This is a genomic window from Spirosoma arboris, from assembly GCF_009754945.1.
GTDB lineage: Bacteria > Bacteroidota > Bacteroidia > Cytophagales > Spirosomataceae > Spirosoma > Spirosoma arboris.
In genome coordinates, this window is the sequence record NZ_WPIN01000002.1 from 461,372 (window position 1) to 692,057 (window position 230,686).

The window sequence follows — 230,686 nt, forward strand, 5'->3', positions numbered from 1 at the left end:
CAATAGGCGTAAAAACTGGGATTGAAATCTGAATTTTGGGAATTGGCATTGCATTTCCCGACCAGGCATATGAACCTGTTGACAATGTAGAATCAGCCAGCCCAAACTTTTCTCTTTTTCGTCCTATATATACTTCAAAAATACCCCGACGAACTTTTATAAAGGCTTCTGGCAGCAACACATTTCTTTCGTAGGATAACAGGTTCTGGCTTGTATTAACAACAACATTCAAACCATATCCAAAGTCGTATTTAGAGTTACGCCAACGCCCAGTACTATGCCGACTGGTGTCATAGTCACTATATAAACCAGCCCGAAATGTAGATAAGGGTCCACGATTAGGAACAATCCCATATTGATTGGCCCTTAACCAAAATGGAGTTTCTGTCGAAGAAGTAAGGTAAGTGCCTATCTCGGCTGAGTATTGAGTGGGCTTACGGATAGGTTGAGCCGATAAATAAAGAGAGGTACTTATAAAAAAAAATAATACGACTAATAAACCAGACTTTGAGCAAGTATGCATTGAGTGTCGGGGAAGCGTGAATAACGGAGGCACAATATTAATGCCACAAGATTATCTTTTATTACATATTCCTTTACTTTCTGAGATTATGACAAACTCTGTCAAGCAAATAAATAAAAAAAGAGGCCAGCTAAATAAGCTAGACCTCTTTTTTACACATTGTTAAAAAAATAGTTACTTTTTTATAAGGCGACTAACTGCTTTCTGATTATTCGATTCAACAATTGGAATATACACTCCAGCATTTAAGCTCCTAGGTGCCCATTCTATTTTATGAGGGCCTGCCGACTGGTTTTCATTGTTTACTAGTTCCCCTACGATTTTCCCCTGTGCGTCGGTTACCCATAAATTTACTTTACCACCAGTGGGTAAGTAGTAGTCAATTATGGTCGATTGTTCAAAAGGATTAGGATATGCTTTCAATTGTAATGAAACTTCATTGCCAATGCTTACCGGCTTAATATCTGCAGTAAATGTACTTCCTGCCTTGGCTTCAAAACCGGGAGATAAAACCACAGAACGTCCTGCTTTATATTCGACAGTAGTTGATCTACCTACAGTATTTATTGCCTCTATCGTTTCAACAGCTTGTTCAAGATACTGCCCAGCCTTTTCGTAGCTTATCAGGATACGAAGGTGTTGTTGAGGAGTTTGCGCCCAACTGGTTAATGCTAAACAGCAACCCATAAATAGTAGTAAAAGTCGCATATTATTTACGGGTTTTAGGTTGAAGTCTATTAACTCGTTTCTCCAGTTGAACACTTTTCTGCTTTAGCGCTTCGTTTTGCTTCTTTAATTCAATTACATAAAGTGTCAGTTCTTCTACTTTCTCGAGTAATTTCGCCTGCATTTTTCCGACGTCTACTCCTTCCTTAACTACCTCTTCGGCCGAAGGTACACCTGGTAGATGCTTTTCTTGGTTAATATACGTTTCAACTTCTTGTAAATTACGCAACCGGTAACCCTTATCAAATACTCGGTCCGACCAATCGTTGGTGCTTTTTACTGCTACTTTCACTTTTTCCGTCAGTACACCGTCTGCCACATACAAGCGATAACCAATTGGTGTTTTATCTACACCTGGACCAATAATTACGCCACCGGTGTTTGTGTTTTGAAGATTATCTCCACTAACTTGCCAAAGAACGTCTGACTCATTTGCGGCAGTTCTCAAGTTAGGTGATCCAGATTGTGCCAAAACAACATCACCTGATGAATTAACCGTTAAAAATTTATTGGTCGTATAAGTTGTACTAACTGCACTTGTTAGATTAGTAAAACGTAGGCCAGAGTTACCAGTAGTTCCCTGGGTGATTTCGAGCTTGTTTTTGGGATTAGTATTGCCAATACCAATACTTACTGAATTAACACCTGTCCCCCCTAGCACAATAGAATTACTTTGAGTAACTATGGCATTAGCTCCGATAGCGGCTGCATTGTTAACTACAGTCGCAGCGGCATTAACTCCTGCTCCATATCCAATGAAAACATTGTTAGTACCCGAAGTATTACCGGTATAGCCTGCATTCTGACCCAAATAAGTATTTTGGCCACCGCTAATATTACTATAGCCTGCGCCACCGCCTAAAAATGTATTGCTATTACCTGTAGTAGTATTTTGGCCGGCTCGAACTCCAACAAAGGCATTAGCAGCACCTGTAGTAGTATAGTAACCTGCAAAGGCGCCAATAAATGCATTACCCGTGCCTGAGGTATTATATGTACCTGCAGCATGGCCAATGAAAGCATTATCTGAACCAGTAGTGTTAGTATAACCCGAATAGGTGCCAATAAAAGCATTATCCGAACCAGTAGTATTTGCTATACCCGCGTTACTACCGATAAAGGAATTATTAGCTCCTGTAGTATTAGCTTGGCCCGCAGCATAACCGATGAAGGCATTGGCATAGCCTGTAGTATTAGTTTGGCCTGCAGCATAACCAATGAAGGCATTAGCATAACCTACAGTGTTGGCCGATCCTGTTTGGTACCCAATAAAGGCGTTATAATTGCCTGTTGTATTATTCTGCCCTGTCTTTAAACCAATAAATATATTCCCATTACCACTACTATTATTAGCTCCCGCCAAGGATCCTATAAACACATTTTCCTTCCCTGATGTATTAGAAGAGCCAGCATCAGACCCGATGAATGTATTATCATTTCCAGTAGTATTATTATATCCAGCACCTGTACCCAAAAACGCGTTATTAGCACCCGTATTATTAAAATAGCCCGCTTTACTGCCAAAAAATGCATTATTGTAGCCACTACTATTAGTATAACCAGCTGTCAAGCCCGAGAATGTATTGTTATTTCCAATGGTATTGCTAAATCCCGAACTAAATCCCATAAATGTGTTACCTTGACCAGAGGTATTCTGATTACCTGACGAAGCTCCCAAAAATGAGTTCTGAGTACCAGCCATATTTTGAATACCAGAACCCCGGCCAATGAATAGATTACTCGCTCCACTCATACTCAAATTACCAGCACCCACTCCTACTAATGTATTATCTGAACCAGGCGTAGCTGAAGATGGGGTGGTAGCTACATAGTTAGTTTGGGAATATCCTTTTATCACCATCAGGGACAATGATAGAATAAGCCATAGTAGTTGTTTTTTCATTGTTTTTGCAAAAGTTAGTAATTCAGAAAAGTTTTTAAAATAAAGCAATAATTATACCATTCTCAGAAGAGAAATTCTCGCCCTAAACCAATATATATACTTAATATATATCTATTTAGCCAATGGAGCACACGAATACTCTGATATAATTACAATTTTACCACTACATAATACCAAAAGCAACAAATAAAATTTAATTCTACTAAATTAGACTTTTTGTGCTGATTATAAATTAGCTGTTAACTGAAGATTGGCTTTAAATAGGAAAAATTGATGACCCAATAATACCAAATTTATCTATTTATTGAACTTACTGAGCATCTGCCGGCAAGAATCATAGACCAGCCTCCTCCCTCAATGAGTAACCATTGAATGCTGGAATCGAACTCCTGATTGATAAACACTATCGAGACACCGGAGCGTTTATAGCGCAACCTACACTCACCCAAAGCCCTCTAAACTTGTTGAATAGTATCAAATACCTGCAAGTTCAAACATTCCATTTAGATGATACCGTTTAGTCGTTCTACCAACCTATTTTGCATGGGTTGGTAGAACGAGTGTACCGAATTTCGATGCCATGTTTGAAACCAAATTTGGTCATAGCAACGCTGATCATTTCCAGTCCATTATCCAATGACCAGCCTTGATTGACATGACTGGCAGCCAATGTGTTAGAATTGTATCGCTTGATGACTTTCGTTTGATCACTGTGCGCCGATTTAAGCCTAGTTCTTTGTAGATTCAGTACACCCATTTGTGATTCCAAGGATGGTTGACCAGACGTAAATGGCCAAACAATAGGTAAAATCTACAACTTAACTTCCTCATTTACAATATTTTAAATCACTCTATATTTGTTTTGTTCTCATCCGCCCACTTTAGCTTGGCATAAACTGTCGCTCGTCGTTGCCTACCACAAACAGCCTCGCCGGAACGAGGCTTATAATTATGTTGAGACAGCAGGCACCAACTCAATAGCTTGTCAAGCTTTAGGAACTTACAGGCTTCATGAAGAAGATTGCAGTCCAAGATTTTGTCAGTCAATATTTTTTTTGAGTCGCCTGTTCTCTGCTTCCAGTTCCTTCGTTCGCTTTAGCTCTTTGGTATTCATACTACCATGCTTATTGAGTCAAAAGGTAGCTGAATACATGTTATGCTGTCGACAAACATTCTCTAAAGACTGTCCTTAGCTAAGTAAGGGCTAATATCTCAACAATTTTGATTTTGCCAAACTAGCTTTATTTTGATAGCACATTGATTCGGCGAAAAATACATATTTTCTAATCACTAATGAGTACACTGTTGGGTAGGAGGGTAATTTTAGAAAAAAAAGTCAATTCCAAAATGAACGATGCATACTCAAAAACTTATTGATCCAATTGGGGAAATAAGTATATAGCCATCCAGCCCTATAACCCATATATTTCGCTATTGTTCGTATATATTGCATAGGTATTTGCCCTCCTGCGCCCATATTAATTAAATACTTACTTTCTTCTAGAACATAACGCAAACCTTCTGTTTCTGCTTTTTTAAAAGGCTGTAAGATTAACTGCTGTTGTCGATGAAAAACGCCAATATCAAAATAACGACGAAACTCTTCGCTAAGCGAATAATTATGAGAATGGAGTACCTGTGCTTCTGCGGAATAAGCCAGCGTATATCCTTGCAAAATAAACTGAGCGGCTACAGATACATCTTCACCTAAAATCGTATTGCTTGGAAATCCTCCAATTTCTTTTAACAATGACTTCCGATAAACTGAAAATGAGTTAGAGCATGAGCAGGTTTTAATACCTAGTTGTTCTATCATCGCTTTATTTTTAAGTAAACTTTGCGATGGGTAATTAGCATATCTCGCAAATCGTCCAAATATATCTGTATCAGGATAAGGCAATTGTCTTCCATATGCCATAGCCACATTATCATTTTGATAAAGGCTATCAATCAAGTTTTCTAAAGTATTATCAGATGTAGGTAGTGCATCTTGGGTCAAAAAAACTATTGTTTCATACTTTGATAATTCAATCCCTATATTGCGTGTTGCACCATGATTGAAGCTAGTTTTAGAGATTGAAACAAATGGTATATCCACCAGAGAAAGAACTAGTCTGGTATTATCTGTTGATTCAGAATCAAGAATAATCAATTCATGTTCGACAGTTTGCCTACGTAATGCCAAAATTAATTCTGGCAAATAAAGAGCGGCATTATATGTTGGAATAACAACTGATATCATTGGTAAATTAATTGGCAATGTAAAATTAACAAAGCCATCTCTTAAATATATACCACAGTAGAATTAAACGAGTTTGTATACGTTCAATAGAACTGTAATCAGAAGCCTCGCCTGTAGGCGACGCGTTTTTACCATGTCTGACATATTTCATTAATGGCTTATGTACAAAACCAACACATCCGTTCAATTCAACCAGTAAGCCAATCCACCAATCATGCATATGCACAGAAGTAGGGAATGGTAATGCATAGGTTAATACTTCACGTCTAAAGGCCATACAACAGCCTATGTATGAGTTTTTATATAAATTCCGTAAAAGACCTGGTTTACTACTTCGGTAATCGAAAAAAGAGGGTATTAAAGTATTTAACGCTTCATCTACCACTTCACAGTCGCTCAATACTAAATCATACTTTTGAAGATATTCGGTCATTAATAATATTTTATCAGGAGCCCAAATATCATCTTGATCAGACAAAAAAACATAATGACCATTAGCATTTTTTAAGGCATTTTCAAAATTTGCTAAAGGACCAATTGTTTTTTTATTTCTTATAATCTTTATGCGTTTATCATTAAATTCATCTAATAATTCGCAAGTATTATCACTAGAATTATCATCTGAAACAATAATTTCATCATTATTTTTCAGCTGTGACAATATTGAGTTTATCTGCCTAGTAATATACTTACTACCATTATAAGAAGCGATACAAACACTAACCATGTCGTTAAATAATCAAAGTCAATCAAATAGATTCTCAGCAATAAATTTCAATGTTTATAATGTATAAAATATTTCAATTTTACAATTTTCGATAATATTTTCCTCAAAAAAGGGCTATAATGTTTTGTATGTATTAATTGTAATTCTTCAAGAGATCGGCCTATTTCTGAGCTAACTCCATTAGCATCACATTCGGCAATATCAATATTAATTTTTTTACTCTGTTTACGAGACAAATAAATTAAAAGATTAAGTTCATAATCAGCCATTGTTTTAATAGTTGTATCATATCTAAAATTATCAAATAATTTTTTATTATAGAATGCTCCTTGGTGATGAACAGTATTATTTAGTATAGTTTTTAAATTTAATATCGACTTGTATCTTCTTCCAGTATTAAAAACAATATTACCATATATTAAATCTTTTGAGTCATCTAAATGCTTGTATACTTTCTTAAGCACATCAATATTCAGGCGATCATTTCCTCCCAAAAAAAGTACCCATTTTCCTTGAGATTTGTCCAAGGCCTTATTCATAGCATCATATATGCCATCGTCTTTCTCACTAATCCAATATTTGAGATTTTCTTGATATTTTTTTATACAATTTATAGTATCATCTGTACTTCCTCCATCGATGATAATATATTCAAGAAGGCTATTCTCTTGCGCTAAAACACTCTGAATAGTCTTTTCTAATGTCAGGCCAGCATTATAGGTAACGGTAATGATTGAAAAAACAGGAGAAATCATTCCTTATCCACTTTGATTATGTCAAAGGTACTGTATAAAGGAGGATCAGCCAAACTAAACTGCCCGCCTTGACCTGTACCAGCATGCGGGATAACGAAATTGTTAGTTAACAGATTGTTTTAGTTGATTCTTGATGGATTTAGTAGCTATAAAGACCTGCTCTGGCCTGCGATAGGTAAGGCTTGATTATGCCGACGTTGGTTGTAAAACATAAAGAAATCATTCAATCTCCTTTCCAGCTACTAGCCATACACATGAACATGCAGATAAAGACCAAGGCCTCCCGTGTGCCTCATGCTTGACTGCTTACCTAAGAAGTTCCACGAATATGTTATCTAAAGCACGGCCTTTATCGTCCATTGAGATGCGTATACTGCCCCCTTTCAGTACCGATGTGAACATTCCGGAGGCAAACTGACTAAATTAAAGGTGGTACGCGCAGGATAGTTCGTCAGAATCTTCTTCAATAGCTGAGTATCCTAATCGGCACCCATCATGTTGGAAATAGATCAAGCCAATGCATATTTACTGAACAAATATCAGATACTCCTGTCCATTAGGCATGGACACATAGATGATATCAGTGGCCTACACCTGGTGTACAAACGTAATATCTAGGTGGTGTAAAAGGCGAGGATAAAGGCATGGCCTACAGTGTGATGTGATATATTAGGAGCAAAACAAGCCCGATAATAATAGGAAGACCGGTGTAAATTCAGCTACTGGCATTGTTTGATCGCATCACTCATATCGATTAAGGCTTGGCGTTATTGTATACTCATGGCGTCGCCTTTTTTTAAGAAACCTAAGTTCCATTTGGAGTCGCCTAATCTACTTGTAAAGCGGGGCAGTTTCTGGCTCTTGGTTAGCCATGAGTGGTTTTCTATTCGTCTCAAAAGCGGATTCAACAACAAAAATTGTTTCTTCTAATCACTAATCTGATTAGGATTCAGTTCGTGACGTTTGCTGATAATGGCCAGCTTGTTCTTCTCTTTGAGAACTTCCAAGTCTACTTTGAGCTTGGGGGTAAATTACGTTTACTCTTGCTTTTCGTACAGAACTAAAATTAGCCGTTAGCCAATTTAGCAAGTGGCACTATAAACAGCTTCAATAATAAAAATAAGTCTCGTATTAAAACATTATTATTGAGAATTAGATTTGCAGGTAAGTCATAAACTTAATGAATATTTTTTTTGTCAGGTATTTGCATTATAGGCGAAGCCATATTTATTTGTTTCAATAAATTAAATATTATTTCCGTTCGCTTCTGGGAACCAATTTGGTCTAAATGATAAACAGTGTCAAAAAAATACTTATCTTGCATAACAGAAGATGTCATACTACCAAGTATAGGGCATTTTAAGCCAGCTTTATATTGCAACTCTAAAGCTTTAAGTGTGTGTAAATTATTTTTATACGCAGATTCTTGGAAAGCTGGAAAAACAAAATATACTTTTGCACTTTTAGCATAGGCAAGCTCAATAAAATTGTTTATAACATTTATCCATTTAGAATAATCCGTATTAGAAAATAGAATATTACCGCTAACTGCTGTTGGTTTTGGTTGACCATAATGAGTCGTTAAATCTCCATAACTATTAAATGCTTCTCGATTATAAATAGGATCTTTGTCTCTATTTATAAGTTTATAAAAAGTGCCGCTAATACACAATTGTAGCTGAGCTATTAGTAATCTAATTCTATCCAAATAACTGAGATTCATCAGAGATTTAGTACTAGGATTAATATCCACGAGTTGAGCCATTAGTTTTTTATTACCATCGCCTAAAAAATGCTCTATAGATAAAATAATAATATCACCAGGCTTTATGCTTTTTTGTGTCTCGTTTAAAATAAAATTTAGTCCTAATCCAGCATGGAGACCCATATTAATCACAGAGTAACCAGTTTCTTTACTCAATTGTTGGCTATTAAGGCCAAGTGCTAAATTTGATCCACCAACAAAAACAATACGTGGAGTTGTAACATGTTCTAGACGATATTCTTTGTCTAATGAAGCTGCAACATAAATTGTGTTGTTGCGAGCGTATGAAGATAATAAATAAAAAGTAAAATATAATATTATACCACATAAAGCTGATATAATAGATATTGGGCGCAGTAATGTTAGTGTTTGGTTCATTAGAATTGAAAATAGATAAATTGCTCCTGAACATCAAACATGCCAAACAATAAAATGAATATTATTAATGAAGAATAAAGTAACATTCGAACTAAATAAGGCTGTTGAAATAACCACCTATCACATAAATGTTCATTCTGAATTCTTTCCACAGATAATAATATTATTATAGACATCATACTAACAATATAGTCATATTGAGTTGAACCTAACGCACCGGGCTTTAATTGTTTAATACTTGCACTAAAATTTGAGAATAAATGCGAAACAATATATAAAGCATCTTGAACTGTTTTAGCGCGAAAGAAAATCCACGCAAAACATGTTAAAAAAAAGGTACTCAATAACCCTAATATTGAAGATAATTTAGATTTAGTTGAAAAATTGATGAGTCCATAAAATCTATTTCGTAATGGTTTAGTTATATTTTCTAATATCAAATAAAATCCATTTAAACTTCCCCAAATAACATAAGTCCAATTAGCACCATGCCAAAGGCCACTTACAAGAAAAGTAATAAATAGATTAAAATACCATCGCGATTGAGTTACTCGATTTCCACCAAGAGGAATATATAAATAATCGCGGAACCATGTAGATAATGATATATGCCATCTTTTCCAAAATTCAGAAATCGATCTAGAAAAATATGGCGAGTCAAAATTTTTCATCAAACGAAAACCCATTACGCGAGCAGTCCCTAAAGCTATATCTGAGTAACCAGAAAAGTCGCAATAAATCTGAAAAGCAAATAAAATAGTGGCAAAAATTAGTGGTAACCCTTCAAATTGAGATGGGTCATTATAAACATTATTAACAATAATAGCTAGTCTATCTGCAATAACTACTTTTTTGAATAAACCCCAAGTAATCAACTTTAATCCTTCAGACAAATTTTTAGCTTTAAACTCATGCTTTTCATAAAATTGAGATAATATATTCTGAGGACGTTCAATAGGACCAGCCACTAACTGTGGATAGAACATCACATAAAGCGCATATATTCCAAAATGCTTTTCTGCCTGCTGGTTACCTCTATAAACTTCAATTGTATAGCTCATAGCTTGAAATGTATGAAAAGACAATCCAATGGGAAGTAGTATTGTAAGAGGGGGTAATGGTGTAGTATAATTTATATGCTTTAAAATTTCATTAAAACTATCATTAAAAAAATTATAATATTTAAAGACTGCTAATATACTTATATTGGCAAGCAAACTACTAATTAAAAATATTTTCCTAGTAGAGCCTTTCGTTTTTTCTATATATATTCCTGATATATAATCAACTATAATTGTAAAACCCAATATAAATATATATATTGGAACAAAGGCCATATAAAAATAGCAGCTTCCTATTAATAGTAATAACCACCTATAACGATGTGGCAAGAAGTAGTACGCAGTCGTAATACAAATAAAAAAAATTGCGAAATGTAGTGAATTAAAAAGCATTATTCATTAATAATTTGCTTTATATAGTATAAAAAGCTATAGTCAGGGCAAATATAATAAAATTCATTTTACTTCTCTAATAGGTCAATACTCGCAAGGTCAAGAAAAACCGATCTCTAAGTTTACTTAATAAAAGGAAAGCATTAACTATAATGTGTTAAAGAAGCGATACAGCTTCAATATTATTTTACTAAATTAGTCAAATGGAGTTTTAAAATCTTTTTAGTCTATTAAGACGTTATACATAAATTTCCAGTTACTCAACATTCTAACCAGATGAGAATCATATTCTTTCTATCGATTTTATTCATTCCTTGTGTTGCTCAAGCACAGAAATCGCCAGTTCGCTCACCTATAGAATTAGGACAATCTAGTGATGTCAATTTGATTACTAAACCGGACGGGTTTTGGTATACAAAAACAAGGGCGGGTAAAGAAATACCCCTTAAAGTCAATCCTAAAACTAATAATCTGACTATATACCAAAGCGTATTTGCTCTTAGAAATTCTGTTCTAACGAATAATGTTGCTCCTTCTATAATTAATATAACCGATGAAGGCAAACAAGGAGTTTTCGTTTTAGATTCTAGTGATAATACTACTCCTGACAATATGGGTACAGTATTAGTTACTCGATCTGGGCTACGTTATAAGCGTACGATAAATGAGGCTATTTCTGTCCGTTGGTTTGGTGCAAAAGGAGACGGGTCTAATACTGATGATTCACCAGCAATACAAGCCGCTATAAACTTCGCAACTGAGTTACAAGATCCAGCCAAAGACGGCATATTCAGTTCAAAATGGAAAGGTAGGGATTTAATTATATACTTGCCTCTCGGTATTTACAAAGTAAATAAAACTATTCATATATCTGGCACGGTAAAACTACAAGGTAATTCCGGAGGAGCTTACGCAGGCACACAATTAATCCAAGGAACACCTGGCATTTCGATGATTAGCTTAGATGCTGGCACGGATGGTATATCTAATGCAACAGTTATCGAAAATATCATTTTTAAATCAGGCTCTCCCAAGCAAAATCCAGGAGTCGCACAAATTATCATTGGAACTAGCAATGGTAATTCTAATTACATTCGAAATTGCTGGTTTCAAACACCAGAAAATTTAGCCATATGGATAACAAAGGGCGGGGATATACAGATTTCAGGGTGTACATTTGATATACTCCCTTTTCAGGCCATAGCAATTGGAAAAATAGGAATGCCATCAGTCGTAGATGTGAGCATCACTAATAATACATTTTTCGAGGTAGCTCTTGATATTATTCGTATTTATTCTGCCAAAGGTGTAACTATTTCAGGCAATAGAATTTCCAATAGTATTGGCGCAAGGCATGCTACAACATTCGTAAATGGCTATGGAGCTGATATTATTACCTCACTTACTATTACAGGAAATGAATATACAAATGTCCGAAATTTTCTACATTTACCTATAAATTTATTTGGATGCGCAATAAACGGAAATACAGGATATAATACTGATGGTTTTTTTGTAAAAATTAATCAGAATGGAATAGTTTATGGAGTATCTATTACAGGAAATAGTATTTATTCTAATGCTGAAACCAAAATTAATAGGCTAATTGATATAAGTGATCATTCGGCGCTACAAGGTTCTACTATTGTTGGGAATTCATTCTATAGTATGATAGTACCTCAAACAAATGCTATATCAATGCCAAATGCAAACAACATAAATAACGAAATAGGGCTTAATTCTTTTACAAGTTTTACTACTCCCTATGCTGTATATTCTCCCGCACAAAATGGCATTTTTAATTTTAAATCATATATTTCTATCGATGGAAAAACACCATCGATAGGTAATATTTTATATTATGATGGCAAGAAATGGACTCAGCTACAGAGGGGTAATGAAGGGCAAATTCTTAAAATAATATCTGGCGTTCCTACTTGGTCGAATCCATAAGTAAGTGTTAAAGCCATATTTATTTGTCGCAATTAGAATTTTAAGAGGATCAATGGAATGCATTATTTTTGCTTTTGTCTTTAATTAAGAGTTTTTGCCAAAAAAATGGAAAGACAGTAACCCAATCAAATACAATAGTAATTTTTCTAACTGGAAAAATAAAAATAAAATAAACAAATAAACATGCACATAATTGTAACACGAAAAATTCTGCATCAACCACTAATTGAAATGTTAAAAGTCCAAGAACAAAAGATAATGGTTGGCTTGATATGTATTTTTTTGAAAATTTATTTCCTCTAAAGAAAGCTGTTAGAAAACTTACAAGCAATGTGTAAGGTAAAAGGAAAATTTTTCCCAAAACAATTACCTGAAGCGGTAAGATGAAATTAGGCCCGACTGATATGGGAGATAAATAGCCATTGTTTAATTCATAAAGTTTCCAGCCAATAGATTGTGTTTCTACAGGTAGTATCTGCTTAAGAAATATGCCAAATGTGGCTTTAATATATTCAATAACACCTGATTCAATGTATATCGACGCATTATTAACAAGATACATTTCTAGACCATCGCCAGCGCTTAATACTCGATTTGCCATATGCAAAGCCCCATCTCCAATTGTTCGGTCGTCATTATAAAAAGATGTGACTACTATACTATTTAAAAGCGAAATTATAAGAAAGCCAATCCCATACCAATTGAGTTTTTTAATAGTTTTTCCGGCGAATAGAGGGTAGAAATAAAAAATAAAATATCCATAAGCTTCTAGTAAACCTAATAATGACGATCGGCCGCCAGCTATTATATCCAAAACACTATTTGAAATTAATATTACTACAAGTACAAAGCGCCCTTGTTTTCTAGTTTTTAATAATATAAAGATATAATAAGTGAAAAATGGTCTAGCCCCTATTTGTAATATATATTGCCAAAAACTACGTCCATGCCATTGGGTAAACTTATATAAAAACCAGCTTGCAATTGAGGGATGCGATATAGCATATGTTATAAAATCGTAACGACTAGCTATATTAAGTATAAGGCATATCGTAAAAATGGTAACATTTTTTTTATCATTCAATCCTTTCTGAAGAATTTCTATACTTCGTGGTGATTTATCTAAATAAAGGTATAACCCAATTATATAAATTATATAAACTAAGATAAAACTAAGTGAGTCTAAATTTATCGATTTTGCCGAAATATATCCCATTAAAAGAGACAATCCACTTGAACACCAAATTATGTTAGATACTAAGGGGTCAATAATTGATGATAATTTACTTTTTAATAGAAATAAGAATAAAAAAGTAAATAATCCAAATGATAATATCATTTGGATTACATTGTATTTTTCATAATAATACATATTTTTTATTAGTTAGAAAAATTCAACTTATTGTTCTTTTTTAAAGATTTGTTATATTCTAACTTGTTAAATACTCACAAAAAACTTACTTAAAAGAATAGATTAATTTTTATTAGCTTTTTTTTAAGTTGTAGAACTTGACTGATTTTATTCCATCAGAGTTAAATGAAACTTAAAATTTTCATGTTAGCTTACTATATAAGGCAATAGTTTCTTGGACGGTATTTGCCCATGAGAAATTAGATAATTGTCGTCGCCCTCGCTTTATGAGGGTGTTCCGTAAATTATTATCTAATATAATATTTTCAATAGCATTTGCCATAGATTCCGGTTCGCTCGGATCAATGTACAAAGCTGCTTCACCAGCTACTTCAGGAAGTGAGCTAGTATTACTTACAACACAAGGGCAATCACAGGAAAATGCTTCAAGTACAGGAATTCCAAATCCTTCATATAAAGAAGGGAAAATAAAGGCGGTTGCTTCTCTATACAAATTCTGTAAAATAGCATCATTAATTGGTTGGTATTCTATAAAATTGTCTATTAATAGGCTTCGAATTATATTTTTTTCACCAACTGTAAAGTTACCTCCTCCTGCACAAATTAATTTTATCTGATGACGAATAATTAGGTGAGCTATGGATTGTAAGAATGGGATAAAGTTTTTATACCCACTACGATTGCCTACATATAATAAATAGGGTTGTTTAGTGGAGGGTAAAAGATTAATTGGGTTGGTAGTATTTATAGAAAATGAGCTTCCTAAATGAATAACCGTAATTTTCTCCGGTGCAATATCCATTAGTTCAATCATATCCTGCTTTGTACTTTCCGATATGGCAATTAGATGTGAAGCTTTTTGGGCAATCTTTTTTTTTTGCGAAATAATTAACTTATCATTTGATAATTCTGTAAATTTATGAGATAAACGCTCATAAATCATATCATAAAAAGTCGTAATAAAAGGGTTAGAGCCAATTCTAGAGCTTAAAAAATCATCAAAATACGTAGTATGATAAATATCATATGGGCTTATTTTATAATCTATATAATTATAAAGTTGATTTGATTTATGAAGTAGTCTACTATATTTACTCTTAAACGGGTATGATAGAGCTTTAAGATTATACTCTTCTAAATGCGTATTATTTGACCAAAATAATGAAAGATGAGCATTGTGCTCACTTGTTTTATTTATTCCTGTTATTAGCTCACAGAAGTATCTAGATATTCCACCATAGTTTTGAAGGGAAAAAGTCTGGTGGTCAAAAAAAATTCTCATATGCTACTGGTCAATTAGGAAAACATAAAATATTTAAATTCCATGCCTTTAGAATATTAAATATTATTATAAAAAGATTTTGTTTTGATCTACAATTAGTTTGTAGGTGGCAAAAAGCTTGCTTGTAGGCGCTTTTGAACTAATAAAAAATCTTTTCGTAATAATGATGGTCGTTCTCCTACGATTTTGTTATACCAACCTCCCCAGCGAGGGTGAGTTATAATTTTAAACAAACTATTATTTATTTTTTGTCGACTAAATAAATGAATATCTTGATTATTCCAGTTGTAGTTCAAACCAAAGCGATCAGCTAAAGCTTGTAATGAAGCTCTGCTATATAATGCAATATGTTGACCTGTTTCAGGTGTAAAATACCACCACGATTTAGGGCTTACATCAGGTGATGGTTGTATCATAGTAGAAAATAAGATTGTGTCACTTAGCTCGAGCATATTTTCTAGTTCTGCAACAGGATTAATTAAATGTTCAAATACTTCGAAAGCGGTTAATAATTCTGCTTTAAAAGGAGGAATATCTGTAATATCAAACAATTCAGCATAGAGGTTATCACAATAAATATCCTGTCGATAAAAATCGAAACCTCTATCACGCATCATACGAACCAACATACCATAACCTCCACCGTAATCTATAAATTTACCATTTGTATCAAACCATCGATTAATAATAGACCGAACAATAGGAACCATGTATTCATTCCGCATCACCAAGCCAATATCTAATTTCGTAATAGCCGAATTGTAGGCTTCATCTAACCAATAAGGAGTTTCGGTAAAGATGTACTGACATTGTCCACACCGGAAGTACTGTACAACATACTTACCGAGCATTTCGGCTGAACAGTATGGCAAAGCTGTAGATTCACAAATTGAACACTTCATTAAAATCACTTATTTATAAATCCTTATCTTTTGAATAAACATATTCCGTTCTTAGCGAGCCATAATTTATCAAAAAATACTCACATTTAAGTTGCCTGAATAGAAGAGTTTATCATAGAATGATATGCAATAACTATACAAAAGTATCACTAGGGTCATTTTATTATGAGCCGTCTTCAATAAAATTGCAGCGAATATAAATAGTCATTTCAATACACTTAAATGACTTTAAACAATTTTGGGGTTTATACTGGGTAATGGAAGAACCAAATTCTTTTAGGCGTCATTCTGTTTTATAAGAAAACTTTATCCGCTAAGAATATATTGGATGCCCTAATCCGAATTGAAATCAAGGTAATTAAAATACCTCTATCTGTTTAGTTATTACATTAAAAACCGGTAGGCCGCTAATTAATTTACGTTGTTCATCCAAGTCTGCAAATGATAACGTCCCATCTGAGTGCCTACTTTCTCTAAAATGTGATTGAACAAATCCCTCTAAGGGAGTTAGTGTACCTAGCGGACCTAACTTTGTCGTTTTGATAAAATAAGCATTGTTACCAGCGCTGTTACAGCCAACAAATGAGTATCCTTTTTCTATAGCAAGGTTGTATAAAGCTGCTAGAGAAGCCCCTCTATACAAATTGCTGTAATGTGCATTAGTTCGAACAAAACCAGCTTCATAGGGTATTGTAATTGGTCGGTCTGGGCCAAATATAGCATTATATTCTACAATAACTATATCAGGGGTTACTGCCGTAATAGCCTTCCAAACCCAATAATCGTTACCGTCAATATCAATACTAAGCAAGCCCGCACTATTTGCGTAGCCATTTTCTTTTATTAAATCATTAATATTTTCTGCAGTAATAAAAGAATTAACAGCTGTCAAATTATGGCGCCAATAGATCGGATCCTTTTTGATATAGTCAATATTAGTATCTGAACCATCAATAACTAGTCCTTGCCAATAATTATTTATCAGCAGAAATCGAGTATTAGATTCCTCGTAATTTTCTACGCCGAATTCAATAAATTTGTTAACAGTTGGATTAACATTTTTGATTAAATATTGTATAATACCATCATCGCCAAATTGAGAGAAAACTTTAAACTCCGCATCTTGAAAGGTGGTCGCGGAACTAGTTTGTTTCACCAACATTGTACCTATCTGCAGTCGTAAGTCGTGGTTCTGTGCTTTAATACGTTGAATATCAGCGGAAAGGGCCCTAAACTTTTCAAGAAGCTTCATTATTTAACCTAGTTAATACGTTTTGTTAGAGCAAATAAAGATGCGATAATCCACATCTTTAAAAATTATTCATTCCAGATTCCATCTGCCGTTCCATGTAATAGCTTATAGACTTGCCAACTACCAAGTATTGTACCGCCTATGAGAGAAGCAATCGTCGCCAAAATTACACCTGTAATACCTAGGTCAAGCGATTTTCCAAAGAATATAGCTAAAGGCACATTAATTATTGCTGCTACAATGGAAAAGTATAGTTGTAGTTTTATTTTACCTAAGCCATTTGTGATAGCAGCTGTTATTACATTCCATCCAATTACAATAGCAGATAAACCCATACCTATACTAAGCTTTAAAGGTATAAATACCCGATCCCCCACCCAAAGAGAATAAACTATGTTGGAAGCGAGAATCATTAAAATAACTATACTAACTAACACCACCCATAATTTTTGAAGATATGAATATGTTTTCTTCATCCAAAGCGTATCTTTTTTAACAGACGCTTCTGTAAAAGCTGTCCAATAAGGAGTTATAGCGATAGCGAATATAGTGCTAATCGCGTTGAAATAACGAAAAGCTATATTATACGTAGTCACTTCAGCAGGGCCAAACAGCTGAGTAATGATTAAGTTATCAGTATAAAAAAGGGTTACAAAAGCGATCTGAATAAAGAAAAATTTATAGCCTAGCGATAGTAAGCTTCTGGCATATGCAAGGTCAGCTAGTCGAAATGAGGGCCGGTAAATCTTTAACTGATTCTGATAAAGAGCAATCCCACTTATCAATAAAACAATCACAGGGCTACAGGCTGTAATAATTGCTAAATAAAATAGATTTCCATTAGTAAATCGTGTTAGCGTATATGTGCCAATAAGTATTAATACATTAGATAATAAGTTTATTAATCCTACTTGACCAGATTCTTGAAGAGCCAATAAAACATAAGAAAGAATATCAAGAACTAGCTTAATGGCCATCGCGATGACAGTAATTAATACAACTTCTTGAAGTTGTTCTATTTCAATAGTTGTATTAAAAACTCTTTGCCAGGGAATGTAGCGAAACAGAAGTAGAAAAAGTATGGCAAAAGCTAACTGAAGCACTCCAAAAATTAAGTAGGCTGTACTAACATAAGCCCTAGCTAATGTGGTGTTATGCGTTGTTATAGCTTCCGAAAATTTATTACGCAGACCATTGCCTATACCAATATCTAGAAACGTTAACATGGTCACAATTGAGCTAATAGTTAACCAAGTGCCATACGTGTCTTTAGACAAATAATCAATCGTTAACGGTACCAGTAAAAGTGAGATTAGAATTCCCCCCCCTTTAACAGCTAATCCTAAAATAGTATTAAAGTGTGCTTTTCGCGTACGTGGATGGACATTTTGTATCCGTGCTTTCAGGAACTCAAATGATCTAATTTTCATCATATTTTCCTCTCCCTCTGTAGCCAAGCCTGCACCATCATGCGTGCAACACCCTCCATTTTATAATGAGCGGACCAACATAATTGCTCAAATGCTTTAGCTGGGTTAGCATGACCTTCGGCAATATCGGTTGGTCGGAAAAAGGACGAATCAATTTGAATATGATTCTCCCAGTCAAGTCCAACCGTTTCAAATACAACCCGTATAAAATCGCTCAATTTTTGCGTTTGACCTGTTGCAATAACGTAATCATCAGCTTGCTCTTGCTGCAACATAATCCACATAGCCTCAACATAATCAGGTGCCCACCCCCAATCACGTGCAATGTCAATATTACCCAGCTTTAATACCATAGGCTCACCATTTGCAATTCGACAGGCAGCTGCTACGATTTTTTGTGTAACAAAACGTTCCGGTCGTAAGGGTGATTCATGGTTGAACAAAATTCCAGTACTAGCGTGTAGTTGATAAGCTTCACGATAATTAGCTACCTGCCAGAAAGCTGCTGCTTTTGCAACCCCGTAAGGGCTACGTGGTCTAAAAGGTGTACTTTCATCGGCGGCTAAGCTCCCAGTGTCGCCAAAGCATTCACTCGAACCAGCATTGTAAAATTTTATTGGCTGATTAGTAAATCGAATAGCTTCAAGAAGGTTAAGCGTACCAACACTAATACTTTCAAGTGTTTCTACAGGCTGCTCAAAAGATAAACCTACTGAGCTTTGACCAGCTAAATTATAAACTTCATCAGGTTTTGTGCGCTGTAAGGTTTGTAGTACAGAGCGAAAATCGTTTATACTAATTGAAACAGTTTCTATATCCTGCCGGATATCTAACTGTCTTAAGCTGCTAAATGAAGACATTTGAGCATCACGAGACCCACCAAATACTTTATATCCCTTCTCTAATAATAATTTAGCCAGATACGCGCCATCCTGACCTGATACGCCACATATTAGTGCTCTTCTCACAAGGTTAATGGCTTGAGTTAAAAATAAACTGGCGAATTCCGTAAATACAAATACCTATAATTAACCCGACAATAGTGAATTCTACTATTATAAGGCTTCGCTTAGGAGCGCTTTTTTTTAAGGGAATACGAGCTGGCTCCAGAATTTTAAAGACTGGTGCTTCCTCAGATACTTTAATCTTAGCCTGCTCAAGCTGTTTCGAGAGGTCGTTAAATACAGTTTGCGTAAGTAGAAAGTCACCTTGAAGTCGCTGCTCTTCGATTTTTGCCGTATTTAAATAAACACTGCGATTCTGATCTCTATAATTAGATATTGTATATTCAGCCTTCTGGTAACGGATTTTCGCTTCTTCTACTTGACGAGTTAAAAACCGGACTTGATTTCTAGCTTTTTCTGTCCGATAGCTCGTCATATAATTTGTTAAATATTCCAGCGACAAACGAGCTACTGTAGCCGCTACAACTGGGTCAGACAATACAGCCGTAACTGTAATTATACCTGTTTTTTTGTCAAATGAAGCCGATACGGATTGATGAACAAGATTAATGAGAATCTCTTGCTCTTTTGTAATTTTTAGTGCTTTACTATTATTTTTCGGATCAAGTATTTGAGCATCTTTATCATTCTCCTTGTCATTCGACCCAATCAGCTTTCCTAACCAGGATTGCTGATTTTGTTCTTCAAAAAAAGTTTGTAGTGTCGTTTCTTTTCCAGAAAGTTGCGAATAGACAGGCTGTTGCAAAATATGTAGTGCAAATGGAACATTTTGTAGCACGTCTGGATACATATCCGGACGGATAGCATCCACACTACTACCACCTACACCACCAATGTCAATTCCGGCTAAACCAGCAAGTGAACTCAATCCGCCAAATCCTCCATCTCTCGATTGAAATTCAGGCAGCACTGTCACCTGTGCACTATATTGATTAGGCTTTGATACAGCATATATTATACCGATAATTAGCAAAATAAAAGCCCATAAAAAGGAACTCCTTCGGCTATCTTTCAAAAACTGCACAATATCGCTTAGGCGAATTTCTATTTCATCACTCTCATTATCTTTCTTCTTTATAATTTCTGTACCCGACATAATAAAATTAGAAAGTAGTTCTTAACGAAGAAGAATATTAACGAGTGCAATCGACACAGTAGTCAATAGAGATAGAATACCGATTCGTTCAGCCGCACTTAACTTATTATTATCTAATGGTTTAAAGGGAACAATTACAGTTGAGCCTGGATAAACTTTAGGGCGAGACGAGAAAAATAAAAATTGGTGCGTTCGGTCTTTACGCCCATTTGGATATACCACATACGCCTTGCTTTTTCGCGCATTATCGGTAAACCCTCCTGCTTCACTAATGTAGTCATCAAATTTATAGTCTACTTTATAGCTAACAGATGATGGATTTAGTACTCCCCCCTGTACACTAACAATCTCTGACCGTTGGGGAATATACAAAGTATCCTGGTCACGAAGTAATAAGTTCTCTTCAGAGCCGGAATTCGTAAGAACTTCACTTAAGTCATTAGCAATAATCTCGCCTTTTCGTTTAAACTGGGCACCTAATATATAGGCTTGAGGTTTTAATCCACCAGCCCGCTTTATGACATCACTAATACGCTCTTCCCGACTAAAAATAGAGTAATTGCCAGGCTGCATAACCTCACCGTAGATATAAACCTGCTGCTGAGTTGTATAATTGGGTGATGTACGAACGTACACAATATCGAATGGCTGAAGTCGAAATTCGGCAGAAATACTCGAATCACTTTTCATGGAAGTAATTTGCAGATTTCGATTAATTGCAAAACGATATATTTCCAGTTTGGTAGCCCTCATACCCGATGAATCCTGCCGAATACGTCGGGCCACCTCGATCAAATTTGGCTTAGCTCCTTCCTGAAAGCCACCTGCCTGAGCAATTAGATCTGCTACGCTCATATTCGTAACAAATTCAATTGTGTCAGGATGATTGACCGCACCTTCAATAGTCACATAATATTCCTCACGAAGATCGCGAATTGACAGAACGGTCAAACTATCCTGTCGTATAAGTGGAATATCCGCAATTTCACCACGCATCAGTTTACCCAAATCAAATGATAGATTTTCTTTATCCATATCAGGGCGCTCTCGAATAATAGATGCCCGATTAGTAAATGCATCTTTGCGCAATCCATCAGCTCGGTTGATGAGTTGGCGAACGGTTTCTAAACCCGGCTCAAGCGAATAATCACCTGGACGCATGACTGCCCCTGCTACCTGAATACGGTTTTCATAGCGTTCTAGTATTTTTCCAATTTCATATTTATCTCCCCCTTGAGGAACAAAAGTCCCTAGTTGTTCTTCAGTAATGGTCAGGATACGCCGTTCGCGACTGGTATTCCGTCGAAGGGTTATTGCAGCTCGATAGGCATCATCGGCAAAGCCACCAGCAAAACCGAGTACAGTCTTTAGCGTTTCACCCGGCAAAACCTCAAAAATAGCTGGACGACGAATCTGACCAGTTAATTCGACATGGGCCTCATAATCAGCAACTCGGATAACATCTTGGTCGCGAAGCTGAATGTTATCTCGTTGGTCAGCACGGAGAATATAATCGTAAAGGTCAATAGTACGAACAACACGGTTACCACGAATTACATTGATTTTACGAAATGATCCTGTTTCTGGGTTAGGACCACCGGCTAGATAGAGCGCATTAAACGCCGACCCAAGGGAAGAGATCGTGTATGTCCCTGGGCGAACTACTTCACCTACCAGTGTCACCCGAATACTACGGATATTAGTTAATGTGATATTGGCAGTTGTGCCACTTCCCGCTGTGCCTAGGCCTTGATAGCCACCTTTTCGTAAACGGTCTATAATGCGTTGTTCTGCCTGCTCAAATGTCAGTCCACTTACAAAAATTGGGGCCAGATCAGGAATTTTCACTGTTCCATCTGGGCTTACCTTCAATTCAAAACCTCCAGTTGAGGCTCCCGAGATATCAATTTTAATTTCATCATCCGGACCAACTACATAGTTACGAGGGGTCGCGATCCGTAAATTAGGTTCAAATGACAGATTGGCATTCTCAAATAAGGATGCTCCAAACACCCGAAGTTTTTTACTTGTATCCCTACGCATCGTTGTCGAATCTGTCCGACGAGAAAGGTCATAAGGCAATGTTCGACCCGTTTGTTTGTCAGTAGAAGTTTGGCTCGATGGGCGAGTGATCTGCGATCGAATAGTAGCAATTCGCTTCCGCATCTTAGCAATATCGTCGAGTGTATATCCTTGAGACATTGCAGCCTGCTCGATCTGAGCTTCGCTGAGACCACTAGCTTGTGCCCGCTGATAAAAGTTCTGCACTTCTTCATCGCTCAGTTGATCTACCCGAGAGCGGGTTGCTTGAGCAGAAGCCTGATACGATCCTGTCAGTATTATGAGCAGAAAAATAGCTTGATAGGATCGAATACGGTGGATAAAATGTGACAATTTGTCCTTAGTACGCATGAACACTGGCGGTTGGGCCAAAATTTGAACTGCAAAAGTAATAGATTCCTTTCAAAACTCCGTTCCCTTATAGTAAGGCACTGCTGGCGGGCAGGCAATTAGGTTGTAGTCCCGCTGTAATGCACTAAATTTGTAGGAAAACGGTCGGTGGTCAATGGCAATGCCAAGACTCACATTCTATTGACTAACGACTAATGACTAAAAAGAAATGATTAATCTCATAGCTAAATTTTTCGGGACCAAGTCGCAACGGGACATCAAAGAATTGCTCCCTTACGTCGAAAAGGTGAACACCGAATTTGCCCGATTAAAAGACTTGTCTAATGATGAATTACGGCAGGTCTCAGCGTCGCTCAAAGCTCAAATTGCTGATGAGTTAGCTGATATTGACAATCAGCTTGCTGAGTTGAGCGAACAGGCTAGTCATCCTGACGTAGATGTCAACGAGAAAGAACTCCTCTTTAATCAGATCGATAAACTCGAAGCTGACCGTAATACTGAGCTTGAGCGTATTCTTCTCGATATTTTACCCCGTGCTTTCGCCGTTGTGAAAGAAACAGCTCGTCGGTTTACCGAAAATGAGCAATTGACGGTGACTGCTACAGATTCTGATCGCGAAATTGCCTCCCGTAAAAAGCACATTACTATTGATGGCGAGCTAGCCCATTGGGCTAATCACTGGGATGCTGCCGGTACACCCGTAAAATGGGACATGGTTCATTACGATGTCCAGATTATTGGTGGTGTTGTCTTGCACCAGGGAAAAATTGCCGAGATGGCCACTGGTGAAGGGAAAACGCTTGTCGCTACTTTCCCTGCGTTTCTGAATGGCCTCGCTGGCCGAGGAGTACACATTGTAACGGTCAACGATTATCTGGCCAAGCGTGACTCCGAATGGATGGCTCCACTGTTTGAGTTTCATGGTCTTCGTGTCGATTGTATCGACAAGCACCAACCCAATTCAGATCAACGTAAAAACGCCTATCTCGCCGATATTACATACGGAACTAACAACGAATTTGGCTTCGACTATCTACGTGACAACATGGCCCGTGAACCAAGCGAACTGGTTCAACGGAAGCACCATTATGCCATGGTCGATGAGGTCGACTCTGTCTTGATTGATGATGCTCGTACACCATTGATTATCAGCGGCCCAGTACCTCGTGGGGATGAGCAGGATTATATTGAGTTGAAACCCCGTGTATCCCGCGTGGTTGAGGCACAACGTAAGTTAGTATACGACTACCTGAACGATGCCAAAAAGAAGATTGCGGCAGGCGACGAAAAAGAAGGTGGTCTATCACTGTTTCGGGCGCATAGAGGCTTACCTAAACATAAGCCTCTTATCAAATTTCTATCAGAAACGGGAAATAAAGCCCTGCTACAAAAAACAGAGTCAATCTATCTGGCCGAGAACCAGAAGCTGATGCCTGAGGCCGATGCGCCCCTATATTTCACCATCGACGAACGGCACAACAGCATCGATTTAACCGAGAAAGGGATTGACTATATTACCGGTTCGGGCGAAGATCCTAATTTCTTTATTCTCCCCGACTTATCGATTGATCTTAATGGCATCGATAAAGATGGTGAGTTTTCAGAACAGGAGAAGATTCTTCATAAAGAGGCCGTTATCCGCGACTACGCGGTTAAAACTCAACGAATCAATACAGTCAACCAATTACTGAAAGCGTACACGCTGTTCGAGAAAGACACTGAATACGTTATTATGGACGGTAAGGTGAAGATCGTTGATGAGCAAACGGGCCGGATTATGGAAGGCCGTCGTTGGTCGGATGGGTTGCACCAAGCAGTGGAAGCGAAGGAAAATGTGAAGGTTGAAGACGCCACGCAAACCTACGCTACTGTTACGCTTCAGAACTACTTCCGGATGTATCACAAGCGAGCTGGTATGACCGGTACAGCCGAAACGGAAGCCTCTGAATTCTGGCAGATCTACAAAATGGACGTTGTCGTTATTCCAACGAATCGCGCCATTAGCCGGGCTGACGAAGAAGACAAAGTCTATCGCTCAGTACGCGAAAAATATAACGCCGTGGTGGACGAAATCGCCAGTCTGGTTGAGAAAGGCCGTCCCGTACTGGTTGGTACAACGTCGGTTGAAAACTCCGAATTACTGAGTCGGTTCCTGACCATGCGTAAAATACAGCACCAGGTTCTGAATGCTAAATATCACCAGCGCGAAGCCGAAATTGTTGCCTCAGCAGGTTTCCCTGGCACTGTTACGATTGCCACCAACATGGCTGGTCGTGGTACAGATATTAAACTAACGCCAGAATCGCGGGCGGCTGGTGGCTTGGCTATTATTGGTACAGAGCGTCACGAATCGCGCCGGGTCGACCGGCAGTTACGCGGTCGGGCAGGGCGTCAGGGTGATCCGGGTACGTCGCAGTTTTTCGTTTCGCTAGAGGATAGCTTAATGCGCTTGTTCGGTTCGGAACGGATTGCTAAAGTGATGGACCGAATGGGACTGGAAGAGGGTGAGGTTATCCAGCACTCCATGATCACGAAATCGATCGAACGGGCTCAGAAGAAAGTCGAAGAAAACAACTTCGGGATTCGGAAGCGGCTGCTCGAATACGACGATGTTATGAACTATCAGCGTGAGGCCATCTATAAACGCCGTCGGAATGCCTTGTTCGGTGATCGTTTGCCTCTGGATATTGCCAACACGATGTATGATGTAGTAGAGGAGACTGTCAATAATTCTGAGGGCAATTACGAAGAAGTAAAACTCCAGCTATTAACTACACTAGGCCTCTCACCAGAATTGACTGCTGAAACGTTTGGCCGGATGAAAAAACCGGATCAAATCCGGCATTTATATAACGAAGCAGAGGCTAATTACCAGGCCAAAAATCAGGCGATTGCCGAGAAAGCCTTACCCATTCTAACGCAGGTCCTGAATGAGCAAGGTCATCAAATTAAAAATATTGTCGTTCCATTCTCGGATGGTATGCATGAATTAACGGTTGTCTCGGATCTGCAAAAAGCCGTTGAAAGTGGTGGTCGTGAAATCGTGACAGAAATGGAAAAAGCTGTCACCTTGTCTGTTATTGACCAGGAGTGGAAAGAACACCTTCGCGAAATGGACGATCTGAAGCAATCGGTACAAAACGCCGTTTTTGAACAGAAAGACCCCTTGCTGGTGTATAAATTCGAGTCGGTGGAATTATTTAAGCGATTCCTCAACAAAGTAAATTTCGACACCATCAATTTCCTGACTAAGGCTGACATTCCGGCACAGGAAGCTCAGGAAATACAACAGGAAATTAGGCAGGCTCCGGCTCAACGTCGTCCTCAACCACAACCGAAGCTTCATACGAATATTGAAGATTTCGACGATGATCATTTGGCTACTGGCCCCGAAGAATACGCCCGTCGTATGGCCGAAAATGACGCCATGGGTGCTGGTGCTCCACCAATGCCCGCTCAGCGGCAAGCTCCGGTACGTGTAGCGAAACTTGACCGTAATGCTCGTGTTAACGTGCAATACCCCGATGGTTCTGTGAAACGGGATGTTAAGTACAAAACGGTAGAAAACGATGTGGTCAGCGGCAAAGCTATGCTGATTGACTAATGGCTTATCAATGCTTGCTAGAAAGCCCTCTGGATGGTATATTCGGAGGGCTTTTCTATGTAGCTATTCCTGTACTATTCATCACGATAAGCCGTTATCAAGGCAGAATGTGCCAAGTCTTTTTCACTCTATTTTTATTCGGGCTTTCCTATCTTTCGCCCTCGACCGACCCAATTCGGCTTCGCTCTGAATCGCTGCCTTTTACGCCAAAAGAATTTTATATCGCTACAGTCACGGATCAACGTACTGAACAGGGCCCTATTGCCCGGCTAGCTCTGACTCCAAATCAACCTACACAACCCGTTGATCTGGATAGAGGAGTGGTTGCCAGTTTTCAGCAGTTTATTAATCAGGGGTTAAAACAAAATAAGAAATTACGCCCAATTGCTATGCGTATTCGCCAGTGTCGGGTAAACGAAACGGCAAAAGGGAATCGTGTTACTGGTCAATTTACCTATGCAGTCTCATTTGAGTTATTAGGCAAGGATGATGCTGGAACTGAAACCAGTATTCACCTGACCGATTATCGTGGCAGTGCGAACTATACCCGGCCAATTGACCAGCCATCAGTCATTGAGCAAACCATCCGTCAGGCGCTGACTGCTTCGTTACGAAATCTGAACGACTATATGAATCGGGAAAGTAGTCGAAATGAGAAGCTGGCGAAAAGCCTTACAATCAATTTTATTGATGATACCCGAATCACTGATGATGATACCGTACATTATAATCCTGCTCGAAAACTAACCTGGGCCGATTTTCAGGCTGCACCACGTAAGGGTAGTCACTATGCCGCGGAGGTCTTTACTAGTTTTTCCTATGAGGGGAAAAGCACAGTTAAAGATGGGATCATTAATCTCAATCTAATGGTGAAAGTGTATATGTTAAAAACTTCATCCTGGGGGCGATCTGACACCCGCACAGCTTATGCATTAAACCACGAACAGCGTCATTTTGACATTACAAAAATTATCGTTGAGCGCTTTAAGCGTAAAATTCACCCAGATAGTTTGACACTAGAAGATTACAATAGCATCGCACAATACCAGTTTATTGAGTCTTTCCGCGAGCTAAACCGTATGCAGACTCAATATGATGATGAAACAAATCATAGTATCAATCAAGCTGCACAAGAACGTTGGAATCAAAAAATTGATGACGAACTACGTTCTTTGGGGATAATAAAATGACCGGAATAGTGTAAAAGCCGTGCCACGGCTCAATAATATTGATGTGGAAACCGTAGTACGGCTTTTTGCAATGCCCTGATGAAAAAAGTTCGCGTTCTACATGTTAGTACTGCTCACCAGCCGCAAGATCCACGGGTAGTATTCAAACAATGTCAGACGCTTACGGAACACTATGAGGTGTTTTGCGCGCTCCCTCATGCAGACCCAACTATAGCGACCTCTATCCACTTTATTCGCCTGCCTTATTTTCGGCGGGTTATCTGGCGCACCCTATTGACTTGTCCATTTATTCTGCTTCGATGTTTGTGGCTACGACCGAAACTCGTGCATGTATACGTACCAGAATTGCTACCATTTGCTTATATATTTTGGCTTTTAGGTGCTCAGGTGATTTATGAGGTTCAGGAAAATCTCTACAAAAAAATGCACCTAAAAACTATAAATAAAGGCTTTTTATTGACAAAAATGTTTAGTTGGTTCGACCAACTCGCCCGACGTCATTTTTATTTAGTTTTTACCGAACATGCTTATTTACACACTTATACGGACTTGGTGAATTCCCATGCGGTGATTTACAACTATCCCCTACTGTCTTTCATAGAGCCGTTCCGTCAACCTTATAGCCCAAATCCTGGACAACCCTCATTTTTCTATATTGGCTGGCTCAGTTTTGAACGAGCATTTGATACACTTGTTGAAGCACTAGCACAGCTTAAGATCATTTACCCAAATTTCAACGTGGATTTGTTTGGCCAATGTACTTTTGTCGAAAGTGATTTAGCTAAGCTTCCCCACTATCGCGATATTCAGACAAATCTTGCCTTTCATGGGTATACTGATCAACGAATCGCTTTCCCTTATGCTGCTGGCGCAACGGCTGGCTTGGCGTTACTCAAGCCTGTAGGCGATTATCCTGATTCCTATACGACCAAGCTATTTGAGTACATGGCACTCGGTTTACCAGTTATTACGTCCAACTTTGCGCTTTATCAGGATATCGTCGAACGACATCAATGTGGGTTCTGTGTGTCGCCTTATGACCCAACTCAGATTGCAGATGCACTTAGTTATCTAGTGGACCATCCAGACGAAGCGCGGCTAATGGGTCAGCGAGGATATCGGGCAGTTGAGCAGTTTTATAATTGGTCCAGTGAGGCCAATAAGCTGCTTAATTTTTATGAACATATACTTTATCGAACCTAACAAAGGGGATTAGTAGGACAAAAACAAGACATATCGAATAGTTTATGGTATTGTTCCAATGTTCAATACTACGTTTTCCCGGAAGGATTTAACTTTAGACATTAATTAAGGGTTCTCTCAATGGTAACCCAATTTATTTGGCCTGATGTACATTCACGCAGTAAGCCATTACCTACCAACACAGGTAGTTGGCAACGAACATTTTACCCAGCTCAATGGTCTTTCCAGCGACTGGATTATCGAACGCACTGGAATTGTGGAGCGCCGAAAAGCTGCTCCCGGTGAGAATACGAATACCATGACCATTGAAGTCGTTAAACGGCTTCAGGAAAAAGCAGATCTATCTACGATTGATTTGATTGTTGGCGGAACGTATACGCCTTACGATACTATCGTTTCTATTGCTCATGAGGCTCAGCATTACCTGGGCATTGCAGATATCCCAACTATTTCGATTTCAACGGCCTGCTCGTCACTGCTTAATGCGATTGAAGTAGTTGAAGGTTACTTTGCATTGAATAAAGCGACTCGTGCTCTAGTCATCGTATCGGAGCATAATACCCTTTATTATAATGAGCAGGATACGATTTCCGGCCACTTATGGGGAGATGGCGCAGCAGCTTTGCTCATCACTAAAGAACGACAGAGTGAGGATGATTTTGCTATTAAAGCCCTCCTGACGGGTGGAGCTGCTCATACTCCGAAAGCGACAACGGGAGTGATGATGAAACCTGCTGATGGGGGTGTTACCATGCCACATGGACGCGACGTTTTTATCAATGCCTGTCAGTACATGCCTAAGGCTAGCCTACAAGTACTTGAACGTTGCGGCCTGACGTTGGCTGATGTGGATTACATTTTGCCCCACCAGGCAAATCTGCGCATTTCACGGAATGTCATGAATACGCTTGGCTTGCCAGAAGAAAAACTGATTTCTAATATTCAGCGCTACGGGAATACAGGCTGTGCAGGCTGCGCTATAGCCCTTTCGGAGCAGTGGAATACGTTTCAAAAAGGACAGCGTATTGTCATCACCGTATTTGGAGGTGGCTATTCGTATGGGGCAATGTTGGTAGAAGTCTAAAAAGTAGTAAGTCTGTAAGTTATAAAGTGGTAAGTGGCTGACGCAGGTATATTTTCTTCGCGTCAGCCACTTACCACTTTATAACTTACAGACTTACTACTTTTACTACTGAGCTTCGGCCCGCCAAACGTTGTTCTTTTCATTGACATCCGGCAGCTTTTCGTCGGGGTCAAGAACAACCGATTTTAGGGGTGAAGTTGAGTTATATTTAAATGTCCAGGAACTACCCCGTTGCCAGACTTCTACGGGCAAATTCACGCGACCTTTCTTACCATTGCTTTCAGTCACTTCAATCGTAACAGGCATGGCCATTTTTTCGAGATTCTCAATCGAGATGAGTGATCCTTTATCGGCTGTGCCATCAACGTATTTCACCTCTTTGACACTCTGGTCTAATTTCCACGTCTCATAGAAGAAACCACGCCAGAACCAGCCTAAATCTTCACCGGCACCATCTTCAATGCTACGGAAAAAGTCATAAGGGGTTGGGTGTTTGAACGCCCAGCGATTTACGTAATTCCGGAACGCAAAGTCGAACCGGTCGGGGCCGAGAATCACGTCACGAAGTAATTTCAGGCCCATACCTGGTTTGTAATAAGCCAGAATGCCTAAGACCCGGGGCTGCTGAACATCTGGGATGGTCATAATAGGCTCGGCAGGATAGAACAATTGGGGTGCCATATCGTGCATGGTGCCACCCACTCTATTATACTCGCCCTTATTGAAATTGGCTGTCGAGAGGGTGTTAATAAAGGTGTTAAAGCCTTCATCCATCCAGGGAAACTTTCGCTCATTGTTTCCCACGATCATTGGGAACCAGTTGTGGCCAAATTCGTGGTCCGTTACGTTCCAGAGGGCATCTTTCTTGTCTTTATGGTCACAGAATATGATTCCGGGGTACTCCATTCCTCCAACAATCCCCGCCACATTCGTCGCCACAGGATAACTGAATTCGTACAGGTATTTTGAATAGAATTCTATCGCGCCCTTCACATATTCAGTCGAACGGTTCCAGGAGTCATTGGTAGCGCTTTCGGCTGGGTAAACCGATTGGGCAAGGGCAGTTTTACCACTTGGCAGGTTCATTTTAGCGGCATCCCATACAAACGCGCGCGAAGAGGCCCAGGCTACGTCACGGGTGTTTAAGCAACGAAATTTCCAGGTCAAGGTGCCCGATTTTTTCGGGCGAGTGTCCGCATTAGTTACTTCATCTTTTCCCCGAATAATCACCGTCTGATCACTTTTTCGAGCTTGATCCAGGCGTTTGATCTGCTCGACAGTTAACACATCGGCCGGATTCAGCAACTCACCTGAACCTACCACAATATGATTCCAGGGAACTGTAACGCTGAATTCATAATCGCCATAGTCGAGGTAGAACTCACCGGCCCCTAAATAGGGTAGCACATTCCAGCCTTCGATGTCGTCGTACACACACATACGCGGATACCACTGGGCAATCTCGTAAATAATGCCATCCTTACGCTGAAGTTGCCCCATACGGTCAGAGCCATATTCGGGAATTTTGAAGCTATAGGCAACTTTGACTTTCACAACATCACCCTTGGGCTTTACAGGTTCGGTCAGACGAACCTGCATACGGGTATCCGAAATCTCATAAGGAGTCGCGGTAAATTTGCCCTTGCCTTGATCGACGGTTACGCTCGATATTATCAATCCACCAGCAAAACCTAAGTTACCAAACCGGCCACCCGCAACAGGAGTCGTTTTAGCCGATCGTGAGGTGTCACTAAACGCATTCTGATCCAATTGAAGCCACAAATAGGCTAAAGATTCAGGCGAATTGTTTTTATATGTAATAGTTACTTCGCCTGTGATAGTATTTTGCTGATCGTCAAGTGCGACGTTGATCTGGTAGTCTGATCGATTCTGCCAGTAATTAGGTCCGGGAGCGCCACTGCCGGTACGGTAATCATTCCCCGGCTGCATATTAAATAAGGGATGAAATAGCGCAAGCGGGTCGTATTTTGAACCTGGCGTAGGCGTTGACGAAGATGATGTTTGGGCGAAGGATGGTAAATTTAGCAACCACAATCCAACCCAGAGAATGATTCTTTTCATGAAGTTCTGGTACGTAACAATTGTATTATTTACTACAAATAACGTGATAAAGCCCTAATATCAGATAGGAGCTATACAGGCAGGTGCCAGTTGATGCCGTGATGAACAAGTAGAAACAAAAACAGGCCAATCCAAAGGATGTCTACAAAGTGCCAATAGAGTGTAATTAGCCTGATTTTAAGCCGATTTGGTGGATTAACGCTGTATACAAACGAGTCGATATAAGGTCGCCGAAGTAGGGCTTCGCCCAACACAATACCCAGAAAAATCAGGCCGACCAGAATGTGTAGCAGATGAATTCCTGATATGATGTAAATAAACCCACCAGCCGGATTTCCCTCCAGGCCAACTCCTTCGAGAACTAATTGCCGCCATCCCCAACCTTGCAACAGCATGAATAGAATGCCTAACCCAAGAGTTGTGGCTAAATTGGTACGGTAACTCCCGAAGCGTTCGTGCCGAAAGGCCAGCATAGCGTTATTGAGCGTAAAGCTGCTCAACATAATGACCACCGTACTGATTAAAAATACAGTTGGCAGTTTTATATTAACCCAACCCGATCCAGTCCGACGAATCACGTATGTTACCAGCAACATCGTAAAAACCGTCACGCTACTGGCGATCCCCAACCAGACCATAAAGCGAAACGGCTCCCGCCGTTTGGTCACGAAGTTACTCATAGAGGACGTTTGTAGTTTGCGGTTCGTAGTTTGGAGTTACCCAACATCAGCCAGTTTTGATCTGGCATAAACGACAAACTGTAAACTTTTTCATAGTTCTCCTTTCCAAACGCGGTAGGCTGAAAATTGGTTTGGGACGACGATAGGGGCATTAAAAATTCCATATACCGTTGAACCCGATCCACTCATACTGGCGTATACAGCCCCAGCGTCGTAAAGTTGTTGCTTAATTTCAGCCAAAACCGGGTATTTAGGAAACAGGCTGTCCTCAAAATCATTGTGTACCCAATCACGCCAGGTACCAATCGGCATTTGTAACTGTTCGATCAAAGGTATTGTAGGCTGATGAGGTTTGACTCCGGCATAAGCTTCGGCGGTGGAGATAGCCAGGTTTGGATAAACAAGCACAAGATGATATCCTTTCAGATCAACTGAAATTTCCGAGAACACATCGCCTTTTTCTACACAATACAATGGACGATTCTGGATGAAGAAAGCGCAATCGCTACCCAGCAAACGAGCGTAATCTTCTAATGTTGAAACGCCGAGAGCCAGGCCAAATTGTTCATTTAGTGATTTCAGAACAAAGGCGGCATCGGCCGATCCTCCGCCCAGCCCAGCCCCAATCGGCACTAGTTTGTGCAGATGCATTTGAACAAATGGAAGGTCAAAATCAGCCTTTAATAAGTTGTAAGCCTTAACACAAAGATTATGTTGGCTATCTCCCGGAATGGCTAATCCACTGCTACCAAATGTGAATTCATCAGCTGGAATTATTTCCACTATATCTCCCCAACTAACGGGATAAAAACACGATTGCAGGTTGTGGAAACCATCAGCCCGCTTTTCAGTGATACGTAAACCAAGATTAATTTTACAGGAGGGAAATGTAAGCATTTGATCAAGTATAGCCGTATTACAAAGGTAATTCTTCCCAATCTAAACTATTCGTGAGGATACAAAAGCGAGGTCCAGCGATCTCAACAAATTGGCTGCTTTTTGGTTAAGCCTATTTGAAAAACTTCATTTCTCACACCTTATTAAATCCGCCCTTGTCGCTTTGTTAACAGGTTTACTAGTGTCAGCTTGCGTGAAAACAGACTCTAAGGTCGTCACGCCAGGTATACCAGAGGACCCTGACTGGATTCGCTTAGAGGCTCCTGCAGGTGGCGAAGCGATGGATGTAGCTGGAAATATAGACAGTGTCTTGTTTGTATCGACAATGTTTAAAATTTACAAGACGACTGATCAGGGCAAAACATGGGATATAATCTGGTCGGGTAACACAGGTCCAAATCCGGTGCTTATTCAAAAGGATACGCTCTGGCATCTGAAAGGTATAGTAACGTCTGTAACCAAAGCAAATTCGATAAAAACGGTACAAACAATTACACCAAAGGAATATAGTCTGGATGCAGGAAAGTCCTGGAATGCCATCAACGGACACGCCGAGTTAGGGAGACAAATTAACCGTATCAAGGCCTCAAACGGCACAATCTATTCTATTAAAGAGAACTCGACGAATAGCACGGTAAATCCATCCGAAATCACAAAACAGACAGCTACTTCATTGATTCCAGTACGTTTTCCATTCAAGCACACAATTAGTTCGTTGCTTCTCGATTCACAAAACAGACTGTATGTGGCTGTTTCTGGCACTTATCTACCAGAAAGCAATGGCATTTACTGTTGCCCGAGAGACCTCCCTTCAGTAGTTTACGTTTCGAAACGGCCGTTGCCTTAGTGAATAGGCCTATTTTATCGCTACTACTTTAAATTCTGTTCGGCGGTTTCGCTGATGCTCGGCTTCAGTACAGATCACGCCATCAGTGCAGTTGTTTACTAACTGCGACTCACCCATACCAAGGGTAGCCATACGTCGGCGATTGATACCTTTCGATACTAAGTAATTAGCCACTGCTTTTGCCCGCTGTAACGAGAGCGCTTTATTATGCTCAGCCTCACCCCGGCTGTCGGTATGCGACCGGATTTCAATAATAAGCGTTGGGTATTTACGCATGGTGGCTACTACCTTATCTAACTCGCGGGAAGCATCAGGGCGAAGGCTAGATTGGTCGAGGTCGTAGTAAATATTGTCGATCGTGACCACATCGCCTACGCTCAGCATCTTTAAATCAGCAGACAATTCTTTTGGTTTCGCCTTTTTAGGTAATTTCTTGATCTTATTGGTATTCGTTCCAAATTCGGGCTTTGAAGCTACTAACGTATAATCACAGCCCTCGTTAATATCAAATGAATACCGGCCATCAGGACCTGTTACGTATTCAAGCTGAGTTCGGTCGCATTCATTTCGAAGCCGAACCGTTACACCTTCAATGGGCTTGTGGTTTCGCTCGCTGAGAACCACCCCACGAACGCGCGATCGGGTTAACGTTGTACTGGGAATCGTACTCTCCGTCGGAATCGTATCCATAACAACCGTCGGTTTAATCAATCCAATTTCCAGCCGACTGGGTTGATCATCCGTTATAGCTCGGTTTGTGAAGCCGACGGTGCTATTAATATAGCCATCGCGACTAGCCTGGAATGTAAAATCATTTGTGCCTTCCAGACAAATTCTGACGAATCCATTCTGGTCGCTGGTTAGGGTTCGGTCCGGCCGCCCTTCCGCTTTGGATTTGATCAGTACACTGACGCTATCCAAAGGCTGATCTGTATTTGTGTCATACATCCGAATAATCAGGTCACGACAGCCGAAGAGTGAGCTTTCCCGAATAAATCGGTAAATATCATCATTTCCACCACGCCGATTACTACTGAAATAGCCGCCACGTCGGTTAGCATCTGTTATCAGGCCAAAATCATCTTGCGGAGAATTAATCGGTGCATCGAGATGCTCAATCGATTGCACTGTAACACCCTGGCTTAACGTAGCAAAAAATATATCTAATCCACCCAAGCCCTTATGACCATCCGTAGCGAAATACAGGTTTCCTGCTTCATCGACAAACGGAAATAATTCATTCCCCTTAGTATTAATCGTGCTTCCTAAGTTAACAGGGCGGCTCCATTTTCCAGCCTGAAAACGGCTAACATAAAGATCAGTACCTCCAAATCCACCCGGCATATCGGACGCAAAATAAAGCAACGCATCATCATGACTCAGCGCAGGATGCCCAACGGAATACTCGTCACTATTGAAAGGCAACTCGACAATATCCGTCCATGCCCCATTTTGTTGAATAGCGGTGTAAAGTTTAAGTTTGTTTACCCCTTCTGTACTCTTATTCGCCCGGCCATTGTTGTAGTTGTTACGGGTAAAAATAATTTGTGAGCCATCCTGCGAGAACGTAGCTGGACCTTCATGGTATTTTGTATTGAGCGTTCTGCTAAAGCGTTTCGACGCATTTTGAGAGTCCGCGTCATAACCTAACCCGCCGGAGATATTGATCCCTTCACCGAAATTTGGCACCGTAGGCGAATCATTCGCCGTTTCACGGCTATAACTATCGTTTCCATTACGCCGTTCGGTTTTAGCACGGTCGTTCACAGGTTTACTGATGCTACCGTCGGCATTAATAATACTCTCTACTTTCAGATTATTCCGATTAGGGATGTATAACAAATCCAGATAGCCTGATCCACCACCACTACCGGTAGTTTCAATGGCAGAGCCCCCTTTCTTTCCAGCTACATAGACAAGGCCATCCTGATAAAACGCTGGACTAAATTCCTCTCCGGAGGAATTAAAGGCCAGGTACTCTAAGCGATATTTTACAGCTTCCTTTCGGCCGCCCGTTGGAGAAGTGGCAGGCGGTGGATTTATGGATGACCGAGCTGGTTGCTTCGCTTTAAGTTGCTCATAGAGTTCATACTGTTTCTGACCCTCCTGATATTTACCATTACCAACCAATGTCTGGGCAAATTGTAGAAGTAGTTGTGGATTCTCGTCGGTGCTATTTGCCAACGCTTCCCGAAAATAACGCTCAGCTTTCTGACCATCACCAACTTGCTTATAGGCAGATGCCAGCCGGCTTTGGACCGTTGCTTTTTGCGTAGGTGTGAGTTGATCGCTCTGCTCGGTTAAAAGTTGCGAGTAAGCTTCTATTGCACGTCCATACGCTTTATAGTTGAGCAAACGGTCTGCCTGTTGCAACAATGAATCCACCTGTGCCCAAGCCATTGTATAGCTTAGCCACAGTAATGCCCCCACAATCCACGTTCTCCAATTCTTACTCATTGGTGTCTTGCTTAGACTCTACAATCAACCGTTCTGCTTCCATTCGCAAACGAATTTGACCTAAAATCATTGCTAAAAAACTTATCGGGCCAGCGTCAGAAATCGAACAAATTCTCGTCCATCACTAAGCCGGATCTGGTAATAATAAGTGCCATCAGGGAGACCTTGTTTCACATCAGCCGCTTTGACACCTTGATTTGCGATACCATTCCAATCATTTGTGTAATTTAAATTTTGGTAAACTAAATTCCCCCAGCGATTATAAATATCCAGTTGAACGGTTACTCCAACAGGCACTCGTTGAATAACAAATCGATCATTAATACCATCACCATTGGGCGAGAAGCCCTCCGGAATAAATACTGTTTCGCTTTCTTCGGGCTGCAGCGAGTGAAGAACAATGCTTGTAGGTTCGTCATTGTCGGTCGGATTTCCATTCTGGTCTGGGTCGACGTCTATGCCGTTGGTCGAACGATCACGGCAAATTCCACTACTGATATTCGTAGCTTGAACAGTAGCGATATTGCTAAATGTCAGCGTATTGGCCAAACTCACATTGAGCCGTACAGTTAGCAATACGCGGGCCTGTCCGCCAATCGGAAGGTTTCCGCCGTTAATTAATGTGGTGTCGATGCCACGTCCTGAATAAGCTGAATTAACGATCAGACCGCTGTCAGCCTGAACCTTTATCGAATGAATTTGCGCTCCCAGGCTTGCAAAAGCGACATCCAGATTATCAGCAATCTGAATATCCTTGAGCGCATGTTTACCCATATTAGCGACTATAAACTGATATGTCAATTCGACTAAGCGCTCTTTTCCATCAGCCACCCAGATCGGTTCGCTCACTTTCTTGCTTAATCCGATTAGCTCTCGGGCAGGGGCTGCTACCGTTTGCTGAACTGATGCTCCAACGCACGGCCCGCTACCGTCGGGGTCGGGAACAGAGAGGGTGAATCGAGTCGCACCACGTTGTCGGTCAGATTCAGACAATAGATAACGAGCGTTTATGCCTGTGCTGGTAAATAGACCTCCACCATCACTTTGCCAATTATGTACGTTTGCCAGGCCACCCAATTGTGCTTTTAACAGAACAATTCCTTTAGTCCAGTCGAGCGAGTCGAGTCGAATAGCAACCGTAGCCGGACTACTTAGGCAAGGTGGAATGGCATTCTGGCAGGGAGTAATGTCTACTGTGATAGCTGTAGGTTCCGTATAACAGCCGTCTGCAGTTCGTCCAAAAATGTAATACGTCCCGGTCAGCACTGCTCCTGACGACTGAACAGTAGATGCTGTAATAGATGGTCCTGTTCGGAATTCATAGCGAAGGCCGGAGCTGTTCCCATCTGTGATTGCTTTCGATAAATCAACCGTTTGAAATGGGCATCTGTTGTAGAGGGTTGTTAATAAATTTAACTTCTGAGCAACTGGCTGTACCACTACTAATACCGGCTGAGAACTGTCGCTACGGCATGAACCAACCTGACATACAGCTCTGTAATTGAGCGTATTAGTAGGGTTTATGTTTCTCACTAATCCTTCAACTCCATCCATCCAGCGAACGACACCTATGCAGCCCGATGCACTAAGCCGAACCGGTTGTCCAATACAAATTTCTTGTTTATCTGCCGAAATAATAGGCGTCTTCGGAGTAGCAATCTGCACCGAGATTGGGATAGATGGATTGCTATTACAGTTGTTCTGCTCGCAGGTAGCCCGGAAGACTGTAGTTTCCTGAAGATTGCCTATCCAGACTGAACCTGTATTTTGTTCGCTTCCATCCTGACTTATCCAGTGAACAGTTCCCGCACAATTAGATGCGGTTAACGTAACGGGCTCATTAGGGCATACAAGTTTCGATGAGGCTATAACCGTCGGCGCGTTAGGTGTGTTGACCGTAATCTTCCAGACTTCGGCAAAGCAACTGATGCATCCTGGTTTGGCGCGACAAATGGCGGTATACTTTGTCGTTTGCTGAGGTTTTACCGTAATCGTATTACCGATATCACCATTTGACCAAATAACGGTGCCGGTACAGCCTGTGGCGATTAATGTAACCAACTCATTACGACAGATAGCCTTGGCCGAACCTGTAATGACAGGCGGGTCGGGATTCTGGCATGTATCGGCTAACGGATAGGTCATGGCAACAACATTTCCAAATGTCATCAACCATATGATCAACCACCCATAATTTCCAGTAAATTTATTTAGTAGTTGTCTCCTCATCAATTCATGCTGCTTACCCGTATATAAGACGAATTTCATGCCAAGCCTGTGGCTAGTACATAATATCTACTAATTGGATGATTTAATGGATTACTACCTTTATTTGGTCAACAAACTATCATTCCATCGTATGACCGCGAAGGGCAAGTCTATGCCTCATAAACCATGCCAACATTTGGCATTTTTCAATGTAGAAACACAGCTAAGTTGACGAGCGCCTAAAGTTGACCTATGAACCTTTAACATATAGAGAATTTTCTACTCAATTAGTTAGGGACTGCGACCTTAATGGTATAAATCTGGTCGATACTTTCGGGAAGCTCGTGTTTATTGTGTGTGACGAAAAGAATGGTTTTGTCAATAAAACTGTCGATCAATTGTCGGGCTAATTGAACATGAAAAGAATCGATTGCCTGAAACGGCTCATCCAGTAACAAGACAGGCGCATTTTTCAGAAAAGCCCGTACCAACAAAATTAATCGCTGCTCCCCCGCAGACAAGGTACCAAATGAGCAGTCGATAAGGTGAGATAGTTTAAAATACGCAAATAAGTTAGTTAAGTCTACTTCCGTTTCAGGTGCCACCCGATTCGGAGGGGTAAGGGTATCTGTCAGGCCCGTCAGCGCAACCTGCCGGGCGGACAAACCCTGCGGAAAATATAAATGCAGTTCAGGAGAAACAAAGCCAATTCGACGTTTTACATCCCAGATACTTTCACCCGACTTGCCACGTCGATGACCAAAGACACTTACATCGTTAGAATACGCCTGTGGATGGTCTCCGTAAAGCAAACTTAGCAATACTGATTTGCCAGCCCCATTCGGCCCAAACAAAGCCCATCGTTCCCCTGCCCGAACAGCCCAGTCAAGGCCATCTAAAATGATTGTATCTCCGTAACGAACAGTTACATTACGTAATCGAAAGGCTTCCTGAAAATCGGTTATTGGCGCAGCTGTATTCAGAACTGGTGGAGTAATTTCAGGCCAACTAGTAGCTTCGGCAGTATAGTTCTCCTTGGGGCCTGCCCACCGGATCTGGCCATTTTCTAAATCAGCTATGTGCGTAATAAACGACGGAATATCATCAGGTTCTGTTACCAGCACAAGTGTCAGGCCGTGTTTTGTAAGATCGCCCAGCCAATTGGTCAGTTCGGCCCGAAAAACGGCATCCAAACCGACAAAAGGATTGTCTAGCAATAGAACCGATGGGTGTCGAAGGAGCGCTTTTCCAATGCGGGCTTTTCGGGTTTGGCCATTTGATAATTTAATAAATGCCCGATCCAGTATTGGAGTAAGCCCTAATCGGTCAACCAGCGCAAGCGATTCCGGCGAGTCAGTCAGCTGTAAAAAACTCCGTAGCGTTGGAATAGAATTATAAGCAGGGTCGCTACCTTCCGAGCTGTCGCTCATAGTAGCCTGATAGCGCTGCTGATAAAAATAGCCACTGTAGGAAAACCGACTGGACTCCTCTTTAAAAGAGACAAATTCTGTTGGTACCCGCCGAGACAAGGTAGCAGTTCCAGCATGAAATTGACCGGCTAGTGCCTGGAGAAACGTGGATTTCCCACTACCAGTTGGACCAATAACAGCCCAACACTCACCCGAATTCAGTTGGAACGTGAGTTCACGTATCCGTGTCCGTCCGCTTCGTTGGACAGTTAATTTATTCAACTCAATCAATGGAATTTGTTCAAACATAAAAACTGTGGCCATACCCTTGCAAAGGTATGGCCACAGGATTATTTTCTAGGCCAGATTTTATGGGTATCTTATTTTCCTGGAGGAATGGTCGTAGCGGGCGTCGTTGTAGCCGGAGTTGTTGTCGACGTTGACGACTTACTTTTCGTACGACGGCTATTATTTCCTGTTGAACCGTTATTCATCCGATCAGTTGTGTTTTGCATATCCGTCGTTGTCGACGTTGTTGTACCATTACTGTTCATGGTTGGCGTTCCCGTGCTGTAGGTCGATCCAACTGGGGGATTTACTCCCGTTTGATTCGTATTGGTATTAACTGCAGGATTCGTACTTATATCAGATGAGGTATTCGTACTGGTTGCAGGTGGTTGAGTCTGAATCGTACTAGGGCTTGTTGGCGTCACTGTTGTGTTTACACCCGTCGGAGAAGTCTGATTCACCCCAGTACTCATATTCGTACTAGTCCGAGGACTAGTTGAGTTTACACCTGTTGTGCCGGTCGAACCTGCATTGGTCGATGTATTCGTTGTTTGTGCGTTTGCACCGAAGGCTATGCCAGCTACCAGCATACAACCTATTATCATTTCCTTTTTCATCGTTGAGTTTTAACTTGTTATTCTATCTTATAACTCTACTAATAAGTGATTGTTTTCCCATAATTATTTTTTAATGAGAAATTTTATGTCTGTTTCCACTTTTAAACAAAAAGAGAAGCCGCAAGCAATGCGTGCTTACGGCTTCCCAAAAAGATATTAGTTTTCTTACAATGTCCCTTTTTTCATTTCCTTCACGGCAAAGTCTGCAGCCCGAGCCGTTAAAGCCATATAGGTAAGTGAAGGGTTTACGCAAGAAGCCGACGTCATACAGGCTCCATCTGTATTAAAGACATTCTTTACCGTATGAATCTGGTTATGAGCGTTCAACACCGACGTTTTTGGATCACGACCCATACGGGCAGTACCCATCTCGTGGATACCAATACCTGGGTGTTTCGACTCGTCGTTATAAGGCGTTACATTCTTCAGTCCAGCCGCTTGAAGCATTTCGGCGGCATCATTCATCATGTCGATCCGCATTTTTCGCTCGTTCTCGCCGTAGGCAGCATCGAATACGATAAGCGGTAGACCCCATTTATCTTTTTGGTCGGGGGAGAGCGTCATACGGTTGTTCGGATCAGGAATCATTTCACCAAAACCACCCAGACTCATTGTCCACTGACCTGGCGTTGTGAGGCTTTCTTTAAATTCAGCCCCGAAGCCTTCCATACCATTGCCACGGCCCCAGCCACCTCGGCCGGCACCACCCTGATAACCGAATCCACGAACATAGTCACGTTTGTCACCTGCCCAGTTCCGGTAACGAGGTACGTAAACCCCATTCGCCCGGCGACCGTAGTAATATTGATCCTCCATGCCGTCAAACGTTCCGGCAGCACCTACAGCAAGGTGGTGATCCATAATGTTCCGACCGAGTTGATCCGAATCATTACCCATACCATTCGGGAAACGGTGCGATTTGGAATTCATCAAAATCGACGTACTGGCAAATGCCGACGCGTTGAGGAAGATAATCCGGGCGTAATACTCACGAACTTCTTTCGTATTCTGGTCAATAACCCGAACGCCTGTAGCTTTCCCTTTTTTCTCGTCGAACAACACTTCCGATACAATCGAATCGGGGCGGAGAGTCAACTTCCCCGTTTTCATGGCAGCCGGTAATGTTGCCGATTGCGTACTGAAATAAGCGCCGTATGGGCAACCACGCATACACTGATTACGGAACTGGCAAGCCGCCCGACCAAGGTCATAGTGTAGTTGTTTAGGCTGGGTCAAGTGAGCAGTACGACCCATGGTAACAGTACGAGCAGGGAACGCCTTCTCGATACGCTTTTTCGCTTCTTTCTCCAGACAGTTCATCTGCATAGGCGGCAGGTAGTTACCGTCTGGCAAAACGTCTAGGCCGTCTTTGCTGCCCGAAATACCAGCGAAGGTTTCTACATACGTGTACCAGTTAGCTAGATCTTCGTAGCGAATTGGCCAGTCCACACCAATCCCTTCCTTGCCATTCGCCATGAAGTCTTCTTTGTTCCAGCGATAGCTTTGCCGACCCCACATCAGCGACCGACCACCTACGTGGTAACCACGAATCCAGTCTACTTTGCGTTTTTCGAGGTATGGGTTTTCTTTATCGTTCTCGAAGAAATGACGCCACTCTTCATTAGCAGTATAGCCAGTGCGCATATTAGCCCAGTATTCCTCGGCTGCCATGGTGGTTATTTTGCCCCGATGCGGAAAATCCCAGGGATTATTCGTTGCTGTCGGATAACCTTCAATGTGCTTCACATCGCGGCCCCGCTCCAGCATCAGTACTTTCAATCCTTTTTGGGTAAGTTCTTTAGCAGCCCAGCCACCCGAAATACCCGACCCAACGACAATAGCGTCGTAGGTCATATCTTTTTTTGCGTCGATATTGAGGTTCATAATTTTTTCAGGAGTGAGGAGTGAGTAGCGAGAAGTGAGAATTCATCCGGCATCAGCCTTTCTCACTTCTCGCTGCTCACTCCTAATACTAAATTAGATTGCCCAGGCCTTCTGACCGGGTTTGAGAGTAATACAACCGTCGTAACGGCCTGGAACAGCCACATATTCAAGAGCTTGGGTTGCACCAATCTCAGACGTAAAATAGCCCGTTAGCGTCAGATCTTTCAGAACAGAGAAGAACGGCGTATAACGCTTTTTGGCGTCCGGCATTTGTAAGTCGGCCTGAGAGTTCTCCACTTTTGTGGCCGCTTTGGCACCAGACATCTGAGCACGTTGCTCTTTATCGTCGGCCTGGAGTTTCTTCACAATTTCAATACGTTGCGTAGGATCGAGCTGCACAAACGCTTTTCCGTAAGCATCCTGGCTTAGTTTATTGGTCAGAGTCAGACCATCCAGGAAGCGTTGCTGATCATCGGGTTTGTAGCAATCTTTCAGCATAATATCAATCACTTCGTTCACCTTGGCAGCCTTAGCACCAGGCGTCTTCGTGGTCGGAATAATTGTATCAGCCAGTTCAGCGACGGTCGCGTCCTGATCGGCCGTAAAGAAAAGCGGCTTGCCTGTCAGGGCGCGTTGGGCGGCCGAGGCTTCGAGTGTATCGGCCAATGCAGGCGATACCACGCCGGACAACGTAATGGTTGCCCCAGCAAACGCAGCCACCCGCATGAGGGCGTCTCTTCTGTTCATAGGTTTAAAGCAAATTAGACTTTCAAATAGAACGATATAAGGAATTACAAATGTATAACAATCGAGGAATGGATTGTCTAATTTGGAGATGCAGTTTTAAATGAACAACTATAAATTAGAACGATCCTAATCAACTAGAACGAGCAAGCGGTTTGAAACCGAACTTACGATTCCAAACCGCCTGTTTATGAATACTATACACTAAGACAAAGGCTTAATAAGTTTTTGCCGATCAAACCATTTTTAGCTCCTGTACTGCCAGCCAGCTCATCAAGCCAGCGCCCGTTTCTAAAGCCGACTCATCAATATCAAACGTTGGCGTATGGACGCCCGAGATAATGCCACGCTCTTCATTGCGGGTGCCAAGTCGGTAAAAACAAGAATCTACTACCTGCGAGTAAAACGCGAAATCTTCGCCAGCCATCCACAAATCAAGATCAACCACGTTTTCGGCACCCATGTACTCGACTGCCTGCGACCGAACGCGTCGGGTTAATTCGGGATGATTTTTCAGGTACGGGTAGCCATGAACAATCGTGAACTCGCACGAACCACCCATAGCTTCAGCAATGCCTTCGGCTAATTTAACCATGCGCTTTTTACCTTCTTCACGCCATTCTTCGTTCATACACCGAAAAGTCCCCTGAATGGTAACTTCGTTTGGAATGACATTAGTAACGCCGTCGGCGATGAACCGGCCAAATGACAGCACCGACGGGCTGGCGGGTGGACGATTACGACTGATAACTTGCTGTAGTGCAACAATAATGTGCGACGCAATCAGGACAGGGTCAATGAGATTGTCGGGCATAGCTGCGTGGCCACCTTTACCTCGAACGGTTAGGTACAACTCATCGGTGCTGGCCATGTACATACCTTCGCGAAATCCAATTTTGCCCACCGGAATATTAGGTGCAACATGTTGCCCAATCATACTGGCAGGAGTTGGATTTTCGAGAACACCTTCCTTAATCATGAGTGAAGCCCCTCCAGGCGCTTTCTCTTCGCCCGGTTGGAATACTAATTTTACCGTTCCATCGAACTGATCGCGTAACACGTGCAGAATTCGGGCAACACCCAATAGGCTGGCCGTATGCACATCGTGTCCACAGGCATGCATGACCCCATCAACGGTCGATTTATACGGAACATCATTAGCTTCGTGAATAGGCAATGCGTCCATGTCAGCCCGCAAAGCCACCACTCGCGAGCCAGCAGAATGGCTGTTTCGCCCTTCAATAATGGCTACTAACCCTGTATCGGCAACACCTTCCTGTGGGGTTATACCAATCGCTTTCAGTTGATCGGCCACGAAGCGAGCAGTATTTCGCTCCTGAAACGAGAGTTCGGGGTGGGCATGCAAATGTCGGCGGGTCTTGATAAGGTCGGCCGCGTATTGATGGGCGAGAGATTTGATTGAGTCGAGCATAAGAGTCTGGGCCAAGCTCTTGCTTAGCCCGTTAAATTTATCACAGGCCAAGCAGGAGCCTGGCCCAGACATTACTGTGCTGTTATAAATTGATAATCATTGATAACGGTAAGCAGAAATTCCCGGTTTCCAATATCGCTACGAATTCCGGTCACTTCCTTTATTTTATTGGCAGTACGCATCAATGCTTGTTCATCACCTATCCGAACCACATTACGTACTACATTAATATCACGATCAGAAAGCAATCGAACATCGGGAAACTGAACAGCATAATTTTCAACCAGAGGGCGCATAATTACCTCATCTAGCGTGACAGCAGGTTTAAGCCGGACAACAGTCGTACCTGCTGCAATATCCCCTAATCGTTGTCCCTTTCCGTTAGCGGCCACTGTGATAATCGGGACAATGCCGCCCAAAAATGCAGCAGACTCTACGATTCGTAACAACCAGCGAATAAGGTAAGCGCCCAGACTGGGCGGTGATCCATCGAGCATAACCACCCGAATTTTCATGGCTATTTTGCCAAGACTTCGCCCATTAAGCAGCCATTCGCTGACCAAATCATAGACAATCACGGGAAAAAAGACCAAAATGGTATAAAAGCTATTGGTACGAAAACCCAGTGAATTTGGTAAAGCAAACGTTAGCAGAATCCAGCCAAAAATGATGACATAATCAATTAAGGCTGCCAGAATTCGTTCGCCAATGCTGGCGGGTTCATATTCCAACAGAACGTTTTGGGAAGTGCGGATTGCAACAGACATACACTAGTTGTCAGTCAAAAAGTAGTGGCCAAAGGCCAAAAGTCGTAAGTTAGCCCATTCAGTCAAAAACTTTTTACGTAAAACATGATTATGGCTTGGTTACACTCCCTAACTTAGCTAACCGACCTCAGCATACTGACGACTTATATGCGTGAAGCTCTTTTCGTTAAACGCAACACCGACAAGTGGCGCGATATAGAACAGAACCCAACAAACGATCCTGATGAACTGACAGATCGATTTGTGGAGCTAACCGACGATTTGTCGTACGCCCGAACGTTCTATCCCGACTCAAAAGTAACGCGTTACCTCAATGGGTTAGCCGGACAAATGCACCGGGGACTGATGCAGAATCGACGGGACGAACGTAGTCGTTTCCTTACTTTCTGGAAATATGAATTGCCGCTTTTGTTTCGGCAATCGCATAAAATGTTGGCGTTGTCGGCGGGTATCTTTTTAGTAGCCTGCATCCTCGGCTGGATATCTGCGGCTCACGACAACACCTTTGTGCGGCTGATTCTGGGCGATCAGTACGTGAACATGACCCTCGAAAATATCAAGAAAGGCGATCCATTGGGTGTTTATGACAGCAGCGACCAGGCCAGTATGTTCGTACAGATTACCCTGAACAACATCTACGTAGCTTTCCGAACGTTTGTATTTGGGCTATTTGCGTCCTTTGGCACCATGGCGATGCTATTCTATAATGGCGTAATGCTGGGCTCTTTCCAGTATTTTTTCTACGAGCGTGGGCTTTTACTCGACTCAGTCCTGAAAATCTGGATTCATGGTACGCTCGAAATTTCGGCCATTGTCATTGCCGGTTGCGCGGGTCTGACAGTAGGTAACAGCTTGCTCTTTCCAGGTACTTACTCCCGATTAGAATCCTTCAAACGAGGCAGTAAACAGGGGCTAAAAATTGCCATTGGTCTGGTACCGATTTTCATTACGGCCGGGTTTCTGGAAAGTTTTATTACGCGAATGACGCTACCACCCGTAGTTAGTGGCAGCATTATTCTGATTTCAGCCACCTTCATTGGCTGGTACTTTATTTTCTACCCAATTCAACTAAACCGTAGACGTCAACCATGATTCAACTCTTTCAACAACGTGACTTTGGCGATAAAATCAACGTTACGTTTCAATACATCACCCAGAATTTTCGCAGCCTAAGCTTAGCCTTAGTTTATATTGTTGGCCCAGTAGCTTTGCTGGCAGGCATTGCAACGGGCGTGTTCCAATCGAACATGCTTAATCTGGGGGAAATGGCAAAAAAAGGCGACATTGATTCAGATAGCCCCTTTGGTGCCGGCTATGCGCTGGCGTTAAGCTTCTTTTCTCCGGCTTTCTGGTTTACCATGATCTTCACACTGCTGGCGATTCTGGTGGTAAGTCTGGTGACCTATGCGCACATGAAAGTGTATGCTCGTAAAACGGGACAGATTGCCCTAAGCCAATCGCAACCCGTTGACATTAGTGTTACGGAAGTTTGGGAAGAAATGCAGCCACTTATTGGCCGGGGTATTATTATCAGTGTGTTGAGTTCGATCATCGCCTTTGTTGCCACGTTGTTTTTTGTCATTCCAGGAGTTTATGTCGGTATTGTATTATCGCTTGGGCTGGTAGTAACTACGTTTGAAGGAACTGATTTTGGTCAAACCTGGAACCGATGCTTCGTGCTTATTCGGGATAAATGGTGGTCAACCTTGGGGATAATCGTCGTCATGGGAATAATCTCAGGGGTTATTGGCTTAATCTTTACGTTACCTGCCGGAATTCTTAGTTTCTTAATTACAGCAAAATTGCTGCCCGACATGGCGGGATTCTGGCTTATTTTAGGCAATGTAGTGGCTACAGTGGGCAGTACACTTTTGCGGACTATAATTTACGTGGCACTTGGTTTTCAATACACAAACTTGATTGAGCGACAGGAAGGCCGGGGCCTACAGTCGGCCATTGACTCAATTGGAACGATTCCAACCCAACCTCGTGCATCGGATGAAGGAACGTTTTGAGTTACGGTTTACGGTTTACGATTTACAAGTCGGTCGGTTGCGTTGTCTGATCTGTTGGTTGTGTCTTTCGCTAGCCACATCACCAGTGGCTTTTTCTCAACCGAAAAAGCCAATTCCTCCAGTTTCCGTCCGCGACGATCGTGCTCCTATGCAGGTACGCTACCCGAAAGCGGATCACCTGCGTGATCTCCAAGCCGATCGCGATTATCAATATGGCCGCGATGTACCGCCACCTGAAAATCCGATAGCTCGCTTTTTTCAATGGCTATTTAGCAAATTCGGAGAGTTTTTGCGTAGTCCTGCGTACCAGAACGTCTGGCAATATGTTATTCTGGCAGCTGTTGCCGGATTGGTAATTTACCTACTCATGAAGGCTGAGGTGATGAAGTTTCTGTTTCCCAAGAGCGCCCAATCGAGCGGCCTTGACTATGAAAACCTGGCTGAAAACATCCACGAAATTGATTTCGATACCGCTGTTGAGGAAGCAGTTACCAGGCGAAATTTCCGGTTAGCCACTCGTCTCCTTTATCTGCAAACTCTCAAACGATTAACCGATGCAGGCCGGATTACGTACAAGCCCGACAAAACGAATCGGCAGTATGTATATGAACTGGCTAATTCGCCTTTACAGGTTGATTTTGAGACGCTCACTCGCCAATTTGAATTTATCTGGTACGGCGATTTTCCGGTAGATGAATCCCGATTCGGGCAGCTTCGTCAACAATTTCGACAGTTTAATCAGCCAGTTACCCATCAGGCATAAACAAAAAAATCACTTTGCCGAAGCCGAATAAATACCTCCTGATCCTGCTAGCAACCGTAACGGCATATGTGCTCTTTGAGTATTACCGCCCGAAGCCGATTGACTGGAAGTCGACGTATCAGAACGACGACAAAATTCCGTTCGGAACGCAGGCTTTGTTCGAGTTACTGCCCGATGCCATGCCGCAGTCGGCCATTAAAACAATTCGCTTACCAATCTATAATTTTCTGGGTGAGACAAAATTGTCTGCGCTCAGTAATTACCTGTTTATCAATGAGGACTTTAAGGCTGATAGTATTGAGCAAAGTCAACTTCTATCGTATGTTAAGCGAGGTAATACGATATTCATTTCTGCCTACAATCTACCCGATTCACTCTGTACTAAACTAGGGTTCAAAGCAGAAGTAAAGCCAAATAATAAAGCCGATACAACCCTGCGTCAGAACTTCGTTAATCCGCAGTTGAGCAAAGCCAAAGGCTATAATTTCTTTCACGATGACGGGCGCAACTACCTGACTATCAAAAAACCTCAGAACATTACCGTACTAGGTCGTAACGCTCGAAAAGAACCTGTTTTCATTCGTGTACAGTATGGGAAAGGTCAGTTTTTTATCCAGAACCTACCGCTGGCCTTTACAAACTACTACGTGCTGGACACCAAAACGTCAGACTATGCCTTTAAAGCGCTTTCTTATTTGCCAGTCCGACCTACGTATTGGGATGAATACCAGAAGCAGGGACGATTTGATGAAGACCAGCAATCTATTTTCCGCTATGTTCGTTCACAACCGGCGCTGAACTGGGCTTATTATCTGATCGTTTTTGGCTTGATTTTCTATACCATCTTTGCCGGGAAGCGTACACAACGGATCATCCCGATTATCGAAGCGCCTAAAAATACATCGCTGGATTTTGTAAAAACCGTTGGGCGAATGTATTTTCAACAGAGTGACCACGATAACCTCGCCCGGAAGAAAATCCAGTACTTTCTGGCCGACCTCCGCGAACGGTATGGGATAAACACAACTGTTTTAGACAAAGAATTTACCGAAATCTTATCCCGAAAAAGTGGCGCATCAATGGATGAAACAGCAGACTTAGTACGGCTTTTACGCGATGCGCAACGCAGTATTTCACTCTCAGAATTTGATTTGCTGACCTTAAATCGGGCAATGGAAAAATTTAAACAAACTATCTGACCGCGCGGGCGGCCCCGCCGGGATTTTTGTGATTTTGCTGACCAACTATGATTTCATCATTAAGCTTTCTTCGAAAGCAAAATGTAATCATTGAAAATCATAGTCGGTCAGCAAAATCACAAAAATCCCGGTTCAGACATCTTTTATGGATTCATTCGAAACTCGTTTAGACCTTACGTCCCTCACCACTGCAGTAGAGGCTATCCGCACTGAAGTTGGCAAAGTCATCATCGGGCAACACCAAACCGTCGATTTACTATTGACGGCCCTACTCGCTGATGGACACGTACTCATTGAAGGTGTACCGGGCGTGGCAAAGACATTGACGGCGAAATTACTGGCGAAAACCATGTCGGTTGGATTTAGCCGGATTCAGTTTACGCCGGATTTAATGCCCTCCGATGTTCTGGGAACGTCAGTTTTCATACCCAAAACGGGCGATTTCTCGTTCCGACAAGGGCCTATCTTCTCTAATCTTGTTTTGATTGATGAGATCAACCGTGCTCCGGCCAAAACACAGGCTGCTCTTTTTGAGGTAATGGAAGAGCGTCAGGTGACGAATGATGGCACAACGTACTCACTTGATGAGCCGTTTATGGTGCTGGCTACCCAAAACCCCATTGAACAGGAAGGTACTTATCGACTACCCGAAGCACAGCTAGACCGCTTTCTGTTCAAAATCGTTGTGGGTTATCCAACCACAATCGAAGAAGTAGATATTCTACGAGGCCATCACCAACGCCGGAACTTGGCCGATGCCCTCGAAGCAGTTAGCGCTGTTCTGACAGCCGATCAGTTGGCGACTTTGCGCAATCAGGTGCATCAGGTGCATGTAGAAGACAAGCTATTCGATTACATCGCTCAGATTGTACAGGCTACTCGCGCAAACAAATCGCTGTATTTGGGTGCATCACCCCGAGCATCGGTAGCCTTGTTAAATAGCGCAAAGGCCTTGGCTACACTTCGAGGCCGTGATTTCATCACGCCCGAAGATGTACAGGAACTGGCGGCTCCCGTATTGCGCCATCGTGTCCTGTTAACGCCTGAGCGCGAGATGGAAGGCGGCACAGCCGATGACGTTGTGGCACAATTGGTGCAAAAAATTGAAGTACCGAGGTAAAGGAAATGGACAATGGATAATGAATACGGCAGGTAGCAAATTCATTAAAAGCTTTTTTGTTAAAAGCTTTCAGTTAGACAGATGTTGGCGTTGTAGCTTTCATTGTGCATTATTTATTCTCCACTATTCACTTCTTTTTGCGCAGACGCCCACTCGGGAGCAATTAGTTGGTACCTGGGTTGGCGTACATACAGAATGGGATCTCGACTTCGCCTGCGCCCTACCTGTTTACATTCAGTTAGATGCGGATAGCACTTATCACCTCGGCATGATTGATGGTTCTGCTACCCGGCAAACATCAACTTGGGCTATTCATGGAGAATCGGTACGTTTAGATACTATTCATTACGCGCCCAAGCTTATTACGTTAAAGAACGATTTGCTGCGAATCGGGACAAACTACCCAATGGTTTTTCACCGATTTAACGATATATCGCTCGATTCGGCAACTGTATATCACCAGTTAAATGGACGCGTCTGGCAATCTGACAGTTTGACCCTTTCGCTCTTCGCCAACGGTCAGGCAAGTTTAGAAAATACGGTAACCAAGCAGCGGACAGCCCATTTCTGGCAACTGACTCTGTTTGGAAAATCTATATTTCTACTTATCCGAGGCAATCAACATAATCGTGGTAGCGGCTACAAGGCACTCTGGCAAATTAGTAACGTATCATCTAAACAGATGCAGGCTATTGGGTGGAATGGCTGCACAGTGGCCGCTGAACCATTTCGATTCGTCAAAAATCTATCGCCAAGCGATTCATGTAGACCCAGTGGTTTTCAGACCTGCGACAACTGTTTCCGACAGATATGGGCTGAATATCCGCTTACTCGTGGGCAGAAACGGTACGATATTGTCCAGTTGTTCGCTAAATATTATCAGTCTGTTAGTCAAACAGGGGAATCGGGCCTGGTTCGAGTTCAGTTTGTAGTAAACTGCGAAGGTGAAACAGGTTTGATTGACATAAACGGCTTCGATGAGGATTATTGTCCAAGGCAATTTAACGCACGAATCACCAGCCAATTATTGACTATTTGTCGTGAACACATCGCCACTGATCAATCGATTCGTCAAGTAGACACAGCTAGTGACCTATTCCGGGATGTTTCCATTTCACTTGCGTTTCGGCTTAAAGATGGACGCATAACGGAGATATTGCCATGAAACGACTTAACCTCATCTGTCTTCTTTTGCCACTATCTGTGTCTGCTCAGGATAGCGAACGCATCTTAAAGCACTGCGCTTCGATGCTGGCTGCGAACAGATCAGCACAATCACGATTCTTTTTTGGTGATAAACAGAGGTTTCGTTCGGATACGCAGTCAGCGAATGCTCAGAACTTTCGCCAGAAAGCGTTTAATTATGTGTGGTCAAAAGAATATGAACAAGCGGCAGTATGGCTGGAGAAAACGACAGCGGTGTCACCAAAAGAACATGGTATAGTTGGCGAATTCTATCTGGCTCAATTTAGGGACTATCCGCGCGCGCTCACTCATTTCAATGCATATGATGCGCTGACGCCTAATTTTGACGATATAGTTGGCTACAATCCGGTAAGTTATATGCGGGGACTCACCTATCGAAGTATGGGCAACTATGAGAAGTCCATTGAGCAGTTCTCAATAGCTATCGACCCACTGGCCGCTAAGCATGGAGACGAATGGGTTAACTACCGGCACTTTGTCAGTCGGGCAGTAAGTTATATTGCGACTCAACAGCCCGAAAAAGCCTTGATAGATCTCGAAAAGGCTGGCAAAAATTTTAAACGGAGCGCTCTTGTACAATACCATCGGGGGCGTGCCCTACTCTTATTAAATCGAACTACCGAAGCCCGAACGGCCTTTCAGGATGCCTCGTTTTTCTTCAAAGCTCTCCGAGCCGAACGTACGGGCGACTATCAGGAAGATGATTTCAATCCCGTCTACGAACTAGAAATTGACGAGACGCTAGCACACTTAAAAACCTTAAATCGTTGATCTCTTTTCGCTCTCTTTTCGTTGCTTCCCGCCTTTGGTTTAGCCTGATCATCCTTGTACTCTTGTTCGTGGCTGCTTATGCTTTTCCACTCCTATTTCCGTTGGTGAAAGTGGTTTTTGCCGTTTTTATGGTACTAATTGGGCTGGATTTCTGGCTGCTATTTTTTTCTAAAAGCCAACCTGCCGGATTAGCTTTCTTCGCCCGTCGTGAGGTGCCCGAACGGTTATCAAATGGCGATGAAAACCCACTCACGATTTATCTGGAAAATCGCTATTCGTTTCGAACCGATGTAGAAGTTGTTGATGAAATTCCGTTTCAGTTTCAACGTCGTGACGTACTATTCCGCGCTCGACTAAACCCACGTGAAACTCAGGCAATCCGCTATGAACTTCGCCCCACGCGCCGGGGAGAATACAACTTTGGAGCCGTAAACGTCTTCGTATTGTCACAGTTGGGTTTATTAAAACGGCGTTATCAGTTTGAACAGGGCAAAATGGTAGCTGTTTACCCCTCGTTTTTACAAATGCGCCAATTCGAGCTTCTGGCAGCAACTAATCGCCTGACCGAAGTGGGTGTAAAGCGAATCCGACGCATTGGCCACAGTATGGAATTTGAGCAGGTTCGCCCCTACTCCACAGGCGACGATGTGCGGACAATTAACTGGAAAGCAACGTCTCGCCGAAGTGATTCGCAGGGAGCTTCTTTGATGATCAATGCTTTTCAGGACGAACGCTCGCAACCCGTCTATTGCCTGATTGATAAGGGCCGCGTAATGCAGTCGCCGTTTGAAGGGTTAACTCTGCTTGATTATGCTATTAACGCCAGTCTGGTATTAAGCAACATAGCCCTAATGAAACAGGATCGTGCAGGCGTGTTGACCTTCTCGGACCACATTGGTCAACTGCTCCCAGCCGTGCGTCGTACAGGGCAAATGCTGAAGATTCTGGAGTTACTCTATCGTCAGAAAACGCGCTTTCTGGAATCAGATTACGAGAGTCTGTATGCCAGTGTACGCGCTCATATCCGTCAACGGAGTTTGTTGCTGCTATTCACGAATTTTGAAACGATGAGTGGCATGCAACGACAGTTGCCCTATCTCCGTCGACTAGCTAAAGACCATCTACTACTGGTAATTTTCTTCGAAAACACCGAACTACGTGCCTTAATCGATCAGCCTGCAACTGACACCGAACACATTTACATGAAAACTATTGGGGAGAAATTCTCCTTCGAGAAAAGGCAGATTGTAAAGGAATTAGGCCAATATGGTATTCAGACAATATTGACGGCTCCGCAAAATCTGACAGCTAACACGGTCAATAAATACCTGGAATTGAAATCCAGAGGCATGATTTAGTTTTTTGTCATGCTGACGGAGGAAGCATCTTAAGATTCTCTTATTCAAACATTAGGATAATATAAGATGCTTCCTTCGTCAGCATGACAAAAAAAATACTAATTATCCCCCAAACCACCCTTCACTGATTCATAATTAGACTTAAGTCGTCCCATTTCCTTGGCCAGAAAGGTTTGCAGTTGACGATTGAACTCTTCCTTTTCATCATCTGGCAATGAAGCATACAACGCTTTCAATTCTTCATTGATAGCTGCTCGTTCGGCATCGTCGGCCGCGTTGATGGAGCGATAATGGTATTTTCGAAAATCGTATTCCATGAATCTGTCTACAAAAAGACTGGACGTTAGTCATCGGATACGTAAATCCAACACCTAACGTCCAGTAGTATTATAACTTATAATTTACGAATTCATCAGTTCGCGTTGCGCTTTTAACCGTGCCTTCTCGATTCGGCCCGATACGATGATACTGACTTCATACAACATTGCCAGTGGTAAGGCAACCAGAACCTGACTATAAATATCTGGCGAAGGTGTAATGATACCGGCAACGACCAGAATAACAATCCAGGCATGTTTGCGATATTCCCGCATAAATTTTGGAGTCAGGACACCTACTTTCGATAACACATAGGCAATCATTGGCATCTGAAAGATCAGCGCACAGCCTAATGAAAGCGTAACCAGAATGCCAATGTAAGACGTTATATCAAACTGATTCTTGATCTCGGGGGTAATTTGGTAGTTCGCTAAGAAGTTGATTGCCAGTGGCGATACAATAAAATAGCCGAAGAACAAGCCGAGTAAAAATAGCAGCGACACAAAGAACACCGCTCCACGAGCAGCCTCTTTTTCGACATTACGCAAACCTGGCTTGATGAACCGCCATAATTCCCAGAACGCATAGGGAAAGGCAAAACAAAGCCCGATAATGGCCGATGAGGTCAATGCCATCGTAAACTGATCGGATACGCCCAGCGCCTGCAACTCGAAATTGAGTTTGGTAACACACAAATCGGTATAGCCAGAAATTTCTGACAGTTTACACATCATGCGATACGTCCAGAAATCAGGGTTTTTGGGGCCCATAATCACGATCCGGAATATATCTTCGATATACACGAATGCAATTAGAGCAAACACAAAAATAGATCCAACGGCGCGGATAATGTGCCAGCGTAGTTCTTCCAGATGATCCAAAAAGGACATTTCTTTGCCTTCTTCGGATTCGATCTCTTCGTCAGTCAGTTGGTCGAGTGGCATTTTTTTAAAGAGTGAAAGAGTAAAAGAGTGAAAGAAGATAAGAAAAGTTAACGCGAGTTTTCAATCGCTCTTTCACTCTTTCGCTTTTTAATAGTTAACTTTTATAGAGCGGAAATGCTTTCATCCACTCATTGATTTCTTCTTTAACGGTCGAGAGCACGCTTTCGTTATCGTGGTTCATCAGTACCTTATCGATATATACGACAATTTGCTCCATATCCGATTCTTTCAGTCCGCGTGTAGTCATAGCTGCCGTTCCAACCCGCATACCCGAAGTCACCATCGGCGATTTATCGTCGAATGGAACCATGTTTTTATTGATCGTAATGTCAGCTTTAATCAGCGTGTTTTCAGCTAATTTACCTGTTAAACCTTTCGAACGCAAGTCGATCAACATCAAGTGGTTATCGGTGCCCCCCGAGATAATCTTGTAACCAAGGTTCACGAATGAATTGGCCATCGCCTGTGCATTGGCTTTCACCTGAACGGCATAATCGTAGAAATCATCACTCAGGGCTTCACCAAAAGCAACCGCTTTAGCCGCAATAATATGCTCAAGCGGTCCACCTTGCGTACCTGGGAACACGCCCGAATCCAGTAATGAAGACATCAAACGAGTTTCACCTTTTGGCGTTTTGATACCATATGGGTTCTCGAAATCATTTCGCATCATGATGATACCACCCCGTGTACCGCGCAGCGTTTTGTGCGTAGTCGTCGTTACAATATGTGCATGAGCAAGTGGGTCATTCAATAAACCTTTGGCAATCAGACCTGCGGGGTGCGATACGTCGGCTAGAAGCAGGGCACCTACTTCATCGGCAATGGCACGAAGCCGGGCGTAATCCCAATCGCGACTATAAGCAGAAGCTCCACAGATAAGCACTTTAGGACGCTCACGTTTGGCTGTTTCTTCAACAACGTCATAATTGATAACGCCCGTTTCCTGCTCAACGCCATAAAACGTCGGACGGAAATATTTACCCGAAATATTTACTGGCGAACCGTGTGTCAGGTGACCACCATGCGAAAGATTAAAGCCAAGAATGGTATCGCCAGGTTGTAGACAGGCCAGGAATACTGCCGTGTTAGCATTGGCACCCGAGTGCGGCTGAACGTTTACCCAAGTTGCCCCAAAGAGTTCTTTAGCCCGATCAATCGCGATTTGCTCAACCTGGTCAACTACTTCACAACCGCCATAATACCGTTTGCCGGGCAGGCCTTCAGCATATTTATTGGTCAGAACGCTTCCAGCGGCTTCCATCACGGCAGGCGACACAAAATTTTCAGAAGCAATCAGTTCGATACCCGACTCCTGCCGGTGTTGTTCTTTAGCAATCAGGTCAAACACCTGCGAATCGCGGGCGGTATTGGTGACGGTCGTCATCAGTATGAACGGTTTATTTGATTGATTGTCTGTTTGGTTAATAAAACCTTAGCCAACAAACGGGCAGAAAACCAAACATCTATTTCATGACAAAGGTACAGTAGAAAAGCGTAGGATAGAATGGCGATTTTCAGGACAATTTCTGCAAAAATCCAGGGACTTCATGGCCTGCAGTAACAGTATTAACTCTCAGTAGTTATTAAACCTTCGTAAGACAGGATAATCTTACAGAAAAGGCACAGATCGCCAGCATGACTAGTTTATGTTGGCGCGCATGCCTGATTTTAATGAACACATAATTAACGGTATGAAAATCATGAAAAGTCAAGCCAAAGCATGGGTACTAGCGGGATTGCTACTACCTGCCTTCATTTTGGGATGTACTGCAACGACTACTGTCCAAGGTCCTCCCCCCACACGTGTTGAAGTAATTCCTGCTGCTCCATCGGCCCGGCATGTCTGGATTCCAGGACATTATATACGTCGGGGACGTAATTATGTATGGGTTAACGGATTTTATAGAGTTGCGCCTGCCCGTTATAACGCCTGGGCACCTGGTCATTGGCAACAAACTCGTCGAGGACAAGTTTGGGTTGACGGCCACTGGCAGTAAGGGTTAACGTAGTGCCGCTGGGGACGGGCGGCACTACGTTAACCCTTACCCTTCGCCACTGCCTGATACTGAAAAGGTGTCATTCCCGTATTAAGCTTGAACTGTCGGTGAAAATGTGAACTGTTATTATAGCCACACTCCAACCCGATTTGCCCAATACTAATATCGACGTTTACTAACAGTTTGCGAGCATGCCCAATTCGCAACTCATTGAGGTATTCGACAAATGTTTTTCGGGTGCGGTTTTTGAAATATCGGCAAAAGGCTGCTGGGGCCATGCCCGCCACAGATGCGATCTGTTCGATCCGAATTTCATCCCGAAAATTGAGTAACATAAACTCCAGTACTCGCTTCATTCGCTCAGTTTCGGCAGCACCGGGTGCTAATTGATAACTGTCGCTGGCTAATAGCTGAGCCTCCTGATCGGCAGCTAGCTGGTTTAAAATCGCCAGCAAACTCAACACTTGCGCCAATCCGGTTTGCTCGGTCAATTGAACCATTGGCAAAGCTACCGACTGACTAATCGCTGAACTGAAACGCAAACCATAACGTGCACGATGAAGCAACTGGCGAACAGCATCTGCTTCGGGTAAAGCCGCCAGCAATCGCTCATCAAAAGAGGCCGGGAACTGCACCACCACAGACTCCGCCCATAAACCCGGCTTGGCCTGATAAAATTCCTCATCATTCCGCCAGAAATGCGGCAAATCCGGCCCGAGCAATACTAAATCACCCGCCTGAAATGGCTCAACATGGTCTCCCACAAAGCGTCGACCGTAGCTATTAGCAATATAAGTTAGCTCGTATTCTGGATGGTAATGCCAGGGCGCATCGAAGTACGGCAACTGAAATCGCCTGATTAGTACCGAACTCTGGTCGCTAATCATTATTTTCTCGAAAAGAGCTTTCACAGGTTGCGCTATTTTAACCCACCTTATTATTATATAGACAATACCGGATCAAAATTAGACACAAATCTGCAAAAACTCTATTCTAAACCTTTAATAATACTACTTAGTTTTGTCTTGTTAGATTATTCCTAAACCTACTCTATCGAACGGGGCAATTGCACAAAGCCGTACTGTCAACTACTATAGTACGGCTTTGTGCGAGAGTCCTTTATTATTCTCCACAACTCATTAACAAATGGAAACTACGATTGATAAAACAACGCTACTCAACGAACTGGACGCTTATTACATAGTTAGCCCAGAAGCAATCGCATTTTACCGTCAGAACGGCTATGTAAAACTCAAGCACGTACTGAGTCCAGAGGTATTAGCTTATTATGGCGATATTCTCACCGATCTGGTTTTCCGACTCAATACGCTCATAAAACCTATGGAGGAGCGTACTACGTATGAGCGGGCGTTTCTGCAAATCATGAATCTCTGGCGGGAAGATGAGCAGGCTAAAGAGTTTGTTTTCTCGAAGCGTCTAGCCAAAATCGCGACTGATCTGATGGGCGTAGAAGGCGTTCGATTGTATCACGATCAGGCATTATACAAAGAGCCATCGGGAGGCATTACACCCTGGCACGCCGATCAGTTTTATTGGCCATTAGCATCACCTAACACCGTTACGGTTTGGACTCCATTGCAGGATACTCCAATGGAGATGGGGCCACTTGCCTTTGCCGAAGGAAGTCAGCATGTTGAAATTGGCCGCGACATTGAAATCAGTGATGATAGTGAAAAAATCCTGTCCGACACTTTGCAAGAACAGAACTTCAATGTTCATGATACGCCATTTGAGCTGGGAGAGGTGAGTTATCACGCAGGCTGGACGTTTCACCGCGCTGGCCCTAATGTGTCGGATCGTCCGCGTAAGGTGATGACCATGATTTACATGGACAAAGATCAGATTGTGATGCAGCCACGCAATGAATATCAGGTTGCCGATCATGCCACCTGGCTTAATAGTGTGCCTATCGGTAGCAAACCACAGAGTGAGTTAAACCCGATATTATTTAGTTATTAGTAATCAGCCAATAGTGGCGCTAGTCGTCAATTGATAGTTCGTTGTAGGTAAGCATTTTGTGTTATGCTGGCTACAACGAACTATCGATTGACGACTATTATTTTTTTATGGAAATATTTTTGCGGTATTTCTGTTGTTCCAACAAACCAACAACTTACCCAAAGCGGGATGAAATCAACTCTTACGCTTGTGGTGTGGCTATTGCTACCCCTTGCTACGTTTGCCCAGATTCTAAAACCTGTCACCTGGAGCTATAAACCAGCTAAATCAACTGCCAAAGTTGGTGAGATTATCGAGCTTCGTTTTACCGCCAATATTCAAACCGGCTACCATATCTATTCGTCAGAAGTTAATCCTAAAATTGACGGCCCTTTACCAACGGTTATCAAGCTCACACCCAATAAAAGCTTCGAGTTGATTGGGAAGGTAAAACCAGAAAGTAAGGTAGAAACCAAATATGAAGAGGTATTTGAGGGTGATACCTACCTGATGCATGGTGCAGCGCAATTCTCCCAACGTATCAAAATCCTCAGCGACAAGCCAGTTCTTGAAGGTAATGTTGATTATCAAGTCTGTACCGATAAAGATGGGCAGTGTATTCCTGGAAATGAAGACTTTACCATTACAGGGTTAACTGTTACTGCTCCAACAACTGCTACAGTCGCATTAGCCTCAACGCCAACGGCTACTTCGGTAGTTACCAAACCAACTTCCGAAACGGCCGTTGCAGCCGCTACCCCAACGCCTGCACTAACAGCCACGGAAACAGCTAAAGCCGAGGAATCCAGTGTCAAAGAGACTGTTAAAATCCAGGACTTGTCATTAGATAAGACAAAAAATGCTTCGGATGATTCGTTGGGAGGTTTTCTACTGGCCGCTTTCCTATCGGGCCTGGTTGCCTTGCTTACACCCTGTGTCTTCCCGATTATCCCAGCAACGGTTAGTTTCTTTACGAATCAGCAGGGCGGTATGTGGAAAGCCTTTTTGTATGGGGCCTTCATCATTGGTATCTACGTACTGATCGGCACGGTCGTATCGCGGTTTAACGGACCGGCTTTCGCCAACTTTGTCAGTACGCACTGGCTGCCAAACCTAATCTTCTTTGCGACTTTCTTCATTTTCGGACTTTCCTTTTTGGGCCTTTTTGAGATTGTACTGCCAAATTCGCTTATTAATAATGCAGATGCCCGCTCAGAAAAAGGTGGAATTGTAGGGATTTTCTTTATGGCCTTCACACTAGTTCTGGTGTCGTTTTCCTGCACCGGGCCAATTGTCGGTAGTTTGCTGGTGGCATCGGCAGGCGGTGAGGTTGTTAAGCCTATTTTAGGAATGGCTGCGTTTTCGTCGGCCTTCGCTGTTCCCTTTACCTTGTTTGCCGCCTTTCCACAATGGATGAAAAGTCTACCTCGCTCAGGTGGCTGGTTAAACTCGGTGAAAGTCGTTCTAGGTTTTATCGAACTGGCTCTCGCGCTCAAATTTCTGAGTATCGCCGATCAGGTTTACCACTGGCATTTACTCGACCGGGAAGTTTTTCTGGCTATCTGGATTGTCATTTTCGCTCTGGTTGGTTTTTACTTTTTAGGCAAACTTCGTCTACCACACGACAGTGAGGTTAAGTTCATTAGCGTTCAGAAACTCCTATTAGCCATTGCGACATTTTCATTTGTCGTTTATATGATTCCCGGTTTGTGGGGTGCTCCACTGAAAGCGTTATCAGGCTATCTCCCTCCCGAAACATCACAGGATTTCAACCTACACGGGCAGATTTCTACGAGTGGCCAGCAGTCAGCAAGCTTAGCCGGAAGCGGCCCAATCAGGCATGCTGATCTATTTCATCTTCCGCACGGTTTGCAGGGATTTTTCGATTACAAACAGGCATTAGCCTATTCGAAAAAAGTAAATAAGCCTGTATTTATTGATTTCACTGGTCACGGTTGTGTGAATTGCCGCGAAATGGAAGCACGAGTGTGGTCAGATCCAGCGGTATTATCTCGACTCCAGAATGATTTTGTGGTACTGGCTCTCTACGTAGACGACAAAACCGACCTCCCCGAATCTGAATGGTATACCTCAACCTACGACCAGAAGGTCAAAAAGAGTATCGGAGCGCAAAACGCCGATCTGCAAATCACCAAATACAACAACAACGCCCAGCCACATTATTGCCTTGTCAATAGCAAGGGAGAATTGCTTGTAGCACCTAAAAACTATGACCGCGATGTAGCCAATTTCGTTGCGTTCCTGGATTCAGGAAAAGCTAAATTCTAAGATAACGCGTACATCTTGTCCGCACTGTTATAGTTAAAAACTAATATTGACTTTGCGGACAAGATGTACGCGTTACACAAAAAATCCCCGCCAGGCTCTGGCGGGGATTTTTTGTTGATAGGTGCTTGAGGCTTCGATTAGGCTGCGGTTTCTGCCGGAACAGCTTGCGATTGCACCAGTTCCATATCTGGTCTCGATTGATCGGAAACCAGGACACGACCACGTTCCTTACGAACAATACGCGAAAAAAGCGATATCTCCTGATCGAACAGGAAGAGGAAAAATAGCTTTACAAACGATGTATGATATTTCAGCGACTCATAATACTCGGGAGCCGATTTCTTAATTTCTGGTAGTTTATTCCAGGGAATAGAAGGAAAATCGTGGTGCTCATTGTGGAACCCAACGTTCAGATTAGGACCATTAAGCGGGCCGTAGTAGCTGTAGGTTTCCTGTTGAGGATCAAGCGTCAGGAAATGCTCCTGAGCCCAGCGCGCACCCAGTGGATGAAGTCCAACCGAAAAGAACAGACACAGCACCATGAAAGCCAATGCTTTCCAGCCAAACAAGGTTACAATTAGCACATCAAATGTAATCTGAACAATAAAATTGGCAATTACCCATTTATCAAAAACGGCTAGCTCTTTCATCCGCAGCGTACGAATACCCTGAAAAATAGGATAGAACAATAACCAGATCGCCTTGCCAATGGCGTAATTTTTGATTAACCGAGCCTCGTACCAGTCCGGCAAATCGGCATCCAGTTCGTGAACCCCCTGAAAAGCATGGTGCTTTATATGGAAATTCTTAAACGTTAATGCCGTTGGGAATACAGTTGGGAGGTTGGCAAAAATAGCTGTCCATATATTCGCAGCGGGTTTGCGGAAAATCAGATTATGAGCCGCTTCGTGAATACAAACGAATAGCGTGTGTGCCGGGAAGGCACCAATAAACCAGGCAGCCGCAACCACAATCCACCACGATTGATCACGAACGAGCCAGGCGATACCCGTCATAAGAACTACACAAAAGGCAGCCACCCAAAACGTAGTTGGGTTCTTCTGACCAATGAGTTTCTTGATTTCGGGGTGAGCCTTCAGGATTTGCCGAGTACGAATTCGGTGTGGTTCGGTGGTAGTAGATCGAACAAAATCAGTTAACACTGCCATAAATAAGGTATTGCCAGTACAAATACAATGAATACGAATAGTAAAATTAACACATTTTCAACTGGTAACGCTATTTTTTCAGCCGAAAATTTCCTGACTTTAGTCATATATTCATCTTTAAACGAGAAAGGCGAAACTGAGTAGCTCCGCCTTTACTGATTCAGGTTGATTCAACAAAAAACATAGTATGGTGGAGTAAGTTAAGTAAGTAGAATAGGGCCGGATAACTTACTGCACCCACTCCACCACTTCACTAATAGCCAATTGGGAACGAATAGCCCAGCGAAACGGCAACCCCTCGATTTCGAACATTGACATTAACAACGGGCACTTGTATCTGCCGTGTGAAGCCCTGCGTATAGCGACCTTCGATAAAGAACTTACCTGCACCAGCATCGAACGCCAGACCCAAACCGCCAACTGCACTAACGTCCCAGCGATTCAACATGCCGCCGTAGTTAACATCGATATCGTAAGGCTGCGTTGTAAACAGACCCGAAGCGCGGGTACGAATGCGGCCATCGAGTGCATAACTCACCGCTGGGCCTGCAATCAGGTAAGGTTGAACCGGACCATCAGACAGATTAAATTTAAACAGCAAGGGCACTTCAAGTTGTTGCGATTGATAAGCAATAGTGGCACCTAGTGGTAAGTTAAATCCGCCAAGCGTAAGGTCGAATCCTTCTTTAATAGCGACTCCTTTCCGTACGTAAGCAATTTCAGGCCGAAACGAGACACGTTCACTCAATGGAATATCTAAGAAAAGGGCCGCTGTTGGGCCAATTGTCGGATGAAAATCAGGCATCATACTACCCAGAAAATCAGGTTTAGAAGCGAATCCAGCATTGGCTCCACCACGGATACCTACCTGAACCTGAGCAAAAGAAAGTTGAGTAATAAACAAGCCAAAAAAGGCAAGAACACCGGCAAGCACAATTCGTTTCATGGTATTGAAGGGAAAATAGACTAGAAAATGAGAACCTGAAATTGATTGTGTAAAGCGTCGGCAATAGGCGAAGAAGTTATTTAGTAGCGATTTCGTTTGTTAGAGGAATCGACCGCCGAAAGGATTAATCAAGCCAAAAAAAATTATGTAAACTTTCCAGAAAAAGTTGATAGCTCAGTAAGTTATTCAATAGTTATCTCTGGCAATCAGTCAGTTGTATTTTTTCTTGAAAACATTGTAGCGGTCTCGTAACTTTACCAACTACCTACGACTCTTAACCTAAAGATGAAATATATTAAGCCAACTAAGTTCAGCTACCTGCCTAAGTTCCTGATGCCGCTAGATGTGCTGGGCCTATTTGAGTGCGATCCGTTTGGTAGCTCGCTTTTAGTCAGGCGAATACTTATCGGTATTGTCGGTTGGTTGACTTATGCCCGCTACACAGTCGTGAACCGTATTCAGATTGAAGGCACTGAAAATCTGGAAAATTTACCCATCAACAACGTTCTGTTTTTATCAAATCACCAAACGTACTTCGCCGATGTCATTGCGTTTTTCCAGATCTTTTGCGCGGTAAAATGGGGCTTTCAGAATACAATTGTACCACCCGTCTACTTATTTGGTCCGCGTGCCCGACAATACTACGTAGCGGCTTCTGAGACGATGAAAAAAGGCTTTGTTCCTCGTGTTCTGTCTGCAGCCGGAGCCTTAACCATCGAACGATCGTGGCGGGCAGAAGGTCGCGAAGTACAACGGGCTGTAGATAATACGGCCAATGATAAAATTGCAAAAGCACTCGCGCACGGTTGGGTTGTCAGTTTTCCACAGGGTACAACTACCCCTTACGCACCTATTCGAAAAGGGACAGGGCATCTTTTAAAAAACAATCAGCCAATTGTTATTCCAGTGGTTATCAATGGATTTCGGCGGGCCTTCGACAAAAAAGGGCTACGATTCAAGAAGCGTAATACGTTACTGACTGTTCAGTTTAAAGCGCCACTTCACTATAGCCCTGACGATACTGTCGAGGACATCGTAGCCAAAGTCCGTCATGCCATTGAGCAAGATGCTCCCGAGTGGGCACAGGAAAAGAGTTAATTAAATCGCGGGGCGCTTCTCCTTATTCTTCATTCTTCCCCACAGCCTATAGTAGGTTACATACAACTCGTCTTTATACTAGACGTCAACAAACTCGCTAAAACTAAAAGGCGAACGACTTGTTCAGTTATCAATTTTGTCGATGCACGTTTGCTAACTGACAAGATTTCCTATTCCTAAAGACGAATTGCTATGAGACTGCATGCCGAATTAAATCCGAGCCTAAAAAGCTATCTATTCCCCGCATGTCTATTGACGCTAAGCTTACTGACCTCCAGTTGTAATCAGTCTTATAAATCCTCTTCGGGCAATGACTTTGCCCGGGTTGTTCAGGATACGAATCCACCAGTAGAGCCTTTATCACCACAGGCTAGTATTGAAAAAATCCAACTTCCGCCGGGCTATCATATTGAGCTGGTAGCCAGCGAACCCATGATTCAGGAACCAGTAGCCTTGGCCTGGGATGGAAATGGCAGACTCTACGTAGCAGAGATGAATACGTACATGACTGATGCCAGTGCTACGGGAGAATACGCACCAACAAGCCGGATCAAGCGTCTGGAAGATACCGATGGTGATGGTAAAATGGATAAGTCGACCATCTTTATTGATAGCCTCGTTCTGCCTCGTACTATTTTGCCCGTAGGCGACCAATTGCTAGTGGGCATTACCAATGTTCAACATATCTGGAGTTATCGGGATACAAACGGCGATGGGAAGGCTGATGAGAAAAAGATAGTCTTCAGAAACGATGCCATCGACTCGCGAAATCTGGAGCATCAGAATGGCGGGATGATCTGGAATCTGGACAACTGGATTTACCCAACCCGCGATAACCTTCGATATAAATACAAAAATGGCAAGCTTCAGGCCGATACGCTTGTCGATAACATGATTGGCCAATGGGGCATGACGACCGATAACTATGGTCGCTTGTTTTATTCAGAAGCCGGTCCTGGCTTACCGGCGGTACAAATTCAGCAAAACCCTGCGTATGGTGCCTTGAACTTTGCCGACCAATATTCAGAAGATTTCACGAAACCCTGGCCAATAATTGGCAATGTCGATGCACAAGGTGGTCGAGAAGCATTACGACCCGAAGACAACACGCTCAATAAATTCACGGCAGGTTGTGGCCAGTCTATTTTCCGGGGAGATCGCTTACCCGTTGATATGCAGGGTGATTATTTTATTCCAGAGCCGGTAGGGCGGATTATTAAACGCGGCAAAGTGAGTAACCGCGACGGGAAAATTTACATTGAAGACGCCTATAAACAGAAAGACTGGCTGGCATCGGCCGATATGAATTTCCGGCCAATCAATACCTATACGGGACCTGATGGTTGTTTTTACATTGTCGATATGTATCATGGCATCATTCAGGAAAGCGAGTGGACAAAGCCGGGCTCCTATTTAGGCGGGATAATTCAGCAAAAAGGATTGTACAAGAACCGGGGAATGGGCCGAATTTACCGCGTAGTGCATGATGATTTCAAGCGCGATACGCAGCGGCCCAATATGCTCAATGAGCCGAGCAGTAAATTGATAAACTATCTCGATCACCCAAATGGTTGGTGGCGCGATAATGCACAACAGTTGCTTATCATTCGGAACGATCAAACTGTTGTGCCAACACTCAAACAAATAGCCATCGGCGAAAAAGCTTCGTTATCAAAACAGCCCAGTCCGTTGGCGCGTACCCATGCTTTGTGGACGCTGGAAGGCTTAGATGCAATTGATAAATCAACGCTCTTTAAGGCATTTACGGATTCTGATGCCCAGGTTCGCAAAACCGCCGTCTGGATCAGCGAATATTATCTAAAGAGAAAAGATCCAGAAGTAATAGCGAAGCTGGCCACATTGAAAGATGACTCGAGTCCTGATGTACGATTTCAATTGGCGTTGTCGCTTCGTAGCTATAAAACGCCCCAGACACAAGCGCTTGTCAAAACGCTGTTGGCTGACAATCCAAAGAATGAGTTAATGCAGTTCTCGTTTACAACCTTTGCTGAGTCGCAGAAAATTCTTCAGGCCGAGCAGGAACGTACCCGCAACCTAAGTCCTGCCGACCGAGCTTTAGTAACCCAGGGTGCTACAATTTTCAAGCAACTATGCGCCACCTGTCACGGCCCCGATGGCAAAGGCATCACGATGGGAGGTAAACAGATGCCTGCACCTCCTCTGGTTGGTTCACCACGTGTGAAAGGTGACAAAACGCTATTAATGCAGTTACTCCTAAATGGCATGAGAGGGCCGGTCGATGGCAAGACTTACCCCGATATGATGCCCTCAATGGCAGCCAATGATGACAAATGGATTGCTTCGGTGCTGAGCTACGTACGAAACAGTAGTGAACTGGGCAATAAATCATCGGTTGTGACACCGGAAGAGGTCGCTTACACACGGGCCAATACACCTGTCATTTCAGCAGGTATGACCCAACAGGAACTGGAGATATTTAAGCTGGGTCGCGCCGAACGTACCAACTGGAGCAAATCAGACGATAAGGATAAGTCCCACAAATAGCCACTAGCCATGAATATAGCCTTTATAAAAAGTCTACTGAGCTGCCTGTTTATACTTTATGTATCTATGGCGTTCGCGCAGGAGCCGACTTATACAAACAGCATAGGTATGGAGTTTGTACACATTCAGCCGGGAAGCATGGTTGTTGGTCGATTTCAGCCACCTTATCCCCACCAACCAGAATCAACGACGGCGTCAAAAAGTAATGATCCGGGGTTGCCCTGGACTCAAAAGGAGTATGAACTGGCAGAGAAATTAGTAAAGCAGGACGCTCGGTCTGGTTTCTCGGTCAAGATCGATCACCCGTATTATATTGGCAAATTTGAGGTAACGCAGGCGCAGTGGAAAAAAGTGATGGGTGAAAATCCATCCGCTTTTCAGGGCAGTAAAGTCAAGGATGAGGCCGATCAACACCCAGTTGAGCAGGTTAGCTGGCAGGATGTTCAGAAGTTTCTGGTAAAGCTAAATGCGATGGATAAAGGCAAACATTACCGATTACCCACCGAATTCGAGTGGGAGTATGCAGCCCGCGCTGGAGCGCAGGACGACATCTCCTGGAAAGCGATTTGGGCCTCGGCTCAAATGGGCTCTAAAACAACCAGTAAGGTTGGCCAGAAAACACCCAATGCCTGGGGGATCTACGACACATTAGGCAACGTTTGGGAATGGGTACAGGATTATTACAACGAGAAAATCTTTGCGGACCCCTCTCCTGCCCGTTCAGGCAACCAGCACGTTCTGAAGGGAGCCTCGTTTATGGGTGATGTAAAAAATGCTACTTATATGACTCACGCGGCTGGGCCAGGCAACGGGTGGGACGTCGGTTTCCGTGTTGTGATGGAATCGAAGTGATTATCCTAAAATGAAATCCTGTCAATCATGTCCCTAAAAAAAATAACCCTCTTCCTGCTACTGTCTCTGATAGTGAACTTTGCCAATGCTCAAATTGGTAAAATTCCGGCCGGATTTACCCCCATTTTTAATGGTAAGGACTTAAAAGGCTGGCATACCAGTAGAACATCACATCAAGGCACAACCGGCAATTTTTACGTAGAAAACGGCGTCGTTACGCTTAAACAATACCCATACGGGCAAGGTGGCATTCTCCTATCCGATAAAAAATACGGCAACTTTGAACTCTATCTGGAAGCCAAAATCGACTCGTTTTGCAACGGTGGAATCTTTATCCGCTCTACCGAAAGTGGAGCTGCCTATCAAATCGAACTAGCAACGCCGGGTGGATTAGGTGACCTCCTGGGCGAACGAATGAACGTGAGTAAAGGAGCTCATGCCGAAACCATTGCTCAAGTCTGGAAACCTGGCGATTGGAACTCATTCCGCATCCGAATGGAAGGAGAAGTTCCTCGCATTAGCTTATGGGTAAACGGCAAGCAAATGTGGGAGGTTACAGAACCCGTCAATGACTTTGTTGCTGGCGAAACAAAAGGCATGATCGGCCTGCAGGCACACTGGTCAGCGGTATATTCGGCGGCCGCGGAATCTTTCAATATGGCCAATTCGTGGAAACCCGGCGCAGCTCACCGATTTCGAAATATTGCGATTAAAGAGCTGTAGCGTGGGCCAGAGGTCCACGCTACTTATACTATAAAATCCAGCGAAAGAAAATATAGAGTGTAAATGAGAGCAGTACAGAAACGGGTAATGTAAGTACCCAGGCGAGTGCAATGTTTCTGACTGTATCGGCCTGTAAATTTTTAATGCCTTTGCTAGCGACCATACTTCCGGCAATACCTGACGACAGTACGTGCGTAGTACTAATTGGCAACTTCAACGCGGTACCAAGACCAATCATAGTAGCTGCAACCAATTCTGCCGACGCTCCCTGAGCATAGGTCAGGTGTTGTTTGCCAATTTTCTCCCCTACAGTCACAACAATCCGACGCCAGCCAATCATGGTACCTAAACCTAACGAAACGGCGATCATTAGGATAACCCAGAAAGGTGCATAATCAGTAAAGCGACGCAAGCCACTCTCTTCGCTGAGACTTTTGCTTAATACAGCCAGTTGGCTCGAACTAAGATTAGCGCCTTCATCAGCCGTAATGTTTTTCATATTGCTGTTAATCAGCAATAAATCTTTCCGTACATCCAGGCGTTTTTCATTCGGAATTTTATTATCAACTAATGGACCGTTTACCAGTTTACTCAATTCCGTCAATTCAGAACGTGTACGAACCAGTCGTTCACGATTGGCAGGTGATAACTGATTTGAATCCAGCGTAGCAATCGTCTGTTCAATTCCGGTAATGTTTGCCTGCATCAGGCGTGGGTCGATGTCTGATTTAACCGCAAAATGATAAGGTACAATCCCGATTAGAATGAGCATAATAAGCCCGACGCCTTTCTGTCCGTCGTTACTTCCGTGAAAGAAACTAACTAAAGAACAGGTGAGAATCAGAATACCACGAATCCAGGTTGGGGGTTCACTGTTTTTCTTAGGCTCTTTAAAAAGCGCCGTCTTTACCTCTTCGGATGATAGTCGACGTAAAACGAACATCAGCACAATTGCTAAACTAAAACCCAGCAATGGCGATAATAACAGCGCTTCACCAGTTTCGATAGCTTTATCCCAGTTTACTGCGGCTCCGGATGTGTTTTCTGGTAGGGTTGAGAAAGCAAGTCCAACGCCTAAGATTGAGCCAATAAGTGTATGTGAGCTTGAGCTGGGAATGCCGAAATACCAGGTTCCCAAATTCCAGATGATGGCGCTAAGCAGCAAGGCCAGTACCATAGCTACGCTATGATATACGTTCTGGTCGACTAGCAATTCAACGGGGAGCAGATTTACAATACCCATCGCAACACCAATACCTCCCAGTAGTACACCGGTGAAATTGCAAATCCCAGACCAGACAACAGCGACGGTTGGCTTTAGCGAATTGGTATAAATAACAGTTGCTACTGCATTGGCGGTATCGTGGAAACCATTAACGAATTCAAAGGCACAGGCAGCAAATAAGCTGATGAAGAGGAGGATAAAAACATCCGTTTCTAATCCAAACATAGGTGGGGTATCTTCTGTATACTGGGCAAACAGTAAGTCTGTAAGCCGATGATTGCCACAAAAGTAAGACAAACTGGGGAGAGCAGTATTACCAAATTGTTAAGGCAGGGAAGATGTAACGCGGCTGGAAAGCCGCGCTCAGTTTAATATCCAATATGTATATGCTTACGTCGAGGGTTTCCACCTGCGTTACTTCTTCCCTGCCAACTGACCACAGGCGGCATCGATGTCTTTTCCCCGACTCCGTCGGACGTTCACCGTTACGCCTTTATTTTCCAGGTATCCGGCGAATTTATCCAGCGTTTGGGGGTCCGTATTTTTGAAGTTAGCCTCCGCGATGGGATTGTATTCAATGATATTAATTTTGGCAGGAACACGCTTTGTGAACTTCCAAAGCTCCTGGGCATCCTGCAACGTATCGTTGAAATTATAGAAGAGAATGTATTCGAACGTAATGCGCGTGCCCGTTTTCTTATAAAAATACCCTAGTGCATCACCCAAAGCTTCGAGCGTATTGCTTTCGTTGATAGGCATAATCTGATCGCGCTTTAGGTCGTTGGCCGCGTGGAGCGATAGCGCAAGATTAAACTTCACGGCATCATCGCCAAGTTGACGAATCATCTTGGCAATCCCCGCCGTTGAAACGGTAATCCGCTTCGGCGACATGCCTAAGCCATCCGCAGACGTAATCCGATCAACGGATTCGAGTACGTTTTTGTAATTCAGCAAGGGTTCTCCCATGCCCATGTACACGATATTCGAGAGCGGCACATCGTAGTTTTCCTTTGCCTGCCGATCAATAGCCACGACCTGATCGTAGATTTCAGCCGCATCCAGATTCCGTTTGCGATCCATGTAGCCTGTAGCGCAAAATTTGCAGGTGAGTGAGCAACCAACCTGACTCGATACGCAAGCCGTCATGCGATCCGTGTCGTCAGAGCGTAAGGCTGGAATTAGAACTCCTTCTACCAGATTGCCATCAAACAGTTTAAACGACGATTTAATTGTGCCATCGCTGCTGCGTTGTTGTTGATCAACAGTCAGTGGGCGAATCTCAAAGTTAGTATTCAGCAACTCCCGAGTCGACAACGATAAATTCGTCATCTGCTCGAACGAAAGTGCCGATTTTTTCCAGAGCCATTCATGCACCTGCTTGGCTCGAAATCCCTGTTCGCCGTTTTTCGAAAACCAGTCTTTTAACTGAACAGCGGTCAGTTTACGGATGTCTTGTTTCATGTCAAAGATTGCAAGAGCGAAAGAATGAAAGCAGTAAAGCCACTCATTCATTCACTCTTTATGTTATCTGCCCGCCATTTTTTCCCAGCTTCCAGACCTTTCGGTACCCAAACAGCGGCTTTATCCATCACTTTTGGAGCAATAGGCCGTATGTAAGGATACAAAAACGCAGTTTCTGTTTGGCGAGGAGGCATTTTTACGCCCATATGGGTTAACAACCAAAGGATAACACTAATTCCAAAGACCCATGTAAAAAGGCCAACAGTAGCACCTGCTACGCTATCGAACGTTCCTAATAGTGAGTATTTTAGCGATCGCCGGATGGCTAATCCCATCTGATTGATCATAAGAACCGTTGGAAAGAAAATCACAGAGAAGCCCAGCCACGGCAGAATTTTCCGGGCAATCTCCCGACTGATGTATGGACTGAGCAAGTCGATCCCAAAGGCCAGAAATTTAAAACCGACAATCATGGCAACCACAAACGCAATGACCGCAACGATCTCCACCAGAAGACCTTTGCGGTATCCGTTAAAAGCTCCCCAGGCAAGGGGAATGAGCATGAGTATGTCGAGCGTGTTCAAAGCGCGAAAGAGTGAATGTGCGAAAGAGCGATTGAATGATTCGCGACTTTTCGCTCTTTCACTCTTTTGCTCTTTCGTTTATGATAATAGTTGTTTTGCCATGGCCGAAATAGCTTTCCCATCGGTTTGGCCAGCTAGTTCTTTGGTGGCCACGCCCATCACTTTGCCTATGTCTGACGGAACTGATGCGCCAATACGGGCCATGATAGCCTGTAGTTTCTCTTTCAATTCGGTTTCTGACAGTTGCTTAGGCAGATATTGCTCAATAACGGCAATTTCGGCTTCTTCCACGGCCAGCAGATCAGCGCGATTTTGTTGACGGTAGATGTCGGCGGAATCTTTCCGCTGCTTCACAGCTTTGGTCAGAATCTTGGTTTCGTCTTCGGGTTTAAGATCACCGGATTGGCCTTCTTTAGTTTCTTCGAGCAGAATCATTGACTTCACCGCCCGTAAGGCGCGAAGTTTGTCCTGATCTTTAGCCAGCATAGCCTGTTTTATATCGGCGTCAATTTGTTGTTTTAAGGCCATCTTTCAATGATGAATTATGAATGATAAATGATGAATATTGGTAAAACGAACCAACTACCATTGAGCAAAGTTAACAAAACCATATACGGTTTATCATTCATCATTTATAATTCATCATTCCTAACCGTGACTAGATTAAGCGTCAATATCAACAAAATTGCCACTATCCGAAATGCGCGGGGTGGCAACAATCCCGATCTCGTAAGAGTCGCCCTTGATTGTGAGCGTTTTGGGGCACAGGGCATCACGGTTCACCCTCGGCCCGATGAACGACACATTCGTTATCAGGATGTTCTGGACCTCCACGAAGTCGTGACGACCGAATTCAATATTGAAGGGAACCCCGACGAGCGGTTTATCGAATTAGTGAAGCGAGTTAAGCCAGCCCAGGTGACACTCGTTCCCGATGCGCCCGACGCTATTACGTCCAATGCGGGTTGGGACACAATTCGTCATGCCGATCACCTCCGATACTTAATCGATACGTTCAAGGCCGATGGTATTCGCGTTTCCATTTTCGTGGATGCGGATGAACGCATGGTAGAAGGTGCCAAAGCCGTTGGTACCGATCGCATAGAATTATATACTGAACCCTATGCGACGCACTACGCTGAAAATCGGGAAGCGGCTGTGGCTCCCTTTGTTATGGCAGCCAAACGGGCCAATGAATTAGGGTTAGGTCTGAATGCTGGTCACGATTTGAGTTTAGAAAATCTTCGTTATTTCGATCAGCAAGTTCCTGATTTAGAAGAAGTTTCCATTGGTCACGCGCTTATTTGTGATGCGCTTTATTTTGGACTGGAGAATACGATTCAAATGTATCTGCGCTGTCTGAACCGCACGGGCGGCCCCGCGGGATTTAACAGATTAAAGGATTAATCTGATTTTGCTTTCCATATAAGCGAATAACAAAATCCTGAAAATCTATAAATCTGATAAATCCCGGTCTATGGTCCACCAGTTGCCCGTTGCCGCTTTTCTAGAAAAAGCACAAAATTTACCCGTCATTGATGTTCGGTCGCCGGGAGAGTATGACCGTGCGCATATTCCCGGCGCAGTGAACATACCCTTGTTCGACAATGACGAGCGGGCACTAGTCGGAACAAAATACAAGCATGCGGGGAAAGATGCGGCTGTTTTACTGGGACTTAGCCTAGTGGGACCTAAACTTGCTGGCTTTGTCAAGCAATCGAAAAAACTTAATCCTGCTAATAAAGAAGTATTGGTGCATTGCTGGCGAGGGGGTATGCGCAGTGGCTCATTTGCCTGGCTATTAGATACCGCTGGTCTAACGGCATCAACACTCGTGGGCGGCTACAAAGCCTATCGCAACGCCGTACTGGCAGCTTTTGCCGAATCCCGAAATCTTATCATTCTGGGGGGTAAAACAGGGAGTGGCAAAACAGATATTCTGAAAGAGTTGGCTCGTCAGGGTGAGCAAATCATTGATCTTGAAGGACTGGTAAACCACAAAGGTTCTTCATATGGTGCCATCGGTCAGCGCTCGCAACCTACTACAGAGCAGTTCGAGAACCTGCTTTTCCAGGCATTGCAACTATTGGATTCTGGTCGTAGAATCTGGCTTGAGGACGAGAATCGTAGTATTGGCTCCTGTTTCGTTCCGATGGCTCTCTGGCAACAGATGCGGGCTGCTCCCATCTTGTTCATTGATTTGCCCAAAGAAAAACGCATCAATCGTCTGGTAGCGGAATATGCTGGTATTGATCACGAATTGCTCGTTGAAGCAACAGAACGAATCCGTAAACGACTCGGCGGGAAAGTGACAAAAGATGCGCTTGAGGCCCTGACGCATCAAGACTATGCAACTGTCGCTGATGTTACGTTAAACTATTACGATAAAGCGTACTTACATGGCCTTTCACAACGTGATACAGCCAGTGTTCATACAATAGTTATTCAGGAGGATAACCCTGCACAGACTGCCCAACGATTAATTGAGTGGGCAGACGAGTCTGGCGCAACTGGCGCTAGCAACCCAATCAAGATTTCTTCTTTTTAACGCTTGAATTCATTCGGCGAACAACTTCCCGTTTTTGAAAGCCTAGATGCCAGACTGCAAAAGGCGTTTCCTGATTGCCAAAGCAAGCTCTGCAAATTGGGCTATTTCCTGGAACAACCGAATTATAAACTAAAAGTGTATCGTTGATCTTCTGAATATTGGAAATGGGCGATTGTTTCTGTTTGACACTGTAGAGGTAAGCATCCAAAATATCTCGTTCTTTAATATTTAAGGTCATATTTTGGATATCAGGTTCACCTAACAAACGAATATCCACATCATACCGCTCCGCAATCGCTTTTGCGCGAGGTAAGTTTTTTAATCGACAAAGTTTAGCTCGTTCGACAGGATTAGTCGTTTTCTGAAGTTGAACGGTGAGTTCTTTCTCCATTACGGTGCTGATCTTACCACCCAGCTCATCTACCGTTTCAATAATATCAGCATTCGTGATTCGCTTGATTTTCGAATCGGCCATCTCTGCCTTTAGTTCATTAGTGTAATGAACCCGCTCTGGGTTACAGGCTATTAGTGAGCTGGTTAGCAGGAAAGACAGAAGCAAAGGGCGTATCATAAATAGGAACTTAATGCGATTACGTTTCGTCATTTATCAGGAAAACCATTCGATCGGCAGCTTGGTTGCAATCAAGGACCACAAAGCAGAATTGCCAGGATGCCGGACCATCGGAGTGCCGAACCACGGGATTTTCGTAATTTTGTATTTCTTAATTGTCACATCCTCTTGTTGTTCCGCTGGAATGACAAATAAAGTTATAACTCATGCTTGACCAGTTAGAAGCCATTCGTGAACGCTTCAACGAAGTAGCTCAACAAATTGTGCAACCCGAAGCCGTTTCTGACCAGAAGCGGTTCATGAAGCTCAGTAAGGAGTACAAAGATTTAGAAAAGATCGTTGTGCAGTATCAGGCTTATACCCAACTGCTCGAAGAGATCGAAAATGCAAAGAAAATCATCGCTACTGAAAAGGACGAAGATTTTCGGGAAATGGCTAAGGGAGAATTAGACGAACTGCTGCCTCGTCGGGACACTTTGGAGGAAACACTCAAAGAGATGTTGATGCCGAAAGATCCGAATGACAGCAAAAACGTCATTCTTGAAATTCGTGGTGGTACCGGCGGTGACGAAGCGGCCATTTTTGCGGGCGATATTTTCCGGATGTATCAACGCTTCTGTGAGAAAATGGGCTGGAAAATGTCGCTGGTGGATTATACCGAAGGAACATCGGGCGGCTATAAAGAAATAATTACCGAGATCGAAGGCGAAGATGTGTACGGAAAACTGAAGTTCGAGTCAGGTGTACACCGCGTACAGCGCGTACCTGCAACTGAAACGCAGGGCCGTATTCACACCTCAGCTGCTAGTGTGGCCGTCCTACCCGAAGCGGAAGAAGTTGACGTGGAGATCAATATGAACGACATCCGTAAAGATACCTTTTGTTCGTCGGGAGCGGGTGGCCAGTCGGTAAACACGACTTACTCAGCGGTACGTTTGACGCACATTCCAACTGGCTTAGTCGTACAATGTCAGGACGAGCGCTCACAGTTGAAGAATTTTGATAAAGCGCTGACTGTATTGCGGTCGCGGCTTTACGAAATCGAATTACAGAAACACAACGATGCCATTGCTTCACAACGCAAAACAATGGTTGGTAGTGGCGACCGATCCGACAAAATCCGGACATATAACTATCCCCAAAGCCGCGTAACTGATCACCGCATTGGCCTGACGGTTTATAACCTCCCCGCCGTAATGGACGGTGGTATCGGTGACTTCATCGAACAATTACGTATTGCAGAAAATGCTGAACGGTTGAAGGAAGGAGCGACTGTATAAGGCAAGGCACTAATGTAAACAGGGTCAGGGCCGAAAATTGGATCAATTTTCGGCCCTGACCCTGTTTACATTAGTCGTTTACTTTCAACAATATGTGTCTAACTAAGACCTCTCCTTCTTTCTTATCCAGGAGTTGCACAATATGATAGCCAAATTCAGTTTTGAAGGGCTTCGAAAATTGTGCTTTAGTAATACCATCGACTGTCTTGCTAAAAACAGGTACGAATTGATCCAGCTTTTGCCAGCCCAGATTTCCGCCACTAGTGTAGGAGCCGTAATCCTGCGAGTACTGTTGAGCTAACTTATCAAATGCATACCCGGCCCGTAACTTTTGATAGAGTAGGTTGATTTCTTTCTTACCCGTTAACTTGTCATAGTGGACTTTATTGTTGGTTTCTGGAAATGGCTGTCCAGAGGAAAATAGGATTGATGGACAAATGACAGACGCAACGACAACCAGTAGAATGAGAGAAAAGGAATAGAGCTTCATACATGTAGCTGTTTTAGACAAAGACTCTCAAAGAACCTACTCCGTTGGAAAAGTAAAATCCTATTCTTATGGTCCAGCGCCATAATTAATTAAACTACAGTATCTTATAAATTCAATAGTCTTTTTAGGCCTTCATAAAAACCTGTATTACGGAATGTAAACGTCTTATGTAACACATAGTTACTCAGAAAGCTGAGCCCCATTCCAGTCGTATGAGCAACAAGTTTATTCAAATTCACTGCTTTCACTGAGAAAGGAATGATAACGGTTATCAACTGAAACTCATTGATCGAATAGTCATAAAGCAACGTAGCGCCATAAACAGTAATCAAACAGGAGATGATCGAAACAAGGGTGAATTTGATAGCTTCACGCTGAGTTTTAGCTGAATTCTTTGCATTGAAGGCAAAGAGTTTTGTTAAAAAGAAGCCCACAACAAAAGCAATAATGTAGCCTGCGAATAATGCCTGTTGGTAGCTTAACTGAAACCAATCCTGAAACAAACTTCCTGCTACAAGCTGTAAAGAAGCACCAATAGCAGCAACGACAAAATAGGCAAGGACATCCCTGCGATTAAAAAGTCCACCTGCCATAATTCACTTAAACATGGGCAAAACTAAATTTCCATTAATTGTAATCGCTAACTCATTCATCAATCAGTGGGTCCTAAATCTACTATAAAATAAATCCGGCCATCACAATAGACGACCGGATTTATACGCACATAATTTTATCTAATTTATCCGTTAACGTTATCCGAGCTAAGTTTCGCACCCAGATACTCGCGGTTCATTCGGGCAATGTGATCGAGTGAGATCGATTTTGGACACTCGACCGAGCACGCACCTGTGAACGAACAGGCGCCGAAACCTTCGGCGTCCATTTGGGCTACCATACGTTCAGCACGCTCCTTGTGTTCAGACTTTCCTTGTGGCAGAATAGCCAACTGAGATACTTTCGCCGATACGAACAGCATAGCCGATGCATTTTTACAAGCTGCCACGCAGGCTCCGCAACCAATACAGGCCGCAGCGTCCATCGCTTCGTCGGCAATGGTGCGAGGAATCAGGATTTCGTTGGCGTCACGAGCTGAACCGGTGTTAACCGATACATAACCGCCCGACTGGATAATCCGATCAAAAGCAGCCCGGTCAACCATCAGGTCTTTGATAACCGGGAACGACCGTGCCCGCCAAGGTTCTACCACAATGGTGTCGCCATCGTTAAACGAGCGCATGTGCAACTGGCAGGTGGTAGCACCCGTTTGTGGTCCATGCGGCCGGCCGTTGATGTACATCGAACACGTACCACAGATACCTTCCCGGCAGTCATGGTCGAAGGTAACAGGGTCTTCGCCTTTCCGGGTCAGCGAGTCATTTAATACGTCAAACATCTCCAAGAACGACATGTCTTCCGACACGTTATCTAGTTTGTATTCGACCAGATTTCCGGCTGTATTGCTATTTTTCTGTCTCCAAACTTTCAGTGTAATCTTCATAATTGTAGTCGTTAGTCGATAGTCATCAGTCGGCAGTCACGAATAACTATCGACTAATGGCTGACGGCTAAATTATTTATAACTCCGCTGTGTCAGTTTCACGTTTTCGAACTCAAGTACTTCTTTGTTGAGTAACTCTGGTTTACCTTCACCCTGATACTCCCAGGCTGCAACGTAGGCATAATGTTCATCATCCCGTAAGGCTTCACCGTCTGGGGTTTGATACTCTTCCCGGAAGTGACCACCACACGATTCATTACGGTTCAAGGCATCATCGACCATCAACTCACCAAGTTCGATAAAGTCAGCTACGCGAGCTGCCTGTTCAAGTGCCTGGTTCATTTCGTCTGCATCACCCAATATTTTCACATTGCTCCAGAACTCTTTTTTCAGTGCCTGAATCTTCTGTTTAGCGATGGCTAGCCCTTCAGCAGTACGTGACATGCCACAGTACTCCCACATGATGTGGCCTAATTCTTTGTGCAGATCATCAACAGGCCGTTCACCTTTAATCGACAACAGTTGGGTAATCTGATCCTGAACTTTCTTCTCAGCTTCCTTGAAGGCAGGGGAATCAACAGGGATTTTATCAGCAGGGCCGATAGTTGCCAGATAATCACCAACCGTGTATGGAATCACGAAATAACCGTCGGCCAGACCTTGCATCAGGGCCGATGCGCCGAGTCGGTTAGCGCCGTGATCAGAGAAGTTCGCTTCGCCGAGTGCATACAAACCAGGAATCGTGGTCATCAGGTTGTAATCAACCCACAAACCACCCATCGTGTAGTGAACCGCCGGGTAGATCATCATTGGCGTTTCGTACGGATTTTCGCCAGTGATTTTTTCGTACATCTCGAAGAGGTTACCATATTTAGCCTCAATCGTTTTCTGACCGTCACGTTTGATCGCATCGGCAAAATCGAGATACACAGCCAGACCGGTTTTACTAACACCCCGACCTTCGTCGCACATATTTTTAGCGTTCCGAGAAGCTACGTCACGAGGCACCAGGTTTCCAAACGATGGATATCGGCGTTCGAGGAAGTAATCGCGTGCCTCGTCGGGCAGATCGGTTGGTTTCAACTGACCTTTCTGTATTTTCTGCGCATCTTCCTTCGATTTCGGCGCCCAAACCCGACCATCGTTCCGCAACGACTCCGACATCAACGTCAGTTTCGATTGATAATGGCCTGATACTGGAATACAGGTTGGGTGAATCTGAGTGAAGCAGGGATTACCAAAAAAAGCCCCTTTTTTGTGTGCTTTCCAGGCTGCCGTTACGTTACAACCCATCGCATTGGTCGAGAGGTAGAATACGTTACCGTAGCCACCTGTGCAAAGCAACACAGCATGTCCGGAATGAGATTCTATTTTACCCGTAATTAGGTTTCGAACAACAATACCCCGCGCTTTGCCGCCCTCTACCACAAGGTCGAGCATTTCGGTGCGTGGGTATAATTTTACTTTCCCGGTAGATACCTGACGACTCAACGCCGAGTAAGCACCTAATAAAAGCTGTTGACCTGTCTGACCACGAGCATAGAACGTACGCGATACCTGCGAGCCGCCAAATGACCGGTTAGCCAGCGTACCACCGTACTCACGGGCAAAAGGAACACCCTGCGCTACGCATTGGTCAATGATATTTACACTAACCTCGGCTAACCGATGAACGTTGCCTTCACGAGCGCGATAGTCACCACCTTTGATAGTATCATAAAACAAACGGAATACACTGTCGCCGTCGTTTTGGTAGTTTTTAGCAGCGTTGATACCACCCTGAGCGGCAATCGAGTGCGCCCGACGCGGACTGTCCTGAAAGCAAAATGCCTTCACGTTATAGCCTAATTCGGCTAAAGACGCAGCCGCCGAAGCACCTGCCAGGCCAGTACCAACTACAATGATTTCGTATTTACGCTTGTTAGCCGGGTTGACCAGTTTCAACGCAAATTTATGCCGTGCCCATTTTTCGGCTAAAGGACCTGCAGGGATTTTAGATTCCAGTTTCATATCTAAAGAACGAAAGAGTGAAAGAATGAAAGAGTGAAAGAGCGAAATCAGGTCGCTGGTACTAAGTGAATTGCGCCTGTTTTTCGCTCTTTCACTCTTTCATTCTTTCACTCTTTAAATAATGTGATGAACCTGTAAATAAACGTAAATCGGCATGGCCGCAAAGGCTACCGGAATAATGATAGCAAAGAAATATTTACCCACAAGCTCAATGGCAGGTGTGTATTTCTTGTGCCGGATACCCAATGTCTGGAAACCGCTCTGGAAACCATGCGCCAGGTGATAACCCAGAACGATCATGCATAGAACGTATAAAGCCGAGTACCATAGTTCGCCAAAAGCTGCGTGTACAACAGTATACAGATCTTTGTATTCTTTACCATCATATTCGGCAACGGGCACTGCACCAAAGTGCATTTCGTACCAGAACGTGCGCATGTGAATAATGATGAACAACAGCAGGATCGTACCCAGAATGCCCATATTGCGAGACGACCAGTCGCTGTTTGCTTCCGGTTTACTATAGGCATACTTAATCGGGCGAGATGCCTGATTGTGACGCGTGAGTATAAAGGCCATCAACGCGTGTACTAGAATGGATGTGTAGAGCAGATACGAAACCGTCTTAATGAGCGGATTATGGGTCATAAAGTACGTATACTCATTGAAGGCTCGCCCGCCATCACCTTTAAATAGTTGGAGATTTCCAACCATGTGTACAATCAGAAAAGAACATAAAAACAGTCCCGTCAGCGACATTATGACCTTGCGGCCGAGGGAGCTGGACAGAGTTTGTGTTACCCAAGCCATACGGTGAACGACACGAAAATTTAGTGTAAACGATTGAAAAAAAGCCGGTTTAAACGGCGCATCAAAGCTAAAGCACAATCGTCATGGAAACAACATTAAGTGGTATTATCCACCGTTTTATAACTTATTTACAGTCGGTATAAATTATATTATTATACTGGCCTGCTGATTTTTAGGGCCAGTATGATTTTTCAAAAAAAACTTTGTCTTGATCCTATAAATACGACTCTAGACAAGCCCTAAATCCTCACGTCCTAGCTAGTCGATGAGACCATAACCGGCCTGACAAATCATAATAATCTGCTGCTTGTTGCGGTTGAACTGGTGTCCAAACAGCATGTAGTAGTCAATTGTTTACTTGTCTATTTTTCTGTAAGACACCCGCTCATGAGCATTTTCAATTTGTCTGTTAACCAACAGGAGATCAATCTAAATAACTGATAACGAAAACCTTAGGGACTAGCTTACGATTTCCCGTTTGAAGAACGATAATTATCCCACTATTTTCGCGCCCTTTGACCATTTAACCTGTCAATCGAATTCACTATGAACGCATACGTATTTCCGGGTCAGGGTTCGCAGTTCCGAGGCATGGGCCAAGACCTTTATCAGAACTCCGAAGCCGCCCGCCAACTTTTCGATCAAGCTAATGAGGTGCTAGACTATAATCTGACCTCGATTATGTTTGAAGGCACTGACGAAGATCTTAAGCAAACCATTTATACGCAACCCGCCGTTTTTCTACACGGTGTAGTATTGGCCCTCACCACCGATTCGTTTGCTCCAGACATGGTGGCAGGTCACTCGCTTGGCGAATTATCAGCGCTCACAGCAGCTGGTGTATTGTCTTTCGAAGATGGACTTCGGTTGGCATCTATTCGGGCAACGGCTATGCAGCGGGCCTGCGAACTGGCACCATCGACTATGGCAGCCGTGCTTGGTTTGGCCGATACCGCCATTGAAGAAGTATGCGCTGGTATCACGGAGGAGATTGTAGTTCCAGCCAACTACAACTGTCCTGGTCAGGTGGTTATTTCCGGGAGCGTTACGGGGATTCAACTAGCTGAAGAACGCCTGAAAGCCGCCGGAGCCAAACGAGTCGTTCAGTTGGCGGTAAGTGGTGCGTTTCATTCCCCATTTATGGAACCCGCCCGAGCTGAATTTGCCGAGGCCGTTCAGACAATGACCTTTAATATTCCTCGTTGTCCGGTTTACCAGAATGTAAACGCTCAACCCACTACCGACCCTCAGGAAATTAAAGCCAATCTAATCGCCCAACTCACGTCGCCCGTTCGGTGGACACAATCTGTTGAACGTATGGTAGCCGACGGAGCGACCAATTTTTTTGAGTGTGGACCAGGCAAAGTACTTCAGGGATTAATCAAAAAGATTAGCCCTACGACGCCAGTCGCCGGTATTTGACAAAATAATAGGTAGCTGTAAATCAGGAAGTAACTTATTTATTCGACTAAAAAAGCCACTTTTTTTGAGCTAGTATTTGTTTTTAATTCCCTTCATCGGTTATCTTTGCACTCGCAATTGCAAAAGCAGCCCGATAGTATAAGGGTAGTACGACAGATTTTGGTTCTGTTTGTGGAGGTTCGAATCCTTCTCGGGCTACTACAAAAAACGCTTAATTGACTATTTATCAGTCGATTAAGCGTTTTTTGTTTTGCGGGTTGGCTTAAGAACAAAGCCCACTTACTCCAATTAGAAAGCAGAGAAAAAATCTCAACGCTTTGGTAAACAGAATGGGACGACCAAATTTGATCATCCCATTCTGTTTCTGATTGTAAATAGTGAATCCTTTAGGAGCCCAGACTACCAGCTAATTCTTCAGCAAAACATAGAAGTAAATTTCTTTTCTGCTTTCAAATCCCATTGCTTCATAAACGCCAATAGCACGCGTATTATCGGAACGCACATGCAGATAAGGTGTGCCTAATGCAGCCTGAATTCGATAGATTTGATTTAAGATCAACTGCCGGGCATAGCCTTTACCCAGGTAATCAGGGTGCGTACAAACGGCACTGATTTCGGCAAATTCAAACGCGTGCAATCGCTGGCCGGTCATTGCTACAAGCTCGTCACCATCAAAAATCCCTTCATAATGGCCAAATTCAATTGTTCTCCGAGAAAACGGTCCAGGGTTAGTCAATTTAGTCAACGCCAGCATTTGAGGTACGTGTTGCTCAGTTAGCGGCACAATAGAATGAGATGGCAGAGTGGGCTCGGTGGATTTATCATATACCATCTGAAAACCATCTATCCGATTGAGAGTTTTCCAGAATTCAGGAATCGTTATTATCTCATCAGAAATTAAGAGAATCGGATTTTCAGAGGAGATGACTTGATGAAGCTGGTCAAAATTGGCCAGGGTATTTTCCAGAATAGCCGCAAAGGGGGAAACTTCCGCGACAAAGTATTTTGCGGTTTCAGTCCCCAAAGACAAATGGCGATTACCGGAGCTCAAGGCGTTCCAGGCGGGATTATCCAGAATATGTTTCATTAGGTAGTAATAGGGATCGACGATCAGGCTCGTGTAGCTGTAAACGCATCCCCATAAAATACGGTTCTACATGGCCAAAAACTGCCTATCTTGGCAAAAAAGCCAGAAATGTGTGTTCACAGAACTGTAGAAATCATCAGTAAATAGATCATTCATTAACCTTTTCAGGAACTACAAAGGAATAAAGTATTATGAAAAATCTGGTTCTGCTCTTAGCCCTGATTGGTTTGACCAGTTCGATTAAACACGAAGCGATTACATGGGTGGCTATTGGCGATTCAATTACGTATTTAAATGAACATCTGGATGAAACCGGAAATCGGATTACCAAAGGATATATGACTCGGGTAACCGAAGAACTACCTTATGTTAAATACATCAACCAAGGCCATAATGGCTGGACTTCGGGTGGCATTGCAAAGTCAATTGAAACGCTAGGACTCGTTAAAGCCGATATATATTCGGTCTTTTTGGGTACCAACGATTGGTGGTCAGGCCGGCCTTTAGGTCGTTTGGACGATTATCAACGTAACACGGGCAACAACACAGTATACGGCTCTTTCCGGATTATTGTCGACAAGCTTCGAAGCCTGAATCCTCAGGCACCCATCATTTTAATCACACCCATGCAGCGGGTAGACTTTGTCTATTTGGCTAATTTCAAAAATAACGCGTACGGATCATATAAGCCAAAAAATGGGCAGTATCTGGAAGCCTTTGCCAATGCCATCGATTCAATTGGTCATGCCGAACATTTTGCCGTGGTCGATCTTTATCACCTGAATGGCTTACAGGCGAAGAAATTGGTTAAATATAAACGACTGAAAGATCCAAAAAGTGGTGTTTATACCAATTATGGGTATCCGAAGTTTATTGATATTCCCTTCAACCCCGAAACAGATGAGTACCCCTACCCTGTTGGGGCCATTGACAAAACTTATGACGGGCTACATCCTTCTGATAAAGGGTACGAACTCATTAGCCGTCCGTTAGTTAAGATCATTAAAAAATACTGACTATAATCTGTCAGGTAATCGCTCCCGCATACGGTTATGACCAAACTAAGCAAAGACACAACAATGAACCGACTTACGCTCATTTTCACCTTGCTGATCAGTACGATTTCAGCAACGTTCGCCCAGCAGCCTACTTCGACAACAGCGCCAGCTGCTCCGCCCATGCGATTGACCAGTACAGCGTTCCCGGATGGTGGAATTATCCCAATCAAGTTTACACAGGCGGCTCCGGGTGCTGCACCTGGTGGAGGAACTTCACCCGAATTAAGTTGGACCAACGTTCCGGCGGGCACGCAGAGCTTTATTCTGCATATGCATGATGTTGATGTGAGTCGGAACAAAAGCATTGATGATAACCTCCATTGGCTGGTCTGGAACATTCCGGCCAACCTCACTGGATTGCCAGAAGGCATTCCTGTTGGGGCACAATTACCCGATGGGAGTTATCAGATGAATGTATTTACACCATCTTACCGCGGCCCAGGTGCTGCGGCTTCGGGTCCGTTGCATCATTACGTATTTGAATTATATGCCCTGGATACTAAACTCGATGTGAAGCCAAGCGCAGAGGGTTCAGAAACTCGGTTGAATGTCATGAAGGCCATTCAGAATCATGTGCTGGGCAAGGCGGCTTACGTAGGTTTATTCAAACGTCCCCAGTAAATAACTACTATTTAGCAACCACAAAGGGACGGAGAGTGTAGAGCAATAAGGGGATAAATCTCCTCTTTAAAGACTATACGCTCCCCGTCCCTTTGTGGTTATTTTTCCTGGTTACTTAAAAGCGACATTAAAGCTGCCCTCCGTCAATGTACTTTTGATCGTACCGGATGCATCATAAGTCGTAAAACTAAATGTACCGATCACATTGGTAGCCGTCTTCTTCGTAATCGTGACGGTTCCTGTGCCACCATTGCGGGTCGAGAAATCATATTGATTAACCGTCATAATACCAAGATTGACCGTATTAATAGGAAAGGTGCCTTCGCCGACTGTTTTAGGTAACAAAAGGGCGACCAGGTTTCCGGTTTTGCTGTCGAGGCCATAAATACCGTAGTAGGTATCATCAGCTGGCGAGCTAGTCAGGGCATAATTCAAGTCAGGCGTATAGACATAGCCATCTACCTTGACCTGAAAACCTGCTGCGACCTGAGTGGTCGACTGCGTGGGGGTAGTTGGTGTAGTGGTAGTGGTTGGCGTAGTCGGTGTTGTAGTGGTCTGCGCTGGCATCACATCATCCGATTTTTTACTGCATGCGCTAAGCGTAGAAATGATGGCAAACAGGGCGATTACGTATGTAGTTTTCATGACTGAATAATTGGTTGTTTTGTGAGTGATTGTAAGGCAAAGCCGATGATTTATGGGGCCTTGTTTTCCTTTGATGAATCAAACCTACAACAACCCGAAGGCCCTCATTGAGGCAACTATACAGGAAGCGGCTTTGGCTTTAAGAGCGGTGGGCACAAGTACACAAGTGGCGAAGCATGTACATGGCTTCTAATTTCACTAGCTCATAATCAACGTCCTAATGACTTACCCCTGTTCGGGGAAGTACCATATTGCTATTTTCAGGCATGGCTACCGGCTGAATAAACGGATGTTTTATTTCTGGGAAAGCCTTTTGAATTGATGCATGGATGCGTACAATCGCCTGATTGATTGCGTCAGTCGTTAGCTCAGCATGAAAATTTACACTCTGTACTAAGGTAATTTCCTCTGGCCCGAGATAGATTGTTGCAATTTGAACCGTTTTTAGCACTGCCGGGTCGGCTTCGGTCAACGCGACTAGCTGAGCAGACAGTTGTGGAGAAACCCCTTCGCCCAGAAGTAAACTTTTGCTTTCACGTGCCAGAACGACGGCTACGCCGACTAACAGCAAACCAATGAGAATCGACGCCAACCCATCTAAATAGGGATTATTGAAGGTATGACCAAGAAACACACCCAGGAAAGCGATGATCAGACCCAATACATCAGACGCATCTTCAAACAAAACCGTGAATGTAGCGGAGTCTTTACTATCTTTTATAGCGGCCCAGAGCGATTGATCGCCACGAGTAGCATTGAAAGCACGCCAGGCTGTGATCAACGAATAGCCATCTAACGTAAAGGCAACCCCCAATACGATATAATTCCAGAAAGGGTCTTTGATCAACTCCGGATGCTGCATATGGGTCATGCCTTCATAAAAGGAAACGCCCCCGCCTACGGCAAAAATGAGAAGAGCTACTACATAAGCCCAAAAGTATTGCTCCCGTCCATACCCAAAGGGGCGCTTTTGATCGGGTGGGCGCTGACTTCGACTAATCCCTAACAGCAGCAGTAACTCATTTAGGGTGTCGACCAGGGAGTGAATACCTTCCGAAATCATCGCCGAACTTCCTGTAATACTGGCTGCAATAAACTTAGTAGCGGCAATACCTAAGTTAGCGGCCAAAGCCGTGTAGAGTGGTGTTTTAGAAGAAGCCATAGTGTTGAAACTGAACCTGATTTCAGTTGTTCAAACCTTAAACTACTTCTTTTTACGAATAGTGGTACTAGTGTTTCCGTGATGGCGGTTACTTATAACCGACATCACGGAAAAGCAAACTAACTCCCTACAAGCCCGAACTTGTGAAATTATACACGCCCGATCCGATTTTTAGCACTACGTATCCCGGTCCGGAACCAGCTGCTGTCAATCCTGCCGCTGATAACGATTTACCACTCTCCAGAACAGCTTCCGCATTTTTGGCTGGAACGTAAATCGTAGCCGTTGTATTGGCTGGAATTTCTACTGTAAACGACAACTTATCTGCTTCCTTTTTCCAGCTCGACCGAACGGTGCCATAATACGTTTGCAAACTGGCACTCGCCGATGTTAAACCACCGCCGGGTTGTGGCTTAATGATCGTGTGTTTATAGCCAGGATCGGTTTCGTCGGTGTCAATGCCGGTAATGGTTCGGTACATCCAGTCGCCAACGGCTCCGTATGCATAGTGGTTGAAGGAAGTCATGGACGGGCTCTGGAAAGTACTGTCGGGCTTCATTGAATCCCAACGTTCCCAGATCGTCGTAGCTCCCATTTTCACCGGATATAACCAAGACGGATACGTTTCCTGCAACAGCAATTTGTAAGCCACATCGGTCCGGCCAAAACGAGTCAATACATGGCATAAGAAAGGCGTGCCCAGAAAGCCTGTGGTTAAGTGGTTGTTATATTTTTTGACATTGTCAACCAGTCGATCTACTGCTTGTGGGCGTAGATTTTCGGGAATCATGTCGAACTGCAACGCCAGTACATAAGCTGTTTGTGTATCCGAAATCAGTCGACCACTCGGGGTCATATAGGCATTCTGAAACGCTTTTTTAATACGTTCTAAAAGTGCCGCGTAATGGGTAACATCCTCTGTTTTGCCTAATAACATAGCCGCCTTCCGCATCAGATCGGTACTATACGCATAGAAGCATTGAGCTACCAAATGATTATCGGTGAAGGCCGATTTAGCTTCAAAAGCCGGGCTCCCTTCAGTGGTTACATAAGAAAGCCAGTCGCCAAACTGGAAGCCTTCACTCCAGAGATCATTTTTCGCCACACGTTCCATATAGCCTTCATATGCTTTCATAGTGGCATATTGCTGCTCTACAATACGCCGATCGCCGTAAGCCAGATACATATTCCAGGGAATGATTATGCTCGCATCCGACCAGCCTGCTGCGCCTGCTGGTTCATCTTTAACCGGACGTTTATTAAGCACATCCGGAATAATAAACGGAACGGCTCCGTTCGAAAACTGATCGGCGGTAACGTCTTTAAGCCACTTGGCGAAGAAATTGTTGACGCCGAAGTTGAAAGCCGCCGTTCTGGAGAATACTTCAGCATCACCAGTCCATCCCAATCGTTCGTCGCGTTGCGGGCAGTCGGTGGGAACGTCAAGAAAGTTACCCCGCTGACCCCATTGAATATTGCTCTGTAATTGGTTGACAAGAGCGTTTGAGGTCGTGAACTCGCCGGTTTTTGGAATGTCGGAATACAGAGTTATCGCAGTAAAATCAGCCGGATTAATTGGGCCAGTTAACCCATTGATTTGCACGTAGCGAAAGCCGAAAAAGGTGAAATGAGGCTCGAGAGTTTCGGTCCCTCCTTTGAGCAGATAAGTTGCCAGCGCCTTCGCCGTACGGAGGTTTTCGAAGTAGGGATTACCGAACTTGTCGAGCATTTCCACATGCGAAAGCACGATTTTATCCCCAGCTTTTCCGGTCACCTTGAACTTTACCCAGCCCACCAGATTTTGCCCGAAATCCAGCACGGTCTCGCCTTTGGGCGTCGTTATCACTTTTACTGGTTTGCGGGTTTCGTGCTGCCCAACCAGTTCGTTGTAGTTGGCTACCAGATTCGTATACCCAAACGGCTTCGTCATTACGCCCGACCAGTCGGAATCAGCATAGCCTGCGGTTGTCCAGCCTGCTTTTTCAAGTCGGGAATCATAGATTTCACCATCGTAAATTTCGGCAAAACGAACGGGGCCTGTCGATGATTTCCAGCTCTCGTCGGTAATAACCGTTTCCGAACTTCCGTCGGTATACGTAATGGCCAGTTGCCCTACTAACGCCAGATTTTTGCCATACATATTCCTTTGATTTTCCCAGACCAAGCGCCCCCGGTACCAGCCACTGGCCAACGAAACACCAATCGCATTCTGCCCCTGGTTTATCAGGTTCGTAACATCATAAGTCTGATATTGAAGATGGTTGTTGTAGCTTGTCCAGCCGGGTGTCAGATAGGCATCACCGACACGTTTTCCATTTATCTGCGCTTCGTAGAGGCCATGCGCCGTGATGGATAAAGTGGCAGAACGTACTTTCTTCGGCGTGGCGAACACTTTTCGCATTAGTGGGCTTGGCCGATTCACGGTATCTTCCACATAGCCTGGCTCTATCCATTTGGCTTTCCAATTTCCTGCTGTCAGCAAACCCGTTTGCCAATACGCCACTGGGCTCCAGGCTGATGGCTTAGTCGCGGTATTGTCCCAGATACGAACCTGCCAGAAATACCGCTGTCCCGGCTTTAGCGCAGTCCCTGCATAGAGCACATGCACTGACTGATCTGAGGCTACTCGCCCAGACTGCCAAACAGCTCCTTTTGCTATCGAGGCAGCATCAGTATTAACCCGAACTTCGTAAGCTGTTTGCCGAACATTTTGTTTTGTAGCAATCAATTGCCAACTCAATCGAGGTATAGTTACATCTAACCCAATAGGATTGACTCGGTTTTCGGTCAGCAGCTGTTGAACGCTCGATTGGGCAAGTGACCACGTACTAATCAATTGAAGTAACGCAAAAAGGGAAAGGCATTTTTTCATGTAGACTTATAAGAGAGGGATTCAAAATGTAATCTATAATTTTTCAAATATAAAACTCACTTATACAGAGGCTTCCCTATACTTTCCTACTTCTCCGTTGATACAAAATTGGTGTCCTTAGGAAAAGCCAACTGATTAATGAAGCAAATACAATGCTTCGGCCTTCCGGTTAAACGGGTGATCAAGTAGGAATTTCGCAAAAGCGAGCAAAAAGCCGTGCCACGGTTATTTTTAGGGTAATGGATAAACCGTGGCACGGCTTTTTGCTCGCTTTTGCGAAATTCCTATGCTTATTAAAAAAAGTATCAGTCTTTGGAACTAATAGACAGACTAGTCTGTATTGATATTAACTGTGCTTATTATAATGAAAACTAATTCGTCAGAAAAAGCCCGCCCATCTGAAACCCGTGATCGAATTATTGATACGGCATCGCGGCTATTCTATAAACAAGGGTATAATCTAACAGGCATTAACCAGTTGATTAATGAAGCAGCTGTGGCGAAAGCCAGTCTCTATCAGCACTTTCCATCTAAAGAAGATTTGCTCATTGCCTACCTGACCAAGACGAGCAATGAATGGTTTATCGGTCTCAACGACTATCTGGCACCTTACGTTATGCCTAAAACCAAAGTTTTGGCTGCATTTGATTTGTTACTTGATTTTTCAGAAACAGTGGCCTTTCGAGGCTGTCATTTCCAGAATATTATTTCTGAAGTACCGCAGGAAAGCGAAGCTGTGCGAGCTATAATTCGCAATCATAAGGCTCGTATGCGTCAGTTTTTTACCGATCTGCTGAGCGGTACCGATCAGGCAGAACAAGCAGATGCTGTGACCGTACTTTTTGAAGGAGCTTTGATTGCTGGACAAATGCAGCAGAACGCATGGCCCGTTCAGGCAGCCCACACCTTACTTGAGAAATTGCTTTAATTTTTTCTATATCATAGACAGACTGTTCTGTTCAAATTTTCAGTAAAATTCACCTTTCAAACCAATCAAGTTCATGAAACAATTCACAGTACCTACACGGGACGAAGTCTCAGAAAGTAATCAGGCCCTGTTTGATGCTTTACAAAAGGGCCTTGGTTTTGTACCTAATCTGTATGCAACAATCGCTCACTCAGACAACGGCCTGGCAAGATATCTGGCCTTTCAGGGAGCCAAAACATCTCTAAGTAACAAAGAAAAAGAAGTGGTCAATTTAGCGGTGAGCGAGGTAAATGGATGTCGGTATTGTCAGAGTGCCCATACTGTGTTGGGAAAAATAAACGGCTTTTCTGAGGAAGAAATCCTGGATCTTCGGAGTGGTTATAGTGCGGCTCCGAAACTAGATGCGCTGGTTAAATTGGCTAAAGACATTACTGAAAATAAAGGCCGGGTAGCCTCTGACACATTGGATGCTTTCTATGCAGCGGGCTATACCGATGGCAATTTGGTTGATGTGATTTTACAGGTAAGCGATAAGATTGCGATGAATTACTTGCATAACCTGACCAATATCCCCATTGACTTTCCTTTAGCAACTGAACTCGAAACTGTTTAATCATAACGCTCTCAACCAATTTATCATGAACACAACTAACTCCGATACGCCATCTGAAGATGACGGCCGCCCTTTTGTTAACGAAGCCTGTGGCGACGACCTGTGGGACGAAGTATTAGCGCAACCTCCCTATAACCCAGCGTTACGTCCACCTTTACCACCGTTCACACTGGAAACGGCGCAGCAAAAAGTGCAGATGGCCGAAGATGCCTGGAATAGTAAAGACCCCGAAAGAGTCAGTTTAGCCTATACGATAGATACTGAGTGGCGTAATCGCACAGAGTTTATTAATGGACGTGAAGCTGTAAAAGCGTTTTTGAGCCGCAAATGGGAAAAAGAGCTTGATTACAAACTCAAGAAAGAACTATGGGGCTTTCGCGAGAATCGGATGGCGGTTCGGTTTGAATATGAATGGCACGATGCTGCCGGGCAATGGTATCGCAGCTATGGCAATGAACTATGGGAGTTCGATGAAAATGGTCTCATGCGAAAACGATTTGCCAGCATTAACGATTTACCAATCCAGGCCGATGAACGTCAGCTAAGCAGTCTATAACCAACCCAAGCTAGCTCATGCATATCTTATCGGTCAATGTGGGCCTGCCTCGTTCTGTCCAATGGGGTGGACGAACAATTACGACGGGCTTCTACAAGCAACCCGCTTCGGGGCCGGTGTCACTCGAATTGCTCAATTTTGTTGGAGATCGGCAGGCAGATTTGATTGTACATGGCGGCCCCGACAAAGCTGTTTACGCCTATGACGATACCCACTATGCCCATTGGAGGCACCAAATTAACCGCGAGGACTGGACGCCAGGCTTGTTCGGCGAAAATCTAACGACCTCAGGTCTGCTTGAATCTGAAGTACGCATGGGCGATCTGTTTCGTATTGGATCGGCTTTACTACGTGCTGTTCAACCACGCTTTCCATGTTATAAACTAAACGTTCGATTCGATGACCCTGGCATGACTCGACACTTTGCTCGCGAGGGTCGTTCTGGTATTTATTTTCGGGTGGTTGAGCCGGGAGTCGTGCAAGCAGGCGACGATATTACCCTGATCGAAGAAGCCAACACAACCATTACAATACAAACCGTGTCTCAGATTGTACTAACCCGTAAGGTAGAAGAAGACGTACTCGCTAGCCTGATTGCCCTCCCATATTTGCCCCAGTCATTAAAGATGATGTTTGGTCAGTAGCTTTGGAACGCAATTGAAAGGCTCTCCAATCAGGACAAACAACTCGCATGTCTGTTATATAGGTAGGGCTTAATTCCACATAAAAAAGCAAAAGTCAATTAGCTTGTGATGGCAAGACTAATTGGCTTTTGCTTTTTTATGCAGTGTTCTTTAGCTTGGTTTAGTTAAACGTTAAATCAATTACAATAGGTTATAGTCAGTAGTTGACTATTAAATAGTGAGATCTACATCACTATACGTTACTTACACCTTCATGGTTAAACTATTTTTTATTTTTCGAGTATATATCATAAAAATCGCATATCGAGTTTGATTAAGCGACTGAGATAACGAGTTTTACAAATGCCATTTAGTAGGCAGAGCCGATGATTTTAGAAGCAGACACTTTCATACTTAAATGAGTTCAACAACATCCAACAAACACAATACACCTTTAAAATCCCTGCCTAAATCCCTAACCGGTATTATAGGGCTGGATGAAATAACGACTGGAGGATTGCCCGCCGGGCGACCAACACTTATTTGTGGTGGTGCCGGAAGTGGCAAAACCTTGTTCTCAATCGAATTTATTGTTCGTGGAGCAATGGATTACAATGAGCCAGGCGTATTCATGGCTTTTGAAGAAAAAACGGAAGAGCTAACCCAGAATGTCACATCATTAGGGTTTGATCTTGACCAGCTCCAAAAAGAGAAACTCATCAAGCTCGATCACGTTCACATTGAACGAAGCGAAATTGAAGAAACCGGCGAATATGATCTGGATGGACTTTTTATTCGCTTAGGCTATGCGATCGACAGCATAGGAGCAAAACGAGTTGTTCTAGACACAATCGAAAATCTGTTTGCTGGCCTCACTAATCAGGGAATTCTACGGGCTGAGTTGAAACGGCTGTTCGAGTGGTTAAAAGAAAAGAAAGTAACCACCATCATTACGGGGGAAAAAGGCGAGGGCATGTTGACTCGCCACGGTCTCGAAGAATATGTATCCGATTGCGTTATTCTACTCGACCACCGGATCAACAATCAAATCTCGACTCGCCTTCTTCGCATTGTCAAATATCGAGGCTCTGTACACGGCACCAATGAATACCCATTCTTAATTAACGAGAAAGGCATTTCGGTTCTGCCCGTTACATCTCTGACGCTTGATCATCCTGTCTCGTCCGAACGCATCTCGTCGGGCATCCCTACGCTGGACAAAATGTTGGATGGTCAGGGCTTTTTCCGGGGTAGTAGTATTCTGGTTTCAGGCACTGCCGGTACCGGAAAAACCAGTATCGCTGCCTCATTTGCCGATGCCTCCTGCCAGCGGAATGAACGCTGTATCTACTTCGCTTTTGAAGAATCGCCCCAACAGATCATTCGGAATATGCGTTCTATTGGCCTTGATCTTCAGAAACATATCGATAGCGGCTTGCTAAAGTTTCAGGCATCCCGGCCAACCCTGAACGGCCTGGAAATGCATCTGGTAAGCATTCATAACCAGATTAAAGAATTCAAACCAGCAGCCGTTGTTCTGGACCCAATTACGAATCTGATAACGGTTGGTTCTGTCAGCGATGTCAAGTCGATGCTGATGCGGTTGATTGACTTTCTACAAGCAGAACAAATAACCGTTCTGTTCACGGCGCTTTCGCTGAATAATGTAGTCAATGAACAAACAGACGAAGGTGTTTCATCGTTAGTAGATGCCTGGCTGCTGGTACGGGACATCGAATCGAACGGTGAACGAAATCGGGGAATGTATGTCATGAAATCCCGGGGTATGAAGCACTCCAACCAGGTACGGGAATTTGTAATTACCGACAAGGGGCTGAATATGATTGACGTTTATTTGGGTCCCGAAGGTGTTCTAACCGGATCGGCCCGAGAAACGCAGCAATTACAGGAAGAGACGGGGGTGGTCCTGCGCGAACACGCCGTTAGCCGAAAAAATCGGGAAATTGAACGCAAGCGATTGGTCCTCGAATCAAAAATAGCTGGCCTGAAAGAAGAGTTCGAATCGGTACAGGACGAGTTAAACAAGACGTACATTGAGGACGAGTTACGCAAAGAGGTACTTGACAAAAATCGCGAACAAATTACTCGTAACCGACATAACGAGTAATTCATTAGGTGACTCAACTAACGATAGATGAAAACAAAAGAAGAAACCTGGGAGTTGCGACTCTATATTGCCGGAAATACACCTAAATCTCAGACCGCCCTGAGCAACCTGAAAAGGTATTGCGAAGAGCATTTGAAAGGTAAGTACATCATTGAGGTAATTGATTTGTTGGTAAAACCACAACTGGCCGAAGGCGACCAGATTTTTGCAGTGCCCACTTTAGTAAAAAAAGTACCTGAGCCTATTCGAAAAATCATTGGTGATCTATCGAATGAAGAAAAAGTTCTGGTAGGCTTAAACATTCGTCCGGCAAGTAAGTAGATGACTGACCCATCACAACCAGAAGATACCGATCCAGATGCCGAAGACGGTTTCTACGTACTACATTTATTTGTAACGGGAGCTTCCCTGCACTCAACACGGGCGATTGCAAATCTCAAACAAATTTGTGAATCGTATATACCAGGAAAGTATTCACTGGAAGTAATTGATGTGTATCAGCAAAAAGCACTGGCAGAGCAGGAGCAACTTATTGCACTGCCTTTATTAATTAAACGTATGCCCTTACCCGAACGAAGGTTAGTTGGCGATCTCTCGAATACAGAAAAAGTACTCACCGGATTAGGGCTTTCCAGGTAATGAGCATGAATGGACCTAAAACATATGAGCAACTGGTCGCCGAAAATGAAAGCCTGCGCTGGCAACTCGAAGAAGCAACCGAAACGATCCAGGCCATTCGTACTGGTCAGATCGATGCTTTAGTGGTTGAGGGAGAAGATGGTCATGAGCTCTATACCCTGAAAACAGCCGATCAAACCTACCGGATTTTTATCGAAACCATGAATGAAGGGGCTGTCACTCTAAATAAGGACGGTCTTATTTTATATAGCAATTCTACATTTGCCTCAATGGTTGATTTTCCCCTATCGAAAGTCATTGGCTTACCCTTTGATCAATTTACGGGGCCCAACTACAAAGAGGAGTTTGATTCTTTGTTTAAAGAAGTCTGGACAGGTAATCGGAAGATTGAATTTACTCTTATTGGCAATAACCAAAAAATAGTACCTTGTCAACTCTCGGCAACTGCCCTGGACCTTGATGGTGGCGTTTGTTTGAGTATGATCTTAACGGATCTGACGGCTCAGAAAGAAACCCAGCAATTGCTAAAAGACAACAACGAGCAACTTGAGCAAACAAATACAGCGCTGGAAATCAGCAATCAGGCGTTGAACCGATCAAACAATAACCTACAGCAATTTGCCTACATCGCCAGCCATGACCTACAGGAGCCTTTGCGCAAGATCCAGTCCTTCGGCGATTTGTTAAAAACTCAATATGCCAACCAGTTAGGCGACGGTGTGAATCACCTGGAACGGATGCAGGTAGCCGCTGGTCGAATGTCGACGCTGATTAAAGATCTGCTAAGTTTCTCGCGCATTTCAACGCAACAGAACACCACAGCGCCCATTTCACTGACTGGTGTGATAAACATGGTTCTGACGGATCTGGAACTGCTCATCCAGGAAACAGGTGCCGTTGTTACGGTTGAGAACCTACCCACAATACAGGGCGATCGATTACAACTGGAGCAACTGTTCCAGAACTTACTGAATAATGCCCTCAAATTTCGCCGTGCGAATGTTACTCCTCAAATTCGTGTCAGCTCCCAAATCGTAGTCGCTTCAGACATTCCTGCTTCTATAAAACCAACTCGCCAGGCAGCGACTTACTATCGAGTTGATGTAGCCGATAATGGTATCGGCTTTGACCAAAAATATGTTGATCGCATCTTTCAGGTCTTCCAGCGGCTACACAACAAAACCGAATTTGCCGGTACAGGTATTGGTTTAGCCATTTGCGAAAAGGTCGCAGCTAATCATGGTGGGACTATTACGGCCAGTAGTGAGCCAGGGTCAGGCACTACATTTCAGGTATACTTCCCTATATAAGGTAACATATAGTAAACGCGAAAAGCTGCGTTTTTAGCCCTTTTATAACAACTCACAAACTAAATTGGCGAGTAAGACACGTCAATAGAGTTATTGGGGTATTGAAATTTAGGACATTCCCCGCTAAAATACATTATAAGCGACTTTTTAAAGCTCTATCTGGCCGCTAACGGTGTACATATACACCGTTAAATAAATTCATACCAAATCTGTTAACCAAATCGAATTACTAATGTCTATTAGTCATATAGATACATTTATTTTGTAAACTTAGTCTAACCCATAATTAACGATTTATCATGCAGGTCTCTTTAACCGATGAAGAGATGATTCGACGGTACTTACCTACCCAGCCGGATCATTGCTTCGAAGCCCTCTATAACCGGTACGTAAAGAAAGTCTACCGGCGGTGCCTGTCAATGACGAATGATTCTTTACAGGCCGAAGATTTTACCCACGACATTTTTCTGAAGGTATTTAATAAACTAGATGCCTTCCAACAGCGCTCCAGCTTTTCGACTTGGCTTTATTCGATAGCCTACAACTACTGCGCCGACCAGATCAAACTAGCCAAACGGCTACCAACAACTGCACTGGAAGGCAGCCTGGAGTGGTATAAGTCTGAACCGATGGAAGCTCAGTTGCACGAAGAAACACTCCAGGTTGTCAGACAGGCCATGGATACTCTTTCGAGCGAAGAGCGTAAGTTACTCCGCCTGAAATACGAAGACAATATGAGCATCGAAGAAATTGCTCAATTGTATAATCTTAAGCTTAGCGCAGTTAAAATGCGATTAAAGCGAAGCCGGGAAAAAGTGCAACGGTTATGCGCGCAACAGTATCAAGGCTAATCAGCTCTTGTTGTATCTGATTTTTATTTTCAACAACTAAGGAGTGATTTTTTGACACTGCTAAATTCTTGCAGAATACCAATTATCAATACGTATGAGCAATAAAGCCTGACTAGTAATATAGTCAGGCTTTATTGCTCATACGTATTGATAGGTACAAAATCAAAAAGCCGCTTCCGTAAAAGCGGCTTTGAACTCATCTATAGGCAACAGGACCCGCAGGACCTGGAAGGAATGCAAAGAGATAGGCTTAAAATAAGTTTTTAATATCGATCCGACGATGCAAATGCTCTTCGTCTTTGAAAGGCAGCATGACCATTACCCTGCCTTGTTCATGAATAGCTTCTATATGATCGGCATCAATGAAGGACGGAATATCCAAAACCCGCAGGAACATAGGTACGGCCAATCGCTGACTTACACCTTCTTCCTGGCGCTCAGATGTACTGACTAACAACGTATAGAGAACGAGTTTACTACCCTCAACCAGCACATTAAATGAATTGGCTTTTACGCCAGGGGCAGATAGGGTTATAATTAAGCGTTCATCTTCTCGCTCAACGTTCATGGTGGTCTGACTCGACCCACCATATAGGGTATTCAGCAAGTCAATCTGCCCGCCTGTTCCCTTAAACACGTTTTCTATCGTTTTCATAGTGGATGTTGTTTATTGCTCTAGTCAATTCTTTTATTTCTTAGACAAACCTCGTGCCTAATGGATTAATCTTTATTTTATAAGCCAGGATGTCAGCCATAAATTATTATTTCTCCCCAGAATATGCCGTTTTGACACTGGAGTAACACATTCTGCCATTTTTACTACCTAGTTACGTATTTTCAATAGTGTTGCGATTTATGGGCTCTGTGGGGCTCTCTTTCTACACTTTGCCACAGTAGCACCAAGTGAATAAAACCTAATGTTCCTGCCGTATCTTTGCCAGATCATGCATATTAAAGTTGGAACGCGAAGCAGCCGATTAGCAATCTGGCAGGCAGCCTATATACAAACGTTACTTCACCAAGCGGGCTTAACCTCTGAGTTAGTGCTTATTGAGACCAAAGGGGATTTGGTGCTCGATCGTTCTCTGGCGAAAATTGGAAGCAAGGGCGTATTTACGCAGGAGTTGGAAGACCAGTTGCGCGATGGCACCATCGACATTGCTGTTCATAGTGCCAAGGACCTCCCTTCAAGCTTACCTCCCGATTTGAGTATCATTGCTTTTACAGAGCGAGAGCTAGCCAATGACGTACTCGTTAGTCGAAACAAGGCGGTATCGCTCAAGGGTGGTCAGGCATTTCGGATTGGCACGTCATCGACACGCCGGGTGGCGATGCTCAAACACTATTGTCCGCACCTGACTACGGTCGATATGCGTGGCAATCTGCAAACGCGTATCCGTAAACTCGATGAAGGTCAGTGCGATGCTCTTTTGCTTGCTTACGCGGGCGTTCATCGAATGGAATACGATGATCTCATAGTCGAACACTTACCGGTTACTGAATTTACACCCGCCGTTGGCCAGGGAAGCGTGGCAATCGAAGCCGCAACTTCTCTAAACAGTGAAGTTGCGGATACCCTTACCCGAATCATTAATCATGAGCCAACCGCAGCCTGTTTGCGTGCCGAGCGAGCGTTTCTGGCCAGGCTTGAAGGTGGATGCAGCATTCCATCGTTTGCGCTGGCTCAATGGATAAATGAACAAACTATTAGCCTGACAGGCGGTCTGGTGAGTTTAGATGGAGAGCAGCTACTTCGCGAAACCTTTACGGGCACATCCAATGAAGCCCAGCTGATCGGTCATTCGCTGGCCGAAAGCATCCTGGAACGCGGGGGTGACGAATTATTACAGCAAATCCGCCAACAACTATGACCATAAAAATTGCCCAGTCTGATGTCGACATTCGGCGCTGTGTACCCGCTATGCTAGCCCTGCGTTCGCATCTAACGCCCGAAGAAGCCTTCGACCGCATCAGCGCTCAACAGGCGAGTGACGGTTTCATACTCGCGTTTGTTGAGCCCGAGAATCCAGACGATACAGTTCCGGCTGTGACTGGCTATCGATACCTTAATTTTCTGTACAGCGGCAAAACCCTTTATATAGACGACCTATCGACCTTACCCGAAGGACGTGGAAAAGGCTATGCTAGCGCCTTACTCGATTTTGTTATCGATCAGGCTCGGCAGGCAGATTGCCAGTGTGTTTCGTTGGACTCAGGTCAGAATCCAGCCCGTTACGATGCCCATCGACTGTACCTGAATAAACGATTTAATATCGCCAGCCATCATTTCAAGCTGGATTTATAGTATATTAATTTAAACGCAAGAGACGCAAGGAGTTGCGCAAAGGGCGCAAAAAAAACAATCTTTGCGTTCTTTGCGCTTTCCTCTTCCCCCTTTGCGTTTAAAATTCATTAGACTATGAATCTTTTCCGAATTAGTTGGAGTAATCTAAAAGATAAGCCTCTTAGCAGTTTTTTAAGTGGGTTGCTAATGACTTTTGGCATCACGATTATTTCGCTGTTGCTGTTGCTGAACAAGCAACTAGACGATCAGTTCCGGAAAAATATCAAAGGAATCGACATGGTGCTGGGTGCAAAAGGCAGCCCTCTACAATTGATTCTGTCGAGTATTTATCAAATTGATTCGCCAACGGGAAATATTTCGCTTGATGAAGCCGAACGACTTACTCGTAACCCGATGATCAAAACAGCCATCCCGCTATCTATGGGAGATAATTACCGCTCGTTTCGGATTATTGGGACAAACAAAAAATACCTCGACCATTTCGAAGCTACTGTTGGTCAGGGGAAGCTGTTTCAGCAGAATTTAGAGGTGGTTATTGGTCCTCGTGTGGCCGCTGTTACTGGTTTGAAAATTGGCGATACCTTTTCTGGCTCGCATGGATTAGACAAAGATGGCGACGTACATGCCGACTCAAAATACAAGGTTGTCGGTATTCTGAATGCAACAAACACCGTTACCGATCAGCTCATTCTGACACCCCTTTCAAGCATATGGGCCATTCATGAACACCATGACGAGGAACACCATGAAGCAGGTGAGGCTCACGAAGATCACGAGGAGGAAGTTCACGAAGAAGCTCCACGTGAGATTACGAGCATGCTTATCAAGTTTCGAAATCCACTCGGCATGATGCTGGCACGAGGCATCAACAGCAACTCCAAGCTTCAGGCAGCTTTACCTAATATTGAAGTCAACCGACTGTTTTCGTTGCTGGGTGTAGGCGTAGAAACCTTACGGGGATTGGCCATTGTGATTATGCTTATTTCGGGCGTTAGCGTATTCGTATCGCTTTATAACTCCCTGAAAGAACGACGTTACGAAATGGCGCTTATGCTGTCGATGGGTGCCACGCGCGCACAATTGTTTGGCATGCTCCTGCTTGAAGGATTAGTCCTCGCGCTGATTGGCTTTGGCTTAGGAGTTTTGCTGAGTCGAGTCGGATTATGGTTATTTTCGAGCAGCGTTTCAGAAGATTACCACTACAATCTGGCAGCCTTTGGCATTCTACCTGAAGAATGGATCTTGCTGGGCGTTGCTGTCTTCATTGGTTTGGTGGCCGCTGCTCTCCCCGCCATAGGCGTGTACCGCATGAACATTTCCCGAACCCTGGCAGAAGAGTAAGGAGTGAAGAATGTAGAGTGAAAAGTGAAGAATAACAGGTTATTGTTAAGCCTATTCTTCACTTTTCACTCTACATTCTTCACTCCTTACTCCTAGCCTACTACGTTGTAAATGACGACAGGTTCCGCTTTATTTTTCAGCTTTACTTCGCCGATGCGCTCGCAGGTAAAGGATTCGGCAATTTGCTGCTGGGCCGATTCCGCAATAACGATTTGACCGGGTTGTGCCACCGATTGTAGTCGTTGAGCAGTATTTACGGCATCACCAATTACGGTGTAGTCCAGTCGGCGGAGAGTTGTAGAGCCGATATTACCCGACACCATTTCGCCCGTATTAATCCCGATTGAGACTTGTGGGTGATAGTTCGGATTATTTACCAAGTTATCTTCAAGGGTAGCTATTTGCGTCCGAACGGCCAATGCGGCTTCAATGGCTCGGTCAAAGTGGTATTCGCCCCGGAAAACAGCCATTACGGCATCGCCCATAAACTTATCGACATAGCCGCCCTGCCCGATAATTTCCTTGACCATTACATCGAAATATCGATTCACTAATCGAACAACCGTATCGGGCGATTCGCGCTCAGAAATCGATGTAAATCCGCAGATATCAATAAATAATACGGTTGCCACTACGGTTTCGCTGGCCGAGAGAGACGTTTCAAATTCGGGCTTGTTCATGAACGTCAGCACCGATTCATCTACGTACATTCGAAGAATATTGTTTTCTTTAATAGCCTGCAACGTTTGACGGAGTTGCATAATGTACTCCATCGTTTTGGCCATTGTTAGCTCCAGATCTTCGAAATTGACAGGCTTGGTTACGAAATCAAACGCTCCCCGGTTCATAGCCGTACGGATATTATCCATATCGCCATAGGCCGACACAATTACTGCTTTGAGCATTGGATTGCTTTCATGCAGTTTAATCAACAGTGTCAGGCCATCCATGCCTGGCATGTTGATATCGGTCAACACCATATCCGTATCCGGTTGCTGCGCCAGTACTTCGAGCGCTTCTACACCATCATGGGCAAATAAGAATTCGTATTTTTTTTCTCGAATCTGTCTTCGAAACTTTTGCTTAATCAGCAACTCAAGATCCGTTTCGTCATCAACCACCAATATTTTGGCATTCATGATAAATCGTGAAGTTTTTGTTTGAGAACCGTAAAGTCGAGCGGTTTTGTTAAAAAATCGTTGGCTCCCAATTTAACGGCCTGTGCCTGCGATTCAGGATCACCATAAGCCGTAATCATCATAACAACGGGTGGCGGAGGTGTATTAAAATCTTCACGGATATGGCGCAATAGTTCAAAGCCACTCATACCCGGCATATTGATATCGGATAAAATCAGAATAACCTCTGATGAGTGATCGGCTAGATAGGAAAGAGCCTCTTCGCCGGAATTAGCAAAGTCTAATTTCAATTCTGCATTGCGAATTTCTCGCCGGAACCGCTGGAGAAATAAGTCTTTTACATCTATTTCATCATCAACGACTAAAACTTTCATCATAACATGGGAAGGGTGTGAGTCAAAGATAGAAAATTTGCTTTAGGCATCAATGTACTTGGGTAGCCTCATTTAGCATAATAACAAACTTTATAATCTATTGTCACGGGTTGTGTCTCCTATGGCTTCTTACGCTGTGCTTATAGAAAATGTCATAATAGATTTGTAAACTTACTGCTAAACAACACTCCATTCATGTCTCCGACACCGCAAGAGACCCAAACCGGCCTGGGAATAACCGCTCCTCCAGCCGCATCTGAACCGGAAGTTCCTCAATCCAAGAAATCGAAAAAGGATAAAAAAGCCAGTAAAGGGGTGGAAACGTTGTTTCGCACAACAATGTCGAACCATATGAAACTCAGCGAGATGGCCGATAGAAAGGCCAACCTGATGATTTCGATCAACGCCATCATTGTTTCCATTACTATCTCGGCCTACGCCCGCAAATTCGATGCCCCGGATAACTTGCTTATTCCCAGTTTGCTCTTATTAACAGTCTGCCTCGTTACAATTATCATTTCGCTGATTGCCACTAATCCAACCATTTCGCCAATAAAAAAGTGGGGTAGTCTACCTGAGAATCGCCCAGTTGATCTCCTTTTTTTTGGCTACTACTCCCAGCTTTCTGTCGATGAGTATCGCCATAAATTGCGCAAACTGCTTGGCAACGACGAAGATCTGTATAACAGCATGATTGATAATATATACGCACAAGGTCAGGTGTTATCCCGAAAATATCGATTGCTCAAATACGCCTATCAGTTTTTCATGCTCGGCTTCTCTGTCGTAGTCATCTCGGTTGTGATAGCCTTGCTCGTTACTTATTATAGCTAACTCCCCTTGAACTCTTAATTGCGATACCCGATTTAGCATTCTGCTTAAACATAGAATGCGCTAGCGTTGGTTTATTGATAAGCGCATAGAATTCATCCAGGTACTTTACTGTACGTTTCACGTATGACTTATCTAATCGGATATCGTTCTGATACAGCGCATAGAGTTGGGGTTTCACCTGATTGAACTTGTCGAACACTTGCTGGAAAACATCCATTGGATACACTGGCCCCCGATACACTCGCTCCCGAACCGATACAATACCAAGATGCTCAGCGGGCTTGGCGTAAGAAGCTTCTACAATACCAGCATGATCAAAGTCATAAGGCACGGGTAGAGAGCTTGATATACCATTCGCAAACAATCGGATGTTGTGCAAATAGGGCACCGACCAGTCCGTATTACCGATCATGTATTCAAATACCGCAACGGTAGCCATACTGAGCGAATCGGCATAACCCATATTTGTTTGCTTCATCGTATTTGCCTTAACACCATTTCGTTTTGCCAGATCACTCTCATCTTCGAGAAGACAACCCCAATGCGTTTCAGGAGCGCGTTTACCCAGCGAATCAGCATAGGTAACACGAACTAATTGAGCGCGAAAACTCAAATCGGTAAGTAGGTTGTAAAGCTTATAAACCAGGTATTCCCGTACCACACATTCTTCAAGCTGGCAGTGCGTAACCAGCTTGAGTTTATTCTGGTGAGCAAACAGGGTATTTTTGACCTTCTTTTTGGGAAGATCTACGAGCAAAGGAGGAAATGAGCAATTCACCTTACTACGCCGAAAATTACCACGCGCTTTTAAGGTAAGTGGAATGGTATCTGGGCCATTACCATCGTTATAACTTAACAAAGCAGCGTGAGTGACAGGCTTTTCACCCCTATCTTTCATAAGGACGCGCAGATTGGCCGTTAGGGTAAACTCTAAAACACTATCACGATCAAATAAGAGCGTCGACTTTCTGGAGTCGGCAGTAATCTCTTTTGATTTTAATGAGCCAGCGGTTTTCGTACTATCCTGAGCAGTAGCGACTGTTGATACGAGCCATACTGCCCAAAAGAGCAACCCAAAGTGATAGTGTCGTTTCATAGTTTTTTAGTGCAATAGCTACAGGCTTATTTTACAGCAGCTGGCGGGGTTAGGTATTTAGCCAGAAACTTGTAAATCTCTTCGCGCGAATCGCGGGCCAGTTTGGTATCAAGTCGATTGAAGCTGTGTCCTCCCGGTGCATCCTGATAAATCTTGTACTCGAACTTTTTCTCGTGCGCTTTCAGGGCATTAATCAATGATTCAACCTCCAGCACATTTACATCTTCGTCGTTGGTATTGGTGTGGATGAGCAACGGTGTTTTCAGCTTTTGCGCATTCCAAACCGGCGACCGGCGACGATATTCGGCTACATTATCAGAAGGGTCTTTACCAATATGAGTAGCCGCGGAGAATATAGTTCGGTAACTAGCTGGCTTGTAGCCCAATCGGGCAATAATATCGGTAACAGGAACACCCGCATAGGCCACTTTATAGTCTTCAGGATGGTCGAAAATATTCATCAAGGTAATCATACCACCGTGACTCCAGCCAATAATACCTACCCGGTCGGCATCGACTTGGGGCATGTTTTCAACGGCCCAGCGTTTTCCAGCCAGTACATCATCGTTTTCGTAATCGCCATAGTCAATTTGGTTGTAGAATGCGCCACCGTAGCCAACACTACCACGATATTCAGGTGCCAGAATGAGGTAGCCTTGATCCAATAATTCGCGAACGACATGGGCATAAAGTGTACTAAAATCGCCGTGTATACCATCGTGTACGAAGATCAATAGTGGCAGCTTTTTGGATGATGCAAACTTTCTTGAGACAAAGGTGTAAGCTGGAATCACGACTGGGTTATTAGCTCCCTGCCCGGTCGGATTTTTGATTACATGAGGAGGCTTACTCGCATACCGAACCTTATCAATGATGGCCACATCGCCCAGTTTTTGATACCATAATAGATCATCTACACTTTTTGCCAACCCCTGATCTGAAAAGCGCTGATTTTCTTCCAGCATCCGAACACGTTCGTTTAAATCAATTGGTGTAGGGGAAGCCGTTTGCGGAGATGGTACTGTTTGCCCATAGGTAGTAACATGAAGGAGGAAGGAGAATAACGTAACGAGATACAGGTTGTACATAAGTTAGTTGATTAAGTTATTGGCAAAATACTATTGTTTCTACCTAAGCTCCATCATCTAATCTGTTTCTTAAGCAGGAAGGGAAATTACGAATTTTGTGCCTTCTCCCTCCTTACTTTCTACGGTTAATGTGCCGTTATGTCCTTTAGTTACAATATCATACGCCAACGATAAACCTAAGCCCGTACCCTCACCCGTGGGTTTGGTCGTAAAAAAAGGCTGGAAGATTTTGGCCTGGACAGCTTCGGGTATACCTATGCCGTTATCACTAACGATGATCACCGCCCGGCCGTCAACGTAACGAGTACTGACTGTTATAGTGGGCTGATAACTGGATTCTTTATACTGTATATGGCGCTGCTGAGCAGCATAGAACGCATTGGTGAATAGGTTCAAAAACACCCGACCAATATCCTGAGGGATTATGCTAATCTCTCTGAGCGAGGCATCAAAGTCGGTTTTGAGCACGGCATTGAAGGTTTTGTCTTTGGCACGCAAGCCGTGGTAGGCTAACCGCAGATACTCATCGGCCAAGGCATTCAAATCGGTGGGCTCTTTACGACCAGTGCTTTTGCGGGAATGCTCCAACATGCCTTTGACAATACTCGACGCACGATTACCATGCTGACTGATTTTGTGAAGGTTGTTTGATAAATCAGTTAACAACTCATTCTCTAGTTCTTCGTCTCGATCAGGGCCTTTCTTCTGTTCTTCTTTTAACTCCTGCACCAGTTCTACAGATACTTCGGAGAAATTATTGACGAAGTTGAGCGGGTTCTGAATTTCATGCGCAATTCCCGCTGTGAGTTCCCCCAGCGAAGCCATCTTTTCACTCTGAATCAGCTGATTCTGGGTAGACTTCAATTCGGCCAGCGCTTGGTTGGTCTGGTCGCGCTGAGTCTGAATTTCAGCTTTTTGCTGGTGTAAAAGGGAATTTGCTTTTTGCTTCTGACGATTATTACGGTAAACCAGAAAGAGCAATCCCAGAACCAAACCCATTCCAATAAGTGCTCCAAGCAGCAATTGCCGTTGCCGTTGTGCCATTGCCATCTGTAAAGCTTTGTCTTTTTTCAGTAAAGCAATCTGGGTTTGCTTTTCAGACAATCCGTAGTTGTACTGGAGGATAGCCAGTTGCTGCTGCGTATTTCGTCCAGATAATGTGTCTACATAAGCAATGTATTTTTGTTGTGCGGCATAGGCTTCAGCAAACTTATGTTGTGCAGCATATACCTGAGCTAAAATCTCGTTGGCATCTCTGGAGGCTTCCCGAGATCCAACTTGCCGACTTAATTTCCAGGTGTGAAGCCCATAAGCCAACGCACTATCAAGCCGATTCTGCTTGAGATAAGCTCGAGCCACCACCGTTTGAGTCCAGACAACCACATCGGTTTCTGGTATTTTCATTAAAACCGACAGCGCTTTATGAGCTACATTGAGCGCATCCTTATAGTTACCCTGCGCCACATACACGGCCGCCAGATTGCTCTCGGCCTGGGCAGCCAGACGAGGTCTATTTAACGCCTGCGCCAACCGAATCGACTTATCATAGTAGCGCTCGGCCCGCTCAAAATCTTCCTGAAGCCGATAAAGATCCCCAAAACCGTTTAGTGATCGACAAATTCCCTCCTGGTCGTTGGTTCGTTCAAATAATTGAATCGCTGTCGACAGAATGGACAAACCCTGCTGGTAATCGCCTAATATGATATGCAAAGTGCCCAAACGAGCGGTAGTACGAGCCAATAGTTCCAGGTTGGCCGTTTTTTCGGCCAGGCGTTGTGCCTGCAAATCGTGGGTGAGCGCCAATACATAATCACCCCGTTGCGTGTAAAACCAGCCAATTTGGCTCAATACCCGAGCCATACCCACTCGGTCATTCAAGCGCCTAAACAACGCCAAAGACTGATTTAGATAAGGAAGAGTCTGTTGATATTTTTGATAGGTGTCATGCCCAATACCCAGGACATAGAGTGCCATAGCTTCGCCCCATTGGTACTTGAGTTTGCGGGCCAATGTCAGTGCTTCCTGAGCGAGTAAAACCGTTTGTTGCGGCTCATCGCCCCGTACTAAAAAAGCAAGATCATTCAGCCGATTCACACGAATTGTATCTGCCTGTAGGTGGCTCGCGAGTTGGGAACGAAGTGCAATCCGCGCTGAATCCTGCGCCCGTATACTCGTTACGTTCAGCCAGAATACTAGACTAAATAACAGTAGGCGAATAGGCATAAAAGCTAGTTGCAACCTAACTATTAGGCTGGCAATGTTATGGTAAATGTTGTTCCCTCCCCTTCTTTACTCGCTACCTCCAACGTTCCACTGTGCCCTTTAGTCACAATGTCATAGGCTAATGACAGTCCTAAGCCCGTGCCCTCACCCGTAGGCTTAGTGGTAAAAAAGGGCTGAAAAATCTTTTGCTGTACTGCTTCGGGAATGCCCGTACCATTGTCGCTGACAGTAATTATGGCTTCTTCGTTAGCACAACTCGTACTGACCGTTACGGTGGGTTGATAATTAGAATCCTCCCCTTTTTTCTGGCGTTGCTGTACAGCATAGAACGCATTGGTAAACAGATTCAACAGTACCCGGCCAATGTCCTGAGGAATCATACTAATCTCACCCAGCGAGGCATCAAATTCCGTTTTGAGCACGGCATTAAAGGTTTTGTCTTTAGCTCGTAATCCATGATAAGCCAATCGCAGGTATTCGTCAGTCAACGCATTCAGATCGGTAGGTTCGCGCTGACCAGTGCTGGCGCGGGAGTGCTGAAGCATACCTTTGACGATAGACGAAGCTCGTCCGCCATGATGACTGATTTTCTGGAGATTCTGTTTAAGGTCAGTCAATAACTCAGCCTCCAGTTCAGTATCACGCTCGGCCTTGGCCTGTTCTTCAGTTAATTCATCAATAAGCTCGATACTCACTTCCGAGAAATTATTGACGAAGTTCAGTGGGTTCTGTATTTCGTGGGCAATCCCAGCCGTCAATTCACCCAAGGAAGCCATTTTCTCACTCTGAATCAATTGACTCTGGGTTGCTTTTAATTCAGTGACCGTTTGCTCCAATTCTTCTTTCTGGCGGGTAATTTCGGCAGTTCGTTCAGCGACCAAGTATTCCAGTTCGTTCTTCTTTGCCTCAATAATGCGCCGTTGTTCAAGTTCCTTCTCATGCTCCAACTGCGCCTTGGCCAACGACTTTTTCTGGTTATTCGCAATGACAACAAACGTAATAAACCAGATGATTGCGAATGTAGATGTTGCATCTACATAGTCATCATTGGCTTTATAAAATTTAGGAGCTAGATGATCCAATAAATCCCTGACAATGAGGATAAAGGAATAAGGTGCTATAGCCAGTAATAAGGTTCGGGCAGGCCGGAATTCATAGAGTTGCGAAATGGTATAGACAATCGCAAAAATGATGATCAACTCATACCAGATTAGCCAGGGATCTGGAAATATCTCGCCGAGTGCCATCAGGATGAGCCCAGTAAGCCACACCTGCTTTAGATACCTGTCCCAGTTGGGTAGTCGCGTTTCCGTGTCCAGAAATTTCCGGAGATAGCGAATTACTGTGGCAGCAACACCAATGGCTATAAACGATTCCCCATCTGACCAGTTCATACCTGCTCTTTGTTAGTATTGATCGACTGACGGGCAATGAGTTCATTCTGCCGGCGAATGCGTCCCGATAAACTCCTGACGATGCTGCGGAGGACTTCGCCCCGTTCCTCCATCAGGTCGAAGAAATCGTCCTGGTCAATACGTAGCAGTCGAACATCGGTAATCGCTTCAGCAGTGGCAGACCGAGATTCGGTATCCAGCAGGGCCAACTCCCCAAAGAAATCACCCCGACCGAAACGGGCCAGTTCTGTCTCACCATCCAGAATTACAACCTCGCCCGTGTAAATCACATACATACCTGAACCCAAATCACCTTTATGAAAAATGGTCTCGCCAGCAGTATGTTGCTCTTCTTTCATAATCGGCGTGATGCTGGCCAGCACATTTTCGGGGGTTTGCGAAAACAGGCTGGTTTGCGACAACAGCAATACGCGGTCGTAGGCTGCAATCTGGTCAGTTGAATGGGTTGAGTGACTCATAAGCAAAGGCGATAAGGCAGAAAAACGAGACGCTAACGATTGACGAGCTACTGATGCTTCGTCAGAAGGTAAATTCCGCAAGACAACACTTACTGTCCAGGCCGAAAAAACGCTTTCGCCCATGCGCAGGATAAATGCCCTAATCGGTTCAGAATCATGAAACGTGCCAAGTTCTATGTCAAGAATACGAACCTTTTCGGGCCTGGGCAAATCGTCGACCAATACTTGTAGTGTTTGATAGGTAGCTCTCGGAATCAGATTGTCGAGCATTTCGAGCGCATTAGCCCGTCGTTCGCGAGCAGGGTGACTAATACCCATACGCGCGCCGGCAATCGTATCTGAATCATAAAGCTGCGTGAGAATATCAAACAGTCGCTGAAGTATGACCGACAATTCATAATCAAGCGTTTCGGTCAAATCGGCATCTGTTAAACTTCCGTGCATTAGCCGTTGTGCCAGCAAAACTTCCTCGTGCATCAATGCGCGAAATATCGCATCGTCGCCGGGTTCATTCGGGAAACGACGTAAGGCTCGTAGAGCCACTCCGCGAACCTGTAAATTAGACTCCTGAGCCAGTTCGTTTAGAAGCTGGCGACTTTCTGGCGAATAAATAGCCCCACAAATGGCAGCTATTCGTTCCAGAATCAATTGGTCTTTCGTTGACCGGCGAACCCGGCGTAACGAAGGAATTAGTTCTGGCCCACGCGCTTTCAACGCCTGTACAACAGAACGACCAATGGTTTCGTGGATCAGATTATCAAGCAAATACTGAGTCAGGTCTTTATTGGCCAAATGCCCCGCGGCTGAGATAGCAGCCTTTTTTACATCAGTAGTTAAACTGGTAAGTCGCTCGCTTACGATAGGCGCAAAATCATTCAGGCGTAGAACAGAGATCAGATTCAACGCCATTTGCTGATGCGTTGGATCTTTATCGGTAGCCAACTGTTTCAGGCTTGCCTGAGCGGCAGCATCATGTGGATTCAGCTCCAGGATACCTTTGATAGCTCCTTGCCGAATGTTCAAATCCGTATGATTGATGAGCGGAGCAAGTTCCGATGGCTCAACATTGATTCGCCGGCCTAACAAATAAGCCGCCTGTTGACGCAAAGACGGTTCAGAATCGGTCAAGGCAATATGGGTCAATTGCCGAATAGGAGTTGGCGGATTGATATGCGTTATGGTAGCCAGTGTTCGCCGACGAACGTTAGCATCGGCATGTGTCAGTAATGAAGGTACCCGTTGGCTCAGTTCAACAGGATTATGGGCATCGAGCCAGCCAATGGCCATCAGTACATCTTCTGCTTTTGAACTCTGCAACTGCTGAATGAGGCTCTCCTGAGCTACAGTCGGCATAGCCAACTGATCACTTTCCAAGAACCGGCGACCAATAGCATCATTAAGTTCATGTAGGTACCGCTTGTAGGTATGACGCAACAGCCAGACAGCCCCAGCCAGCAACCCCACCCAAACCAGTGCTCCACTCGATTCGAGCGTTGTGTGGAAAACGAAAATCAAAAAACCTGCTACGCCTAGCCCTATTGGTTCGTACAATCCTTTAGCCAGTGTATGACCTTTCAAGCGTTGTGGCGGTAATAACGGCTGAAACAGAACGAGAAACACGGGGTCGAACAAAGCCCGACGCACTACCTCAAAAATTAAGTAAAGGCCACAGAAATAGATAAGTAAAACCGTTTCGCTGGTAGGGACATAATGCAGAATAATCAGGCCTGCCAGACCTATCAGAGCTACCCATGGTAACACCAGTAACGACCGTTGTACGCCAAATTGGTCCAGTACCTGTCGTGATAGCAAGAGTTTGACAAGCATGGCCACCCCATAGGTCAGTGCCAATACGTAGCTCACATACCGGATCACATCAGTTTGGTCGTGAAATCGGTGTTTTACATTGATGAAGAAGTTGTATTCTATTTCGGTCGCTACGGCAGCTAATACGGCCAAGCTCAAACACATATAGAAAATGAGTTCGCTGCCACCAAATCGCTTCCCAATTAGTCGCGAAGGTTCCCGACCAACAGCCCGACCCGATCGTTCGGGGGCATGCACATCGTGCGACTGAATGGTTAGACGAAGCACATACAAAGCAGCAAAAAATGCTCCAAAAGCAACCAGCAAGAGCCGAAGTACATCGGCATGAGCATGGACCAGAGCTGCCAGGATAGCTCCTAGTGCTTTGGCGGGCATATCGCCCGAGCTGATCACGCCAAATAGCCGCTTACTTTGCCGCGTATCAAATACGACTGCCGAAACGCCCCAGAATTCAAGATTTGTGAGTAGGTAGATGATTCGGTAACCTGTCATGATTGCCACTGCAGCTGCCACCGAATGCCCAACAATCACCAATATACCAACAACCACGGTCATCACAACGGCCGCTATCAGCACTCGTACCGCTAAGCTTCGCAAAGCCAGATGGTGCTCGTAATAGGCATATACCCTGCCCACCCCGATCATAGCTAACGCGGCCACGACATAGGCGACAGGCAGACTGGTTTCGGGGTGATTTTCAAGTAAAATAGCATTGGCAGCCACGTAAATCAGAATAGTGCCAATGCCTAACAGAAAATTATGAATAAAAAATAACCTCACTGTCCGACCTTCCTCCGGCCGAATGCCTAATGCACGCTGCCATCGATGAGCGGGGGAAGGAGAGGATTGATACGTAGCGTCGGGACCAACGGTCATAAGTAGGTTTCGGGACACGATTTATCGTCAAATATACACAGCCATCCATCAGAAGACGACTGTTTACTGCTCAATATCCCATTAGACCTGCCTATCTTATCAACTTCCCCATTGGCAATTCATCGTAAAAAGGGGATCTCTAAATTAAATTCCTTACCTGTTCTATTTCTACCAGGAGCTACTTTAGTATCTTATCTGTATAGCCTTTAGACCTTGTTAAAGGATTCTTCACTGGATTGATTATTGTGGGAGTAACTATCCGCTAGTTCTCAATTGAAAAATCTATTTTTGGTAATAAAATTAAATTTTTAGTTGTTGTATACATAAAGGAGCGATAAACAGAGATCAGTAGGATAAAAACAATAAATTTTGGGCAAACTCTGAAACTGAATACGCTACCTTTGTAAGTCAAAAACAACGACGAGTCTCCGTCATGGATCAGTACTCATATATAGCCAATTCCGATGCGGCTTACGTAGATCAACTCTACCAGGCTTATAAGCAAGACCAGCAGTCTGTTGATGAAAGCTGGCAACAGTTTTTTAAAGGATTTGAATTTTCTCTTACATACGGAGAAAAAGCAAATGGCAATGGCGGACCAGAAAAACCAGCCGGGGCTACTCCAAATGGGGTTTCAGCGAACGGCAATGGTCAGGCTACGGCTAGCAAGCCAACTGATGCAATTCACGCCGAAAAAGAAGTTTCGGTGGCCAGTTTAATTAAAGCCTATCGGTCGCGTGGCCACCTGCTGGCGAAAACAAACCCGCTAAAAGCGCGTAAGGATCGCCAACCACGTATCGACTTACCCGATTATGCACTCACCGATGCCGATTTAGACACGGTATTCGATTCAGGCAAACTGCTCGGCATCGGGCCAGCTACGCTACGAGTCATTATGGAATCGCTACGCAAGATTTATGCTGGCGAGATCGGCTTCGAGTACATGTACATCCGCGAACTGGATGTAAAAAACTGGCTGCGGAACAAAATTGAGAAAGAAGCCCTCGTTTTTTCACCTTCGCTCGATGAGAAAAAACGTATTCTCGAAAAACTAAACGAAGCCACTGTTTTCGAAAACTTCTTAGCCACTAAATATTTAGGGCAGAAGCGTTTCTCGCTCGAAGGGGGCGAAGTAACGATTCCTGCTCTCGATACGATCATCAATCAGGCTTCCGATATGGGCGTTGAGGAAGTGATGATTGGTATGGCGCACCGGGGACGGTTGAACGTATTGGCCAATATTCTTGGTAAATCCTACGAGTCTATCTTCGACGGCTTTGAAGGAAATGTACCCGAAGAAGTTCACGGCGACGGTGATGTTAAATACCACCTTGGCTACTCAAGCCTGACCGAAACTAAATCGGGCAAACAAATCAGCGTAAAACTAGCGCCGAACCCATCGCACTTAGAAGCGGTGAACCCAGTTGTAGAAGGGTTTGTACGGGCACAGGCCGATGAAGAATACAAAGGCGATTTCACGAAAATAATGCCAATCCTGATTCATGGCGATGCAGCTGTAGCAGGTCAGGGCATTGTTTATGAAGTGACACAGATGGCTAAACTGGCGGGTTACGAAACCGGTGGAACAGTCCATTTTGTCATTAACAACCAAATTGGTTTCACAACCGATTTTGAAGACGCGCGGTCATCTATCTATTGCTCCGATATAGCCAAGATCGTTGATGCTCCTGTTTTCCACGTAAATGGCGACGATCCAGAAGCGGTTATTTTCTGCGCTAAGCTGGCGGTTGAATTCCGGGAGAAATTTAAACGAGATGTATTCATTGATATGGTTTGCTACCGACGCTACGGACACAATGAGTCTGACGAGCCGAAGTTTACGCAGCCTACGATGTACAATCTCATTGATAAGCATGCAAATCCGCGAGAAATCTATAAGGATCTGCTTATCAAACGGGGTGATGTTGATGCCGAACTGGCACAACGCATGGATACAGAATTCAAGAAGCAGTTGCAGGATCGACTCGACCGTGTAAAGCAAAAAGAAGAGATTCCGTACAAACCTCTTCGTCTGGATCGTGACTGGGCCGAACTTCGTTTCAGCGAACCAGTCGATTTCGAAAAATCACCCGAAACAGGCATTTCCAGTGAAACACTGGAAACGATCGGACAAGCGCTGGTTAAGCTTCCAGAAGGTTTTAAACCCCTGAAGCAGATTGACAAGTTGCTGAAGGATCGTCAGACGATGTTGACGGATACCAAAATCGTTAACTGGGGTACCGCTGAGCTGTTAGCATACGGCTCCATTCTGCTCGAAGGGAAACCCGTTCGGTTAAGTGGTCAGGACGTACAACGAGGCACATTCTCACACCGTCATGCAGTATTGCACGACGCTGAAACAAATGCGACTTATTCATCGCTCGACTTTATTAAAGAAGGACAGCCGAAGTTCCAGGCGTATAACTCGCTCTTATCGGAATATGGTGTATTAGGCTTTGAGTATGGTTATGCTATGGCTACACCCAATGCCCTGGTTATTTGGGAAGCTCAGTTTGGGGATTTTTCAAATGGTGCTCAATTGATTATCGACCAGTTCATTGCCGCTGCCGAATCGAAATGGGGTATTCAGAATGGAGTTGTCATGTTGCTGCCTCATGGTTACGAAGGCCAAGGCCCTGAGCACTCAAATGCTCGCCCTGAACGGTATTTGCAGCTCTATGCTGAATACAATATGACCGTAGCCAACATTACGACACCAGCCAACTTATTTCACATAATGCGTCGGCAGTTGGCCTGGCCTTTCCGAAAACCATTGGCCATCATGTCGCCAAAATCGTTGTTACGACATCCGAAGTGCGTTTCTCCGATTGAGGATCTGACAAAAGGTGCTTTCCAGGAAATAATTGATGACAGCTACGCACAAGCGAAAAAAGTAAAACGGGTGTTGCTGTGTACAGGAAAAGTGTACTACGATCTGCTCGAAAAACAACAGACTGACCAACGCGACGACGTAGCCATTGTTCGCCTGGAGCAAATTGCACCGCTACCTAAAAAACAGCTGGATGCAATTTTAGGACAGTATAAAAAAGCAGAAGTGTTCTGGGTGCAGGAAGAACCCGAAAACATGGGTTACTGGTCCTATTTACTTCGGATTGGCATAAACTTGCCAATTATTTCTCGCGAGGCAGCTTCCTCACCTGCAACTGGTTACGCCAAAATACATACTAAGGAACAAGCCGATATCGTTCGGAGAGCGTTTGAATAAATTCAGTTGTAAGTTGTAAGTGATTAAGTTGTAAGTAAACTCGTTAGCACTTACACTTAGTTACTTACAACTTGCGCACTTACAACTCAATATATGGCCGTTGACATGAAAATCCCTCCCGTGGGGGAATCCATTACCGAAGTAACCGTTGGCACCTGGTACAAAAAAGAAGGTGATCACGTAAAAATGGACGATGTTCTTTGTGGACTCGACTCCGACAAGGCTACGTTTGAATTAACGGCTGAAGCGGATGGTATTCTGCATATTCTGGCTCAGGAAGGGGATGTCCTGCCTATTGGTGCCAGCATTTGTACAATTGATGATGGTGGTAGTGCACCTGCTCCGTCGCCAGCGGCCGAACCTGCGAAGGCTGAAACTCCTAAACCTGCCGAACAAGTGGCTCCGGCACCTACACCAGCAGCTGAGCCCGTAACGGCTCCAGTTAATACTGGTGCCAGTGTTATTGAGATGAAAGTTCCGGCTGTCGGTGAGTCGGTTACAGAAGTTACAATTGCTTCATGGAGCAAAAAAGATGGTGATCAGGTCGCGCTAGATGAAGTATTGTGCGAACTCGAATCAGACAAAGCCACATTTGAACTCCCTGCCGAAGCAGCCGGAACACTCCGGATTGTAGCACAAGCGGGTGAGACACTCCCAATTGGTGCCTTAATTGCTAAAATTGAAGTGGGTGCAGGCGCTCCGGTCTCGGCAGCTACTCCGGCTCCTCAACCGGTAGCCAGTACACCAGCAACAGAAACTCCTTCGTCAAACGGCCAGAACGGTTACGCGGCTCATTATCCATCGCCAGCAGCCGCTAAAATTCTGGACGAAAAAGGCGTAAATGCCCAGGAAGTTCAGGGTAGTGGTGTAGGTGGACGTGTCACGAAGGAAGATGCCTTAAAAGCGTCGCCTGCCCCAGCACAGCCTGCTACACCTCCGGCTCCCGTTGCTCAACCAGCAGCGCCCAAACCAGCTGCTTCTGCGCCCGCACCAGCTCCTGTTGCTGCGGGTGGACGCAATCAGCGCCGTGAGAAAATGACGTCGCTACGTCGGACAATTGCCCGTCGGTTAGTTGCGGTTAAGAACGAAACGGCCATGTTGACTACCTTCAATGAGGTAGACATGAAAGCCGTTATGGACTTGCGGAACAAATACAAAGACAAGTTCAAGGAGAAAAACGGTGTGGGCCTCGGCTTCATGTCGTTCTTCACCAAAGCCGTTTGTGTAGCGCTGAAGGACTTTCCGGCAGTGAACGCCCAGATCGACGGCGATCAGATGGTTTTCAATGATTTCTGTGATATTTCGATTGCGGTTTCGACCGATCGGGGCTTAGTAGTTCCTGTTATTCGGAATGCAGAACAGATGAGTTTCGCACAGATTGAAAAAGAAATCGTTCGACTGGCTGGTCTGGCTCGTGATAACAAACTGACCATCGATCAAATGACGGGTGGTACGTTCACGATTACCAATGGTGGTACGTTCGGCTCGATGCTTTCGACACCAATTATCAACGCTCCTCAGTCGGCTATTTTAGGCATGCACAACATTGTTGAACGGGCTGTGGTCATAAATGGTGAGATCGTTGTTCGGCCAATTATGTATCTGGCTCTGTCCTACGATCACCGTATCATCGATGGGAAAGAATCGGTTAGCTTCCTCGTTCGGGTGAAGCAGATTCTGGAAGATCCTGCTCGCATGTTGTTTGACATGTAATAAATAATAGAACGCAGATGCCGCAGACTAAACTGATTTACGCTGATAGGAATCTTTGTAAATCAGTTTAGTCTGCGGCATCTGCGTTCTATACCTCTTCTACGTAATCCAGATCCTTTTTAAAGGTTTCATCCAGAAAGCTTAGCGCAAACAACGCAACTACCAGTGTTACAACACCCACCGTCAGCGCACTGTAGACTGTTCCTAAAGAAGGCTTCAATAGTGTAAAAAGGGCGCTTAGTGGAATAGTGGCTCCCCGAACAAAATTGGGTATCGTAGTCGCTACAGTAGCTCGAAGGTTCGTACCGAACAACTCTGCTGCAATTGTCACAAACAGCGTCCAGTAGCCGTTAGCGAATCCAAGGCAGACACAAACGACATAAAACAGGGTAATGTCGTGCACTGGCGCCAGCAAATAGATTAGCATAAATACCAGCGAGACCAGCATAAATAGTCGAATAACACGCTTTCGACTTTGGAGCGATTGGCTTAGCAGTCCGCTAACGATATCGCCCAATACCTGCCCCGAAAAAGTTAGCATGACCGCCTTGCCCGCTACGACGGGAGCACTTAGACCAAGTGCCTTACCAAATTCTGGCGAGAACGTAATCAGGATGCCAACGACAAACCAGATGGGTAGACCAACCAGAATACACTGCATGTATCTGGAAAATCGTTTCTTGTCGGATACAAGCATCAGTATATTTCCCCGAGGCAAAACTCGCTGTTTCGTCTTTGCAAACATGCCTGACTCCAGAACATTAAACCGCAATACAAGCAACAGAAGTCCCAGCCCTCCTCCGATGAAATAAGAAATACGCCAATCGAACAGGTCAGCCATGAAGTAAGCCAAGATCGCGCCTAAAACGCCCATTGTGGCTACAAGCGTAGTGCCATATCCGCGAATCTGCTTTGGTAAAATTTCCGTCACTAAGGTAATTCCAGCGCCTAACTCACCCGCTAAGCCTACACCGGCAATGAATCTTAATAACGCATATTGATCCAGAGACGTAACAAAGCCATTGGCAATATTAGCCAGCGAATAGAGCAGAATAGAGCCAAAGAGGACTGAAAGGCGCCCTTTTTTATCGCCCAAAATACCCCAAAAAATACCGCCAACCAGCATTCCCGCCATCTGTATGTTGAGTAGGAAAAGTCCCTCGCTTAATAAACGGTCTCCATCGACACTTAGGGCTTTTAAGCTAGGCACGCGTACTACACTGAAAAGGAACAGGTCATACATATCCACCAGATAGCCAAGAGCAGCCACCAGCACAGGTAATTGTAGGAGTTGGCCTAATATTGGACGATCCGCTGAGGTTGATTCAGACGATAGTAATGGCTTCATTGATTAGAATAAGGGGGAGTCTCAGATAGGATATGCTAGCCCATTTCTGTCATCCTGACGTCAGGAGGGATCTCAACTTATATAATAGTCAAGCTTGAGATCCCTCCTGACGTCGGGGTGACAGAAAAAGTGTGAAATGACTACAAACTAATTATTTACACCTTTTCCGGCACGACAAACGGAGCCCGATATTTGCGGGTAAGCATCTGATTAGCATCTTTATCGCCAATAAACACTTCGTTTTTCGGATCGAAATGCAGCGTACGACCTAATCGATAAGCGATGTTGCCGAGGTGCGCAATACCTGAGGCTAAATGAGCGGTTTCAACGGGACCATTCTGCTTCGATTTATCCCGCGCCCGAACGGCTTCGATAAAGTTAGCATAGTGATCTCCACCCTCTTTTCGCGCTGGGCCAGGTGTACGCTCTTTACCCAAAAAGGTTTTATAGTCATCATAGCCATTGATAACCATGTAGCCTTTATCGCCATAGAAGATATTACCAATTTCAACGCCGTCTTCCTTGTTCGTCATCCAGGGGCGAACTTCAAATTGAATCACCTTACCTGATGACGGATATTTATAAACTGAGGTGAGCGTTTCGGGGGTTTCCTTACAATCTTTCCAAAGAAATTTGCCACCGCCTGAAGTGATTTCTTCCGGTAATCCTACATCCAATCCCCACATGCAAAGGTCGGTTTCGTGGATACCCTGGTTCCCAATGTCGCCGTTACCGTAATCCCAGAACCAGTGCCAGTTATAGTGCACATAGTTTTTGCTGAATTCTTTCTCCTGTGCTGGCCCCTGCCACATGTTCCAGTTTAGTTCAGACGGAACAGGAGAAGGTCCTTTGTTACCAATATCTGGCCGCCATTTAAAAACCAGTCCTCGTGCCATATAGACATTCCCAATCAGGCCATCGCGTAGGTGCTTGATGGCTTCCTGAATAGCTACGGAGCTGCGTAATTGCACCCCATGTTGCACAATCCGGTTATATCGGGTAGCCGCTTCGATGAGTTTACGTCCTTCGTGAAGATTGTGCGCACCGGGCTTTTCTACATAAACATCTTTCCCGGCCTGACACGCCCAAATAGCTGCCAGCGCATGCCAGTGGTTTGGCGTAGCGATGCTTACTGCATCAATATTTTTATCATCATAGACTTTCCGGAGATCATCTACCATCTGGACTTTCCGGTTGTATTTTTTCTCAAATTCCGAAGCTCGTTCCTGTAGCACATTGCTGTCTACATCACAGAGGGTGACGACTTCCACATCTTTCTGCTTAGATAAGCCCTGAATGTGATCTTTACCTCGACCGTTAACACCGATAACGGCCATCCGAACGCGATCGTTGGCCCCGAATGCATGTGCCGGGATATAGGTAGGCAGGCCAATAGCGGCCAGCGAACTAACAGCGCCTGCCTTGAGGACATCGCGACGGGAAACTTGTTTGGGGTCCATGAATTTGAATTGGTTTAGGAATTTATTTTTCTGACAGGATTTACAGGATAAAACAGGATTATTCGTTGTCTTAAATCCTGTTTTATCCTGTAAATCCTGTCAGAAATACTTCTTCTGTAAAGGGAGTAATCAGGTAAAACTAATCGAAAAGTATAGCCTGATTATCAAATTCTTACAATCGTGGTATGGTCATACCTCCATCAACCATAATAACCTGGCCGGTTGAGTAGGGGAAATTTCCCCGTGCGAGAGAAGCTACTGCCAAACCAACGTCGTTGGGCTGCCCCCAGCGTTTCTGGACGAACAGACCCTCTTCGATCAGCTTATCATATTTGGCCGTAACACCCGCCGTCATATCGCTTTTTATAACGCCCGGCCGAACTTCATATACTGGAATATCGAACTCACCAAGTCGGGCTGCAAATAGCTGCGTTGCCATACTTAGTCCCGCTTTAGCCACACAATACTCTCCTCGATTCACCGAGGCTACTGTGGCCGAAACAGATGAAACATTAATGATACAGCACCAGAAATCTGGCTGTTCCGTCTTCTGTTTAATCATCCAGTTAGCCGTCGTTTGTGTCAGAAAATAAGCTCCTTGCAGATTGGTTGACAACACGTACTGAAAACTTTCTTCGGTTGCTTCCAGAATATCGCGACGTTCTTTTGGCGCTACTCCTGCATTATTTACTAGTACGTTCAGCCGACCAAAATGGGCTACAATACGTTGCACCATGTTGGCCCGATCCTGCGTTGAAGCAATATCGCCCGGACAGTAAATCACGTCGCTCCCTCGACGTCGAAGTGCCTCAAGTGCCTCATGAACGGCTGCTTCCGGCCGAACGCCGTTTATAGCCAGATCGAATCCAGCGTCGGCCAGATGTTCAGCAATACCGTATCCAATGCCTCGGCTACCACCTGTAATTAGTGCAACGTTTTTCACAGGCTTTCTTTTATCGCTTTAAGCTGTTCGGCTTCGGGTCTTTTTTTGTAGAGCGGATCTAGCGGATAACAGCCTGAAATCAAGCCATTTCGTGGAGCCGTTGTGCAGTCTGAAAACGTGCGGCATATCAGATTTCGGACGAGTGAATGGCCGGCAATCATATCGGCAGGCATAGTTGGATAGGATAATACCATCCGTCCAAAACCTATACTATCGGCCATGCCCTTTTGCAATACAGCCTGTGCTACGTTGGGAAGCCATTCCTGCAAATACGAATAGCCTGACCCAATAATTACCAATTCTGGGAAAGCCTGTTTCAACTCGTTCGTTACGTCGATTTGCCGCTTTACCCCAATCAGTGGGTCTTCAGGAGGCAGATAGCCGTCAGATGGCGGAAACAGAGCGGGCCGCATCAGGTGTGGATTGTAGTAGGGACTTCCGCCCGTGATGCACACCAATTGTATGCCTAGTGATTCCGCCAGCGACAGAAATGCTTTCGTCTCGGTTAGGTCAACTCCAAGCCCATTGGATTTTCCTCCAAAAGCAAATGGATATTGCTCCGCTGATTCAGGAATGCCCGAGCCAACCGGCCCCTTTTTGAATGGCAGCATATCAAACGCACTCAGGCGAATACCGATTTCTAGTCCTGGAGCAGCCTGACGAATACCCGCAACGATGTTTCGCAGATAACGAGTACGATTCTCGAACGAGCCACCATATCGCCCCTCCCGATTCACGGCACTCAGGAATTCGTGGCCCAGATATCCGTGACAATGTTTTACATCGACAAAATCAAAGCCCGCTTTTTGAGCAAGGACAGCTGCTTCAACGTATTGCTCAATGATCTGATCTATTTCCTCATCCGTAAGCGTAGGATAATCGGCGGGCATACCGAATTTGCTATTCAGGAACGGATGGCTGTAGAGTATTTTTGCTTCAAAAGCTTTGTGGCTCCTGGGCTTACAGAAACGGCCTGAATGCGTTAGTTGAAGGCCAATCAATAAATCGTCGGTTTTGCCAAATGCATCCGTGTGTTCTTTCAGAATAAATTCCCGCAAGTCAACAAAGTCAGAAAACGTATCCGTATTCAACACTAACTGATTCGGGTTGGCTTTTCCAGAATGACAGACTGCCACAGCCTCGCAACCAAACAATAATTTGGCTCCACTAATGGCGAATTTCTTCCAGCGATTTCGAGTAAAATCCGTCGGACGACCATCAGTAGTGCCGTCCCAGCCTTCCATCGGTAAAATGCAAAGACTATTGCCAATCGTTTTGCCCGACTTGAGTTGAATAGATCGGTTGAACGGACTTTCAGTTGGAGGTAATAGTGTATCATCAAACGGCAAGTTGATGTCATTCTTTTCCAGATAATTCCGCAAGTCAACAGCCGTTTTTAGCTGGGCCATGCGGGGAAATGCGGGTTTGTATTTTTCGCTCATCGAGATAGATTCGACAATCTGCGGTTAGACAATTTGGTTAAAGAAGGTGTAATAAGGCTCGCTACGAATGATTCGTTGCAAATACAGCGCAACTTCGCGAGCGTGGTAATCGCCCCACATACTCGACTCTCCATTGGCAATCTTACTTCCCTCGAGCACATAATCCCATCCGTTAGGCTGGTGGTAAATCGAGTGTAAAATCAGCCCCTGATGCGTAGGGTTAGTACTGAGATAAGGGGTATCAAACAACGTATTGAGTACCGTCAAACCAGCTTGCTGATACCGTTGCCCAGCTTCGGCATTCCCTTTTTCCGTCAAATAGTTCCCCAGACGTAGCAGGCCTTGCGCACCAATAGCCGCTGCTGAACTGTCTACCGGTTCAAAATCATTGTATGGATCGGCTGAGCGATTGAGGTAATCACCTAAGCGGTGAAGATTGGGAGCACCTGTATCCCAATATGGAATGCCATTAGTAGGTGTATGCTCAATGTAAAAATCGCAGGTGGCAGCTGCTGCTTTGAGCATGTACCCTTCAATGGTAGTACGTCCACCAAAAGGTTCTAATTCGGCATCGTCGCGGGTAGCAAGCCATTCGAGTTCTTCAGCAAATCCGCACATGGCCCAAGCTAGACCACGCGTCCAGGTTGTGAAACCCGAATAACCCTGCTGCGAATTGGGGCAGCGGAAATTGCCATCTTTTACGTTGAAAACGCTTTCGTGAGCCGTGCGTCCCCAAATATCGTACGAATCACGTCCTTCTCCATAGAAAACCGAATAATCAGCAGTGGCTTTTATGTGCTGTAAGGCACGCTCCAACAGATTGATTTTCACGTCACCTTCGCCCTGAAAAACATGCCCTAAAGAATGGCTCAATACCAATGCCCGACAGGATCGAATGGTATCAACAAAAAGGGAATGTGGCCCGTTGAATGAACTAATAAAGCCTCCAGTTTTAATAGTAGTCCAACGACTAGCTTGCACAGCGCCAGAGATTTTCAGTGCTAACTCATAAAAATTAACCTCCCAGTCATTAGTTGGAATTCTGCCTTCCCGCATCAGCCGAAGCAGATTTCCATATGTACTTACATTGTTAAAACCGTGATCATGAACGCCGATGTGACTAATATGCGGAGCCATGACCGTCAGTGTTTTCTGGCGACCTATTTCCAGAAAATCAGTATTGTTCGTTGCATCGAATTGTAGAATAGCGGACCCGAATTGAAACCCTTGCGTCCATTCCGTCCAGCCACGTGTTGAATATTTTCCAGCAACCGTAAAGACCGGTGAGCCTTTTGTTACGTCGTAGTCTTTTTCAATCAGGTGGATTTTCTGGCCGGAGAGTTCCCAAAAGCGGTCAAGCTTTGCCGAGAGGTCGGAGGGTTTTAACGAATTGTCAATCTGCATGCTAAGGAAAGGTCCGCGAGTTTAGCGTTTACCTTTCATAAAGAAGAAAGGGGGTATTGTACTACTATAAAAGGTTTCAGGTTCCATGTTTCAAGTTGGCTGATGCACAATTGAACATGGAACCTGAGACATGGAACTCAAAAACACTAACTAGCCTTTAATCAAACTCACACCGCCCATTTCGGGTGGTTGTGGAATGCCCATCAGTTGAAGAATAGTCGGAGCAATATCGGCGAGTTTACCGTTGTTGAGTTCTGGGTGGTAGTCTTTATCGACCAAAATACAAGGAACCAGGTTCGTCGTGTGGGCCGTATTGGGCGTACCATCATCATTAGTCATGTATTCGGCGTTGCCGTGGTCAGCAATGATAATGGTTGCGTATCCATGCGCCAGCGCAGCTTCAGTAACGGCTTTGGCGCAGGCATCCGCTGTTTCGGCGGCTTTTACTACTGCTTCGAACACGCCTGTGTGGCCTACCATATCAGTATTAGCGAAGTTCAGGCAAATGAAATCGGCTTCCTCTTTCTCTAATTCAGGAATGATCGCGTTCCGAATATCATAGGCCGCCATTTCGGGAATCTGATCGTAGGTTTTCACTGGTATAGTGATCTCTACACCCCGGTCGTCACGAATCACCATTTCCTTAGGAGACGGGCAAAGCAGACGTTTTTCGCCAGCAAACGGTTCTTCACGCCCACCCGAGAAGAAGAACGTAACGTGGGGATATTTCTCCGTTTCGGCAATCCGAATCTGTTTCCGACCCGCATTAGCAATGACTTCACCCAGTGTATTTTGTAGGTTATCTTTCTCAAAAATGACCTTCACCCCTACGAATTCATCGTCATACTTGGTCATTGTGATGTAATCCAGATTGAGTTTTCGCATTCCCTGCTCTGGAAAATCCTTCTGCGTCAACGCCTGCGTAATTTCGCGTCCCCGGTCGGTGCGGAAGTTGAAGCAGAGTACCACATCGCCATCTTCAATAACCGCCACTGGCGATCCATCAGCATTCGAAACGATAATTGGTTTTACGAATTCATCAGTCACGCCAGCGTCGTAAGATGCCTGAAGCGTTTTCGTCACGTCAGCAGCGGCTACTTTTTCGCCTTCGCCGTGTACCATCGCATCGTAGGCCACTTTAACGCGCTCCCAACGATTATCACGATCCATTGCATAATAGCGGCCAATGACACTGGCAATTTGCCCCGTTGTAGCTGCCATGTGCGCCTGTAAATCCGTCAGATAACCAACGCCACCTTTAGGATCTGTATCTCGGCCATCGGTGAAAGCGTGGACAAATACGTCTGTCAGGCCATACGTTTGGGCAATGGAGAGTAAGCCTTTTACGTGCTCGATATGGGCATGAACGCCACCATCAGAAACAAGGCCAATGAAATGGACTTTCTTACCGTTGTTTTTAGCATACGTCAACGCATTGACCAGAACAGGCTCTTTATCAAGCGTATGTTCTTCAACAGCTTTATTAACTTTCACCAAATCCTGATACACAACCCGACCTGCGCCAAGGTTCATGTGTCCTACTTCGGAGTTACCCATTTGGCCAGCTGGTAGCCCAACGGCTAAGCCCGAGGCTTCCAGCGTACTATTGGGATACTTGGGATATAAGGAGTTCATGAATGGCGTATGCGCCGATTCAATAGCTGACACCTCGGGCTTGAGTGGAATACCCCAGCCATCGAGAATGATGAGAATGACTTTTTTGTTCATGTCTTAATGAGTAAGAGAGCGAAAGAGCGAAAGAGCGAAAAGGTGAAGAAAGCTTACGCCAGCATTTCACTCTTTCACTCTTTCGCTCTTTCGCTCATTAAAATTATGCTGTTGAATTAAGTACGTCAATAACTGTCTACAGCAACGTAGTGCAATTTGATACACGTCTTCAAAGACCTCAGGGCCTTCGTAGTAGGGATCGGGCACATTGGGCTGATCACTTACATCTGGATCAAATTCCCGAAGTAAAAATATGGTATCGTTGGAATATAAGCCCGTGCTACGATAGTTCAACTTTTCGATGGCTTCGAGATTCGTCTCGTCCATGGCCACAAAATAATTGAACTGCGCAAGGTCGTCGCCTGTAAGCCGCCGGGCGCGATGTGTAAGCGTAAGACCATGTTCGAGCGCGTTCTCGCGGGTACGTCTGTCGGGAAGTTGACCAATATGGAAAGATGCTGTTCCGGCGGAATCTGTCTGAATCTGCTTATCAAGACCTGCTTCGGCCACTAACTGCCTGAAAACACCTTCCGCCACTGGCGACCGGCAGATATTGCCATAACAAACGAAGAGGACGTTTATCATAATGATAAATGATGAATGATGAATGATAAATGAATCTCACTGAAATCATTCATCATTTATCATTCATCATTACTTTTCTAACGGCTCATTGTGCTCGTCGACAATGACGAATACATCTTCACCTGGTTTTTTCATCCAGTATTTTTCACGAGCGAATTTCTCTCGCAGTCGATCATTCCCCAATACTTCCCGTTGGTCGGTCTGTACGGTTTTGATTTTCTCCCGATAATACTGCGCTTCCCCATCCAGCTCATGCAGCGTCCACCAATTCCGAATTTGGGTTGGCAGATCATTCGCATCAAAAAACGTCATCCATAGCAGAAGCCCTAAGCCAGAAGCGACGTAGAAATTGCCAAGTTTGCGAAGGATTTTTTGGAGCATGATGGAAAGTGAAGAGTGAAGAATGAAAAGTGAAGAATAAAAATAACCGTTTTACAAGGCCTATTCTTCACTTTTAACTCTTCACAGCACGGGCGGCCCCGTCTTCATTAAAACTTAAGTCCTGGGAAATACGCGGTTTCGCCTAATTCTTCTTCGATACGAAGCAGTTGGTTGTATTTCGCCATCCGGTCTGAACGTGAAGCCGAACCCGTTTTGATCTGGCCTGTGTTCAACGCTACCGCCAAGTCAGCGATGGTAGCATCTTCCGTTTCGCCCGAACGGTGCGACATGATGTTCTTGTAGGAATTACGTTTCGCCAGGTTAACAGTATCAATCGTTTCGGTCAGCGAACCAATCTGGTTTACTTTCACCAGAATCGCATTGGCAATGCCTTTGTCGATACCTTCTTGTAGACGTGTTACGTTCGTTACGAACAGATCGTCACCTACTAATTGAACGTTCGTGCCTTTCAGCTCGTCGGTGTGTAATTTCCAACCAGCCCAATCGTCTTCGGCCATACCATCTTCAATCGACAGAATCGGGTATTTAGAAGCCCAATCTTTCCAGAAGCCAGCCATTTCAGACGAGGTCAGTTTGTCACCACTCGATTTTTTGAAGTGATAAACACCCGCTTCGGCATCGTAGAATTCAGAAGAAGCAGCATCCATAGCAATCCAAACGTCTTCGCCTGGGCGGTAGCCTGCTTTCTCGATAGCCTGAAGGATAGTCTGGATTGCTTCTTCGTTCGATTTGATGTTTGGGGCAAAACCACCTTCATCACCTACGTTGGTAGCAAGGCCCATTTTTTTCAATACACCTTTCAACGTATGGAAAATTTCGGTACCCATCCGCAATGCTTCCGAAAAAGTCGGTGCATTAGCTGGCATTACCATGAACTCCTGGAAATCAATCGAGTTATCAGCGTGTGAACCACCGTTCAGGATGTTCATCATCGGAACAGGCAGGGTGTTTGCATTAACGCCACCGATGTAGCGATAAAGGGGCAAACCTGCTTCCTGTGCAGCGGCTTTCGATGCTGCCAGCGACACACCCAAAATAGCATTGGCCCCTAAACGACCTTTGTTGGGTGTACCATCTAGTTCAAGCATAATTTTATCAATCATGCTTTGTTCAAAAACCGAAATACCAACCAGCTCCGGGAAAATCAGTTCGTTAACGTTAGAAACGGCTTTCAGAACGCCTTTGCCTACGTAAACCTTTTTGTCATCGTCGCGAAGCTCAACCGCTTCGTGGGTGCCTGTCGATGCGCCCGATGGCACGGCAGCACGGCCCAGAAAACCGTTTTCGGTACGGACGTCCACTTCGACGGTCGGATTACCGCGTGAATCCAGAATCTGTCGGGCATGAATGCTTTGAATGGTACTCATTGCAGAGAAATAAGAAGGGGTTAATAACGAACTCGTCTATCGGTCTGGCATACTGGTTTATTGGAATTTGACTCCCAAGCCTTTAGGCCGATTAGCTTATCAGGCGCAAAGTAACGAAATACAGGGCAAAACTTCAGAACAGGAATGGGTTTGGTTCGTTACTTAATGAATAATTCATGGTCTTTACAGTCCTGAACAGAAGTTATCAGAAATTTTTGTCTATTTGTGTGCCTATAAAGCACAACTAAATCAACCATACCTATGCGAGGGCTCTTATATTTTCTATTGTTTTTATTAATTGTTTGTGGTGTACTCTATGCACTTACGGGCTGGAGCTATAGCGATGGCGAACGAGCTGGAACTGTGTCTAAATTCAGTCGTCGGGGTTTTATTTTCAAAACGTATGAAGGCGTTCTGAATGTCGGCGGTTTTTCGGGCGAAACGGGTTCGCTCACCCCACAATATTTTGACTTTTCGGTGAAAGATGAAGCTGTAGCTAAACAGATTACAGAAGCCGTTAAATCTGGCCAACGGGTGACGCTACATTACGAAGAAAAGATACTTAAATTCCCCTGGAATGGCGAAACTAAGTATTATATCACCCAGGTAGAAGTGGTTGGTCCAGCTGCTCGTCCGTACGGTGATACGTCAGCTTATCCCGGCTATCAGCCGGGTCAGCCGCAACCAGCTCAACCTCAGGCGCAACAGCCTCAGCAATCTGCCGCTGCTGATTCAACTTTGTAGTTTAAAATCGTCATCAAAAGTCCGCCAATTTCCCTGAAAATAAGGCAATTGGCGGACTTTTTCAGTTTTACTTTTTCTACCTAAATCCGCAGCTAAAAAGCCCCAATTATTTTCAAAAACCGTTTGGCAATCCGGCGATTTTTGGGTAATTTTATCTGTTTAAACAACCATCCTAACATGGCAAAATCAGATACGGCGCAAGCCACAGCATCTGCTAATGACAGTAAATTAAAAGCTCTTCAAACGACCATCGAGAAACTTGACAAAGCGTTCGGCAAAGGCACCGTCATGCGCCTGAGCGAAACGAAAGTTGTCGATGTTCCGGTTATTTCGACCGGCTCTTTGGGTTTAGATTTAGCCCTCGGTATTGGCGGTATGCCGCGTGGTCGTGTCGTTGAAATCTACGGCCCTGAATCGTCAGGTAAAACCACATTAACGATGCACTGCATCGCCGAAGCACAGAAAGCGGGCGGCCTGGCAGCCTTCATCGACGCTGAACACGCTTTCGACCGTGTTTATGCTGAGAAGCTGGGTATTGACACCAAAAACCTCCTGATTTCACAGCCCGACAATGGTGAACAAGCGCTTGAAATCGCAGAACACCTCATTAGCTCTGGTGCTATCGACATCATCGTTATTGACTCTGTTGCTGCTCTTGTGCCTAAGGCTGAGATCGAAGGTGAAATGGGCGAAAGCAAAATGGGTTTACAGGCTCGTCTGATGTCACAAGCCCTGCGGAAGCTGACCGGTACCATCAACAAAACGGGCTGCTGCTGTATTTTCATCAACCAGTTGCGCGAGAAGATCGGTGTGATGTTCGGTAACCCCGAAACCACAACGGGCGGTAATGCGCTAAAATTCTACGCGTCGGTACGTCTTGACATTCGTCGGATTGGCCAAATCAAAGAAGGTGCCGATAACATCGTGGGTAACCGCACGAAAGTGAAAGTCGTTAAGAACAAACTGGCTGCTCCTTTCAAAGTCGTTGAGTTCGACATTATGTACGGTCAGGGCATTTCGAAAGTTGGCGAAGTTCTTGACTTAGCCGTTGAAATGGAGATCGTTAAGAAGTCAGGTTCCTGGTTCTCCTATGGCACCAGTCGGTTGGCCCAGGGTCGCGATGCGGTGAAAGAACTGTTGCTCGACAATCCTGAACTGATGGCAGAAATTGAAGGAAAAATTCGGGCGAAAATTGCCGAAGATGATGAAGCACTACTCGATCCCGTTCTGGCCGGTACTGATGCCGACGGCGAAGGTGAACTTGATGATTAATTAATTTCTTTGTAGTGCCGACCGTCCCGGTCGGGTGTGAAACAGACAAGTTAATGTCTAGCTTCACATCCAACTGGGACGGTCTGTTTTATGAGAATTCGTCGTATTCTGGTTTAACGTAACTCCAAGTCCAGTTCTTCCAATCTTTACATAAACCAGCTTTCACAGGATTCATTACTATATACCTTACAATACGACGTAACTCATCAGTATCGCGAACTAGACGGTCGTAAGACTCTTCTTCCCAAAATTTACCCCTTAAGTTGAGCAATGCATTAGCCTTATGAGCTGAATAACTTTTGACTGAATGCATTAATCGCTTTAGCGAATTTGTTTTCCCTATCTCAGTCTCCTCTCCTAATAGTGTAAAAACGGTATGCACATGATTGGACATAATCGTGTAGGCAATCAAGTCAATACGTTGGCTGTCCCAAAAATGTAAAGAGTCAGCCACTACTTTTGTCACTTCTTCATCTGCTAAATAGGCGGGGCAATAAGCGCACAAATCCAGCAGTGCATCAAAACGACCGAAGTAATGACGATTCAATTCATCTGCAACCTTGATTGAATACTCGTCTGACTTGGCTAAACGAATCTTCTCAAAAGTGTACTCTTCACGAAGTTGTTGCCTAATAGAAACCGGCAGGGAGTTATAGAGTCGGTATGTAACAAAGAATGTTCCGAATAATGGTTGAATATGGGGAAGTTTACGGCGATATATATCTGGCTCCATATCTGTATAATACCGACCGTCCCGGTCGGGTGTGATATGAAACAGCATGATATTATTTTCGTCACCTCAACGTAAAACCGACCGTCCCGGTCGAGTGTAAAGCTAGACAGTGATTTGTCTATTCTCACACCCGACCGGGACGGTCGGTACTACAATAAATTACCGTTTCTCAATGGGTACAAACTCCCGCAGAGTTGCGCCTGTATAGATCTGACGGGGGCGACCAATGGGTTCTTTTTGCTCGCGCATTTCTTTCCATTGCGCAATCCAGCCTGGTAAACGACCAATAGCAAACATAACCGTAAACATATTGGTTGGGATGCCTAAAGCGCGATAAATAATGCCCGAATAGAAATCGACGTTTGGGTACAACTTACGTGATACGAAATAATCGTCGTGCAGAGCTGCTTCCTCTAAACCTTTCGCAATCTCCAATACAGGATCGTTCACACCAAGTTTACTTAGAACGTCATCAGCAGCCTTTTTGATGATTCTGGCACGCGGATCGAAGTTTTTATAGACACGGTGCCCAAAACCGAACAGGCGGAAGCCCGTCGTTTTCGCATTTTTAGCCATATCTACGTATTTCGATACGTCACCGCCGTCAGCTTTAATGTCTTCGAGCATCTCAATTACTTCCTGGTTGGCTCCGCCATGCAGTGGTCCCCACAAAGCGCTGATACCCGCCGAAATAGACGAATAAATGTTCGCCTGCGACGAACCTACAAGCCGTACCGTTGACGTTGAACAGTTTTGCTCGTGATCGGCATGGAGAATAAGCAGCACATTTAGAGCTTCAGCAACAACTGGGTCAACTTTATAATCTTCGACCGGCAACGAGAACATCATGTTCAGGAAGTTCGGGATGTAGTCGAGATTATTTTTAGGATAATTCATCGGATGCCCCAACCCCCGCTTGTACGACCAGGTAGCAATCGTAGGCATTTTGGCCAGCAAACGAATGATATGTTGGTCCGTTGTATCCTCTTTACTGCCTTCCAGATCAGGGTAAAACGCACTCATTGCGCTTACTAAGGACGATAAGACGCCCATTGGATGTGCATTAACCGGAAAGCCGTCAAAGATTTTCCGCATGTCTTCGTTTACCAGTGTATGACGACGAATTGACGTCTCAAAGGTTGCAAACTGCTCCTGGGTTGGCAATTCACCATAGATGAGCAGGTAGGCTACTTCAAGGAAAGAGGCCTTTGCTGCCAGATCTTCAATAGAGTAACCTCTATATTGTAGAATACCCTGTTCACCATCTAAAAACGTAATAGCGCTTTTTGTAGCACCTGTATTTTTATAACCCCGGTCTAACGTAACGTAGCCGGTCTGATCACGGAGATTCGAAATATCGAAAGCTTTTTCATGTTCGGTTCCTTCCAGTGTTGGGAATGAATAAGACTTGCCATCGACAGTTAATTCAGCGGTGTTTGCCATACTAAAACGGGGTAGAGTTAACAGAGGTAATGAGTTTGCGGGTTAGTGCATATCAGGATGAATTTGCGTGAAACAAGTCTTCATTCTGATCCGAAACGCCGAAGCGGAACTGTCCGGGCGAAATTAGCCCAAAAATCCAAACGACAGATGAAATTGTTGTAAAAAAGCCGTATTACGTTTGTATTAAGCCTTAACTTGAAGATATATGATAGGTTTTTCGGTTATCGTTTATAAAAAATCCCACCTTTTAGAACCGTCCGCACACGTTGTAGATCGCTAATGGTTCTGCTGGGATCGCCCTCTACCGCTACCAAATCGGCCAGCAAACCGGGACGAATCCGACCACGGTCTGCAAGGTGAAAAACGTCCGCATTTACGGAGGTTGCCGAGCGTAATACATCGATGGGTTTCATGCCATAATCGACCATCATCACCAGTTCACGAGCATTGTCGCCGTGGCTAAACACACCAACATCTCCACCAGCGCAGATTGTAACGCCGGCATCCAACGCTTGCTTAAATGTCACTCGTTTCCGTTTTATCCGTTCTGGCTCGGCTTCCTGACCTTTTTTCCAGCCACGATACTGACTCACCGCATCGCCAGCCGCTAATGTTGGGCAAAGCGCGGTGCCGTGTTGCTTCATAAGGGCAAAAATTTCGGGAGTACCAGTGTCACCATGTTCGATTGTTTCGCAACCACCCAAAATCGCTCGACGCATTCCTTCGGCAGTTCCTGCATGGGCTACTACCGCCCGACCACTGCTTTTAGCGACTTCGACAATGAGTTTGATTTCATCGATGGTATAAGTTGGTCGTGCTTCTGCCATTAATCCCCATCGGTAATCGGCGTAGATTTTTATGGCGTCGGCTCCTTTGCCAATCTGCCGTCGAACGGCCTGAATTAGTGCATCGTGCCCGTCAGCCTCTTCCGCTCCCTGTGGTACGTCAATATCCGGACTAAAGCCCTTGGGCGCATAGCTTCCAGTTGCAATAAGCGCTCGCGTCACAATAATCATGCGTGGTCCCGGAATAATGCCGTTATTAATGGCTTGTTTCAGGCCTACATCATCGTAATCAGCACCTTCAGTACCAAGGTCGCGCACGGTTGTGAAACCCGCCAGAAGCGTTTTCTGCGCGTGAACAGTAGCCCGTGCCACCCGTAATGAGCGAGCTTCTTTCAGGACTTGATCATCCCAGGTTGTTTCGTTATAGGGGTGAAGTAATAAGTGAGAGTGTCCTTCAATTAAGCCAGGTGTCAGCGTAGTTCCTTTTAAATCAACCAGTTCGACCCCTGTTGCCGATATCGAAGATGCAGGGCCGACCGCTTCAATTTTATCCTCTTTTACACGCACAACCCAGCCTTCATGTATGGTTTCACCATCGAAGACACGATCGGGTTTAAGTAGGTAAGTTGATTGCGCAAAAAGTGATACGGGTAAGCAGAGTAAGAGAAAGTATAATTTGTTCATAAATGAAGTGAGTGAGCTATCTCAAAAATACGCAAAAAAGAGCCACTGAGGCTCTTTTTTGTGCTGTCAGATAATCACATCTAATAATTTAGGTTTCTCAAAACTACTGTTTGTACCGATAGGTTTTGAGAAACCTAAATTATCGGTTATTAGTAACCGACATCACGTCGATATCAATACATCAGTTACGCTTAGTCGAAATCACATCCCAAACACCTTTTCCAACTACGAGCACGACTAGCCCTGGGAGTAAAATAGCGCCTGCCCGAAATCCAGCACCTGTAAGCTTGTAAATACCCGTATTGTATTGGGAAAAACTCTGGAACAGGTAATAAACCGATCCTGCTAGCAGCGCAATAGTAATACCTATGGCTACAGGTTGACTCAACCGTCCGGCCAACCAGGTTATCAGGATGAACACAACGACCACCATCGAAACGGTTCCGAGGGCTTTTGGAAATGTTTCAATGGCCGAGTATTCAAAAAAGAACACCCCAGCCTGACCAATCAGATTGGGGTGTGCCAATAGCCAGGCGTCTAAAACGACTAGCACGAGGAGCAAAACGTAGAAGAATGGGTTACGCATAAAACTGTTTTCGCAGGTTGTTTTTAAGACCAACGAAACTAAAAGCCGTTTACGTCTTTTACCCCGCCAACTCCATCTTCAAAAACTTACCCGTATAACTTCCTTTCGCTTCGGCCACTTTTTCGGGCGTGCCTTCGGCAATAATGTTACCACCTTTGTTACCACCTTCTGGCCCGAGGTCGATAAGGTGATCAGAGACTTTGATAACATCCAGATTATGTTCGATAATCAGGACTGTATTTCCTTTATCGGCAAGTTTATTCAGCACGTCAAGCAGGTGAGATATGTCCTGAAAATGCAGTCCGGTCGTTGGTTCGTCAAGGATGTAGAGCGTTTTACCTGTGTCTTTTTTCGACAATTCTTCGGCAAGTTTCACCCGTTGTGCTTCGCCACCCGAGAGTGTTGTCGCATGTTGGCCGAGGGTAATGTACCCCAACCCTACGTCGTTCAGTGTTGTTACTTTGCGCAGAATTTTTGGTTGGCTGGCAAAGAAGTCTAATCCTTGTTCAACAGTCATATCGAGTACGTCGGCAATGGATTTACCTTTAAAACGTACTTCCAGCGTTTCGCGATTGAAGCGTTTGCCTTTGCAGGTTTCACACATAACGTGCACGTCGGGCAGGAATTCCATTTCGATCTTCTTCATGCCCGCGCCTTCGCAATCTTCACAACGTCCGCCCTTTACATTAAACGAGAACCGACCGGGTTTATAACCCCGAATTTTGGCCTCGGGTAATTCCGCAAACAGTGTTCGAATCTCGGAGAACATACCTGTGTAGGTAGCCGGATTCGAGCGAGGAGTCCGACCAATCGGCGACTGATCGACCTCAATCACTTTGTCCAGATACTCCAGCCCTTCTACCGTTTTGAACGGTAGCGGTTCACGCTTCGATTTATAGAAATGACGATTCAGTACCGGAAACAGCGTTTCGTGAATCAGTGATGATTTACCACTTCCCGATACGCCCGTGATGGTCACCATGCGGCCGAGCGGCAGTTTCAGCGTTACGTTTTTCAGATTGTGGCCAGTAGCGTTCTTAATAATCAAGAATTTACCATTGCCCTTTCGCCGTTCGGCAGGCACTTCAATAGCTCGCCGACCGCTTAGATAATCGGCGGTGGTGCTAGTGCCTCCGGCATACCGATTTTGTAGAAACTCTTCGGGAGTGCCCTGATTCACGACCTGTCCACCATGTCTACCGGCGCCGGGACCAATGTCGAGGATAAAGTCAGATTCGAGCATCATGTCTTTATCATGCTCGACAACCAGAACGGTATTGCCTAAATCGCGCAGATTCTTTAGTGAATCAATGAGTTTCACGTTGTCACGCTGGTGCAACCCGATACTCGGCTCATCCATAATGTAGAGTACCCCAACCAACTGCGTCCCAATTTGGGTAGCCAGTCGGATGCGTTGCGCTTCGCCACCTGACAACGTACGTAGTGGGCGATCAAGAGTCAGGTAATCGAGGCCGATGTCGAGCAGAAAACCGATACGTTTACGGATTTCCTTCAGAATTTCTTTAGCAATGACTTTCTGGCGATCGGTCAAGCGACCTTCTAGTCCTGTAAACCATTCCGTTAGCTCCGAGATGTCCATGCGTGCCAGTTCGGAAATGTTCTTCTGGTCGATCTTGAAATACAGCGATTCCTTTTTCAACCGTGCACCTTCACACTCAGGGCAGGGTTTTATGACCATGAAATCCTTGAGCCATTCCTGAATTTTATCGGTGCTGTTTTCCTGTTGCCGTTTCAGAAAGTTGACAATCCCTTCGAACTTAAAGCTGTAATAATCTTCCCCAACGAACTTCTTAGATGGAACCGTTGCTTCCTCCTCTGTACCGTACATCAGCGCATGAAGCAGTTCTTCGGGGAATTTGACGACAGGCGTCGTGAGATTAAGCTTGTACTTTTTCAGAATTGCTTCGATTTCCTTAAAAATCCACAACTCACGATACTCGCCTAGGGGGGCAATAGCTCCTCGACTGATGCTCAACGACTTATCTGGAATCACAGATTCTTCGGTGATTTCTTCCACCACACCCAATCCGTTACAAACCGGACAAGCACCATATGGAGAGTTAAAAGAGAATGAGTTCGGTGATGGTTCATCGTAGCTAATCCCCGATTCGGGATCCATCAGGTTCTGAGAAAAGTAGACCAGTTGCCCTTTTCCATCCAACATCTGCATAGCGCCTTTACCCTGTTTCAGCGCCGTTTGGATCGACTGACTGAGCCGATAGCGATCATCCGCTTTAGGAACAAGTCGATCAATGACAATTTCGATATCGTGGATTTTGTAGCGATCCAACTGCATCTTCGGTGCAATGTCCTGCACGACACCATCCACCCGAACTTTCGTATAGCCCGTCTTGGCAATCTGCACAAATAACTCGCGGTAATGTCCCTTACGGCTTTTGATGATCGGCGCTAACAAGGTCAGTTTTTGACCAGCGTACTGCTCCAGAATGGTATCAATAATCTGATCCTGCGACTGGCGCTCCATCTTCCGGCCCGTCAAGTAAGAGAACGCTTCACCCGCACGAGCATAGAGCAATCGTAAAAAATCGTAAATCTCAGTCGTAGTCCCGACCGTTGAGCGCGGGTTTTTGGACGTAGTTTTCTGCTCAATGGAAATCACCGGGCTGAGGCCGTTGATTTTGTCTACATCAGGTCGTTCCATATCGCCAATGAACGAGCGGGCGTAGGCCGAAAAACTCTCCATGTAGCGCCGTTGACCCTCAGCATAAATCGTATCGAAGGCCAGCGATGATTTCCCACTTCCGCTGATGCCGGTTACAACAACCAGCTTGTTGCGGGGGATAGTAACGTCAATATTTTTAAGGTTATGTTCACGGGCACCGAGGACTTCAATCTGGTCGTATCCCGTCAGGTCAATATCAGTTAATTGGGGCTTTTCTTCAGTCGTCACGTTGGGAGTGGCTTATTCTAAAGAACAACGTAAAACGGGTGGGGGTAGTTTCCCGACCAGAGGTCGAAAAATAGAGTTAATACTTCACGTTTAAGATCCAGTTATATTAAATATCCCTATCACTTCACTATTCCAAGAACTTGACAATTCGTCAACGGCTTAACCTTCTGACTGCCTGGCTATTATAAAACCCCAATAGTTGTCTGATGCCATGTATCCCGCTTTGTCACCTTGCACAAGCGGGCAGAATCCTTAATTTTGTTAATCTGATTTCAATCTATAAGTAGCTACTCAGCCCAATCGTCTGACTGGGCTTTTATGCATAAAAGCACACCCGATACTATGGTACAGAATGATGCAATTGAACCCATCTTAGAAGAAGACAAAGGCCGCTTTGTGCTGTTCCCAATTAAGCACTGGGACATTTGGGAATACTATAAAACTCACGAAGCGTCGTTCTGGACAGCCGAAGAGATCGATCTAGGGCAGGATATGAAAGACTGGAATAGCCTCAGTGATGGCGAACGTCATTTCATTTCGCACGTGCTGGCGTTCTTTGCTGCGTCAGATGGGATTGTAAATGAGAACCTTGCCGTCAATTTCCTGTCGGAAGTACAGTATGCCGAAGCGAAATGTTTCTACGGCTTTCAGGTGATGATGGAGAATATCCACTCTGAAACCTATTCGCTGCTGATTGACACCTACATTAAAGACCCCGTTGAAAAAGATCGGTTATTAAACGCAATCGACACCATTCCGTGCGTTCAGAAAAAAGCCGAATGGGCTTTGCGCTGGATCGATAATGGTACGTTTGCCGAGCGCCTTATCGCCTTTGCCGTTGTCGAGGGTATTTTCTTCTCGGGTTCATTCTGCTCGATTTACTGGCTCAAAAAGCGCGGTATGATGCCTGGCTTAACCTTCTCCAACGAGTTAATCTCCCGCGATGAGGGTCTGCACCGAGATTTTGCCTGTATGCTATATACGGATCACATTGTCAACAAATTACCTGAGTCAGAGATTTACGACATCATCCGCAATGCTGTTGAAATTGAGCAGGAGTTTGTGGCTGATGCATTGCCCGTATCGCTTATTGGCATGAACGCCGAACTGATGAAGCAGTACATTGCGTTCGTGGCCGATCACCTGCTGGTAACCCTTGGCTTACGTAAAATCTACAACGTAGCGAACCCTTTCGACTTCATGGATATGATTTCGTTGCAGGGAAAAACCAATTTCTTTGAGAAGCGAGTAGGCGAATATCAGCGGGGCGAAGTAATGTCCAAGTTTAAAGCAGCTAAAGCAGCTGCTTCGCAACCACAGGATGCTGAAAATCCAGCACCTGCCGTAGTGGTAGAAGAACCCAAAGGCATTACGTTTGACGCTGATTTTTAAGTATAAATACCCCATTTACTAGAAAAGTCCCGGTTCAGAACTGGGACTTTTCTATTTTTGAACTTTCTCTATTCCATTATACTACTACTCCTATTTTCAGAATGAATCGATTAGACGTTATTCAAGCTCTGATGCGTCAGAAAGGCCTAAAGAATTACCTGGAAATTGGGGTCGAGAACGGTCATATTTTCTTTCGTATCAAGAGTTCCTTTAAAGTTGCGGTTGATCCGAAGTTTATTTTCGATGCTGGTCGCCGATTTGGGAAAGCCATTCTGAATCCATATAATCTGAACAATCAGTATTTTGAAAAAACCAGCGATGATTTTTTTGCGCAGGACGCCAAGCAGGTCTTCTCCGAAAAAAAGCTACAACTAGCTTTAGTCGATGGTATGCATGAATACCATTTCGCTCTCCGCGATGTTGAAAATACGCTCAACTACATGGGCGACGATGGCGTGATTGTCATGCACGACTGCAACCCACAAACCGCGGGTGCGGCAGGGCGCTTTGAGGACTGGGAAGTGGGCGAGTGGAATGGCGACGTCTGGAAAACCATTATTCACCTCCGCAGTCAGCGGCCCGATCTAAACGTGTTCGTGCTCGACTGCGATCAGGGATTAGGGATCGTCACTCGAAAAAAACCAGAATCGACCCTAAACTTTACACCTGATCAAATTGAAGCTATGACCTACGATGATCTAGTTAAGAACCGGAAAACATTGCTTAACTTGAAACCAGCGGACTATTTCTACGAGTACTTCGGTATAAACAAGTAGTATAATCAGCAAAAGGTCGAAACCCTTATCGGATTTCGACCTTTTTGCTAGACGAATCTTGGTTTCAAGGCTTCTTCGACGAGGAATTAGGTAATGCGTAAAAATTGAAGTTCTTCCATCGGTTCATATCGTGGGGGCCGATTTGACTAATTTCCGTATTCTCATCAAAATCACCGAAATAATAGAGTGTATAATCGTGGTTGGCAACAATCTGATACAGTTCGACGCGCTCATCTAATGTTGCCTCGCTAAAACACTCCGCAATTAGTGTTGGCTTATATTGATCAATAAGTGCCGAAATTGATCGCAATACATCTTTATCATGGCCTTCTACATCCACTTTTATGAGTGACAGTTTGGGCAGATAATCCTTATAATTTTCGTTTAGGTACTTATCCAGATTAATACCTTTCACCTTTTCAGGAAGCTTAAATTTTCCATGCTGATCGGCTTCGCTAGCACTAGCCGATACCCCCCCGTTGCCAAATGATGCCTCAGATGATGAATAGAAAAACTCACCTTCTTCTTCGGTAATAGCATATCGTAGCGGCACAATGTTACTGGTTGCTTTATTTAAGCCAGCGTTGGCTTCCAGAATTTCATAGGTCATTGGATTTGGCTCAAACCCGAGCGTTAAGCCGTTTTTACCTACGGCCAACGCCATTGGTACGGTGGTATCGCCAATATTGGCCCCTACATCAATACTGAAACTACCTGGCGTAGCAAACCGACGAAAAAAATTAATTTCAGCCTGTGTAATCGTTTTAGGGGGAATCAATGGGTTTTTCCAGTTGGCGAATTCGACAGTGCCTTCTTTTGCCAATTGAAACGTATTTACTTCATACGGATATTTAGCCGTAACGCGTCTTGCCTTTTTTCGAGCAAAAGACTCTTTTAAATAATTGAACATGGTGAATAGCGTTTTCAAGCGCAAATTAACCCATAAAGCCACCTACTTTAGGAGTAAACTCATTTCTAGTTGACTAATTTTAGGGTATTTGATTTTACGGCCTGATTGTCTGTCTATATCGTAGGCTTTCGCGCATTGGACTACCCCGTCCAATAAACCAGGCCAAGCGACCATAAATCGGATCTCGCCAAAACTTGCGGCCATTCTTTATGAAGTAATAGACCCGAAATAAAGCCCGCGCCGGCCAGGAATGGTATTTTCGAAAATAATAAAAGAGTGAAATGTAATACTCTTTATCAACGTCGTAATTACGAACGGTACTCTGACCCGTAAAGTGAACGTACTCAGCCAGAGGAACTAAGTAAGTAAAGAAGCCTGCTCTTAACAACCGTTTTGCCAAATCCTCTTCTTCAACATAAAGAAAATGGGCTACATCAAATCCCCCAATCAGATTAAATGCCGATGCCCTCAGAAATAGGGTGCTACCCATTACGAACGGCACTCGTATTGGTTCGGTATATGCCTGTTTAGTAGGTGGATAAATGACAGGATTAAGCATTCGCACAAAGCCATGACCGAGAATTTTGCTGCCGAGTGTAGGCAAATAACCGAAAGTTATTTGCCGAACCCCGTCGCCATTAAACATTTGCGCTCCACACAAACCTGCATCAGGTGTAGCATCCATGAACGCGGCCAATTGGCTACATACATCTGTACGTAACACACAATCGTTATTTAAGAAATAGTAATAGTCAGCACGAGGATCAGCGAACTGCACACCCAGCATATTGCCTCCCGAAAAGCCAAGATTTATTCGGCTACGAATGAGTTGAACCTTGGAATGGCTAGCAATTGATTTTAGCGCTTCATAGTCCGCATCAGTCGAGTTATTATCAACGATAATTATTTCGTAATCAACCCGTTTAGTCTTCTCAATAATCGAATTAACACAGCTGTACGTAAACTGGTGAGAGTTGTAGTTGATTAAAATAATGGAAACTTTTTGCAGGTTCATACTATAATGCGACTAGTTCTAGTACCGATAGAAAGCCGCGTTGGCTATTTGTTTATAATTGCGACTTCCTATCGGGTGCCGAACCATCTGCGTTACTCGTCATTCAATACACTAAAAATCAACTCAGACTCGTAGCCTTTACTTAGCGCATAGCGCACAAGTTTTTGTTTGATAACTAGGGGATTGTCATCACGAATACTCTGGCGCTTTCGGTTTAACAATTCTTTTAGTGTATCCTGATAATCGTCGGGAGCAATTTCCTTCATGGCCTGGTCGAGGTTGTAACCCGAAATGCCGCGTTGCTGTAAGTGCTGTTTAATTTTACGCTTGCCCCAGCCTTTCACGCGAAATTTCCCTCCGGCAAACGATTTCGCAAATCGTTCTTCATTCAAATAATTTTGCTGGATCAGTTCGGCAATGATTTCTTCTGCATCATCACCCAAAACGGCCCACTCCTTCAATCGTTCACGAACTTCCTGTTGTGTACGCTCTTGATACGCGCAGAACATAGCCGCTTTATGAAGCGCGTCTTTTAGTAACTCTGTCATACTATCAGAACACTTTTTTGCCCATTATACGCGACAAATGACTGATTTCAAGTCGCTATTTATCATTTCTTAGGTTGATGTTGCATCAACTTGTTTATCAAGGCTTCAACCTCCAGAGCGGGCAGTTTCCCTACCAAATGCTGATGCCCTTTACCCGTATCGTCCCAACCGTTTGAGCCGTCGGCGTTCATCGTCAATCGTCCGGATTTAACCGTGTAATAAGGTGCATAACCCCTTACACCCACTAGTACAGCGGTTTGGTCCCAACTCATACGCCCGTCCTTATCTTCTTTCGACTTTGGCAGGCTAATGGAGAAGACATCTTTAACAGGACTGTGCTGAATAGCTTTGTTTTGAGTCAATGGCAAGCCTGAGTGAATTTTTTCGCCAATTTCAAACCCACTCATCAGAATAGGCGTTGGCCAATCGGCAAAAACAATTTTGGATGATGGTGTATCTCTAAATACATTGTATTCACGACCACTTGGAAATTTACCAGCCATACTGACCAAACTCTTAACCTTCAAAGCAACTAGCTCTCGGCCTGACAACTTCGAATATTTATCCGGTTTAGAGATCAACAGGTTGGCCAAATTGGTAACAAAACCAACCGTAATAATCGTTACACTACGGTCGGGCTGTTTAGCCAGAATCTGTCGGTAAAGAGCAATGGCATCAGGAACATCATTATTCGACTGGATGCGGTGCGGATACCGGGCCACGATCGTATCTGACCAGTGTTGGGTATCTTTATCACTTACAGCCTGACCTTTCGGTACAGCAATCGGGATGTTTGGGCGGTTAAAATAGGTGTTCAACACGCTCAGCACCTGTGTTACTTTAGGATAGTTAGTGCTGGCAATGGTTGCCAGAATCTTAGCCTGTCCCTCATCGGCGAAGGCGTGAAGCAGCGTAATAGCGCCGACGTCATCATAGTCTGGACCCATATCGGTGTCGAAAATAACAGGGACGGCGGCTTGCTTTTGAGCCGACTGTCCAGAAGCCTGACCGATTGTCAGGGTTAGTAACACACTAATTGAAAATAAGGTAATTCGGATCATAGGAATAAGCGAGATTTACAGCACGGTACGAATTACGAATTGTTTTCGCAAGAATCGTAATTCGTACCGGGTAAATCTCGAAAACATGATTTCTCTCCAAAGACTCTCGACTCCGCCCGATACCCAACTTCATAATCTAGGCTGGGACTGGATGCTTGGCCAGGATACACTGCCCTATCTGACAAATGAAGTGGTGGTTCTGCAACCTGCCGAAGCTGATGCTTATTATGAGGCTGCCAATGAACTGTTCGAGATGTTTATAGCAGCAGGGCAGCACATTATTGATGAAAATCGCTTTGCCGAAATGGGCATTCCAGCAAACCTCGTCGAGCTTATTAAACTATCCTGGAACGATGATCGCCATATTCATCTCTATGGCCGCTTTGATCTGGCTGGCGGAATAGATGGGCAAGGTATCAAACTCATTGAATTTAATGCAGATACAGCGACCTGCTTACCTGAAACAGCCGTTGTACAGTATGCCCATCTAAAAGCGAATGGACATGATGAAAGCCAGCAATTCAACGCAGTGTTCGAAACATTGACTGGTCAGTTTGAGGAACTTCTGGCTATGAACCCCGACCTGCAACCGACATTGCTACTATCAGCCATGCGTAATTTTGCTGAAGATGATGCCAACGTGGCTCTTCTTGGCGAAGCCGCCCGCGAAGCTGGTTTCGACATCGAATTCGATTTTGTGGATAACGTTGAGTTCTCGTCAGAAGAAGGTATTTTTTGGCAAAACCCTAAAAACGGACAGTTTGAAAAATTAGACTTCTGGTTTAAGCTAATTCCCTGGGAATCCATCGCAGAAGAGGAGCCCGAACTAGTCGATCTGTTAACTGAAATTGTTCGTAAACGGCTAGCGGTTGTGCTGAATCCGGCTTATACACTACTTTTTCAATCGAAGTACATATTAAAAATCCTTTGGGAGCTTTACCCCAATCACCCACTGCTTCTGGAAACCGATAGCAAGCCACTCGCAGGAAAGTCTTGTGTAGAGAAGGTTTTGTTTGGGCGAGAGGGGGCTAACACCCGTATTCTACATGCAGACGGAACGGAACGTCAGGTTGCAGACGGAGATTATGGAGATTACCCAAAAATCTACCAGCAATATATTGACTTCCCTCAGGATTCAGGCGGCTATCTGTATCAAGCGGGTGTTTTCTATGCGGGCGAAGCCTGTGGGGTTGGCTTTCGACGCGGTGGGCTAATCTTAGACAACAGAGCGGGTTTTGTAGGACACATAATTGAGTAGAGGGTAAAATACATAACAACCAGACTTCGATTACAAGCGCTAGGCCAATCCAATTATATTGGCCTGGCGTTTGTACTGTTAAGGGTTAGTCAATTCGTTATAGTATCCAAATCCTGTGAATCGACCGCGCATGAGCTATCTATTTCTTTGCCTACAGGCCCTGGTCTATATTGTAGCAGGATTAAATCATTTTATCAATCCTAAAACCTACTTAACCATTATGCCGCCCTATATTCCGGCGCATAATCTGATGGTAACATTAAGTGGTGTCGCCGAAGTGATTCTGGGTATTGGGCTGTTGTTTCCAGCGACACGTTCGCTGTCGGCCTGGGGGATTATGCTACTATTGATCGCCGTATTTCCGGCTAACGTTTATATGGCTACCTCAAGCCGCTTTCGTAAGTTTCCAGCCTGGTTACGTTGGGCTAGATTGCCTTTGCAGGGCATCCTAATCTGGTGGGCCTATAAATACACATAAACTCATTCTTAGTTATTAGCTCTTGAGCTTGATAAAGTCAGTATCAATACCACACTTGCCCAGGCAAGTGTCAAAACAGCTAGATAGTAACTTCTTACATTCCACCATTAATTATACATCATCTATAAATTTTGATTATTAATTTTTAAACAAAAAAAAATCATTAGTTACATAAAAAGTGTTATCCTTCGTATTATTATTATTATTTGTACTTTTCCCATAAAGTTAAATTGGTAATTGTCAGTAACTATGTATAATTTATGGCACAAAAAATGTAAGAAATAGGGCTTAGTCAACTTAAAGGGCATTTTTGGCGATTATCTATTGGTATTTCCCCTAATATCTGGTACAAGGGAATTATTTCATTAATTATATTCTCAAATCCCTTGATCGACGTTATTATCCGTTAGTTTATATTAATTGACTGACAGATAATAGTTTACTAAAGTGACTTTCATTATTGATTTTAGTCAAAGGGGGTGACATATATGTGAATTGTAATGAATGCTATTATTATGGAGAAAGATGAGAAAATCAGGCGGAACCGCTCGAAAACCACTCAACGCATTGTTGAAGCGCTAGAAGACGTAATAGCAGAGCGCGGTTTAGAAGGCGTTGGTGTAAACCGGGTAGCCGAAAAAGCAAATGTCAGTAAAGTGTTAATTTATAGATATTTTGGTGGGATGGAAGGTCTGCTGGAATACTATGTAAAAATGGGAAAATTATTCCCAGTCTTTACCCCCGCTGTACTAGACCAAATTCGTCCATTACACGAGTCAGATGTAGCCCGTATTTGGTATCGTCAGGTCATTCAAACCTACCGTTATTTCCGTACGTTTAAAGCTGCACGTGAAGTCCTGAAAGCAAGTGTTATCGAAAACGACTCGATTGCCGAAACAACAGCCCGAGCACAGGATGAAGAAATGACACGGCTAGTGAGCCAGTTATCGTTTGTGAAAGGGGCCGATACACAAGCGATTTCGGCGGTTGTTCTTGGTGCAATGACTTATTTGACTATTATGGCTCAAAACGATCGCACTATGATTAGCATTGATCTACGAAGCGAAGAAGGCTGGGAACGTATCGAAAATGCGGTTAAGGCAATTTATATTGCCTTAAATAAAATGGCTATTGGGTCAAAAGACGTCCAACTGGAATTGCAGTCAGCCCACCTGCCCATTGCCCAGTGGTAAATGATATTAATTAGTTTGCAGTAACTCTGATATTATTCCATTTTATCCTAGTTACTGCAAACTATTTTTTATTCTACCTGAACGGTTTTCAATTGTGGCCCTACCCCTTTAATTGTCAGAGACTTCCATTTCTTCGGAAGTTTGGTTTTGAGCTGTGTAATGCCGCTGTCTGTAATATCCAGCCCTCCAAATCCATTTAAAACAGCCTGTAGCATTCCACCCGCTCCTGTTGCAAAATAGGGGTTTGTACCGCCTGCTGTTTCCGCCAATACGCCAAATGGTGGCACTTCGTTTGGCTTATAACTCTTCACAAACCAATCATACGCTTTGTCCGGTTCGCCTAAACGAGCATGCAGTGTCGACAAAACTGACCATCCCATAGCTGGACCTTCGGGCGAATAACGTGGCTCGTAATACGCCAAATCTTTTTTGACACTTGCTTCATCCTTGACAATAGTGAGTGGATAAGCCAGCAGGTTTACATCGGCCTGCTTAATCATAACGCCGTCGTAAGTACGATTTTCCTTGGTTACACCATCTGGAAATTTTAATATTAACAAATTATCGGCAACTAATTTCCAATCAGGATTGGCAACTATACCCAATTCCTGCGCGGCTTGTATGGCGTACAAAAGCGACGTTTTTGCCATACCGTTAGTGAATGCATTATCATCAATATTTTCCTGCCATTCATTGGCCCCAATCACATTATTGATGTGATATTTTCCTGGTCCTTCCCGTTCAACGCGGCTAGACCAGAAATCAGCTACTTCTTTCAACATTGGATAGCCTCTCGTACGAAGCCACTCTTTGTCTTTCGTAACCTGATAGTATTTCCAGAATGACCAGCCTATACAACCAGTAATATGCTGTTGAAAGGGCCCAGTTAAGGCCCAAACGGGAGTAGCCTCTTGCCCGCCAGAATCTGACTCCCACGGGAACATAACACCTTTATAGCCATGACTAAATGCATTTTGCCGTGCCATCTGCATACGCTCAAATCGGTATTCGAGCATAGATTTAGCGATTTCAGGTTTTAAGGTCAAAATCGGTGGATACATCCAAAGTTCCGTATCCCAGAACACGTGACCATTATAACCTAAACCCGACAACCCCATCGGCGACAGACTATAACCGGTACCTTCCCGCACGAATGAGTATAAGTGATAGAGTGCCGACCGAACCGCTTTTTGCGCATCAGCATCACCCTCAATAATAATGTCACTCTGCCAGAGTTTGCCCCATTCGGCAGTATGGCGCGTCAACAGGCGCTCCGTACGTTCGAGAGCCGCGAAAAGAGTCAACCGCTCAGCTTCGTTGTGTGGATCAGCGGTATGTGCCGTTGACGATACCGAGCCTACGACGCTAAATCGATAGGTTTCTCCAGCCTTCAGTCGCTTTTTAAACTTGGCGAGGTGCATGTTATAGTCCCAATCTTCATGGATAACATCGGGCTCTTGGCCGTGCGGTTCCTCAAAAACAAAACTGGTGGAGGCCGCTACCGTATGGCGTCCTGATGGGCTTTTTGCGACTGATGTTAACAGGCGAATCGTTACATGAGATCGGTCAATTTCCGAATAGAAATTCTTGACTTCTTTGAGATTCTCTGGTGTCTCGATAACGCTCATCGGGATAATCTCGCAGTCCTTCTTAGCAGTAATCTCAACCATCGTTAGCTCAGAAAACGGCAGATGACGCAGTGCCATCATGGTCTGCTTAACGCTGACTTTATCTTTATAATCGAATGTAGTCGTCAGCGCTGCTTTTTGCATATCGAGCGTTTGACGGTAATTGGCAATCTCCTTCGGCCCAATCCGCTGACCGTCTACTTCGAGATTCATGTTGGCAAAGTTGAACACTTTCAGGATGTTCGAGACACGCCCCCGACCGTAGGTATCGAAAGCTCCATTAAGCACAACATCTTTCACTTTCATGGGTTCTGGCGACGAAACAAGGCCAATCATTCCATTAGCAACGGTAATACCGTAATAATTAGCAGAGTTAATATTTTGACCAATAATCTGCCAGGCAGTATTATCTGTCTGCGCATGAGCCGTGGGCAAGAGTTGACCAGACATTAACATCAAGCCGACCAATAGGTATTTTCTGTTCATAAATATATCATAGGTGAAATAAAGCCTAAAAATAATACCATGATTACCTATAAACTAATCTAAGTGGCATAAGAGGACTGGGTAAACGCTAACGGCCATGTCTGTGGGGACGTCCTACCCGAACTGGGCGTCCGCGTCCACGAGTACTTCCACCCAATAACCCTCCTGAGTCGGTTCGTAAGAGCCCAAACCGCAGGTAAAGTCCATAAAATGTTTTGGAACTGTCTGTTGTTTCACTACTGAAATCGTAATAACCTGTTGTCAGGCCAATGCCCACACGAGGGGCAATCTGTGCCATAATACTATAGGTTAGTTCGAGCATTAAACTTCCCTGTTTATCAAAAACCCGGCCTGCACCAATGGTCATTTCGTTGGCAAAAATGCCATAATTGGCCACGTCCATGGTTACTCTTCCTTCCAGAAATAAAGACGTATCAGGACGGAGCGAATTTCGACCGAAAGCAACGCCTAAATCAATTACATTAAATGACTTACCGATTTCAATACTTTGCGCAATGCGGTCTTTAGGGCTACCCGCTCCGGTATAAATTGAAAAAGGAGTTGTACGAACGTAAATAGGGGCTGCCTTAAAATTGAAAATAGATCGGCTTGAATCTTCTGAGGATCTGCTTATAGAATGATAGGTCTGTTGGCCTTTAGTGGCTTGTGGTTGCGTTGTATCAGCCGTTGCCGATTGTGCCCATAAATTTCTGGCTAGACCAATAAGCATAACGATCATCAGTACTTGTACACGTAAAATCATAATAAAAAGGATTTAGTAATCGCCTTAACCTCTGCCAGTTACTAAAAAAAATCCCCACTTTGTTGGAGTGGGGATTTTTTAATTATCATTTAACAATTAACGACTGGCTACAGCTGCTTTTCGAGCATGGATTTTTTCGATCACCCATTTTCCTACTTTTTCGCCTTCTAATTGCCCGTTCACCAGGGCCGATCGATAGTGAATACCACCATACATTCGGCTAATGGAAGCTTCGTCGGCAGCATTCCTGAATGACTTGAACGATCGAACACCATGACCATATTTAAATTCTGTAGAATCTGTAAAAGCGACATTATCACCCATTAAGTTGGTCAATACTGTAGCCGCAGCAGTGGAAATAACGCTGTGTCCACTGGGATATTCGGGGAAAGGAGGGGTTTGCAAAAATGGCGTCCATTTAGGGTCTATGAATTTGTTGATGACCGTTTCAGGCCGCACTGTTTTACTCCGGTATTTTTCGTCCCAGCAAGAAATAAACCCATCCCCTAGCGCAAATGATGTAAGCGCGTAAGCTTCGACGGTACGTATCATATTTAGTTTTTGCTGACGGGCAACCGTTTGGGCAATAGCGAGCCAGTGGCCTCCTGGTGTCATTTTTTTACTGGCGAACATAACGTGCCCCGCTACGTTCATCACAAACGCATTGTCGTCCCAGAAATAAGCAATATCCTGTTTCTGTTTATCCAGATTTTTTCCTGTCTGATATACCTCATCCAGTTCCTTTTCATAAGGACTTCCTTTGGCTAAATTGTAAGGCAGTGGACGAGGGGGCATAAATTGATTACAGGTATCCATTGCCCAGCAACGAAGCTTATTCCATTGTGGCTCGGCGGCATCCATGTAGGCTGGGGGCGTTGGTACCCAAGTACCCTCTTCATTTGTTACAGTATGTTTAAAGCCGCGTGTTTGTTTGTAGCTATCCTTAGCGGCATAATCCAGTACATGTTTGGCAACGGCCTCTCCATAGGCCATTGACCGTTCGTACACTTCATCAGGAACGCCGTCTTTCTTGTATTGCTCGTTGAAGGGCTTTTCAAATTCATCGTAAAAATTGACGGAAAATGTCAATGCTCGGGCAACGGTCAAAAAGGCATGCGTACTGGCTAACGGAAAGCAATATTCTTTGCCGGCTTCTGGCTGAGGACCGGATTGAAACCGCTTCAATTTACCTCCCAAAGACTCATACTGACTGTCGAAAGGTACGAGTGCTTCGTAGCCCGCCAGATTCGCATACGAATAGATTCGGCTAGCTACAGGTGGCGAAAAAATGTCATGAATAATAACCTCCGTGAGTTTGTTTAGAGCCGCGTTGTAATACTCGGCATTAGCAGCTTTGGCATTGTACTCAGCAGGTGTAGCGGGTTTACGACAACCAGCAATTCCAACCAGCAAAAGTGCCAGCAGATAGCCAAAACGAAGCGAATAGTTCATAGAATAAATGACAAGTTATAAAAACAGAGAATGGTCGGGTCTGCTACTACTTACAAAATTAACGGAAAATTTAGGGAGAAACTACATTGACTAACGTTGCTCACTTAAGTAGTAATGGTTTAAATACTTGCAATCCAGCTCCGTTTCGGGCCACGACAATTAATGGACCCTGCGCTGTTCGAATTGGCCGAATGTCACGAATTTCGCCATTAAGCAGAAATCCACAATCTACCGGCGACAAAGACGTAAACGTACCTTTACCGTCATTGCGCAATACCAGTCCATAACTGGCATCGTAACGTCCCTGATAGGTACTCACCCCGTAGAAATTACCGCCACCTAGTACATCAAGGTCACCATCATGGTCAATATCAATGGCTTGCAGGGCAAATAATTTCGAGACCTGAGCCATCATTGGCAGTTCATGTACAATGAACTTACCATTTTGATTTTCCAGATATACTGACGCGAATTGGTTAACGGCAAATTCGTCAGCTCCTTTCAGCTCCTCACCTTTCAGTACTTCCTCTAGCGGCTTTCCGGCAAAGGACACATAGTCGGTGAATCGTTTGTTAATAATACTCGGTATCTGCTTACCCAACTCATCCTTAAAGGCCAGTGGATACCATTCTTTACCCCGATTGTAAGCGATAATCTGCTCAGAGGTCTGGTTCTTATCCACATCTTTCACCCACATCCGTAATTGCGAATCGGGTGTTTTACGAAACTTGGTATTTGTACCCATATTGCCCGCTATCAGATCAATGTCACCATCATGGTCGAAATCAGCAGCGATGATCCGTTGGTAAAACCCACTCAATGGTGTTTCGTCAGTCGTGATGGGTTTGACTTCGGCAAACTTGCCATTGTCGTTGGCAAAAATTCGTACCGGCATCCAGTCTCCTGCCAGAATTAAATCGAGGTCTTTATCGCCATCATAATCAGCCCAGACAGCATCGGTAATCATACCCGCTTTTCGCAGTCCGTCGGCACGCATCTCGGTTTGATCGGAGAAATTTCCCTTTCCATCATTGATCAACAGATACGAATTCGGCGACTTTCCATAGCCAAACCCTACGACCCGACCGCCAACAAATAAGTCGAGGTCGCCATCTTTATCAATGTCTTGAGGACGAACACAGCTCTTGTTGTCATACATGGCAGGTAATGCATTGACCGATCGACTGAAATTACCGCGTCCATCATTCAGGTAAAGTCGGTCGAACTGCTCCGGCATTTTGTCGTAGAACTCGTTACCGCCCGATACAACGTATAGATCCAGATCCTTATCGCCATCGGCATCGAAGAAAGCAGCATCTACGTCTTCATAGGTAGAGTCTTTAACGAAATCTGGCTGAATGGCAGGCTTAAACTTCCCATCAGCCTGTTGTAGCAGTAAACTTCCCGCCTTCCATTTAGCACCTCCAGCATATATATCCTCTAACCCATCGCCATTCACATCCCCTACGGCTAAATGCGGCCCTTCTGTCGATACCTGGAAAGGCATTAATGGCTCGCGCACATAATCGAAATATTCTTTATTTTCCTGATGCTTGTAAGGAATCGAATCAGCCGTTGTAACATCAGCGAAAAGCGGATGCATAGCAGGAGTCGTATAGCGATAATTCGTGCCGTCAAGTTGAGCATCCGCTTGCTTTAATGTAAGCGACTGATTGGTTTTTACTTTGGTGCGGATCTCCATCCGCTGGTTTGGCCAGATTACGATCAGGGAATCAATTATATCTCGCTTACCCAAGCCAAACAGTAATTCTGGTGCCACCGACGATTCGAAACCCCGTGTTGGCATCAATTGCTGTACTTGCAGGCTATCACCATGCGCGCCGTATTTAATGATTACCTTACCTCCTACCCCAAATGTATTTGGTGCATCACCTTTTAGTTTAACGGTCAGGTGTTTATTATCTGGAAAGATCGTGTTGGCATCATTCCGATAGAGGCCAGCGGGGTCGTCGATATTGTTCGTAATCAGATCCAGGTCGCCATCGTTGTCGAGGTCGGCATAAGCCGCTCCATTGGAGTAATTGAGCGCTGTGAATCCCCAGGCAGTCGATTTATCATCGAAACGTAGCGATGATGTGCCACGATACATATAATTATGAGCCTTGCCTTCCGGCATTAATTTAATAGCCCGATCATCAAGCGACTTTGACGTTTCCATCGCATACCGAAGCGAATCATCAGCCGCAAATTTCACATAGTCGAGGTTATTTGGTCGGTGTACAATGCCATTCGAAATAAATAGGTCTTTTATACCGTCGTTATCGTAGTCGGCCAGCAATGGCGACCAACTCCAGTCGGTAGCTGCTACTCCCGCCATGGCTCCAATGTCCATAAACTTCTTACCGGAGAGACTCAATTGAAGGCAATTCCGGCTGTATTGATTCATATAACCATAAGCCAGCTTATACAGATAGATATCTAGTGGATCTTCTCCCAGCGATGACTTTTCAATAGTTTCCTCTTCGGGATACATATCGAGGGTAACTACATCAGCAAAGCCATCATTATTGATATCGCCGATGTCGTTTCCCATTGAAAATCGGCTGACATGCTGAAACGCTTTCTTTACACTCTCTGTAAAGCTACCGTTGTGGTTATTGATATAGTAGTAATCGTCTTCGTGAAAATCGTTTGATATATAGAGGTCTTCCCAGCCATCATTGTTCAGGTCGGCCACCGAAATGCCTAAGCCGTAGCCCATTGCAGCACCGAAAATGCCAGCCGTTTCACTTACATTAACGAAACGCTTAGAGGTTGGAGCTGGCGTTTGTACCTTGCTACCTACGCCCTGTTCCACGGTCATATTCTTAAACAGATAATCACCAGACTCGTTATGGCGAAGACTGCGGGCTGTTACACGGTCATAACTACGTGAGGTATGTACGGCATGATTAAGTAGATAACAGTCTAAATCGCCGTCGTGGTCATAATCGAAAAAGGCAGCCTGCGTCGAGAAACCTGTAAAATCCAGTCCATAGTCTCCTGCTTTTTCGCTGAAGGTTCCGTCGCCATTATTAATGTACAGTTCATTTGCGCCCTCTAAACCCCGAAAATTACCCACGGCACAAACGTAAATATCCAGAAAGCCATCGCCATTGACATCCGCCATTGTAGAGCCCGTTTGCCAATCTGAAAATCCCGCGACACCTGCCTTTTCGGTAATGTCTTCGAATTTAAAATTGCCTTTGTTGAGGTAAAGCTTGTTCTTACCCTGATTTGACACAAAGTATAAATCAGTTAGGCCATCATTGTTTATATCCCCCGCAGAAACACCCCCACCATTATAAAAATAGAGGTAATCCAGTATATTAATTTTTTCGGTTGGAACAAGGTGGTTAACAAAACCAACGCCTGTTTGCGTAGAATCGAGTGTTTGAAATAGCTGTTTCTCAGACTTGAATGAGTTGCAACCTACCAACACCAACAGACCAGCAGTCAGAACTAAAGCAATAAACTTCACCATAATAAATGATGAACGGTGAATGAAGTATGATGTATAATGTATGATATATGAGGTATTGCTTTCGTGTCAACTACCTCATATATCATACATTATACATCATACTTCAAACCCCATTCTATTTACTTGTTAATAAGATTAAAAACCTGTACCCAGTCGTTATTTTTTGCAAGAATGAGTTGCCCCTGCGCGAGTCGCGCCATACGACGAACCTGCCCTCGGACAAAGAAACCCGACATGGCCGGATTGATCGATTCATAAGCCATACGACCATCAGCTGCTTTGCCTCTGTTACGTAACACAACGCCATAACTGGCATCGTAGCGACCAAGTTCGGGCAGCACATCTAAGAAATTTCCTGTCAATACGAGATCAGTACGACCGTCGTGATCATAATCGGTAAACACAACACCACACACAGGCGATAGCTGAGCATCGGTAGGGAGTGGTTGAAAGGTTAAACTTCCTTTACCCGTATTGAGCAGAATAGCCGTTTCTCCCATAAACGACTGTTTAACAACCGCCTGCTTTAACTGGTCTTCGTCCAGGATTTCATTGATTTTTTTGCCCGCATAATCCCCAAACTTTATGAATTTTTTCTTGATACTAGGCATGTCCTTCTGGAGGTCATTTTTCAATACCATTGGGTAGAGTTCACCGGTTTCATCGGCACAATTTATGATTTGCTCAACAGTCCCGTTATGATCAAAATCACCCACGTAAATTTCAGCTGGGGTAGTTTGCGTAGCGCGAATGCGCGAATTGAGACCTAAGTTTCCTACCACTAAATCCAGGTCGCCATCTCCATCGGCATCACCTGCTTTTACACAATTCCACCAACCATTCGTTTTTATAGGATTTCCCTGCGTATCCTTAATTGTTAATTCTGGATTCTGAGTCAGTTTACCCCGTTTGTTTTCGAATACTCTAATTGGCTCCCAATCGCCCACAACAATTAACTCAGGGTATTTATCACCGGTAAGATCAGCCCAGGTTGCGCCTGTCACCATGCCTAATTGATCAACATCAGCCAGGAAGCGTTTAGTGTAGTTTTTAAAATTACCCGTACCATCGTTTGTGAGTAGGTAGCTAGCCGGATTACGCCCATATTGACTCGGAATCAGTCGGGAGCCAACGAACAAGTCAAGATCTCCATCCTGATCAAAATCAGCAGCTGCCACACATGAGCCACTGGCTTTCAGGTTAGGCAGGCCAGTTTCGGAGCGTGTGAATACTCCCTTACCATCGTTCAAGTAGAGTCGGTCTAACAATTCTTCCGACTCGGCACTGAATTCGTTACTGCCCGAAACCACATATAAATCCAAATCCTTATCGCCATCGGCATCGAAAAAAACAGCATCTACCGCTTCAGAAATTGTATCCTGCTTCATGATGGCGGGCGTTTTGTCGGCAAACCGGCCAGCAGGTTGTTGTATAAATAAATGAGCGGGTTGTCCACTGGCACCGCCCAGGAACACATCATCCAACCCATCACCATTTACATCACCTGTTGCCAAAGCAGGGCCTTGTGTCGAGAGTTGTTGTTTTAATAAAGCATCCCGATTGTAATCGACAAAGGCACTTTCTTTGTGTAGATAATTCAGGCCCGATGCCGCTGTATTGTCCCGAAAAATCGGTGCCTGTGTATTAATTGATGGCTTCCATAACTGCTTTGCATCCGACCAGCGAAGTGCCAGCAATTGATTTGCTTTGGGCTGGTATAACGTCTGCATTTTATCATCTGGCCAAATCACTACGAGTGAGTCAATCTGAGGTTTTTCACCCAATCCAAATACCAGATTGAGGTCAACTGATGACTCAAAGCCTCGGTTTGGCATCTGCTGTAATAATTGCATTTGGCCAGGTTGATAAACAAATACCCGTGCGCCAATGGCATTTCGATTCAGTCCGACACCTTCTAGCTTTATTTTCAGGTAGTTCGCATTGTGTTTCTCGCTTGATGTGTTCTGGTAAATGGCAACAAGCGCATTGGCATTATTCACAACTAGATCCAGATCGCCATCATTATCTAAATCTCCGTAGGCAGCTCCGTTCGAAAAGTCTGGTTCAGCCAGCCCCCAGTCAACAGCCTTATTGGTAAAATGGAGATTGCCATCGTTGTGAAACGCATAATTCGGAATGGCCTCCGAAGGTGTTTTATCCAAAAACTCTTTGAAGTTAAATGCCCGTTGTCGGGCCATCTGCGCCATATTCTCACCGTCGGCCATGAAGTTTACGAAGTCCTGATCGGTTACGTCTTTGGCAATGCCATTCGCAACGAATATATCCTTCTTACCATCATTGTCCATGTCGAAAATCAGAGCGCCCCAACTCCAGTCCGTAGCATGCACCCCCGAGAAGCGAGCGATGTCGCTAAATGTTGGCAAGCCATTATTACCGGGCTGGTTTCCCTGATTCAGGTGCAGCATATTTTGCATGTACTGGTAATGGAAATCTCGGCCAACCTTAATCTGCTCCAGGTCGTGCCCTTCATAACTAGAATTTCTCTTTAATCGCCGATCATTACCGGGAAGCATGTCAGTTATGAAAATATCGAGCTTGCCATCATTGTTGACATCGGCAACATCAGCCCCCATCGATGAGAGGCTTGTATGCGGCATCGATTCCTTTATCGATTCCCGAAATGTCCCATCATGGTTATTGATATAGAGATAATCTCGTTCGTAAAAATCGTTGGAAATATAGATGTCTGGCCAGTTATCTTCATTTACATCACCAATCGTGATACCTAATCCGAAGCCAATAAGACTGCCATAGATGCCTGCCTTCTCCGATACGTCCTCGAAAACTGGTGATGCAGTTGCTGTTTTTTCACCTTTTTGCCGAACGTCGGCTTGGCCTTTCGCTCGTTCGCTCATTAAATTTTTGAACAACTTATGCCCACCCAACGAGTCGCGCTGGGCGCGTAAGTTTGCATAAGCCAGTCGCCCAACGGGCATGAAGCTATTATTGAGCAAATACATGTCTAAATCGCCATCGCGATCGTAATCGAAAAAAGCCGCATGAGTTGAGTACCCCCGATCGGCCAAACCATATTCAGCCGCACGCTCAGTAAAGGTTGGGATACCGTTTGCATCGTTGCCATTGTTAATAAAAAGCTCATTGGCACGGTCATCTCCATCACGATTCCCTGCATTGCAAACGTACAGATCAAGTCGTCCATCACCGTTTATATCGGCAAAAGTTGCCCCGGTACTCCAGGCGTGCTTGCCCCCTACGCCAGCTTTGGTTGTAACGTCATCAAACTGTATTTCACCCTGTCCAGCAACAGTCCGATTCAGATAGAGTTTATTCTCGCCCATATTGGCGATCAATAATACATCCGACAAACCATCATTATTCACATCACCGATGGCCACGCCCCCACCATTGTAAAAATTCCGGTAATTAAAGATATTGAAATCCTTATCGTCGGTAACAGTATTGACAAAATTGACATGGGTTTCATCGGGCGACAATTTCTGAAACAACGCATCAGAAGACGTCTGCTGTTTTGACTGGCAACTAGCGAATAGGCCAATAGCCAGAACGATTAATGGGATACGCATTAGTACAAGCACGTGAAAAACAAATCGTATTCGAAAGAGAAGATCCCCGAAATAGTTAAGACGATTTTAGTTTTTAAGGGACTACAAATGTAAGGAATTATGAAGGTTGATTAGGTATTTTCTACCAATTAATTGGCTTTTAATCAGACACTAAAACAAAAGAGCAAGCCCAGATGAGCCTGCTCTTTTGCCTAAAATTAACAGGTTAATTAATAACCTGGATTTTGCTTTAGGTTTGGATTCAACGACAACTGATCCTTTGGAATTGGATACAATTGACGGAAATCGGCCGAAGCAGGCTTAAAGCGCCATGCTTTTGTGTACTGTCCGAAACGAATCAGATCCTGACGACGATGTTGTTCCCACGCCAATTCACGACCACGTTCAGCAAGTAACTCATCCGCAGTAATAGTTGTGTAATCTGGCATACCAGCCCGTTTACGGACAATATTCAAATCAGGCAACGCATCAGCGATATTACCTAAGCGGAAGTTAGCTTCGGCCCGCATCATATATACGTCAGCTAAACGATAGATAACAAAATCGTTATCCTGATCGGTATAGGTATTGTTTTTCTGAATCTCGTATTTCTGACTACGTGCTCCAGCTAGTCGACCAAACGCACCAGCATCAAACACGAACGATTCCACTTCAGGACGGAACACCATGTCTAGGGCGTCATCTTTTAATGGCGTACCATCGGCTTTGTATTGCTGACCAACGATCCATTGCTTTTTGCGCAGATCCTTATCGTCAAACGAATTATAAAACTCCGTTACCGTAGCCCAGCCATTCCAAGGCGCTGTACCAATGTTGTAGGTCAATTGGCTCAGGTAGTGAAGCGTTTTCATTTGTACGTTAAATCCTGTCCGCTTCGACTTATCGAACGGAGTCGACAGAATCGACTCTGGAGAGTTCTGATTTTGGGTAGTGAAGTTACTCAGGTAATCACCGGCAATCTGGAATTTACCTGATTTGATGATGTTTGTGCAACGCGTAATCGCATCAGCCCAACGGGGTGTACCTGTATATACTTGCGCGTTCAGGTACAATTTTGCCAGAATCATGTCGACCACATATTTATTCATGCGACCATAATAAGCACCACCCGCTACATCACTTAGACTCGGATAAACCGCCAGCAGTTCTTTTTCAACCCAGGCAAATACGTCAGCCCGGCTACTCTGTTTTGGAGTAGCAGCACCTACCGCATCAGAGATGATTACGTTGCCAAACATGTCCATGGCTTCGTAATGGAAGAACGCCCGCAAGGCACGTAATTCAGCCTTTGTATTGGCATCCGTAATGGTACCTAACTGCTGGTTGATACTGGTGATATTGTTATAGCACCAGGTCCAGGGGCCATTGAACTGACCATTATCCGTAATAGGGTCCCAGGTATGCGTATATAACCGTTTCCAGTTATCACCATCTTTCCAGTCACCACCCCGGGTAGGAACAATCTGTTCATCCGTAGTGGTATTCAGGTTAGATAAAGCACCATAATAGTCACCAAGCCCATTATAAAGAGGTCCAATCAAAGCTGCTTGCTGACCAGCTGTGCTACCGAATGTACCGCTAGTTGGAATAACGTCATAGGTCGTCTCCGTCAAATCGGTACAGGCTTGGCCTGTCAGCAACAGCGCTGAACAGCCCAGAACCAATTTCATGTTTATTTGTTTCATAGAAGTTTTTGATAATTAACCAGTTACAGCGCTAGCGTTCCATGTTATACTAACGATGCGCTAACTAATACAGTTTTCACAAACCGAATATTTTTTTGTACAATACTCGGTTTGTGACGTAAAACCAGTTTAGAAGGTCAGATTAAGGCCTAACTGGAACGTACGGGTTTTTGGATAAATACCACTGTAATCAACACCAACCGAATTCGGCTGTTGTAAGATCTGGCTACCGTTTGTTTGTAAGTCAGCTTTTACCTGCAACTCTGGATCAATCCCTTTGTATTTGGTAATGATGAACAGGTTATTACCGCCTAAGTATACACGTGCATTAGTGATATACTTGCTTGCAGGCAGTGGGATATTATAGCCAATCTGCCAGTTGTCGAACCGAACAAACGAACCACTTTCAATCCAGTTGGTCGACAGAACGTTAACGCCATAGTTTTTCGGTAGTGTCGTTACGTCTTTCAACATGCTCGTTTCCAGAATGGAGCCCGGAATCATCAGATTCGAGCGTAGGTTATTCAGAATGGAGTTTCCAAACGTTCCACGCAGTTGGAAATAAAGATCAAAACCTTTATAACGGAATGTATTGATGAACGATGCATTCAGGAATGGCTGTGGATTACCTTGTTTAATTGGTGAACCAGCCGTAACAGCAGCAGCAGCATCTGCTTTCGATACATCGGTTACTGGTGTATCGCCAGTAGCAGCTTTCAACAAGGGCTGACCATCAGCAGAATAGCTACCAGTGAACGTTGGCACGTTGTTAAATTCGCCCAAGGGCTGGCCTGGTACCAGATAGGAAGCATACACATCAGACAGACCACGGCCACCAAATGGGTTAAAGCGAACCTGACCATTGTTAAACTGATCATTCGACAGGGAAACAACCGTGTTTTTGTTGTAAGCGGTTACGATACGACCATTCCACGAGAAGGCTCCTTTCTGGATAATATCGCCACCAAAAGAGAACTCAACCCCACTATTCCGCATCGAACCTACGTTCGCCAAGATGGTATTGGTAAAGTAGGTTACACCGTCGGCTGGTACCGAATACGGATAGAGCATGTCTTTGGTTAGCTTATTATAGTATTCCAACGTACCCTGGAACCGACCACCGATCAATTGGAAATCCAATCCTACGTTCGATGTGGTCAATACCTCCCATTTCAGGTTTGGGTTCGCATTCTGCGTGATACCATAGCCTGGCAGGAAGTCACCCAGCGTACCGTCGTAGTACGTACCTTTCTGACCGTACAACTGAATTGAGTTGTAGGCCGAAATACCTTCCGAGTTACCCGTTTGGCCATAACCTACGCGAAGTTTCAGGAAGTTAAGCGTGTTGCTCTTTGGGAAGAATGACTCGTTGGTAATTGTCCAGCCCGCGCCGACCGATGGGAAAATACCCCATTTGTTGTTGGCACCAAATTTAGAACTACCATCCCGACGTACTGTAGCTGTTACATTGTACTTATCATTCAGGTTCAACGTAGCGCGACCAAAGAACGAGATCAACTTCGAGGTGTTCCGGTAAGAGGTTGCGTAGTTGTTAGCTGGGTTAACCAGTGTACCTGAACCTAAGCCAAGGTTACTGTAGTTAATATCGCTGGTTACGAAGCCTGTGTTTGCGGCACCAAACCCATCATTATCGAATTGTTGGAACGAATAACCACCCAATATTGAGTAATTACTGTTTTGGCTACCAAATCCTTTCGTGTAGTTGGCTGTTAACTCCAACAATTTGGTATTTGACTCCGAGAAAGTCCGGCTAGCACGTCCATTGTTAGCAGAGTAAGCCTTAATGGTCGGATTCGTATAGTAATTGTTAACGGTGTTATCGCGTTGTAATTGGCCGCTTACACCAACCGTAAGTCCGTCCAGAATCTCATAACGCAAATTCATACCACCCTGCAGATACTTTTGAACACCATTATTAATGATATTCTGCTGCATAGCAACCGGGTTGAAGAGGTCAAAGCTACCACCCACTTCATAGTAAGAGCCATCTGCATTGTATACCGGAAGCGTTGGTAAGAACGTCGTTGCCCGACCCAGGATACCACTGTCGTACAACTTATTCGACTCTGAATAGGATAAATTGTACTGGATATTCAGTCGGTTATCAAACGCTTTCTGATCCAGGTTAATCCGACCTGTTACACGGTTGAGGCCCGTATTTTTTACCGTTCCCTGTTGATTGATGTAGTTCAATGAACCCCGGTAGCTGAACGTTGGCGAACCACCAGCAACAGCTAATTCATGGTTATCTGTAACGGCTGTCCGGGTGATTTCCTTAACCCAGTCGGTATTATAGTTACCAGCCGGGAAACGTTGTAAATCAGCTAATGCTGATGCACCTTTGATTTGCGTTACGGCATCCCGGTAACCCTGACCGTCAAGCAAATCAAGCCGCTTCGAGATTGTGGCTACCCCAACATAGTTATTGAATGTCACTGTCGTTTTGCCTGATTTACCACGTTTGGTCGTGATCAGGATTACGCCGTTAGCAGCCCGCGAACCATAAATAGCAGCAGCAGAAGCATCCTTCAACACATCCATCGACTCAATGTCTTGTGGAGAGATCGTATTGATAGGTACCCCAATCATACCATCTACTACATAAAGTGGATCGCTACCACCAGCCAGCGACGTGTACCCCCGCAACCGAACCGTTGGCGATTGGTTTGGATCACCCGAAGGTTGCGTAATAACCAGACCAGCTACTTTACCCTGAATGGCTTGCAGCGGGTTAGGGTTTACACCGGCATTGAAATCTTTAGCAGAAACCTGCACAACCGAACCGGTGAGGTCTTTGCGTTTCGCCGTGCCATACCCTACTACCACAACTTCATCTAATGCTTTCGTGTCATCAGATAATTTCACATCCACCGTCGAGCGGTTCCCTACGGCCACTTCCTGCGAAGTGTAGCCAATAAAGCTTAATACCAGCGTTGCATTGTCTGGCACATTGGCCAACGAATACTTTCCATCAGCGTCGGTATTCGTTCCACGCTGAGTACCTTTAATTTGTACACTTACCCCAGGCAGAGATGCACCTGACGGGTCAGTTACTTTACCCGTTACCGTGCGGCCCTGTGCCCAGGCCACTGAATTGCCCAGCAGCAGTATCATTGCCAATATGGCCATAAAGCTTCGTGAAGCCTTTTGTCCAAATGACTTAGATTGGGAATTCCCAATCTGACCTACGTAGCCACCGAAGCGGTTCATTTTGTAGGATTTGTTCATCATAGGTTTACAGTAAAAATTGGAGATAGGTGATTTTCTGGTTAAGCGTTTATACTCTATTATGTCCTTGGTTATTGAAATGTAAACACACCTGTAAAAAATGCCTATATTTCGCCACAATCGTAGCAACTTGGCAGGAATTTATAGAATCTAAACCTGAACCATTTGGCGAATTACATCATGTTGCGACTAAAATACAAATGCTAGGAGGTTAAAAATTGAGAAGTCGACATCAAAATTGTATCATAATAATTGTTAAATAACTCCAATAAAATTAAATTATTTCAATAACTATAATTTATTAATGATTTAATTAGCCTATCCATCAACGACTTAACAACTAATTATCAAAACTAAAACTATAAATTTTCCAATAAATTATCGTCATTATTTTTTACAGGTGCAGCAAAAAAAATGTAGTATTTCCACTTAATTTTGCCTAAGTTTTTTTGACTGACGATATATAAGCAGTCTATACGCTTTTATGAGTGTGGAATCTCTCAAAAATTTAGCAAGCCAACTAACTGGCGATCTCTTCGATGATTTTACGCAACGGACTTTATACGCAACAGATGCATCTGCGTATCGGGAAATGCCAACTGCCGTTGCTGTGCCTAAAACGATTGATGATCTCAAGGTTCTAATCGCCTATGCGAACCAGCATAAAACGCCCTTAATTCCTCGCACCGCCGGAACATCCCTGGCTGGTCAGGTTGTGGGTAGTGGTATAGTAGTTGATGTATCGAAACACTTTACAAAAATTCTGGAAATCAATCCTGAAGAGCGTTGGGTACGCGTGCAACCTGGCGTTATTCGGGATGAGCTAAATCAGTTCCTGAAGCCTTATGGGCTGTATTTCGGGCCAGAAACCTCGACAGCTAATCGAGCTATGATTGGTGGCATGGTTGGCAATAATTCCTGTGGCTCCAATTCAGTGGTATATCGATCTACTCGTGAACATACGCTGTCGGTAAAAGCATTATTGGCTGATGGATCTGAGGCTGAATTCGGTCCTACCACTACCTGGGAATTAACAAAGCAGGTGAGCGAAGCTAGCCGCCAGAACGGCTCCGCTACGCGGCTGAGCAAAATTCTACTTAAGACAAATTCGATTCTATCAGACACGGCTAACCAGGAAGAGATTCGACGAAATTTCCCTAAGAAAACCATTGAGCGTCGTAACACTGGTTATGCACTGGATACGCTACTCGACATGGAGCCCTTTACAGTTGGAGGAGAGTCGTTTAATCTGGCTAAATTCATTGCCGGTTCCGAAGGAACTCTTTGCTTCTTAACTGAAATTAAGCTGAATGTAGTGCCTTTACCACCCAAAGAAAGTGGCCTTGTCTGTGTGCATTGTCACTCTATCGACGAAGCGTTGCGGGCCACTTTGGTCGCTTTACAGTATAAGCCCTATGCTGTTGAATTAATCGACGATATTATTCTGGAACGGGCTGATACAAATCCTGAACAGCGCAAAAACAGCTTCTTTGTTCAAAAAACGCCAACCGATCATTTCCCAATTATTCTCGTCGTTGATCTTTCACGCGACACAAGAACCGAAATTGAGGAACTGGCCGCGTCGATGGAATCCGATATGCGGGCGGCAGGAATGGGCTATCATTTTCCGCTTCTGTTTGGCGAGGACACAAAAAAAATCTGGACTCTGCGCAAAGCGGGTTTGGGCTTATTAGGCAACCTTCCGGGCGATGCAAAAGCTGTGGCCGTCATTGAAGATACAACCGTCGACGTTGCTGATCTGCCCGACTATATTCGTGATTTCAATGAAATTCTGGCAAAGCACAACATGCATGCGGTGCATTATGCCCACGCCGGTTCAGGGGAGTTGCACTTGCGACCTATTATCAATCTCAAAACAGAAGAAGGACATCGTCAATACCGGATGATTGCCGAAGAGATTGCAACGCTCGTAAAGAAATACGATGGTTCTCTCTCGGGAGAGCATGGTGATGGTCGTTTACGGGGAGAGTTTATTCCACAAATGGTGGGCGCGCATAACTATGAGTTGATGCGCGAGCTTAAACATACCTGGGACCCAGAAGGCATTTTCAACCCCGGCAAAATTGTTGAAACGCCCCCAATGGACACGTTCCTTCGGTACGAAGCGGGTCAGCAAACACCGAATTTTCAAACCTATTTTCGGTATAAGGATCAAAATGTGCTTCAGCATGCCGAGCAGTGTAATGGCTCAGGCGACTGTCGCAAAACACAAGCTTCAGGCGGAACCATGTGTCCGAGTTACATGGCTACTCGAAATGAAAAAGATACGACACGGGCACGGGCGAACATTCTTCGTGAAATGCTGACGCATTCTACCAAGGAGAATCGGTTCGATCATAAAGAAATTAAAGAGGTTTATGACCTGTGCTTATCTTGCAAAGGCTGCAAAAATGAGTGTCCGTCGAATGTAGATGTAGCCAAGCTAAAAGCGGAGTTTCTGCAGCATTATTATGACACGAACGGTATCCCTATACGTTCGCGATTAATTGCCAATTTTGCCCGGCTTTCAAACCTGGCCTCATTTGTTCCCTGGGCCTGGAATGGAGTTTTAGGGACACCATCACTTCGGAGAATTGCGAACAAAGTCGTTGGTTTTCACCCAGATCGGACAATGCCGCTGATGGGTGATACAACTTTGAAACGCTGGGTTAATGGTAGGGAGCAGAGAGCGAGGAGCAGAGAGCAGGGAGCCCGGCAGCTTTACCTTTTTTGTGATGAGTTTACGAATTACAATGACGTTGAAGTTGGCCAGAAAGCAGTTCAATTATTTGAACGTTTGGGTTATGAAGTAATTATTCCCGAACATGGCGAAAGCGGACGGGCAGCTCTTTCAAAAGGAATGCTGAAATATGCCAAAACGCTGGCGGAGAAGAACATACACTTATTGAAAGATGTAATAACGGCAGAAATGCCTTTAGTAGGCCTGGAGCCTTCTGCTATTCTGACGTTCCGTGACGAGTATCCTGATCTAGTCGATGAATCACTGATAGTAGCTGCCAAAAATCTGGCCCAAAACACGTTAACATTCGAAGAATTCGTAGCTCGTGAAGTAGATGCCGGACGCATTCGAACTGACCAGTTTACCGACGAAAAACGGCTTATTAAACTGCATGGCCATTGCCAGCAAAAAGCAGTATCATCATTAGTTCCCGGTAAGAAATCACTCTCTCTACCCAAGAACTATACAGTTCAATTGATTCCGTCGGGCTGCTGTGGAATGGCGGGCTCATTCGGTTACGAAGCGGAACATTATGAAGTCTCGATGAAGGTTGGTGAGCTAGTGTTATTTCCAACGGTTCGTCAGCAACCAGATGATGTCATTATAGCTGCACCGGGAACTTCCTGCCGGCATCAGATTAAAGATGGCACTAGTCGCAAAGCCAAACATCCGGCAGAGATTTTACTTGAAGCACTAAAGTAAAACCTCTCATTGATTATCAACATAAATCCGGCAATAATAGCTTTCTGATGAAAGCTATTATTGCCGGATTTATCCATTATTGTTTAGTTCAACTCGATTCACGATCACTCGCTAAACGGCCATTGCTTTCGCACACCTGATGAAATCAGAAATGTGACGATGCCTACCCCGATAACAGTTAAGCCAGACAACATAAATGTCAATCCCGTTGAAAAGAAGATAAAAAGCCAGATACCTATAGCAAGCAGCACTGGCAATGGATATAACGGCATTCGGAAGGGAAATTCAACCGCAATCTGTCGGCGATGAAGCAAGAGCAAACCAATGGCTTGCCCAACAAACTGCACAACGATTCGCATCGCCAGAATAGCTGTAATCACATCACCCAGTCTGAATAACAGGCTGAACAAGAAGCCCAATCCACCTAGAAAAAGTAATGACATGTATGGAAACTGTCGAGTTGGGTGGAGCTTGGCAAAAATTCCAAAAAACTGTCCATCGACAGCAGCAGCATAGGGTACACGGGAATAACCCAACAGTACTGCAAATAGTGACGAAAAAGCTACCAACAGTACTAACACAGTAGCCAATTGGGCAGCACCAGGTCCATAAAGGGTTTCGACAAATGTACTGACGATAAACTCACTGTGCTGGGCGATGTGCCAGGGTACTACACTGACTACGCTCAAGTTCATAAGCAAATACAAGCCGGCAATACCCACAATCGAAATAAACATACTAATGGGGATATTACGGCCAGGGCGCTGAATTTCGCCCCCCAGATGACAAACATTATAGTACCCCAGATAACAGTAAATTGTCTTGACGGATGCCTGACCTAAGCCAGCAGCTAACAGCCCTCCACTAACCGATCCCATTGACTGGAGCGTTTCTGATAAGGGAATTCGTGCGTTACTTAAGCCGCCGATAATAATCCATCCTAAGGTTAGTAGCACTGCTCCCCACATAACCAGCCCAATTTTGCCAATCGAATCGATTTTTCGATACAATAACGCAATGATAATCAGCACAACGCCACCCGAAACAGCTTTGCGCTGCCATTCATCCAATGGCATCAGATAAGAAGCATATTGAGCGAAACCAATGGCGCCAGAAGCAACAACTAATGGGGCCTGAATGAGCGTTTGCCAGACATATAGAAAGGAAAGTAAACGACCCCAGCGCTGCTCGCCATAAGAAATTTTCAGGAAGTTGTAACTCCCCCCCGCCTTTGGGAAAGCAGCTCCTAATTCGGCCCAAACGAATGCATCGATCATCGAGACGACGGCACCCAGTACCCAGGCCCATAAAAAAAGGGGTCCACCCAGCGTTTTGATAACTAATGGCAGCACGACAAATGGTCCAATACCGACCATGTCGATCATATTTAGGGCAGTACCTTGCAGGAGCGTCAGACTACGGGGCAGATCGGACGATGCTGGGTTGGACGGTTGATCAGAAGGTATAGTGTTACTCAATATCGTATTGGATAACAGACTAAGTTAAGAAATGGGTATTCATTTGACAAAGGTTAGAAAAGGCCTAAAAGTTCGATCTTAATCGAACTTATGAAGACAAAAAAGCCCTGTGAGTAATGCCAGGCCAATTACCATGACATTCCCCACAGGGCTTTTGCGACTAGATCTACTACTTAGTTCATCAATTGATCGAACGTAAGGCTAACGTAGTACATGGAGCCAACGCTCGGGTTACCCCACGACTGTGTATAGAGTTTACCCGTTAGATTCGTTCCACCTATTTTCAGGATCGATTTGATTCCCGAAAGCTTTTTGCTAACCTGGGCATCCAGCGTACTATAAGCCGGAATAATGGTTTGTTGACGACCCGTAGCTTCTGCATTGCCAAAACTTGATTCCCACAAAAACGAATCTTGAGCGCGGTAGACAACGTTAAATCCAATTCCTGTTCCTGCTACGTTCCGATTACCGAACGTTATGTTGTAGCGGTATTTAGGTGTGTTAAACTGAGTGATAAAACCCGCCGGAATCTTATCCTGATCAATCAGATAGTTCGACGATACATTAGCGCCAATCATATAGTGTCCGGGTAATACATAATCTAACCCAATGGCCCAACCAGCATTTTTCAACTGTGTTGATGAGTTAACTGGATACGAGTAGACCGTACGGGTGGAGCCGCTGATGAGTTGCAACGTTGATGCTGGATCAGTTAGCAAAACAGGCGATTTACCCTGAACCACAATTTCACTTCCTAAGAAATTCAGGAATCGGTTGTAGTAGTAATAGGCATCAATAAATAGTTTATTGCCTAACAAGCCTTTATAGCCCACTTCGTAGGTCTCTACTCGTTCAGGATCATACCCAGGATTGGCTGATGTTTTCAACAAGCCAAGAGCTTGTGGTAAAGCCGCCGAACCGCCTTGTTGCAAAGCAGCCCCAAAAGCCTGAACGGATTGAAGCGTATAAACAGGGCTGCCCGAAAAATTATATCGCTGTTTAAGAAAAGGCAATCCGCCAATTAAATGATACGAAGGGGTATTTAAATCAATATATTGATCCTGCGTAGTTGGAATTCGGAAACCTCGCTGAAACGATGCCCGGAAGTTATGGACTTTTGCTACTGTCAATACAGCCGAGAAACGAGGACTCACCTGCGCCTTGAAATTCTGGTTCTTATCGTAACGTAATGATCCTGTGAGTTTCAATATGTCGGCCAGTGTTTTTGAGGCCTGGACATAAGCGCCATATTCATCGATAGTGTACTCTTTACCATTTTCGTCACGGGCAAATAATGTGCCTTCCGAGTTCAGTGCATACCGACGGATGTTTCCTCCGACAATCAGCTCAACAGTTTTTGGGGCAATCAGCTTACTGAAGTTATACATGGCCTCTGCATGATAGAGGTTGGTTTTGTCTAGAAACTTTGCCCCTACACCCGTAGCATCACCCGGAATAGGTTTTCCTGATACAGCATCGAATGCTTGCTGAAAAGCCGCCGTACCGGGTATCAATCGCCCCTTATCGGCATCAGCACGTGCTTGATTTAACAAAGTTGTTTGCTGACTGTTGGCATACGCCTGGGCTTGGGCCAATGCGGCTGCAGGAGTTTGTCCAGAACCAAGTGCTGTTAAATACGCCCCCGCGTATCCCTGTAAAGCACCAAGGGCATAATCCTGAAAAAAGGTAGGGAACCATTTGGCCGCGCTACCACTCCAGGCTTCATTTATACCTTGCCCCAATGTTGAGGTTGCATACGCATCGCCCGATCGTTCCTGAGTAGTATAGGCCCGGACAAAGAAATTGGACCCACGTAGTTCAAGTTTGTATTGACCTAGCTTAAAGCCTTTAATGTAATAGCGGTCAGCACCTGTATAAACAGTGGTACCTGTGCCCCAGTTTGCCTGCAAAATGGCTTCTAGATTATCATTCAGTCGATAATGTAAGGCGCCATTCAGCTTCAGGTTGGTCGCATTATATTGTACCAAATCGCCTTCCTGATAGCCCGTCCGTGAAATATTCAGGTTCGGAATAATATTGTTGAAAATCTGCTGCGGTGTCAGGCCGGTAAGTTGTGGTAAGGTTGCGTTCCCTGCCTGAGGAATCGGCGTGGTTGCAATGGCTCCTAAAACGGCAGAGGTACCATTCGCGCCGGTTCCTGGCGTCCCATTACCGTACAAATTCGAGTACAAATTAGCGCTGGCATCACCATAAATATTAATACCATCATAACCAGGGTTATTCGTACGATTACCATTGTCGAGCGTATAGCCATTAGAATAACTTTGGTCGCGATAATCGGTTGCCTGCCAGTCTTTTGCAGACAGATACGAAACTCCAACTTTAAACGCAAACTTGTTATTAAACGCCTTAGCATAGCGAAAAGCCGCATCATAATAAGGCGTTGTTGCCGTAGACCGATTGCTGGCGTTCATGACACCTGCTTTGGCATAAGCACTCAGACCCTGGTACTGAAACGGACTCTTCGAGTTCATTAACAGCAAGCCATTGATGGCATTAGGACCATAAAGCGCCGAAGCAGCCCCCGGCAGTAGCTCAACGCTCTCCAAATCCAATTCTGATACGCCTGCAATATTACCCACTGAGAAGTTCAGCCCTGGCGCCTGGTTGTCCATTCCATCGAGTAATTGAACAACCCGTGTGTTTCCGTTAGCACCAAAGCCCCGCACGTTGACCGATTTGAAGGTTAAACTTTGCGTACTCATGTCTACGCCTTTAATATTCTGTAAGGCGTCGTAAAAGGTAGCCGATGGCGTGGATTGAAACGATCGAATATCTAATCGCTCCACTGATACTGGCGATTTCAGAACGCTTTCTTCTACCCGCGAAGCTGACACAACAACTTCCTGGCCCAGCATGACCTGCTCTTTGAGAGAAACCGCAAGATCGGTACGATCACCAGTAATCGTAAATTCCTGGGTTTGGAAACCAACACCCGTTACGGCAACGACAAAAGGGGTGGGCGTATTCGTCGTCAGGGAGAAATTGCCTTTCTGATCAGTAATTGTGCCAATGACCTTTCCTTTTATAGCAATGCTAATTCCGGCAAGTTCGCCATGTCTAGCATCATCGGTCACTTTTCCAGCAATACGTGTCTGAGCCAATGAAACCATGCTCACTAAGCTGAAAAGTCCGAAAAAGAGTGAATAAGTAATTAGTTTTCTCATAAGAAGATATTAAAAGTGCAGCTATGTAACTCCTAGTTACGTTGGCGTTAAAAATACGGAGAATTCTGAATTTAGTGCAAGTATTTCTTGACATTGATAAATTATATAATCTTGCATTTACATTAGCCAATAACTTGTTTTGAAGGCCAATAGTAAATTCAATGTTAAGCGTTCTTTTTTATCAGACAACTTTCTCAACCGATATTTTTCCTATATAATACATGGCACAAGAATCGAATCAGGATCGCCGGGAGTTTTTAAAAAACTCGGGCTTGCTCACAGGTGGAGCGATATTGAGTAGCCTGCCTTTCGGCGCTAAAGCAGCTGAACGTCCAGCTTCTCGTTTCCACTTTTCGGTGAACGATACTATCAAAGTAGCCCTCATTGGCTGTGGTGGGCGTGGTACGGGTGCCGCTCAACAGGCGCTGAATACGAAGCAAAATATCAAAATCGTAGCGATGGCCGATGCCTTTCGTGATCGACTTGATGATGCCTACAAAGCCCTGACGGAACGTGGCCTGAAAGCAGCCGATGGAACTCCCAAAGTTGACGTGCCAGAAGATCATAAATTCGTCGGTTTTGATGCCTACAAACAGGCTATTGCTTTAGCCGATGTAGTTATCCTGGCTACTCCTCCAGGCTTCCGTCCAAGCCATTTCGAGGAAGCAGTTAGGCAGAACAAACAGGTGTTTATGGAGAAACCCGTAGCCACTGATGCACCAGGCGTTCGTCGGGTATTGGCGGCTGCGGAAGAAGCAAAACGCAAAAAACTGAACGTAGTTGTTGGCTTACAACGGCGATACCAACCTAGCTACCGCGAAATGATTAAGCGCATCCACGACGGTGCCTTGGGTGATATTGTAGGTGGGCAAGTATATTGGGTTAGTGGCGGTGTCTGGCAAAAGCCCCGCAAACCGGGTCAAACCGAAATGGATTACCAGATGCGCAACTGGTATTATTTCAACTGGCTTTGTGGCGACCATATCAATGAACAGCACGTTCACAATATTGATGTAGCGAACTGGGTGAAGAATAGTTATCCAGTTTCCTGCCAGGGAACGGGCGGACGGCAAGTTCGGGTCGGTAAAGATTACGGCGAAATTTTCGATCACCACATCGTTGATTTTGTCTATGCCGATGGTACTACTATAAATAGCCAGTGCCGTCATTACGAAGGTACTTATAGCCGGGTAGATGAAATGTTCCTTGGCACGAAAGGCAAAGTAGAAGGTATGGAAAAGAAAGCTAGTGCATTGATGGGTTATAATGGCCAACCTATTTTTAGCTACAATGCGAAAGCAGATGGCAATCCCTATCAAATTGAACACGACGAATTATTCGAAGCTGTCGCCAAAAACGAATATAAGTTTGCCGACGCCGAGCGAGTTGCCAAAAGCACAATGACTGCTCTTATGGGTCGTATGGCAACTTATTCTGGTAAAGTCGTGAAATGGGATGAAGCACTGAACTCCCAGATTGACCTTTTCCCAGCCACACTAGCCTGGGATGCAATGCCCAAGAGTCTGCCTGATAAAGATGGATGGTATCAGATTGCCGTACCAGGAAAGACGATAGCGGTGTAATTTAGAGATCACTAGACTTTACATTGAAAGGCCGACTGCTATAAATGCAGTCGGCCTTCTTGTTTTATAAACAGTTAACTATTTTTAAAGTTAACGCAACCTAACCAGATGACGCTGCATCTCCCAGATAATCAATTAGTTTTAAAATTATAATGGATACCATTCAGCATCAACGAGAACATTACATCGATTGGATTAGAGTCATTGCGTTTATGATTTTAATTTTCTTCCATTGCTCTATGCCATTTGTTCAGTTTGGCTGGGAAATTAAAAATACAGAACACTCCGTTTTTCTTGACCGACTAATCATTTGGCTTCACCAATGGCGGCTACCTCTATTATTTTTTATTTCCGGAGTCGGGGTTAGTTTTTCGTTACGTAAGCGGTCGGTTCTTTCCTTTTTTGGAGAGCGGGTCATACGCCTATTTATCCCGCTGTTGTTTTCCATGTTTTTTGTTATTCCGCTTCAGGTATATTTTGAACGCTTACAGGAAAAGAAAATCAATGAATCGTACTGGAGTTTTTACCCTACCGTTTGGGAGTTAACGCCTTACCCGGAAGGAACGCTTACCTGGAGCCACTTGTGGTTTGTGGTCTATCTTTTCGTCTTTACTATCTTACTATTACCTGTATTCACTCTGTTCAAAATTCAGGTTCTACAGAAGTGGAAACAAAAAATTAACCCAATTTTCGGGCACCCACTTGCCAACCTTCTGCTAGCTATTCCTTTCATTATATACTATTTCCTATGGTACATCCGATGGCCCGCTCAGGGCGGTTTACTAGACGACTGGTTCCTGTTTAATTCATCAATTACATTTTATTTCATTGGCTATTTCCTGGCGGACTTACCCTCTTTCTGGAAAACCTGTGAAACGTATCGAAACTATTTTCTCGCTGTTACCTTAAGTTGCCTGGCTGTCCTATTCTGGAAGTATTATTGGCCCGTAGAACTGCCAAAACACCAGGATGAGTCTTTGTACGTATATGGCTTTTTCGATGGGTTACACATCTGGGCAATTATCCTGACGATCATTGGTTTTACCCGGCGATACCTGAATTTTTCAACTCCATCGCTCGTGTATTTAACTTCAGCGGTTTACCCATTTTACATTCTACACCAAACCATAATCGTCGCAACAGGCTATTACATTGTCCAATGGCAAAGCCCAATTTGGGTCAAATTGATTACGCTTATTGTCGTTTGCTTTGTCCTGATATTCACCTTATACCATTTCCTGATTCGGCCCTTTATGCTGACACGGATTTTATATGGATTAAAGCCTAAGCAATTGATACCAACCCAACAAGTATCGTATGCAGAACAGGAATAGTAAAGCGTCTTATTTATAGCCTACATTCTTAGAATGAGGCCGACTGCCATTTATGTAGTTGGCCCTGTTTATTTTCCAGAATTAGCAATTTGGTGCCCGGAAACCGCCCGATCAACCGACGACTTTTGTGTAAGCCAGCCACACTGAAAACTTTCGTGAGCGCGTCGGCCTGATAACCGTTAGGAGCCAATACGGTTGAACGTACAAAATGGCGCAGTCCAAGGCCGGAACGTGGATCCATGATGTGTGAGTAACGTTGACCGTGGTATTCCAGAAACCGATAAGTATCTCCAGAAGTCGTGATAGCCGCATTTTTGATCACAACAGTAGTTGTATCTGTGTCACCAGCGCTGCCAGAACCAATGCCTACGCGCCAGCCAGCCAAATTCGGGGGTGGATCTCCGACCAGAATATCACCTCCAATGTCGATTAGAGCGGAGTAAATACCGAAATGATGCAGTACTTGTAAAGCTTCGTCAATAGCAAAGCCCTGCCCAATACCGCCAACATCCAACCGCATCCCAGACTGGCGTAATCGTACCGAGCGAGTTGTACTATCTAAGTCCATTAGTCGATAGCCAACCGATCGCCTGGCACGACGCCGTTCTTTTGCGCCAGGAAATTCTTTCCGACGAACGGCTCTGCGCCAAAGCAGCGACAACGGGCCAAGAGTGGGATCAAATCGACCATCCGAAAGCCGGGCAATCATTTGTGCTTTCTGAAGAACATAGAATAAATCAGTAGATACAGATACCCATATGCCAGACCCGCTAGTTGCCGACAATCGATTGATTTCAGATCCATCCATATAATCGCTCATAATCTGATTCAGCGAATCCATTCGAGCGGATACAGCCGCATAAGCACGCTGAGCCGTTAGGCTGTCGGGTGCGTAGAAAATGACATTAAACTGTGTCCCCATCAACCCACGGTGGTATGAAAAGCGCGTTGATCCGCCAGACTGGGCATAAATAAAAAATGGTAGCAAGTTGATTGCTACCAGATGAAGTAAGGTAAAACGCAGGAACAACTTCGTAGTCAAAAGGCTTTTATACAGTATCTTTATCAAGCTAATTGCGGTATGATCACGATTAAAAACAAATTCATTTTACTTGCTGCCGGTTTCTGGCTAGCAGGTATTGCCCTCCTTCTGGCCGGAGCCTGGGCCAAAAATAATCGTCCTGATATTGCCGGAACTCTGTTAACTATAGGTATTCTGGCTCAGGCGATTGGCTTTGGCTTCCTGGGATTCGCTATCATGCAGGCTGTTTTGAAGAAAAAATGAGCAGCCTTAAGCCCCAAACAAATCGTCAATTACAAATTGAAAATCCGGAACAACTGGGGCAGCTGAGCAAGTATCCTGACCTTTGAAGACTTTAATATCGTCGGGCGAAGTGTAGGCGTATATTTTTCGCTGTTTCGGAGCAATGTACCATACGAGTTGAACACCCGCATCGAAGTAATCCTGAACTTTCTCAAGTACATCATTCTGGGATTCAGAATCGGATAGGATTTCAATAGCCAATGGTGGCATAAAGCGTTTCCCAAATTTTGCTTCCCGAATCTGCTCGTCTGTAAAAATGGCTAAGTCAAGAATCCGTTTGCGAAACGTATCAACATAAGCATCCCCTTCTGATAACATCTCAGCTCCCTGCTGATACAGTTGTGTTTTGGCAAATGCCCGCATCAGAAACCGGGCAATAAATAACTCCTCCTGCTTCATAGGTGGCTTCTTAATAATGCGTCCCCGAACGAACTCGTAGTTGGCATCTGTTTTTTTATGGGCAAGCCACTTCTCGAATTCGGCAACCGTTTGAGGTGCCGACCGGCGTTTTTTGCGGGATGATGTTGCTGCGTCCATGTTTAGCTTTGCTGTTTATCAAAGATACTGATTTAAACCTCGATCAGCTCAACGCGTTCACTTATTGGGCATTACGTGTTATTCCTATAGCCGCGCTGCTTTATCGCGCAGATACATATCGACTAGTACCAATGCAGCCATAGCTTCCACAATCGGGACAGCGCGTGGTACAACGCAAGGATCATGGCGCCCTTTACCAGAAACGGTTACAGGCTGACCATGTATATCCACACTATCCTGATCCTGCATAATAGTCGCTACCGGTTTGAAAGCCGTACGAAAATAAATGTCTTCGCCATTGCTAATCCCCCCCTGAATTCCCCCCGACAGGTTAGTCTTTGTTCGAACCCGCCCGTCTGCATCTGTATAAAATTCGTCGTTATGTTGCGAGCCGTACAGTTCAACTCCCGCAAAGCCACTGCCATACTCAAACCCTTTAACAGCGTTTATACTCAACATAGCCTTGCCTAACTCAGCGTGGAGTTTATCGAAGACAGGTTCACCCCAACCGGCGGGAACGCCCGTTACTACACAATCAACAATGCCTCCAATAGAATCTCCCTGTTTACGGGTTTCATCAATGTATTGAAACATCTGCTCTGCCGTTTCGGGGTCAGGACATCGAACCGCGTTTTCTTCGGCAAGCGCCAGATTAAGTTCCTGGTACGGCTTGTCGAGCTTCAATTTTCCTACTTGCGAGACATAGGCCTGAATCTGAATGCCCTGTTGAGCTAATAGTAATTTAGCAACGGCACCGGCAGCGACACGGGCCGCCGTTTCTCGAGCAGAAGACCGTCCGCCACCCCGATAATCACGGGAACCATATTTGGTCTGATAGGTATAGTCGGCATGAGAGGGTCGAAACTGCTCAGAAATATGGCCATAATCTTTACTGCGCTGATCGGTATTACGGATAAGCAAAGCAATAGGCGTTCCCTGCGTTTTACCCTCAAACACACCCGATAAAACCTCAAACTCATCTGCTTCACGGCGTTGAGTCGTAATGCGCGACTGGCCGGGTTTGCGTCGATCCAGATCGTGCTGAATAAATTCTGTATCAAAGGATAAACCAGCTGGGCACCCATCAATAACTACCCCGATACCTGGCCCGTGGGATTCGCCAAATGTAGAAATCTTAAATAGTATTCCGTAAGTACTGCTCATGCGTGTTAGGTACTAGATACTGGCCATAAAAGGTAGCAATAGCAGCTTATCGGCCCGTATTCTGCTTTTTAAAAAATACGAAAATCATTCCTATTAACATTATCAGAATCAGCACATTAGCAATGGCCCGAACCAGCACTGAAACACTAATTGGCTGAAAGGTACTATCCATTGCTTCAATGCCAGCGTATAGAGATCGATCTGTGGCCACTCCCAATTCTGTTTCATCATTCACGCCCGAAGCATTACTGGGTGTCGATGTTTGAACATCAGCGATTGGGTTTTTATTACCCACTTGCAGATGTAACTGAGGCCGAAGTGTGTCGTATTTTGCCGTTTTCGGGTCGAAGTAAATCCATTGGAAGCGATTTGCCAACGAAATCTGTCCATTTTGGTGTGGTACAATAAAATAAGTAAATGTTTTATGGCCTGTCACCTGATTTCCAGTGTTCGTACTTGTATGTCGTTCTTCAGGTGGAAATACATCAAACTCAGTCGTTTCACTTAAGGTAGCAGGAGCTGGAAGAGTTGTTATATTACCCTCTCCCGTTACTGTAAATGTATAGCGAACGCTTTGACCTATAGTAACGCCTTGTCGCTCCAGCCCTTCTTCCAACCGAAATGATCCAACTGGCACTCGGCCTCGTAATGGGTGTACAGGTAATGTCTTAATTGGTACAGTAAGTGGCCTACTGGTAAATACCACATAGTCCGTCTGAGACGAAGGTGGGCCAATGTTGGGGCGAGGGCGAGCTAACTGCAACGACACTGCCGGTAACCGCCAGTCCTGATTTGACAGAGGGAAAAAGACAGATTGATAAATACGAAACTCCCGAAATTTTTTCCCTCTAATGGTTATCGAAATTGGCTTTAGTTCGGTGATAGGCAGATTCTCCTCCCACGAATTAGCTGGGCGAATTTTTTTTGTGATCGCCTGTAATTGCTTATCAAGAGCGGTAAAACTAAGTACGTAGGGATAATTGTCGGCGATATAAAATGATAGAGTCAGCGATACACCTTCACCTGCATAAATAGTTGATTTAGCAGCTCGGAGAGACAGGAAAGCTGCTAAATCAGATGCTGCCTCCGCGATATCTTCTGTCGTACTAACGGGTGTCGTTATCGTCTTCGATGGCTGCACCAGTAGCATTGCTCCATCTGAATGCACAATTTCTTTATTGACCACGATATCAAACGGCGGCAACCGAAATCGACCTGGTGAAAGTGCCGAATAACTTTGTGTAATTACTTGATTAGTAACTGTTTTTCCACCAACTTCGCTGGGAGATATACTGGTCGATATTCCTTTTTTAGTGAAGCCCGGAATATCTGGAAAAGCAATTGCGACCCTGGTTTCGCTATTTGGAATAATAACCGAAATAGTGAAGGGCCGCTCAATAGGAAAAGTAGTTTGGCTTAATTCAACAGAAGCGTCACTATCAGGCACTTGCCCAAAACCGGCTACAGTGGCTAAGAAAAATAATGCAAAAAATTTGCGGAATATTGCAAGTAACATTGTTATTTTGAAGCAACAAATTTAGCAAAAAGTCGTTACCGATATAACAACGAACCAGTCAACCTCTTTCGATATCCATTATCTTCCTAAACAACAAATTTGCACTCTATGCTCTCTATGCTCGAATATATCAAAACCATCCTTCAGAAGGTGAGTTTTGATAAAGCCCTCTTTGAAAAAGAATTAGCAAAGGCAATTAAATTGCTCATCCCTAAAGAAGTTAAGCAGCTTAAGCGCTGGTGTTATCTCCAATTTGGCAAAGTCTATCGAGTGGTATTGAACCATTGTTTTGCTCGGGTCCGGTTCACCTGACGAAACTGCCAGAATCCTTAAAACAAAAACTCCCGCCGTTTTTCGAAAAACGGCGGGAGTTTTTGTTTTGTCAATTTACAGCGTCACTTTCTTACCCATCTCGGGAATGTCAATATTCCGAAATCCAGCCTCTTCCAGATGGCCTTTCCAGACGAGTTGCTTATCGTATTCGCCATGAACCAGGAATACATTTTTGACCAGGGCAGGATTTTGGCAACTCAAAAAGTGCAACATCTCGCGGTAGTCGCCATGAGCTGAGAATGAATCCATAATAGCAACACGCGCAATAACCGGATAGCGTTCTCCAAAAATTGTTACTTCTTTATCACCTCGTTTTAAGGCTCCGCCCAGGCTATTCGGCGATGCATACCCAACCATCAAAATAGTTGTATTGGGCTTTGTAATATTATTTTTAATATGATGCTTGATACGGCCGGCTTCGGCCATACCCGACGGCGCAATAATAATACACGGCTCCTTACTATCATTTATCGCCTTCGATTCATTTACATCCGTTATATAATGGAGGTTAGGGAAATCAAACGCATCGCCGTCTTTTTTGATGTAAGCCAGAATTTCCGGATTAAAATCTTCTTCATGGTCTCGCATTACCTGAGTTGCTTTGACCGACATCGGACTGTCAATATACACAGGCAAACGAGGTAGATGGCCTTCACTTTCTAACTGATCAAGAGCATAAATCAATTCCTGTGTGCGGTCTACAGCGAAGGCAGGAATAATGAGTTTACCACGTCCTTCCACACAGGTTTGCTGCACAATACTGAGCAAATGAGCCTTCATATCAGGTTCAGCTTCGTGTAGCCGATCACCATAGGTCGATTCGCAAATGATATAATCGGCCTGCGGAAATGTATCGGGCGAGCGCAGAATTTTATCGTCTGGTCGACCAATATCGCCACTAAAGAACAGGTGTTTTTCAACACCATTATCCTTGATAGTTAAGCTAACTGACGCGCTCCCGAGCAGGTGACCAGCGTCGGTTAACAAGCCAGTTACCTCATCACAAATGATGAAGGGGCTACCATAGTGTATAGGTTTCATCTGGTCGAGAGCGTGCTGCACATCGTTTTCGTCGTACAGGGCTTCAAGCTCAGGTTCGCCCCGGCGAGTGCGTCGCTGATTAACTCGTTCGAGGTCTCGCTCCTGGATGCGGGCGCTATCCATTAGCATTACTTCGCAAAGGTCAATCGTGGCCGATGTCGTATAAATTGGGCCCTTGAATCCCTGCCGGACAAGTCGGGGAATCAGACCCGTATGGTCAATGTGCGCGTGAGAAAGCACCATGTAATCGACCTGAGCCGGATCGAAGCCAAACTGTTGGTTCAGTTCATCCGTATTAATACCCTGAAATAGCCCGCAATCGAGCAAAATTTGTTTGCCACTGGCGGTAGTTAGCAGGTGTTTACTGCCCGTAACTGTGCGGGCTGCGCCGAAAAATTGAATGGTCATGATTTAGGTACGTTCTCAGTAAATCTGTGCGTTTATTTGTAGAGTTTACGGCTTTCTGAGACGTGCAAATAAACAGAGAGTTTCACGGACTTATTATGTTGATTATTGAAAAAGGTAAACGCATAGGCCAACGACTCTGGAAATCACACCTAGTGAAAACTATTGTGGCTGTCTTATTGATTTTTTTTAGCCTGGATTTTTTCTTCCCTATTCTAATTAGTGTCCCTTATTCAACAATCATTACGGCTCGTGACGGCTCCATTTTGCATACTTTTTTGAGCCGTGACGACAAGTGGCGCATGTATGCTGAACTCAACGAAATTACGCCCACCCTCCGCGATGCTATTTTATTTAAAGAGGACAAATACTTTCGATACCACCCTGGCTTTAATCCGATAGCTATGCTACGAGCAGCCGCCAGAAACCTGCTGACGGGTCGGCGAACATCTGGCGCTTCCACCATTACGATGCAGACTGTCCGGCTTCTAGAACCCCGCGAGCGTACATACGGAAGCAAACTTATTGAGTTGTTTCGGGCCTTACAGTTAGAGGTTCATTATTCGAAAGATGAGATTCTGCAATTGTACCTGAATCTGATTCCTTATGGAGGCAACATTGAGGGTCTTAAGTCAGCTTCGCTCCTGTATTTCGGGAAACCACCCGTATTACTCAGTCTGGCCGAATTGACAACGCTTACAATTATTCCAAATCGTCCATCGAGCCTGCGGCTTGGAACGCGAAATACGCTTATCATCCAGGAACGTAACCGTTGGCTAGCCCGCTTTCGCAAGGCAAAACTGTTCAACGACGAAACTATTGATGATGCCCAAACCGAACCGCTCACAGCTTATCGGCGAGAAGCACCACAACTAGCTCCACATCTCTCCCGCCGACTCCGAGCCGAGAATCCGAATACGCCTATTGTTCACTCAACTTTAAACCCAACCGCACAAGCCACAACCGAGCAATTGGTGCGGCATTATGCAGATCGTATTCGGGCATACAATATCCACAATTCGGCTGTACTGATTGTAGATAACCAGTCTCGGGAAGTAGTCGCGTATGTGGGCTCGGCAGATTTCGGCAATGTTTTCGATGGTGGTCAGGTTGATGGCGTGCGGTCAGTACGGTCGCCCGGAAGCGCTTTGAAGCCACTATTATATGGACTCGCGTTTGATGCAGGCATCATCACCCCAAAAACCAAACTGGCCGATGTGCCGATCAATTTTGGCGGCTACGAACCTGATAATTACGATCGTCGATTCAATGGACCTGTTACAGCAGAGTTCGCGTTGGCTAATTCACTGAATATTCCGGCAGTTGCTTTACTGAAAGAAATTGGCACTCCATCGTTAGTTTCAACACTCCAGAAAGCCGGATTTTCAGCAATTAAAAAACAGGCAAAAGAGCTAGGTCTTTCGATGATTTTGGGTGGTTGTGGCGTGACATTGGAGGAAATGACGCGGCTGTATGCTGGACTGGCAAATGGTGGTGCACTGGAAGAATTACATTTTATATTTCCCTCACCCCCGGCCCCTCTCCCAAAACGGGAGAGGGGAGCAGTTGCGTCCTTTTCTCTCCCCTCTCCCGTTTTGGGAGAGGGGCCGGGGGTGAGGGAAATGAGGGAAATCAGATTAATTTCCCCCGAAGCCGCCTACCTCGTTACGCACACGCTCACCCAAATCACGCGGCCCGATTTACCGAACAACTTCGATAATAGTTACCACTTGCCACGCATTGCTTGGAAAACAGGAACGTCTTACGGTCGACGTGATGCCTGGAGCATAGGCTATAATCAGCGATATACTGTTGGCGTATGGGTCGGTAATTTTTCGGGTGTTGGCGTGCCCGAACTTAGTGGTGCCAATACCGCTACGCCCTTGTTATTTCAGCTTTTCAACGTACTCGATTACAACTCGCCGACAGGCTGGTTCAAAACTCCCAAAGGAGCCACTAAGCTATCAATGCGACTTATATGCCCCGAAACGGGCGACGTTCCGGGTGAGTTCTGTCAGAATCCCGTAACCGATTATTGCATTATGGGCGTATCGCGGTATCGTCATTGCCAGCATCGGAAAGCTATTTTTACGAATGCCGCGGGGACAATTTCTTATTGCGCACAGTGCCGACCAGACAGTGGTTCCGTTCGTAAATCTTATCCAAATCTATCCCCCGAACTAGTGGCGTTTTATCAGAGTCGCCATATACCGTTTGAGGCTGTGCCTCCACACAATCCGGCCTGCGAACGTGTGTTTGGAAGCGCAGAGCAGACTGGCCCACAAATAATAAGTCTTACTAATGGCAGTGAATACTTCATCAATCCGAAACAACCTGCCGAAATGGAGCTTAGTTGCCAGGCAGCCAATGATGTACAGACCGTATTCTGGTATTTGAACGATAAACTTTATTGCCGGGCCAAGCCAACCGAAGCTATATTTTTCAAATCCCGGCCAGGTGCACTGAAAATTTCCTGTGCCGATGACAAAGGGCGGAGTAGCGATATTCGCATTCTTGTGCGGAATGAGTAATGATTTCTTGATTTTGCTTTTCAATATTTTATCAACACTTTTCCGCCTTAAAAGCCAACCCCCTATACATGAAAACTCTGTTTATTTTGTGCGCTTCTTTGTTGCTTACTACGGCAACATTTGCTCAGCAAGCCACCGATCCTACTCAAGACCCTACTGCTCTCGGTAATGCATTCTTCAAAGCTATGCTCGATGAAGACAGCAAAACCCTGGGAACATTACTAACCAGCGACTTCAATCTGATTAGTTTTGATGGCACTCCTGTTGAGGGTGATATGCTGGTACAGGGTGTTGGAGGGGGTTATGTTGTCGTTGAAGCAGCTACGGTTTCAGATACTCGGGTGCGTCAGTATAATAGCGATGCAGCGGTAATGACGGGCAACTGGAAATCCAAAGGCAACGTTCAGGGTAACGGGTTTGATAATACGGTTTCATTCACTCTTACCTGTGTCAAACAAGGTAGTGCCTGGAAAATTGCCAACGTTCAGTTTACGCCGATGCGCTAGTAATCACTTAGCTTTACAATAACTTCAGGTAATTTCAGTACCGGATTTCAGGCAACGATCAGGCTAATTCAATACCATATCAGGTACTGAGTTGTTAAGGATTTTTTGCGCTGGTATCCGGTTATTTTTTTATCTACTGTTGACCTCTCTCTTACATACAGGCAATCTCTCTTCTATCTCCAACCTGCCTATATTTTCTCATTCTCGAGTATAACCCAAATTTTGTGTAGGCATTCATCTCCTTGCAACGGTTATCTTCTCACAGACGTAGTGGTCTTATCTGCGTAGATTCACTATGGATAATTGACATTAAAAACAGCATTATTTAAAGTCAGCATAGTCAATTGGCCATATTATCCGTGAATACGATTTTCTCATTTTTGAGGCTGTCCTCTACCTAGCTCCATGTCTAAACCTATACGCTATGTTGTCGTTTGCTTATTCTCCTAAAAAGGTAGCAATTTTGATCGCTATCTTGTTTATTTCAATATCAGCAAAATCTCAATTAGTTTTTGATAAGCATGACTACCAGATTGACAAAAATTTACATCTAATTATTTGCAATAGAATTCCTGATAAAATTCCCGACAATACATTATCTATTTCTTTCGATAAAGTTTACACATTTTATGCCCCTATAGATACAATTCAGATTGGTATACCTTATTCTATTTTTGATAATGATACTATTTATAAATTATACTTCACTCGTTTACCAATAGTAAACCTAATCGTAAAAAATACGATTGGGGATGATTATTCTGGGGGAACACTAAGTATATCTGATACAATTGGTGATCCAATAAATTCAACTATGGGAATTAAACTTAGGGGAGCTTTATCAAGAACATACCCTAAAAAATCATATCATATTCAGCTCTGGTCGGATAGTACGGGGACAGAGACTCAGAATAAATCTTTCTTCGGCATGCGTAACGATCAAACCTGGTTGTTGCTGGCTATGTATGACGAAAAGCTACGTCTTAATAATAAAGTGTCGCACGATCTATGGCTGAAGTTACATAAACTCTATTATGCCGATCAGGAGCCAGATGCCCATTCTACCATCCGGTCAAGGTATATCGAAGCGTTTTTAAATGATGATTATCAAGGAGTTTATCTATTCACGGAAGATACCGATCGAAAGCAATTACAGTTAAAGAAGCAAACGATTTCAAATGCTGGTGGAGAATTATATAAAAGCTACGATTGGACGCAGGAAACAGTATTTACTGGTGTGTCGAGCCTGCCCAGTACACCAACAGAAGACTGGGGCGGCTGGGAGCTTGATTATCCTGATACAACAAACTGGATAAACCTGCATCAATTTATTGACTTTGCAGTAAACTCATCAGATAGTTTATTTAAACAGCAGATTTCAGCAAAGATTCGGCAGGATAATTTCGCAGATTATTTCATCTTTTTAAATCTAATACGAGCTACTGATAATTTCGGAAAGAATCTATTCCTGGCTCGATATAAGCCAGATGAGCCTTATTTTATCGTTCCCTGGGATCTAGATGGAACCTGGGGCTACTTATGGGATGGGAACACGAATAATATAACGAATGATATTCTATCAAATAATCTCTTTAATCGTCTGCTAGCTATACCAAGTTTTAAACTTCAATTGGCGACACGCTGGTTTGCCTTAAGAAGCAATATTTTATCTATTGATAGTTTAAGTAGTTCAATTAATAACTCCTACAATTTCTTAATCAGCAATGGAGTTTATGAACGGGAAAGTTTAAAATGGGCAAATCCATTCCTGTCTTATAGTGCAGAAGAACTTGATTATATTCATACATGGACTCAAAATCGAGTAAACTATTTAGACAATTATTTTAAAAGTTTAGTACAGGACCAACCCATAATTTATAGCTTCACTGCTGAGGCTATCGAAAAAAAAGCGGTATTAAACTGGACCGTCAACTGTGCAGCGGTTAATTCATTTGATGTTGAGCAAAGTACAGATAGCCTAACGTGGAGTACAATTAGTGTTGCGCCTATTCTTTCTAATGACTCATTACCGTGTCAATATACCTTTACGGATAATAATCCAAGTTCAGGAAATTCGTACTATCGACTAAAAATTACTAATAAACAGAACAGTAGTTCCTATAGCGCTATTCAGTTGCTGAATTTTGATCTGCCTGTTAATGTATTTCCAAATCCGGCTTCAACCACATTACAAGTACAGGGAAATATAGACAAGGTCGATGTGTATTCTCTACGAGGTGCTCTTATCTACGAATCCACCAACGCATCACCTAATCTGGTTAATGTTAACAGCTTCTCATCAGGAACATATCTACTACGAGTGACTCAGAAAAACGGAACAGTAAGCACACATAAAATTCTGGTAAATAGATAAAGTACGTTTTCTCAGGTAGATACATTCGCCGAAAGCTAACCCGTTCATTCATTTGAACGGGTTTTTCGTTAATATTCGGCACTTCTCCAATAACCCCATGAAAACAAGCCTTTTTCTCCTTTTCACCCTTTTTTCTTTTTTGCTTTTTCAGTGCTCGCGATTGCCGTTCAACGAAGTGGCGGTTGTCGGTCGAAATTTTGACGATGAGATTCAACAGACACAGAATCTGACGTTTACATTTAATAAAAATGTTGGACCAACAAATCAGTTTGATGAATGGGACTCAACTCAATATGTGCGCTTTATCCCCGCTGTTCGAGGGAAATTCAAATGGACTGCTCCAAATGAGCTGGTCTTCTCCCCCGCTCGTGCCTTCGATCCAGCTACCGATTACCGCGCTGAACTGACGGATGATTTATTGAAACGTTCGACTCAAAAAGATCTGAAAATTTCGGGCGATGATATTGCTTTTCATACGCCTTATCTGCAACTAACAAGTACTGAAAACTGGTGGTCGCGTTCGCGTGAAACCGGACAGCCCGTAGCGAAAAGCCGGCTTAACTTCAACTACCCGGTTTCATCGGCAGAAGTTGCCGAAAAGTTGGGAGTTTCATCCGAAGATAAGTCCCTCACCGCGCAAACATCGCCGAGTAATGCCCAAAATTCGGTTGTCCTTACGCTCACCAATGCACCGACCCAGAAAAATGAACAACCGCTAACCATAAAGCTAGACAAAGGCCTGAAAGTGCCCAACACGGCTTATGTTAGCAAAGAGGTTATTGAGGAAACCAGTACGTTACCCTCTCGCTATAAAGTCGAAGTGGCCGATGTCCAAACAAGTTTCGAAAATGACAAAGGTGTAGTCCGGGTCATTACCACCCAGGAGCTACAACCAGGGGAATTAAGTCGGTTGTATACCATTCAACCTCAGGCTGAAACGACGGCAGAACTGACCGAAAATGGGTTTATAATCCGGGGAGAGTTTAACGAGACCGACACCTACGTACTTACGCTTACCGATCAGATTCGGGGGGTGTTGGGCACTAAACTGGATGAGCCGGTAAGTAAAGATTTATTCTTTGGAAAAATGCCAGCCAGCATTCAGTTTGCGAATAAAAAAGCCTTGTATTTATCCTCGAAAGGAGCGCGAAACATTGGCCTTAATATTGTTAATGTACCAAAAGTGCAGGTCAAAATTGCGAAGGTGTACGAAAACAATCTCCTGAATTACTTCCGTACCAATCGCTACGAGGACTATAAAGAAAATGCCAATGGTGAGTGGGGGCCATCGGGATCATTCAATTACAGTGATGACGAACAGGGTGATTTGAGCGATGTCCTCGTCCAGAAAACTGTTGAAACAACAGACCTCCCCAAAGTGCGAGGTGTTTCCGCGCTGAATCTCTCCTTACCAGAGGCCATCCAGCCCGGACAGAATAACAATTTCCGGGGTGTTTACCTGGTTTCGGTCGATTCAAAGGACGAGGCCTATTTGCAGGCCAGTCAATTGGTATCGGTCTCAGATATTGGGTTGGTGGCTCGTCAGACAAAAAATGAGGTATTAGTTTGGGCGAACTCCATTCGCACTACCGAACCTGTGCAAGGTGTTGAAGTGACATTGGTTAGTAATAATAACCAGTCTGTTTATACACTCAAAACAGACGGCAGTGGCTTTGCTAAATTCGATAAGGTGACCGAAAAAGCACCCGGCTTCAAAATTGCATTGCTCACAGCTCGTACCGCCGACGATTTCAATTTCCTGTTTTTACCTGATACACAGGTCGAAACGTCGCGCTTTGAAGTTGAGGGTAAATACGATAACGAGTCAGGTTTCGATGCGTTCGTATATGGCGACCGGGATATTTATCGCCCTGGCGAAACCATTCATTTTAATACCGTTATTCGATCGCAAGCCTGGCAAAGTGTTGGCGAAATTCCAGTGCTTATTCGCGTCTTAACGCCCAATGGCCGCGAACTACGCGCGTTTCGTAAAACTACAAACAAACAGGGGGCAGTAGTCACCGATGTTCCGCTCAACCCAGCTGCTGTAACGGGCAGCTACTCGATTGAGGTACTAAACGCCAACAATGTCCTGTTGACTTCGCAGTCAGTGAGTGTCGAAGAGTTCGTTCCTGATCGGATAAAAGTGGATGTCCTGACCGATAAAACCAGCTACAAATCAGGGCAGACCATCACATTATCCGCTACAGCCATGAATCTGTTTGGTCCGCCAGCATCTGACCGGGCTTATGAAATAGAACTGCAACTAAAGCGTAAAGCCTTTGCGCCTAAAGGCTTTGAGGACTACGATTTCGATATTCCCAATGGAGCCTCGCCCGCGCCGGGAGACGCTACCGGTAAACCGGACGTTTTCCCGAAAGAAGTCCGGCAGGGACGTACCAACGCAAATGGGCAAGCCACCGAAAAATTCCCCATTTCAGGCCTCTATCAGGATATTGGCCTACTAGAAGCCAAGCTATTTGTGACCGTCTTTGACGAAAATGGCCGTCCAGTTAATCGACTCCGGCGACTGGATGTGCTCACTCAGGACACGTTCTTTGGTGTTCGCTTACCCGACCGATATGTAACAACGAATGCGCCTGTTGCCGCTGAACTCGTCGCTATAGATCCAGCCGGAACGCTACGGGCTTCGGCCTCTGCATCGGTAGAAGTTATACGCTATGACTATCAGACGGTTATTGAGAAAGATGGCGATCGAATAAAGTATTCGACCAGGCGACGCGAGAAGTCCGTTTACAACAACTCTCTCTTATTCAAAGGGGGGAAATCAGCTTTTCGTTATGTGCCAACCGTTTCGGGAGAATATGAAATCCGCGTTCGGCGGCCTAATCGGTCCGACGCTTCGGGTACAAACTACGCAGCTACCAGTTTCTATGCCTATGGCTATGGAAGCACCTCTGCCTCGTCCTTTGAAGTAAGCCAGGAAGGTCAGGTGTTGATGACCCTTGACAAGCCAACGTACAAGACAGGCGACAAAGCTAAAGTGCTTTTCAAAGCACCCTTCGATGGAAAACTGCTTGTAACGGTCGAGAGAAATCAGGTTCTTGAACAACATTGGCTAACCACGACTAATAAATCTGCCGAGTGGAGTTTCTCCGTAGGAAGTGAGCATCTGCCGAATGTCTACGTAACGGCTACACTTATTCGCGCGATCGACAACAACAATCTTCCACTAACCGTAGCTCATGGTTTTGCACCTGTTTCGGTGGAGGACGATGACACGAAACTCCCGGTAACCATTACAGCCGTGACTCAATCCCGCTCGAAAACGAAGCAAACGATTCGGATTAAAACGGCTAGCAATGCACAGGTAACCATAGCTGTTGTGGACGAGGGAATTCTGCAACTTAAGAACTTCAAAACGCCTGACCCGTACGGGTTCTTCTATCAGAAGCGCGCTCTCGAAGTTGGTAGTCACGACCTGTACGCACTTCTCTATCCCGAATTATCGCTAAAATCGACATCGAGCGTTGGTGGCGATGGCTATGATTTAGAAAAACGGGTCAATCCGCTTAGCCATGGACGGGTTCGGTTAGTAGCCTTGTGGAGTGGCATTTTAGAGACTGGTTTTAATGGTGAAGCTGAGTTTTCGGTCGACATTCCACAGTTCTCGGGCGATTTGCGTATTATGGCCGTTGCCTATAAAGACAATTCGTTTGGATCGTCAAACACCAACATGAAAGTCGCAGACCCGATTGTTATCAGTACGGGTGTTCCGCGCTTCCTGACGCCCGGCGATCAGGTTGAATTGCCTGTTAATCTGAGCAATACGACCAAACAAGTTGCCACAATTACGGCTCGACTCAGCCTAACCGGCCCATTAGTAGCCGACAGCCTAAGTACTCAAAAATTAACGATTCAGCCGGGTCGGGAAAATCGCGCTATCTTCCGGGTTTCAGCAAAGCAGGCAATTGGCGCCGGAACGATTACCGTAACAGCCAACGGGCTTGGTGAGACATTTACAGAGAAAACGGACATTACCGTTCGACCAGCAGCCTCGTTGCAGAAAACGTCTTTATCAGGCGCAGTAGCGGGTGGAAAGTCGCAAACGTTGCAACTAGCAGGCAATTTCTTACCAGGAACAGCGAAGGCCAGTGTAACATTGAGCCGGTCGCCAGTGGCGCAATATGGGCGCGAATTGTTGTATTTGCTCGGCTATCCGCATGGATGTATTGAGCAAACCATCTCGAAAGCTTTCCCGCAATTGTATTTCGCCGATTTGGCCAAACAACTATCAACAAATACCTACTTCGTTCGCGCGGGTGATAGCGATATGAATCCCGCGACCAATGTTCGGCAGGCGGTGCAAACGGTCGAAAGCCAGCAGGCACCCAATGGGGGCTTCACGATGTGGCCGGGCATGGCAACCGTAGCAGGCAAGTCCAATGTAGACGAATGGGCTAGTGCATACGCCGTTCATTTCCTGGCCGAAGCACAGGAAGCGGGTTATGAGGTTCGGCCATCGGTACTGAGTTCGGCCATCGACTTCCTGACTACATTCACGAACAGTCCAGCTACCGAGAATGCAGTTACCTACGACGAAACCGGCGGGCGTACAATTCATAAAGTGGCCAGTCGAACAACTATTTATGGACTTTATGCGCTTGCTGTAGCTGGGAAACCCAACCGATCGGCCATGAATTATTACAAGCAAAACGCCAATTTACTCACACCCGATAGCCGCTATCTGCTGGCCTCAACCTTCTTTCGCGTTGGGGATACCCGCAGTTTTGGAGCCCTGTTACCCAAGAAGTTTACCGACAATACGACTGGACATCAAACGGGTGGAAGTTATGCATCGCCAGTACGGAACCTCGCCCTTGTGCTCGATGCACTTGTCGATACAGATATCGACAATTTGCAAATTCCGACGTTGGCCCGACAGTTAGCAGGTGCGTTGAAACAGACGAGCTACCTCAATACACAGGAAGCTGCTTTTGCCTTTTTGGCGTTGGGTAAACTAGCACGCCAAACGGCAAACAGCACTGCAACAGCTACCTTGACATCAGGCGGAAAGTCGCTCGGTACCATGAGCGATGCGCTCCTGAATATTAAACGTGTCCCAACGAATGGGCCATTAAATCTGACAGCCAACGGCTCTGGGAATGTCTATTATTTCGCTCAGAGCGAAGGAATTCCAGCTAGTGGAAAAATTGCTGAAGAGGATAACGGCTTGCAGGTTCGTCGAGAATACCTAAATCGGGAAGGGCAGCACCTCAGCGACATTCGCCAGAATGATTTGGTTGTCGTAAAAATCACGCTCTCCAGCACCAATGGTCTGAATGTCGAAAACGTGGTGGTAACAGATCTACTCCCGGCGGGTCTGGAAGTCGAAAACCCACGCCTGACCGAACCGCGCGATATGCCCTGGATTCAAAAACCAGACGCCCCCGATTATTTCGATCTACGCGATGACCGGATTAACTTTTACACTACCGCTACCGGTACTACACAAATATTCTATTATTTAGCCAGAGCCGTATCCAAAGGACGCTTCGTTGTTGGTCCCGTATCAGCCGATGCTATGTACAGCAGCGACTATCGTAGCTACAACGGCGCGGGAGTTTTGGTAGTGAAATAATGTTGGCACGCAGATGACTCAGATTCTTATGCTTTACGCGGATATCAAATCTGTTTAAATCATAAAGATCTGCGTCATCTGCGTTCTATTCTATCAAACATGTTGGTTCTTCGCCTTGTTTATGATCTAAAACTGAATCGCCAATGCCTCATGATGCCGACATAGTTATTATTGGTGGTGGTTTGGCAGGGCTAACAGCAGGCATTCATCTTGCTCAAGAGAATCTTCGGGTCATTCTCATCGAAAAGCAGGCATATCCTCAACACAAAGTGTGCGGAGAGTATGTATCCAATGAAGTACTCCCCTATTTACAACAACTCGGTATTTCGGTCGATGAGTTAAACCCTTCCCGCATCCACCGTTTTTTATTCAGTACCGTTTCGGGAAAAACAATAGAAAGCAAACTGCCGCTGGGTGGCTTTGGGGTAAGTCGGTACACGTTTGACCGTTTTCTGTACAGAAAAGCGCTGGCGTCAGGGGTTACTATTATTCACAATCAGGTAGTTGATGTTGAGTTTGCGAACGACTCATTTACGGTAAGCACTTCCGACGAAAAGAAATACACATCTTCTCTGGTTATTGGTGCCTATGGTAAACGCTCGTCGTTAGATAAGCGCTTGCAACGACCATTTATCGCAAAAGAGTCGCCCTGGATGGGTGTGAAAGCTCATTATCGAGCCGAGTTCCCGGCCGATTTGGTGTCACTTCATAATTTCGAGGGAGGGTATTGCGGGTTATGCCAGGTAGAAGCTAGTATTGTTAACGCATGCTATTTGGTTAATTACTCTAGTTTTAAAAAATATAAAAATATAGATTCCTTCCAGAAGCAGGTGATGAGTCAAAATCCATTTTTAAAGGATTTTTTTTCTAAAGCGATTCCCTTATTTGATAAACCCTTAACAATTAGCCAGATTTCATTTTCTAAAAAACAGCCTGTCGAAAATCACATCTTAATGTGTGGCGATACGGCTGGGGTTATTCATCCATTATGTGGAAACGGCATGGCAATGGCAATTCACAGTGCGAAAATAGTTTCCGAGTTACTCATTACTTATTTTTCTAGTAATGAACTGAACAGAGCTACTTTAGAAAAACAATATATCCATGCCTGGAATAAAGAATTTAATACAAGATTAACGGCAGGTCGACTTCTACAATCCGTTTTACAACACACTACGGCAACCTCAGTTCTTTTGAGTAGTTTACACTTAACACCAACTGTTTTGCCGCTCATTATTAAGCAAACTCATGGAAGCTTAGCAACAATTAATTAGACAGAATCCACAAAACAGACACTTACTACATTAATTAAAACCGATGCCGGTAGATACTTCACGACGTACGTCTAAAGAAGAAATAATGGACGATTTTGCGTTGACTGGACAAGAATTAAGTGACGCTTTAGATAAAATTGCACTAATTAATCAGTGGTTAGGTGGAAATAAAATTACGCTCGACGGAATAAAAAAATTAATCAAAGATTATCCCAAAGGCAAGGAAATTTCTATTGTCGACATCGGTTGCGGAAACGGAGACATGTGCCGGGCAATTGCTGATTTAGGTCGCAAAGCGGGCATTACGTTCAAAATTTTAGGTATAGATGCGAATACCTACACAATCAATCACGCGAAAAGTCTCTCCCAATCCTACTCAAACATCTCATACGCAATTTTAAATATATTCGATAGAGACTTTGCGTCTCTGAATTACGACATTGCCGTATGTACATTAACGTTGCATCACTTTACCGACCAGGAAATTGTCTCATTAATGACATTACTGACAAACAAAGCAAAACTTGGTGTAGTTATCAATGACTTACAGCGAAGCGCCTTAGCTTACCGACTTTTCCAGCTTATTTGTTTTGTTTTCCGATTGAATACGATGTCCAGAGAAGATGGGCTTACGTCTATTCTGCGCGGATTTAAAAAACAGGACTTAGAGAAACTCTCTAAGCAACTGCATTTAAAAAAATACCGTATTAACTGGAAATGGGCGTTTCGCTATCAATGGATTATCAAAAACCTATGAGTGTAAAAATTACGGCAGTAGCAAAAGCATTACCACAACATTGGCGAGACACAAAAGACATTTTACCATTTCTGGATGCCTGGTTAGTTGATCAGGATACGCGTTTCCAACGGAAGGTAAAGAAGATCTTTGAAAATGCGGCAGTCGATCGGCGATATTCAATTATGGGACCTACCGAAGTTTTTGCAAAAACTTCATTCGCAGAAAAAAACGCGATTTATATCCGGGAATCGATAAAATTAGCTGAAACAGCTTTCAAAAATGCGGTAGAAAAAACAACCTGGAACATTACCGATATTGATTACTTGATTACGGTAAGTTGTACCGGTATTATGATTCCTTCGCTGGATGCTTATTTGATAAATAGCTTACAAATGCGGCAGGATGTAGTTCGGCTGCCTGTTACCGAAATGGGCTGTGCGGCAGGTGTCTCAGGAATCATTTACGCCAAGAATTTCCTAAAAGCAAATCCAGGAAAACGAGCTGCGCTGATTGCGGTTGAGTCGCCAACGGCCACATTCCAAATGGATGATTTTTCGATGGCGAATATTGTCAGTGCTGCCATTTTTGGCGATGGAGCCGCCTGCGTATTGCTCTCGTCCGATGAAGCCGATATAGGGCCCGAAGTGATAGCCGAAGAAATGTATCATTTTTATGAAGCAACGCACTTAATGGGATTCGACTTGACCAACACTGGTCTGCAAATGGTGTTGGATAAAGCCGTTACGGATACAATTGCAGAACATTTTCCGGCTATCATTTACCCTTTTCTGCAAAAAAATGGCCTGGCCATTGAGGCTATTTCTCATTTAATTTTTCATCCAGGTGGCCGAAAAATTGTGGAAGTAGTGCAGGAAATTTTCGGCAAAATGGGCAAGAACATTGATGAAACGAAGGAAGTTTTGCGCCTGTATGGGAATATGTCGAGTGCTACCGTCCTTTATGTATTAGAGCGATTTATGGACAAGCAGCTAGAAAAAGACTCCTATGGGCTTATGTTAAGTTTTGGACCCGGATTTTCGGCACAACGTGTTTTACTGAAGTGGTAAGCGAATTTAGCGACAAAAATTATTGGGCTGTTATTCTGGGTGGTAGCACAGGATTAGGACTGGCAACGGCGAAAAAACTGGCACAACACGGCATGAATATCTGCGTTGTGCATCGAACCCGGAAAGCAGAAATTGCCAATGTAGAAGCCGAATTCCGCAGTATTGAAAGTCAGGGTATTTTGCTAAAGCAGTATAACATTGATGCAACCAGTGCCGAGAAACGTAGTACTGTTATCGCTGACTTGCAGATGCATCTGGGCGGTCAGGGAAAAATACGAGCGTTGATCCACAGCATAGCTAAGGGTAATTTGAAACCAATGGTTTCTCACGACCAACGGCAACTCCAACACGACGATTTTCAATTAACGATCGAGGCAATGGCAATTAGTTTATATGACTGGACAAAAGGCTTATTGACCGCTTCATTATTTGCACCCGATGCCCGTATCATTAGTTTTACCAGCGAAGGCAGCACAAAAGCCTGGAAAAATTATGCGGCTGTTTCGGCAGCCAAAGCAGCGTTGGAGGCCATTTCAAGAAGCATTGCGTTGGAAATGGCACCTTTGGGTATACGAGCTAACTGTATTATGGCGGGTGTTACAGATACGGCTTCGCTACGTATGATTCCCGATTCTGAGACTTTGCTCCATCATAGCAAACAACGAAATCCTTTTTCCCGATTAACCCAAGCAACCGACGTGGCCAATGTAGCGTATTTGCTTTGTAAAGATGAAGCCGCCTGGATTAACGGCGCGGTGATTCCAGTGAATGGTGGTGAGCATCTTCAATAACGATACGACTTGCAGAACTTCGTCCATATTCTCTCAAAACTACCCTACAGCAAACCATTTTTGTTTGTCGATCACTTGCATTCGGTCGACGAAAACGGGGTGGAAGGCAGTTATACCTTTCCAGGAGATTCCTATTTTTATAAGGGTCATTTTGCCGGACAACCCATCACGCCCGGTGTTATTTTAACTGAAGTGATGGCTCAGATAGGCGTTGTTTGTCTGGGCATTTTTTTACTGGCCGACGCCCAGCACAGCGATATAGACATTGCCCTCACATCCACTCAGGTTGACTTTTATAAGCCCGTTCTCCCTACCGAAACAGTTATTGTACGCTCAACAAAAGACTATTTTCGATTTCATAAGTTGAAATGTAAAGTAGAGATGCTAAACAGCGATGGCGAACTAATTTGCCGGGGCGCTATTTCAGGTATGATGAAACCGAAAAAGTATGCGTAATCGAGTCGTTATTACGGGTTTAGGTGTAGTTTCTCCCAATGCAGTAGGTGTGCCTTTGTTTTTAGAGGCCATTCAGCAGGGACGAAGCGGTATCACGTTTCATCAGGAATTAGCCGAGATGAAATTCTCTTGCCAGATTGGGGGCATCCCGCCTGTAACCGAACCGCATAAACATCAGTATTTCTCTGATTTACAACTTCATCAGCTCAATAGCAGTGGCATAATTTATGGCGTTATTGCCGGTATGGAAGCCTGGCAGCATGCTGGCCTATCGGTAGCTACTGATGAACCCGACTGGGATAGTGGAATTGTGTTTGGAACCGGCATTTTGGGCATCGACAAGATTCGGGAAGCCATTTACAAAGTCGATCAGGGACAGGTCAGGCGGTTAGGCAGTACAGCCGTAGTGCAAACCATGACCAGCGGAGTTAGTGCATACCTGAGCGGAATGTTAGGATGCGGCAATCAAATCACCGCTAATTCGGCGGCTTGTGCTACGGGTACTGAGGCCCTCTGGTTAGCCTATGATCGCATTGTTAATGGGTATGCTAAACGAATGCTGGCCGGTAGCTGCAATGATCACGGCCCTTATATCTGGGGTGGCTTCGACGCCATGCGCGTACTCCCCTATCAATACAATAACACACCCGAGAAAGCATCGAGACCCTTAAGCGCCACCGCGAGTGGTTTCGTTCCTGCCAGTGGTGCAGGCGCTTTAGTACTCGAATCATTGGATAGTGCGCTGGATCGAAAGGCTACTATTTATGCGGAAGTACTTGGTGGTCATGTCAATTCTGGTGGCCAGCGGGGTGGAGGTTCCATGACCGCCCCCAATGCCGCTGCGGTAAAACGATGTATCCAAAAAGCCATGGAACAGGCCAATGTTCAACCCGAAGAGATTGATGTGATCGATGGCCATTTAACGGCTACGATAAAAGATTCGGCCGAAGTGAGCGCCTGGTGCGAGGCTCTGCAACGAAGTGAAGATAACTTTCCCATTATTAACTCTCTGAAATCAATGGTGGGGCACTGTTTGAGTGCTGCCGGAAGCATTGAGTGCGTAGCAGCTGTTTTGGAGTTATATCATGGATTTGTGTACCCATCCCTCAATTCAGAAGATCCACACCCCGATATTTCAGCTCTGATTAATCCAGCGAAAATTCCGCAGCAACTTATTCATAGGGACATTCAGGTAATTGCCAAGGCCAATTTTGGTTTCGGCGATGTGAATGCATGTGTCATCTTAAAAAAGTTTCAATCCTAAACTGGCTATGCAAACGAAAGAAGAATTAATCGAAACGCTCAAAAAAATTGTAAAGCCCTATGTTCAGGATGAACAGGCATTTGAGAACGTTACGGAGGATACCGACTTCATTAAAGACTTAAAAATTAATTCGGCGAATCTGGTCGATATTGCCCTTGATGTCGAAGAAGCCTACGATATTGAGATTGATAATGAGTCGATGGAGCAAATGCTTACAGTTGGGTCAGCAATCGAAATCATTACGAAAAAGCTGGCCGAAAAATGATCGGCAATGACATTGTTGATCGGGCGCAGGCACACCGTGAAAGCAACTGGCAACGAAGGGGCTTTCTGGAAAAACTATTTACTATACACGAACAGAAACTCATCCTGACAGCAGACGACCCTGAACGAATAGTTTGGCTACTCTGGAGCATTAAAGAGAGTGCCTATAAAGCAAGCTTCCGGGAAACCGGAAAGCGCATTTTTGCTCCCAGAAAATTAGCCTGCCAGATTATATCAATAAGCGATGAAACGGCCGAAGGGGTCGTTTTTTACGAAAAAATTTACCAGACAAAATCATTAATTACGCCACAATACATTGCCAGCACGGCAACTTCGGCAAACACTTCTTCAAGTTTGCATCAGACAATTATTCCGTTCGAAAAAGCCACTTACCAAGATCAGCACCTATTAATTCGGGAAAAAATAAAGCAATACTGTACAGATAGTTTATCCATTCCGAAAGAGAATAGCTACATCCAAAAAGATTCGAACAGTGTTCCTATTTTAACGCTCGTTAAATCTTCCACAGAGCAACTACATATTCCTATCAGTATAAGCCATCATGGTTACTATGGCGCATTTGCCATAGGTCCAAATAGAAGTCTGCCAGCCTGAGATTAAATGCCAACATTTACCTTACTTCATTGGTTATACGAGTCACAATCGCTTAATCAACGTTATTAATAAATACTACAACGTCATGAAAAGGAAAATATGGGTCGTAGGCGCAATGCTGACAGCCATGGTCGGTCTATCATCCTGCGCTTCGACGGAGCGCTGGCTTTACGGCAAGTCAGAAAACAGTCAGGAAGATATTGTTCAGCGCGACCGCAGGAGCAACTCGCGAAATAGTCGCGATTCACAGAATGGAACATACGGCGACGATGAGCAGATGAGCAGCAACTCGCGGAATAGTAGCTCATATCGAAACCCTTATCGTTCTTCAGATGATCAGGATAGCCGAATGAGTTATCGCGATCGGGATGATCGATCAAATCGAATGTCGGGTAGCGATTCATACAATAATCGCTACAACAATTATGATGATCGGGATAATGATCGGTATTCGTCTAATGACCGTACTTATAATAACCGGGATTCTTACAATGATCGGTATAATGACCGCTCGTATGATAGCCGAAATTCATCCAATAACCGGTATGATGATCGGAATTATAATGACCGGGACAATAATCGGGACTCGTATAATAGCCGTTCCGACAATGACAATTACCGAAGCCGGAATGACTATTCGTCAAACGATCGTCGGAATGACGACCGGAACTCGAACGACCGGTACGATAATCGGAGTTCATCGAATGATCGGTATGACAACCGGGATTCACGAGATTCTCGGGACTCCAATAACAATAACGACCGGATGATGTCGGATAGAGATCGGGACCGGGATATGCGTCGGGACGATAACCGGAATGATCGATACAACGATAACAACTCAAATCGGCGGGATGATCGGGATAACCGAAATGACTACAATGACCGTCGGGATGATAATCGGAATAATAATAACGATAGTCGTTACGACGATCGGAATAACCGTCGCTCAGACGACCGTCAGAATAACAACTCTTCTGATGATCGGGATAATCGCCGAAATTCTGATCAAAATCAAGACAATCGCAACAGCGACAATCGGACTAATTCTGACAATCGTGATAACCGAAATAACGACGATAATCGGAATAATCAGAGCAATTCCAGCAATCGAAGCAATTCCGATAATCGTCAGGATGATCAGTCGAATAGCCGGAATAACGATCAATCCAACAACCAATCCTCAGATCGTGACCGTCGCGACCTAACGGATCGAATTTCGGCACAAATGGATAAACTTGACGATCAGATAGATGATGCCAAAGCTGACGTAAAAAACGAAAGTCGTAAAGAGCGTAAAAAACGGGAAGAGCGTATAAATGATCTACAGGATAAGCGTCGTCAACTGGCCGATTCCTATATTAAGGTACAACGATCCAGCGCTGACGACTTCGATAAAGTGAAGAAAGAAACAAACAAGCTTGTCGACGACATCGGTGATTCGATGGATAAAGCAGGCGATAAGATTGATAAAAAATAAGCAACTATCCATAATGTCGTGTCTTGGAGGGCTGGTTCAGTGAACCAGCCCTTCTTTGTCATATAGGCAAGTAGCGATAAAGGCGAACAAGCTATCTTTGTAGCATGGCACTTATTAAATCTGTTCGGGGAATTGCGCCGGTATTTGGCGAAAACTGCTGGTATGCAGACAATTCCACTATTGTAGGCGAAGTGATTATGGGTCGCGACTGCACGGTCTGGTTCAATGCAGTTATTCGAGGTGATGTCAATTCGATCACCATTGGCGACCGGACCAATATTCAGGATGGAGCAGTCATTCACTGTACCTATCAACGATCTAAAACTACTATTGGTAACTATGTTTCCATTGCCCACAACGCCGTTGTTCATGGCTGCACAATTGAAGACAATGTGCTGATTGGCATGGGAGCGATCGTCATGGATGGAGCAGTTATTGGTACGGGCAGTATCATTGCAGCTGGCGCTATTGTTACCCAGAACACTGTTGTACCACCTGGCTCTATTTATGCAGGGAATCCAGCCCGTTTCTTAAAAGCCGTTTCGCCAGAGCAGGGCGAAGTTTTTGCCCGCACAGCCAATAACTATGTGATGTATGCAAGCTGGTTTAAAGAAGTGGTGTAGGAGAAATGGGTGTAGTGAGTGAAATGAGTGTAGTAAGTACGTTAGTTAACTAGTATACTCACTCCACTTACTGCATTCATTTCACTCACTCCACCAATTCCACTTACTCCCCCAACAACCAAACTCATGGACGACTTTCTGATCTATCTTCGCTTAGGTTTCGATCATATTACCGATCCTAGCGGGTATGACCATATCCTGTTTGTAATCGCACTCTGCGCCGTTTATACAGCACGGCAATGGAAACAGGTATTAATTCTGGTTACTGCTTTTACTATTGGACACTCGATTACTCTGGCTCTGGCAACACTACAGCTTATTCAGTATAAAACTGCTTTAATTGAGTTGCTTATTCCCATTACGATTCTTATTACGGCAGTTACTAATTTCTTCTTCCAGGAATCAGGCTCGCGAAAATCCTCAAAGGTTCGGGAACCCAATCGTCCCTGGCGATACGGGCTTGCGCTAACATTCGGCCTTATTCATGGCATGGGTTTTTCGAATTATCTCCGCAGTTTGCTAGGTCGCGAAGCCGACATTGTGAAACCACTGCTGGCGTTTAATATCGGGCTGGAAATTGGCCAGTTGGTTATTGTCAGCCTTATTCTTGGATTGGCTTATCTCATAATCGACGTATTGCGGACTAACCGCTTACGATGGACACTCGTTGTGTCGGGAATAGTAGCCGGTATGGCTCTATCGCTCATTATCAACAATGAGTATCTGAGCGAGTTGGTCAAGTAGCTCTATTTTCTAACGACACCCACCGCTTATTATAATACAAATTAGATAACCTCTTTTTTTTTGTATTTTTACCTCCTCGTCAACAACTATAAACCAATTTATGCAAAAGATAATTTTGCTACTATCGGGTTTAGCCATTCCCTTATGGTATGCCCAGGCGCAAGCTCCTCAACCATCGACGCAACGCGCAAACACCCGTTTCGAACAGCTCGGGCCTATTTTACCTACTCCGAATACGTTTCGTACAGCTTCTGGTGCTCCCGGAAAAGACTATTTTCAGAACCGTGCTGACTATGATATAAAGGCTACACTTGACGATACCAAGCAAAAACTAACCGGTTCTGAAACGATTACTTATCACAATAATTCAGGAGATGTATTGCCTTATGTCTGGCTTCAGTTGGATCAGAACACGTTCCGGGCTGATGTAGATGGTAGAACATCGCAGACAAGCAGCATCAACGCCGAACAAGGAGCCAGTATCCAGCAACTTACAGCCAATACAACACTGGCTGCTAAAGATTACGGCGATAAGATCACATCAGTACGCGATCAGGCTGGCAAACCACTTAAATACACCATTAACCAGACCATGATGCGGATTGATTTGCCCCAGCCCGTTGGCCCAGGTAAATCCGTAGTTTTCTCCGTTGACTGGAATTTCAACATTGTCGATGTTAGGAGTACAGGTGCTCGTGGCGGTTATGAATTCTTCCCAAAAGATGGCAACTATATCTACGAAATAGCTCAATGGTTCCCCCGCCTATGCGCATATAGCGACGTAACAGGTTGGCAGAACAAGCAATTTTATGGGCAGGGTGAATTCACGCTGATCTTCGGTAATTACAAACTAGCTTTAACAGTGCCGAACGATCACATTGTTGGCGCAACGGGCGAATTACAGAACCCAACCCAAGTATTGACCCCAACCCAGATAAAACGCTGGAACGAAGCAAAAGGCAAGGGCGACAAACCTGGTGAAAATCCAGTTGTTATTGTAACGCAGGCCGAAGCCGAAGCAGCCGAAAAGGGCAAGCCAACCGGTACAAAGACCTGGATTTATAAAGCGGATAACGTCCGTGACTTTTCCTTTGCCAGCAGCCGCAAGTTCATCTGGGACGCCCTTCAACCTAATGTAGAGGGTAAACGCGTTTGGGCAATGTCCTTATACCCAAAAGAAGGCAATCCACTTTGGGGGCAATACTCAACCCGGCTGGTAGCGCATACGCTTCTCTCCTACTCGCGCCGGACTATTGCGTATCCATATCCGGTAGCCTATTCTGTTCATGGTCCCGTTGGTGGTATGGAGTATCCAATGATTAGTTTCAACGGGGCTCGCCCAGAAGCTGACGGCACTTACTCTGTAGGTACGAAGAATGGACTCATCGGAGTAATCATTCACGAAGTGGGTCACAATTTCTTTCCCATGATCGTTAATTCCGACGAGCGCCAATGGTCGTGGATGGACGAAGGTTTGAATAGTTTTCTTGAAGGATTAGCCTGTTTAGAATGGGATGCCAACTATCCAGCACGGGGCATCGATCCTCAATCGATTGTTCCTTACATGCGGATGGATTCTAGCCTTCAGGTGCCCATCATGAGCAGTTCCGACAATATTCCAAGAAATACCTTCGGACCGAACGCGTATAGCAAACCCGCCACAGGACTCAATATTTTGCGCGAGACCATTATGGGTCGCGAACTCTTCGATTACGCCTTTAAAGAATACGCTCGCCGATGGGCTTTCAAAACGCCCGAACCGGCTGATTTCTTCCGTACTATGGAAGATGCATCAGGTGTTGATCTGGACTTTTTCTGGAAAGGTTGGTTCTACAGCGTGCAACCCGTTGACCAATCGTTGGTGAAAGTCGAGTGGTTCCAGGCCAGTTCACAGAACCCCGACATCACCAAAGCCGAAGCTCGCACTGCTGCCCAAAAGAGACTGAACACCATTAGTAAACAACGCGACGCACTCAGTAAAGATGAAACCGTAGTTGCACAGGATAGTACAATGCGGGATTTTTACAACCAGTACGATCCTTATGCGGTTACGGAGGCCGACAAAAAGAAATATCAGGACTATCTAGCTTCATTAACAGCCGAAGAGCGCTTACTAGCCGAAGCAGGTACGAACTTCTATACGTTGTCATTGAAGAACAAAGGCGGCATTCCAATGCCAGTCATTCTACGGATGGAGTTTGAAGATGGCACTGATTCCGTAGCCCGTTTCCCAGCCGAAATCTGGCGTTTCAACGACGTATCCATCCGGAAAGTGATTGCGACCAGCAAGAAAGTAAAGCAATGGACACTCGATCCCTATTATGAGATCGCAGATATTAACACAGAAGACAATTCGTTTCCGCCGGTAGCTCAACCGACGCGCTTCCAATTATTCAAACAACAGCAGCGTGGTGGTGGAGCAGCCGGGCCAAATCCGATGCAGCAGCAACGACAAACAGCACCTGCCAAACAGGGTACCGGTCGAAATTAACAATCTCCATTAACCTACAACAGACAATGAAAAAAATACTATTAATGACTGGCCTTAGCTTATGGTCAGCCGTTTTATTAGCACAGGCCCCACAAACCCCAACTCAAAACGCCAACACGCGTTTTGAGCAGCTCGGGCCCACGTTGCCAACACCCAACACATTTCGTACGGCTTCTGGTGCACCTGGGAAAGATTATTTCCAGAACCGTGCAGACTATGACATCAAAGTCGAACTCGACGATGCCAATCAGAAAATCATTGGTTCGGAAACCGTTACGTATCATAACAACTCTACCGACGAGTTGCCTTTCATCTGGCTCCAGCTCGATCAGAACCTATTTGCGAAAGGCTCTACCGGCAGCGTGACCCGCACAGGTGGTGTTAATGAAAGCGGCATGAGCTTCGCACAGTTGCAAAACCTGACTTCGGTTCGTGAACGTAGTAGCCAGCAAGCATCTGACAAATTTGGGTATCATATTACGTCTGTTAAAGATACCAAAACAGGTACGGCGCTCAAATACACCATCAATCAAACAATGATGCGAATTGATCTGCCAGCAGGCTTGAAACCCGGTGGCGCGTATTCATTTAACATTGATTGGAATTATTTCGTCACGGAGTATTATGGCCGGAGTGGCATGGAGTTTTTCGCCAAAGATGGTAACTACAACTACTTCATCGCCCACTGGTTTCCACGCCTATGCGCTTATAATGACGTAAATGGCTGGCAGAATAAGCAGTTCCTGGGCCAGGGTGAATTCACGCTAATTTTTGGTAATTATAAAGTCGCCATCACTGCCCCAGCCGATCACGTTGTGGGTGCTACAGGCGAATGCCAAAACTACAAACAAGTGTTATCGGCTACCCAGCAGAAACGTCTGACTCAAGCGGCTACGTCGAAAACGCCCGTTGTCATTGTAACACAGGATGAAGCCGAGGCAGCTCTAAAAGCTAAACCGACTGATAAAGTAGGTAAGAAAACCTGGGTGTATACAGCATCGAATGTGCGTGACTTTGCCTTCACGAGCAGCCGCCGTTTTATCTGGGATGCTATGCAAACCGACGTTTACGGTGATGGACGTAAAATCTGGTCTATGTCGTTTTATGCGAAAGAAGGCAACCCACTTTGGGGACAATATTCAACCCGGGTTGTTGAGCATACGCTGAAATCGTACGGCAACCGGACCATTAAATACCCTTACCCTGTTGCCATTTCATGCCATGCCACGGCTGGTGGCGGTATGGAATACCCAATGATTTCGTTCAATGGTGGTCGCCCAGAAGCTGATGGTACGTATACAGATCAGGTTAAGGCGGGTATGATTGGCGTAATTATTCATGAAGTTGGCCATAACTTCTTCCCGATGATCGTCAACTCCGATGAGCGTCAATGGACCTGGATGGATGAAGGATTGAATACGTTCTGCCAATATCTTGCCGAGAAAGAATGGGATTATAGCTTCCCAAGTCGCCGGGGAGAGCCCCAGTACATTGTTGACTACATGAAGTCAGACAAGTCGGTATTATCGCCAATCATGACCTCGTCCGACAACGTAATTAGCCTCGGACCTAATGCGTATGCCAAGCCTGCTACAGCGCTTAATATTTTGCGTGAGACGGTAATGGGTCGTGAGCTGTTCGATTATGCGTTTAAAGAGTATGCGCGTCGCTGGGCGTTTAAATCGCCAGAACCAGCTGATTTCTTCCGCACGTTGGAAGATGCCTCCGGTGTTGACTTGGATTGGTTCTGGAAAGGCTGGTTCTACGGTGTTGAGCCTGTCGATCAGGATTTAGTCGAAGTAGATTGGTTCCAGGTTGATTCGGGTAACCCTGAAATAACCAAAGCGGCAGCCCGAGCCGAAGCGCAACGTCGAGCTGGTACCATTAGCAAGCAACGCGATGCTGCCACTAAAGCCGAGACGGTTGTTGCGAAAGATTCGACCATGAAGGATTTCTATAATAGCTACGATCCGTACGCCGTTACTGAGGCTGATAAAAAGAAATATCAGGATTATCTGGCGACATTGAGTCCAGATGAACGGAAAGCAATCGAGGCTGCGGATAAACAAAATTTCTATACTTTATCATTAAAAAATAAAGGTGGCTTACCGATGCCTGTTATCATTCGGATGCAATTCGAAGATGGTACAGATTCCGTGGCTCGTTACCCTGCAGAAATATGGCGCTTCAATGACGTGTCGATTAAGAAAGTGATTACCACCAGCAAAAAAGTAACGCAGTGGACACTTGATCCCTATCAGGAGATTGCGGATATCGATGCTGAAAACAATTCATTCCCTCGCACGGCGCAGCCAACGCGTTTCCAGTTATTCAAACAGCAGCAACGGTTTGGTCCACAAGGCCCTAACCCGATGCAACAGCAACGAGGCTCCACCCCTCCTCCCGCCAGACAGGGTACTGGTAGGAATTAACGAGTAATGGGTAATGTACACTGGCCAATGATTGCCCTAGAAATTACATCATTAGTCATTGTACATTACCCATTATCCATTACTTTTGCAGACCAATTCGGGATGTAGCGCAGTCCGGTAGCGTGCTTGCATGGGGTGCAAGAGGTCGTGGGTTCGAATCCCGCCTTCCCGACAAAGATTATCAGCCACTTACAAATTCTGTGAGTGGCTGTTTTGTTTTTAGGTAGGGATAAGTGAGGCAATATGTGTTCATGAGCAGAACCAATGTCAACCATAATTTATCATTAATAATAAAACATAAAAAACAGATTTACAGTTTTTTACGTCTCAAAAAAATTCATGACAATTATTCGCACGTTCATACCATAAAAACGCAAATTGGCAAGATTTTGGCATTGTTTTCATGCATGAAAACGACCACCATGTCCTCTCCCAAAAACATACATTTACTGAAAGAATATATCAAGACGTTGATTGCAACGGAAGTAGTTTTCCCTGGTATCCCACCCCGGCAGTGGGGATCAGAATTTAGCCAATCAGAGCTGAATGCAATTTATTTTGGATTAAAGTTTGTCATTCGAAAGGCCCATCCTCTCCAAGATATGGTCATGATTATGGCCTTTGAGCAAATCGAAGAGTCAGAACCATTAGAACTACACTGGTTTTTGAGCGACCACTGGCGTGAACTGTCAACTATCTTAAGACTCTACCCCAATTTGGTCGACAGTTATCTCGCCAGTATGAATTAATAGAAGTTTATATTTATATATCTTAACACAAAAAACGCTAGACTCAAGTGGTCTAGCGTTTTTGCATTCTTTCCAACGAATAGCCAAGTTTACTATTGACCATTCTCGATACAAATTAAGTTGATATTTATTAAATATGGTAACATATTAACTAGATCGCTTAACTAACTAAAAACAGCCCGATTTCAGTACTTATTTTCAAATCGAACTGCCTTAGACCTCTATCATTAAATACATTATCTCCTTATTTGTAATTATATATATTAAATATTTACTAAAAGGTAAAAATAGAAACAAAAAATCAGACGTATATTTAGCCTCTATTTAGAAGTCTTTTGACTCATGATTTACATTGCTATACTAGCCGCCTTTGGAGTAGGCTACTTCGTTCACATTCTTCAGCATACCCTCCAAAATAAACAGTATGACCGTCAGGCAGAGTTAATTGATCAGCACTATACCAACCGGCTTTGTCAGCAAGCGGAGCAGTTGACTCATTCACTTCAACTGAACGTAGAACTTGCCAATGAAAAGCTACGACTTCAACGGCGTTTACGTGAGCTTCAAGATCAGCACGAAAGAACATTAGCGGCCTTAAACTAAACAAAGGTCACTATGTAATTCTCTCATTATTGATCTGAATGCTTATCCAACATCTAAGTAATCTAGTTGAATGAGGCTCTTCCCCGCACTTTTCCTGACTCTTAATCAATTTATTTCTACTTCTTTTTAGCATTAGTCAGTATAAGCAGCTACGGCATCTATTTCAGACGGTACAACACTCAACCGTGGCGACAATATGGCCATTGGTAAAGTAATATTAAAAACTGCCCCCGGCTCATTTGCAACTGATATAGCTCCTCCATGTGCATTAATATATTGCTTGACAATGGCCAGCCCCAGACCAGTTCCATTCTGTTTCTGGCGGGTAACGAACGGATTAAAGAGCGTTTTGAGAATATCATTCGGGATGCCAGGGCCATTATCTGAAATCGTTAGCACGATCTGTCCTTGCTGGATTTCCTCCCAGGCAGTAATCACTATTTTAGGCCCAACTATCTTATAGGCTTCCAATATCTCTACGGCATTGCCTAGTAAATTGATAAAAACCCTACGTAGCTTGTTCTCATCGCCCCACAGCATTAGCTTATTCGGTATATCTTTTTGGATAACTATAGATTCCCGGTTTGACTGGCCGATTACTAGCTGCAGGCTACTTTCAATGAGTTCCGAAACATCAACAACTTTCTTTTCAATAGAGGCCCCTTTAATAAAATCCAGAAAGTCGGTAAAGAGGTGAGTCGCCTGTAGACCACACTCATCGATTAAATCTAACCATTCGCTCTGAATATTTTCCTGACGAAGCATCATTGTCATCATCTTAATATTATTTAAAGGAGCCCGCAAATCATGCAATATCATACTCATGGCCTGGCCAATGGCTGACAACTTCTCTTTTTGAAGGAGCTCCTCATGTAGTTCGGCATTGCGGATTGCTTTGGCTGCATTCTGGACATAGAGTTTTAGCAAATACAGCTTTTCTGTTTTTATCTGTTCTGGTTTGTTAAGCACCGCAAATAGGGTATATTCATCTAATCGGGTAAGAACCAGTTCCTCTACTTGTACTACGTCTTCATTACTGGTAGCCGCAGATTTAACCAAAGCCGTTAAACGTTCCAGGTTGACAGACTCTTCTACAGTACCAATCGAAAAGAGTTTTTCGTAGGTAAAATCTTCGTGTAGCTTGCCTAGCAGCGCCATATCGGTCTGCAAATGCATTGTCAATTGCTGAAAGATATTTTGTAACAAATGCGTCAATTGGTGCCCTTTTAAGCTGATGGAGGAAACATCGGCAATCAACTCTTCCAGGTTACGAAGCTTGTGATAATCCGCAATCGCTTTAGTGGCTAGCTGGATAATTTCTTCAGCCGCATAGGGTTTGCAGTGGTAGCCCACATTCTGACCCGCCTGGGTAATAACCTCATCAAGTGATCGATCACTATAAGCGGTAACAAAAATGATTTCAGCTTTTTTATCGTATTTTCGAATATGGATGGCCGTCTCAAGCCCATCCCAGCCGGGCATACGCATATCCAGAAAGATAACGGCATAGGGCCTCCCCGCTGCCACCGCTCGTTTGATCATCTCAAGGCCTTCCATACCATTAGCGGCCTTATCAACGGTGAAATTGGGAATGTTACTGGTGCGAGGGGCTAACAGAGGTTGTGGGTCATCAAAGAGCAAACTAGCGGCTAAACGCATCTGTTCATCCTCTGGAGCACTTTTTTGGGGAACCAGGATCTCTTCAATATTATTACGTACCAACTCTTCGTCATCAATAACCAGCACAGCGGTATTGGTAATATCGTTCATAGCACCCATCGATCTTTAGAATTATCTACAATAAGAATGTTTTAGGAATTAGTTTTCCGTTACTAACTGAACGGTTGCCAGCGCCCCCTGGCCCAGTCCCGGGCTAGTTAGCTGGATTGAGCCGGAATGGCTCTCAATGATAGTTTTGCAATTATATAGCCCCAATCCTGAGCCCGACGTTTTGGTGGTGAACTCACGGGTAAATAAAGCCTGACCCGTTTCTTCATTAAACCCATTTCCGGTATCACGAATGGTAACAATCATCCAGGGAGACTGAATTTCTATCCGAACTGTGATGAGTTTATTACTAGCCGTTATATCGATCGCTTCAATACTGTTTTTGAGCAGATTCAGAAAAACCTGCATCAATTTCGTGCGATCCCCTTTCAGAATGGGCATTTCATCAGGCAAGTCTAACGAAACGGCGATTCCTCGCTTGTCAATGGAAGCGAATAACATAGCCATACAGTCATTCAGAACGCTGCGCAGATTAACGGGTTTTCGTTCCTGCGTATCATTGCCAGCTACATATTGCCGTTGAATGGCCAGAATTTCCTGGATATGAGTAATAATGTTAAGTTGCTCAGTAATGTATTTTCGCAACTCGTGTTGGGAATCTTTTTGAGTTTGGGCAATTCCTTTAAGCATCGTTACGACCGCAGCAGCTTTATCGCTACCCATAGCTGTTGCCATGGAAGCCTGTTGGCGTTCTATAAACAGCGTCAGATTAGTTAGATTATCCAGGCTATTTTGATCGACAGACCGTCGAATTCGGGTTAAATAAGAGCCAAAGCCTACAACTGCGTTACCAATATCATGCAATACGCCGGAGGCAATTTCCAGCTTACTCTGAGCGATTGCTTTACCCAGTTCAGCATCCTGTCGTTTTTTATCTTCCAGATGTCGTTGGGTAATGTCCTCCAGACTGAACATGATACAATCATGATCGAACTTAGTGACCGTAAACGTATAGTACTTCTGGGTCGCTTGAAGATCATTAGGCAGAGACAAGCTTACTAATTCATTGAGGAGTATGAGCCCTTCTGCTTGTGGAAAGTTGCGGATTTTATTAAGCGATGTAAATCCAATCTGTTCTAAGAGAATGAAGAGATTATCATCTTTTATATGGAAGGCGGACCGAATCACCTTGAGCCAAGCCTCACCATATAAGTTAGCTTCTAGAATAGTCCCCGCCTGGTTTATCTCAATTAAGCCCAGCGGGGCATTCTTCATGATAGTCCGCAGTTTCAATTCATTTGAATTGGCAACAGCTTGCATGTTCAGAAAATTATAAAGGTTGTATAAATTAGCAAAGGGAAACTAGAAGTTACCTTTATGAAATAAATATATCTATGTAGTAAATTATTTATGTTTATTATTTACTAAAAGGTATCTAAAATAATATTTTAGATCAACAAGTGTATATATTTTAAATTATTGACTAATAAAAGATGTATTTATACAGGATTTATTTCTTTTCATGAGGGTTGGTAAATGCTGACTCTTTCAGGATCAGCACCTGCGGTTCTAATGGCATTTGATGGATTTAATTCAACTTGAGTAAGTTACATCACTCACTATATATAAGAGTATAAGCCTGAGAAATGCCTGGTAGCTCTTCTGAAGGGTACATTTTTTCTCTCTTCAGCGTTTAATCAACGTTTGATCGACCTTCGCCTAATAGGGGCATTGTCTCTAAGAATTAATCAGAGTCTTTGGTCAATAGTCTACGAATCATCATGACGCAAGCCATAAAGAGCATTACATTCACAAAAAGGCCGAAATAATGGCTTTGCGGATCATCCAAATAAGTCGTCACTACATAACAGATTGCCATCAGGCAAGCCACCCAGAAGGCCAACATTAACCACTTGCGTTCGATCATCTTGGTTTAGCAGTTTCCAGTGCAATCATATACTGAAAAGCTAGATTTGAGGATAGCTTCATATAGGAAGCTGGTGAATTTTACTGACTCAATCTAGTAGTGTCGCTCACGGCTCTATAGTCGGCTATAAATCCGTTGGTGCAACAATTTTATCAATTTTTTTTAGACGCTTATGGAATTCACAAACCTGCTGCATCTATACTAAAACAAGGATAAGCAGAGTTTGCCAAAGCCTTTTCACAATCTTAACAATTATTTTATGAGCAACGCCCCTCCTCCATGAATGATCACCAATCCGATGGGTTAACGAGTACTTTATAGGCAATTGTTGAAAAACAAGGATTTAGCTTACTGACTTCTTAACAAAAATAACGCTAGTAGAATGGATATGTGCAAGTATTTATTGCTGGATTACAATAAGGGTGAAACATTTGACATACATGATTGTGTGGTTTTTGGCGGAAAACACATATTTTTGTGGAGGTTCGACGGTATTTCTACTAAATTTTTAGCTGGACGAACCTAAAGAGTCTAAATTTTTCACTTTTTTTACCGGGTAAACCAACTTTTAATTTTAACCCTACAGTCCAGTTCCAATGAAAACACAAACTCCCTCTCCAGCACCTGCCAAAGCACCGGCACCAAAAAAGAAGTCATCAGGCGGCCTAAACCCCGCGCTCGTCATTCCGGTTTTATTGATTATCGGTATCCTGACGTACATGTTTGTCTTCGGTGATGGCAGCCACTTTCAGGAAGGTGACAACACGAAAGAACCACTTCCAGGCGACTACTTCGGTACCGTATACAAAGGTGGATTTATCGTACCAATTCTGTTCACCTGTTTTCTGACAGTGCTGGTATTCTCAATCGAACGCTTCATCACGATTGGCCGGGCTAATGGTTCAGGTTCAATTGACGATTTCGTTCGCAAAATCAAAAGCCAACTCGACCGTAACGAAGTAGCTGCTGCCATTCAAGAGTGCGATCGTCAGAAAGGTTCAATCGGTAATGTTGTAAAAACTGCTCTGGTTAAATATCAGCAGTTGGCTACCGACACCGAACTGAACAAAGAACAAAAATTAGTTGCTCTGCAAAAAGAAGTAGAAGAGGCAACGACACTTGAGCTACCAATGCTGGAAAAGAACCTGACCATTATTGCAACGCTAGCTTCGGTTTCGACTCTGATCGCTCTGCTAGGAACGGTACTTGGTATGATTCGCGCCTTCGCAGCTATGGGTGCCACTGGCCAGCCTGACACGGGTGCTCTTTCAACTGGTATTTCAGAAGCTCTTGTAAATACAGCTCTGGGTATCGGTACGGCCGCTATCGCAACGATTATGTATAGCTATTTCACCAGCCGTATTGACGTGCTGACCTATAACATCGATGAGATCGGTCTGAGCATTCAGCAAAACTTTGCGGCTCACTATTAAGCCGAGATAGCACAGTTGATGTACATTAACCAACCTGCCCGATTTTTCGGGCAGGAAGAAACAAAATAACTCATGCCAGCAGTTAAAATAAAACGCGCTAGTTCCACGGTGGATATGACGGCGATGTGCGATGTGGCGTTTCTGTTGCTGACATTCTTTATCCTAACCGCTCAGTTTAGGTCTCAGGATGCTGCCACGATTGAAACGCCTTCGTCTATCTCTGGAATCAAAGTCCCTGACAGCGACATCATGACCATTGGTCTTGGTCGGGATGGTAAAGTGTATTTCGGTATCGACAATGCGCAAAATCGCATTGCCATGCTGGATAACATTGCTGCCGCTAAAGGACTTACCTTCACAAACAATGAGAAGAAGGAATTCTCCCTGATGTCAAACTTCGGAATACCGATTGCTCAGCTGAAATCGTATCTGAATTTGCCCAAAGAACAGCAGGCTAAGGTGAAGCAGTCAGGTATTCCAACCGATACGACTGGTGCAGGTCCGACAAATGAATTAAAAGAATGGGTTTACAACGCCCGTAAGGCTAACAACGGTCTTCGAATTGCGCTGAAAGGTGATAATCTTGCCAAATTCCCCGAATTCAAGAATGTATTAGCTACGCTACAAGCGCAAAATATCAACAAATTCAATCTGATTACGGGAACGGAAGCGCCCCCAGCCGGTTGGAAGCCAGATTGAGCGAGCTAGCGATTGCAACTAAATTTTATTTTCACCACGCGAATCTGTTAAGAAAACATGGCAGAAATTAATACTGGCGGTGGTGGTGGTAAGCATGATGGTGGTAAGGTTCGGTCCAAAAAAGCGTCAACCCGTGTGGATATGACGCCTATGGTTGACCTGGGATTTCTCCTGATTACCTTCTTCATTCTGGCCACTACCTTGAGCAAGCCATCTTCGATGACGCTCAACGTGCCGGATAAAACAAAAACCGAGGAAACGGAGCCTATTAAGGCCTCCAACGTAATGACGGTCTTTCTGGGGAAAGACAACAAGGCCTATTACATTTTTGGAAAAGCCGCCGGTGAAGACCCCGAGGTAAAGACGGTCGGTTATGGCTACGAATTTCGTCAGGCACTGATGGAAAATGTTAAAAAAGTGGGGGGTGAAAAGTTTGTCGTCGTTATTAAGCCGACAAAACTATCGACCTACAAAAACATGGTTGATGTGCTTGATGAGATGGCTATTACGAAGCTAAAACGGTACGCCCTTGTGGATGTATTGACGCCGGATGAAGTAAAGCTTCTCAAAGACAAAGTAAAATTAGACGTATAACACCATGGCAGAAATTGATCCCCAGGCAACACTCGACGATATCGTGTTTGCTAACCGGCATAAAGCATATGGTGCATATGATCTGCGGAAATCGTATCCTAAGGCTGTAACTCGTGCCCTCATTATTGGTGGTGTGTTGTTTACACTGGGTGTTCTTTCTCCAACGATCATTAGTGCCCTAACTCCGGAGAAACAAGAGCAGGCAATGGTAGAAGTGGATTTGATGAAACTTCCACCGCCACCAATTGACCCAAATGAACCACCGCCACCGCCACCACCGCCGGTAGAATTGCCGAAAGTGAACACGGTGAAATTCCTTCCACCGGAAGTAAAACCGGATGAGGAAGTACCCGAAGAAACGCCACCGCCAGCCGTTGAGGAACTGAAGGAAGCCGTAGCTGCCGAAAAAACGCAGGAAGGTGACCCAAATGCCGAAGAAGTTATTGCGGCTCCTGAAGCAACAGCAGCCCCAACCAAGGTAGAGGTTGCCGTTGAAGCTGCCCCAAAAGAAGAAGAAATTTTTACGGTGGTAGAACAACAGCCAGAATTTAGTGGTGGTATGGCAGCACTTGGCCAATACTTAAGCAAAAACCTGCGCTACCCAGCCGCTGCCCAAAGAGCTAACGTTTCGGGTCGTGTGTTTGTAAGCTTCGTAGTTAATACGGATGGCAGTATTCAGGACGTTCAGGTCTTGAAAGGACTAGGATTTGGTACAGATGAAGAGGCACAACGTGTAGTAAAAGGCATGCCTAAATGGCGCCCTGGTAAGCAATCGGGTCGGCCAGTTCGGGTAAAATATAACCTGCCAATTAACTTTACGCTGGAATAATTCGTCTATGCGCAGACAAAATAGTGGCCCAGCACGGCTAACGCTGTATATTTCAGTATTGGCCTCGCTGGCATATATGGGAGGAGGCATCGCACTGATTGCCTCCTCTCAGTCTTTTGGGATGTTACCCGAAACTGGACCGCTTCGCTATGGGCTGGGAATCCTTTTATTTATTTATGGCGCCTTTCGGGGGTATCGTGCTTATCAAGGCTTTCAGCAAAATGACTAACCGATTTTTAATACTTATAGGATTTTTAGTCGGATTAATGGGCTGTGGAAACGACAAACCGCCACTAGATAATCCATCTCAAGGTAGTATTATCGTTGCCGCCGACGAATCATTTCAGCCTTTGGTAACTCAGTTGACCGAGGCTTATGCAGGCATTAATCCAAATACCCATTTCAAAGTCGTATTTAAACCTGAGCAGGAAGCAATCAATATGATGCTTCAGGATAGCGCTCGCATCGTTTTTACGACACGAGAGCTGAAGCCAAACGAACGGGCGGTACTTGACCAACGAAAAATAAAAGGAGCAACCGAAAAAATCGCCACCGACGGTGTAGCACTCATTATTAATAAGGCCAATACAGACAGCCTGATTACAATGGCTGAACTGCAACGCATTTTTAGCGGTCAGATAAAACAATGGGGACAGCTAAGTGGTGCTAACCAGCATAGTCCTATTACCTTAGTGTTTGACAATAACAATTCTAGTAATTTAGAGTTTGTATTAAAAACTTTTAATATCAAGGACGTTACGGGGTTACGCATTTTCACGACGCATTCCAACCGGGAGGTTATTGATTTTGTACGTAAAAACCCATCGGCACTTGGTTTTATTGGTGTTAACTGGATTAGTGATAGCGATGAACCTCTTTCCGTCGAACTTGCCCGCGACCTTCGTGTAATGGGTGTGTCAGGAAAAGTAAATCCGACGAAACGGGATGATTATTTTCAGCCTTTTCAGGAAGATTTAGGCATGCAGCGCTATCCTTTACGGCGACCTGTGTATATCTTGAGCCGCGAAACGCATCCAGGCTTAGGTGGAGGACTGATAAACTATATAGCCCGGGATGCAGGTTCTCTAATCATTCATAAATTGGGACTTTGGCCCAGAATACCATACGATCGGGTCATAAACCTGACAAAATGAGGAAGTTTTTTTGGTTTAACAGCAATTTTTTAGTTTTGTCAATTGTTTAACTAGCACATAACCTTTTTTTCATTTCCAACTTGAAGTACATGATGAACAACCAGAAGCAGTCGCTATTGACCATCCTGTTCGTTGGGGCGACCATAACGACTCCTTTAGTGGCGCAGGATCTCCAAACTGCCTTACAGGATATTGAGGCTGAGCGATATACTAAGGCAGAACAAACGCTAACTCAATTAGCAACCAGTTCGCCTACGGCTGAAAATCAGTTTTACCTCGGTTATTATTATCTCAGAAGCGGTCAGCCAGATAAAGCAAAAGCTGTTTTTGAAAAAGGAGCAGCAGCCGATCAAAAAAACCAATTAAATAATATTGGTTTAGCAGGTGTTGCCCTGGCCAAAAAAGACCGTAGCACGGCTAAATCGCTTATCGATAATGCTGTTGCACAAACTAAGAGTAAGGACGAGGCTGTTTTGATTCGGTCTGGTGAAATGTATACCTTGTCTGATCAGACAAATGACCCAGCTGAAGCATTACGATTGTTAACACTGGCTCAGGAAAAGGACAAAAAGGGTGAGCATAAAGATGAGATTGAAATGCTCATGGGTGATGCTTACTTTCTGAAAAATGATGGTGGTAACGCTATCACGAAGTATGAAAATGCGTTGGCGGCAAAACCAACCCTAGCAGAGGCTAACTATAAAATTGGTCGTTTGTACCTGCGTGGCAAAAACTATGCAAAAGCCCAGGAGTTTTTTAAGCTAGCCATTCAAAACGATGCTGAGTTCGCGCCAACCTATCGTGCTTATGCCGATGCATTGGCAAATTCGCGGGCTTATAAAGCGGCTGCTTCGAACTACGAATTATACATTCAAAAAAGTGGCACAACCGATCCTGAATTGCTACTTGATGTAGCCCGGTATAAATTCCTGGCACAGGATTATCAGGGTGCAGTTTCTTATCTGGATCAGCTGAAAGGGAAAATTAACAACCCAATTATTGATCGGATGTATGGCTGGGCATATTCTGCCTTGGGTAAAAATCAGGAGTCTATTGACGCCTTAAATCGCTTCATTTCGGCAGCTCCTCAAAAAGTGATGGTTGATGATTATAAGTACCTGGGCCGTGCACAAGCTAAATTAGGTACTCCACAAGGCGATTCATTAGGTATTATGAACCTGGAGAAAGCAGCGCCGATGGACACAACGGAGAACTTATATCGTGAGATTGCTAAAACGTATTACGATGATAAGAAATACGACAAGGCTGCTGAATATTACGCCAAAACGATTAAGAATGACAAAAAGCCATTGAATAATGATTACCTGTTCAATGGCTTGGCTAACTACCAGTATGGTTTCCGGGTTGGTCGCGATACAACAGCTGCTCCTATGGATACGGCTCAGATTCGTGTAGCTAGACAAATGTATTTCCTACGTGCTGATTCAGCGTTTGCTCAAATGGCACAGCAGGTTGAGAAAACCGCTGGAGAGACTTATCCTTTAGCGTATTACTATCGCGCACAGTCGACCTACTATGCATATCCATCAGCTATTTCGCTATCGACAGGTGCCGCGGTTCCATACTATGAAAAATTCATAGAACTGGCTTCAGCTGAAACCGATGCTGCTAAAAAACAGAGCTATCAGAAAAATTTGATAACCTCTTACAAATTCCTGGCATCTTACAATCTGGCCAAAAAGGATGACGCAAAAGCAAAGGAGTATTTTAACAAGGTATTAGAATTAGATCCTAATGATGCCGATGTTAAGAAAGCTCTGGCACCACCGGCCCCAGCAGCCCCTGCTACACCAGCCAAGGCTCCTGTGAAAAAGAAAGTGGCCGGTAAATAACAGGAATTCTAACTTGAAAATGGAAAAGCGTAGGTTTGATACCTACGCTTTTTTTATTTCCAGTTATAAAGAGCATGACTATCAATGAATATAGCTATTATTTTCCCAAGGGTATCGTAACTTTGCGGGCGCAATTTTTTTTCGACTACACGACACTACCCAAAGACACCGATGCTTAACCTTGTACTATTTGGCCCACCAGGGGCCGGAAAAGGTACCCAAAGCGAAAAACTCATTCAGAAGTATAACTTAGTTCACCTATCAACTGGTGATTTGTTACGATCGCAAATTGCTGCCGGCACAGAACTAGGTTTACGGGCCAAACAATTAATGGATCACGGCTTATTGGTACCCGATGAGGTAGTGATTGGCATGATTGAAAACAAACTACGTGAAAATCAGTCAGCTACAGGCTTTATTTTCGATGGATTTCCACGTACTGTATTGCAGGCTGAAGCGCTCGACCAATTGCTTAGTCACTATCAGGCGCCAATTGCAACTATGATTGCCCTGGTCGTTAATGATGAAGAGCTAATTCGTCGCTTACTTAAACGGGGTGAAACATCCGGTCGTCCCGACGATCGAGATGAGGCCACTGCCCGTCGACGTGTGAGTGTATATAATAAAGAAACCATGCCTGTAGCTGACTATTATAGTCAACAGGGGAAGTTTGCAGCCATAGACGGTATCGGGAATATCGATGATATCTTTCAGGCCATTTGCAAAAAAATTGAAGAGTCGCGGTTGTGAGGTAAAGGATAAGTATGGCTTCATCAAATTTTATTGATTACGTAAAAATAAATTGCCGTTCGGGAGCAGGAGGAGCTGGATCAGTCCATTTTCGCCGGGAAAAACACGTTCCAAAGGGAGGACCCGATGGAGGTGATGGCGGCCGAGGTGGTCACATTATTCTACGTGGTAATGCTCAACTCTGGACTCTGTTACACTTGAAGTACCGAAAGCATGTCAAGGCAGGCAATGGTGTAGCAGGTGAAGGAGGTCGGCGAACGGGAGCTCAGGGCGAAGATGTCATTCTGGAAGTACCACTTGGTACCATTGCTCGTGATCCTGATTCAGGTAAAAAACTGGCTGAAATTACAGAAGAAGGCCAGGAGATTATTCTATTTCCAGGTGGTAGAGGGGGCTTAGGAAATGATCATTTTAAAACAGCCACTCAACAAGCCCCTTACCATGCTCAAACGGGCGAACCGGGGCGGGAAGAATGGGTCGTATTAGAATTGAAATTGCTAGCCGATGTGGGTTTAGTCGGTTTTCCTAACGCTGGCAAATCGACTCTTTTATCCGTCTTATCGGCAGCAAGGCCCGAAATTGCAGACTATCCATTTACAACCCTTGTCCCTAATTTAGGGGTCGTAGCCTACAGAGATTATAAGTCATTTGTCATGGCTGATATTCCTGGAATAATCGAAGGAGCCTCGCAAGGAAAAGGACTAGGATTGCGGTTTCTCCGACACATTGAGCGAAACTCGATACTTCTATTCTTAATTCCGGCCAACACTGAAGATATCAGGCAGGAGTACAATACGCTATTGAATGAGTTGCGGGAGTTTAATCCGGAATTGATGGATAAAACTCGTCTTTTAGCCATCACCAAAATCGATTTGGTTGATGCTGATGCGCTGGAGCAAATCAAAAATAGTGTTCCCAAGAAAGTGCCTGTTGTTTATATTTCTTCGGTTAGTCAACAAGGCTTGAATGAGTTAAAAGATATTATTTGGCAAAATCTGACGACTGTTGAGCCAGTCTGATAGATCGATAGTGGTCTATCAATAATCCGTCAGCTCAGCTGGTCACGTTTTTAATTATGATGAACTATTTTCTTAAGATTCACGGTACGGCGTTACTTCTGTTAATCTCTTTTTGGGCACACGCACAGATTCAGGTTTCTTTCCCAACAACCCGAGCCATTCTTCAGCGAAATAATTCAAATCAGGCCACTATACGAATCTCAGGTTATTACACCTCCTCACTTACGCGAATTGAAGCCCGGCTACAGGCTCGGGATGGGCAGGGTACTTCGACCGATTGGCAAACAATACAAGGCACTCCAACAGGTGGTGTATTTACCGGAGACCTAACAGGCACTGGTGGCTGGTATAATCTTGATGTTCGTGCCATGAATGGGGATCAACAGGTAGGTACTATCACTACGGTTGAGCGCGTTGGGATCGGCGAGGTATTTATTGTATCAGGGCAGTCTAATGGGCAAGGGGTTCACTACAATTCGCCTAATCCACAAAATGACCTAGTCAACTGTGTGAATTATCAATATCCCAGCGACGGTTTTCCGAATGATCCTCCACAACCAGTTTTTACGCTGCTAACCAATACACCAGATTTTATTCTTGCGCCTAAAGGAGTAGGTGCCTGGTGTTGGGGCCAATTAGGAGATATTTTAGTTAAACGTTTAAAAGTGCCCGTTCTATTTTTTAATACAGCGTTCTCTGGGACAGCTGTCAGAAACTGGCGTGAAAGTGCTCCTGAAGGCGGAACTGCTGTCAGTGTTTATAATGGAGAAGCTTATCCAGCGCGACAACCCTATATCAACCTTAAAGTTGCACTGCAATTTTATGCAAATATGCTTGGCGCAAGAGCAGTACTCTGGCATCAGGGAGAAGCCGATAACCTGATCAATACGTCAACCAGTTCTTACGTCAACGATTTACAGTTTGTTATCAATCAAACTCGTCAAGATTACAATAAAAATCTGGCCTGGATGGTAGCACGGGTTAGTTATGGTGATTTTATTGGCGGTATAGATGAAGCCATTATCGCAGCCCAAAATCAGGTTATTAGCGCTACACCTAATGTGTATGCAGGCCCTAACAGTGATATCATCCAGGTGCCGCGCAAACGTGATCCGCTGAATGATCCAGAGGGTTTACACTTCGATTATAACGGCCTTGTTGACATAGCTACTGCCTGGAATAATAGTTTGACTGATGCGTTTTTCCAAAATGCGACGCCAATAAGTCCAGCTCTATCTCCAACAGTTTCAGTTGCCTGCGCTGGCAACAATACCCTGAGACTGACCGTTGATGGTAATTATCCGACCGTGCAGTGGGAGTCGGGAGAATCGGGCAATACGATTACAAAAGGAGCGGGTCTCTACCGGGCAAAAGTTAAAGATGGTTTAGGCAACACCTTCTACTCTGCACAGGTACGCGTATCCGACGCTCCGGTAGCATTAGTTGTTGATAACCGGCCACCATCTGTATGTATTGGCAGCAGTTTATCCTTAACCAGCAATTATGACAATGTAACTTGGATAAATCAGTCAACAAATACACCTGTAGCTACAACACGAGCCTTCAATACAACCACTGCCGGGAATTACTACATCCGTTACCGTGATATAAGTGGCTGCGACTTTACCTCAAATACGCTTAATGTTACGGTCAATCCATTACCGTCTACTCCCACAATTACAAATGATAAACCCACGACATTCTGTCAGGGGGATAATACAGCTTTGCGTGCCAGTAGTGATAATGTCCAGTACAATTGGAGTGATGGCCAAACCAGTAAAGTTACAAGTGTTGGAACTTCAGGCTCTTATTTCCTCACTGTAACTGATCAAAATGGTTGTACATCTGCTACCTCAAATACGATAGTAGTAACCGCTAACCCGGTGCCAGCAAAGCCCGTTATTACAACCAATGGTCCAACGACTTTTTGTGCAGATCGTACAATTACACTAACGGCTCCACAAGAAACTACTTATCAATGGACTAATGGTCAGACAAGTCAAAGTATAACACTGAGTCAGTCGGGTGATTTTGCCGTTCGTACCCGGAACCAATATGGATGTACATCCGAACAATCCAATGTTGTTACACTCAAAGTAAATTCCTTACCGGCCGTACCGTCTATCTCAGCAATTGGAGCGACTACATTTTGTGACGGTAATCGTGTATCATTAATTGCAGATAGTCCATTTGATGTAATCTGGTCAAGCGGACAGGCCAACAAAGCGATTACCATTGGTACATCGGGTAATTATGCAGCGCAGGCTCAGGACCAAAATGGGTGTCTTTCAGCCTATTCATCTATAATTACAGTAAAAGCTAATCCCTTACCAGCAACTCCAACCATTTTGGCAAATCCATCTCCTATCATTTGTGAAGGAGATCAGGTTACATTACGGGTTGATGGCCCTTATACCGTTTTCTGGAGTACTGGCGATTCGACACAGCGTATTGTCACGACAACAGCAGGTACTTACTCTGCTAAAATACGGGATGCAAATGGATGTCTATCAGCACAATCAGGTTCAACAACGGTTGAATTAAGACCCATTCCCCCATCACCGACTGTGAATATTATTGGCACTTATACACTTGAAGCAGTTAGTTCTACAAACGGTACTGTTTTTCGTTGGCGCCGTGGCAATGATTCGCTGGCAACTCAATCATCCACCATTAAGGCTAGCCAGTCGGGTACTTATACAGCTCGTTCGTCGATTATTTATTCATCAACGTTAACCTGTTTTTCACTTCCATCAGCACCTGTTTCGTTTACTGTTGATGCGAATAATAAGGGATTGAGTATTTATCCAAACCCAAATCCTGACAAAGTTCTCATACTCGAGACTCGCGATAATTTGACAAATGCCATTGTTACGATTTATACGCTTACAGGCCAACGGGTTCTGATAACCACAGTCCCTTCTTTTATAGATCGTCAGCGGCTTACGCTAACAGGTATGCCATCAGGCTCTTATATTTTACGTGTTCAGGCTACTGACTTCGACGTTTCTAAACGAATTATCCTTGGGTTGTAATATTAGTCCTATATAGACCGTTCAATCATAGAAACCAGCTCTAAATTTGCATTTTACCGAGATAGCCTTTGCCAGTCAATGAACTACGGAAGGTTTGGTAAGAGCGGTCTGATTTTTGCTAACGTTATTAGTTGACATTTTCAGCAACAATAACGCCACAAAGAGGGATTATCGATAAATACCAAATGAAGAATAACTATTTTTTAGTATGCTTGCTATTATTGGGGCTAATTGCTCTTAATTTAAGAGTGTCAGCTCAGGGTAGTAGTCAAGTACTCAAAATTACCTACCCAGAAAGTAGGGCTATATTTCAACGTGAAAACGATAATACCAGCACAATCTATTTGTCAGGAAGTATTTATCAGCCTGTCGACAGTGTCCAGGCTCGTGTACAGGCAGAAGAAAGCGGACAAGGTTTAAATACGGACTGGATAACTATTCAGCGAAATCCACAAGGGGGTATTTTTCAAGGTTCCTTACGTGCAAAAGGAGGCTGGTATCGTCTGGAAGTTCAGGCTTTCGTTAAAGGTTCAGCCATTGGCACTGACGTAGTTCGTAAAGTTGGCATTGGTGAAGTGTTTATTATTACTGGCCAATCCAATGCACAAGGCTTCCAGGATTATGGTGCGTTAGGTGCTGCAGATGATCGGGTCAATTGTGTATCTTATGATAATATTACGGCTAATTCTCTAGCCGACCCTCCAGCTCCAACCTTCCAGCAACTTAGTGCCACGTCGATTATTGGACCACGTGGTCAGAGTGCATGGTGCTGGGGTGTCTTAGGTGATCTAATTGTAAAGCAATACGGCGTACCTGTTTTGTTTATCAATACCGCCTGGTCTGCTACTGTTATTAAAAACTGGCATGATAGTGCCGATGGTCTGCTTGCTAAAAATATTTTTGCAATTGGTACTCCCGACGAAAACTTTCCGGCTGGAATGCCATACGCCAATTTAGTGATTGCTCTTCGCTACTATTGTTCACTTCAGGGCTTACGTGCAGTATTGTGGCAGCAAGGTGAAACGGATAATGTTCCGCTCCATTCTACTCGTAAAGACTATGCCGATAATATGCAGTACATAGTCAATAAAACACGCGCTGATACAGAGCGTTACCCTGCATGGGTCTTGGCCAGGTCATCCTATAATGATGGGCAGGTCAGCCAGGATATTATTCAGGCGCAAAACGATGTTATTAATACGTATAACAACAATGTTTTTGCAGGCCCTTTTACCGACAATATCCAAATCCCTCGCTTTGATATTGTTCACTTTGGTAACCGAACAACAAATAATCCCGGCGATAAAGGACTAAACGATTTAGCTCAAGCCTGGTTTTCAAGCCTAAATTCAGTTTTTTTTGCTAGCTCAAGACCATTACCTCCACTCCCTCAGCCAACAATTGTGGTCACTTGTGGTACAGCCAACGGCAATTTGACACTTAGTTTACCTAGCTCATACAAATCGTACACTTGGAAGTCGGGTCAGACAACACAAACAATCACAGTCAATCAACCAGGCAAATACAGTGCTGTACTAAAAGACAAGGTCGGGAATACATATCTGTCGCCAGAAATTGATATACAAACCCCAATTATACCAGCAACGCCAACTATTTCGCTCGCCAGTCAACCAGGAATAGTAGTTGATAATCAGCAGCAGGTTTGTGCAGATTCAACGTTATCATTGATTGCGAATACGTCTGCTAATAGTACGGGCCTATGGAGCCTCAGTACAACAACTAGTATTAGCAAAACAATTGCTTTAACTAAAAGCGGCACTTATTCCTTGCAGGCAGTAAATGTATATGGTTGCAAATCCGCCCAAACCGCTATTATTAGCCTGACAGTACGTCCTAAAGTTCCTACACCTACTATTGAACAAATTGGTGCCTATACTCTACAGGCAGTATTGCCTACGTCTACAGGAGGTCAACCTGATTTGTTCGATTGGCAACGAGGTGGTGGAGAAGTTATTCCCCAAAACAGTGCTGCGATAAAAGTTGTTGTATCAGCCAACTATTCGGCCCGCACAAAAACAACCTTTACTTTAACGAATGGGAATAGCATAACCTGTTATTCAGACTATAGCGCCCCTAAAGCATTCACCTTTGACCGGGGAAATGGTGGCTTAAGTATTTATCCAAATCCATCAAGCACGGGAACAATTACAGTTGAAACGCTTGAAAATTTAAAAAATGCGGATATTGATGTTTTCTCGTTGAGTGGTCAAAAACTCTTCTCGACTCAGGTGCCCATTCTCGACGAACGTAAAGCTATTGATCTTACAGGCTTAGCCCAGGGTATTTATCTAGTTCGTGTGCGTTCGGCAGGATTTGACATATCCCGACGCATTATTATCAATCGATAATAGTTCTACTTATTTTTATAGCCAGAGCCTTTCTTAACCGAGAGGCTTTTATTGTTCTTTGCAGGTTTAGTCTGTGTATCAGGCATTGGTAAAACAAGCCATTGTTGTATATTTGACACATATTTGGTGTAGTATGAAGCCGACTTGCTATCGCGTGCCTATCGGTTTTATCGCTACATTTGCGCTGGTCTTCTCAACTCATTAGTATGAACACAACCTATGTTCCGGCCGATTACTTGCCGGTACTTATCCAGCTTGGTTTAGCGCTTGGTTTCATCATAACCACAATGATTGCTACCCATGCCCTTGGACCAAAGCGCCATAGCCAGAAAAAAGATGATCCATTTGAGTGTGGGATTCCTGTTCAGGGAGATGCCCGTACCCCAATTTCCATCAAGTACTTTTTGATTGCTATCCTGTTCGTCTTGTTCGATGTAGAGGTAATCTTTTTATACCCCTGGGCCGTTAATTTTAAAGGGTTGGGTATGACAGGGTTTGTTGAAATGGTGCTCTTTATGGGCCTACTTCTGGCAGGATTCTATTACATCATCCGCAAGGGCGTTCTCAAGTGGGAATAGAGCCCGATGAATGAATTTTAGAACATATTTATTCGTTGTTATACTAACTAACTACAACCGCAACAGCGGACCGTGTTTTTTATGGCAGCAGACATTAAGTTGGCCGAATCCCCCGCGAGTTATGATGGTCCGGGTTTCTCGGCTACTTCATTTGATAAAATAATTGGTCTGGCACGAGCAAATTCGCTTTGGCCTCTTCCCTTTGCAACTTCCTGCTGTGGTATTGAATTTATGTCAACCATGGCTTCTCACTACGATTTAGGTCGTTTTGGTGCTGAGCGCCCCAGTTTTTCTCCACGTCAGGCCGATATGTTGCTTGTAGCGGGTACGATTGCGAAAAAAATGGGTCCTATTGTTAAGCAGGTCTATTTACAAATGGCGGAGCCGCGTTGGGTAATTGCCATTGGCGCCTGTGCTTCTAGTGGGGGTATTTTTGATACCTATAGTGTATTACAGGGAATTGATCGCATCATTCCAGTCGACGTATATGTACCAGGTTGTCCTCCCCGTCCAGAGCAGATTCTGGATGGCGTGCTACAAGTACAGGAATTAGCAAGGAACGAATCATTGCGTCGACGGAATACAGAAGAATATCAGCACTTACTGAATTCATATAGCATTCAATAAATAGCGAATTTGTGAAGGTTGAATGAGCGACATCCCGCCTGCATCCTTCATTGACTTGCTTGTTCACTCTTTCACTCATTGACAATGCTGACCAACGAAGAAGTTGCGCAGACAATTATCAACCAGTTTGGTGAGGCAGTTACGGATTTCGACGATCCGTATGACTTATTGACCTGTTCTACCAGTCGCGATCAGATCGTTCCACTTATCACCTACCTGCAGGGGCACCAGACTTTTCAGTTCGGTTTCCTGACCGACATTACGGCGATTCATTACCCTGATTCTGCAGGCAAAGAGTTCTGTGTTGTATACCACTTACACAGCCTAACCAACAATTTTCGATTACGAATTAAGGTTTATCTGACTGCCGATGATGTTCACATTCCAACAATGACCCCTCTTTTCGCCGGTGCAAACTGGATGGAACGTGAAACTTTTGATCTATTTGGTATTATCTTCGATGGCCATCCTGACCTACGCAGGATTTTAAACATGGAAGAAATGGATTATTTCCCCATGCGTAAAGAGTACCCCTTGGAAGACGGCACGCGGGAAGATAAAATTGATGCATTGTTTGGACGATAATAAATGGCGAACGGATGAAAAAACGATTAAATCGTACTTCCATCCGTTCGCTCTTTCGCTCTTAAAATATGGTTTCTGAAGAACTCGATATAGCGAATAAAAATCTGCCTGCCGAGCAAGGGCCGGTTCAGTACGTTAATGAACTGACTACGCTTAACCTCGGACCTACTCACCCCGCCACACACGGTATTTTCCAGAACGTTCTACAAATGGACGGCGAGAAGATCGTGTCGGGTGAGCAGACGATTGGGTATATTCACCGGGCATTTGAGAAAATTGCCGAGCGTCGGCCATTCTATCAGATCACAACGTTGACCGACCGAATGAACTATTGTTCATCGCCCATCAATAACATGGGCTGGCACATGACGGTCGAGAAATTGTTGGGCATCGATATTCCTAAACGAGCACAGTACATTCGTGTTATCCTGATGGAATTGGCCCGGTTAGCCGACCATCTCATTTGTAACGGGATTCTGGGCGTTGATACGGGCGCTTTCACAGGCTTCCTATACATCTATCAGGAACGGGAAAATATCTACGAAATCTACGAAGAAGTTTGCGGAGCCCGCTTAACCACTAACATGGGACGTATCGGCGGTATGGAGCGAGACCTCTCCCCTACTGCCATTCGTAAGATCAAAGAATTGCTGGTTCGTTTCCCAAAAGTGCTGACCGAGTTCGAAAACCTGTTCAATCGTAACCGGATCTTCATGGATCGGGTTATTGGTGTTGGTGGCATTTCGGCAGAACGGGCATTGAGCTACGGATTTACAGGGCCTAATTTACGGGCGGCTGGCGTTGATTATGACGTTCGTGTCATGAATCCATATTCTTCCTACCAGGATTTTGAATTCGATATTCCAGTTGGTCAAAGTGGTGATACGTACGACCGGTTCATGGTTCGGAATGAGGAAATGTGGCAGAGCCTGCGCATTATTCAGCAGGCGATGGATAACCTTCCCGAAGGTCCCTATTATGCCGATGCACCTCAGTATTACTTGCCTCCCAAACAGGAAGTTTATAAAAATATGGAAGCCCTCATCTATCACTTCAAAATTGTGATGGGTGAAATCGACGCGCCAGTTGGCGAAGTATATCACGCTGTCGAAGGCGGCAATGGTGAACTAGGTTTTTACCTCATTAGCGATGGTGGCCGTGCTCCTTACCGGTTACACTTCCGTCGTCCGTGTTTTATTTATTATCAGGCATACCCAGAAATGTGCAAAGGTCTGACCTTGTCAGACGCCATTGTGATTATGAGTAGCATGAACGTAATTGCTGGCGAGCTGGATGCGTAAATCCTGCCGAAACCTATGATAACAGACAACAACTCCGCCGTACAATTCACGCCTGAACGGGTGGAAAAGGCAAAGGAAATCATTGCCCGCTACCCCGAAGGAAAACAGAAATCAGCCTTATTGCCCTTGCTTCACTTGTTGCAGGAGCAGGAAGGCTGGACGAGTCCTGAAGGTATGGATTACGTAGCTCGGATGCTCGACATCCAGCCTATTGAGGTTTATGAGGTAGCGTCATTCTACACCATGTACCACCTCAATCCGGTTGGTAAACATGTTATCGAATATTGTCGGACAGGTCCTTGCTGCCTGATGGGTGGTGAAGAAGTATACGCTCACCTGAAACAACGACTTGGAATCGACACCGGTCAAACAACGGTAGACGGTCAGTTTACACTTAAAGAAGTAGAATGTCTGGCAGCTTGTGGCATGGGTCCCGTGTTTCAGATTCGGGAGAAGTATTACATGCACCTCACCAACGAGCGCGTGGACGAAATCATTGACGAACTGTCGAAATAACCTTCCTCATGGCTACCAAGATTTTAACTGAACATATCAACGTTCCCGGTATCGAAACTTTCGATGTATATCGGAAGCAGGGTGGTTATACGGCTGTCGAAAAGGCGTTGAAGACGTTGACTCCTGAGTCTATTGTCGAAGAAGTGAAAAAAGCAGGTGTTCGGGGCCGGGGTGGGGCCGGATTCCCGATGGGGATGAAATGGAGCTTTCTGGCTAAACCAGAGGGAGTTCCCCGTTACCTCGTCTGTAACGCCGATGAATCGGAGCCGGGTACGTTCAAGGATCACTACTTAATGAAAAATATCCCTCACTTGCTTATTGAGGGAATGATTATTTCATCGTTTGCACTAGGCGCCAACAAATCGTTCATCTACGTACGTGGTGAATTGATGTACGTAATTCATATCCTTGAAAAAGCCATTGCCGAAGCAAAAGCAAAGGGATTTCTGGGTAAAAATATTCTTGGCAGTGGCTACGACCTTGAGCTAGTGGTACAGCCAGGTGGTGGAGCGTATATCTGTGGTGAAGAAACCGCACTGCTGGAATCATTAGAAGGCAAACGCGGCAATCCACGGAATAAACCGCCATTTCCAGCTGTAAAAGGTTTATATCAGTCTCCAACTGTTGTTAACAACGTTGAATCCATCGCCACAACACCTTGGATTATCAATAATGGTGGAGAGGCTTACGCAGGCATTGGTATCGGACGTAGCACAGGAACAAAACTGATTTCGGCCTCAGGCCATATCAATAAACCTGGTGTTTATGAAATTGAACTCGGCGTTCCGGTCGAAGATTTTATTTATGCTGATGAATGGTGCGGCGGTATTCGTCCGGGCCATAAATTCAAAGCATTGGTAGCGGGTGGATCATCCGTTCCCATTTTGCCAGCCAACTTAGCGTTGACACTGGCAAATGGAGAGAAACGACTAATGTCATACGAATCGCTGTCGGACGGTGGTTTTGCCACAGGTACAATGCTTGGCTCTGGTGGCTTTATCCTCTTCGACGAAACATCTTGTATTGTTCGGAATACCTGGAATTTCTCCCGATTCTACCACCATGAATCCTGTGGACAATGCAGCCCTTGCCGGGAAGGAACAGGCTGGATGGAGAAAGTTTTGCATCGAATTGAATATGGCCATGGTCATCAGCAGGATATTGATTTGCTGGTTGACGTGTCCAAAAAGATTGAAGGAAATACCATTTGCCCGCTTGGTGATGCAGCAGCCTGGCCCGTAGCCAGTGCTATTCGACACTTCCGGGATGAGTTCCAATGGCATATTGATCATCCATCTGAGGCAACTCAGCCGGGAGCAGTTTATCGGGGCGAAATGGCATTGGTGTAATGCGGCCGGAAAGCCGTATAATTATTTTAACTGAGTTGCGGCTTTCCAGCCGCGTTACGATATATGGAAGACGTAAAGCCGCAATTACTAAAAGTCACAATTGACGGAATAGAAGTTGAAGTTGAGCCTGGTACGACCATTTTACAGGCTGCCCGTAAAATTGGTCCAGCGGTAGCTCCTCCGGCCATGTGTTACTACCAGCCCTTGAAAGGTAGTGGCGGTAAATGCCGGGCCTGTTTGGTTCGAGTAGCTGCTGGTTCGGCTAAAGATCCACGTCCGATGCCTAAACTGGTGGCTTCCTGTCTGACTGCTGTACAAGACGGTATGGTGGTCGAAAATGAAACCAGCCCGCAAGTGATTGATGCCCGCAATGGTGTCGTTGAGTTTCTATTGTTGAATCACCCACTCGATTGCCCTGTTTGTGATCAGGCTGGTGAGTGCGATCTTCAGAATTTTGCGTTCGATCACGGTAAATCGACAACTCGTTACGAAGAGGATCGCCGGACGTTCGAGAAAAAAGACGTTGGTCCGTATATCCAGTTACACATGACGCGCTGCATACTCTGCTATCGTTGCGTGTACACTGCCGACCAAATCACGAACAAACGGGTTCATGGCGTATTAGGTCGTGGCGATGCTTCTGAAATTGGCACTTACATTGAGAAGGCTATCGATAATGACTTCTCAGGTAACGTCATTGACGTATGTCCAGTTGGTGCTTTAACAGACAAAACGTATCGGTTCAAAAACCGGGTTTGGTTCTCGAAACCCGTCGATGCACACCGCGATTGCCCAACCTGTTCGGGTAAGGTTACGCTTTGGTACCGAGGAGAAGACGTAATTCGGGTAACCGCTCGCAAAAATGAGTGGGGCGAAGTAGTAGAGTTTATCTGCA

The 230,686-nt window shown here is 44.4% G+C and carries 181 protein-coding genes and 2 tRNA genes (2 of these 183 cut by a window edge); 93 read left to right on the top strand and 90 right to left on the bottom strand.

Annotated features, from left to right (window positions below):
• From GO755_RS05895 to GO755_RS05930, 8 genes are all read right to left on the bottom strand, one after another.
• Nucleotides 1-232: the beginning of a capsule assembly Wzi family protein gene (locus GO755_RS05895; RefSeq protein ID WP_394351008.1), read on the bottom strand. It extends 1,010 nt beyond the left edge of the window; the window shows 232 of its 1,242 coding nt (coding positions 1-232); the start codon lies at nt 230-232; the stop codon falls past the left edge of the window.
• Between the two features lie 465 nt (nt 233-697).
• Entirely contained in the window at nt 698-1,231 is a 534-nt protein-coding gene (locus GO755_RS05900) for a T9SS type A sorting domain-containing protein (protein WP_157583803.1), read from the bottom strand.
• 1 nt (nt 1,232) lies between these two features.
• On the bottom strand, nt 1,233-3,152 hold the full coding sequence (locus tag GO755_RS05905) for a beta strand repeat-containing protein (protein ID WP_227686872.1): 1,920 nt from the start codon (nt 3,150-3,152) through the stop codon (nt 1,233-1,235).
• A 1,336-nt stretch (nt 3,153-4,488) separates the two neighbouring features.
• The gene (locus GO755_RS05910) at nt 4,489-5,394 is read right to left on the bottom strand and encodes a glycosyltransferase family 2 protein (protein ID WP_157583804.1); all 906 of its coding nucleotides are present in this window, start codon (nt 5,392-5,394) and stop codon (nt 4,489-4,491) included.
• 25 nt (nt 5,395-5,419) lie between these two features.
• Entirely contained in the window at nt 5,420-6,121 is a 702-nt protein-coding gene (locus GO755_RS05915) for a glycosyltransferase family 2 protein (protein ID WP_157583805.1), read from the bottom strand.
• 47 nt (nt 6,122-6,168) lie between these two features.
• Nucleotides 6,169-6,876 (bottom strand): glycosyltransferase family 2 protein, encoded by a 708-nt coding sequence (locus GO755_RS05920; protein WP_157583806.1) that lies wholly within the window; start codon nt 6,874-6,876, stop codon nt 6,169-6,171.
• A gap of 1,177 nt (nt 6,877-8,053) precedes the next feature.
• Nucleotides 8,054-9,019, bottom strand: coding sequence for a hypothetical protein (locus GO755_RS05925; RefSeq protein ID WP_157583807.1), 966 nt, complete (start codon nt 9,017-9,019; stop codon nt 8,054-8,056).
• Nucleotides 9,019-10,356, bottom strand: a complete 1,338-nt coding sequence (locus GO755_RS05930; protein WP_317165801.1) for an MBOAT family O-acyltransferase — start codon at nt 10,354-10,356, stop codon at nt 9,019-9,021. The genes GO755_RS05925 and GO755_RS05930 overlap by 1 nt, the downstream gene beginning before the upstream one ends.
• A gap of 393 nt (nt 10,357-10,749) precedes the next feature.
• Here GO755_RS05930 and GO755_RS05935 point away from each other — a divergent pair, with 393 nt between their 5' ends.
• Nucleotides 10,750-12,426, top strand: coding sequence for a glycosyl hydrolase family 28-related protein (locus GO755_RS05935; RefSeq protein WP_157583809.1), 1,677 nt, complete (start codon nt 10,750-10,752; stop codon nt 12,424-12,426).
• Between the two features lie 49 nt (nt 12,427-12,475).
• Here the strand turns inward: GO755_RS05935 and GO755_RS05940 are convergent, their stop codons facing one another.
• The 8 genes from GO755_RS05940 to GO755_RS05975 all read right to left on the bottom strand — a co-directional run bounded on the left by GO755_RS05940 (nt 12,476) and on the right by GO755_RS05975 (nt 23,137).
• Entirely contained in the window at nt 12,476-13,798 is a 1,323-nt protein-coding gene (locus GO755_RS05940; protein WP_157583810.1) for a hypothetical protein, read from the bottom strand.
• 181 nt (nt 13,799-13,979) lie between these two features.
• A complete protein-coding gene (locus GO755_RS05945; protein ID WP_157583811.1) occupies nt 13,980-15,080 on the bottom strand; it encodes a glycosyltransferase family 4 protein in 1,101 nt (366 codons plus the stop codon).
• Nucleotides 15,081-15,175: 95 nt separating this feature from the next.
• The gene (locus GO755_RS05950) at nt 15,176-15,931 is read right to left on the bottom strand and encodes a class I SAM-dependent methyltransferase (RefSeq protein ID WP_198174763.1); all 756 of its coding nucleotides are present in this window, start codon (nt 15,929-15,931) and stop codon (nt 15,176-15,178) included.
• 409 nt (nt 15,932-16,340) lie between these two features.
• A complete protein-coding gene (locus tag GO755_RS05955) occupies nt 16,341-17,234 on the bottom strand; it encodes a hypothetical protein (RefSeq protein WP_157583813.1) in 894 nt (297 codons plus the stop codon).
• Nucleotides 17,235-17,299: 65 nt separating this feature from the next.
• Nucleotides 17,300-18,667: an oligosaccharide flippase family protein gene (locus GO755_RS05960; RefSeq protein WP_157583814.1), complete on the bottom strand. Its 1,368-nt coding sequence runs from the start codon at nt 18,665-18,667 to the stop codon at nt 17,300-17,302.
• A complete protein-coding gene (locus GO755_RS05965) occupies nt 18,664-19,632 on the bottom strand; it encodes a GDP-mannose 4,6-dehydratase (protein WP_317165802.1) in 969 nt (322 codons plus the stop codon). Before GO755_RS05965 ends, GO755_RS05960 begins: the two co-directional genes overlap by 4 nt.
• Before the next feature lie 4 nt (nt 19,633-19,636).
• Nucleotides 19,637-20,725 carry a GNVR domain-containing protein gene (locus GO755_RS05970; RefSeq protein ID WP_157583815.1) on the bottom strand — a complete coding sequence of 363 codons (1,089 nt, stop codon included), beginning with the start codon at nt 20,723-20,725 and terminating at the stop codon, nt 19,637-19,639.
• A 21-nt stretch (nt 20,726-20,746) separates the two neighbouring features.
• The gene (locus GO755_RS05975) at nt 20,747-23,137 is read right to left on the bottom strand and encodes an SLBB domain-containing protein (RefSeq protein ID WP_157583816.1); all 2,391 of its coding nucleotides are present in this window, start codon (nt 23,135-23,137) and stop codon (nt 20,747-20,749) included.
• A gap of 208 nt (nt 23,138-23,345) precedes the next feature.
• On the opposite strand from GO755_RS05975, the gene secA reads away from it, so the two are divergent.
• From secA to GO755_RS05995, 4 genes are all read left to right on the top strand, one after another.
• Nucleotides 23,346-26,741, top strand: a complete 3,396-nt coding sequence (gene secA / locus GO755_RS05980) for a preprotein translocase subunit SecA (RefSeq protein ID WP_157583817.1) — start codon at nt 23,346-23,348, stop codon at nt 26,739-26,741.
• Nucleotides 26,742-26,848: 107 nt separating this feature from the next.
• On the top strand, nt 26,849-27,931 hold the full coding sequence (locus GO755_RS05985) for a hypothetical protein (RefSeq protein WP_157583818.1): 1,083 nt from the start codon (nt 26,849-26,851) through the stop codon (nt 27,929-27,931).
• 78 nt (nt 27,932-28,009) lie between these two features.
• Nucleotides 28,010-29,134, top strand: coding sequence for a glycosyltransferase (locus GO755_RS05990; RefSeq protein WP_157583819.1), 1,125 nt, complete (start codon nt 28,010-28,012; stop codon nt 29,132-29,134).
• 145 nt (nt 29,135-29,279) lie between these two features.
• Nucleotides 29,280-30,218 (top strand): 3-oxoacyl-ACP synthase III family protein, encoded by a 939-nt coding sequence (locus GO755_RS05995; protein WP_157583820.1) that lies wholly within the window; start codon nt 29,280-29,282, stop codon nt 30,216-30,218.
• Between the two features lie 105 nt (nt 30,219-30,323).
• Here GO755_RS05995 and GO755_RS06000 read toward each other — a convergent pair whose 3' ends face one another.
• The 3 genes from GO755_RS06000 to ispE form a co-directional block, all read right to left on the bottom strand.
• Nucleotides 30,324-32,300, bottom strand: a complete 1,977-nt coding sequence (locus GO755_RS06000) for a M1 family metallopeptidase (RefSeq protein ID WP_198174764.1) — start codon at nt 32,298-32,300, stop codon at nt 30,324-30,326.
• A 71-nt stretch (nt 32,301-32,371) separates the two neighbouring features.
• Nucleotides 32,372-32,980 carry a cytochrome c oxidase subunit 3 gene (locus GO755_RS06005; RefSeq protein ID WP_157583821.1) on the bottom strand — a complete coding sequence of 203 codons (609 nt, stop codon included), beginning with the start codon at nt 32,978-32,980 and terminating at the stop codon, nt 32,372-32,374.
• Nucleotides 32,981-33,070: 90 nt separating this feature from the next.
• Entirely contained in the window at nt 33,071-33,877 is an 807-nt protein-coding gene (ispE, locus tag GO755_RS06010) for a 4-(cytidine 5'-diphospho)-2-C-methyl-D-erythritol kinase (protein WP_157583822.1), read from the bottom strand.
• A gap of 193 nt (nt 33,878-34,070) precedes the next feature.
• Here ispE and GO755_RS06015 point away from each other — a divergent pair, with 193 nt between their 5' ends.
• On the top strand, nt 34,071-34,724 hold the full coding sequence (locus GO755_RS06015; protein ID WP_157583823.1) for a beta propeller repeat protein: 654 nt from the start codon (nt 34,071-34,073) through the stop codon (nt 34,722-34,724).
• Nucleotides 34,725-34,733: 9 nt separating this feature from the next.
• Here GO755_RS06015 and GO755_RS06020 read toward each other — a convergent pair whose 3' ends face one another.
• The 8 genes from GO755_RS06020 to GO755_RS06055 all read right to left on the bottom strand — a co-directional run bounded on the left by GO755_RS06020 (nt 34,734) and on the right by GO755_RS06055 (nt 46,530).
• The gene (locus GO755_RS06020) at nt 34,734-37,181 is read right to left on the bottom strand and encodes an OmpA family protein (protein ID WP_157583824.1); all 2,448 of its coding nucleotides are present in this window, start codon (nt 37,179-37,181) and stop codon (nt 34,734-34,736) included.
• 81 nt (nt 37,182-37,262) lie between these two features.
• Complete coding sequence (locus tag GO755_RS06025; protein WP_227686873.1) at nt 37,263-39,350, bottom strand: gliding motility-associated C-terminal domain-containing protein; 2,088 nt, start codon at nt 39,348-39,350, stop codon at nt 37,263-37,265.
• A 326-nt stretch (nt 39,351-39,676) separates the two neighbouring features.
• On the bottom strand, nt 39,677-41,122 hold the full coding sequence (locus GO755_RS06030) for an ATP-binding cassette domain-containing protein (RefSeq protein ID WP_157583825.1): 1,446 nt from the start codon (nt 41,120-41,122) through the stop codon (nt 39,677-39,679).
• Nucleotides 41,123-41,178: 56 nt separating this feature from the next.
• Nucleotides 41,179-41,703, bottom strand: coding sequence for a hypothetical protein (locus GO755_RS06035; protein WP_157583826.1), 525 nt, complete (start codon nt 41,701-41,703; stop codon nt 41,179-41,181).
• Between the two features lie 165 nt (nt 41,704-41,868).
• The gene (locus GO755_RS06040) at nt 41,869-43,587 is read right to left on the bottom strand and encodes a GMC oxidoreductase (RefSeq protein WP_157583827.1); all 1,719 of its coding nucleotides are present in this window, start codon (nt 43,585-43,587) and stop codon (nt 41,869-41,871) included.
• A 93-nt stretch (nt 43,588-43,680) separates the two neighbouring features.
• Nucleotides 43,681-44,313 carry a gluconate 2-dehydrogenase subunit 3 family protein gene (locus GO755_RS06045; RefSeq protein WP_157584152.1) on the bottom strand — a complete coding sequence of 211 codons (633 nt, stop codon included), beginning with the start codon at nt 44,311-44,313 and terminating at the stop codon, nt 43,681-43,683.
• Nucleotides 44,314-44,566: 253 nt separating this feature from the next.
• Nucleotides 44,567-45,763: a M20 metallopeptidase family protein gene (locus tag GO755_RS06050; RefSeq protein WP_157583828.1), complete on the bottom strand. Its 1,197-nt coding sequence runs from the start codon at nt 45,761-45,763 to the stop codon at nt 44,567-44,569.
• A gap of 71 nt (nt 45,764-45,834) precedes the next feature.
• Nucleotides 45,835-46,530, bottom strand: a complete 696-nt coding sequence (locus GO755_RS06055) for an RDD family protein (RefSeq protein WP_157583829.1) — start codon at nt 46,528-46,530, stop codon at nt 45,835-45,837.
• 147 nt (nt 46,531-46,677) lie between these two features.
• On the opposite strand from GO755_RS06055, the gene GO755_RS06060 reads away from it, so the two are divergent.
• From GO755_RS06060 to GO755_RS06095, 8 genes are all read left to right on the top strand, one after another.
• The gene (locus GO755_RS06060) at nt 46,678-47,622 is read left to right on the top strand and encodes a stage II sporulation protein M (protein ID WP_157583830.1); all 945 of its coding nucleotides are present in this window, start codon (nt 46,678-46,680) and stop codon (nt 47,620-47,622) included.
• Entirely contained in the window at nt 47,619-48,545 is a 927-nt protein-coding gene (locus GO755_RS06065) for a hypothetical protein (protein WP_157583831.1), read from the top strand. The genes GO755_RS06060 and GO755_RS06065 overlap by 4 nt, the downstream gene beginning before the upstream one ends.
• Nucleotides 48,529-49,308: a DUF4129 domain-containing protein gene (locus tag GO755_RS06070; protein WP_157583832.1), complete on the top strand. Its 780-nt coding sequence runs from the start codon at nt 48,529-48,531 to the stop codon at nt 49,306-49,308. The genes GO755_RS06065 and GO755_RS06070 overlap by 17 nt, the downstream gene beginning before the upstream one ends.
• Before the next feature lie 14 nt (nt 49,309-49,322).
• A complete protein-coding gene (locus GO755_RS06075; protein ID WP_157583833.1) occupies nt 49,323-50,507 on the top strand; it encodes a DUF4350 domain-containing protein in 1,185 nt (394 codons plus the stop codon).
• 145 nt (nt 50,508-50,652) lie between these two features.
• Nucleotides 50,653-51,627: an AAA family ATPase gene (locus GO755_RS06080; protein ID WP_157583834.1), complete on the top strand. Its 975-nt coding sequence runs from the start codon at nt 50,653-50,655 to the stop codon at nt 51,625-51,627.
• Nucleotides 51,611-52,792 (top strand): hypothetical protein, encoded by a 1,182-nt coding sequence (locus GO755_RS06085; protein ID WP_157583835.1) that lies wholly within the window; start codon nt 51,611-51,613, stop codon nt 52,790-52,792. The genes GO755_RS06080 and GO755_RS06085 overlap by 17 nt, the downstream gene beginning before the upstream one ends.
• Entirely contained in the window at nt 52,789-53,604 is an 816-nt protein-coding gene (locus tag GO755_RS06090; protein WP_157583836.1) for a tetratricopeptide repeat protein, read from the top strand. Before GO755_RS06085 ends, GO755_RS06090 begins: the two co-directional genes overlap by 4 nt.
• The gene (locus tag GO755_RS06095; protein ID WP_157583837.1) at nt 53,601-54,962 is read left to right on the top strand and encodes a DUF58 domain-containing protein; all 1,362 of its coding nucleotides are present in this window, start codon (nt 53,601-53,603) and stop codon (nt 54,960-54,962) included. Before GO755_RS06090 ends, GO755_RS06095 begins: the two co-directional genes overlap by 4 nt.
• A gap of 98 nt (nt 54,963-55,060) precedes the next feature.
• Here GO755_RS06095 and GO755_RS06100 read toward each other — a convergent pair whose 3' ends face one another.
• From GO755_RS06100 to GO755_RS06110, 3 genes are all read right to left on the bottom strand, one after another.
• On the bottom strand, nt 55,061-55,279 hold the full coding sequence (locus tag GO755_RS06100; protein ID WP_157583838.1) for a hypothetical protein: 219 nt from the start codon (nt 55,277-55,279) through the stop codon (nt 55,061-55,063).
• Nucleotides 55,280-55,363: 84 nt separating this feature from the next.
• Nucleotides 55,364-56,224, bottom strand: a complete 861-nt coding sequence (tatC, locus tag GO755_RS06105; RefSeq protein WP_157583839.1) for a twin-arginine translocase subunit TatC — start codon at nt 56,222-56,224, stop codon at nt 55,364-55,366.
• Nucleotides 56,225-56,318: 94 nt separating this feature from the next.
• On the bottom strand, nt 56,319-57,611 hold the full coding sequence (locus GO755_RS06110) for a serine hydroxymethyltransferase (protein WP_157583840.1): 1,293 nt from the start codon (nt 57,609-57,611) through the stop codon (nt 56,319-56,321).
• 316 nt (nt 57,612-57,927) lie between these two features.
• Here GO755_RS06110 and GO755_RS06115 point away from each other — a divergent pair, with 316 nt between their 5' ends.
• The gene (locus tag GO755_RS06115; RefSeq protein ID WP_198174765.1) at nt 57,928-58,224 is read left to right on the top strand and encodes a YXWGXW repeat-containing protein; all 297 of its coding nucleotides are present in this window, start codon (nt 57,928-57,930) and stop codon (nt 58,222-58,224) included.
• A gap of 38 nt (nt 58,225-58,262) precedes the next feature.
• On the opposite strand, the gene GO755_RS06120 is transcribed toward GO755_RS06115, so the two are convergent.
• On the bottom strand, nt 58,263-59,135 hold the full coding sequence (locus tag GO755_RS06120) for a helix-turn-helix domain-containing protein (RefSeq protein ID WP_317165803.1): 873 nt from the start codon (nt 59,133-59,135) through the stop codon (nt 58,263-58,265).
• 235 nt (nt 59,136-59,370) lie between these two features.
• On the opposite strand from GO755_RS06120, the gene GO755_RS06125 reads away from it, so the two are divergent.
• Together GO755_RS06125 and GO755_RS06130 are read left to right on the top strand one after the other, a co-directional pair.
• Complete coding sequence (locus GO755_RS06125; protein ID WP_157583842.1) at nt 59,371-60,204, top strand: phytanoyl-CoA dioxygenase family protein; 834 nt, start codon at nt 59,371-59,373, stop codon at nt 60,202-60,204.
• A gap of 168 nt (nt 60,205-60,372) precedes the next feature.
• Nucleotides 60,373-62,472, top strand: a complete 2,100-nt coding sequence (locus GO755_RS06130) for a protein-disulfide reductase DsbD family protein (protein ID WP_157583843.1) — start codon at nt 60,373-60,375, stop codon at nt 62,470-62,472.
• Between the two features lie 137 nt (nt 62,473-62,609).
• On the opposite strand, the gene GO755_RS06135 is transcribed toward GO755_RS06130, so the two are convergent.
• Nucleotides 62,610-63,641 carry a fatty acid desaturase gene (locus tag GO755_RS06135; RefSeq protein WP_157583844.1) on the bottom strand — a complete coding sequence of 344 codons (1,032 nt, stop codon included), beginning with the start codon at nt 63,639-63,641 and terminating at the stop codon, nt 62,610-62,612.
• 253 nt (nt 63,642-63,894) lie between these two features.
• Complete coding sequence (locus GO755_RS06140; RefSeq protein ID WP_157583845.1) at nt 63,895-64,587, bottom strand: porin family protein; 693 nt, start codon at nt 64,585-64,587, stop codon at nt 63,895-63,897.
• Between the two features lie 285 nt (nt 64,588-64,872).
• Between GO755_RS06140 and GO755_RS06145 the strand changes: the two genes are divergently transcribed.
• The 4 genes from GO755_RS06145 to GO755_RS06160 all read left to right on the top strand — a co-directional run bounded on the left by GO755_RS06145 (nt 64,873) and on the right by GO755_RS06160 (nt 69,786).
• On the top strand, nt 64,873-65,685 hold the full coding sequence (locus GO755_RS06145; protein WP_157583846.1) for a lysophospholipid acyltransferase family protein: 813 nt from the start codon (nt 64,873-64,875) through the stop codon (nt 65,683-65,685).
• Between the two features lie 192 nt (nt 65,686-65,877).
• The gene (locus GO755_RS06150; protein ID WP_157583847.1) at nt 65,878-68,211 is read left to right on the top strand and encodes a DUF7133 domain-containing protein; all 2,334 of its coding nucleotides are present in this window, start codon (nt 65,878-65,880) and stop codon (nt 68,209-68,211) included.
• Between the two features lie 9 nt (nt 68,212-68,220).
• On the top strand, nt 68,221-69,063 hold the full coding sequence (locus GO755_RS06155; protein WP_227686874.1) for a formylglycine-generating enzyme family protein: 843 nt from the start codon (nt 68,221-68,223) through the stop codon (nt 69,061-69,063).
• Between the two features lie 27 nt (nt 69,064-69,090).
• Nucleotides 69,091-69,786, top strand: coding sequence for a 3-keto-disaccharide hydrolase (locus tag GO755_RS06160; protein ID WP_157583848.1), 696 nt, complete (start codon nt 69,091-69,093; stop codon nt 69,784-69,786).
• Between the two features lie 28 nt (nt 69,787-69,814).
• Here the strand turns inward: GO755_RS06160 and GO755_RS06165 are convergent, their stop codons facing one another.
• The 4 genes from GO755_RS06165 to GO755_RS06180 all read right to left on the bottom strand — a co-directional run bounded on the left by GO755_RS06165 (nt 69,815) and on the right by GO755_RS06180 (nt 73,584).
• Nucleotides 69,815-71,236 (bottom strand): inorganic phosphate transporter, encoded by a 1,422-nt coding sequence (locus GO755_RS06165; protein ID WP_157583849.1) that lies wholly within the window; start codon nt 71,234-71,236, stop codon nt 69,815-69,817.
• A 189-nt stretch (nt 71,237-71,425) separates the two neighbouring features.
• Nucleotides 71,426-72,472: a 23S rRNA (adenine(2503)-C(2))-methyltransferase RlmN gene (rlmN, locus tag GO755_RS06170; protein ID WP_157583850.1), complete on the bottom strand. Its 1,047-nt coding sequence runs from the start codon at nt 72,470-72,472 to the stop codon at nt 71,426-71,428.
• A gap of 47 nt (nt 72,473-72,519) precedes the next feature.
• Nucleotides 72,520-73,035: a CvpA family protein gene (locus GO755_RS06175; protein WP_157583851.1), complete on the bottom strand. Its 516-nt coding sequence runs from the start codon at nt 73,033-73,035 to the stop codon at nt 72,520-72,522.
• A 99-nt stretch (nt 73,036-73,134) separates the two neighbouring features.
• Nucleotides 73,135-73,584: a GatB/YqeY domain-containing protein gene (locus GO755_RS06180; RefSeq protein ID WP_157583852.1), complete on the bottom strand. Its 450-nt coding sequence runs from the start codon at nt 73,582-73,584 to the stop codon at nt 73,135-73,137.
• A gap of 126 nt (nt 73,585-73,710) precedes the next feature.
• Between GO755_RS06180 and GO755_RS06185 the strand changes: the two genes are divergently transcribed.
• Entirely contained in the window at nt 73,711-74,463 is a 753-nt protein-coding gene (locus GO755_RS06185; protein WP_317165804.1) for a pyridoxine 5'-phosphate synthase, read from the top strand.
• 70 nt (nt 74,464-74,533) lie between these two features.
• Nucleotides 74,534-75,604, top strand: a complete 1,071-nt coding sequence (gene mnmH / locus GO755_RS06190; RefSeq protein ID WP_157583853.1) for a tRNA 2-selenouridine(34) synthase MnmH — start codon at nt 74,534-74,536, stop codon at nt 75,602-75,604.
• On the opposite strand, the gene GO755_RS06195 is transcribed toward mnmH, so the two are convergent.
• Nucleotides 75,585-76,175 carry a hypothetical protein gene (locus GO755_RS06195; protein WP_198174766.1) on the bottom strand — a complete coding sequence of 197 codons (591 nt, stop codon included), beginning with the start codon at nt 76,173-76,175 and terminating at the stop codon, nt 75,585-75,587. The genes mnmH and GO755_RS06195 overlap by 20 nt on opposite strands.
• A 206-nt stretch (nt 76,176-76,381) precedes the next feature.
• Between GO755_RS06195 and prfA the strand changes: the two genes are divergently transcribed.
• On the top strand, nt 76,382-77,455 hold the full coding sequence (gene prfA, locus GO755_RS06200; protein WP_157583855.1) for a peptide chain release factor 1: 1,074 nt from the start codon (nt 76,382-76,384) through the stop codon (nt 77,453-77,455).
• A 70-nt stretch (nt 77,456-77,525) separates the two neighbouring features.
• Here prfA and GO755_RS06205 read toward each other — a convergent pair whose 3' ends face one another.
• From GO755_RS06205 to GO755_RS06225, 5 genes are all read right to left on the bottom strand, one after another.
• The gene (locus GO755_RS06205; protein WP_157583856.1) at nt 77,526-77,945 is read right to left on the bottom strand and encodes a peptidylprolyl isomerase; all 420 of its coding nucleotides are present in this window, start codon (nt 77,943-77,945) and stop codon (nt 77,526-77,528) included.
• A gap of 104 nt (nt 77,946-78,049) precedes the next feature.
• The gene (locus tag GO755_RS06210; RefSeq protein WP_157583857.1) at nt 78,050-78,538 is read right to left on the bottom strand and encodes a GtrA family protein; all 489 of its coding nucleotides are present in this window, start codon (nt 78,536-78,538) and stop codon (nt 78,050-78,052) included.
• A 146-nt stretch (nt 78,539-78,684) separates the two neighbouring features.
• On the bottom strand, nt 78,685-79,443 hold the full coding sequence (locus tag GO755_RS06215) for a succinate dehydrogenase/fumarate reductase iron-sulfur subunit (RefSeq protein ID WP_157583858.1): 759 nt from the start codon (nt 79,441-79,443) through the stop codon (nt 78,685-78,687).
• Nucleotides 79,444-79,515: 72 nt separating this feature from the next.
• Nucleotides 79,516-81,453, bottom strand: coding sequence for a fumarate reductase/succinate dehydrogenase flavoprotein subunit (locus GO755_RS06220; protein WP_157583859.1), 1,938 nt, complete (start codon nt 81,451-81,453; stop codon nt 79,516-79,518).
• A gap of 114 nt (nt 81,454-81,567) precedes the next feature.
• The gene (locus GO755_RS06225; protein ID WP_157583860.1) at nt 81,568-82,263 is read right to left on the bottom strand and encodes a succinate dehydrogenase cytochrome b subunit; all 696 of its coding nucleotides are present in this window, start codon (nt 82,261-82,263) and stop codon (nt 81,568-81,570) included.
• 546 nt (nt 82,264-82,809) lie between these two features.
• On the opposite strand from GO755_RS06225, the gene fabD reads away from it, so the two are divergent.
• Nucleotides 82,810-83,685, top strand: coding sequence for an ACP S-malonyltransferase (fabD, locus tag GO755_RS06230; protein WP_157583861.1), 876 nt, complete (start codon nt 82,810-82,812; stop codon nt 83,683-83,685).
• A 127-nt stretch (nt 83,686-83,812) separates the two neighbouring features.
• Nucleotides 83,813-83,883, top strand: a tRNA-Gln gene (locus GO755_RS06235).
• Between the two features lie 208 nt (nt 83,884-84,091).
• Here the strand turns inward: GO755_RS06235 and GO755_RS06240 are convergent.
• Complete coding sequence (locus tag GO755_RS06240) at nt 84,092-84,772, bottom strand: GNAT family N-acetyltransferase (RefSeq protein WP_157583862.1); 681 nt, start codon at nt 84,770-84,772, stop codon at nt 84,092-84,094.
• Between the two features lie 191 nt (nt 84,773-84,963).
• Between GO755_RS06240 and GO755_RS06245 the strand changes: the two genes are divergently transcribed.
• Together GO755_RS06245 and GO755_RS06250 are read left to right on the top strand one after the other, a co-directional pair.
• The gene (locus tag GO755_RS06245) at nt 84,964-85,788 is read left to right on the top strand and encodes an SGNH/GDSL hydrolase family protein (RefSeq protein WP_157583863.1); all 825 of its coding nucleotides are present in this window, start codon (nt 84,964-84,966) and stop codon (nt 85,786-85,788) included.
• Nucleotides 85,789-85,851: 63 nt separating this feature from the next.
• Nucleotides 85,852-86,451 carry a YbhB/YbcL family Raf kinase inhibitor-like protein gene (locus tag GO755_RS06250; RefSeq protein ID WP_157583864.1) on the top strand — a complete coding sequence of 200 codons (600 nt, stop codon included), beginning with the start codon at nt 85,852-85,854 and terminating at the stop codon, nt 86,449-86,451.
• Nucleotides 86,452-86,562: 111 nt separating this feature from the next.
• Here the strand turns inward: GO755_RS06250 and GO755_RS06255 are convergent, their stop codons facing one another.
• The 3 genes from GO755_RS06255 to GO755_RS06265 all read right to left on the bottom strand — a co-directional run bounded on the left by GO755_RS06255 (nt 86,563) and on the right by GO755_RS06265 (nt 91,130).
• Nucleotides 86,563-87,096, bottom strand: coding sequence for a hypothetical protein (locus GO755_RS06255; protein WP_157583865.1), 534 nt, complete (start codon nt 87,094-87,096; stop codon nt 86,563-86,565).
• 217 nt (nt 87,097-87,313) lie between these two features.
• On the bottom strand, nt 87,314-88,258 hold the full coding sequence (locus GO755_RS06260) for a cation diffusion facilitator family transporter (protein ID WP_157583866.1): 945 nt from the start codon (nt 88,256-88,258) through the stop codon (nt 87,314-87,316).
• A gap of 127 nt (nt 88,259-88,385) precedes the next feature.
• On the bottom strand, nt 88,386-91,130 hold the full coding sequence (locus GO755_RS06265; protein ID WP_157583867.1) for a glycoside hydrolase family 78 protein: 2,745 nt from the start codon (nt 91,128-91,130) through the stop codon (nt 88,386-88,388).
• Nucleotides 91,131-91,494: 364 nt separating this feature from the next.
• Between GO755_RS06265 and GO755_RS06270 the strand changes: the two genes are divergently transcribed.
• From GO755_RS06270 to GO755_RS06310, 9 genes are all read left to right on the top strand, one after another.
• Entirely contained in the window at nt 91,495-92,058 is a 564-nt protein-coding gene (locus GO755_RS06270) for a TetR/AcrR family transcriptional regulator (RefSeq protein WP_157583868.1), read from the top strand.
• A 73-nt stretch (nt 92,059-92,131) separates the two neighbouring features.
• On the top strand, nt 92,132-92,671 hold the full coding sequence (locus tag GO755_RS06275; protein WP_157583869.1) for a carboxymuconolactone decarboxylase family protein: 540 nt from the start codon (nt 92,132-92,134) through the stop codon (nt 92,669-92,671).
• A gap of 25 nt (nt 92,672-92,696) precedes the next feature.
• Nucleotides 92,697-93,227 (top strand): nuclear transport factor 2 family protein, encoded by a 531-nt coding sequence (locus tag GO755_RS06280; protein WP_157583870.1) that lies wholly within the window; start codon nt 92,697-92,699, stop codon nt 93,225-93,227.
• Nucleotides 93,228-93,244: 17 nt separating this feature from the next.
• Complete coding sequence (locus tag GO755_RS06285; RefSeq protein WP_157583871.1) at nt 93,245-93,871, top strand: MOSC domain-containing protein; 627 nt, start codon at nt 93,245-93,247, stop codon at nt 93,869-93,871.
• Nucleotides 93,872-94,268: 397 nt separating this feature from the next.
• On the top strand, nt 94,269-95,978 hold the full coding sequence (gene kaiC / locus GO755_RS06290) for a circadian clock protein KaiC (RefSeq protein ID WP_157583872.1): 1,710 nt from the start codon (nt 94,269-94,271) through the stop codon (nt 95,976-95,978).
• 27 nt (nt 95,979-96,005) lie between these two features.
• Nucleotides 96,006-96,299, top strand: coding sequence for a circadian clock KaiB family protein (locus GO755_RS06295; protein WP_157583873.1), 294 nt, complete (start codon nt 96,006-96,008; stop codon nt 96,297-96,299).
• A complete protein-coding gene (locus GO755_RS06300) occupies nt 96,300-96,617 on the top strand; it encodes a circadian clock KaiB family protein (RefSeq protein WP_157583874.1) in 318 nt (105 codons plus the stop codon).
• Between the two features lie 5 nt (nt 96,618-96,622).
• Entirely contained in the window at nt 96,623-97,927 is a 1,305-nt protein-coding gene (locus GO755_RS06305) for a sensor histidine kinase (protein WP_157583875.1), read from the top strand.
• Nucleotides 97,928-98,226: 299 nt separating this feature from the next.
• Nucleotides 98,227-98,778, top strand: coding sequence for an RNA polymerase sigma factor (locus GO755_RS06310; RefSeq protein WP_157583876.1), 552 nt, complete (start codon nt 98,227-98,229; stop codon nt 98,776-98,778).
• Nucleotides 98,779-99,028: 250 nt separating this feature from the next.
• On the opposite strand, the gene GO755_RS06315 is transcribed toward GO755_RS06310, so the two are convergent.
• On the bottom strand, nt 99,029-99,433 hold the full coding sequence (locus GO755_RS06315; RefSeq protein ID WP_157583877.1) for an Hsp20/alpha crystallin family protein: 405 nt from the start codon (nt 99,431-99,433) through the stop codon (nt 99,029-99,031).
• A 289-nt stretch (nt 99,434-99,722) separates the two neighbouring features.
• Here GO755_RS06315 and hemC point away from each other — a divergent pair, with 289 nt between their 5' ends.
• From hemC to GO755_RS06330, 3 genes are all read left to right on the top strand, one after another.
• Nucleotides 99,723-100,649 (top strand): hydroxymethylbilane synthase, encoded by a 927-nt coding sequence (gene hemC, locus GO755_RS06320; RefSeq protein WP_157583878.1) that lies wholly within the window; start codon nt 99,723-99,725, stop codon nt 100,647-100,649.
• A complete protein-coding gene (locus GO755_RS06325; RefSeq protein WP_157583879.1) occupies nt 100,646-101,083 on the top strand; it encodes a GNAT family N-acetyltransferase in 438 nt (145 codons plus the stop codon). Before hemC ends, GO755_RS06325 begins: the two co-directional genes overlap by 4 nt.
• 114 nt (nt 101,084-101,197) lie before the next feature.
• Nucleotides 101,198-102,424, top strand: a complete 1,227-nt coding sequence (locus tag GO755_RS06330) for an ABC transporter permease (protein ID WP_157583880.1) — start codon at nt 101,198-101,200, stop codon at nt 102,422-102,424.
• A gap of 92 nt (nt 102,425-102,516) precedes the next feature.
• On the opposite strand, the gene GO755_RS06335 is transcribed toward GO755_RS06330, so the two are convergent.
• Together GO755_RS06335 and GO755_RS06340 are read right to left on the bottom strand one after the other, a co-directional pair.
• The gene (locus GO755_RS06335; RefSeq protein WP_157583881.1) at nt 102,517-103,563 is read right to left on the bottom strand and encodes an adenylate/guanylate cyclase domain-containing protein; all 1,047 of its coding nucleotides are present in this window, start codon (nt 103,561-103,563) and stop codon (nt 102,517-102,519) included.
• Nucleotides 103,560-103,940, bottom strand: coding sequence for a response regulator (locus GO755_RS06340; RefSeq protein WP_157583882.1), 381 nt, complete (start codon nt 103,938-103,940; stop codon nt 103,560-103,562). Before GO755_RS06340 ends, GO755_RS06335 begins: the two co-directional genes overlap by 4 nt.
• A gap of 192 nt (nt 103,941-104,132) precedes the next feature.
• Here GO755_RS06340 and GO755_RS06345 point away from each other — a divergent pair, with 192 nt between their 5' ends.
• Nucleotides 104,133-104,771 (top strand): Pycsar system effector family protein, encoded by a 639-nt coding sequence (locus GO755_RS06345; protein ID WP_198174767.1) that lies wholly within the window; start codon nt 104,133-104,135, stop codon nt 104,769-104,771.
• Here the strand turns inward: GO755_RS06345 and GO755_RS06350 are convergent.
• The 5 genes from GO755_RS06350 to GO755_RS06370 form a co-directional block, all read right to left on the bottom strand.
• A complete protein-coding gene (locus GO755_RS06350; RefSeq protein WP_157583883.1) occupies nt 104,755-105,867 on the bottom strand; it encodes a hypothetical protein in 1,113 nt (370 codons plus the stop codon). The two genes, GO755_RS06345 and GO755_RS06350, sit on opposite strands and share 17 nt — an antisense overlap.
• Nucleotides 105,868-105,893: 26 nt before the next feature.
• Nucleotides 105,894-106,955: an alpha/beta hydrolase family protein gene (locus GO755_RS06355; RefSeq protein WP_157583884.1), complete on the bottom strand. Its 1,062-nt coding sequence runs from the start codon at nt 106,953-106,955 to the stop codon at nt 105,894-105,896.
• A 69-nt stretch (nt 106,956-107,024) separates the two neighbouring features.
• A complete protein-coding gene (locus GO755_RS06360) occupies nt 107,025-109,178 on the bottom strand; it encodes a tetratricopeptide repeat protein (protein ID WP_157583885.1) in 2,154 nt (717 codons plus the stop codon).
• 23 nt (nt 109,179-109,201) lie between these two features.
• A complete protein-coding gene (locus GO755_RS06365; RefSeq protein ID WP_157583886.1) occupies nt 109,202-110,572 on the bottom strand; it encodes an ATP-binding protein in 1,371 nt (456 codons plus the stop codon).
• On the bottom strand, nt 110,569-113,772 hold the full coding sequence (locus tag GO755_RS06370; RefSeq protein ID WP_317165805.1) for a cyclic nucleotide-binding domain-containing protein: 3,204 nt from the start codon (nt 113,770-113,772) through the stop codon (nt 110,569-110,571). Before GO755_RS06370 ends, GO755_RS06365 begins: the two co-directional genes overlap by 4 nt.
• 415 nt (nt 113,773-114,187) lie before the next feature.
• Here GO755_RS06370 and GO755_RS06375 point away from each other — a divergent pair, with 415 nt between their 5' ends.
• The gene (locus GO755_RS06375; RefSeq protein WP_157583887.1) at nt 114,188-116,980 is read left to right on the top strand and encodes a 2-oxoglutarate dehydrogenase E1 component; all 2,793 of its coding nucleotides are present in this window, start codon (nt 114,188-114,190) and stop codon (nt 116,978-116,980) included.
• A gap of 93 nt (nt 116,981-117,073) precedes the next feature.
• Nucleotides 117,074-118,693 carry a 2-oxoglutarate dehydrogenase complex dihydrolipoyllysine-residue succinyltransferase gene (odhB, locus tag GO755_RS06380; protein ID WP_157583888.1) on the top strand — a complete coding sequence of 540 codons (1,620 nt, stop codon included), beginning with the start codon at nt 117,074-117,076 and terminating at the stop codon, nt 118,691-118,693.
• Nucleotides 118,694-118,781: 88 nt separating this feature from the next.
• Here odhB and GO755_RS06385 read toward each other — a convergent pair whose 3' ends face one another.
• From GO755_RS06385 to eno, 9 genes are all read right to left on the bottom strand, one after another.
• A complete protein-coding gene (locus GO755_RS06385; RefSeq protein WP_157583889.1) occupies nt 118,782-120,041 on the bottom strand; it encodes an MFS transporter in 1,260 nt (419 codons plus the stop codon).
• Between the two features lie 155 nt (nt 120,042-120,196).
• A complete protein-coding gene (locus tag GO755_RS06390) occupies nt 120,197-121,501 on the bottom strand; it encodes a Gfo/Idh/MocA family protein (RefSeq protein WP_157583890.1) in 1,305 nt (434 codons plus the stop codon).
• A gap of 172 nt (nt 121,502-121,673) precedes the next feature.
• Nucleotides 121,674-122,444, bottom strand: a complete 771-nt coding sequence (locus tag GO755_RS06395) for a 3-ketoacyl-ACP reductase (RefSeq protein WP_317165807.1) — start codon at nt 122,442-122,444, stop codon at nt 121,674-121,676.
• Complete coding sequence (locus GO755_RS06400; RefSeq protein ID WP_157583891.1) at nt 122,441-123,886, bottom strand: oxidoreductase; 1,446 nt, start codon at nt 123,884-123,886, stop codon at nt 122,441-122,443. Before GO755_RS06400 ends, GO755_RS06395 begins: the two co-directional genes overlap by 4 nt.
• Nucleotides 123,887-123,910: 24 nt before the next feature.
• Nucleotides 123,911-125,290 (bottom strand): glycoside hydrolase family 88 protein, encoded by a 1,380-nt coding sequence (locus GO755_RS06405; RefSeq protein WP_157583892.1) that lies wholly within the window; start codon nt 125,288-125,290, stop codon nt 123,911-123,913.
• Between the two features lie 150 nt (nt 125,291-125,440).
• A complete protein-coding gene (gene gpmI / locus GO755_RS06410) occupies nt 125,441-127,018 on the bottom strand; it encodes a 2,3-bisphosphoglycerate-independent phosphoglycerate mutase (protein WP_157583893.1) in 1,578 nt (525 codons plus the stop codon).
• A 66-nt stretch (nt 127,019-127,084) separates the two neighbouring features.
• Complete coding sequence (locus GO755_RS06415) at nt 127,085-127,603, bottom strand: low molecular weight protein-tyrosine-phosphatase (protein ID WP_157583894.1); 519 nt, start codon at nt 127,601-127,603, stop codon at nt 127,085-127,087.
• Between the two features lie 69 nt (nt 127,604-127,672).
• Complete coding sequence (locus tag GO755_RS06420) at nt 127,673-127,984, bottom strand: FtsB family cell division protein (protein WP_157583895.1); 312 nt, start codon at nt 127,982-127,984, stop codon at nt 127,673-127,675.
• A 107-nt stretch (nt 127,985-128,091) separates the two neighbouring features.
• A complete protein-coding gene (gene eno / locus GO755_RS06425; protein ID WP_157583896.1) occupies nt 128,092-129,372 on the bottom strand; it encodes a phosphopyruvate hydratase in 1,281 nt (426 codons plus the stop codon).
• A gap of 261 nt (nt 129,373-129,633) precedes the next feature.
• Between eno and GO755_RS06430 the strand changes: the two genes are divergently transcribed.
• Together GO755_RS06430 and recA are read left to right on the top strand one after the other, a co-directional pair.
• Nucleotides 129,634-130,116 carry a hypothetical protein gene (locus tag GO755_RS06430; protein WP_157583897.1) on the top strand — a complete coding sequence of 161 codons (483 nt, stop codon included), beginning with the start codon at nt 129,634-129,636 and terminating at the stop codon, nt 130,114-130,116.
• 177 nt (nt 130,117-130,293) lie between these two features.
• Complete coding sequence (recA, locus tag GO755_RS06435) at nt 130,294-131,388, top strand: recombinase RecA (RefSeq protein ID WP_157583898.1); 1,095 nt, start codon at nt 130,294-130,296, stop codon at nt 131,386-131,388.
• An 88-nt stretch (nt 131,389-131,476) separates the two neighbouring features.
• Here recA and GO755_RS06440 read toward each other — a convergent pair whose 3' ends face one another.
• The 5 genes from GO755_RS06440 to uvrA form a co-directional block, all read right to left on the bottom strand.
• Nucleotides 131,477-132,121: a transposase gene (locus tag GO755_RS06440; RefSeq protein ID WP_198174768.1), complete on the bottom strand. Its 645-nt coding sequence runs from the start codon at nt 132,119-132,121 to the stop codon at nt 131,477-131,479.
• A gap of 159 nt (nt 132,122-132,280) precedes the next feature.
• Complete coding sequence (locus tag GO755_RS06445) at nt 132,281-133,564, bottom strand: citrate synthase (protein WP_157583900.1); 1,284 nt, start codon at nt 133,562-133,564, stop codon at nt 132,281-132,283.
• Between the two features lie 221 nt (nt 133,565-133,785).
• Nucleotides 133,786-135,033: a metal-dependent hydrolase family protein gene (locus GO755_RS06450; RefSeq protein ID WP_157583901.1), complete on the bottom strand. Its 1,248-nt coding sequence runs from the start codon at nt 135,031-135,033 to the stop codon at nt 133,786-133,788.
• A 181-nt stretch (nt 135,034-135,214) separates the two neighbouring features.
• Entirely contained in the window at nt 135,215-135,619 is a 405-nt protein-coding gene (locus GO755_RS06455) for a hypothetical protein (protein WP_157583902.1), read from the bottom strand.
• A gap of 58 nt (nt 135,620-135,677) precedes the next feature.
• On the bottom strand, nt 135,678-138,551 hold the full coding sequence (gene uvrA, locus GO755_RS06460) for an excinuclease ABC subunit UvrA (RefSeq protein WP_317165808.1): 2,874 nt from the start codon (nt 138,549-138,551) through the stop codon (nt 135,678-135,680).
• 342 nt (nt 138,552-138,893) lie between these two features.
• On the opposite strand from uvrA, the gene GO755_RS06465 reads away from it, so the two are divergent.
• Both GO755_RS06465 and GO755_RS06470 read left to right on the top strand, forming a co-directional pair.
• Entirely contained in the window at nt 138,894-139,943 is a 1,050-nt protein-coding gene (locus GO755_RS06465) for a ribonucleotide-diphosphate reductase subunit beta (protein ID WP_157584157.1), read from the top strand.
• Nucleotides 139,944-140,044: 101 nt separating this feature from the next.
• Complete coding sequence (locus tag GO755_RS06470; RefSeq protein ID WP_157583903.1) at nt 140,045-140,719, top strand: class I SAM-dependent methyltransferase; 675 nt, start codon at nt 140,045-140,047, stop codon at nt 140,717-140,719.
• A gap of 64 nt (nt 140,720-140,783) precedes the next feature.
• Here GO755_RS06470 and GO755_RS06475 read toward each other — a convergent pair whose 3' ends face one another.
• The 4 genes from GO755_RS06475 to GO755_RS06490 all read right to left on the bottom strand — a co-directional run bounded on the left by GO755_RS06475 (nt 140,784) and on the right by GO755_RS06490 (nt 144,253).
• A complete protein-coding gene (locus GO755_RS06475; protein ID WP_157583904.1) occupies nt 140,784-141,629 on the bottom strand; it encodes an FkbM family methyltransferase in 846 nt (281 codons plus the stop codon).
• Nucleotides 141,630-141,723: 94 nt separating this feature from the next.
• Nucleotides 141,724-142,644 (bottom strand): glycosyltransferase family 2 protein, encoded by a 921-nt coding sequence (locus GO755_RS06480; RefSeq protein WP_157583905.1) that lies wholly within the window; start codon nt 142,642-142,644, stop codon nt 141,724-141,726.
• A 92-nt stretch (nt 142,645-142,736) separates the two neighbouring features.
• Entirely contained in the window at nt 142,737-143,192 is a 456-nt protein-coding gene (locus GO755_RS06485) for a regulatory protein RecX (protein ID WP_157583906.1), read from the bottom strand.
• Nucleotides 143,193-143,254: 62 nt separating this feature from the next.
• Nucleotides 143,255-144,253, bottom strand: coding sequence for a nucleoside hydrolase (locus GO755_RS06490; protein ID WP_157583907.1), 999 nt, complete (start codon nt 144,251-144,253; stop codon nt 143,255-143,257).
• Nucleotides 144,254-144,338: 85 nt separating this feature from the next.
• Here GO755_RS06490 and GO755_RS06495 point away from each other — a divergent pair, with 85 nt between their 5' ends.
• The 3 genes from GO755_RS06495 to GO755_RS06505 all read left to right on the top strand — a co-directional run bounded on the left by GO755_RS06495 (nt 144,339) and on the right by GO755_RS06505 (nt 147,182).
• Nucleotides 144,339-145,511, top strand: a complete 1,173-nt coding sequence (locus GO755_RS06495; protein ID WP_157583908.1) for a glutathionylspermidine synthase family protein — start codon at nt 144,339-144,341, stop codon at nt 145,509-145,511.
• Between the two features lie 130 nt (nt 145,512-145,641).
• Nucleotides 145,642-145,989 carry a DoxX family protein gene (locus tag GO755_RS06500; RefSeq protein ID WP_157583909.1) on the top strand — a complete coding sequence of 116 codons (348 nt, stop codon included), beginning with the start codon at nt 145,642-145,644 and terminating at the stop codon, nt 145,987-145,989.
• A 500-nt stretch (nt 145,990-146,489) separates the two neighbouring features.
• Nucleotides 146,490-147,182 (top strand): TetR/AcrR family transcriptional regulator, encoded by a 693-nt coding sequence (locus tag GO755_RS06505; RefSeq protein WP_157583910.1) that lies wholly within the window; start codon nt 146,490-146,492, stop codon nt 147,180-147,182.
• 68 nt (nt 147,183-147,250) lie between these two features.
• Here the strand turns inward: GO755_RS06505 and GO755_RS06510 are convergent, their stop codons facing one another.
• From GO755_RS06510 to GO755_RS06540, 7 genes are all read right to left on the bottom strand, one after another.
• A complete protein-coding gene (locus GO755_RS06510) occupies nt 147,251-149,266 on the bottom strand; it encodes a glycosyl hydrolase family 95 catalytic domain-containing protein (protein ID WP_394351012.1) in 2,016 nt (671 codons plus the stop codon).
• 118 nt (nt 149,267-149,384) lie between these two features.
• A complete protein-coding gene (locus tag GO755_RS06515; RefSeq protein ID WP_157583912.1) occupies nt 149,385-150,059 on the bottom strand; it encodes a hypothetical protein in 675 nt (224 codons plus the stop codon).
• Nucleotides 150,060-150,155: 96 nt separating this feature from the next.
• The gene (locus GO755_RS06520) at nt 150,156-151,511 is read right to left on the bottom strand and encodes a vanadium-dependent haloperoxidase (protein WP_157583913.1); all 1,356 of its coding nucleotides are present in this window, start codon (nt 151,509-151,511) and stop codon (nt 150,156-150,158) included.
• A 100-nt stretch (nt 151,512-151,611) separates the two neighbouring features.
• On the bottom strand, nt 151,612-154,995 hold the full coding sequence (locus GO755_RS06525) for a VCBS repeat-containing protein (RefSeq protein WP_157583914.1): 3,384 nt from the start codon (nt 154,993-154,995) through the stop codon (nt 151,612-151,614).
• Between the two features lie 119 nt (nt 154,996-155,114).
• Nucleotides 155,115-158,561, bottom strand: a complete 3,447-nt coding sequence (locus tag GO755_RS06530) for a VCBS repeat-containing protein (RefSeq protein ID WP_157583915.1) — start codon at nt 158,559-158,561, stop codon at nt 155,115-155,117.
• Between the two features lie 209 nt (nt 158,562-158,770).
• A complete protein-coding gene (locus GO755_RS06535) occupies nt 158,771-160,246 on the bottom strand; it encodes a RagB/SusD family nutrient uptake outer membrane protein (protein ID WP_157583916.1) in 1,476 nt (491 codons plus the stop codon).
• Between the two features lie 129 nt (nt 160,247-160,375).
• Nucleotides 160,376-163,498, bottom strand: coding sequence for a SusC/RagA family TonB-linked outer membrane protein (locus tag GO755_RS06540; protein WP_157583917.1), 3,123 nt, complete (start codon nt 163,496-163,498; stop codon nt 160,376-160,378).
• A gap of 481 nt (nt 163,499-163,979) precedes the next feature.
• Here GO755_RS06540 and GO755_RS06545 point away from each other — a divergent pair, with 481 nt between their 5' ends.
• Nucleotides 163,980-166,937, top strand: coding sequence for an FAD-binding and (Fe-S)-binding domain-containing protein (locus GO755_RS06545; RefSeq protein ID WP_157583918.1), 2,958 nt, complete (start codon nt 163,980-163,982; stop codon nt 166,935-166,937).
• Between the two features lie 104 nt (nt 166,938-167,041).
• Here GO755_RS06545 and GO755_RS06550 read toward each other — a convergent pair whose 3' ends face one another.
• Nucleotides 167,042-168,415, bottom strand: a complete 1,374-nt coding sequence (locus tag GO755_RS06550; protein ID WP_157583919.1) for an APC family permease — start codon at nt 168,413-168,415, stop codon at nt 167,042-167,044.
• 173 nt (nt 168,416-168,588) lie between these two features.
• Nucleotides 168,589-171,603, bottom strand: coding sequence for a TonB-dependent receptor (locus GO755_RS06555; RefSeq protein ID WP_157583920.1), 3,015 nt, complete (start codon nt 171,601-171,603; stop codon nt 168,589-168,591).
• A gap of 221 nt (nt 171,604-171,824) precedes the next feature.
• Here GO755_RS06555 and GO755_RS06560 point away from each other — a divergent pair, with 221 nt between their 5' ends.
• Together GO755_RS06560 and GO755_RS06565 are read left to right on the top strand one after the other, a co-directional pair.
• Nucleotides 171,825-173,186, top strand: coding sequence for a Gfo/Idh/MocA family protein (locus GO755_RS06560; protein ID WP_157583921.1), 1,362 nt, complete (start codon nt 171,825-171,827; stop codon nt 173,184-173,186).
• Between the two features lie 152 nt (nt 173,187-173,338).
• On the top strand, nt 173,339-174,520 hold the full coding sequence (locus GO755_RS06565; protein WP_157583922.1) for an acyltransferase family protein: 1,182 nt from the start codon (nt 173,339-173,341) through the stop codon (nt 174,518-174,520).
• Between the two features lie 28 nt (nt 174,521-174,548).
• Here GO755_RS06565 and GO755_RS06570 read toward each other — a convergent pair whose 3' ends face one another.
• Complete coding sequence (locus GO755_RS06570) at nt 174,549-175,562, bottom strand: FAD:protein FMN transferase (RefSeq protein WP_227686875.1); 1,014 nt, start codon at nt 175,560-175,562, stop codon at nt 174,549-174,551.
• Nucleotides 175,563-175,601: 39 nt separating this feature from the next.
• On the opposite strand from GO755_RS06570, the gene GO755_RS06575 reads away from it, so the two are divergent.
• Nucleotides 175,602-175,805: a hypothetical protein gene (locus GO755_RS06575; RefSeq protein WP_157583923.1), complete on the top strand. Its 204-nt coding sequence runs from the start codon at nt 175,602-175,604 to the stop codon at nt 175,803-175,805.
• Nucleotides 175,806-175,811: 6 nt separating this feature from the next.
• Here the strand turns inward: GO755_RS06575 and GO755_RS06580 are convergent, their stop codons facing one another.
• The 3 genes from GO755_RS06580 to GO755_RS06590 all read right to left on the bottom strand — a co-directional run bounded on the left by GO755_RS06580 (nt 175,812) and on the right by GO755_RS06590 (nt 179,061).
• Nucleotides 175,812-176,381, bottom strand: a complete 570-nt coding sequence (locus GO755_RS06580) for a Uma2 family endonuclease (RefSeq protein WP_157583924.1) — start codon at nt 176,379-176,381, stop codon at nt 175,812-175,814.
• An 84-nt stretch (nt 176,382-176,465) separates the two neighbouring features.
• Nucleotides 176,466-177,545, bottom strand: a complete 1,080-nt coding sequence (gene aroC / locus GO755_RS06585) for a chorismate synthase (protein WP_157583925.1) — start codon at nt 177,543-177,545, stop codon at nt 176,466-176,468.
• A 46-nt stretch (nt 177,546-177,591) separates the two neighbouring features.
• Nucleotides 177,592-179,061 carry a BatD family protein gene (locus GO755_RS06590; protein WP_157583926.1) on the bottom strand — a complete coding sequence of 490 codons (1,470 nt, stop codon included), beginning with the start codon at nt 179,059-179,061 and terminating at the stop codon, nt 177,592-177,594.
• Nucleotides 179,062-179,169: 108 nt separating this feature from the next.
• Between GO755_RS06590 and GO755_RS06595 the strand changes: the two genes are divergently transcribed.
• Nucleotides 179,170-179,373 carry a hypothetical protein gene (locus tag GO755_RS06595; RefSeq protein ID WP_157583927.1) on the top strand — a complete coding sequence of 68 codons (204 nt, stop codon included), beginning with the start codon at nt 179,170-179,172 and terminating at the stop codon, nt 179,371-179,373.
• A gap of 75 nt (nt 179,374-179,448) precedes the next feature.
• Here the strand turns inward: GO755_RS06595 and GO755_RS06600 are convergent, their stop codons facing one another.
• A complete protein-coding gene (locus tag GO755_RS06600) occupies nt 179,449-180,843 on the bottom strand; it encodes an MBL fold metallo-hydrolase RNA specificity domain-containing protein (protein WP_157583928.1) in 1,395 nt (464 codons plus the stop codon).
• 95 nt (nt 180,844-180,938) lie between these two features.
• On the opposite strand from GO755_RS06600, the gene pbpC reads away from it, so the two are divergent.
• The 20 genes from pbpC to GO755_RS06700 all read left to right on the top strand — a co-directional run bounded on the left by pbpC (nt 180,939) and on the right by GO755_RS06700 (nt 207,445).
• The gene (gene pbpC / locus GO755_RS06605) at nt 180,939-183,371 is read left to right on the top strand and encodes a penicillin-binding protein 1C (RefSeq protein ID WP_157583929.1); all 2,433 of its coding nucleotides are present in this window, start codon (nt 180,939-180,941) and stop codon (nt 183,369-183,371) included.
• A 68-nt stretch (nt 183,372-183,439) separates the two neighbouring features.
• On the top strand, nt 183,440-183,877 hold the full coding sequence (locus GO755_RS06610) for a nuclear transport factor 2 family protein (protein ID WP_157583930.1): 438 nt from the start codon (nt 183,440-183,442) through the stop codon (nt 183,875-183,877).
• A gap of 424 nt (nt 183,878-184,301) precedes the next feature.
• The gene (locus tag GO755_RS06615; protein WP_157583931.1) at nt 184,302-186,251 is read left to right on the top strand and encodes a CotH kinase family protein; all 1,950 of its coding nucleotides are present in this window, start codon (nt 184,302-184,304) and stop codon (nt 186,249-186,251) included.
• A 97-nt stretch (nt 186,252-186,348) separates the two neighbouring features.
• Nucleotides 186,349-191,853: an alpha-2-macroglobulin family protein gene (locus tag GO755_RS06620; protein ID WP_157583932.1), complete on the top strand. Its 5,505-nt coding sequence runs from the start codon at nt 186,349-186,351 to the stop codon at nt 191,851-191,853.
• 143 nt (nt 191,854-191,996) lie between these two features.
• A complete protein-coding gene (locus GO755_RS06625; RefSeq protein ID WP_157583933.1) occupies nt 191,997-193,127 on the top strand; it encodes an NAD(P)/FAD-dependent oxidoreductase in 1,131 nt (376 codons plus the stop codon).
• Nucleotides 193,128-193,170: 43 nt separating this feature from the next.
• On the top strand, nt 193,171-193,884 hold the full coding sequence (locus GO755_RS06630) for a methyltransferase domain-containing protein (RefSeq protein ID WP_157583934.1): 714 nt from the start codon (nt 193,171-193,173) through the stop codon (nt 193,882-193,884).
• Nucleotides 193,881-194,933, top strand: a complete 1,053-nt coding sequence (locus tag GO755_RS06635; protein ID WP_157583935.1) for a type III polyketide synthase — start codon at nt 193,881-193,883, stop codon at nt 194,931-194,933. The genes GO755_RS06630 and GO755_RS06635 overlap by 4 nt, the downstream gene beginning before the upstream one ends.
• On the top strand, nt 194,927-195,724 hold the full coding sequence (locus tag GO755_RS06640; RefSeq protein WP_317165809.1) for an SDR family oxidoreductase: 798 nt from the start codon (nt 194,927-194,929) through the stop codon (nt 195,722-195,724). The genes GO755_RS06635 and GO755_RS06640 overlap by 7 nt, the downstream gene beginning before the upstream one ends.
• Before the next feature lie 9 nt (nt 195,725-195,733).
• A complete protein-coding gene (locus GO755_RS06645; RefSeq protein ID WP_157583936.1) occupies nt 195,734-196,180 on the top strand; it encodes a 3-hydroxyacyl-ACP dehydratase FabZ family protein in 447 nt (148 codons plus the stop codon).
• Complete coding sequence (locus GO755_RS06650) at nt 196,173-197,444, top strand: beta-ketoacyl-[acyl-carrier-protein] synthase family protein (RefSeq protein WP_157583937.1); 1,272 nt, start codon at nt 196,173-196,175, stop codon at nt 197,442-197,444. The genes GO755_RS06645 and GO755_RS06650 overlap by 8 nt, the downstream gene beginning before the upstream one ends.
• 7 nt (nt 197,445-197,451) lie before the next feature.
• Nucleotides 197,452-197,709 (top strand): acyl carrier protein, encoded by a 258-nt coding sequence (locus tag GO755_RS06655; protein WP_157583938.1) that lies wholly within the window; start codon nt 197,452-197,454, stop codon nt 197,707-197,709.
• Nucleotides 197,706-198,323, top strand: coding sequence for a 4'-phosphopantetheinyl transferase family protein (locus GO755_RS06660; protein WP_157583939.1), 618 nt, complete (start codon nt 197,706-197,708; stop codon nt 198,321-198,323). The genes GO755_RS06655 and GO755_RS06660 overlap by 4 nt, the downstream gene beginning before the upstream one ends.
• Nucleotides 198,324-198,408: 85 nt before the next feature.
• Nucleotides 198,409-199,803, top strand: a complete 1,395-nt coding sequence (locus GO755_RS06665) for a sll1863 family stress response protein (RefSeq protein WP_157583940.1) — start codon at nt 198,409-198,411, stop codon at nt 199,801-199,803.
• A 104-nt stretch (nt 199,804-199,907) separates the two neighbouring features.
• Nucleotides 199,908-200,426 carry a gamma carbonic anhydrase family protein gene (locus tag GO755_RS06670; RefSeq protein WP_157583941.1) on the top strand — a complete coding sequence of 173 codons (519 nt, stop codon included), beginning with the start codon at nt 199,908-199,910 and terminating at the stop codon, nt 200,424-200,426.
• Nucleotides 200,427-200,552: 126 nt separating this feature from the next.
• Nucleotides 200,553-201,170: a HupE/UreJ family protein gene (locus GO755_RS06675; RefSeq protein WP_157583942.1), complete on the top strand. Its 618-nt coding sequence runs from the start codon at nt 200,553-200,555 to the stop codon at nt 201,168-201,170.
• Between the two features lie 100 nt (nt 201,171-201,270).
• The gene (locus GO755_RS06680; RefSeq protein ID WP_157583943.1) at nt 201,271-203,661 is read left to right on the top strand and encodes a M1 family metallopeptidase; all 2,391 of its coding nucleotides are present in this window, start codon (nt 201,271-201,273) and stop codon (nt 203,659-203,661) included.
• A gap of 26 nt (nt 203,662-203,687) precedes the next feature.
• The gene (locus GO755_RS06685) at nt 203,688-206,093 is read left to right on the top strand and encodes a M1 family metallopeptidase (RefSeq protein WP_157583944.1); all 2,406 of its coding nucleotides are present in this window, start codon (nt 203,688-203,690) and stop codon (nt 206,091-206,093) included.
• 98 nt (nt 206,094-206,191) lie between these two features.
• Nucleotides 206,192-206,265, top strand: a tRNA-Pro gene (locus GO755_RS06690).
• A gap of 235 nt (nt 206,266-206,500) precedes the next feature.
• Nucleotides 206,501-206,842, top strand: coding sequence for a hypothetical protein (locus tag GO755_RS06695; protein WP_157583945.1), 342 nt, complete (start codon nt 206,501-206,503; stop codon nt 206,840-206,842).
• A gap of 342 nt (nt 206,843-207,184) precedes the next feature.
• Nucleotides 207,185-207,445: a hypothetical protein gene (locus tag GO755_RS06700; RefSeq protein WP_157583946.1), complete on the top strand. Its 261-nt coding sequence runs from the start codon at nt 207,185-207,187 to the stop codon at nt 207,443-207,445.
• A gap of 132 nt (nt 207,446-207,577) precedes the next feature.
• Here the strand turns inward: GO755_RS06700 and GO755_RS06705 are convergent, their stop codons facing one another.
• From GO755_RS06705 to GO755_RS06715, 3 genes are all read right to left on the bottom strand, one after another.
• Nucleotides 207,578-209,215: a hybrid sensor histidine kinase/response regulator gene (locus GO755_RS06705; RefSeq protein WP_198174769.1), complete on the bottom strand. Its 1,638-nt coding sequence runs from the start codon at nt 209,213-209,215 to the stop codon at nt 207,578-207,580.
• 48 nt (nt 209,216-209,263) lie between these two features.
• Nucleotides 209,264-210,493 carry a sensor histidine kinase gene (locus tag GO755_RS06710; protein ID WP_157583948.1) on the bottom strand — a complete coding sequence of 410 codons (1,230 nt, stop codon included), beginning with the start codon at nt 210,491-210,493 and terminating at the stop codon, nt 209,264-209,266.
• A gap of 424 nt (nt 210,494-210,917) precedes the next feature.
• On the bottom strand, nt 210,918-211,100 hold the full coding sequence (locus GO755_RS06715) for a hypothetical protein (protein WP_157583949.1): 183 nt from the start codon (nt 211,098-211,100) through the stop codon (nt 210,918-210,920).
• Between the two features lie 596 nt (nt 211,101-211,696).
• Here GO755_RS06715 and GO755_RS06720 point away from each other — a divergent pair.
• The 18 genes from GO755_RS06720 to GO755_RS06805 all read left to right on the top strand — a co-directional run.
• Nucleotides 211,697-212,533, top strand: a complete 837-nt coding sequence (locus tag GO755_RS06720) for a MotA/TolQ/ExbB proton channel family protein (RefSeq protein ID WP_157583950.1) — start codon at nt 211,697-211,699, stop codon at nt 212,531-212,533.
• Nucleotides 212,534-212,605: 72 nt separating this feature from the next.
• Nucleotides 212,606-213,232, top strand: coding sequence for an ExbD/TolR family protein (locus tag GO755_RS06725; RefSeq protein WP_157583951.1), 627 nt, complete (start codon nt 212,606-212,608; stop codon nt 213,230-213,232).
• Nucleotides 213,233-213,289: 57 nt separating this feature from the next.
• Nucleotides 213,290-213,826, top strand: a complete 537-nt coding sequence (locus GO755_RS06730; RefSeq protein ID WP_157583952.1) for an ExbD/TolR family protein — start codon at nt 213,290-213,292, stop codon at nt 213,824-213,826.
• Between the two features lie 4 nt (nt 213,827-213,830).
• Nucleotides 213,831-214,655 (top strand): energy transducer TonB, encoded by an 825-nt coding sequence (locus GO755_RS06735; RefSeq protein WP_157583953.1) that lies wholly within the window; start codon nt 213,831-213,833, stop codon nt 214,653-214,655.
• Between the two features lie 7 nt (nt 214,656-214,662).
• A complete protein-coding gene (locus tag GO755_RS06740) occupies nt 214,663-214,884 on the top strand; it encodes a hypothetical protein (RefSeq protein ID WP_157583954.1) in 222 nt (73 codons plus the stop codon).
• Entirely contained in the window at nt 214,877-215,809 is a 933-nt protein-coding gene (locus GO755_RS06745) for a PstS family phosphate ABC transporter substrate-binding protein (protein ID WP_157583955.1), read from the top strand. The genes GO755_RS06740 and GO755_RS06745 overlap by 8 nt, the downstream gene beginning before the upstream one ends.
• An 89-nt stretch (nt 215,810-215,898) precedes the next feature.
• Complete coding sequence (locus tag GO755_RS06750) at nt 215,899-217,662, top strand: tetratricopeptide repeat protein (RefSeq protein ID WP_157583956.1); 1,764 nt, start codon at nt 215,899-215,901, stop codon at nt 217,660-217,662.
• Nucleotides 217,663-217,833: 171 nt separating this feature from the next.
• Nucleotides 217,834-218,412, top strand: a complete 579-nt coding sequence (locus GO755_RS06755) for an adenylate kinase (RefSeq protein WP_157583957.1) — start codon at nt 217,834-217,836, stop codon at nt 218,410-218,412.
• 14 nt (nt 218,413-218,426) lie between these two features.
• On the top strand, nt 218,427-219,431 hold the full coding sequence (gene obgE, locus GO755_RS06760) for a GTPase ObgE (RefSeq protein WP_157583958.1): 1,005 nt from the start codon (nt 218,427-218,429) through the stop codon (nt 219,429-219,431).
• Between the two features lie 56 nt (nt 219,432-219,487).
• Nucleotides 219,488-222,466, top strand: coding sequence for a T9SS type A sorting domain-containing protein (locus tag GO755_RS06765; RefSeq protein ID WP_227686876.1), 2,979 nt, complete (start codon nt 219,488-219,490; stop codon nt 222,464-222,466).
• A 185-nt stretch (nt 222,467-222,651) separates the two neighbouring features.
• Complete coding sequence (locus GO755_RS06770; protein ID WP_157583959.1) at nt 222,652-224,835, top strand: T9SS type A sorting domain-containing protein; 2,184 nt, start codon at nt 222,652-222,654, stop codon at nt 224,833-224,835.
• A 206-nt stretch (nt 224,836-225,041) separates the two neighbouring features.
• Nucleotides 225,042-225,413 (top strand): NADH-quinone oxidoreductase subunit A, encoded by a 372-nt coding sequence (locus GO755_RS06775; protein ID WP_157583960.1) that lies wholly within the window; start codon nt 225,042-225,044, stop codon nt 225,411-225,413.
• Between the two features lie 81 nt (nt 225,414-225,494).
• The gene (locus tag GO755_RS06780; RefSeq protein WP_157583961.1) at nt 225,495-226,040 is read left to right on the top strand and encodes an NADH-quinone oxidoreductase subunit B; all 546 of its coding nucleotides are present in this window, start codon (nt 225,495-225,497) and stop codon (nt 226,038-226,040) included.
• 84 nt (nt 226,041-226,124) lie between these two features.
• Nucleotides 226,125-226,625, top strand: a complete 501-nt coding sequence (locus GO755_RS06785; RefSeq protein ID WP_157583962.1) for an NADH-quinone oxidoreductase subunit C — start codon at nt 226,125-226,127, stop codon at nt 226,623-226,625.
• A gap of 68 nt (nt 226,626-226,693) precedes the next feature.
• A complete protein-coding gene (gene nuoD / locus GO755_RS06790; protein WP_157583963.1) occupies nt 226,694-227,926 on the top strand; it encodes an NADH dehydrogenase (quinone) subunit D in 1,233 nt (410 codons plus the stop codon).
• A gap of 15 nt (nt 227,927-227,941) precedes the next feature.
• Nucleotides 227,942-228,442 (top strand): NADH-quinone oxidoreductase subunit NuoE family protein, encoded by a 501-nt coding sequence (locus tag GO755_RS06795; protein WP_157583964.1) that lies wholly within the window; start codon nt 227,942-227,944, stop codon nt 228,440-228,442.
• An 8-nt stretch (nt 228,443-228,450) separates the two neighbouring features.
• Nucleotides 228,451-229,791, top strand: coding sequence for an NADH-quinone oxidoreductase subunit NuoF (gene nuoF / locus GO755_RS06800; RefSeq protein ID WP_157583965.1), 1,341 nt, complete (start codon nt 228,451-228,453; stop codon nt 229,789-229,791).
• 63 nt (nt 229,792-229,854) lie between these two features.
• A protein-coding gene (locus tag GO755_RS06805; RefSeq protein ID WP_157583966.1) for a 2Fe-2S iron-sulfur cluster-binding protein crosses the window boundary here: on the top strand, nt 229,855-230,686 show its 5' portion. The gene runs 254 nt beyond the window's last position; the window shows 832 of its 1,086 coding nt (coding positions 1-832); its start codon is at nt 229,855-229,857; the stop codon falls past the right edge of the window.

Excerpts from the sequence above, each read along its gene's own strand:
- GO755_RS05900 (WP_157583803.1), bottom strand. The coding sequence starts at position 1,231 with ATGCGACTTTTACTACTATTTATGGGTTGCTGTTTAGCATTAACCAGT.
- GO755_RS05905 (WP_227686872.1), bottom strand. The coding sequence starts at position 3,152 with ATGAAAAAACAACTACTATGGCTTATTCTATCATTGTCCCTGATGGTG.
- GO755_RS05910 (WP_157583804.1), bottom strand. The coding sequence starts at position 5,394 with ATGATATCAGTTGTTATTCCAACATATAATGCCGCTCTTTATTTGCCA.
- GO755_RS05915 (WP_157583805.1), bottom strand. The coding sequence starts at position 6,121 with ATGGTTAGTGTTTGTATCGCTTCTTATAATGGTAGTAAGTATATTACT.
- GO755_RS05920 (WP_157583806.1), bottom strand. The coding sequence starts at position 6,876 with ATGATTTCTCCTGTTTTTTCAATCATTACCGTTACCTATAATGCTGGC.
- GO755_RS05925 (WP_157583807.1), bottom strand. The coding sequence starts at position 9,019 with ATGAACCAAACACTAACATTACTGCGCCCAATATCTATTATATCAGCT.
- GO755_RS05930 (WP_317165801.1), bottom strand. The coding sequence starts at position 10,356 with ATGGCCTTTGTTCCAATATATATATTTATATTGGGTTTTACAATTATA.
- GO755_RS05935 (WP_157583809.1), top strand. The coding sequence starts at position 10,750 with ATGAGAATCATATTCTTTCTATCGATTTTATTCATTCCTTGTGTTGCT.
- GO755_RS05940 (WP_157583810.1), bottom strand. The coding sequence starts at position 13,798 with ATGTATTATTATGAAAAATACAATGTAATCCAAATGATATTATCATTT.
- GO755_RS05945 (WP_157583811.1), bottom strand. The coding sequence starts at position 15,080 with ATGAGAATTTTTTTTGACCACCAGACTTTTTCCCTTCAAAACTATGGT.
- GO755_RS05950 (WP_198174763.1), bottom strand. The coding sequence starts at position 15,931 with ATGCTCGGTAAGTATGTTGTACAGTACTTCCGGTGTGGACAATGTCAG.
- GO755_RS05955 (WP_157583813.1), bottom strand. The coding sequence starts at position 17,234 with ATGAAGCTTCTTGAAAAGTTTAGGGCCCTTTCCGCTGATATTCAACGT.
- GO755_RS05960 (WP_157583814.1), bottom strand. The coding sequence starts at position 18,667 with ATGATGAAAATTAGATCATTTGAGTTCCTGAAAGCACGGATACAAAAT.
- GO755_RS05970 (WP_157583815.1), bottom strand. The coding sequence starts at position 20,725 with ATGTCGGGTACAGAAATTATAAAGAAGAAAGATAATGAGAGTGATGAA.
- GO755_RS05975 (WP_157583816.1), bottom strand. The coding sequence starts at position 23,137 with ATGCGTACTAAGGACAAATTGTCACATTTTATCCACCGTATTCGATCC.
- secA (WP_157583817.1), top strand. The coding sequence starts at position 23,346 with ATGATTAATCTCATAGCTAAATTTTTCGGGACCAAGTCGCAACGGGAC.
- GO755_RS05985 (WP_157583818.1), top strand. The coding sequence starts at position 26,849 with ATGTGCCAAGTCTTTTTCACTCTATTTTTATTCGGGCTTTCCTATCTT.
- GO755_RS05990 (WP_157583819.1), top strand. The coding sequence starts at position 28,010 with ATGAAAAAAGTTCGCGTTCTACATGTTAGTACTGCTCACCAGCCGCAA.
- GO755_RS05995 (WP_157583820.1), top strand. The coding sequence starts at position 29,280 with ATGTACATTCACGCAGTAAGCCATTACCTACCAACACAGGTAGTTGGC.
- GO755_RS06000 (WP_198174764.1), bottom strand. The coding sequence starts at position 32,300 with ATGAAAAGAATCATTCTCTGGGTTGGATTGTGGTTGCTAAATTTACCA.
- GO755_RS06005 (WP_157583821.1), bottom strand. The coding sequence starts at position 32,980 with ATGAGTAACTTCGTGACCAAACGGCGGGAGCCGTTTCGCTTTATGGTC.
- ispE (WP_157583822.1), bottom strand. The coding sequence starts at position 33,877 with ATGCTTACATTTCCCTCCTGTAAAATTAATCTTGGTTTACGTATCACT.
- GO755_RS06020 (WP_157583824.1), bottom strand. The coding sequence starts at position 37,181 with ATGAGTAAGAATTGGAGAACGTGGATTGTGGGGGCATTACTGTGGCTA.
- GO755_RS06025 (WP_227686873.1), bottom strand. The coding sequence starts at position 39,350 with ATGACATTTGGAAATGTTGTTGCCATGACCTATCCGTTAGCCGATACA.
- GO755_RS06030 (WP_157583825.1), bottom strand. The coding sequence starts at position 41,122 with ATGGCCACAGTTTTTATGTTTGAACAAATTCCATTGATTGAGTTGAAT.
- GO755_RS06035 (WP_157583826.1), bottom strand. The coding sequence starts at position 41,703 with ATGAAAAAGGAAATGATAATAGGTTGTATGCTGGTAGCTGGCATAGCC.
- GO755_RS06040 (WP_157583827.1), bottom strand. The coding sequence starts at position 43,587 with ATGAACCTCAATATCGACGCAAAAAAAGATATGACCTACGACGCTATT.
- GO755_RS06045 (WP_157584152.1), bottom strand. The coding sequence starts at position 44,313 with ATGCGGGTGGCTGCGTTTGCTGGGGCAACCATTACGTTGTCCGGCGTG.
- GO755_RS06050 (WP_157583828.1), bottom strand. The coding sequence starts at position 45,763 with ATGCTCGACTCAATCAAATCTCTCGCCCATCAATACGCGGCCGACCTT.
- GO755_RS06055 (WP_157583829.1), bottom strand. The coding sequence starts at position 46,530 with ATGTCTGTTGCAATCCGCACTTCCCAAAACGTTCTGTTGGAATATGAA.
- GO755_RS06060 (WP_157583830.1), top strand. The coding sequence starts at position 46,678 with ATGCGTGAAGCTCTTTTCGTTAAACGCAACACCGACAAGTGGCGCGAT.
- GO755_RS06065 (WP_157583831.1), top strand. The coding sequence starts at position 47,619 with ATGATTCAACTCTTTCAACAACGTGACTTTGGCGATAAAATCAACGTT.
- GO755_RS06070 (WP_157583832.1), top strand. The coding sequence starts at position 48,529 with ATGAAGGAACGTTTTGAGTTACGGTTTACGGTTTACGATTTACAAGTC.
- GO755_RS06080 (WP_157583834.1), top strand. The coding sequence starts at position 50,653 with ATGGATTCATTCGAAACTCGTTTAGACCTTACGTCCCTCACCACTGCA.
- GO755_RS06090 (WP_157583836.1), top strand. The coding sequence starts at position 52,789 with ATGAAACGACTTAACCTCATCTGTCTTCTTTTGCCACTATCTGTGTCT.
- GO755_RS06100 (WP_157583838.1), bottom strand. The coding sequence starts at position 55,279 with ATGGAATACGATTTTCGAAAATACCATTATCGCTCCATCAACGCGGCC.
- tatC (WP_157583839.1), bottom strand. The coding sequence starts at position 56,224 with ATGCCACTCGACCAACTGACTGACGAAGAGATCGAATCCGAAGAAGGC.
- GO755_RS06110 (WP_157583840.1), bottom strand. The coding sequence starts at position 57,611 with ATGACGACCGTCACCAATACCGCCCGCGATTCGCAGGTGTTTGACCTG.
- GO755_RS06115 (WP_198174765.1), top strand. The coding sequence starts at position 57,928 with ATGAAAAGTCAAGCCAAAGCATGGGTACTAGCGGGATTGCTACTACCT.
- GO755_RS06125 (WP_157583842.1), top strand. The coding sequence starts at position 59,371 with ATGGAAACTACGATTGATAAAACAACGCTACTCAACGAACTGGACGCT.
- GO755_RS06130 (WP_157583843.1), top strand. The coding sequence starts at position 60,373 with ATGAAATCAACTCTTACGCTTGTGGTGTGGCTATTGCTACCCCTTGCT.
- GO755_RS06135 (WP_157583844.1), bottom strand. The coding sequence starts at position 63,641 with ATGGCAGTGTTAACTGATTTTGTTCGATCTACTACCACCGAACCACAC.
- GO755_RS06140 (WP_157583845.1), bottom strand. The coding sequence starts at position 64,587 with ATGAAACGAATTGTGCTTGCCGGTGTTCTTGCCTTTTTTGGCTTGTTT.
- GO755_RS06145 (WP_157583846.1), top strand. The coding sequence starts at position 64,873 with ATGAAATATATTAAGCCAACTAAGTTCAGCTACCTGCCTAAGTTCCTG.
- GO755_RS06150 (WP_157583847.1), top strand. The coding sequence starts at position 65,878 with ATGAGACTGCATGCCGAATTAAATCCGAGCCTAAAAAGCTATCTATTC.
- GO755_RS06155 (WP_227686874.1), top strand. The coding sequence starts at position 68,221 with ATGAATATAGCCTTTATAAAAAGTCTACTGAGCTGCCTGTTTATACTT.
- GO755_RS06160 (WP_157583848.1), top strand. The coding sequence starts at position 69,091 with ATGTCCCTAAAAAAAATAACCCTCTTCCTGCTACTGTCTCTGATAGTG.
- GO755_RS06165 (WP_157583849.1), bottom strand. The coding sequence starts at position 71,236 with ATGTTTGGATTAGAAACGGATGTTTTTATCCTCCTCTTCATCAGCTTA.
- rlmN (WP_157583850.1), bottom strand. The coding sequence starts at position 72,472 with ATGAAACAAGACATCCGTAAACTGACCGCTGTTCAGTTAAAAGACTGG.
- GO755_RS06175 (WP_157583851.1), bottom strand. The coding sequence starts at position 73,035 with ATGCTCATTCCCCTTGCCTGGGGAGCTTTTAACGGATACCGCAAAGGT.
- GO755_RS06180 (WP_157583852.1), bottom strand. The coding sequence starts at position 73,584 with ATGGCCTTAAAACAACAAATTGACGCCGATATAAAACAGGCTATGCTG.
- mnmH (WP_157583853.1), top strand. The coding sequence starts at position 74,534 with ATGGTCCACCAGTTGCCCGTTGCCGCTTTTCTAGAAAAAGCACAAAAT.
- GO755_RS06195 (WP_198174766.1), bottom strand. The coding sequence starts at position 76,175 with ATGATACGCCCTTTGCTTCTGTCTTTCCTGCTAACCAGCTCACTAATA.
- prfA (WP_157583855.1), top strand. The coding sequence starts at position 76,382 with ATGCTTGACCAGTTAGAAGCCATTCGTGAACGCTTCAACGAAGTAGCT.
- GO755_RS06205 (WP_157583856.1), bottom strand. The coding sequence starts at position 77,945 with ATGAAGCTCTATTCCTTTTCTCTCATTCTACTGGTTGTCGTTGCGTCT.
- GO755_RS06210 (WP_157583857.1), bottom strand. The coding sequence starts at position 78,538 with ATGGCAGGTGGACTTTTTAATCGCAGGGATGTCCTTGCCTATTTTGTC.
- GO755_RS06215 (WP_157583858.1), bottom strand. The coding sequence starts at position 79,443 with ATGAAGATTACACTGAAAGTTTGGAGACAGAAAAATAGCAATACAGCC.
- GO755_RS06220 (WP_157583859.1), bottom strand. The coding sequence starts at position 81,453 with ATGAAACTGGAATCTAAAATCCCTGCAGGTCCTTTAGCCGAAAAATGG.
- GO755_RS06225 (WP_157583860.1), bottom strand. The coding sequence starts at position 82,263 with ATGGCTTGGGTAACACAAACTCTGTCCAGCTCCCTCGGCCGCAAGGTC.
- fabD (WP_157583861.1), top strand. The coding sequence starts at position 82,810 with ATGAACGCATACGTATTTCCGGGTCAGGGTTCGCAGTTCCGAGGCATG.
- GO755_RS06240 (WP_157583862.1), bottom strand. The coding sequence starts at position 84,772 with ATGAAACATATTCTGGATAATCCCGCCTGGAACGCCTTGAGCTCCGGT.
- GO755_RS06245 (WP_157583863.1), top strand. The coding sequence starts at position 84,964 with ATGAAAAATCTGGTTCTGCTCTTAGCCCTGATTGGTTTGACCAGTTCG.
- GO755_RS06250 (WP_157583864.1), top strand. The coding sequence starts at position 85,852 with ATGAACCGACTTACGCTCATTTTCACCTTGCTGATCAGTACGATTTCA.
- GO755_RS06255 (WP_157583865.1), bottom strand. The coding sequence starts at position 87,096 with ATGAAAACTACATACGTAATCGCCCTGTTTGCCATCATTTCTACGCTT.
- GO755_RS06260 (WP_157583866.1), bottom strand. The coding sequence starts at position 88,258 with ATGGCTTCTTCTAAAACACCACTCTACACGGCTTTGGCCGCTAACTTA.
- GO755_RS06265 (WP_157583867.1), bottom strand. The coding sequence starts at position 91,130 with ATGAAAAAATGCCTTTCCCTTTTTGCGTTACTTCAATTGATTAGTACG.
- GO755_RS06270 (WP_157583868.1), top strand. The coding sequence starts at position 91,495 with ATGAAAACTAATTCGTCAGAAAAAGCCCGCCCATCTGAAACCCGTGAT.
- GO755_RS06275 (WP_157583869.1), top strand. The coding sequence starts at position 92,132 with ATGAAACAATTCACAGTACCTACACGGGACGAAGTCTCAGAAAGTAAT.
- GO755_RS06280 (WP_157583870.1), top strand. The coding sequence starts at position 92,697 with ATGAACACAACTAACTCCGATACGCCATCTGAAGATGACGGCCGCCCT.
- GO755_RS06285 (WP_157583871.1), top strand. The coding sequence starts at position 93,245 with ATGCATATCTTATCGGTCAATGTGGGCCTGCCTCGTTCTGTCCAATGG.
- kaiC (WP_157583872.1), top strand. The coding sequence starts at position 94,269 with ATGAGTTCAACAACATCCAACAAACACAATACACCTTTAAAATCCCTG.
- GO755_RS06295 (WP_157583873.1), top strand. The coding sequence starts at position 96,006 with ATGAAAACAAAAGAAGAAACCTGGGAGTTGCGACTCTATATTGCCGGA.
- GO755_RS06300 (WP_157583874.1), top strand. The coding sequence starts at position 96,300 with ATGACTGACCCATCACAACCAGAAGATACCGATCCAGATGCCGAAGAC.
- GO755_RS06305 (WP_157583875.1), top strand. The coding sequence starts at position 96,623 with ATGAATGGACCTAAAACATATGAGCAACTGGTCGCCGAAAATGAAAGC.
- GO755_RS06310 (WP_157583876.1), top strand. The coding sequence starts at position 98,227 with ATGCAGGTCTCTTTAACCGATGAAGAGATGATTCGACGGTACTTACCT.
- GO755_RS06315 (WP_157583877.1), bottom strand. The coding sequence starts at position 99,433 with ATGAAAACGATAGAAAACGTGTTTAAGGGAACAGGCGGGCAGATTGAC.
- hemC (WP_157583878.1), top strand. The coding sequence starts at position 99,723 with ATGCATATTAAAGTTGGAACGCGAAGCAGCCGATTAGCAATCTGGCAG.
- GO755_RS06325 (WP_157583879.1), top strand. The coding sequence starts at position 100,646 with ATGACCATAAAAATTGCCCAGTCTGATGTCGACATTCGGCGCTGTGTA.
- GO755_RS06330 (WP_157583880.1), top strand. The coding sequence starts at position 101,198 with ATGAATCTTTTCCGAATTAGTTGGAGTAATCTAAAAGATAAGCCTCTT.
- GO755_RS06335 (WP_157583881.1), bottom strand. The coding sequence starts at position 103,563 with ATGAATGCCAAAATATTGGTGGTTGATGACGAAACGGATCTTGAGTTG.
- GO755_RS06340 (WP_157583882.1), bottom strand. The coding sequence starts at position 103,940 with ATGATGAAAGTTTTAGTCGTTGATGATGAAATAGATGTAAAAGACTTA.
- GO755_RS06345 (WP_198174767.1), top strand. The coding sequence starts at position 104,133 with ATGTCTCCGACACCGCAAGAGACCCAAACCGGCCTGGGAATAACCGCT.
- GO755_RS06350 (WP_157583883.1), bottom strand. The coding sequence starts at position 105,867 with ATGAAACGACACTATCACTTTGGGTTGCTCTTTTGGGCAGTATGGCTC.
- GO755_RS06355 (WP_157583884.1), bottom strand. The coding sequence starts at position 106,955 with ATGTACAACCTGTATCTCGTTACGTTATTCTCCTTCCTCCTTCATGTT.
- GO755_RS06360 (WP_157583885.1), bottom strand. The coding sequence starts at position 109,178 with ATGCCTATTCGCCTACTGTTATTTAGTCTAGTATTCTGGCTGAACGTA.
- GO755_RS06365 (WP_157583886.1), bottom strand. The coding sequence starts at position 110,572 with ATGAACTGGTCAGATGGGGAATCGTTTATAGCCATTGGTGTTGCTGCC.
- GO755_RS06375 (WP_157583887.1), top strand. The coding sequence starts at position 114,188 with ATGGATCAGTACTCATATATAGCCAATTCCGATGCGGCTTACGTAGAT.
- odhB (WP_157583888.1), top strand. The coding sequence starts at position 117,074 with ATGGCCGTTGACATGAAAATCCCTCCCGTGGGGGAATCCATTACCGAA.
- GO755_RS06385 (WP_157583889.1), bottom strand. The coding sequence starts at position 120,041 with ATGAAGCCATTACTATCGTCTGAATCAACCTCAGCGGATCGTCCAATA.
- GO755_RS06390 (WP_157583890.1), bottom strand. The coding sequence starts at position 121,501 with ATGGACCCCAAACAAGTTTCCCGTCGCGATGTCCTCAAGGCAGGCGCT.
- GO755_RS06400 (WP_157583891.1), bottom strand. The coding sequence starts at position 123,886 with ATGAGCGAAAAATACAAACCCGCATTTCCCCGCATGGCCCAGCTAAAA.
- GO755_RS06405 (WP_157583892.1), bottom strand. The coding sequence starts at position 125,290 with ATGCAGATTGACAATTCGTTAAAACCCTCCGACCTCTCGGCAAAGCTT.
- gpmI (WP_157583893.1), bottom strand. The coding sequence starts at position 127,018 with ATGAACAAAAAAGTCATTCTCATCATTCTCGATGGCTGGGGTATTCCA.
- GO755_RS06415 (WP_157583894.1), bottom strand. The coding sequence starts at position 127,603 with ATGATAAACGTCCTCTTCGTTTGTTATGGCAATATCTGCCGGTCGCCA.
- GO755_RS06420 (WP_157583895.1), bottom strand. The coding sequence starts at position 127,984 with ATGCTCCAAAAAATCCTTCGCAAACTTGGCAATTTCTACGTCGCTTCT.
- eno (WP_157583896.1), bottom strand. The coding sequence starts at position 129,372 with ATGAGTACCATTCAAAGCATTCATGCCCGACAGATTCTGGATTCACGC.
- GO755_RS06430 (WP_157583897.1), top strand. The coding sequence starts at position 129,634 with ATGCGAGGGCTCTTATATTTTCTATTGTTTTTATTAATTGTTTGTGGT.
- recA (WP_157583898.1), top strand. The coding sequence starts at position 130,294 with ATGGCAAAATCAGATACGGCGCAAGCCACAGCATCTGCTAATGACAGT.
- GO755_RS06440 (WP_198174768.1), bottom strand. The coding sequence starts at position 132,121 with ATGGAGCCAGATATATATCGCCGTAAACTTCCCCATATTCAACCATTA.
- GO755_RS06445 (WP_157583900.1), bottom strand. The coding sequence starts at position 133,564 with ATGGCAAACACCGCTGAATTAACTGTCGATGGCAAGTCTTATTCATTC.
- GO755_RS06450 (WP_157583901.1), bottom strand. The coding sequence starts at position 135,033 with ATGAACAAATTATACTTTCTCTTACTCTGCTTACCCGTATCACTTTTT.
- GO755_RS06455 (WP_157583902.1), bottom strand. The coding sequence starts at position 135,619 with ATGCGTAACCCATTCTTCTACGTTTTGCTCCTCGTGCTAGTCGTTTTA.
- GO755_RS06465 (WP_157584157.1), top strand. The coding sequence starts at position 138,894 with ATGGTACAGAATGATGCAATTGAACCCATCTTAGAAGAAGACAAAGGC.
- GO755_RS06470 (WP_157583903.1), top strand. The coding sequence starts at position 140,045 with ATGAATCGATTAGACGTTATTCAAGCTCTGATGCGTCAGAAAGGCCTA.
- GO755_RS06475 (WP_157583904.1), bottom strand. The coding sequence starts at position 141,629 with ATGTTCAATTATTTAAAAGAGTCTTTTGCTCGAAAAAAGGCAAGACGC.
- GO755_RS06480 (WP_157583905.1), bottom strand. The coding sequence starts at position 142,644 with ATGAACCTGCAAAAAGTTTCCATTATTTTAATCAACTACAACTCTCAC.
- GO755_RS06485 (WP_157583906.1), bottom strand. The coding sequence starts at position 143,192 with ATGACAGAGTTACTAAAAGACGCGCTTCATAAAGCGGCTATGTTCTGC.
- GO755_RS06490 (WP_157583907.1), bottom strand. The coding sequence starts at position 144,253 with ATGATCCGAATTACCTTATTTTCAATTAGTGTGTTACTAACCCTGACA.
- GO755_RS06495 (WP_157583908.1), top strand. The coding sequence starts at position 144,339 with ATGATTTCTCTCCAAAGACTCTCGACTCCGCCCGATACCCAACTTCAT.
- GO755_RS06500 (WP_157583909.1), top strand. The coding sequence starts at position 145,642 with ATGAGCTATCTATTTCTTTGCCTACAGGCCCTGGTCTATATTGTAGCA.
- GO755_RS06505 (WP_157583910.1), top strand. The coding sequence starts at position 146,490 with ATGAATGCTATTATTATGGAGAAAGATGAGAAAATCAGGCGGAACCGC.
- GO755_RS06510 (WP_394351012.1), bottom strand. The coding sequence starts at position 149,266 with ATGTTAATGTCTGGTCAACTCTTGCCCACGGCTCATGCGCAGACAGAT.
- GO755_RS06515 (WP_157583912.1), bottom strand. The coding sequence starts at position 150,059 with ATGATTTTACGTGTACAAGTACTGATGATCGTTATGCTTATTGGTCTA.
- GO755_RS06520 (WP_157583913.1), bottom strand. The coding sequence starts at position 151,511 with ATGAACTATTCGCTTCGTTTTGGCTATCTGCTGGCACTTTTGCTGGTT.
- GO755_RS06525 (WP_157583914.1), bottom strand. The coding sequence starts at position 154,995 with ATGGTGAAGTTTATTGCTTTAGTTCTGACTGCTGGTCTGTTGGTGTTG.
- GO755_RS06530 (WP_157583915.1), bottom strand. The coding sequence starts at position 158,561 with ATGCGTATCCCATTAATCGTTCTGGCTATTGGCCTATTCGCTAGTTGC.
- GO755_RS06535 (WP_157583916.1), bottom strand. The coding sequence starts at position 160,246 with ATGAAACAAATAAACATGAAATTGGTTCTGGGCTGTTCAGCGCTGTTG.
- GO755_RS06540 (WP_157583917.1), bottom strand. The coding sequence starts at position 163,498 with ATGATGAACAAATCCTACAAAATGAACCGCTTCGGTGGCTACGTAGGT.
- GO755_RS06545 (WP_157583918.1), top strand. The coding sequence starts at position 163,980 with ATGAGTGTGGAATCTCTCAAAAATTTAGCAAGCCAACTAACTGGCGAT.
- GO755_RS06555 (WP_157583920.1), bottom strand. The coding sequence starts at position 171,603 with ATGAGAAAACTAATTACTTATTCACTCTTTTTCGGACTTTTCAGCTTA.
- GO755_RS06560 (WP_157583921.1), top strand. The coding sequence starts at position 171,825 with ATGGCACAAGAATCGAATCAGGATCGCCGGGAGTTTTTAAAAAACTCG.
- GO755_RS06565 (WP_157583922.1), top strand. The coding sequence starts at position 173,339 with ATGGATACCATTCAGCATCAACGAGAACATTACATCGATTGGATTAGA.
- GO755_RS06575 (WP_157583923.1), top strand. The coding sequence starts at position 175,602 with ATGATCACGATTAAAAACAAATTCATTTTACTTGCTGCCGGTTTCTGG.
- GO755_RS06580 (WP_157583924.1), bottom strand. The coding sequence starts at position 176,381 with ATGGACGCAGCAACATCATCCCGCAAAAAACGCCGGTCGGCACCTCAA.
- aroC (WP_157583925.1), bottom strand. The coding sequence starts at position 177,545 with ATGAGCAGTACTTACGGAATACTATTTAAGATTTCTACATTTGGCGAA.
- GO755_RS06590 (WP_157583926.1), bottom strand. The coding sequence starts at position 179,061 with ATGTTACTTGCAATATTCCGCAAATTTTTTGCATTATTTTTCTTAGCC.
- GO755_RS06595 (WP_157583927.1), top strand. The coding sequence starts at position 179,170 with ATGCTCTCTATGCTCGAATATATCAAAACCATCCTTCAGAAGGTGAGT.
- GO755_RS06600 (WP_157583928.1), bottom strand. The coding sequence starts at position 180,843 with ATGACCATTCAATTTTTCGGCGCAGCCCGCACAGTTACGGGCAGTAAA.
- pbpC (WP_157583929.1), top strand. The coding sequence starts at position 180,939 with ATGTTGATTATTGAAAAAGGTAAACGCATAGGCCAACGACTCTGGAAA.
- GO755_RS06610 (WP_157583930.1), top strand. The coding sequence starts at position 183,440 with ATGAAAACTCTGTTTATTTTGTGCGCTTCTTTGTTGCTTACTACGGCA.
- GO755_RS06615 (WP_157583931.1), top strand. The coding sequence starts at position 184,302 with ATGTTGTCGTTTGCTTATTCTCCTAAAAAGGTAGCAATTTTGATCGCT.
- GO755_RS06620 (WP_157583932.1), top strand. The coding sequence starts at position 186,349 with ATGAAAACAAGCCTTTTTCTCCTTTTCACCCTTTTTTCTTTTTTGCTT.
- GO755_RS06625 (WP_157583933.1), top strand. The coding sequence starts at position 191,997 with ATGCCTCATGATGCCGACATAGTTATTATTGGTGGTGGTTTGGCAGGG.
- GO755_RS06630 (WP_157583934.1), top strand. The coding sequence starts at position 193,171 with ATGCCGGTAGATACTTCACGACGTACGTCTAAAGAAGAAATAATGGAC.
- GO755_RS06635 (WP_157583935.1), top strand. The coding sequence starts at position 193,881 with ATGAGTGTAAAAATTACGGCAGTAGCAAAAGCATTACCACAACATTGG.
- GO755_RS06650 (WP_157583937.1), top strand. The coding sequence starts at position 196,173 with ATGCGTAATCGAGTCGTTATTACGGGTTTAGGTGTAGTTTCTCCCAAT.
- GO755_RS06655 (WP_157583938.1), top strand. The coding sequence starts at position 197,452 with ATGCAAACGAAAGAAGAATTAATCGAAACGCTCAAAAAAATTGTAAAG.
- GO755_RS06660 (WP_157583939.1), top strand. The coding sequence starts at position 197,706 with ATGATCGGCAATGACATTGTTGATCGGGCGCAGGCACACCGTGAAAGC.
- GO755_RS06665 (WP_157583940.1), top strand. The coding sequence starts at position 198,409 with ATGAAAAGGAAAATATGGGTCGTAGGCGCAATGCTGACAGCCATGGTC.
- GO755_RS06670 (WP_157583941.1), top strand. The coding sequence starts at position 199,908 with ATGGCACTTATTAAATCTGTTCGGGGAATTGCGCCGGTATTTGGCGAA.
- GO755_RS06675 (WP_157583942.1), top strand. The coding sequence starts at position 200,553 with ATGGACGACTTTCTGATCTATCTTCGCTTAGGTTTCGATCATATTACC.
- GO755_RS06680 (WP_157583943.1), top strand. The coding sequence starts at position 201,271 with ATGCAAAAGATAATTTTGCTACTATCGGGTTTAGCCATTCCCTTATGG.
- GO755_RS06685 (WP_157583944.1), top strand. The coding sequence starts at position 203,688 with ATGAAAAAAATACTATTAATGACTGGCCTTAGCTTATGGTCAGCCGTT.
- GO755_RS06695 (WP_157583945.1), top strand. The coding sequence starts at position 206,501 with ATGAAAACGACCACCATGTCCTCTCCCAAAAACATACATTTACTGAAA.
- GO755_RS06700 (WP_157583946.1), top strand. The coding sequence starts at position 207,185 with ATGATTTACATTGCTATACTAGCCGCCTTTGGAGTAGGCTACTTCGTT.
- GO755_RS06705 (WP_198174769.1), bottom strand. The coding sequence starts at position 209,215 with ATGAACGATATTACCAATACCGCTGTGCTGGTTATTGATGACGAAGAG.
- GO755_RS06710 (WP_157583948.1), bottom strand. The coding sequence starts at position 210,493 with ATGCAAGCTGTTGCCAATTCAAATGAATTGAAACTGCGGACTATCATG.
- GO755_RS06715 (WP_157583949.1), bottom strand. The coding sequence starts at position 211,100 with ATGATCGAACGCAAGTGGTTAATGTTGGCCTTCTGGGTGGCTTGCCTG.
- GO755_RS06720 (WP_157583950.1), top strand. The coding sequence starts at position 211,697 with ATGAAAACACAAACTCCCTCTCCAGCACCTGCCAAAGCACCGGCACCA.
- GO755_RS06725 (WP_157583951.1), top strand. The coding sequence starts at position 212,606 with ATGCCAGCAGTTAAAATAAAACGCGCTAGTTCCACGGTGGATATGACG.
- GO755_RS06730 (WP_157583952.1), top strand. The coding sequence starts at position 213,290 with ATGGCAGAAATTAATACTGGCGGTGGTGGTGGTAAGCATGATGGTGGT.
- GO755_RS06735 (WP_157583953.1), top strand. The coding sequence starts at position 213,831 with ATGGCAGAAATTGATCCCCAGGCAACACTCGACGATATCGTGTTTGCT.
- GO755_RS06740 (WP_157583954.1), top strand. The coding sequence starts at position 214,663 with ATGCGCAGACAAAATAGTGGCCCAGCACGGCTAACGCTGTATATTTCA.
- GO755_RS06745 (WP_157583955.1), top strand. The coding sequence starts at position 214,877 with ATGACTAACCGATTTTTAATACTTATAGGATTTTTAGTCGGATTAATG.
- GO755_RS06750 (WP_157583956.1), top strand. The coding sequence starts at position 215,899 with ATGATGAACAACCAGAAGCAGTCGCTATTGACCATCCTGTTCGTTGGG.
- GO755_RS06755 (WP_157583957.1), top strand. The coding sequence starts at position 217,834 with ATGCTTAACCTTGTACTATTTGGCCCACCAGGGGCCGGAAAAGGTACC.
- obgE (WP_157583958.1), top strand. The coding sequence starts at position 218,427 with ATGGCTTCATCAAATTTTATTGATTACGTAAAAATAAATTGCCGTTCG.
- GO755_RS06765 (WP_227686876.1), top strand. The coding sequence starts at position 219,488 with ATGATGAACTATTTTCTTAAGATTCACGGTACGGCGTTACTTCTGTTA.
- GO755_RS06770 (WP_157583959.1), top strand. The coding sequence starts at position 222,652 with ATGAAGAATAACTATTTTTTAGTATGCTTGCTATTATTGGGGCTAATT.
- GO755_RS06775 (WP_157583960.1), top strand. The coding sequence starts at position 225,042 with ATGAACACAACCTATGTTCCGGCCGATTACTTGCCGGTACTTATCCAG.
- GO755_RS06780 (WP_157583961.1), top strand. The coding sequence starts at position 225,495 with ATGGCAGCAGACATTAAGTTGGCCGAATCCCCCGCGAGTTATGATGGT.
- GO755_RS06785 (WP_157583962.1), top strand. The coding sequence starts at position 226,125 with ATGCTGACCAACGAAGAAGTTGCGCAGACAATTATCAACCAGTTTGGT.
- nuoD (WP_157583963.1), top strand. The coding sequence starts at position 226,694 with ATGGTTTCTGAAGAACTCGATATAGCGAATAAAAATCTGCCTGCCGAG.
- GO755_RS06795 (WP_157583964.1), top strand. The coding sequence starts at position 227,942 with ATGATAACAGACAACAACTCCGCCGTACAATTCACGCCTGAACGGGTG.
- nuoF (WP_157583965.1), top strand. The coding sequence starts at position 228,451 with ATGGCTACCAAGATTTTAACTGAACATATCAACGTTCCCGGTATCGAA.